Raw genomic sequence first — 230,686 nt, 5'->3', positions numbered from 1 at the left:
AAATAGTGCGAGGCGGCATTCGACAAAGAAATGACATAGGTAAGAGGTATGATGAGTACCAGAATCGTTAAAACATCTTTGTGCTCTTTAAGCTTAAAAACAAAGAAAGCTAAGATGGCAATCAGCAGCAGGATGATGGAGGACCATACTGAACCCGAGTAGATGGAGCGCTCGAAATCGAAAGTTCCCCCATTAAACAACGCCCGCTGAAACGGTGCCCAGAACATGAACAGGCCCGTAAATACAACCAAGATCCAAAAAATAACAGAGCTTTTCTCTGTCGTCATCGTTCCATTCGCTTTTGCACGTGATGCCGCGTAGGCATTTTTCCTTGCACTCATGAGAAAATAGTCTCCTTCTTCGCTAAAGTTCGACTTTATTTTAGCATAGATGGAAGGGAGTTTCCAAATGGAAATGTGTAAGGCGTTAAACTTCAAATCACATCTTGATCCTGCGTCAGAATTAGCTTTTCCTAAATAAAGTTTGTCGGCCGTTACTTGTATTAAAAAAACACTACTTTGAAATTTTCAATTTTATTGAATAAAAATAGAAGATGGTATCCAAATGGTTAATAAAATGACTTACTCGACTTTTTTGAATGCAGTAAACAAAGCTGATTTAATAACAAATATAAAAACAGGAGTTTTCTATTATGTTTAAGAACTTTTGGCATCATCGAGAATTAATAAAACAATTTACAGTAAGAGATGTTATTAGTAGATATAAAGGGTCTTATTTAGGGATATTTTGGTCCTTTCTGAACCCTCTATTAATGCTTACTGTGTATACCTTTGTATTCAGTGAAATTTTTAAATCAAAGTGGAATACCGGAAGTGGTAGTAAAATGGAGTTTGCACTAATTATCTTTGCAGGTTTGTCTGTATTTAGTATTTTTTCTGAAGTTACAACACGTTCACCTTCGTTAATTGTTAGTAATTCTAATTATGTGAAAAAAGTAGTGTTCCCTCTGGAGATATTACCGATCAGCATTTTAGGCTCCTCGATAATACATGCCATGATCAGTATATTTATACTGATCTCTGGTGTTTTTTTGTTTCTTGGTGAATTTCATTGGACTATAATATATTTTCCTATAGTAACCATACCTTTACTTCTCTATGCAACAGGGTTAGGATGGTTTCTTGCTGCTATCGGCGTCTATTTAAGAGATATAGGCCAAATTGTAGGAATTGCTGTCCAAGCTTTACAGATGTTAAGTCCTATATTTTATCCTGTTACAAGTATCCCTGATTATTTAAAGCCTTTTTATGCAATTAACCCGTTTACTTATATAGTTGAAGATATAAGAAATATTTTTATTTTTGGTATGCTTCCAAATTGGACGGGACTGGGATTTAATACATTGATTGGAATTGTAGTGCTTTTGATTGGTTATTATTGCTTTCAGAAACTGAGAGGGGGGTTTGCGGATGTTATCTGATATTGCAATTTCAGTGAAAAATATTTCTAAGTCATTTCGAATGTACCCCACTCCTCAGCACCGTCTTAAGCAATTCTTTGTAGGTTCTAGAAAACAATATTTCAAAGAGTTTCGGGCATTGAATAATGTCTCTTTTGATGTAAGAAAAGGCGAAACAATTGGAATAATTGGTAAAAATGGATCAGGGAAGAGTACAATTCTTCAAATTATAACAGGTACACTTAAACCAAGTAGTGGAGAAGTTAATCTTAATGGAAAAGTGTCTGCATTATTAGAACTAGGTAGTGGATTCAATCCAGAGTTTACTGGAAGAGAAAATGCAATTATGAATGGGGCGATCATGGGACTCTCACAAGCTGAAATGATTGAGAGAATGCCAATGATTGAAGATTTTGCTGAAATAGGGGAATTTATTGATCAACCGGTGAAAACTTATTCATCTGGGATGTTTGTTCGGTTAGCTTTTGCTTGTGCCGTGCATGTTAATCCGGATATACTGATTGTCGATGAAGCATTGGCAGTAGGTGATATGCGATTTCAGCTTAAATGCATTGATAAAATGAAGTCTTTTAAAAAAGAAGGTAAGACTATTCTTTTTGTCAGCCATGATTCTTATTCTGTACGAAATTTTTGTGACCAAGCAATTTGGATGATGGATGGCGAAATACATCTACGTGGTGATGTCAAGGCTGTAACTGAACAATATCAGGATTATATGAAATTCGAAAGCGTTAGAGAAGATGTACATCTGGAGCAAGGTACTTCCAATTCAGTAATATTAACTATTGATAAAGTGTGTTTTATTGATGAAGCAGGGTTAGAACAGAAGAGTTTTCGCTTTGGTGAGCGTGTGAATGTATCAGTAGAGTATACACTTCATACAGAAATGGCAGGTATAGTTGGTGGCATAGCACTTTATGATAAGCAAAGTAATTATATTTGTGGACTGAATACAAAGTTAGATTCCTATCAAATACCTAGTAATCCTGGGAATTATAAACTGGTGCTCTCATATGAACAAATGAATTTATTACCTGGTTCATACTATGTCGATATAGGTTTTTTTGAAAGCTCAGCTGTTGTTATTCTGGATTACAAATCCAGGTACGATTCATTTAGAATTGATTCTGGGGAATATTTTGCTGAAGGGATTGCATATTTACCACATCAATGGAAATGTGAGGGCTTGTAAGAGATGCTTAAGTATGATCACGAATTAAATCTTACAGAAGAGAATTCTCCTTCAATTATTTTGCGTCAGATTACTCCTAATAGCCGGGTTTTAGAGTTCGGGCCAGCTACTGGTTATATGACTCGATATTTGAAGGAGATATTAAATTGTTATATTTCATGTATTGAAGTTGATCCCAATTCTGCGGAAATATCTGCCCAATTTTGCGATGATATGATAGTTGCAGATTTGGATGAGATGTTGTGGTTGGATAAATTACATGATCAAAGATATGACTTTCTTATATTTGCGGATGTGTTAGAGCACTTGAAGAATCCTTGGAAAGTACTTAATGCTGCAAGTAAATTGCTTAGCGATACCGGTCGTATAATAATTTCAGTTCCGAATGTTGGGCATAATGCTATTGTTATGAGTTTAATGCACGGGGAATTTGAATATAAAAAGCTTGGACTGTTAGATGAAACACACTTGCGATTCTTTACCAGAAAAAGTCTCCTCCAATTGATCGACTCTGCTGATCTGGCTCCTGTAATTCTAAATGCAACTATAAGTACACCTGAGTTGACCGAGTTTAAACAATCATATATAGATTATCCAAAACAGGTACGTGATTATTTATTATCATCTAGAGACGGCCATGTATACCAGTTTATTTTCACTTGTAAGAAAAAAGATAATATAACATCGGAAGATAACTGTATTGATTTAATTGCAGAAACTGAGATTTCTACTTCACCAGTTTTCTTTCAAGTATATTGGCAAGAAAATGGGCAGTTTAATGAAAGAAGTTCGGCTATTGTCCAATTTAATACTGAAAACGAAATGGAATATTTTCAAATAGAATTGCCAAAAGGATATTCAGGGGATTTGCGGATTGATCCAACGAACATCCCAGCTTTTATACAAATAGATTCCATAAGAATATATGATTCAAATTTGATCGAACTAAAAACTTTTCAATCTCAAGAGATTAACTTCTCAGAAGATATAATAAAGATAAGTGAAAAAAGTAGTCAGATTAAGTTGCTCGCGACCAGTAAGGATCCACAAATATATGTAAGAATAGAAGATGAAGCAGCAAGACTCAAAGTTGCAATAAAATATAGTGAAGATTCACCGCACCATTTGTTTGAAGAACTTCAAGATCAAAACTATCAACTTAAGATAACATCTGATCAGTTATCCGAAGAAAAAAAACGGTTTGCTAAAATAAAGAGTGAAATTGATGAGCTCCAAACAAAATTTGATTTTAAGGTTAAAAAACTAAATGAAATTCAGGCAGAACATATAATTTTGATTTCAAAAATCGAAAATCTGAAAGACGAAAATGAAAAGTTTCATGTTAATAATTTCAAGATACAAAAGAGATTGGATTCTGCAACAGTTTCGTTAAAACAGTTAGAGACAGAACTTCACGATAAAGTAACATTGATTGATAATATCTATTTATCATTTTCTTGGAAGATAACAAAGCCTTTTCGTACTTTAGGCAAAGTAATAAGGAATCCGAAAGCTTACACACGCAGTTTAACTGATTTATTTATTCGGAAAAGTTATGATTTAAAGCTAAAGGTTGTAGCAGAGCTTGAAAAAACTAAAGAATCGGAATGGAAATCTACGGGGACAGATCCTCAATTTCATCTTGTTGGGAGATATCCAGTGGGTTGGTCAAAGTTAACATTAGATATTACTCCTATTGGTTCCACTCAAGGGAAAATGAGGTTATATCTCGATAAAGGCCGTTCATTTAATGAGGCAGATAGTTATGGAATGGGTAATATAGGTGCCAAAAATAAACACTATATTCATTTTGATGCTAATTTATTTAATTTGAGATTTGACCCTATAGAATCCGAAGGGGAATTTACACTTTCTGGGGTTAGATTAACTCGGGTTTCTAGACTTGAAATTATATTAGATAATACTTTTAATCATTTTAAGACAAAGATTCGTAAATGGTTTGGCTTTTCCAAATATGCTATCACCAAAGCACGTGACTGGAGAACGCAAAGAGGCAGATATCCGAATCTGAATGAAATACCTGACTTGGCTAGAAAAGCAATTCACAAATGGAGAACAAACCAACATCATATTCTTAATGATCAGATTCTCCCACCTTCTGGTTTTGTATTAAGTCAAACATTAGAAAGTTATCAAGCTTGGTTAGAGGTCAATGAATGGAATAATCGTAGGGAAAGTTTGCTCAATTCAAAACTAAATCAAATGGCACATATGCCAAAATTAAGCATTGTTATGCCTGTTTATAATCCACCTATTGAGTATCTAGATCAAGCTATTGAAAGTGTTCTTCAGCAGCGGTATTCCAATTGGGAATTGCTAATTGCTGACGATGCCAGTCCTGATCCTAACATTAGACCTGCTTTGGAAAAATGGGCTGAAAAAGACGATAGAATCAAAGTTAGATATCTGGAGTCTAACGGTAATATTAGTGTTTCTTCAAATGCAGCAGCAGAATTAGCAACCGGTGATTACATCATCTTAATGGATAATGACGATGAACTGACCCCAGATGCTCTGGCAGAGGTTGCTTTATATGTCGCGGCTAATCCAAAGACTGATGTGTTATATTCAGATGATGATAAAATCGATACTAGGGGAAGCAGATTTGCTCCTCAATTCAAACCTGACTGGTCACCTGAGCTCCTTCTTTCGTATATGTACTTTAGTCATATACTTGTAATAAGAACCTCACTGTTTAAACAAGTAGGAGGTTTTAGAAGAGGGTTTGAAGGATCTCAAGATTACGATCTTGCACTTCGAGTAACCGAGAAAGCAAGACATGTTGGCCATATTCCTATGGTACTCTATCATTGGAGGGTTCTTCCGAATTCGACTGCATCATCTGGAGCAGCTAAACCAGAAAGTTTTGAGGCGGGTAGGAAGGCTGTTCAAGAAGCATTGGAGCGCCGTGGAATTAACGCTAAAGTATATCAACCTGAATGGGCTCTGAAAGCAGCTTGCGGTATATATTCTCATGAATTTTATGATTATGGACCCAGTGTAGCAATTATTATCCCAACAAAAAATCAATATAAGATACTTAAAGCATGTATTGATTCTATTAGGAAAACGACCTACCAGAATTACCAAGTATACATTATTGACAATGATAGTGATGATCAAGAAACCTTAGAATATTTAGCATCAATGCCACATACGGTTTTGAAAATATCAAATCCTAACGGTAAGTTCAGTTACGCGTATATAAACAATCAAGCAGTTAAATCAGTTAAAGAAGATTACGTGCTATTTTTGAATAATGATACCGAGGTAATAAATCCGAGATGGCTTAGTCAAATGGTTGGTTATCTATCGATAAAAGGAGTTGGTGCAGTAGGTGCTAGACTTCTATTCCCGGATGGTCGATTGCAACATGCGGGAATAACTCACGGATACTATAATGGGATGGCTGGGCCATCGTTTAAACTAATGCCTGAATGGAATAACGGTTATCTTAGCTATGCGAAAGTGTTACGTAATTCTTTGGCTGTTACAGCAGCTTGTATGCTGACTCCACGTCAATTGTTTTTGGAACAAGGTAGTTTCGATGAACAAAGATTTGCTGTTGCTTATAATGATGTAGACTATTGTTATCGACTTCATATGTCAGGATATAGAGTGGTGTATTGCCCTGACGCTGAACTAAGGCACTATGAAGGATATTCTCGTGGATTTGCAGATAATCCGGCTGAGGGCGCTGCTTTCAGAGAAGCATATGGAGAATGGGTCGATCCCTACTATAATCCAAATTTATTACTGGATAATGAGCAATTTGACATCGCATCAAAAGTAGTCATTGTAAACGAGAATGTCAGGCCGATTCGAACTTTAATGTGTGCATTTAACCTGAACTGGGAGGGAGCTCCTTATAGTCAGTATGAAATGACGGTACATTTAAAGAACAGTGGTATTATTGATCCAATCGTATATTCTCCTTATGATGGTCCACTACGAAAAGCTTATGAGGATCAAGGAATTACTGTCGAAGTATTTAACCATCCTCTAACAGGTGTATCGAATTTATATGCATATGACAATGCCATTAATCAGTTTAAACAGAAAATTCAAGGATGGAATGTTGAACTTGTTTATGGGAATACTTTGCAGACGTTCTATGCTATAGACGCAGCGAAGCTTAGTGACTTGCCAAGCATCTGGAATCCAAGAGAAAGTGAACCATGGCAAACTTATTTTAATCACTTTGGTGATGATATTGCTGCAAGGGCACTAAATTGTTTCAATTATCCGTATAAAATTATTTTTGTGGCAAATGCTACAAGAAATGGTTGTCTACCATTGAATGCTCATCATAATTTTACGACAATTCATAACGGATTAGACAGAGAACGTTTATATAAGCAAATGGATAAATGGCCGCGCACAAAAGCAAGAGAGCACTTAAATGTTGATTCAGATGAATTGATGGTTCTTTTGTTAGGAACAGTTTGCGATAGAAAAGGTCAGATGGATCTGGTAAAAGCAGTAGCTTTACTTGAGCAGGATCAGGTTAAAGCAATTAAATGTTTCATTGTTGGTGACAGACCGAGCGATTATAGTAAACAAATGCATATGTTCATTGAAGGCTTGTCCGAGGATTTCCGAAAGAAAATTATTGTAGTTCCAGAGACATCTGAAACAGCGTTGTACTATTCAGCAGCAGATATTTTTGTTTGCAGTTCAAGAATTGAGAGTTTCCCAAGAGTTATTTTGGAAGCAATGGCAAGTGGTTTGCCAATTATTACAACGCCTGCGTTCGGTATTACGGAGCAAGTACAACAAGACGTAAATGGTGTATTTTACCAACCGGGAGATGTTCAGGATTTAGCTAGGCACATTGGACGTTTTATCGAATTACCTGATTTTCGTTTGAAATTAGCACACAATAGTAAACATGTACTGAATTTACTAAATGATTATGACTCAATGGCTAAATCTTACGGACAAATATTTAGAGAAGCTTGGTTGAGTGGGAGGTCAAGATAGATGTGCGGAATTGTAGGCATCATTGATCTGGAAAGAGAATTCATATCGTCTGATTTCCTTGAAGCAATGAATCAAGTCATGTATAACCGTGGCCCTGATGGTGAGGGCCATTTTTTTGAGAAGAACATTGCGATGGCTATGAGGAGATTATCTATTATTGATTTAACCGGAGGATGGCAGCCATTTTACAGTAGAAATGACGAAGTCGTTGCTTTTCAAAATGGAGAAATATACAATCATAAAGCACTACAAAGGGAATTGGAGTCAGCTGGATTTGAATTCAAAAGTCATAGTGATACAGAAGTTTTAGCTCATGGATTTACGCAATGGGGAATAAAAGGTTTATTGGAGCGTTTGGATGGCATGTTTGCCATAGCTATCTTCGATAGACCTAAAAGAAAGTTGTATATTGCTAGGGACAGATTCGGTGAAAAACCATTATACTACTGTTATAAAAAAGGCAAGTTTGCATATGGATCTGACATGGTTTCTCTAGCTGCTTTGCCATGGGTGAACGATGAATTCAATTATACTTCTTTGTCTAGATATGTGGCACTTCATTATGTACCTGGGGAAGCTACATTATTCCAAGATATTAATAAAATTCTTCCTGGGCATTATGCCGAAATAACGGTCAATAATCCAATTCCGCAAATTGAACAATATTTTTCTTTACAAGGCCGAAAGATACAAGGTAAATCAGACGAGCAATTATTGCAATTACTTCACGAGGCTGTTGAATCTAGACTGGTTTCTGATGTTCCTGTGGGTGTTTTTTTATCAGGTGGTCTGGATAGTTCAATAGTCGCGGCTATAGCGGCAAAGCATCAACCCAATATTTGTACCTTTTCAATGGGGTTTGACTCTCAAAGCCATGATGAGAGTGAGTATGCTACCCTAGTAGCCAAGACAATTGGAAGCACACATTTTAGCTTTAAATTTAATGAAAATTCTTTTATAGATTTACTTCCTAAAGTAGCAGGTTCTCTTGATGAACCAATAGGGGACCAAGCACTACTTCCTTTATATTGGTTATGTCAGGAAGCAAAAAATCATGTTACTGTAGCTTTGGCTGGTGAAGGTGCTGATGAGATCTTTGCAGGGTATGGCTACTATCGAAGTTTTTTGCAAAACAAAACATTGAAAGACAAATTAAAGATGTGGCTTGGACGTTCGACCGACAAAGAAGAAATGTTGCAAAGGATTATATCTAATCCTGTGCCAATTACACCTTCGGGGTTTCCACTTTTAACGGATATGGAAGGTCGTAAGCGATTAATTCCTGGCATTCCCATTAATGATCCAGATCGGTGGGAGCAAAATTTAATGTCGTTATTGGCGAAAACTGATAATAAGTTACAGAGAGCCTCATTAGCTGATTTATACACTTGGCTTCCTGATGACCTTCTTGTCAAGTTCGATAGAATGGCAATGTCGCATAGCTTGGAAGGTCGTGCTCCTTTCCTGGCACCAAGCGTAGTAGAGGCAGGGCTTTATTTATCTGATTCACAAAGGATTACGAAGGAATCGAGTAAGGTTGCTCTACGAAGAGTTGCAGCAAAAATTTTGCCTCCAGAAATTCTTGAGAGACCCAAACAAGGATTCGTTCTTCCAATGAGAAAATGGATTACGCAGTGGTTTGAAGCGAATGGAAGTTATGAATACTATTTCAGGCATAAAAGAATACCGGGCTTAAATGTGGATGAGGTAATTCGGATCGTTGAAGAGGATATGGGTCATGGCATTCAAAGAGAAAGATTATTATTTGCACTTATTATGTTAGTTGAATGGTACGAATCTTTCTTAAGGCGAAAGAACGAAGTTCGATCGACTTATCTAAAATATCAATAAGGATGATTTCATAATGAAGGCTATTGTTACTGGAGTTGCAGGGTTCATCGGATCTACACTTGCACAGAAGTTATTATCAGAAGGATATTCCGTGACGGGAATTGATTCAATCACTGATTACTATTCTGCAGAAATTAAGACGAGAAACTTATTGAAAAATGTTGGACATCCCAATTTTAATTTTATTGATAAATGCATTTTAGAATTGAATTGGAAAGAATTGTACGAAAAACATGATTATGTTTTCCACTTGGCTGGACAACCTGGTGTGAGAGCAAGCTGGGGCACTACCTTCACCGTTTATACTAAAAATAATATTGAAGCTACACAATATATGCTTCAGCAAGCAATTGGAGCTGATCGTTTAAAAAAATTTGTGTTTGCTTCAACTTCATCAATTTACGGGGATGCAGAACAATTCCCTACTAACGAAAAAATGATACCAAAACCAGTTTCACCGTATGGAGTAACTAAGCTTGCTGCTGAAAATTTGTGTTATCTTTACTATCGTAATTTTAATATTCCGACGGTGGCTCTCCGATTCTTTACAGTCTATGGGCCGGGACAAAGACCCGATATGGCATTTCAGTTAATATTCTCTGCATTAAAAAGTGACCGAGAATTCACGATTTATGGAGATGGTAAGCAAACACGAGATTTCACTTTTGTAGAAGATATTGTTCAGGGAAATTATCTTGCCGCTCTCCATGGCGTGCCTGGAGAGGTTTATAACTTAGGAGGAGGTACTAGAGTTTCTATGCTCGATGTTATAAATCAAGTAGAGCTAATAACAGGGAAAAAATTGAAACTAAAATTTGGTGATAAGCAAAAAGGTGATGCAAGGGATACGTCTGCGGACATTTCCAAAGCAAATAATGATCTTGGTTATATCCCACAAGTGAAATTAAAAGAAGGATTAGAGAGACAGTGGGAATGGAATCAACATATTGAGTAAGAAAGGTAATAGTTCATCATGAGAAAGTCGAGATATAAGTGGTTAATTGCCATTTATGTAGTTGTTCTAGTAATTATTACAACGGATTACTATACAGGAGCAGCGAGGGGAAACCAAGCTACTCCTGTTCAAAATTCTATAGCTAACGGAATTGTACGATATACAAGCGATGCGTATGATGCTTTTTCCGGATGGGATTGGTTTGTAGATCCAAAAACAAGCATAGGAATTGGTGTTGCGAAAGATGGTTTCTTATCAAAATATGGTCCGAAAATTCATCCGATTGATATGAATAATCCCCAACCTTGGAGTGGTGGAGAGTATTTTTGTGATCCTGATACGATGATTTTGGCAAAAACAAAATCATCCTACAATATTGTTTATGGATCCTATTTGAATTGGGAAAAAGACAGGTATTTGAGTGATGATAAACTATTAGCTCGACAGTCTTTTAGATTCAATGCTGCTGAAGGTTTAAGAACCAACTTGTCGCCTGAGGTTACTAAGAGTGTTAGTTCTCCAAAGCTTGATATACGAGAGGATCATACATTAGTTTCGGGTAAACCATGGGTTGAAACGACAGTAACAATTACCAACAAATACCCAGAACCCGCGGATCTGCTTTATATTTACCAAGATGCTGCTTTCATGTGGTTGCCAGATCAAAATCAATCTAAAGTTGAAACGTTGATTGTAAATGCAAATAATACGATGATTAGTAATCAATTTGAATCAATTCCTACTTCTGAAAAAGTAGTAGTCGGAACGTATCATAAAGAAAAAAAGGTGTATGGCGGAATATATACAGATAACCCATATGCATTAACAGGTATATCATCTAATTATTTGTTATTTAATGAATTAGAGAATGATACAACAATTGAACGGAAATTTGTAGATTCAACTCCAAGAGACATCAATGAGACAGTGTCACTCATCGAGGAAGAAAGTAAAAAAAGTGATGGAGATTATAAGATAAGGTTTGTTGCGTTTCCAGTTATGAATCTAGAACCCGATAAGATGGTAACACTGCGCTTTTATCGGATTGCTTTCCAAGATGAGAATATTAAAGACCAGAAACAAATAGCGCAAAAGATCTTACAAAATATACCGAAATAGAATCTAGGAGGAATACCGATGAATATAGGTGTTTTTGGAGCAGGGTATGTTGGGTTGGTTACAGCAGTGTGTTTATCTGACATGGGGTATAAACTATGGGTAGTTGAAAAAGACAAAGAGAAATTAGAAAAACTGAAGATAGGAATAAATACAATATATGAACCAGGTTTAACTGAACTATTGCAAAAAAATATTCAGTTAGGTCGTATTCAATTTACAGAGGAAGGAAAATCTGTGGTTGAGAATTGTGAAATCATCTTCCTTTGTGTAGGTACCCCTTCTAGACCTGATGGGAGTGCTGATATGTCACAGATTGAAGCAGCCATGAAAGAGATCGTGGAACAAAGCGTAAGCCTTGGACAATACCGTCTAGTTGTTGTCAAAAGTACAGTTCCAGTAGGTACATCAGCATGGATGAGAAAAATAGCTACGATGTACGCGAAAGGCTCCCAACACCTGGTTGACCTTGCCTCCAATCCTGAATTCTTGCGAGAAGGGGTAGCCATTAAAGATTTTAAGGAACCGGATCGCATCGTTCTTGGTTGCACCACGGATAGAGCCAGGGAATTGTTATCAAAAGTATACGAGCCCTTCATTTGTCCCAAAATTGTTACGGACTCAAATACAGCAGAAATTATTAAATATGCTGCAAATTCTTTTTTGGCAACTAAGATATCGTTTATCAACATGGTAGCTGATCTTTGTGAATCTGTTGGTGGGGATATTTCTCAAGTGGCAGAGGGAATGGGTTACGATAACCGAATAGGCAAAGATTTTTTGAAGGCTGGTATTGGTTTTGGGGGTTCCTGTTTTCCAAAGGATCTTCGTGCATTCCTCCATATTGGAGAATCGTATAATCTAAATTTTGGTTTACTTAAGGAAGTAATTAAAATTAATCAAAGTCGACCAGAACGAGTTGTTGCTCTTCTGAAGGAGATGTTATGGGTACTTGAAGGAAAGAGAATTACCATACTCGGTTTGACATTTAAACCCAATACAGATGATGTAAGAGAATCACCAGCAGCAGGACTAATTGCAGCATTAAAAGCTGAAGGAGCTAAAATTACAGCAACTGATCCAATTGGCATTGAAAATTTCAAGAAAATGTATGTTGCGGAATCAAAAGATATTGAATTTGAAATAGATACTCTTAAATCAGTTGAAAATAGTCATGCTTTGATACTGGTAACTGATTGGAATGAATATAGTACTCTCGACTGGGTTACCGTTAAGGAATTTATGGAGCTCCCTGTTATTCTTGACGGAAGAAATCTTTTGAATGAAGACTTAATAAGAACAGCTGGATTTCAATATGCAGCAATTGGTAGATGATATAAAGGGGGGAAGGTTTTGCTATCACGCGTAACAATATTTAGCGTTATCTTTTTTATGATTCTCCCTTTAGCTGCTCTTGCTGATAATCAACCTCCAGTCGGAAATTTAGAGAGCGTCACTGTTATATCAGGAAATAAACTCCAAGTAGAAGTAATTGGTTGGGCTATTGATAAAGATGGAATAAATAAATTAAATGTTTATTTGGATGAACAATTGGTTGGGAATGCAATACATGGAATTTCAAGACCTGATGTTAGAAAAGCATATCCTGATATAAAAGATTCTGACAAAAGTGGCTTTTCATTTACTATTAATGAGATAGCGGATGGTAATCACGCTGTTAGAATTGAAATTATTTCAAACTCTGGAGCAAAGGTAGACTTAAAGAAAGATTTGATAGTAAGCTCCCAAATTATCTCGAATTTAGAATATCCATCCAAATATCAAAATATTCTACCAGCTGTTTCGAATTATGACATTCAAGGTTGGGTTATATCAGCTGATGTCAAGAACGTAGTTGTTTTTGTTGATAATGTTTTTCAGGGAAATGCTGAGTGGGGCTTAGAAAGGTTAGATGTTAATAAAGAGTATAAACAATTAAGGAACTCGTTAAATTCAGGATTTCTATACCATTTGGACGTATCCAAACTTAATCGGGGAACTCATCAAGTAGCAGTATACACTATAGACTCAGCGTTTCAACTAAAACTAGTAGGCAAATCTACTTTGATAAATAAAAGACATTATTCTTTCTTAGGAGGAATTACCTTATTATTTATTTTCTTTATATTTGCTTTCACTAAAAGAAGAGCTGAAAAAGGGGATAAGTATGCTATTTAATAGCGTTGAGTTTATTTTTATTTTTCTTCCAATTACTTTTATTTTATACTACTCTTTAGCTCGGATAAAGTATATAAGATTGGCACTTTATGTGTTGATTTTGATGTCCTTAATATATTATTCATATTGGTACCCATTTAATTTATTGGTATTACTATTTAGTATTTTATTTAACTATGCTTTTGGAACTATATTAAACAGAATTCCTTCAAAAGTTATTTTAACATTAGGAATCAGCTTTAATTTATTGTTACTAGGTTATTTTAAGTATTATAACTTTTTTATACAAAATATTAACTCCTTTACTCATCTTTCACTTCAAGCTTTAAGCATTACGTTACCTATAGGTATATCATTCTTTACATTTCAAAAGGTTGGGTATTTAGTAGATTCTTACAAACAAAAGACATCTCATTATAAGTTTTCATCATATTTACTCTTCGTTGTCTTTTTCCCGCAATTAATAGCAGGGCCGATTGTTCATCATTCCAAATTAGTTCCTCAATTTTCTGATACATCAATATTTAATTTTAACTACGAAAATATCACAAGAGGTATTTTTTTATTTACAATAGGTTTATCCAAAAAACTTTTATTAGCAGATTCTCTTGCTCCTTTAGCAAATACTGTCTTTGATAAATCAGAAGGACTTACGCTATTAGAAGCATGGGGGGGGGCGTTGAGTTACACTTTGCAACTTTATTTTGATTTCTCAGGATATTCAGATATGGCTATTGGGTTGGCTTTAATATTCAATATTAAGCTTCCTATTAATTTCGATTCACCATATAAATCATTAAATATAATTGATTTTTGGCGAAGATGGCACATTACACTATCCTCATTCTTAAGAGATTATTTATATATTAGTTTGGGGGGAAGCCGCAAGGGAAAGTTCCGAAAGTATTTAAATTTATTTATTACAATGGTTTTGGGAGGAATTTGGCATGGTGCCGGTTGGACTTATGTAATTTGGGGAATATTACATGGGCTATATCTATTAACTAATCATGCTTTCCGAGATCTTGGTTTTAAAATGAGTGCAATTCCTGCTAGAATTATGACATTATTTTTTGTTACATTAGCATGGATTTTCTTTAGAGCGAATAATTTATCTGATGCTAACAAGGTCCTTTCAGGATTTCTTGGATTAAATGGAGTTAAATTCCATAATTTAACTTATATAAATAAGCAGGAAGTAATTTTGATTATTTTCGCAGTTATTATTGTTTTGCTTCCAAACTCAAATCAAATTCTAGATAAGTTTAAACCTAATTTTAGATGGTTTGTATTTATTATGGTTTTGATGATTTTAAGTCTTTATTCCCTTAATAATCCATCGCAGTTCTTATATTTCCAATTTTAAATTAGGAGACGAATAAATGAAGAAATACCGGTTATTTTTCTGGGGCTTTCTTTCCACTATATTCATTTTTATGCTTACCAATCTTGTTATTTTTATTTTTTTTACTGCTGACACCCTTACTCCTGGTAAAGAGGTCGCAAATAATAAAGCTATTGTATATGGTGATATGGCTCGTCTCTCTTTTCTTAATACTCTAAGGAAATACGATACAATTGACCTAATGGACTCACGTGCTTATATAAAAAACAAAAATAACCCGAATTTTTCTATTGTCACTATAGGGGACTCTTTCACAGATTATAGGGATTATCACAGTAGAATTGCAAATATTTTATCAGATCAATTACATGAAAATATTTTCAATATAACAAACCAAGTATGTTATGGTATGTTTGATTTCTTAGTGAGTGACATAATAACTTCTGAGAAGAGACCTAAAGTTGTTATCTGGGAAAGTGTAGAAAGAAACGCTGGTGCTTCAGGAATGTTTGACTTAAATAATTGGGATAGGCTAATGAAAGAAGCTCAGGATCGCAAGACGAATTTAAATCTATCCTTTGAAAATAATGGATTTTACAAGAAAGAATTACAACCTAAGATATCCTTAGAGATGAATAATCCTAAAAAAACTGCAACACAATATATTCAAAAATATAATTTCCTAACCACTACGAATTTAAAGTTTCTTGCTAATAACATATCTTATTTTATATTTAATAAAACTATACCAAAAATTACATCTGTAGATCTGGCTTTTTTAAAGACGGGCCAATCTATTTTATACTATCATGATGATATTTCTTCGTATAGAAATAGCATACAGAACGTACAAAAGAATGTCGAATTTGTTAAAAAAGTAAAAGAAGTGTTGAACCAATATGGAATTGAATTAGTTTTTTATGTTGTTCCAGATAAGTATGATGCGTATCATGATTTTTTGCAAACTCAATATCAAGATCCTTATGATAATAGGTACCTTGAGGAATTGGTTAATCAGTTGAATTTAAATGATGTTAATACTATTAATGTACTTCCAGCGTTTAAGGAATATCTTGCCAAGGGAAATGATGATCTTTATTTAAAAGATGATACACATTGGAACCAACCAGCTAAAGAAATTACCTCGTCTGAGATAGGTAAGTTAATAAGTGATAAACAACTTCTTAAATAAAAAGAATTTATAGAAAACATGTCTAGTTAGTGACATTAATTATCTAATTTATAAATAATTCCAATAGATATATGATTTTGTATAGAAATTGTTCGCATGAATTATTATTATGGAATTAATAATGAAATGATGGTTGAAAGTTAATAGGAATGAACAAATATTAAGGGACGTGATAAAGTGAAAGGAATTATTCTTGCAGGTGGAACTGGATCTAGATTGTATCCGCTAACGAAAGTAACAAATAAACATTTACTTCCAGTTGGGAAGTATCCAATGATTTTTCACTCGGTGGCAAAGTTAAAGGAAGCAGATATTAATGATATTCTTATTGTAACCGGTAAAGATCATATGGGTGATGTAGTGAATCTCCTTGGTAGCGGACGAGAAATGGGGGTAAACTTTACTTATAAAGTTCAAGATGAGGCTGGAGGAATTGCTCAGGCCCTTGGTCTCGCTGAAAACTTTGTAGGGAATAGTCAGATGGTTGTTATTTTAGGTGATAATGTTTTTGAAGAGAAAATAGTTCCATTTGTAAATAACTTCAAGGCTCAAAAAAATGGTGCAAAAATTCTTATTCAAGAGGTTCAAGATCCTCAAAGATATGGAGTTCCTGAACTTCAAGGTGAGAAAATTGTTTCTATCGAAGAAAAGCCTAAATGGCCTAAGAGTAATTACGCGGTAACAGGAATTTACATGTTTGATAATTCTGTTTTTAATATTGTAAAAACTCTAAAGCCATCAGGCCGCGGTGAGCTTGAGATTACGGATGTTAATAATGCATACATTGAAAGAAACGAACTTACCTATGATATTCTTCGAGGTTGGTGGACAGATGCTGGGACACATTTTTCCTTAGCTAAGGCCAATGAATTAGCTAGAGACTTGTATTTCGGAGAAGAGTTTGGGAAACTTAAATTATAAGAGGTGCCAAAACAATGAATATCAAAACAACAAAGTTAGAAGGTTTATATATAATTGAACCCGATGTCCATGGAGACAGTCGGGGCTTTTTTATGGAGAGTTATAATATTGAAAAATTTAAAGTGTTAGGTATAGACTTTAATTTTGTTCAAGACAATCATTCCTTGTCAGTGGAAACTGGTGTTTTAAGGGGACTTCACTATCAATTAAATCCGAAAGCACAGACAAAACTTGTTCGTGTAGCTGCGGGAGCCATTTATGATGTCGTGGTAGATATTCGTAAAGATTCTTCTACATTCGGTCAGTGGATAGGGATAATTTTAAGTGAGGATAATAAGCGTCAGTTGCTAGTTCCTCAAGGTTTTGCACATGGTTTTTGTACGATTGTTCCGAATACGCAAGTACTGTATAAAGTTGATGAGTACTACTCACCTGAACATGATAGGGGTATACTTTGGAATGACCCATCGCTAGGTATTGATTGGCCAACTTCAAAGCCTATTCTTTCTGATAAAGATCAGAAACACCCTTTATTTAAAGATGCAGAAATAAATTTCTAAAGTAGGGAAGCATTAATGTTGATAAAAAAAGCTATTATTCCAGCAGCTGGTCTAGGAACAAGATTCCTCCCAGCAACTAAAGCAATGCCAAAAGAAATGCTCCCAATTGTAGATAAGCCAACTATCCAATACATTGTAGAAGAGGCTGTTGCTTCTGGAATCGAAGACATTATTATAGTCACTGGCAGAGGCAAGAGAGCAATAGAGGATCACTTTGATAATTATTTTGAATTAGAACAAAATTTACTTGATAAAGGTAAATTCGATCTTTTGGATGAAGTTCAAAAACCCTCAAAACTAGTGGATATCCATTATATAAGACAAAAGGAACCTAAAGGGCTTGGTCATGCCATTTGGTGTGCTCGCAAGTTTATTGGTGATGAAGCATTTGCAGTTTTACTTGGTGATGACATCGTTGTATCAGAAACACCTTGCCTAAAACAAATGATTGGACTTTTTGAAGATTATAACTCATCAATCATTGGTGTTAAACAAGTTAGTGAAAAGGAACGTTCGAGATATGGTATAGTTGAGGCAATGGAAGTGAGTGAACGTGTCTACAAAGCAATGAAATTATTTGAAAAACCAACTAGCGATATTAGCCAATCTAATCTAGCAATTATGGGGCGGTATATTCTTACTCCAAATATCTTCGACATTTTAGAAAATACTCAAATTGGTCGTGGTGGAGAAATCCAGTTAACCGATGCCATATCTGAATTAAGCCAATCAGAAAGTGTATATGCTTACGATTTTGTTGGGACAAGATATGATGTAGGAGAAAAGTTGGGGTTTATTAAGACTACAATAGATTTTGCGTTAGAGCGTCCTGAGTTGAAAGGTGAATTAATGGATTATCTAAAGAAGATTGTTGGTACAAAATAAAAGTAGGAGTTAATCTGACATGAAAATCCTAGTAACAGGCGGAGCCGGGTTCATCGGCAGCAACTTTGTTCATTATATGCTTGATCGTTATTCTAATTATAAAATTATTAATTTAGATGCATTGACTTATGCAGGAAATTTAGAGAACCTTACATCAATCCAAGATAACAGCAATTATACGTTCGTAAAAGGCGATATCACAGATGCAGGGTTGGTTAACTCGCTTTTTGAACAAGGTATCGATACTGTTGTTCATTTCGCCGCGGAGTCACATGTGGATCGTAGCATCTTGGAACCTGATGTATTCGTGAAAACAAACGTACTTGGTACCCAAGTACTGCTTGAGGCTGCACGGAAATTTAACATCAAGAAATTTGTCCATGTTTCTACAGATGAAGTTTACGGAACACTTGGTGAAACAGGTCTTTTCACGGAAGAAACACCATTATCACCAAACAGCCCGTACTCGGCTAGTAAAGCTGGCTCCGATCTTCTAGTTCGTTCTTATCATGAAACTTTCGGGCTTCCAGTTAACATTACCCGTTGTTCAAATAACTATGGACCGTATCAATTCCCTGAAAAGTTAATCCCGTTAATGATTGCAAATGCCTTGGGCAACAAGTCTCTTCCAGTGTATGGGGATGGTCTTAACATCCGTGATTGGCTATATGTCGAGGATCACTGCAGTGCGATTGACCTAGTTTTACATAAGGGTATTGATGGTGAAGTATATAATATTGGTGGAAATAATGAGAGAACGAATATCCAGATCGTCCAAACTATTCTGCGCGAATTAGGAAAACCGGAATCACTCATTCAGTACGTTAAAGATCGTCCTGGACATGATCGTCGATATGGGATTGATGCAACGAAGATTACGAGAGAATTAGGTTGGGCACCTAAACATAATTTTGAGACTGGAATTCACGAAACGATTCGCTGGTACCTGGATTATCAGGACTGGTGGAAAAGAATTCAGACCGGTGAATACCAACAATATTTTGCTAAACAGTATGGCGATCGTCTAGGTGTGTAGTGATGAAAATTATAGTGACTGGGGCTAATGGCCAATTAGGACAAGATGTCGTTAAAATTTTAGGTCAACATCATGTTGTTCATGGTCTTGGAAGAGAACAGTTGGATATAACGAATGAGCTCCAATGTCTAGAGGTTATAGAGTCTTTACAACCAGATGTTATTATCCATAGCGCTGCTTATACAGCTGTAGACTTAGCCGAGACAGAAGAGGACATGGCCTATAAGATTAATGCAATGGGGACAAGAAATCTTACTGTTGCTGCTGAGAGGGTAGGGGCAAAGCTTTGCTACATCAGTACGGATTATGTTTTCGATGGGACTGCGGCTATACCATATAGAGAATACGACAATACGAATCCTCAAAGTATTTATGGGAAATCGAAAAGAGCGGGAGAACTGTTGGTTCAGTCGCTTTCGACGAAATATTTTATAGTTAGAACATCGTGGGTTTATGGTGTAAACGGGGCGAATTTCGTGAAAACCATGCTCAAATTAGCACAAGATCGTGATAATTTGAAGGTAGTAAATGATCAGTTTGGGTCACCTACTTATACAGTTGATCTTGCGAACTTCTTAGATGAGCTTGTGCAAACGGAGAGTTACGGTATTTATCACGCTTCAAACTCTGGAGTCTGCTCTTGGTTCGATTTTGCCAGCGCTATTTTTGAAGAAAGCGGGAAACAGGTCAAGGTTCTACCTTGTTCCACGGAAGAATTCCCGCGGCCTGCGCCAAGACCTAAGTATTCGGCAATGGAGCATCTGGCGATTCGTACGAACGGGTTTGAGGATTTGAGACCATGGCGCGAAGGACTTAAGGCTTTCTTAGAGGAATTAGGCGTGAGCAATGGACTCCGCTAGCATCCACATCGTAACCTACAATAGCTCCGAGCACATCGATGACTGCCTGGAAGCCGTTCTAAAACAATCCTATCCCATTGAGCAGATAGTTATTATCGACAATGCCTCGAAAGATGAGACGCTAGAGAAGCTCCGAAAATGGTCAAATAAGATTAATCTTGTTAAGAATACGAAGAACAATGGTTTTGCAGGTGGACATAACCAAGCGATACGAATGACGGAAACGGATTATTGCTTGATTTTAAACCCCGATGTGGTTCTTGAGAAAGATTACGTGCTTAATACAATTAAAGCTATGAAGAACACACCGCGGGCAGGAAGTGCCACCGGGAAGCTGTTATTCAAGACTGATCCAACTCACATCGACAGCACAGGGCTTGTTATTAATAAAGCGCGTAGAGCTTTTGACCGCGGCGCTCATCAGTCCAGCGAGCAATTTCAGCAGCCTGAGGAAGTGTTTGGAGTTTCAGGGGCTGCTGCAATGTATTCCCGTGAGATGATTAACGACATTAGTTTGAATGACGAGTTTTTTGACGAGGATTTTTTTGCATATAAAGAAGATGTAGATGTAGCATGGCGGGCGCGGTTGCTTGGCTGGAAGGCGCTATACGAACCATCGGCTGTCGCGTTTCACGAAAGAGGATGGAAAGAGGGCGGCAGAAGCAGCAAGTCTCTGTTTGTTCGGAGATTATCCTATATTAACCGTTATAAAATGATGGTGAAAAACGACCGCGTTTCTTTGGTGCTGAAAAGTTTTTTTCCGCTGTTCACATATGAATGCCTTAGTCTTGCCTACGCGATCCTAAGAGAACCTAAGCTTCTGGGGGCATGGGCTGATTTCTTTCGCAAGTATTCCGAGCTTAAACAGAAACGAAGTTGGATCCACAACAAGACCAAAGTTAATGCAGCAGAATTAAATAAATGGTTTCGCTCATAAGATTAGCCACAAGCTAGTCTTATTTTTTTAGGCTTATTTTAATATTCGCATGTTATAATAAAAGTAACGAAGTCAAAATCAGTGAGGTTTTCCCTTGGATTTATCAATTATTATCGTCAACTACAAAACGCACGATCTAACCATCGCCTGTACAAGGTCAGTTTTCACGTCAGTTACATCTTACAAATATGAGGTTATTTTAGTCGATAATGCCTCAAATGACGGTATCATCGATTCCGCTAATGATCTGTTTCCGCAGGTGACCTGCATTGCGAATAAGGAGAACGTCGGCTTCTCAAGAGCGAATAATCAGGGTATTCGCGTCGCACAAGGCCGTTACATATTGTTACTCAACTCCGATACGATTGTGCAGGCCGATACATTAGACACCATGCTTCGTTTCATGGACGAGAATCCGACAGTGGGAGCCAGCGGCTGCAAAATCGTTCTGCCCGACGGGTCACTCGATAAGGCCTGCAAACGCGGCTTTCCGACGCCGTCAGCGTCCTTTTACTATGCTTTCGGTTTCTCGAAGCTTTTTCCCAAAGTACCGCGGTTCAATCAATACCAGCTGGGTTATTTGAATCCGGATCACGAATATCCCATCGACTGCCTTGTTGGGGCCTTCATGTTAATCCGCCGCGAAGCTATTGATCAGGTCGGTATGCTGGATGAGGAATTTTTTATGTATGGTGAGGATATAGATTGGTGTTATAGAATTAAGGAAGCAGGCTGGGTGAATTACTATTATCCCCGCACTCAAATCGTACACTACAAAGGCGCCAGCAGTCGAAGGAAGCCTTTCAAAATTATATATGAGTTTCATCGTGCCATGATCTTGTTCCATAAGAAGCATTACCGTAAAAAGTATTCCTGGGTGACGAACTCGATCGTTTATGCAGGGGTCGGCGTGAAATTTTTACTTTCGTTAGCACGAAATAAATTAAGACCAGCGAGGTGATGCACATTGATTCGACAGAGTCAAGGTTTCCTAACCCAACTTTACGCACTGGCCGACTTCATATGTATCCAGCTCGTATTTCTGTTTTCCTGGTGGCTGAAATTCAAAAGCGGCTGGATTCCGTTCGATTCTCCGCTGCCGATTAAGCATTATTTGATGTGGAGTGTCAGTTATGCCCTCATCGCCGTCTTCTTAAGTTACATGACGAATTTCTATACGCCGAAGAGGAAAAAGCAGTTCTCGTACGAGGTTTTTAAAATTATCCAGGTGCATATTTTCAGTTTGCTGCTGCTTCTCAGCCTTTTGTTTATTTTAAAAGAACTCGATGTATCTCGGTCTTATCTTTTGCTCTTTCTTGTAAACAATATTCTGTTCATTAGCTTTTACCGCTATCTGATCAAGATTTCACTCAAACGTGTGAGGCAAAAGGGATACAATAAGCAGTTCATCCTGATCCTTGGTGCGGGCTCATTGGGACGGCAGTTTTATAATAAGCTTCGGCAGCATCCCGAACTAGGGTATGAGGTCGTAGGATTTCTCGATGATTATCAAGAAAAGCATGAAATTCCGCATCACAACTATAAGCCGATTATTGGCAAAATCGACGATCTGGAGTCCGTTTTGAATGAAGTTATTATCGATGAAGTCATCATCGCGCTGCCGTTGGATGCTCACCGGAAATTCGGCCACATCATTAATGTTTGTGAGAAAATTGGTGTCAAAACGTTAATTATTCCCGATTTCTATGATTTCCTGCCGTCTCGACCATACTTCGATAATTTTGCGGAGATGCCGCTTATCAACGTGCGAGATATTCCACTGGATGAGTTCCGGAACCGGATTTTCAAACGGGCTTTCGATATCGTGTTTTCACTTGCAGCTATTGTGATTACAGCGCCGGTTATGCTGGCATCCGTCATAGCGATCAAGCTAACGTCCCCAGGGCCGGTTATCTTTAAGCAGGAGCGCGTGGGGCTGAATCGCAGAACATTTATGATGTATAAGTTTCGCAGTATGAATGTGCTGCCGGAGAATGCCTCGAATACGGAGTGGACGGTGGAGAACGATCCGCGGCGAACGAAGGTGGGGACATTCCTGCGAAAGACGAGTCTCGACGAGCTGCCGCAGTTTTTTAATGTGCTCTTCGGGCATATGAGCGTCGTTGGACCACGGCCGGAAAGGCCTTATTTCGTGGAACAGTTCAAGGAAGAGGTTCCGAAGTACATGGTTAAGCACCATATTCGGCCGGGAATTACCGGTTGGGCGCAGAGCAATGGCTTGCGGGGGGATACCTCGATCGAAGAACGCATTAAGCACGATATTTTCTATATTGAAAATTGGACTTTTCTTTTTGACATTAAAATTATTTGGCGAACGATTATTAATGGATTTATCAATAAAAACGCATACTAATAAATTTTTCACTTTAACCGCATGATTCGTCAACATCTTCCCCATACTAAGCATATACTATGTAGTGCGGGGAGGTTTGCGTATGATCGATCATGATGATGCCTACCAGGATGAACGCTTGTCGATTGGCAAAGGTTTAATTGTGGGTGTGGTGTTCGGTTCCCTGCTGTGGGCAGGTATCATTACCGGGATTGTGTATATGTGGTGAAAGCAAAGATATGACAAAGACTGCCAGGCTATTTAAGCCTTAGGCAGTCTTTTGGTGTTCAGGGTATATGAAGACGATGCGAGAACGGCCTTTAACAAGGAGACGAGCGGTTTCTCAGCAAGTTTGTAAGCTAATAAGCACAGCGGAATGACTACTACCACAATGATCAGATCGGTGAACCAATACCCCAAGCGACCGGCCAAATGAGAAACAACACTCAGCTTCATCAAAACAGAAATGAATAAGAGATGTGTTAACAAAATCGTATACGAAGCATCTCCTAGCTTGCTGAGCATTATGCCCCAAGCAGGTAAACGAAAGTCTTCAGGGATCGATGAGGCACCGATCAGAATACATACAGACGGAATCATATATAACAGGTAGCTATGGTAGGGAACGAACTGAAATCTATTATTGATCCAGATGAACACAAAGCCAAGAAAGCCCAAAACAATCCATGGCTTAAAGCGCACAGGTTTAACATAGGCCACGCATTTCGCCACTAAGCAGCCCAGAAGGAACTCCAGATTCACATCGCTAAACAGAAAGTTCAAATAAAAATGACGGTCAATATCCGTACTAATGAACGGCACTTGTAGAACATGACACAGGGTCAGAACAATCCAAATGGATGCGAGAATATAAGCGGACTTCTTCCTAAGTGCCATCAGCATACCGAACGCGACGTAAAAAAGGATAAAATAACTTAACGACCAAGCAACCGGCAGAACTGGCCCGTGCGTTTGAGGGAGCAGTACAAACGACTTGACTATCGTATCTTTGTGGGTCTCATACCCATAACCGAAGCTTGGAACAAGAAAATACACAGGAAGAACAATAAACGTCATTAACCAATAAAAAGGATAAATTCGAATGATACGGTTGGTTAAATAGGGAATGATGTTCATTTTCGAACCGATTTTGTGGCCGTATGTATGAAAGAGAAGAAAGCCTGTAAGTATGAAAAAGAAATCGACGCCGCCCGATCGTCCAATGGCGCTGACACCCAGGAAGTCGTATTGATAATACTTATAAGACATGGCTGAGATATGGAACAGCATGACGAAGAATGCCGCCGCTCCTCTTGAGGCTTGTAGCCCGATTTTTTGGTTATGACTCAATTTATACGCCTCCGATTGGGTATGATGCGAGTTGATCTAAAGTTCATCATGCCAGATCAATATGAAAAATTGATGTATACGAGCTGAAAGAATGCTGAAAGTAAATAAACCGCTCTAAGATTTAACTCCAACAGAGCTAGTCTTATTTTTTTGACCAAATCGGTCCAAGCTGGTAGCTTGGCTGCATAATCGGCCAAGTCCCCTCATATGCATGTACTATGTTGATGTTAATCATGAGTGAGGGGATGATCGAATGCGCCGGGTCACATGGGTGGTAACAGTGATGATGTGCTTAGCATTGGTTCTCGCAGGGTGCGGGATGGGTAAGAAGGATGCAGGATCTATCGTAAAGGATTTGGATCATGTGATCAGCAAAGCGGATAGCTATCAGGCTTCGGGAAGCATGATTTTGCACACGGGCCAGCAGCCGCAGGAGTATCAGGTGGAGGTGGCGTTCTCGCCGGAGCATTTCTACCGGATCTCGCTGACGAACGCGACGAAGGATGTTACGCAGATCGTGCTTCGCAATGAAGAGGGCGTGTTCGTACTGACGCCTCACCTGAAGAAGAGCTTCCGTTTCCAAAGCGACTGGCCGGAGAATCAAGGACAAGTGTACTTGTTCCAATCTCTAGCCAAAAGTATTATTGCGGACAAGGATCGCCAGTTCACAACGGACAACGATCATTATGTGTTCGATGTCGCGGCGAATTATCAGAATGAACAGCTGTCCCGCCAAAAAATTTGGCTGAATAAGAAGACCCTCGCGCCTGCGCAGGTACAGGTATCCGATGCGAACCAAAACGTGATGGTGCAGGTCAATTTCACGAAGTTTGAGTTTGATGCGAAGTTCGATAAGGATTTCTTCCAAATGGAGCGCAACATGACCAGCTGGAACATGCAAACTCTGCCGACGATGTCCAATGTTGCTGTGACGGATGCCAATCACCCTGCAGCGGGTGTTACAGACAAGAACTTGACGGCAACAGGCGGCCAATCCGACCAAGCTGCCACAGGCACGAAAACGGATGCAACGAAGCCGAACGCCGCGGCAAGCAAACCGCAAAGCATCGGCATCATCGAGCCGAATTACCTGCCTAAGGATGTCGTGAAGCAGGACATTACGGATATGAAGCTGGGCGAAGATGCGGCCGTTCTTCTCAGATACAAAGGGAAGTACAACTTCAGTATCGTTGAGGTCAGACCTCAGTCGAAGTCGGTCTCCTTGCAGCCAGGTGATATTGTGGATCTTGGATTCACGATCGGGGTACTTACCGGAGAAGACCAAAAGACGTTGACATGGACGAATGACGGTGTCGAGTTCCGTATGACAACGGCTGATCTCCCGGCCTCGGAGATGATTAAAGTGGCAATGGCGACGGAAGGACAATCCGGTAAATAATTGAATGATGAAAGGATCTGCTATTAGGAGCAGGTCCTTTTTTTCGCACATCTGAGCCGCGAAATGAGCGGTATTGCACCATTTATCAGAGAAATTTAATGTACCAAAATGTGGGGAGACAGCCAGGCGGCAAACCATGGATAAGTGATGAGGTTGACGGAGGAAGATGCCGCAAATGTGCGAGGAGAGGAGCATCCGGCAGTTTATCAGCGTATCTCGGTGATGCGAACGGACAGGCACATGCTGTAGGGCTTAGGAAGATGACGCGATTTTGCCTTATTTATGGGAGAAAGGTAGGTTGACAGCTTTTCGTCATTCGGATTAACATAGATTTATTGGTCCGAACGGGTTCGGCATTAGGTTGACATTATTGGAAGGGGAGTCCTGCTTGCACGTAGAGCGGGTCTTCCCTTGTCCTTTGCATTTGGAAAAAGAGGTGAACGCTGGTGGATGCTTTTTATCGTCCCACGTGGGTTGAAATTTCGTTAGATGCTCTGCGAAGCAACATTGAAGGTTTTCAGAAGATACTGCCGGCCGGTATGAAACAGATGGCAGTCGTAAAAGCGGATGCGTACGGACACGGGGCTGTGGAAGTATCCAAAGAGGCTCTAGCCGCTGGTGTGGATTATTTGGGCGTAGCATTCTTCGACGAAGCGCTGGAGCTTAGAAATGCGGGTATTACGGCGCCCATTCTAGTTCTCGGCTACACGCCTCCTGAAGGGGTGGAGAGGGCCCGTGAGCTGGATGTGACGATTGCCGTCTACAGCCGGGATGTCCTGGAAGAGCTGCAAGCGCAGCAGCATCGCAAGAAGCTGAAAATCCACATTAAGCTGGATACAGGCATGGGGCGGCTAGGCTTGCATACGGAAGCGGATGCGATTCCTTTCATTGAACAGGCGCTTACGATTCCGAATGTGGAAGTGGAGGGTCTGTTCACGCACTATGCGAATGCGGATGAAGTGGATAAAAGCTATACGCTGGAGCAATATCGCCGCTTTGAGCGGATTGTGAGCTATTTTACGGACAAAGGCGTATCGTTTCCTTATATACATGCCGGCAACAGCGCGGCGGCGATCGATCTGCCGGGGTTAACCTATTCGATGGTGCGTCTGGGCATCTCGATGTACGGCCTGTATCCTTCCGCGGATGTCGATCAGGCGAAAATCGATCTGAAGCCTGTACTTAGCCTCAAAACAGGAATCGTTCATCTCAAAACGCTCCCTCCGGGCTCAGGAATCAGCTACGGCACGATTTATCATACGAAGGGCGAAGAACGAATCGGGACGCTGCCGATCGGTTATGCGGACGGATATTCCCGGATGCTGTCGGGCAAAGCGGAAGTTCTCGTTCGGGGCAAAAGAGTCCCGATTGTCGGACGCATTTGTATGGATCAGTGCATGATCAATGTGTCCGAAGTGGAAGACGTCAAGGCGTTAGATGAGGTTGTGCTTATCGGCGAACAGGACGGCCAGTGTATACGGGCTGAAGATATTGCAGACCAGCTGGGCACCGTAAATTACGAAGTGATCTGTATGATTTCTCATCGCGTTGCTCGTGTGTATGTTCGCGGCGGCGAACGCGTGGATGCTATTAATCCGCTGATGCGTCATCGGTATTAATTGCTTGGCTACATGAATTTACCATATAAAAATTATCCTTCCTATAGAGGAATTTCGGTGGAAGCTATCGAATAGGTAGTGTAGAATCTTATATCTATAGGTGTAACATATTTGATATACGCGTTGCATATATCTATTGTATAATTTGGTTTTCATAATGACATACTGGTAATATTGTCTTTGTATCGTTTCTGGGGGTGCGAGAGTGTGAGCAATGCGCATAATACGAAAAGGATCATGATTAGCTTGCCTGACAATCTGTTGCAGGAAGTCGACGGCATTGTCGAGAAGGAGAACTCCAATCGCAGCGAGTTCATTCGCCAGGCAATGAAGCTGTATTTAATTGAACGCAAAAAGCGCAGTCTACGCGAATCCATGCAGCGTGGGTATATGGAGATGGCGAAAATCAATCTCAGCATGGCATCTGAAGCTTTTCAAGCGGAGGAAGAAGCGGACGGTACGCTTGATCGCTTAGTAAGCGGGGTGTAGGGTAGTGATTGTGAAACGTGGCGATGTTTTTTTCGCAGATCTTTCGCCGGTAGTAGGGTCGGAGCAGGGAGGAGTTCGTCCTGTTCTAGTGATCCAAAATGATATCGGCAACCGCTTTAGCCCAACCGTGATTGTAGCAGCGATTACAGCTCAAATCCAGAAGGCGAAGCTTCCCACGCATGTGGAAATCGATGCGGAAACGCACGGTTTCGATCGTGATTCGGTGATTCTGCTTGAACAAATCAGAACGATCGATAAGCAACGGCTTACGGACAAAATTACGCATTTGGACGAAGAGACGATGCGGAAGGTTGACGACGCTTTGCAAATTAGTGTGGGACTGATAGAATTTTGAATAAGATCTGGAACGGACGAGGGTAAGTGGTTCCCTCGTTTTTTGGTTTGCATACATACATAGAAGTGAGGAATGACAGTGACCTTATTGGATATGATCATGAACAAACAGTTCAATGCCGCCGGCGAGGCTTCGGGCCAAACCGTGGAAAAGACCGATGAGCCGAAGGTGAAAATCGTTCTCTCCGAGGAGAAGAAAGCGGAAATTCAGGAGCGGATCCTCAAGCAAATCTCGGCCGAGCTGCAGCTGCCGGCAGGCAAAGTGAAGACGACGATGGGGCTGCTCGACGAGGGCAACACGATTCCTTTCATCGCCCGGTACCGGAAGGAAATGACAGGCGAGCTGGATGAGAACCAGCTCAGGGATATCGAGGAGCGGCTGCAGTATTTGCGCAACCTCGAGGATCGCAAGCTGGAGGTTGTTCGTTTGATCGACGAGCAAGGGAAGCTGACAGACGATCTGCGCAAATCGATCGAAGGCGCTTCGAAGCTGCAAGAGGTCGAAGACTTATACCGCCCATACCGTCAGAAGCGGAAGACGAGAGCAAGCGTCGCTAAGGAGCGTGGCTTGGAACCGCTGGCGGAGTGGATTTGGAAGCAGCCGCGCCAAGGCTCGCTCGAGCAAGAGGCGGAGCGCTATGTGAACGCGGACAAGCAGGTTGCAACCGCCGCAGACGCCATTCAGGGCGCGATGGACATTCTGGCGGAAAATATCGCGGACGATGCCAAGATCCGGGCTTGGGTGCGCCGATATACGCAGGATCAAGGCATCATCCGGACGGAAGCGAAGGATGCGAAGCAAGAATCCGTGTATGAGATGTACTACGCGTACCAGGAACCGGTCAAACGTCTGCCACCTCACCGTATTCTCGCGATTAACCGCGGGGAGCGGGAGGAGATTTTGAAGGTCAGCATGGACGTGAATGCAGATAAAATACACGAGTATATGCTGAGACAAATTGTGAGAGGCGACTCTGTCGTTCGCGATGTTTTGCGGGCGGTTGTAGAGGATGCATACAAACGGCTGATTGCCCCGTCCATCGAACGCGAAGTGCGCGGAGAAATGACCGAGATGGGCGAGGAGCAGGCGATTAAGATTTTCGCGGAAAATCTGCGCAATCTGCTGCTCCAGGCACCCGTCAAAGGGCACGTCGTGCTCGGTGTCGATCCCGCTTACCGGACAGGCTGCAAGCTGGCCGTCATCGACGACACCGGTAAAATGCTTGAAATCGCCGTGACTTATCCGACACCTCCGAATAATAAGGTGGCGGAAGCCAAGGCGAAGTTCAAGCAGCTGATCAGCAAGCACGGCGTAGAGCTGATCGTCATCGGGAATGGGACAGCTTCCCGTGAAACGGAGCAGTTTGTTGCGGAGCTGATCGGGGAGATCAAGGAGCGGAAGCTCAAGTACTTGATCGTCAGCGAAGCGGGGGCGAGCGTGTACTCCGCGTCGAAGCTGGCGCAGACGGAGTTCCCGGATCTCGACGTGGCCGAGCGCAGCGCGATTTCGATCGCGCGGAGGCTGCAGGACCCGCTCGCGGAGCTGGTGAAGATCGAGCCGAAGGCGATCGGCGTCGGGCAGTACCAGCATGACGTTTCGCAGAAACGTCTGGATGAGAATTTGAAGGCCGTTGTAGAATCGGCCGTTAACCATGTCGGCGTGGACCTCAACACGGCGTCCCCGTCTTTGCTCTCGTATGTGTCGGGCGTGAACGCGACATTGGCGAAGAACATCGTCAAGTACCGCGAGGAGAACGGCAAGTTCAGCTCCCGACAGGAGCTGTCGAAGGTTCCGCGCCTCGGCGCGAAAACCTTCGAGCAGTGTGTCGGGTTCATGCGGATTCCGGGCGGACGGAACCCGCTCGATAACACCCCGATCCATCCGGAGTCTTACGACGTCGTGGATCGGCTGTTCAAGGAGCTGCGCCTGGAACTGGCGCAGCTCGGCTCGCAGCAGCTGCTCTCGCTGCTGCAGACGCTGGAGCCGGAGCAGCTGGCTCCGAAGCTGGGCGTTGGTGTCCCGACGCTGAGGGACATCCTGGAGAGCCTGCAGCGCCCTGGGCGGGATCCGCGGGACGAAGTCCCTGCGCCGATCTTCCGCACGGACGTGCTGCAGCTGGAGGATCTGGTGCCGGGTATGGAACTCACCGGCACAGTGCGCAATGTAATCGACTTCGGCGCGTTCGTCGATATCGGGATCAAGAACGACGGCTTGGTGCACATCTCCCAGCTCAAGAACGGCTTCGTCAAGCACCCAATGGACGTCGTGTCTGTTGGGGACATCGTTCAAGTGTGGGTGCTGAACGTGGACCAGAAAAAGGGCCGTGTAGGCTTGACTATGAAGAAGCCGCAGCAATAGGTTTGGAATCAACAGTTGGCAGATTCGTCTGCCGGCTGTTTTTTTTGGTTGGTATGCAGCTTATGCGGAAATACAGACCGCTATTTCTGCCAATCATGCCTATTTCGCTTAGGAGTGGGAAATAGGATGCTCTATTTACGAAATTTCGTTAATAAATAAAGTGAAATAGGCCTAATAAGGTCGTGTAGTTCCGCTAAGGCAGGGAATTCGTACTTTTTGAGTATAATAGCGGAATGGATTTCCCTTAGACTGTTGAGGGGCAAGGATGTCGAGGCCATAGCCCGGTTAGAGGCGAGTGCGCGTGTAGTGAGCAGGTTATTGTCTCTCGTGTTCTCGTCATCAATATCTCCACATCATCCTCTCCACGAGTTCTAGCCATCCCTGATCCACATCATCCTCTCCACGAGTTCTCGCCATCCCTATCTACACATCATCCTCTCCACGAGTTCTCGCCATCCCTATCTACACATCATCCTCTCCCTGTGTTCTCGCCATCCCAGATCCACATCATCCTCTCCTCGTGTTATCGCCAACCCTAGTCCACATCATCCTCTCCCTGTGTTATCGCCATCCCAGGTCCACATCATCCTCTCCTCGTGCTCTCGTCATCCCAGGTCCACATCATCCTCTCCACGAGTTCTCGCCATCCCAGGTCCACATCATCCTCTCCACGAGTTCTAGCCATCCCTTGTCCACATCATCCTCTCCACGAGTTCTCGTCAACCCAGGTCCACATCATCCTCTCCACGAGTTCTCGTCATCCCAGATCCACATCATCCTCTCCACATGTACTCGTCATCCCAGATCCACATCATCCTCTCCACGAGTTCTTGCCATCCCAGATCCACATCATTCTCTCCCAGTGTTATCGCCAACCCTATCCCCACAACGTCGTATAATCTGCTGCAGCATACCGCACTTGGCCAGCGAGGAAGCGGCAGACTACTGCTCAAGCCCCACCTCCTTCACAGCGTATATGGCTCTGTTGTGCTGCCAAGCAATAATGGTAATAAGCCCCTCCAATAACATGCGATGCAGCCACAGGGCGGCGGTACCAATGTTGACATTGCATTCGGATGCCACCTGGCTAACGCGAATGACACCGTTATGGCGCTTGGCGATATGCAGAATAGCTTGCCGGCGCATATCCCAGATGTGGCCGCCGGGAGCAGACGAGGCAGCATGATAAGCAGCTCTCCTTTCCTGAAGCCAATACACATTCCGCTGAACATTGTCCCTGATGAGCGGAAATAACTCGATGACCGTTCCGGAAGCCCCCGCGTTATCTTTCCGGTTCATCAGCCGACTCATCCAATCCCATTTCCTCGCTTTCAACAACCCATTTCTCCTTTTGCGACGGCGCAAATCTGAAACCTCCTTCACATGGTTATAAAAGAAAAAAGCACACCGACCGCAGAACATTCTGCTGATCGAGTGTGCTTCACTCAAACGAGTATGACATTTATTTACAGTATAGAGGGCTCATTTCAAATATGCAATCATTTTTTGAAAAAATGTTTACTCGTATGTAACCACCAAGGCAAAAAAGCCAGCACCTGTCTTACACAAGTACTAGCTCTTTGATTAGAATTTACGTTTGCCCGGTCCGTCCGTCGATTGGGTGTCAGGCCACTCCTCTTGTGAGCGGCGGGTGCGGTAAAAGTACCAGCTATCATTCAGTAATCGGATTTGTCTGCGGTTTTTGTTCTGGAAGGCCCGCATTAATTGATTACAGAGCCATTGCGGCATATGCCCATCCCCTTCTTCGCCATGTACTTATATCATATGAAGATGAGGGGAGATGGGTGCAGGTCCTTAAGGGATTTAACCTTCAAATTCCTCTTCGTACCACTGTTCCAGCTGCGCTTGCAGAGCGCGGATTTCGGTCAAGAGCGAGATCAGAGGATAAGATTTCTCCTGAATGCCGGCAAAAGTTTGCTCCAACCGGTTCAAATAGTCCAGTCCTTGAATAAGGGTATGCGACGTTCCGATGAGCTCGAGGTCATCACACTCGGCAATAACGCGCGGAAGCTGAGGTACGTCGTCAGCCGTCAGTTTATCCAGTTCTTTGTGCAAGCGCTGGTTCAAGGCGGTTAATTGATAGGAATAGGAAGATGGCATGGCAACGAATTCCAGTTGCTGGTCGAGCTGAAGGATGGCATAGCGCATTTGCGGCATAAAATTGTTTCAATCCTTTCTACGGGAAGCCTACGTTCTTAATATACATACTTGACAGTATAGCTGTACATACGGTACAAATTCAAGTGAGAACTTGTCTAAACCAAGCTAATTGTTGCAAGTTTTCCCTAGAGCACATTGAGGGAGCGTAGAAGATGGAGGACCGGGAGCTTCAGGAATGGATCGAACAAATTTCTTTGGCCTCATTCGGCAGGCCGTTTGTCCATCAGGCGCGGTTTAACCGGAGATTAAGGTCGACGGGCGGGCGCTATTTTACCAAATCGCATGATATTGAAATCTCCTGGGCGCAGTGGGAAACGTTCGGTCGGGAAGAGATTGAGAAAATCATCAAGCACGAGCTGTGCCATTATCATCTGCATATACTTAAGCGCGGCTATAAGCACCGCGATAACGACTTCAAAACGCTGCTGGCCCAAGTGGGCGGATCCCGGTATTGCCAATCGCTGCCGCAGATGCATCCTAAGACAGCCTATAAGTACCGTCTGGAATGTGTCAATTGCCGCACGGAGTATTACCGCAAGCGCAAAGTGGACATCCGCAAATATGCCTGTGGAAAATGTAAGGGAAAATTGAAATCGTATACACTTGACTTACCATCGCCTTCATAATAAAATAAAAATACTTCATTCCCTGATAGCTCAGTTGGTAGAGCACTCGACTGTTAATCGAGTTGTCACAGGTTCGAGTCCTGTTCGGGGAGCCATATTTGGAGAGATACCCAAGTGGCTATAAGGGGACCCTCTGCTAAGGGGTTAGACTGCGTAAGCGGTGCGAGGGTTCGAATCCCTCTCTCTCCGTACGAAGCTTAAAGAATAAGCTCTGATGGCATTTTTGCCGTCCGGGCTTATTTTTTTTGCGGGAATTATCTAACAATTGCCTAATATTTAATAAACGATTATGAGATATAGTGAGTAAAACTACATATAGAGTGACAGGGGTTGAACGTATGGCACATCTTTTATCCATCCGAGTACGATTGATTTTGCTGCTTCTTGTGCCTTCCATGTTGTATTTAGCCACAAGCATTTATTTAATGGGACAAAATAAATCCAATACTGAAGTATTGGCATCGTCACTTTACGAGACAACGGATAAAAGCACATCATTGATTTTGAATGCCGATAGAGACATGTACCAGGCGTTAACGGCTTATCAGATGCTCGTTTCCGGGAAGCTCGGCGCTGAGGAGAAGACGGAGCAGCTCAAAGTGATGAAGGAGAATATCGAGCAAGCGAATATGAGAGTGGAGCAGGCCGCTGATATTATGAAAGCGAAAGGTCTGCACCAAATGGTTCATCTGGCAACGAAGCTGACAATTGAGCAAAATATTGCCGGTTTTCACGCATCATTTGATCAGTGGGCGAAGGAAGCGGATGCAGCGGTACAAACGCAGGGCAGAGGGGCTGCCGCCGGCAATGATCTGAAATTGATGGCTGAGTTCGAAAAAGGCCGGGAAGGCATGAATCAGATCGGAGAAATTTTGGATGCGTACGCCCAATCGAGCATTCAGGACATCGAGGCTGGGAATAAACAGACCGAACGAGGTGTTTACATCTCCGTTGTAATGATTATTGCTTTGCTTGCAGCGTCCGGTTGGCTTGTAATCAGTAAAATTATGAAGACGGTCACAACGATTCAGACGGTAACCTCTCGAGTTGCGGCAGGAGATCTCCGCCATGAACCCGCTAAGAAATATGCCAAGGATGAACTGGGCAAAATAACGGAATCCGTCGATTCGATGGTGCTGAACATCAAAGGATTGATCGGTACGATTGCCGCTAATGCGCAATTTGTTCAGGACGCATCGGTCGAGCTTTCGGATAGCTCGAAGGAATCAGCTACGGCTGCCGAGCATGTGGCCGGCAATATTCAAGAAATGTCCCATGACGTCGAGGTGCAAGTCAGAGGGAGTGAAGAAACGAGCCGAGCCATTGAAGAAATGGCAATCGGCATCCAGCGGGTAGCCGAGAATGCCAGCGTAATGGCTGATCATTCTTCGCACACCTCCGAGCATGCGGCACTGGGCAACGATCTGCTTGGCAAGCTTCAGCAGCAAATTGTAAGTATTTTGAAATCGGTAGACCAGCTTGCAGAGACGGTGCATTCATTGACGCGAAAATCGGACGAGATTGGACTTATCGCTTCCAGCATCACAACGTTCGCCAATCAGACGAACCTGCTGTCGCTGAACGCTTCCATCGAGGCAGCTAGAGCGGGAGAACACGGCAAGGGCTTCAACGTGGTAGCGAATGAAATCCGCAAGCTGGCTGCGCAGTCCATCGCATCCGCCGATGGTATCAACCAGCTGATTCATGAGACACGGACGGAGATCGCCAGCGTATCCCAGTCCATGCTTACGACGAAGCAAGAAGCCGGTACAGGCTCGGCGATGATGCAGGAAGTGAATCAAAGCTTCCAAACGATCCTGGCGTCGGTCACTCATATTGTTACGCAAATTCATGAGACATCGGCGATTACCGAGCAAATGTCGGCAAGTTCGCAGCAAATTTCCGCGACGATGGATCATTCGGCTGCCAGCTCGGCGCAGATGCTGGTGAAATCCCAGACCGTTGCCGCGGCAACGGAGGAGCAGCTGGCGATGATGCAGAACATCGCTGCCGCTTCCGAGCAGCTGCGCTCGGTCGTTAATACGCTGAATGAATCCGTAGCTTTCTTCAAAATTGTTTAGGTATTTAACATACAAAGGCACCCCCTGCGATACACGATGCAGTGGATGCCTTTTCGTTTTTTAGAACCAATGCTTGCGCTTGAAAAAATACCACATCGCGCCCCCCATGCCGATCATCAGGATCCACACGTACAGGTAGCCGTGCTCCCAACCAAGCTCAGGGATGTTTTTGAAGTTCATGCCATATAGCCCGACGATGAAGGTTAGCGGCAGGAAAATGGTGCTGAAGATGGTCAGTGTCTTCATAATTTCGTTCATCCGATCGGACTTCATGCTCATCTGCAGCTCCAGCAGTCCTGTTAGCGATTCCCGGAAAATGTCCAACGAATCGACGATGCGCGTAATATGGTCGATAATGTCCAGAAAATACACATCGTCTTCCTCCCGGGTGTAAGGGAAAGAGTGATGAGCGATCGCAGTGAGTGTGACGCGTTCCTCCATAATGACCCGGCGAAGCTGATGCATCGTCCGTTTCAGCTGGAACACGTCCTGCGCGATCCGAATCGCCGGATTCATATAGACGGACTGCTCCATGCTGTCCAGGCGGTCGTCCAGATGCTCCACGATGATGGTATAATCGTCGACGCATTGATCCAGGATAGCATGCAAAATAGTGCCGGGATGGCTCAGCCGCTCAGGGATCTCCTGGCAAGTCAGATAGAGCTGGTCCAGGAAGGGAAGTTTTTCTTGGTAGACCGTGATGACGAAGTTCGGACCGATGACAATGGCAATCTCCTGCGGTTCCAGCCGCTCGGATACGGCGAAGAAAGTCAGGAAAGCATGGTCCTTGTAAGTATCCATCTTGGGCCGTTGATTTAATTTGATGGCATCTTCAACAAGGAGCGGGTGGCAGTGGAACATATCGCCTAGAATGTGTTTCACTTCATGGGGCGAAGCATGTTCCAACCGGACCCAGACGACTTCGTTTGATCCGGGCGGGCGTACAGCATCCTCACGGAGTGTTTCGCTGGCGGAATCATAGATAAGCATGGATGACAAACCGAACACCTCGAGTTAGGGTAAGTTGGTTTCAGCATATCATATAACACCGATTGCGTTCCATATTTTGTGCTTGTCAATTGTAAGAGTATCCTTTATAATAACAATTGTCGTCAAAAGGGCTGCACAAGCTACTGACATTTGCGGCCCGTTGGTCAAGTGGTTAAGACACCTCCCTTTCACGGAGGTAACAGGGGTTCGAGTCCCCTACGGGTCACTTTTATATCCTCTTATGCGGTCGTGGTGGAACGGCAGACACACCATCTTGAGGGGGTGGCGCTCACAAGGCGTGAGGGTTCAAATCCCTCCGACCGCATCCCAAGAAAACTCTTACTTCGGTAAGGGTTTTTTGTTATTTTTACGGACCTTACGGGGATGGCTAAAGAGCCTAATGCGCGGATTTGGAGGCGCATCTATTGACCTGCAGCTGAACAGCTTGTAATCGGCGAGGGAAAAGTACAAAATATACTTAATTAGCAAAGCTAAAAGATAGAAATGTCAAGAGCTTAAGCACTAGGAGGAATTGCGAGTGGAAATAGGGATAACGACTTTCGTAGAGACAACGCCGGACCCTCGAACAGGCGAAGTGATAAGTCATGCGCAGCGATTGCGCGAAGTGGTTGAGGAGATTATTGCAGCAGACCAAGTAGGATTGGACGTCTTCGGGGTGGGCGAGCACCATCGCCAAGATTTTGCGGCGTCATCGCCTGCCGTGCTGCTGGCGGCCGCAGCGACCCAGACGCGTAAAATTAGGCTGACAAGCGCAGTAACGGTACTGTCTTCCGATGATCCGGTGCGTGTCTTTCAGGATTTTGCAACGCTGGACGGGCTCTCGAACGGCCGTGCGGAAATTATGGCGGGGCGGGGCTCCTTCATCGAATCGTTCCCGCTATTCGGTTATGATTTGAACGATTATGACGAGTTATTCGATGAGAAGCTGGAGCTGCTGCTGGAATTGCAGAAGTCCGAGAAGGTGACCTGGCAAGGCAAGCACCGTCCTTCCATCAACAATTTGGGCATTTATCCCCGCCCGGTTCAGCATCCATTGCCGGTGTGGATTGGCAGCGGCGGCAATACGCAATCGGTCATTCGCGCAGGCTTGCTGGGACTGCCGCTCGTTCTGGCTATTATCGGCGGAAGTCCGGTTCAGTTCGCTCCGCTCGTGAAACTGTATAGGCAAGCGGCGGAACGCGCAGGCCACGATGCCTCCAAGCTGCCGGTTGCTTCGCATTCGCATGGCTTTGTTGCCGCGGATACGCAAGTCGCCGCGGATAAGTTCTTCCCGCCGACGCAGCAGGTTATGAACGTGCTGGCGCGTGAACGCGGCTGGGGACGTTATGACCGCTCCAGTTTCGATGCGGCGCGCAGCTTCGAGGGCGCGTTGTACGTCGGCGATCCGGACACGGTTGCGCAGAAGATCATCCACCTGCGCAAAAACGTAGGCATCACACGGTTCATGATGCACGTGCCTGTGGGCTCGATGCCGCATGAGGATGTGATGGAGGCGATCCGCTTGCTCGGTACGGAAGTCGCGCCGCGCGTGCGGGCCGAAGTGGCGGCATGGGAAGCGGGCGGCCAAGGTAAGGACCAGCTAACGGTCACCACAGCCGTTAATGCCGAACTTATGGCCCCGTTACAAAGTTAACGGACACGAGAGACCTTATTTGCCCGGTACGGCGCAAAATCATGCCTAAAAAGAGCGAATAACGGCGCCGGTGTCCGTTAGCCATTCATAACAGCTACATTCCCCAGAATAGGAGCCGCTGTGTGCCGCTGTGTCCGTTAGCCATCCGCCCGGGCGCAGCTAACTGGCTGTTCCAGGCACAGCTTGACGAACTTTAATGTAACTGATATAGTTACATTAACATCATTGCCAAGGAGGTATCCCATGATAAGCAGCCGCTTTTCCGTAGCCATTCATATTCTGGCTTTAATCGATATGAATGATGGGAAGATCACCTCCGAGTATATAGCAGGCAGTGTAAATACGAATGCCGCTGTCATTCGCCGCATTATGGGGATGTTAAGCAGAGCCAATCTGATTGCTTCCCGTCCAGGTGTTGTCGGCATTAAGCTGATTAAGCCTATTAAGGAAATTACTTTTTTGGACGTATATCGGGCAGTGGACCTTCCGGAAGAGCACGAGCTGTTCGCCCTGCACCAAGACACGAATCTCCAGTGTGAAGTAGGGAGAAATATACAGTCGGCGCTGGAAAAGCCGCTTCGCGAGGCTCAAAGCCAAATGGAACGTGTGCTCGCAGGCACAACGGTCGAGCAGATCGTGCAGGATATCAGGAGTCGGAGCTAATTTTTTTTGAACTTAAATGTAATGTTAGTAGTTACATTACATTTACAGGGTATACTTTAACATGCAGCTACAGATACTTCGAGTTGGTGGTGTGACTTGCTCCAAGAGGGGTAAGCTTTATCATAAATCATTTTTTTAGGAGGAATTACCGATGAATCATTTAATCGTATACGCACATCCGCATGAAGGGAGCTTCAACAGCGCAATTCTGGAAACGGCTGCAGGAGCATTGAAAGCCAAAGGTCATGAGGTTACGGTGCGTGATTTGAACAAATTAGGTTTCAATCCTGTTCTCTCGCCCGCAGATACGGCTGCGCTTAGAGAAGGGAATGCCCCAACCGACATTCGAACGGAACAAGAGTATCTGGCTAAGGCCGATGTCATCACGTTCATCTATCCGATCTGGTGGACGGGGCTGCCGGCTATTCTGAAAGGCTATGTAGACCGTACATTTTCGTATGGCTTTGCCTATCAGTACAATAGCGAAGGCGGAATCGACAAGCTGTTGACGGGCAAAAAAGGGATCATGATCAACACGTACGGCACTCCCGGCGAGATTTATGAAGCGATTGGCATGAATGCTTCTTTGAAGCAAACTTCAAGCGCAGGCATTTTCGAATTCTGCGGCATTGAGGTTGTGGAGCATCTGCTGTTCGGCGGCGTCACTTCGGTCGCGACGGATGAGGACCGCAAAGGGATGCTTGCGCAGGTTGAGCAAACGTTCAGTGCGCTGTAACGGCTGCAGCGGCCAACAGATAACCCTGACTCTTGAAGCGGAGTCAGGGTTTTTCGCGTTTGAGCACGGTTTTCATAACATAACGGGTCGGTTTTCTCCCTATTCGCGCCATGGACTGTGGGCTATGCTTAGTAGCATCGGGATCACGATGGAGGCGAAAGATGATGAAGCCGAGAGAACATGTTCCGGATTGGCAAGATCTCAACGTGCTGGAAAGAAATACGGAGCCGCCGCATGCAGATTTGCTCCCGTTCGCGGATTGGGAGAGCGCGTTGGCAAACGAGCGGGAAGGCTCGGACTATGTGCATGTATTGAACGGAGAATGGGATTTCTCCTATTACGCATCTCCTGCTGAGGTGCCGCAGGCTTTTCATGCAACAAGCTTTATAGCGGCAGATTGGGCCAAGCTCCCGGTTCCTTCCAACTGGCAGCTGCACGGCTATGGACGACCGCATTACAGCAGTTGTCCGTATCCATTTCCGATCAACCCGCCGCTCGTGCCGAATCAGAATGCTGTGGGCTGCTACCGGACACAGTTTGAGCTCCGCAAAGGCTGGGAGCATCGGAAAGTCCATCTGACTTTCGAGGGGGTGGATGCTGCCTTTCACCTGTGGGTGAACGGACAATTCGTCGGCTACAGCCAAGGGAGCCATTTTCATTCGGAGTTTCATGTAAGCCCTTACTTGCGTGAGGGGACGAATTGGATGGCCGTTCAGGTGTATCAGTGGTGTGACGGCAGCTATCTGGAAAGTCAGGATAAATGGCGGATGAGCGGGATTTTTCGCGATGTGTATTTGCTCAGCTTGCCGCACGTGTCAGTTCGCGACGCCCGCGTAAGGACGCAGCTGCATGACGGGCATAAAGCGGCGAATCTTCAGGTGCTCGTTCAATTAAGCGAAGGGGCGGCACGCACGGAAGCCGCCGACTCCACGGTGATGCGAATATCGCTGCTGGATGCGGAGCGCCGGATTCGCTGGGATCATTACCACACTCTGCAGCCGGATGACCGCGTCGTGGAGCTGGATGAACAGGTGGCGGAGCCCCGTCTTTGGACGGCGGAAACCCCTTATTTATACACGCTGCTAATCACGTTATATGATAACGAGCAGCAAATCGTAGAAGTCACAAGCGTCAACGTCGGCTTCCGAGAGGTCAGGATCGAGGAAGGGCGCCTGCTCGTGAACGGCAGCCCGATTATTGTGAAAGGCGTCAATCGCAACGAGTTCGACTCGGAGCTCGGCTACGTGACGACGATGGCGTCAATGGTGCAGGATATTACGCTCATGAAGCAGCATAACATCAATGCCGTTCGTTTGTCTCACTATCCGAACGATACGCGGTGGTTGGATTTATGCGATCGATACGGTTTGTATGTGATTGATGAGACGGATCTCGAGACGCACGGGTTTCATTTCTACGGGAATGAAGGTTATCTTGCCCAGCAGCCTGAGTGGCGAGAAGCCTTCGTGCAGCGCGCGAGGAAGATGGTGGAGAGAGACAAGAATCACCCCTCCGTCATTATTTGGTCGCTGGGCAACGAGTCCGGCTATGGCCCCAATCACGATGCTATGGCGGCATGGGTGCGGGAAGCCGACCCTACGCGGCCCATTCATTATGAACGGGCCTACGATGCCCCGGTCGTTGATATTGTCAGCTCGATGTATCCTGCGGTGGAGACGATCATCGAGGAGGGACGCAAGGACGATCCGCGTCCGTATTTGATGTGCGAGTTCGGGCACGCCATGGGCAACGCCGTCGGCAATCTGCAGGAATATTGGGATGCGGTGTATACGTATCCCCGGCTGCTCGGAGGCTTGATCTGGGAATGGGCCGATCAAGGCATACGGCAGCGCACAGAGACAGGCGAAACCTGGTACGCCTACGGGGGCGATTTCGGCGAAGAGCCGCACAGCGGCCACTTTTGTCTGGATGGGCTGCTGTTCCCGGACCGGTCGCTCAAGGCTTCCATCTTGGAGTACAAGAAAGCCATCGAGCCTGTGAAGATCGAAGCCGTCGATGTGCTGCGGGGCCGGTTGAAGGTGCGGAACAGGTATGACTTCGCGGCTCTGTCCCATCTGCACGGCACGTGGAGCTTGCTGCGTGACGGGATCGTCATCGACGAAGGGGAGCTTCCGCAGCTGCACACGCCGGCCGGGCAGTCGGAGGACATCGTCGTCCCGCTGAGGATGCTCTTCAACCATAAGGGCGAATACTGGCTGCGCGTCCGATTCACGCTGCGGGAGGCGGAGGTGTGGGCGCAGGATGGGCACGAGATCGCGTGGGCGGACATCCCGCTTACGGTCGTTGCGGAGGAAGCGGACGCGGCTCTTTCCGCCACCGGCGGAAGGCCGCTAACGCTCCGGCAAGCGGGTGACGAGATCACGATCGCAGGCGAAGATTTCGAGGTGCAGTTCAGTCTAGCCCGCGGCACGATGACGGGCTGGACGTACCGAGGCGCTGCCTTGCTGGAAGAAGGACCCAAGATCAATCTGTGGCGGGCTCCGGTCGACAACGATGTGCATCTCGCCAAAGAATGGGTGAAAGCCGGGTACGACCGGCTCGTTACCGATGTGCGCGAGGTGAAGGTAGACTCTCTGGCGGATGGAGGCTGGCGCATAACCGCCGAGTCCTTGCTTGGCCCGCGCGGCGGCAAGCTTGCCTTCCGCGCAAACGCCGTCTATACCGTCGACCCGGACGGAGCGATTGCGCTCACGGTGCAGCTTGACCCGCTGGAAGAGCTGCCGCCGCTGCCCAGGTTCGGGGTCGAGCTGGTCATGCCGGGAAGCTTCGAGCGGTTCGGATGGTTCGGACGCGGTCCGCACGAATGCTATGCGGACCGCAAAGAGAGCGGGAAGCTCGGCATCTACAGCGGCTCCGTGGAGGAGCAGTTCGTGCCGTATTTGAAGCCGCAGGAGAACGGCAATAAGACGGATGTGCGCTGGTCGACGCTGACCGATTCGCAGGGGATCGGGCTGCAGTTCACGGGACAGCCGCTATTCGATACCAGTGTTCATCACTACACGACGGCGGATATGACACAGACCAAGCATGTCCACCGTCTGACGAAGGTTGATTCAACGATTGTGAAGCTGGACGCCCGCCAGAGCGGGCTTGGCAATCACAGCTGCGGCTATGCGCCTACGCTGGAGACTTATCTGATTCAAGCGCAAACGATGAGCTTTACGATTCGTCTGAAACCGGTCGTGCTCTCGATAACACCATCAACGGAGGGTTCCTTATGACATTACGAGTTGCTGCTTGTAAAACCGAATACAGACATGATCCTGTCGGTCTTGACGTTCTGGTGCCGCGTCTTTTCTGGCAAGTGCAGGATGACCGGCAAGGGGCGAAGCAAACCGCCTATCACATCCAGGTCGCCTCTTCCCGGGAGGCGCTGGAGCGCGGCGAAGCGGATATGTGGGACACGGGCAAGGTCAGCTCCAGCCAGTCGACGCACATTCCGTATGCGGGCAATCCGCTGCAAGCCGATGAGGACTATTATTGGAGAGTCCGGGTCTGGGACGGCGGGAACGAAGCGTCGGCGTGGAGCGATACGGCCAGCTGGACGATGGGGATTTTGTCGCGGGGCGATTGGAAAGCGAAGTGGATCGGCCGGAAGCCTGAGACGGACTTGCCGATGCAGCCTTCTCCTTACTTGCGCAAAACGTTCGCGGTTCACAAAAAAGTGCGCCGGGCCACCGTCTATGCAACGGCACTAGGCGTATATGATCTGCATCTGAACGGCGAGCGGCTCGGCGACTATTTAGCCCCGGGTTGGACGGATTATAACATTCGTGTACAGGTTCAGGCCATGGATATTACAGAGAAGTTAACGGAGGGCAACCATGCGTTCGGCGTTATTCTAGGCGATGGCTGGTATGCGGGGACGGTAGGATTTCTGGGCAGTAAAGTGTATGGCGAAAGGCCCTTTTTCCTCATGCAGGTCAGCATTCATTACGCGGATGGAACGAGAGAGCGAATCCTAACGGATTCGAGCTGGCGAACAAGCCGGGGACCCATTCAATATTCCGATATGATCAAAGGGGAAACGTATGACGCAAGGGAAGAACTAACCGGGTGGACCGAGCCGGATTATGAGGATTCGTCTTGGGAGACGCCGGATGTGCGCGCCGGGTACAATGGCCTGCTGGTCGCGGCGATCGAGCCTCCTATCCGCATTACGCAGACCATGAGGCCGATCTCCATCCAGCGGACGGAGGCCGGGACCTACATTTATGATATGGGTCAAAATATGGTCGGTTGGACGGAAGTCCGCGTCCAGGGCGAACGCGGGACGAAGGTCACACTCAGCCATGCGGAGATGCTGAATCCGGACGGTACGCTGTACCTGGATAATTTGCGCGAAGCCCGCCAGCAGGATCATTACATCCTGAAAGGGGAGGGGCTGGAAAGCTATGAGCCTCACTTCACGTTCCACGGATTCCGATATGTCGAGCTGATCGGCTACCCGGGTGAGCCGGATCTGGACACGATCACGGGGAAAGTCGTCCATTCGGATACCCCCGTGACGGGCACGCTGGAGACATCGGACCCTATGGTGAACCGGCTCTACGCCAACATCACGTGGGGGCAGCGAGGCAACTTCCTGTCCGTGCCGACAGACTGCCCGCAGCGGGACGAGCGGCTGGGCTGGACGGGGGATGCGCAAATCTTCGCCCGTACTGCCGCCTATAACATGGATGTCTCCCGCTTCTTCAGCAAATACGTGTGGGATATGGTCGATTGCCAGCAGCCATCGGGCGCTTTCACGGACGTTGCTCCTGATGCGGGTTGGATTCGGCACAAAAACTGGAACACGCGGCTGAACTGGTTCGCTCCGGACAACTCCGGCTGGGGAGACGCCGGGGTCATCATTCCGTGGACGATCTATCTGATGTACGGCGATGCCCGCGTGCTGGAAACCCATTACGAGGCGATGGTGAAATGGGTGCAGTACTTGCAGAACACGACCGACGGCCTGGTAAGGCCGGGCTATGCCAATTACGCCGACTGGCTGTCCATTGGGGCGGATACGCCCAATGAGGTGCTGGCGACGGCATATTTCGCCTACAGCACGAAGCTGCTGGCGCAAATCGCGGGCGTGCTGGGCCGAAGCGACGACGAAAGCCGGTACAGCGCGTTGTTCCACGACATCGCCGCCGCCTTCTGCACCGCTTTCGTCGGTGAAGACGGCCGTATTCACGGCGATACGCAGACGGTCTATGTGCTGGCTCTGCAGTTCGGCTTGCTGACGGAGGAGCAGCGCAAGCAAGCGCTTGACCGCCTTGTGGCGGACATCAAGGCGCGGGGCGACCGCTTGTCAACGGGCTTCCTCGGCGTGGGCTACCTGCTGCCGGCGCTGACGGACAACGGGCGTTCGGATACGGCCTACCAACTGCTCACGCAAGAAGCTTTCCCATCCTGGATGTATTCCATCAAGCACGGGGCTACGACGATTTGGGAACGATGGGACGGTTGGACGGAAGAGAAGGGCTTCCAGACGCCGTCGATGAATTCGTTCAATCACTATTCCCTGGGGTCTGTCGGCGAGTGGATGTTCAGATATATGGCCGGCATCGAAGCGGATCCGGAGGCGCCCGGCTTTAAGCATGTGATCATCAAGCCGAAGCCTGGCGGCAATCTGAGCTATGTGAAGGCCAGCTACGAATCGTTGTACGGCACGATCACAGTGGCGTGGAGCCGCTCCGGGGAAGGCGCGTTCCGGCTCGAAGTGACGGTACCGGCCAACACGTCGGCAACCGTTCATCTGCCGGATGCTTCAGGCGCTCCGATTCATATTGATGCAGGAAGCTATGTGTTCGAAAACGTTTCTATGCTAAACTAAGGGCATATTCCAGGATACAGTCCGGGACCGGAAGGCGGAGGGGCAGGCGCTCCATCGTTAATCCGGCTCCGGCTGTTGTTGCATAGAAGAGAGGCAGGTCATCAGGATGCGCCGGATGGAAAGCATAAGAAAGCAGCTAGTCACTTTATTTCCCAGAATTCGTACCGTGCTGTTATTGAGTTACTTCATCATCATCCTCTTCTGCATTACGTTGATCGGCACCGCTTCGTTCTATATCTCCTATAACTCTATGGCGGACCGCGTGGAAACCGCTAGCGCGCAGATCGTCAGACAGATTGAATTTAACATGGATAACGAATTCCATAACAAAAGAAATCTGCTCCTCGCGCCTTACTACAACCAGGAATATATCGATAACATTAATGCCTATCCGGCCATGGACAGCCAAAATAAATTTCTGTTCCGCCAGAAGCTGGGCGATTTATTTCTCAAGAGTTTCAATATTACCCCTATCCCGGATTTCGTTCGGTTCCAAATTTATTACAGCAACGGAGAATTGTTGAATTCCTCAGACAATACAACCTATGGCAGCCCCAGCCAAGTGCTGAATGCCGAATGGTTCCAGCAAACCGTGGCCAAGGACGGGCTGGTGAACTTCTTCAGCTCACCGCCGGCAGAAGGCCAGCAGGAGAGTCCGACGGCTTACTCCACATCGATGCTCATTCGCGATTTCTCCAATCCGATCGGGTTCATTGTTGTTCGCGCCGACTATAACTACGGGCTATTCACGGGGATCGGGCAGCGTGCGGATCTGACGACCAACAGCCGTTTTCTCATTCTTAACGACATTAACAATGCCATCTTCGACTCAGCGGAGGGACACGCTCCCGACTTGGACGCGCCAACGCTAGCCCAAATAAAAGGAGACAACGGCAAGTTTTGGACAGGGACCGGAGACGCCACCATGCTCGTGTCCTACACACGCTCCCAGTATTCCAACTGGAAAACGGTGCTGATCATGCCGAAGGAAGAAATTTTTTCCTCGCTGGACCCTATCAAAACGGCAGCCATTTGGACGGCGATCGCCGCTTTCCTGGTCAGTGCGGTCGTCTCGCTCTTGTTCGGACGCAGCATCACGAATCCTATTCTGCATCTGTATAAAACCGTTAACCACATTAAACGCGGTGACTTCTCCGTCCGAGTGGATATTAAACGGAAGGATGAAATCGGCCGGATCGCGATGAACTTCAATGCGATGCAGGACGAGCTGCAGAAGCAGATCGAGACGAAATACGTGTATCAAATCAAGCTGCAGCAGATGGAGCTGGCCATGCTCTACTCTCAGATTAACCCGCACTTCCTCTATAATACGCTCGACAGCATCAAGGCGATGGCGGACTATTATGATGTGGAGGAGATCGGACAAATGGCGCAATCTTTGGCCGATATGTTCCGTTACAATACGAAGAATTCGGATGAAATCGTGACGCTTCAGGATGAGCTCGTGCAGATCGAAGCGTATATTAATATCCAGAGCATCCGGTTCGAAGGGAAAATCGATTATCGCGTAGAGATTGAAGACGAGCTGTACCCATTCCCGATGTTGAAAATGACGCTCCAGCCGCTCGTGGAGAATGCCGTTTTCCATGGAATTGAGCGCAAACGCGGCAAAGGGACGATCCATCTCAAAGCTTGGAAGGATAATGACTCGGTTTATATCCAGGTGAATGATGACGGTGTGGGCATATCGGAGACAAGGCTGGAGCAAATTCTCACTTCCTTAAGGCTGCCCCTCTACCAGGAAGAGTATAAGCTCTCCGCCTCAAGCGGCGGGATCGGCGTCCAGAATGTGTATGCGAGGTATACGATTCGGTATGGCGAGCAGTTTCAATTCAGCATTGCCAGCAGGAAGGGAATAGGGACGCAGGTAACCTTAAAATTAACGCAGACCTGACCGGGATCGCAGATGTAGGATTATTCAACATAGAAAGTCGTTATCGTGCATGGGGGACGGGTAAGCGCTTGCAATATAATCAGATATGTAAGGAATATTGAAGGAGGGGTACAGAAAATGAGGAAAATGAAAACGGTAACACTGTCCGCATCCCTTGCGGCAGTTATGGCATTAACGGCTTGCGGAAGCGGCGGCACGGACTCAGGCACGGGCAGCTCTACACCGGCAGCCTCCCAGGCACCGGCGAACGCATCGACGCCTGCGCCGGCGAAGAAAGATCCGGTCACGCTCACATTCGCCATCGCCAACACGGTTGACGCCACGCCTTTCAATAAAATATTCAAGGAGTTCGAAGCGAAGACGGGCAATAAAGTCGAGCTGCAGGCGCTGCCAGGCGGCGACTTCGATAACATGATGAAGACGCGCTTCTCCACCGGCGACTTCCCGGATCTATTCCTGATGCAGCCTGGCCCTAAGCAGTACGTGAAGCTGAGAGCTTCGGAGACGCTCCGCGAATGGTCAGGGGATCAAGCGGTATGGGACCGCATTATTCCGACGATGAAAGATTTCCAAATGGATGCGGGCAAGAAAATCTACGGTGTTCCTTTCGGCGCTACCGGCATGATGGGAATTTACTATAACAAGGATGTATTCGCCAAAGCAGGCATTCAGCCGCCCAAAAATTATGCCGACATGATCGAAGGCGCGAAGAAAATGAAAGCCGCAGGCGTCACCCCTTTCTACGAGGGAGTGAAGGACGGCTGGCCGCCTCAGGTGTTCTACTTCACAGGTTGGGTATCGAACGTCGATCCGGCCATCGGCGATGCAGGCGTGCAAAACCTCGAGAAAAACGCGCTCAAGCTGGCTGACATTCCGGCACTGAAGGATCTGTTCGCCAAGCAGAAGGAATTGAAAGATCTGGGACTCATCCAGTCCAACCCGCTGGCGGGCACCTTCGACGAGCTGCAAAACTTGATGGGCGAAGGCAAGGTGGGCATGGCGTTCATGCTGGACGGCATTATTCCGCAGCTGGAGAAGAAATTCGGGAAAGATTTCGTCACGAATAAAATCGGCTTCTTCCCGTTCCCGTCGGCAACCGATGCGGGTACGGCCATGATCACCCCGCCGAATCAGCTCATGATTCCGACGAAGGCGAAGCATGCCGACGTGGCGGCAGATTTGGTGAAGTTCATGATTACGCCGGAAATGGTCGATCTGTACTACCAAACAAGCCCGGGCATTCCGATCTTCCAAGGCGCGAAGAGCTCCTTATATCCCGTACAGCAAACGGTGAAAGACTTGATCGACGCGAATAAAGCGAAAATCAACGTGCAGAACCGCCTGACACCGACATTCGCCGATTTCCAGAAAACGCTGCAAACGTTCTTCATCGACGGCGATGTCGACAAAGCGTTGAAGGAATTCTCAGCGAACTATGAGAAAGACGGCAAGTCCAAGCTGCTTGAAGGCTTCAAGTAAGCTGTGCCTTTACCCGGCCGGAAACTCCATGCTTCCGGCCGGAACATTACATGAAGCTGAAGGAGGGGGGACGAGATGGGGAAGCATACGTACCCGCTATATTTTTCATTCCCGGCTCTCGCCGTTTTTCTCTTATTTTTTATTACGCCGACATTGATTGGGTTCTACTATAGCTTCACCGATTGGAATATTAACGCCGAGAGCATCCAGTTCACGGGGCTCGCGAATTATATCGAGCTGTTTCAGGAACCGAGATTGAAAACGGCTTTGATCAATACGCTCATCTTTGCCATTGTCGTCACCTTGATGCAAAATTTTCTCGGCTTAGGCCTAGCCCTCATCTTGAACGAGGCGCTGAAGCTGCGCAACCTGCTGCGAACGATTTTCTTTCTGCCGTATGTGATTGCGCCGATTGTCATCGGGTATATTTTCCGGGCTATTTATCATCCGGAACACGGCATTGTGAACACGCTGCTAAGCGGGATAGGGCTTCAATCGCTTGTGCATGATTGGCTCAACGATCCCAAGTACGCCTTGTTTTCCATTATTGTGACGGATCTATGGCGTGTGGCCGGGTTCTCGATGGTCGTTTACTTAGCCGGTTTGCAGTTCATTCCGAAGGATCTGATCGAAAGCTCGTCGATGGACGGAGCCCGGTACTGGCAGCGTTTCCGCTCGGTGGTGTTCCCGCTTCTGGCTCCTGCTCTGACCGTTAATGTGCTCCTATCCATGATCGGTTCGATGAAAGTGTTCGAAATGGTCATGGTGCTGACGGAAGGCGGCCCCGGCTATACGACGGAAGTGTTCTATACCTATATTCGAAGCATGTTTAGTACGGGTTTATTCGGTTATGCGACTGCTGTGAATGTGGTGCTGTTCGTACTCGTTACGATCGTCGGCGTTCCCGTGCTCATGGCCATGAAGAAGAGGGAGGTCGAGATGTGATGGCGCCAAAATGGAGATTATGGATGCTCGAAATTGTCGCTGTCATCCTGGCATGCCTGATCTTGATCCCTTTCCTGATGATCTTGGTCAATTCGTTCAAAGGCATTCGGGAATCCGCTTTATTCGGACTATCGCTGCCTTCTGAATGGCAGTTCACGAACTATAAGGAAGTATTTCAGCAGGCGAACATTTTGCGGGGGTTCAAAAATAGCATTCTGATTTCCGGCCTGGTCGTGGTATGCGTAAACTTGTTCGCGTCTATGGCGGCCTTCATTATCCAGCGAAGAGACGACCGCTTCCTGCGGGGAGCTTACTACACCTTCATTATGGGGCTGATCGTTCCGGTGTCTATCGTGCCGACGATTAAGCTGTTGGGCGACCTGCATATTAAAGGCACGTATTTCAGTCTGATCATGTATTATACGGCGGTGCTGCTGCCATTTGCGGTGTTCCTGCTGGTCGGCTTCATGAAGTCGATTCCGAGGGAGCTCGATGAGGCGGCCTTGCTGGAGGGCTGCGGCTATTTCCGGTTATACGGGCAGATCATCTTGCCGCTGCTGATGACGGTGCTCGTGACCGTATCCATTGTCGTAATGGTATCGGTCTGGAACGATTTCTTCGGGCCGTTCTACCTCATGACGGACAGTACGAAATGGACGATTGTATTGCAAATTTTCAACTTTGTGACGATGTACAGCACGAATTGGGGCGTCGTGTTCGCCTTCATGGTGCTGGTCGTATCACCGATTCTCATCGTGTATCTGCTGCTGCAGCGCTATATCATTGACGGGCTGACGGCAGGATCGTTGAAAGGATAATGATAGGAATCGAGAGCCGAAGGAGGAAAAGGAAATGCGAAGAGTCATCATTGTGGACGATGAGAAGTGGATACGCAGAGGATTGATTCAGTCCATTTCCTGGAACGAATGGGGCTTGGAGCTCGCAGGGGAAGCCGGCGACGGCGGCATCGGCTATGAGATGGCATTGGAGAAAAAGCCGGATCTGCTCTTCCTCGATATGCGCATGCCGGGCTTCGACGGCAAGCAGCTGCTGGGGCTGCTGAGCCGGGAGCTGCCGGACCTGCTGACGATCGTGATCAGCGGATACTCGGATTTCGAATATACGAAAGAAGCGATTCGCCATAAAGCTTTCGATTATTTGCTCAAGCCGGTCAAGAAGGAAGAGCTTGCCGCCGTAGTGGAGAAGGCGCTGCTGGAGCTGGACCGGCGCGAAGACGAGAAGCGCAAAGCATCCGGCGGTCACGGGGAGGATTGGCTGCGGCAGCTGCTGCATGCGGCGGAGGGCGAGCATGCGCCTGCAGGCGCGAGCTTCGTGCCGTCCGCTTGGCAGTCCGGCGAGATTGCGCTGCTGGTAGGGCATCCGGACGCCTTCGAGCCCCCGTGCGATCAGGCCCGGTTGCTGCCTGCCGTGCAGGAGCAGCTGGACCGGATGCAGCCTTTCCTGTTCGGAGGGCGCTGGACGTATGAAGTGACGGCGCTGCAGGACGGCTCCAGGGACATGGTTATCGCGCTGTGCGGACCTTGCCTGGATGCCAAGGATATCGGCAGGCTGCATACAAGCGTGCAGACAGCGCTGAAGCAGGCGGGGAGCGCGAGCATCAGCTTCGGCGCGGTCATCCGGAAGGAGGGCGCCTCCAAGCTGGGAGAAGCGCTTGGCGAAGCGAGGAAGGCGCTGGCGGGCAAAGAGCTGACGGCTGTGAGCGCACTGCTCTTCGCCGAGAAGAGCAGCGGCGTCCACCTGTCAGGAAGCTATCCGCAGGATAAGGAGAAGACGTTCTTATGGAGTCTTCAAACCGGCAACGGCGAGGCTGCGAATCAAGAGCTGGACCGCTTGTTCGACGCGTTCGCCGGCGGTTCCGCGACGGTCGGACAACTGCAATGGCGAGCCGATCTGCTCCTGCATGCCGTAGAGAAGCAGCTTCAGGCGAAGGAAGCGAGACTGGAGGATATCAGCGGCAAGAATACGCTCGCTTATTCGGAAATGATCTATGGGCGCGGCGATGTCAGCGCGGTGAAGAAGATTTTCGCAGAGGAGCTGATCCCCGCCGTGCTGGCGTTCTACCGGCAATCCGGGGAGAAGCAGGGAGAGAAAGTCGTCGGCGAGCTGAAGAAGTGGATGGAGAACAATTACGACCAATCCGTCTCGCTTCATCAAATCGCCAGCAGCTATTATTTGAATCCGGACTATTTGAGCCGGGTGTTCAAGAAGATGACGGGGAAAAACTTCGTCGATTATTTAACCGATATTCGCATGCATAAAGCCAAAGAGCTTATGAACGTATCCACATACAAAAATTATGAAGTCGCGCAAAAGGTCGGCTATGAGGATTACCGGTACTTCAGCCAGATTTTCAAACGGAAAGTCGGCATGACGATCGGTGAATACCGCAAAGCAATCGGCCAGGCGGACCAATAAGGAGAGAAGCACGCATGACGAAACGACTTATTCCCGATACGCTGATGCTGGAGGAACGCGCTGCACATGCCATTAATGCGATGATCGGCATGGCGGACCATGATCATAACTATATTCCCTTTTTTGCCGCTAACTTAATGCATAAGCCTGCTTTCGTGACGCACGGAGACTGGGATTACGGCTCCTCTCACGGGCGTATGATCGACGGACTCATTCTTGCCCGGCATATGTCCGGGGAAACTTACGGCCAAGAGGTGGAGGCGCGCTACCGGGAGAACCTCTTGTCCTTCTTCAAAGAAGACGGGATGAGCTACCGGCAGAAAAACCCGACCCGCGATTGGGAGCCGAATGCGAATCTGATTGATCAGCGGGCTGTCATTCTATCGCTGACTTCTTGGTATATGGAATCGCGTGACGAGAAGGTCAAAGAAGCGGCGGACCGCCATGTGGCGGCGCTGAAGCGAATCGCGATCAAAGAGCGTGATGTCTGGTACTATCCGGCTTCCGAGTATAAGGAAACGGGCTGGCCATCCGCCAATGCGGTGCAGCTGCGCCTTGCGCCGGATCCGGCAGCGTTCTGCGGCCGGCTGGTGATGCCGCTCCTGAAGTATCACGAGCTGACGGGCAACGAGGACGCCTTCGAGCTGTGCCAATTCTTCACCGCGTTAATTATGGAGCGCAGCGGCGTGTTCAATAGCGACGGCAGCTTCAACGATTCGCTCGCTTACCGCAGCGGGCACTTCCACACGCGAATCGGCACGCTGGACGCCATCGCAAGGTTCGGCGTCTTCACGGGCGATGCGGCGATGATCGCCTGGGTGAAGAAGTGCTACGATTGGGCGCTGACCAAATGTACGGCCTTCGGCTGGACGCCGGGCGACCTGCATGAGCAGGCGTATGAGCATGAGACGTGCTCGCTGGTCGACTTGATCGCAACCGGCATTACTCTGGCGAGAAGCGGCTATGTGGAATATTGGGGGACCGTGGAGCGCTTCCTGCGCAACCATTTGGCCGAGTCTCAGCTGCTTGACCTGGACTGGGTGGAGCAGGCTCATGACAAGTCGAATGACATCCTGGCGAACAAAAGCTTCTATAAAGTCGCAGAGCGCACGCGCGGTTCATTCGCCGGCTATTCGGCGCCGAACGATTTCGTCTGCGATGTGAATGAAGGACGCGGCCATACGAACGATTTGCAGCTATGCTGTCTCGGTTCGGGGACGCGCGGCCTCTTCATGGGCTGGAGCAATACCGTTACGGAGAAAAACGGGACGGTCAGCGTCAATTTCCTCTTGAATCGCGGATCCAAGTGGCTTGATGTCAGCTCCTATTTGCCGCACGAAGGCAAGGTTGTCCTCGATATTCATACCGATATTTCCCGTCTGCAGATTCGGATTCCGGAATGGGCGGGCTTTACCAAAATCAAGTTCGTCCGCGAGCGGGACGGAGAGGTCATCGAAGGCAGAGGGAACGAAGCCAGCCGTTGGGTGAACAAGCACTTCCTCATGCTGGGGGCGGCAAGCGCCGGAGAGCGAATTACCGTGACGTTCCCGCTGAGCTTCCGCAAAACATTGGAGAATGCGGTCGGGCAAACCTTCGAGGCGGAATGGCGCGGAGACGATGTCGTAGGCATCACGCCGAAAGGCAAGAATAAGCCGCTATATAGCGGGCGGCAGGTTTACGAAGAGGCGCCTCTGAGAGAAGGGGATTACCGGCGTTTGGATAAGGAGTTCGTCTGGTAATAGGTTGGCCGATGGCTGCAGTGGATAGGGCCAGCGGGTACGGGATGGCGTGAGAATGAGGGGGCTGGATAAGTTTGGAACAAATGTCAGGAGGGACTCCGATGCAAACTGTCGTTGCGATCTATACGGGCCAAGGGTTGGCCGATCCGTTGAAAAAGGTGTTTCAAGAGCTGCTGCCGGACGTGCGGCTCTACAATATTATCGATGACAGCCTGATCGGGGATGTCGTGCGTGCCGGGCATATTCCGGAGGTCGTGTCTAAGCATTTGATGCAGTATTACCGGCATGCCGAGGAGATCGGCGCCGATGTCATTCTGAATACATGCTCCTCCGTCGGAGACGTTGCAGACGAGGCGCGGACGGCGCTGAGTGTGCCGATTGTTCGGATCGACGAAGCCATGGCGGGCGCAGCGGTGGCCGGCTATGAGCGCATTGCCGTATTGGCGACGCTGCCGTCCACCCTCGAGCCGACCCTAAGGCTGATCCAGCGCAAGGCGGATGAAGCGGGTGCTGCCGTGCAGCTGGTCAGCGGGCTGGCCGAAGGCGCGTTCGACGCCTTGGTCGGAGGCAAGCCGGAAGAGCACGACCGCCTGCTGCTGGAGACGGCGAAGCGGGTGATGGACGGCGCCGATGTGCTCGTCCTGGCGCAAGGCTCGATGGCGCGTATGGAGCAGGCGCTGGCTGAGGCAACTGGCAAGCCGGTGCTGTCATCGCCGAGATTCGGCGCTCTGCAGGTGAAGGCTGTGCTGGAAGCGGCTAAGGCGGGTTCGTAGGAGGAGAAGCGGAATGAATCAAGATCGCGTAACGGCTGTTTATTTGGTGGAAACTGCGTATTCGTTGGAGTTGGCTGCCGCTTGTATAGCCGGGGAGCAGTCCACCGGGACGTTCACCGCGGTTCCCGGCGAGACGGACGCTCTGAAGGAGCGGCATGGGGCAAGAGTGGAGCGCATCGAGCCGTTGGAGCCGGCTGACCGGCCATCGCTGCCCGGTGCCAAAACGCCGCCGAATCACGATGGCAAGTACCGCCGCGGACGGGTGAGCGTGTCGTTCCCGCTGCTCAACTTCGGGCCGTCGATCCCGAATCTGATGTCGGCTGTCGCCGGCAATCTGTATGAGCTGCAGGAATTGTCAGGGCTGAGACTGCTGGATTTGGAGCTGCCGGAAGCTTTCGCCGTGCGCTACCCCGGGCCTAAGTTCGGCATTGAAGGGACGAGGAAGCTGACGGGCGTCTACGACAGGCCGATTCTCGGGACGATCGTGAAGCCCAGCGTCGGCTTATCGATGGAAGAGCTGTCGGCGCTGGTGGAGAAGCTGGCTCGGGCGGGAATGGATTTCATCAAGGATGATGAACTGAACGCCAATCCTCCCTATGCGCCGCTAGCGGATAAAGTGAAAGCCGTCATGGCGGCTGTCGAAAGGGCGGCGGACGCCACCGGCAGGAAGCTGATGTATGCGTTCAATATCACAGGCGATTATGACGAGCTGCGCCGCAATCACGACTTGGTCGTAGGGGCGGGCGGTACTTGCGTGATGGTGAGCATCCTGAGCATCGGGCTTTCGGGTTTGTCCTATTTGAATTCGTTCAGCGAAGTTCCGATTCACGGACATCGTAATCAATGGGGAATGATGACCCGTTCTCCGCTGCTCGGCATGGAGTTTACGGCTTATCAGAAGCTTTGCCGGTTGGCCGGGGCGGATCAGCTGCACGTTAACGGATTGAACAGTAAATTCTATGAGAGCAATGAATCGGTCGTGCGGTCCATTGAAGCTTGTACGGCGCCTCTGTTCGGCGGCTATAAGGCGATGCCGGTCGTATCCTCCGCCCAGTGGGCGGGAACGGCGCCGGCTACATATGCGGCAACGGGAACGGTGGACGTCATGCACTTGGCCGGCGGTGGTATGCTGGCTCACCCCGACGGGCCGGCGGCCGGCTTCGAGAGCATGAAGCTGGGCTGGGAGGCGGCGGTGCAAGGCATTCCGCTCGAGGCGTATGCTGCGCAGCATCCTTCCTTGCGGAGGGCGATCGAGAAATATGGGAAGGTGTGAGGGCGATGAGCGGGGAGGACGATCTTAGGGAAAGGCAGCCTGTAGCGAAGCGTGCCAGACGGCCGCTCTGCTATTATGGGGACGACTTCACGGGTTCGACCGACGTGCTGGAATCGCTTTTTCAGACAGGGCTTAGAACGGTCCTGTTTCTGGAGCCTCCTGCGCAGGAACTGCTGGAAGCCAGGTTTCAAGAGATCGACTGCTTCGGCGTGGCCGGTGTCGGACGGTCGCTGACGCCTGAGGAGATGGAGCGGGAGCTGCGCCCTATATTTACTACCTTGAAGGCGGCTGGAGCTGCTGTTGTGCATTACAAAATATGCTCGACCTTCGACTCCTCGCCCGGTACGGGCAGCATCGGCAAAGCGGCGGAGATCGGACGCGAGGTGTTCGGCGGCCGTTATATTCCGCTGCTGGCCGGTAGTCCTTACTTGGGCCGGTATACGCTGTTCGGCCATCATTTCGCTGCCGGCGGCGTCGGCAGCGCCGGTGGCGCCGTGCACCGGCTGGACCGCCATCCGACGATGTCCGCGCATCCGGTCACGCCGATGGCGGAGGCGGATTTGCGCCGGCATCTGGCTCAGCAGACAGAGCTGCGGGTCGCGCTGCTGGATATTTTGGCGCAGGATGGCGTGGCCGAAGAGGTGCGCGAGCGCTTGGAGCGCATTATCGCGCAGGAGGCGCCGGATATGGTTCTCTTCGACGTGCTGGATGAGCGGCGCTTGGAGACGGCTGGGCGGCTCATCTGGGAGGAGGCGGCCGGGCAGGACGGCTTGTTCGTCATCGGATCGTCGGGCGTGGAGTACGCCTTGGGGGCGGTATGGCAGCAGGAAGCGGCAGCGACAGCAGGGCCTTCAGGGCCTTTAGGGCTTCCTGTGCCTCAGACGCCCCCGGGAGGCGCTTCCGGTACAGCGCCGCTGCTGGTCGTCTCGGGCAGCTGCTCGCCGGTCACAGGGGCGCAGATCGCGTGCGCCCTGGAGGCGGGCTTCGCAGGCATCCGGGTCGCGGTGGAGGAACTGCTGAGCGCGGAATCGCGGGAGGCGGCGATGGCCGCCCTGCGGCAAGAAGCGGCGAAGCAGCTGGCCGGCGGCAGGAGCGTCATCCTCTATTCGGCAACAGGCCCGGAGGATGCAAGTATCGCGCATACTCGCCAAGCGCTCGCTGCCCGGGGAATCCGCTCCGAGGACAGCAGCCGTCTGCTGGGTATGGCGCTCGGTTCTCTCACGAACGAGCTCGTCAGGGAGCTCGCCTTGCCCCGTGTTCTGATCGCGGGGGGAGACACCTCGGGGTATGTGACGAGAGAGCTCGGCATCTATGCGCTGGAGTGCAAGGCGCTGCTGGATCCTGGAGGACCGCTCTGCCGGGCGTATGCCCATAATCCGCGTTTTGACGGTCTGGAACTGGTGCTGAAGGGCGGTCAGGTCGGCGGGGTGGACTTTTTCGAACGGGTAGCTGCTTATGTATCGTAATAAAACCGTGAAGCGGGCTGCTTCACGGTTTTTTTCGCGGTTTCTTTTTGACCAGCTTAGGCAGATGCTTGATGCTCTTCAGCATGCCGCCTTTGCACAGCGGACATTCCGGCGACGGAGAGGCTGCCAGCTCTTCGCGCATCCATGCCTTACATTCGTTGTTCTTGCATCTCCAAATAGGGACTGGGGATAAGTCCGGCTTGGTCACTTCGGCATCCAAGACAGTAACACCTCCTGCTGCCTTAACCTGCCCGAATGCCATTATCTTCATTCAACGTCTTGAATCTGTAAGCGGTATACCTGCTCGGCATTCGCGCGGCGCCCGCTCCATATCATTAACTAGATCGGCTATAATAGTAGATGACATATTTCAAAGGAGATAACGAATGATGAGATACAATCGAAGAAGTCGATTAGTGGATGTAAGCCGGCAGCTAGCGAAGGTCGCAATGGGTCATGCGTTCGCGGATACGGTTATCAAGAACGGAACGCTCGTGAATGTGTATTCGGGAGAATTGCTGGCGAATATGGACGTTGCGATCGCCGCCGGGCGAATCGCCTATATCGGAAACGCCGATCATACGATTGGCGAGCAAACCGTTATGATCGATGCCGGCGGCAAGTACATCGTTCCCGGCTTTTTGGACGGACATATGCATGTCGAAAGCACGATGCTCTCGGTAACCGAGTTCGCCAAAGCGGCGCTCGCCAAGGGAACGACGGGCATCTTCATGGATCCGCATGAGATTGCCAATGTGTGCGGGGTAGAAGGAGTGCGGTTGATGCATGAAGAGGGGCAGGGACTTCCGCTTAAGGTGTTTACGACCTTCCCGTCCTGCGTACCCGCTACAACGGACTTGGAGGATGCCGGAGCAAGCTTGGGTGTAGCGGATATTGAGGCGGGTCTGAAATGGGATCAAGTCGTCGGACTTGGCGAAGTGATGAATTTCCCGGGTGTCGTGTACGGCGATCCCACCATGTGCGGAGAAATCGAGGCCACCATCCTTAGCGGCAAGACGGTCACGGGACATTTCCCCAGCGAGGATGACCGCATGCTGCAAGCCTATATCGCTTCGGGCGTGACTTCCGATCATGAAACGGTCACGCGGGAGCAAGGGCTGCATAAGGTGCGCATGGGCATGCATCTGATGATCCGCGAAGGCTCGGCATGGCATGATGTCAAGGAAGTCATCAAAGTCGTCACCGAGGATAAGGTGAACACCTCCAATATCTCGCTGGTGACGGATGATGTAAGCCCGCAGACACTTGTGGAGCAGGGTCATCTCAACCACGTCGTGCGCCGCGCGATCGAGGAGGGTGTCGACCCGGTGACCGCGATCCAAATGGTAACGATCAATGTGGCGCGCTATTTCAATCTGGAGAAGGATTTAGGCAGTATTACGCCGGGCAAATGTGCGGACATTGTGCTGTTGGATGATCTGTACAAGGTTGAACCGGCTGTAGTGATAACGGATGGGACCGTCATCTATGAGAACGGCCGGCTTGCAGCCGAGTTCCCTGTCTACACATATCCGGAGCAAATTCTCCATTCAATGCATGTGAAGCGTGCGCTGGCAGCGGAGGATTTCCGCCTTGCGAGCCGGTATCAAGGGGAGCGGACGCGAGTCCATGTTATCGGGGCTATCGAGAATAGTGCCCGCACGGCGAAAATGACGGCTTCGCTAAAGGTTGAACAAGGCATTATCCAGCCGGACCCCGGCCAAGATATCATTCGGCTTGCCTGTATAGAGCGGCACCGCGGGACAGGTCAGCTTGCGCTTGGCTTCGCGCATGGCTTCGGGCTGAAGTCGGGTGCGGTCGCTTCAACGGTGGCTCATGACAGCCATAACTTAATCGTGATGGGTGTGGATGAGAACGATATGGCTTTCGCAGCCAATGAACTTGTGAGAATCGGGGGCGGTATGATCGTCGTCGAAGACGGCAAGGTGCTGGCTCAAGTACCGATGGCGATCGCAGGCCTGATGTCTGATAAATCGTTACAAGAGGTTGTGCAAGAAGTCGCCGAGCTGGAATTGGCCTGGAAGCAGCTGGGTTGTCCGCTCCATGCTCCGTTCATGACGTTCTCGCTGATTGCACTGCCGGTTATCCCGGAAATTCGCATAACGAACCGCGGCATCGCAGATGTTACACAGTTTGCGCTGATTGAAACGGAAATAGGGGAATGACCGAAGAGGCCGAACCCGGAATTATACCACAAGTTAAGTCTGATAAATAAAAATTATGCAATTCTTATCGGAATTTTATTGAATTCGACACCATGCAACAATTATTGCTATGTACAGTTAATTTTTTTGCGAACTATAATAAGAACAGACTGTATGAAGACGGAAACAATTAGATACTACCAGATTGATAAAGGCAAATCATTGGAAACAATGAGACGCAAAGCCGTGGCCTAAGGCATACCATTTCACTGTATGCTATGGTTGACAGGTTACCGGGTAGGGAGGGACCATCCTGTATTCGGGGTGGTCTTTTCTTTATTAACCATTGGATAATCCATCCAGGGGGGCTTTTGTTTGAAAGAGCTTATGCAGCACGAAGTCATAACCGACGCTTCCATGCTGCTTGATTTCTTTATCGCCATCCCGATCCTGCTCGTCATTATCGGCTTGATATTGTCCCGTCTGCACGCGGTGAATGCCTGGATTCCGATGATTCATACGCTTTCGCTAACCATGTGCAGCATGTCGATCATCGCCGGAGGCAAGGGGATATTTGAGTATCATTTTTCAATTTTCATGGTCCTGGCCATTCTTATTGCCGTTCAACATCTCGCGCGATTCGTGTTATTTCCTGAACTGGTGTATGGCTCTGGGAAGTACGCTTTCTCGATGGTAGCGATTCACTTGATTTTCGTCATCTTGTTTATTGGGGCCTTGATCTATCAAATTATGGCCAACCGAAAAGCTGCGGCGCTATTCGAAGATCAGCAGAATCTGAAGCTTCAGCAAACCGTGAGGTCGATTGTAGAGAGTCTCTCGCACACAATATCCGTCCTCTCGGTACAATTAGCCGACAATGTGAAACATGTAAGTTAACGAACCGACGAACAGGATCAGGTCATGTCATTCACCGAACATCGAAGCCGGCCGACAAACTCGAGGGGCATAGTGATCAATTGAATGAGATCGTGCATACGGCGAAGATCACATTCTCCTTACAGTAATAACGAAATGAGGCTTGTCTATGCATCATACGATTACGGAAAGCTATAATGTCGTCCTTTTTTCTCCTCTCGTTCAGCATAGCGCTGCTCGCCTCCTTCACGGCGTTGAACCTCGCGCGCAAAGTTTTGTCTACCGACGGATGGCAGCGGACAAGCTGGTTGATCTGCAGTGCGGGCGTTATGGGTGTGGGTATATGGTCGATGCACTTCATCGCCATGCTGGCGTATCAATTGCCTGCTGGGGTGACCTACGATATCCGGATCGTAAGCGCCTCTATTGCAGTGGCGATCGCGGGTACGCTCATCGGATTTGCCGTGACGTTCCTGGGCACATATTCCCGCGCCAGGCTTATCATCGGCGGGACTTCGATGGGGCTGGCGATCAGCGGGATGCATTATATCGGCATGGCCGCTTTGCAGCAGATCAGCATAAGCTATCATCCGCTGCAGCTCGCTTTGTCAATTCTCATCGCCGTATGGGCGGCTGTAACTTCGCTGCATGCCTTATTCAAGAGGAGCCAGAACATTGCGTTCAGCGGCTTCATTATGGCGGTCGCCATTACCGGGATGCACTATATGGGGATGTCTGCAGCTGTCATGACATTCCCGGAAGGCTATCATTCCGGCGGCGCGCACGGAACCAGCATGGATTTCTTTGTAGTGGCCATGTACGTAGCCTTCGGTACGATTCTGATTTTCGCGGTGAGCTTCATCAGCTCCTTGTCGGCCGATCGGCGGTTGGCGGAGCAGATTGCGCTCAAGGCATCGATTCTGGAGTCGGCGATTGACGGTATCCTCATGTTCAAATCGCAAGGCCGGATCATTGAATTTAATCCCGCGGCGGAAGCTATTTTCGGGTATACGCGCAGCGAGGCGATTCATCGTACGATTTTCGATTTGCTCTTTCTAATTGACCAAGACGGGGAGGAAGCCGCTTCTCTATACAGGCAGCTGACCCAGCTGGCCGAGACGATCATCGGCAAACGCTTTGAAGTGACGGCTTACCGGGCCGACAGGACTCCGTTTCCAGTAGAGATTATTATAACGAGCCTCGTTAATGAGGGGGAAATGATATACACGGCCTACTTGCGCGATCTGACCGAAAGGAAAAAGTCCGAGGAGCTCATTCAGCGGCTGGCTTATTATGATCATTTGACGGGACTTCCGAACCGCAATCAGTTTAATCAGCTCATCGAAGCCGGCTTGGAGCAAGCCAGAAGTCAACATCGGAGCTTGGCCGTGCTGTTCCTGGATATTTACAGGTTCAAAGGGATCAACGATTCCTTGGGCCATCAGACTGGCGACCAGGTTCTGCAGCAGTTTTCGGCTCTGATTGCCAATGGCCTGCCGGCCGGAGGGTCCGCTTCCAGGCTTAGCGGGGATGAATTTGTCATTTTACTGCCTGTGGGACCGACGGGAGAGATGGAGGCTGTGACCAAGCAAGTCCAACAAATCGTGGGTCGGCTGGAAGCTCCCATGCGGATCGGCAGCGGCGAGAACTTCGTATCGACGAATATCGGCATCTCCTTGTACCCGTCTGACGGGGAATCGCCGGAGCAGCTGCTGCGCAGCGCTGACTATGCCATGTACGCGGCTAAGGAGCAGGGGCGGAACAATTACCAATTTTTCAATCAGGATATTAAGCAAAGATTATCTCAATCCGCCGAGATCGTACGGCAGCTAAGCCAAGCCTTCGTGGGACAGGAGTTCAGCCTCGTGTATCAGCCGAAGTTCGATCTCCGTACGGGCGATATTGCGGGTATAGAAGCACTATTAAGGTGGGACAACAAGCTGCTGGGCCGCGTTTCACCGCTGCAGTTCATTCCTGTGGCGGAGGAGTCCCGGCAAATCAACGAAATTGGTGGTTGGGTGCTGCAGACCGCCGTTCGGCAATTGAAAATCTGGCATAACGCTGGCTTGGAGCGTATTCCGATTGCGGTCAACCTATCATCGATTCAGCTGGAACAGGATCACTTCGTTGGGACCGTGCACGATGTTTTGCGGCGAAGCGGGCTGGAGCCTCATTACCTGGAGCTCGAAATCAAAGAGAATCAGGGCTTCGATTCTGAAGGCATGCTGGAGAAGCTTGAGGCGCTTGCCGGGATGGGGGTGAGGCTGTCAATCGACGATTTCGGCACAGGTCACGCTTCCATCCGTTATTTGCGCAAATTGCCGTTTCATGCCATCAAGATTGACAAATCGTTCATACATCGACTCACCGATCCGGAGCCTGATCCTTCTTTCCTTGAGGCGGCGATCGCGGTTGCCGGTAATTTGAAGCTGGAAGCGGTAGCTGAAGGTGTGGAGTCGGACGAGCAATTGGCGTATTTGAAAAAGCACGGGTGCCGGTATGCCCAAGGTTATTGGCTTGCTGTTCCCGTACCTGCCGATCAGTTCGAGCGGCTTTATATGTCACGCGCCTGCAGGGCCGGGGAGCAGGATGTTTTTATTACGCCGGCTTGAGCGTGCGTGATGGCGGGGGAAGCGCAAGGGGCTGTATTTTATTGTCGTCCGCAGGTCTGCTACAATAGATGAGAAAGCTTGGGCATTTCTCGCTAGGGGGCGAACGGTTTGACCAAATATAAGATCGACGACGTCGCCAAAGAGGTTGGGTTGACGAAGCGGACGATTCGTTATTATGAAGAGCTTGGCTTGCTTGAAGCACCTGAACGGAGCGAAGGCGGGACCCGTCTATATGCCCGCGAGCACATTGAACAATTGAAGCAAATTGTGAACGCCCGCGATGTGTTGGGCTTCTCGCTCCAAGAGATTCAGGAGTTCGTGGCCATAAGCAGGAAGCTTAACGCGCACCGCCAGGGCTATTTGCAAACGGAAGACAAAGAACTGAAAAGACAGGAGCTGCTGGAGATGCGGCAAATCGTCCAGAACCAGCTTGAGCTCATGGATCAGAAGCTTGCCAAAATTGCGGAATTTCGCAAGACCACGGAGCTTCGCTACCAGCGTTTGCAGGCTGTGCTGGATAGTTTGGCAGATTAAAGAAAACCGTCAGTGGGCTTCCCTGACGGTTTTCTTTAGTTGAACCGAAGCGCCGCCTCGGTTCTAACGGACACAGAGGCCGCTATTGCCGGGCGAATCGGCTTGTTCGGAATCTAATGGACACAGATGAGCTTATTTGCCGGTTTTGGAGCAAAATCGTGCTCCAAACGGCCAAATAGCGTCACCGGTGTCCGTTAGATTCTCGATTCGGCGATAATTCGCCGAATAAGCGCTGCGGTGTCCGTTAGCGGGGGGCGGCCCTGCGCCAGGCCGTAGACCCGCACCCGGCTTCGCCGCCGCCGCGGTTCTAACGGACATGGAGGCCGCTATTGCCGGGCGAATCGGCTTGTTCGGAATCTAACGGACACAGATGAGCTTATTTGCCGGTTTTGGAGCAAAATCGTGCTCCAAATGGCCAAATAGCGTCACTGGTGTCCGTTAGATTCTCGATTCGGCGATAATTCGCCGAATAAGCGCTGCGGTGTCCGTTAGCGTGAGGCGGCCCTGCGCCAGGCCGTAGACCCGCACCCGGCTTCGCTGCCGCCGCGGTTCTAACGGACATGGAGGCCGCTATTGCCGGGCGAATCGGCTTGTTCGGAATCTAATGGACACAGATGACCTTATTTGCCGGTTTTGGAGCAAAATCGTGCTCCAAATGGCCAAATAGCGTCACCGGTGTCCGTTAGATTCTCGATTCGGCGATAATTCGCCGAATAAGCGCTGCGGTGTCCGTTAGCGTGGGGCGGCCCTGCGCCAGGCCGTAGACCCGCACCCGGCTTCGCCGCCGCCGCGGTTCCAACGGACATGGAGGCCGCTATTGCCGGGCGAATCGGCTTGTTCGGAATCTAATGGACACAGATGAGCTTATTTGCCGGTTTTGGAGCAAAATCATGCTCCAAATGGCCAAATAGCGTCACTGGTGTCCGTTAGATTCTCGATTCGGCGATAATTCGCCGAATAAGCGCCGCGGTGTCCGTTAGCCGCCTGCGCCCGCGCCCGGGTCCCGCGCCTCGCGCCCGCGCCTCGCGCCCTGCGCCTCGCGCCCGCGCCCCGCGCCCGCGCCCCGCGCCACAGCTCTAAGCCTGCACCACCGGCAGCTTAAAGCTAAAGACCGAGCCCAGGCCGGGCGCGCTCTTCACCTCCAGCGACCCGCCGTGGTCGACGGCGATTTTCTGGCAGATGGACAAGCCCAGACCTGTGCCGTTTTCTTTGGTCGTATAGAAAGGATTGAAGATTTTATCCATATCGCTCTCCGAGATACCGCCACCGCTATCCTCAATTTCAATGATCGCAAGCATGTCCTCCTGTTTTATGCGCACGTGAACATTGCCGGGCTGAAGCATCGCCTCAAAGGCGTTCTGGATGAGGTTCAAGAGAACCTGTACGACTTTGTCCCGGTCAATGAAAATATAGAGCGCTTCCTTCGTATCTTCAAAAATAATGGTATGCCCCCGGTATAAAGCGTCAGACTCCGCCAATGACAAGACGCGGTCCATGCAATCGGACACCGATTCCGGCTTCATATTGCTGATATGAGGTTTGGAGAATTGCAGGAACTCCGCCGTCAACTCGTTCATCCTGCGGATTTCGCTCATGATGACATCGAACCAGGGACGGATATTGTATTCGCTCTTGGTCGCAATCTGCATGAAGCCCTTGATGGTCGTAAGGGGATTGCGAATCTCATGCGCCATGCCGGCCGCCAGCTCACCGATCATCTTCATTTTCTCGGAACGGAACAAATGCTCCTCCCGCTTCAACCATATGGCCCGTTTGCTCTGGAACATGCGTTCCTCGGCCAGTGAGATCAGCTCCTCCGTCGTCGAAGCCTCTAGCGGATACTGAGCGAAGCTGTACGTAACCTGGAAGCCTAATATACTGGAGCCCAGGGACTCGCTAATAGATGCAATGAGGTTCTCTTTGGCAGGCAAAATAATAGCGAACCGGTCGCCGGCATAGCGCGACATGGCGTGCGCATCGCCGAACATGCTGTCGAGCAGCAGCGAGATCTGGTTTAACGTTTCATTCCCGTTATGAATATTTTCGTAGTTCACCGATTTGAAATCTTGGAAATCCAATAAAACCAAAGCGAAATTTAAGCGCTTAATTATTAAGCTTTCGACGGTCATCACATAGCCTTCATAGTTGAGCAGCCCTGTCAGCGGATCATGCGTGGTTAAATAATCGTTCTCTTTCCGCAAACGTTTCTTCTCTAATTCGGAACGAAGTACATATTGAACAAGGAGTACGAAAATAATGCAGCACATGATGTCGTAGACGGAGACGGTAAGATTGTAGAATGTAAAGGGCATGTAGAGTAGGCGTATGACCGTATATAGGCAAATATAGAGGAGGGCGGTCCGCAAGGTATGCGCGTTGGTTAGTCTGTTCTGAATGGCGAAACCGATTAATACATAATACAGAATCAAACACCAATTCAAATGGCTGGACCAATGGAAAAGGGCAAGGAGCACCAACTGAATTTTGGAGGAATAGGGAATCTTCTGCTCGAAGACAATGCTGAGGTAGAAGGAGCAGCCGAGTAATAGAAGGGCGGCCATACTGGGCGCCTTGTCCATGGTGATGGATGAAACTATCGTCAAACAGCATATGAAGGGGATACCTACATGTTTGATAACCTTGATGACCAACAGTAACACTCCCGACTCATTAATAAAATTAGCTCGAAATAGCAACCATTCTAGATTATAAACGATGAAGGTTTAGATAAATGTCGGTTTATGTCACGGTGATCGTTAAATTTTGATGTTTTTTTTTAGCTTGTTGCCACAGCGGCTAGAAGCCCATTAACGATCATAGATCGCCAATAGGCATATCGCTTTTACCGGTGGTTCCGATATTCTTTGGGAGACATCTGGAATTGCTGTTTAAAGACGTTGGTGAAATAGTTGGGCTCATCGAAGCCAATGGCGCAGGCAATTTCGAATATTTTCATGTCGGTATTGCGCAGCAGCAGAGCCGCCTTATCCATGCGCAGACGCGTTACGAAGCGGGTGAAGCTTTCGCCGGTCGCTTTTTTGAAGAGGACGCTGAAATAACTCGGATTAAGATGAAGGTGGGCTGCCACGTCCGTTAATCGACATTCCTCGCTATAATGCTCTTCAATGTATCTTGTCGCCCGTTCGATGACATTGTCGCTTTTGGACGCCTGCCAGTTATGGAACAGGTTCAGGAAATGCTTCACTTGTCCGTCCGCCCAGCGCGTTACATCCGAGGCCGTCCAATGGGCTTGCGGCATGTCGGTCGGGATTCTCGCCATTGCTGCGGTTTCCTGTCCCTCAGGCTCAAATTCCTTCTGAATTGTGCCCAGCATCGCAATGGAAAGCGTTAATGCCTGGATTTTCATTTCTTCCGGAGGCTGCAGGGCCAGATCCTTCAACACCTGCTGCAGCAGCTGACCAAGGGCGGGTTCTCCGCCAAGCAGAATGGCCGACATGAGCTGCATTTCCAACTCATTGACTTTGGCTTGATTCAGGGACAGCGTGACCCCGGAGCCCGAGCCCGCTTCCGGATCCAAGTGCGCAGAGCCTGCTCCCGGGGATTCGCTATGCTTGAATTGTTTGTACCACTGGGCTAACTGCTTGTAGGAGGGAGCGGCGCCCATGCTCTGAATATCCACGCGAATGCTCAAATACTGCCGGGAGGCGTCGGACAGCGCCTGCTGCAAGGCGTCGTCCATTCCCTGTTCTCCGGCGGCTACGGCGACGAAGCAGTCATGCTCGACTAGAACGAGCCTGGCGTCGAGGCCGTCTCTCTTCAGCAATTCTTCGGCAATATTGGAGAAGGCGAATTGGACCAAGCTCCGGTCAGCTTCGCTATACTTTTTGGCCGCCAAGTCATCGCCGTTCAGCTGCAGCAGCCACAGCGATTTCCCGGCAAGCACTTCATCCATGCCCTTCATCGCTTCGTAAGAAGAGGGCAGGTTCAGGAGTGCGGCACGCAGCTCTTGATCCTGCTGCAGGTGGCGCTGAGCGAGAAGCTGCCTGCGCTGTCCGAATTTTTCGTAGAAGCGCTCGGACGCTTTATTCATCACGTTCTTCACATCTTGCTCCGTACAGGGCTTAATGAGCAGATCCAGCGCTCCGAGCCGGACAGCCGCTTGGGCGTACTCAAAGTTTTTGTAGCCGGTCAAAATAATGACAAGCAGATCGGGATAATGCTTCCTCAAATGGGTGACGAACTCGATACCGTCCATGACAGGCATACGTATATCCGTAAGCACGAGATCCGGCTTCACCTCATCCACCAGCGCTAGCGCATCCTGGCCGTTGCTGGCTTCGCCGATAACGTTCCAGCCGAGCTGCGCGTCTTCGAACATTTTGATCAAGCCTTTACGGAAGTTGGGCTGATCCTCCACAATGACTACATTACCCTTCAGCATGATCGCTAAGCTCCTTCCTTTCGGTAATTGGCAGTATAAGGCGCATCGTCGTTCCGCTGCCTACTGCGCTCTCCACCTCAAGCCGGTAAGGCCGGCCGTGCACGAGCTCGAGCCGTCGGACGACACTGCGTACGCCAAGACTTTCCCGTCCGTCCGAACGCTGTGGCAGAGAGGTGCCCTTCGGTCCGAGCAGCAGCGTGATTGCGTCCTGATCCATCCCGCAGCCGTTATCGGTGACTTCAATCTCCAGATGATCTTGAAGCTGGCGTGCCCGGATAATCAGCACTTTATGCCCCACCTTATTTCGGAAGCCGTGCACGAATACATTTTCTACGAGAGGCTGGAGCAGGAAACGCATCATTTCACTGTCCAGAGCCCCTTCATCGGCTTGAATGATCGTTTCTAGTTCGGGCTCGAACAATTCGGTTTGCAGCTTCACATAATTGCGAATTTGCTGAAATTCTTCCCTGACCGTCGTGAGCGTCCGCACCGGCATCAGTGAATATTTGAGCATTTCGGATATGGCGGCAATTAAGGCGGCGGTGTCCTTTTCATCCTGCAAATACAGCTTCCAATAAATCTCGTTAAACATGTTATGCAGAAAATGGGGGTTGAGCTGTACCTGAAGCGCTTTAAGCTCAGCCTCTCTCTCACTTAACTGGGTTAAATAAACTTCTTTGATAAGCCGGCCGACCTGCTCCGCCATGGCATTGAAGCTTTCGGCGATATACGCGAGCTCATCTTTGGTGCGAATTTCTATCCGGGTGTCGAAATCGCCGGACCGCACTTTGCGGAGCCCAAGCAGCAAGTCCTTCAGCGGCCGGAGCAGCTTGCCCGTAAAGATCACGATGAGCAGGCTCGTCAGCGCAATGCTGCTTAAGCCGGTATAGATGATACGCTTGGACAAATTCTTGTTCTTCGCTTGAATGTCCGAGAGCGAGGTCGAGCTGACGAGCTTGAAGGAGGTCTCTTTGGACTCGCCTTGTACGTAGAGATGATCGTCCATCACGCGGGTTTCGTTCATATCCTTCAGCAATTGGGCTTTCTCGGAGGTTCCTTGCACGGCATTGCTAAACAATAATTCTTTATTATCGTTAAATAAATAGACCTCGCCTGTGCCGTCCTTCGTCAGCTCCTTGAGCGAGCCTGCGAAGAAGGATTCATCGACGGCCATCACTAGAACGCCGTAAGTATTCAGCGTGCTGTTCTTCATATACCTGGCAATAATAATCGTCTGCCGGAAGCCGCTAGGCTCAAGCGAACTCGGAAGCGGCATGCTCGTCCAAACCAAATTGCCGTAGGTGTCGCTCAGCTTGGTCTGGATCTTCAGAAAGGTGGAAGCATCCAAATTGTTGATGGCCGATGTCGTATATTTGAAATAAGATGGATTCCCGTTCAAATCATACAAATACATGGCCGTAATATAAGGCGCGTCCGATTTGATCTGGAAGATCTGCTCTTCGATTTGTTTCTTATCATAATAAAGATTGAAGGCGTCCTCATCTTCTTGCGAATTGATTCGCCGGATTAACATCTCGATCTGCGGATTGAAGACGACCGTTTGCGAGACGCGGACGATCTCCTGGACCTTCATTTCGATTTTGGCCAAAGCTTCTTCGTTCGTGCGGGAGAATTGCTTGGAGATCTCCTCTTCGAACAGCTTCAAATTGTATTGATACGTCAAATAGCCGGTAATCCCGAAGGCCAGCAATATGATAGCGGACAGACTAAGAATCAGCCTGATCCGAAAGCTTCTATTCATGCCTATAAGCAGCTGCCGCCAAATGCTCATTGTTTCATACCCCGGTGTGTGTAGTTTGGCCTTGATGAGGTCATTATACAATATTTTAAGGGGATAGAAATCGCTTCCACCGATTACCTAACGAATTTATAGAATGTTCTATAATTTTTTAAGGGTTTTAAATGACGAAGAAGATAAGATAAGTGACATACCAATTGATTAAAGGAGTGAGCAATCATGAGCAGCCGGATAGAAGAACCTCCTGTCTCGATGTCATCCGTGCCACTGCCGAACTCCGCTTCTTTAAAGAGAAGCAGACGGCTGAAACAAAATATCCCTTTGTTCATTATGCTGATCCCCGTCTTCGCTTTCTATATTCTGTTCAAATATTGGCCGATGGGCGGACTTGTGATCGCTTTCAAAAACTATAATTTTGCAGACGGCATTCTGCACAGCCCTTGGGTGGGCTTGAAATATTTCAAGCTGCTGTTCTCCAGCTCCAACACCGTGCAAATTATATGGAACACATTCTGGCTCAGCTTCCTGAATCTGATCTTCGGCTTCCCGGTTCCGATCGTGCTGGCGGTATTGCTGAACGAGGTGAGAAAAGCGAGCTTCAAGAAGTGGATACAGACGATCGTCTACTTACCGCACTTCTTCTCTTGGGTTATTGTCTCCGGTATCGTGCTCTCCTTGTTCGCTACCGATTACGGCTCGATCAACAAGGTGCTCAAATTGTTTGGGATGGAACCGGTTACGTTCCTGTACGAATCGCATTCATGGATCGCCATTTTCATTGGCTCCGGCATTTGGAAAGAGATGGGCTTCAGCACGATCATTTACTTAGCGGCATTAACGACCATTGATCCGGCGCTGTACGAGTCTGCGGGGATGGATGGCGCCTCCAAATGGCGGCAAATTTGGCACATTACACTGCCCGGTATCCGGCATACCATCATTCTGCTGCTCATCCTGGCGATGGGCAGGGTGATGGAAGTGGGCTTCGATCAGGTGTATAACCTGCAGAACAGCGCCGTTGCCGATTCATCCGAGGTCATTAGCACTTATATTTACAAAATCGGTCTGGGCAGCTCGCAATTCAGCCTTACGACTGCGATGGGACTGTTCGAATCGGTCATCAGCTGCAGCCTCGTGCTTCTCGCGAACCGGATCGCCCGCAAATTCGACCAAGCCTTATTCTAGCAGGAGGAACCGACATGAAAACGAGTCAGGGAGAAAAAGTATTCTATGCTGCCAACTATGTCGTCTTGTCAGCGATTGCCTTAACGTGCTTGCTGCCCTTCATTCATATCGTGGCGCTGTCGCTAAGCGACCGTCCCTCGGTTGAATCCGGTCATGTATTCCTCTGGCCGGTGGGCTTGCAGCTGACCGCTTACAAAATATTTTTCATCGCCAGCCCCGCCCTTGAGGCATTCAAGAATAGCATTATCATTACGGTAATCGGTGTCGTGATCAGTATGCTGGGAACAATTTTGGCCGCTTATCCGTTGTCGAGGGGATATTTGTACGCCCGCCGGTATCTGGTGATGGCAATGGTATTTACGATGTTATTCTCAGGAGGGCTCATTCCCACCTATCTGGTCGTCAAAAACCTGTCGCTCATCGACTCTTACTGGTCCATTTGGTTAACAGGGTTCATTAGCACATACAACATGCTCTTGATGAAAAGTTATTTCGAGAACATCCCGCATGAAGTGCAGGAGGCCGCACGAATCGATGGCTGCAGCGATACATGGCTGCTGATTCGGGTGATCCTGCCGCTGTCGCTGCCGATGCTGGCTACGCTGGCTTTATTTTATGGCATTAATTACTGGAATGCTTTCATGAGTGTTCTGATGTACATTAACAAGAGTGAAATGCAGAATCTGACGGTCATCGTGCAAGCGATGCTGCAGAAGAACGATTTGTTGAACTCGCCTAGCTTGAATCCAAGCGAACAGCAGATGGTTGTGACGGAGATGGTGAAATCCGTTGGCGTCGTGGTGATGGTGGTGCCGATGCTGCTTGTGTATCCGTTCCTGCAGAAGTATTTTGTGAAAGGCGTTATGCTTGGCTCTGTCAAAGGTTAGTTCACCGTTATTGAAGAAGGCATCTCAGTTTATTTCAAACTTTTACAATATACTCTTGGGGGGAAAAAGTATGAAAAACTTGAAGCTATGGTTAGGCGTAAGTTTGAGTGTGGTAGCGGTAGGCGCTACGCTTGCAGGTTGCAGTACGGAGAAAAAGGAAGGAACGGCGACGACGGCTGCGACCGGCAAGCCGGGCGAGACAACGCCAGCCAAACGCGGAGATGTAACCGTATCCATGTATGACCGGGGGGGAGTTCCGGCTTCGGAAGGCAACTATGAAGAAAATCGCTGGACGAAATGGATTAATCAAAACGGTCCGGCCAATGTGAAGTTCGTCCCTATCCTGCGCAGCGATTCGACGAAGAAATTGAATGTGCTTTTCGCTTCAGGCTCAGCACCGGATATCGTGAACGAGTACAACACGCCGTTCCGCGGAAGCTTGTACGATCAGAAGCAGCTGCTCCCTCTGGATAATATTTTGAAATACATGCCGACCTACTCCAAATTGCTGGAGCAGTATCCGCAGCTTAAGAAAGCGGGCACGAAGCCGGACGGTAAGCTGTACGAGATCGGGAAAGTGAAAGAGGCAGTGCCGGCGCATATCCTGCTCATTCGTTCGGACTGGTTGAAGAAGCTGAATCTCTCCATGCCGACGACGACCGAGGAGCTGTTCCAAGTTGCGAAGGCGTTCGCCGATCAAGATCCTGACGGCAACGGCAAGAAAGATACGTACGGCATGAATATGAGCACATATTCCGAGCAGGCGATCAACGAAATGTTCGGCGAAGGCTCGTCCAGCACGCTGCTGGCATGGGGACTGAAAGACGGCAAAGTGATCCGTCAATGGGATAACGAGCTGGCTTCCCTGACCTTCAAGAAGAAGCTTTATGACGATGGAATCGTCGATAAAGACTATATCAACGATAAAGACGGAGCCAAAGCGAAGCAGGACTTCCTGAACGGCAAGATCGGCATCTATGTGAAATTTACCGGAGGTTGGTACGATTTCGTGATGAACGATATGGTGACGCTGAAGAAAAATGTCGCCGGTGCCGAGATCGCTCCGCTCGGCTATCCGAAATCACCGCTGGGCACATTCACGGGTGCGATTGACAACCCTGTCCAAATGACGACGGTCATTAATGCGAAAGCCAAGGATCCGGAAGCGGTCGGACGTTACCTCGAGTTCATGATGAAGCCGGAGAACGCGATGAAAATTATCGCCGGGGATGAAGGCACGCACTGGAAGAAAGGCAGCAACGGCTGTCCGCAAACGATCGACCCTGCTAAGTCTAAGAACGAGGTTGGGTATGCGCTCGACTATACGATGTTCTTCTCTTCCGGTACAGACAAGTGCAACTACGTCCTGAACCAGTTCTCGCCTGATGTGCCGGAACAGAAAGCGGGCATGGACATGTACAAAGAAGTACAGAAGCTTTATTTTGATCCGCAAAGAGAATATCCGGGTATCACGCTTGGAGACCATATGCCGGTTTACAGCGCCGATCTCAACATCATTAATACGACGATTCTGAAAGAGAAAGGCGATCTGTTCGTCAAGGCGATCATCAGCGGCAGCAAGTACACGCCGGAGCAAGCGATCAAAGACGCGCAAGCAGCTTGGGATAAAGCAGGCGGCAAACAGCTCGAGGACTTCATGAATAAATGGTATCAAGAAAATAAAGACAATGCGTTCATGGCGAAAGACGTGAAGGAAATCGTCAAGCAGCAAATGGAAATGGTGAAGTAATTCAAGAGGATTCAGGAGGCAAGCATCATGAGGAAACTGCAGGTTGGCATTATCGGCTGCGGCGGCATTGCGACAGGTAAGCATCTGCCCAGCTTGAGTAAAATTGAGCAAGTGGACATCGCGGGATTCTTCGATGTCCGTCCGGAGAGCGCGAGACAGGCGGCGGAGAAGTTTGGCGCTCCCGATTCGAAAGTGTACGACAGCTATCAGGCGCTGCTCGCCGACGCTTCGATTGATGTGGTTCATATCTGTACGCCGAATGACACCCATGCGGAAATATCCATTGCGGCGCTGGAAGCCGGTAAGCATGTCATGTGCGAGAAGCCGATGGCCAAAACGGCGGCCGATGCCAGACGCATGGTGGAGGCGGCGAAGCGCACCGGGAAGAAGCTGACGATCGGCTACAACAACCGGTTTCGCGCAGACAGCCAATATCTGAAGCGCGTTGTTGAGGAAGGCGATTTGGGCGAGATCTATTTCGCCAAGGCGCATGCGGTTCGCAGACGCGGTGTGCCGACATGGGGCGTCTTCCTCGATGAGGAGAAGCAAGGCGGCGGCCCGCTGATCGACATCGGTACGCATGCCCTTGACTTGACCTTGTGGCTGATGAACAATTACGAGCCGAAGGTGGTACTCGGTACGGCCTACCATAAGCTGTCACGCAAGGAGAATGCCGCCAATGCCTGGGGACCGTGGGATCCGGCTAAGTTCAAGGTGGAAGACTCGGCTTTCGCGATGATCGTAATGAAGAATGGCGCAACCATTATGCTGGAGTCCAGCTGGGCGCTCAATACGCTGGATACGAAAGAAGCGAAGACCACTCTCTGCGGAACCGAAGGCGGCGCGGATATGCAGGACGGCCTGCGCATCAACGGTGAGAAGCATAGCCGCCTCTATGTGAACCAGCTGCAATTCGAAGCGAAGGGCGCGGACTTCTATGAAGGCAAGAAGGAGAGCATGCAGGACAAAGAAATCCGCTTATGGATCGATGCGATTCTGCATGATAAACAGCCGATTGTAACCCCTGAGCAATCTTGTGTCGTATCGGAGATTCTCGAGGCGATCTACGAGTCGAATCGGACAGGGGAAGCCGTTTATTTTAATTAAAGTCACGAAGGAGATTTATGCCGCATGATTCGAGTCGCGATGTTAAGCTTCTGGCATGTGCATGCCAAGGACTATGCCCGCCAGGCGCAAATGAACCCGCACACGCAGATCGTCGCAATCTGGGATGAGGAGCCTGAGCGGGGACGGCAGAAGGCCGAGGAGTACGGCGTCACCCTCTATGAGGATTTGCACGAGCTCTTGGCGGATCCGAACATTGATGCCGTCATTGTGTGCACGCCGACGGCGATGCATCCCGAGGTGATGATCGCTGCTGCTCAAGCGGGCAAGCATATTTTCACGGAGAAGGTTGTCGCCACGACCGTGAGGGCTTGCAACGACATCCTGGCAGCCGTTCGGACGGCGGGCGTGAAGCTGACCGTTTCACTGCCCCGTGCGTACACAGGCTTCGCAGATGCCATCTTGCGGGCGATTCGCGAAGAGGAGCTCGGGACCGTGACGACCGTGCGGATCCGGCTTGCGCATAACGGCGCGCTTCCGACGGAGCAGCATCCGAACGGAGCGCTGCCCGCTCACTTCTTCAATCTGGCGCAATGCGGCGGAGGCGCGCTGATGGATTTGGGCTGCCATCCGATGTATTTGACCCGCATGTTCCTAGGAGTGCCGGAAAGCATCAGCGCCTCATTCGGTTATATTACACAGCGCGAGGTCGAGGATAGCGCAGTCGCAATTCTTCGCTATCCCGGCGGTGCGCTGGGCATTGTGGAGGCGGGCTTCGTTAACGCCTACTCGCAGTTCGATATTGAGGTGCAGGGAACGCAAGGCAGCATGAAGTACAGCAGGACGGATAACACCTTGTTCGTCCGCCAATCCAAGCTGGCCGGCGAAGGCTGGCAAGCCGTGACGGAGCTGAGGGACGATATCCCGATGCCATTCGAGCAGTGGGTCTCTCACATTCAGCATGGAACGACGGCATCGGAGAACTTGGCGCTAGCTCTTGACTTGACCCGCTTCATGGAAGCGGCGACGATATCGGCAAGATCGGGGGCGGCCGTTCGGCTGCAAGACCTGATGGAGTGAGGCATCCGCCTGCGATAAGGCCAGTTCATCCCCTGCATAGATGGTATGGGAGAGCTGGTCTTTTCAGTATTTTGACACAGCATTCGACATAGGGGATTCATAAGGAGGCATATATTCAATGATCGACAAAGGGGCGTATTCCTTTTCTACGTGTTGGAATATTAAGAAGCATTCGATTGGCCGGGAAATGATCGAGGAGATTAAAGCGCTTGGCTTTCGTAACGTGGAGCTGAACTACAATGTGACCGAAGAGATGATGACGACGATCGAACCGATGATCGAACGGGGAGAGATCGGCATTTCGAGTGTGCACAACGTGTTTCCGTTCATTAACGATCCAGATTACGATACGGATTCCGTTATGCTCGGCTTTGATGATGAAGAGAAGCGCAAGCGTTCCGTAGAGCTGCTGATCCGGTCGATGGAGTACGCGCACCGTTACGGTGCCAAGGCCGTGGTCGTGCATCCGGGGGAAGTGCCTTTCGCATCTAATATCGATCTGGATCTCAAGAGGCTGTACCGGGACTATGGAAGAAATTCGGCGGAGTATCAAGGGTTATGGCACAATATGCTGGAGCGGAGAGATCAGCTGAGCCCCCGGTATGTGAAGCGCATCCAAGACAGCTTGGAAGAAGTCAGCGAGCATGCGGCGAAGCAAGGCTGGAACATCGCCATCGGCATCGAAACCCGCTCCAGATCGTACCAAATGCCTACATTAATGGAGGCTAAATCCATTTGCGACCATTTGCAGGGCAGTCCGGTCCGCTTATGGTACGATATCGGACACGCCATGATGATGGACCGGATGGGCTTATATGACAATTTGAAGGAGCTGCAGGAAGTGAAACGCTATATATATGGCGTGCATATTCATGAAACGCTGGAGCTGTCCGACCATTGGTGCCCGTATGTGCACAGCAAGGATCTGCATTTCTTCGATCATTTTCTGGAGGTTATCGATGCGGCGGCATGCAAAGTGTATGAGCTGAAAGCCTTGTGCCAGCCGGATGAGATCGAAGAAAGCCATCGGCTGATTACAAGTAAAATTGCCGCTATGAAAGGTTAGAGGTGAGGAGCATGGACCCTATTTATAAGCAGTTAGTTGACCAAAATGACCAGCTTGCCGCTGCAGCGCTGGAGAAGCAGGTACTGGACCCCGCATCGAAGTATTACGGCGGCGTCATCGACGAAACCGGCATCGCCCGAGCCAGCCATCACAGCACGCCGGTGTATATCGCCGCCTGGGCTGCCGCGCTCGTAAATCCCGATTCCCGCTATTACCGGGATCCGGCATTAGCCGCCTCGCTGGACATGGCGGCGGATTTCATGCTGAACCGGCAGCATGCGGACGGGACGGTGTCGCTCGGCTCCACGAATTATCATTCCCCGCCCGATACGGGCTTCGTCATCGGCGGCGTTGCGCAGATTTATCAGCTGCTGGCCCGTCAGGAATGGGCGGACGTGCAGCCGGCCGCCGCCAAGCTGAAGCTGTTCCTGGAGCGCACGATTCCGGCGATGCTGAGCGGAGGCTGCCATACGCCGAATCACCGCTGGGTGATTACAGCCGCTCTTGCGATGCTTCATGAAATCTTCCCGCAGCCCGAGCTGAAGGAAAGAGCCGAGGCATGGCTGGCCGAAGGCCTCGACATTACGGCGGACGGCGAATGGACCGAGCGAAGCAACGGCATCTATAATGCGGTCAGCGACCTTGCGCTGTATCATACCGCTCGTGTATGGGGCCGCCCGGAATTGCTGGATAGCGTCCGGCGCAATCTGCGCATGATGGTCTATCTCATTCATCCGTCAGGCGAGGTCGTGACCGATTACTCGGGCCGGCAGGATTTCGGCCAAACGTACAACATGGCGACGTACTATACCATTTACCGGCTGATGGCCGCTTACGACCAAGATCCTGTATTCGCCGCGATGGGCGATTATGCCGGCACCTTCCTGAAAGGGCCGGACGGTGTGAACAATAACGGGCTGCTGCACATGCTGCTCTATCCGGAAACGGAAGCCGCGGTCCGCGAGCTGCCGCGTGCCGAGCTGCCCGATTCGTACGTTCGCATTCTGAATCTGTCGCACCCTGTACAAGAGCATCTGAGCCTGATCGATGCGGTGGGCCACCATATGCATATTCAGCATAGCTCCATGCATCTGGCCTTCGGCGCGCCGGTCGTACGCATCCGCGAGCAAGCGCAGAGCGTAACGATCATGCCTCGGACGCCGTCTTTCTTCTCGCTGCGCCACGGAGATGCGAGATTGCTCGGCGTAAAGCTGTCCACCTCCTTCTCGCCGGGCATCGTGAAGTTCGATGAACTGACGGCGGAAGATCATGTGTACCGATTAGACGCGACATTAAGCAAGGGCTATAACGGGCCTATCCCGCAGCAGCATCTGCCGCTCACGTCCCAAGGTCCTGTAAGCCCATGGTATTTGCTGCCGCACCAGCATAGACCGATGACGCATCTGCAGACACTCGAACTGCAGGCCGAAATTACGCGAGGCGCGTCCGAGTGGAAGATTCGTGTCCAATCGGATCAGCGCGAGGATGTGTTCGCGCAGCTGACCTTTATTTTGGGCAGCGAAGGAGAGCTCGAAGGCAGCGGCTTGGAGAATGCAGGTGACGGGAAATATTTCCTGAAAAGCGGTTCAGCCGTCTATACGGCGGGGATTGACCGCATCGAAATATCGGACGGGGCTTATGAGCATCTCCTGCCAGGCGTGCGTGAAGATGCGCATCCGGCAGGCTGCACATATGTCCATGTTAACCTGATGACGCCGTTCGACCGTACGTTCACGGTAAGGCTGTTATAGAAAGGATTGTGGAGCTACCATGACGACTTATTTCCATGAGCAAGAGAGCATCCGGGCCAGGCTGGGCGGGGATGACGTGCGTACGCTCAAAGTGCTCGCCGACCGTTATATCGGGGCGAACCCGCCCGTACCGTTCGCGTTCCGGGCGTTTAACCGGGATGGCATTCTGCAAAATGAAGAGGGGCTGTTCGACCTGGACCTGGGACGCCGGTTCCCGGAAGCGAAGCAGGGCCAAATCTCTTACGCCTACAGCCTTGTCTGGAGCGATAGCGATCGCAATCTGGATGTCCTTCTACGCTGCCTGGGGCCTGTCCAGTTTTATTTCAACGGGGAGCTGGCCTACCGTTCTAACGTGATGGATGAGCTGAAGCCGGATGCGACGGTCAAATTGAATCTCGATTTCGCCAAAGGCTGGAACCGTCTCTGGATCAAGGCGAAGCACACGGCGGCCGGCTTCGGATGTCTGTTCGGCTCCGACGAGGCGAAGGTACGCATCCTGAATGTGCGCTCGCCGTTCGCAGAGCGGTTAGGCCAGGCCGGTTGGGTGTACTCGGCGCCCGTCGACGCGGATGTGTTCGAAGGGATCGCGCTGCCGAATCCCTTCTCCTCCGAGCGGGAGCACGGCTTAGCTTGGCTGCCGGAGGGCCGGTGGCGCGAGGAAGAGCTGGCGCTGCTCAATTGTGAGCGCATGTTCGGTGTCCAGCCCGGCAGGACGGCCTATGCCTGGAGCGTGCTCCACTCGGACCGCCCTGGGGCTGCGCCTTATGTGCTGAAGGGAACGAGCGCGGGTCCGGCAACCGTCTGGGTGGATGGCCGCCTAGTCGCGGATGTTCCGGCGGCCGGCAGCTTCCAAGCGGAGGTGGAGCTTGTTTATGGCCGCCACGACGTGCTGGTATGCAGCAGCTGCGGTCCGCAGTCGTGGGGGTTCACATTGGAAGGATGGGCAGGAGGAGAGCCCGCTCCATTCCGGGCGCCTGCTGACGTGCACGGGAGCAGTGGGGAGGCGTGGTTTTATCTAGGTCCCTTCGATGCTTCGCATGACCTTGATGTCAACGAGCTGCTTACGATGAAGCGGGTCTTCCATAACCAATATTGGCGGCTGGACCGTCCGCGGACGTGGATCCGCCCTTATTATGAGAATGCCATGCTGAGCAACAAATGGACGGTTGGGAACGCCACCAATTTCGGCCGTTGGGATTATCCGCTCGGCGTGACGATCTATGGCCTGCTTCAAACAGGGCGTTTGCTCGGTCGGCCGGATATAATTGCGTATGCGCTGGAGCACGTGCAAAGCTGTACCGACATGTACGAATACTCGTTATGGGATCGTGCACAGTACGGATTTCCGGCCATCAACCAGCAGCTCGTCATGATGAAAATGCTTGATAATTGCGGCTCGTTCGGCTCCGCGATGCTGGAATCGCATAAGGATGATGCGAACGCCGGGTACATGCCTATTGCCCAGCGGATCGGAAACTTCATGCTGCGGGAGCTGGAACGGAAGGAGGACGGAGCCTTCTATCGGGTATGCCAGGATGAGTATTCGGCGAATACGATGTGGGCCGATGACCTCTACATGAGCACGCCTTTCCTATGCCGGTATGCCGGTATGACAGGAAACAGCGAGGCGTTAGACGAAGCCGCCAGGCAGTTTCTTCTATTCCGCAGCTACCTGTACATGCCGGAGCAGCGCATGATGTCCCACGTCTTCGACTTCAAATATGGAATGCCGACACGCATTCCTTGGGGGCGCGGAAACGGGTGGACCTTGTTCTCCCTCACGGAGGTGTTGGAGGCTCTGCCGGAGGACCATGTGCATCGCGCAGAGCTCGTTGCGTTCTTTCAAGAGTTGTGCGCGGGCTACGCGGAGGTGCAAGCGGATAGCGGGCTCTGGCATCAGGTGCTGAACGATCCCGATGCGTACCAGGAGGCTTCCTGCACCGCGATGTTCGCATACGCTTACGCCCGGGGCGTCCGGTTCGGCTGGCTTCGCGAGCCTGAGAGATTCGTCCGTGCGGCGCTGCGCGCGTGGGACGGCTTAACCCGTTACGCCATAGACGGGCAGGGCAATGTGCACGGCGTGTGCAGCGGTTCGCGTTATGCATTTACAACTGATTATTATAAGAAGGATCTGCTGACGGTTACGAATGATAACCACGGTGTTGGGATCATGATGCTTGCAGGAACTGAGCTTGTGAAGCTGAAAGATTGGCTTGGCGGGCGGGGCACGATTGGAAGCGCCGGGCTTGCCGACTAGTTCTGATTGCACCGCCCCATAAAAGGAAGTCCGGCATGTTCACGTCGTGTGAATGCCGGACTTTTTTAGTGGCTGGGAACCGAGGTTCCGCTAATGGACAATGCGGACCTTATTCGGCGTAATTGCGCCGGTTTGATATTGTAGCGGACACCAACGCCGTTATTTGGCCGTTCGGACCGGAATTTGGCAATAGCTTTGCATAGAACCTAACATTCGTTAAATAGTGTGTGTGTGTGTAGGTGCCTCGTACCCCAGTACGGAAATCTCCCAAATCTAACCGGCTTAGACATGCTTCGATTGGGAAGCTTGGCGGCGCGGGAGCGGAACGGAAATACAGGCCCTTATTTTAGTATAACGAGGGCCAATAGCCGCCGAAGCGGAAATAAGATGCGTTATTATGCTGATTGAGCTGCAAAACGACCAAATTCAGCAAGGATAACGCATTGTATTTCCGCTTTACCTTCCAGAACCGCTAATTCAGCCGTGTTAGCGAACTGTATTTCCGCTGGCGTGAGCGAAACGGAAATACAGGCCCTTGTTTCAGTATAACGGAGGCCAATAGCCGTCGAATCGGAAATAATTTGAGAGGTATGCAATCAGGGTCAAGTAAATTTGGTTCCATACAGCGGACGCTTTGGTGTTGTAGAGCTTCTTTAAATTCACATTTTCCTTCAGAGATCGAAAGAATATTTCAATCTTCCATCGGTACTTGTAAATATCACTAATCTCCATTGCTGTCAGATCCCATCGATTCGTTAGCGCCCGAATTCGAACTAGCTTTTTCTTTCGATCGACAAACGTATACTCCACCAGACGTAGGCGAACAGCTTTCTTCGATGTTGGTACCACAATGTCCACATCGGCATTTAATATGACGGTAGACTGACCTGTTACTTTTCTCGTTTCCACGATCTTACACTTGCTGTTAGACTTAATGCGAGCCATGAAGCGAGTACCTCCTTCTGCCCATTGCTGGTACTGGGCGTAGTTGAGATACACCATTGGTCAAACACATATGTATACGTCGGTTCAATCATCAGTCTTGAAGCAACTTCTTGGTCCGAGACAGCGGCGGTAGATAAGACGACTTTTGCAGGGCATACACTGTCGTTGTCCGCGGCAACAAGCATGGTCTGCATGTTGACGGCATTTTGCGTCTCCGAAACATAGGCCCACTTGCCGTAAACTGGAGGAAGCGAGATTTCCGAAGAGTCTAGAATGGCCAAATGTCCCAAAGCGTCCAGATCAGATTTCTTTACATAATGCGTCCGTTAGAGAGAGTCTTCCAAATAAAAATGGATACGGGAACCCCGTATCCATCTCTTCTCCGATTAACAAGTGAACGAATCAATGAAGCGCAAGTCAATGCCGAAGTACATCCATGAGAAGCCGTTCCAACGGAAGCCTGCGATGGAGTTGCGGCCCACGAAGATCGGATAATACCAGAACTGCTGGCCATTGCTCAGCCACACATACGTGAAGCGGAACATGCAGCGCCGAATGCCGCCCGGATCTACCGCAAAGGTGGTACCGCCGCCCGATTTAAGCGGCTTCTGCGGTGTGAAGGCCGGAGGCGCAGTTGTCGGAGCTTGCGCTTGGCCGCCTCCAGGCGGCATGCCTGGGCCTGGTCCGGGGAAACCAGGCTGCCCGGGGAATCCGGGCTGACCGGGAAATCCCGGCTGCCCAGGGAATCCAGGCGCACCCGGGAAGCCGGGCTGTCCTGGGAAGCCCGGTTGCGGGAACCCCGGCGTCATGCCGCCTCCGGGAATACCCGGGAAGCCGCCGCCCGGCATACCGGGGAAGCCGAACATGCCGCCTAAGCCGCGCGGGTCATAGACAGGCACCCAAGTATAGGCTTGGGGGACGGGATAACCATATGGATAAGGGAGAGATTGCGGATAGTCGGCAGCGTAGACCGGTTCCGAATCGAGCTGCTGCTGTTCAAACGTATGTTCTTGTTCGTTATTCCGGGTCTCTAGCTTTTTGCTTGACGTCATAAACAGTTGTTCCTCCTTAGGTAAAAGCGGATTTGTCGATACTTACTATATGCAGGGGGCTAGACGGATGTCACGGTTGCAAGGGGGTCTAGCGATATCTTTTACCAATACGCACCAAAAGTCCTAAATCACATTGGGTTTATATGGGTTTTAGGTTTTTTATCCTAGGTTAGGATGGATAAAGACGGGAAAAAGATCCCATGGTTGTAGCTTATTTTGTCGTATATAATAGAAAATGGTTATATTTTGAAATAATGGGGCGAAGGCTATTGAGAGAGCTATTGGGCAAGATGCTGAAATACGATGTAATGACAAGCTATGGACTTGTATTGGCACCTAGTAAAACCGTACTCACCCAAGAGCACTTGGATTTATTTCGACAACATCGTATTCACTTCATGGACATAATAACGACAACGGTACAGGATGATGAAGATCAGCCGGTCTTGGAAGTTGTCAGCTCCCCTAACACCTCCGAGCTTCTAGTACAACAAGCTTCCGCATATGCCAAGCAATTATTCGAACGGATCGGGACTGAGCAGAAGATTCCGCTGACGGAAATCAAGAGCGAGCTCCTCCCCATTGTGCAGCAGGCTGCCGAGCAACCTAATTTGTTTAAGCTGTTTCAAGCTGTCAGAGCGAAGGATGAGTACACACATCAGCACAATATCGGTGTAGGAGTTCTGTCGACGCTGATCGGCAAATGGTTGAACATGGACGAGCAAGAAGTTGAATTACTGACACTTGCAGCCACACTGCATGACGTAGGCAAAGTGACCATCTCGCCGGACATTTTACAGAAACCGGGCAAGTTGACGCCGGAGGAATTCCGGGAGATGAAGCAGCATACGATTCGCGGGTACAATTTGCTTCGGGAGACCGCCGGCATCCACTTTCGGGTAGCTCTTGTGGCCTTGCAGCATCACGAGCGGGCGGACGGCAGCGGGTATCCGATGGGATTGAAGGAAAGCCAGGTTGATCGAATGAGCCGGATCGTCGCTGTTGCGGATGTGTTCCATGCCATGTCTTCGAAGAGGCCCTACCATCCCATGATGCCGTTCTACGAAGTGGTAAGACGCATGAGGAGCGGACTTTTTGGTGAATTGGATCCCCATATCGTGTCTGTTTTTCTGGATAATATGATTCGCAACCTAATTGGCAAGAAAGTGAAGCTCACCGATGGTCGTTGGGGAGAAGTGATTTACATCAATCCGACGGATGATACGAATCCGCTTGTGAAGATAGAAGAAGCCTATGTAGACCTTAGTCGAGAACGTCACATTCACATAAAGGAAGTTGTTGTATAATGCAGAATTCAATCGCAGATAGTCAGGTGCTGCAACAATTTTTCAACAAGTATGGTTTGACCCAACGTGAATCGGAAATTTTAAGCCTTATTGTCACCCACGGGTATACGAACAAGGAAATTGCCGAGAATTGCTGTATCAGTGAGAAGACGGTCAAAATTCATCTGGCGAACATTATGAACAAAATCGGCATCGGCTCGATGAGGCGGCTGTTAGCCTTGCTTCTACGGCAGGCGCTTATGGTTTCGGCACTGAAAAATGAGAAAAATATCGTGACCTCCATGGCGATAAATTAGGGACAAAGAAAGGGCCTTTTCCGGGCCTTTTCTTTTTTTTTCGCGCGATACGATTTGGAACTTCTTGCCGTAACATCTTATTGACATGATACAAAAAGTATCTTAAAGTAGTAATTACAAGAAGATACAAATAGTATCATCGAAAATGAAAAGAGGACTTCTCACGGAGGGGAAACATGGAAATTAATTTAAAGGGATATCTGACCATCATCTTGAAGCGCTGGTGGCTGATCGTAATGATTGTGCTAGCATGCACCGTACTGACAGCGCTATATACAACGTCGAATTATGTTCCTATTTACCAGGCATCCACGAAGCTGATCGTCAATAAAACCTATGAGCAGGACCAGCTTGGCACGGAACAAATCGATTATGGAGCGATCGGCGTGAATATGGCGCTCATTAATACGTACAAAGAAATCATCAAGACACCCGCTATTATGGACAAAGTCGTTCAACGCTACCCCGATCTCAACGTCTCTACGGATCAATTAATCTCCATTGTCAATGTGTCGAACCTCAATGAAACGCAAGTCATGTCGATAACTGCAAGGCATGTTTCACACGAAAGAGCCGTTAGAATTGCGAATGCGGTATCCGATGTCTTCCAAACCGAAATCCCCAAGATTATGAAAGTCGATAATATTACGATTCTGAACAGAGCCAAAGTGCAGGACAATCCGACCCCCGTGAATCAAAAGTCGAATCAATATATCATCTTAAGCTTCATTGTTTCGTTGGCTGCTACAATTGGTATCATTCTGCTGGTGGATGCGCTGGACGATACGTTGAAAACGGATGAAGATATTCGGGAAGTTATGGAATTATCGACATTGGCCTACATACCGAAAGTGAAGAATAAAGAACTGAGAGCCAAGCTAAGGTCCAAATCCAGAAAAAAAGCAAAGGAAATCGCCTATGCCAAAACCATCCACTAATTCGCCAAGCCTGATGCACATGCACCTCGATTCTCCGATATCGGAAGCTTACCGCTCCTTGCGGTTCAATATCGAATGCTCGGTCTTCGGCCGCGAAGCCAAGACGATTACGATCACATCCTCAAGCCGTGGGGAAGGGAAAACGACAACGGCCGTGCATTTGGCAGTAGCTTATGCCCAGATTGGGAAGAACGTGCTGCTGCTTGACGCCGACCTGCGCAATCCGTCCGTTCACCTTGCATTCGGCGAGAGCAACGCCAAAGGGCTAACCAATTATCTGGTTGAGCATTATACGGCGAGAGAGCTCGTGAAGAAAACGCACATCGAGCATCTCTCCATCCTGACTGCGGGACCTGTCCCCCAGAATCCGTCCGGGCTGCTTGCTTCGAAGCAGATGGATACTCTGTTGGCGGAGCTCAGGGAAGAGTACGACATTATCATCGTGGATACGACGTCGGTGCTGCATATTACGGATGCCAAAATTATAGCTACGAAGAGCGACGGCGTTCTGCTCATTGTTGAATATGGCAAAGTGAAGCGCAGCGTCGCCAAGAAAGTGAAAGAAGAACTGCAGCTGGCCAATGTCAAATTGATCGGCGTCGTACTGAATGAAATCAAGCACAACAGTGCCGAGGCCTATATGTAACCGATGATGTGAAAATTCATGGCAAGGGGAGCGAATTCATAGCCAATGAGAAGAAAACGACGAAAGCCAAAGCGGCAAGCGATGAGAATGGTCGGCTTGATCACGCTGAGCATCGGCATCCTGGCGGGCTGTTCCGATACGGTGGTAAATCCGGAGGCGAATTCCGTGTATACGGATCAAGCGCTGAAGCCCGTGAAGGTCTTTAAGGTGATTAAGCAAAAAATCGGAGATCCGGTGGAACGCGCCGCTGAAGTACAGTCCTCCGCGCAATTCGGCGTTACGTCCAAGGTTGCCGGGGATATTGAGCAAGTACTGAAGAAGCGCGGCGATATGGTGCAGGAAGGCGAAGTGATCCTCCGCTTGAGGTCGGCGGAGGCGGTGAGCCAGAGAGAAGCGGCCGAACGTGCCGTCGCTACGGCGCAAGAGGCTATTGCCAAAGCGAAGGCCCGGGCGATCAAAGAAACGGAAAGCCAGAGGCTGGAAATGAGCAACTCCATTCAAAAGATGGAGTTAGGGATGACCGGTCTAATGCGTAACTACAATAAAATGAGGAACGATTACGATATCGGGCTGGTCACGAAGGCACAGCTGTACCAGATGGAAAGTCAAATGATGAGCGCCCGCTTGGATTTGGACCAATTGAAGAAGAAGCTGAGCCTGCTGGAGCCGGTCGATGCGACCTCGGAATTGGAGCCGCAGCTCAAGAACGCACAGATTGCGCTGCAGCAAATCGATCAGTCCATGAAAAATCTCGAAGTGAAAGCCACGGTCAGCGGTTTATTGACTGAGATGCCGCTGGAAGCGGGAATGACACTGCAGCCAGGCGCTAACGTCGGAGTCATTCAACGGCTGGATCCGATCAAAATCAAAGCCCAGTTGAACGAAACGGAAGCTAAGCAAATCGGCGACAAGAAGGAACTGACCTATTATGTGACAGGTGCGAAAGACAAGTATAAAGGCGCGATCAGCTACCTGTCCAAAGTCATCGATCCGGAAACGAAGTCGTATGAAATCAACTTGGAAGTACCGAACAAAGATCTGGCTTTGAAGCCCGGCTCGAAGCTGCGTCTTCAACTGACGGAGGAGCAGGATCAGATCGTTGTGACCGTTCCAACTTATAGCATCGTGAAAGAGGGAGACGACGCTTTCGTCTTCGTGCTTGCGGGAGATACAGTGGAGAAGCGGAGCATTCAGCTGGGAAGATTGAATGAACCTAACCAAGAAGTGCTGTCGGGTCTCAAAGAAGGGGAGTTGGTTGTGAAAACCAGCCCGAATGAGCTCAGCAACAAACAGAAGGTTCAAATGACGGCTGTGGAAGAGCAATAAATAAAATTGGAGTGACTCGAATTGAAAATAAAATGGAAACATACGATGGTCATGTTCATCTTGTCCGCCTCCCTCGTGATTCCATCAGCGGCTTTCCATGTGGCGGCCGATGAGAAATATACGTATTCCTCATCCGTAACCAGCTATTCATTGACCGACGAGATTAAGGTGGAAGTAAAAAGTGTATTGAACGAATCCACCCCGGAGGGCACTAGAATCGGCGCAGTTGTCCGCTTATTCAACAATGGAGACCGCTTGACCGGAGTCCCTGAGTATGAAGTTCGCGTCAAGACGCAGGACGGCTTGGAATACATTCTTCGCCCGAGTCTGGCGAACGCCAAAAATATTCAGCCCAAGGAGACGGTCGAGCTCAGCTATATGAATGTAGTGGAGCGTTACGATGTCTTCGCTTTGACGGAGCTTTCCTTCTATGATGTGGATGAATTCGTTTATCCGAAGCAGGAGAAGAGAATCATATCTCTGCCTGTATCCGCCATAGAATGGAAAGGCGAGAAAGCTGTCCTCACGGATCCTGCGGCACTGAAGAAGTGGGAGGACTCCTTCAAGATTCCTGTTCTGTCGGATACGCTGGAGTTTAAGCCGGTTAGCCTGAACGAACAGAATACGTCCGATGGAGCAGTGACCATTGCCACCATGCTGGCTGTGAATACCGGAGATAAGAAGACAGCAATCCCTGACTTCCGGTTGAACGGAAAATCCGAGAATAAGGTGTACGAAGCCAAAAGATTGGAGAAGGATCCGATCTTCCTGGAACCGGGAGAGAAAAATTATCTCCACTACGCCATTCCAATCAGGAACAGAGCGGATTTGAAAAGCTTGTACGTGCTGACGCCGGAAGACTTCGTGGCCGAGGATAAAACGCATACGACTTATGCGATCGGCAGATTGTCGATTACGCCGCCGGCAACGAACAGTGCGCGTTACGATATGAACCAATTGCTGCCCTACGAATTGAACAAGCCGATCAAGATCGATCCGTTAACGAAGCTCATTCGACCTGATATCGAAGTTTCGATGACCGACCTGCGCATGTACGAAAGTGCCGGAGGCGGCTTCAAAGCAGCGGTAGCCAAGTTCAAGCTGCTCAACCGCAGTGAGAACCCGCTCCAGGTTCCCCAGTTCCAGACCGCTCTGACAAGCCTTAGCGGGAATAAGTATGTGGGGACAAGACAGAGTACGCAGGTAGATACGCTTATCCCGAATATCAGTTACGTCATCTACTACTCCTTCATCATTCCGAATGCAGAAGCGAGCGAGCAGCTGGCTATGGAGATTACGGATGGCAAGAGTGTGGAGCCATATCATCTTCCACTGGCCGCCTTCAAAACGAAGATCATCGAAGAGACGGACGATATGTCTTCGGCGTTCTATCCGTTCCAAGCTACGCTGAACGATTGGACAAGAGGAGTTAACTACAGTATGGGCGGAGGAAGTCTGCCCTACGCCTATAAGATGAATTTGGATTTCACGATCAAGCTGCAGGATGAAATCGTTGTGGACCAAAGCTTTTCCAAAATGAGGGTAGAGTTCGCTGACGAGAAGAACAGAATCATGGCCTCCAAAGTATTTTCATTTACAGGCGAGAACAAGCTGGTAAGCGGCACACAAACGGTCGAATTCAGTTTGGATCGCCTGGAGACAACGGTATATATTCGTATATACGAAATGATTGATACACCCTTCGGGGAAGCAAGACGCCTTATCCAAACCTTGAAACGCTAGGAGAGTGAGACGATGGAGGACAACGCGAAGCGGGAAACCAAGCCATATGCGCGCCCCATGGTTCTAAGCCAACAGCCGGTTCGTTTTGAAACGGCTCAAAGCTGGAATAAGGGCCGAGGCAACCTGGATCACCCGGGTAAGGGGAATGACGGCATCAATTACCCGAACCCTCCGTACACCGGTCCGCATCAAGGCGGCAAGAAGAAGTAAGTGGTCTCCACAGGGTCAATGGCGGGAGCCGTTGGCCCTCCCAGTAAAAAGTGAATAACGCCCAAGGGGATGCACCATGGATACGATATATACGACAATTGGCGAGCAGGCCATTCAAATCAATTGCCATTCGGAAGCGTTAACAAATTGGATAAGCAGGAACTTCCCGGAGACGCCTCCCGGGAAAGCGTCTGCCGATCTCATGATCGAGCTCTATGACGGATATGGGACTCCTTTTGCCGATTATCACGTCGCGATCACCAAGGAGGCGGATACGATCCGTTTCGGCAGGGCTGATTATTTGATCGAGACTGATGCAAGGTATCGCCACGCCATTGTTTCCGTACATAATGACCTGGCACTCAAGCATGCCCTCATGAATTTATACAGCTCTTATGCGGTACGTCATCAGTGGGGATTATTAATTCATTCGTCTTGTGTGATGGATAACGGGAAGGCGTACCTGTTCGCCGGGCATTCGGGGGCGGGCAAATCTACCGCCGCTAAGCTGTCGCATCCCCGGGAGCTTCTCTCGGATGAAGCGACGATTCTCCAGATTACTCCCGAAGGGATCACCGTCCATAACTCTCCTTTCCGCAGTGAGTTGGACACCTCAGATACGATCGCAGCCAGTCCGCTGGCAGGCATATATTTATTGAATCAGGCGATTCAGAATCGCGTTGTTCCTTTCAGCAAATCGAACGGCTTCCTTCAGCTGATGGATAAAGTGTTCCATTGGTCTCACAATGTGGAAGAAACCGGATACGTCCTGCAATTAATGCAGCATCTTGTGAATACAGTTCCCGTGTACGATCTGCATTTTCAGAAAAATAATACATTTTGGGAGTTGATTTCCTCATGACCCGATACCTGCGGATGAACGATTATGAATCGATTCAACTGGATGCGGAATGGATTATTTTGAATACGGACGAATATACCTTAACCAAGTTAAACGGCGTGGGCGGATTCTGCTGGTCGCTGCTCGGTGCGGCGCAAACCGTCAGCTCGCTGAGCGAAGCCGTTCGCCAGGAATACGCCGGCGCGGACGCAACGGTGGAAGAGGATATTGAAGCGTTCCTCAGCGACATGGTGGCCCGAGGCTTGGTTCAACATGCCGTTTCCTAAGGAATCGATTCAGCTTATTGCTCGCGTCATTCGCAAGCAGGGCTGGATCGAACTGCCGGCACGAGGAACGAGTATGTACCCCTGGATTAAGAAAGGGGATGTATGCCGGTTCGTCGATGCGGAAGCCGCTAACATCAGGAAGGGCGATATCCTTCTCTATCATACGCCGTATGGAAGCATGGTCGCACATCGGTTCTGCCGGCTCGAAACGGGCAAGCAAGATCGCGAGCATCGCTACGTATGCAAGGGGGATAGTAATCTTGCGGCTGACGAACCCATTACGCGGGATCAGCTGCTCGGCAAGATGGTCTGGACGGAACGGAACGGGCGAATTATTCCTGCAACGGGACTGGTCGCTGCGATATGGGGGCGGACGATTCTTGCGGTTCCCCTGTTCTCGCTGTTCGTTAGAATGTACTTAAATCGAAGAGAAAGCAAGCTCGGATAGCTTTCTATGGAGTGACCGTATGATAGGCATGATTCGCAACTGCATAATCGCCGCTAAGGAATATTTAACGTTGAAAGAGATTCGGAGAACCTACGCCTTGTTAACCCCTTATATGCTAAGGTACTGGAAGGTGTACACGGGTCTCTTTTTTTTACTGTTTACCGATATCGGGCTCACCTTAGCCTACTCGTGGTTTTTCGGAAATTTGACGGACGCGGCGATTCACAGCGATTTCGTGCGGATGAAGCAGATTATGCCCCTCGGGGTCGGTCTCGTGCTTACCAGCATTGCGTCGGCGTATCTGAATACCGTTCTCGAAACCATTGCGACGAATGCCGTGAAAAGGGATTTCTCCGTTCATTTGTTTAAGCATATTTTGTTATTGTCGGGGAAGCATTTGTCCGCCCATCACTCCGGCGAGCTGATGTCTCACTTCGCCAATGACATTCACAGCATGAACGGCGTAGTCGGGAGAAGCCTGCTCGATCTCGTGCGGCTCCCGTTCATTTATCTCGCCGTGTTGATTTACTTGGTGCAGATCAGTTGGAGCCTTGCGCTTCTCTGCGTCCTCATCGCTCCGGTAGCGATGGCGACCGGCGTTATCTTCGGTTTCCTGCTTCGCAACAACGGCAGATTAGTGTACAGCTTGATGGGAACTATCAGCTCGCTGCTTAGTGAAACCTTCCAGGGCCTGCCTGTCATTCGGGCGTATATTATGGAGAAGTCGATTTTCGCTCAATATGTCAATAAGAATCAAGAATTGTATGAACTGGAAATGAGCAATGCCAAGCTGCGGGGCTGGTTCTATGCAGGGGGCCATGCGATCTCCTCGATCACCTTCCTTGTCAGCCTTTGCGTAGGTTCCTACTACGTATCTTTGAGTGCAATTACCGTGGGCTCCTTGCTCACTTTCGTTAACCTGGTTAATCATCTGGTATATCCGATGACAGAGCTTGCCGGACAATGGGCAGGTTTCCAACGATCGGCCGCAGCATTGGAGAGAATCCACAAAGTTCTGGAAGAGCCCCGGGAACAAAAAGGGCTGCCGGAGGCGGTTCCCGCCAAATCGCTGGAGAAATCGATTCGTTTTCACGACATTACGTTCAGCTATGACGGACAACACCACGTTTTCGAACAATTCCATTTGCAGATTCCGGCCGGTAAGGTCGTTGCCATAGTCGGCTCGAGCGGTGCGGGGAAAACGACGTTATTCAACCTGCTGTTGGCCTTATACAGACCGCAGACCGGCACCATCTTCCTGGATGACAGCTCCTATGAGGAATTCTCGCCATCCAATCTTAGAAGTCTATTCGCTCATGTTTCGCAAGAAACCTTTCTATTCGGCAGTACGATCAGGGAGAACCTGCTATTGGCGCGGGAGGGCATTACCGATGAGGAAATGATGCGGGCCGCTACCATTGCCAATATCCACACGTTCATCGCTACGCTACCGCATGGCTATGACACCGACATCGGCGAAAGAGGAATTCGGCTGTCCGGCGGCCAGAAACAGCGTATGGCCATTGCGCGGGCCGTGTTAAAGAATGCTCCGATCCTCCTGCTGGATGAGGCTACCTCGGCCTTGGACAATGAGACCGAACAGCAGGTGCAAGAAGCCTTGTACCGATTGATGGAAGGACGTACGACACTTGTGATTGCCCACCGGCTATCGACGGTGCAGCACGCGGATCTTATCCTCGTCATGGATCAGGGCCGTATTGTGCAGAAGGGATGCCATCAAGACTTGATGCGCCAGAATGGCCTTTATCGCAATTTATATCGGAAAGGGTTGCAGAAAGGGGATAAGCTCGTTGATCATCACTTTGATACAAGCGCTGTATGATCCGCGAATTCCTATGCCCCAGGATCAGCAGTTCTATGAACAGGCATGGGAGGATGCCGAGTTTTTCGAGATATCGCCGCAGATATACGGGCTATTGAAGCAGCGGGAGCAGCTTGAGCGTACGCCGTTGTTTTTTCAGGAGCGGCTGCGGCATAAATTTAATAAGGCCGTCTATCAAAACATGTTCATCCGGCATCAAACGCAATTGCTATTGGCAAAGCTTGAAGAAGCGTGCATTGAAACCATTCCGCTCAAGGGGACGCTGTTCGCTGAGAAATATTTCGGTCACCTGGGAGCCAGGTGCACGTCGGATATTGATCTCCTGATTCGCCCGTCCGAGCTGGAGAAGGCCATTCTTTGTGTGAAATCGCTGGGCTATACGATCGAACAAGAGCGAATCTCCGGTCATTTCCATTGGAGCTTCAGCAAACCGATACCCGATTCGGTGATCCCGTTAACGGTTGAGCTGCATTGGGATTTGCTGAAAGAGAACACATCGAATTTAAGAATCGAAGAGTTCTGGGAGCAGGCTGCGCCTTTGGGTGCCTATAGGTACATGAAAGAATTATCGGACTATCATACGTTCTATATGATTTGTTTGCATGGCTGGAGGCATAATCTTAACTCCCTTAAATATTTTCTCGATATCATTCAGATCATTCACCACCTTAACGGCAAGCTGAGCTTCGACCGATTGCAGAGGGACGCCGCTGCTCACCGGACACAGAGGAGGATCGGCCGGACTTTGGCCATTGTGTACGCCTATTTCCCGCATCTGACGAATACGCTGGAGCTGCCCGAGGCATGGAAGGTGCGTCTATGGTGGGAGTACAGTTCGCTAAGGTATAAAAAGCGTTCGCTGCAGGGGTATTTGAATTGGGTTTATTATCATATTTTTGATTATGACAAGGTTCAGCATACGTGCGGAGCGCTGTTGGAATGGCCGTATCGTGCAGCGGATCGGGTGGCGGCAGACAGAAATAAAAAGCTGTAATAGACAGTTGACAGGCAAGAACTTCGATGGTATTCTGATATTGTTCTCGATAAAGAACAACCTCAAAGCTTTAAAGAAAGCAAAAGTAAACGTAATTTATGTAAACAGTGAATCCTGTCGTTCTTTAACGAGAACGATTGCGCGGGGAAACCCCCATATCTTGTGGCGTTGCGGAGGAAAGTATGAGTGCCATTACCGGACTAATTCACTTTAATGAAGAACCAGTAGCTTTGGCGCATGGCACCGGCTTGATGGAAGCCCTGCGAAAGTATCCGGCGGATGACGTTCAAGTCTGGTACCAGGAGCGCATCTTTCTCGGCTGCCATGGACAATGGATTACCCCGGAGTCGATCGGCGAGCGGAATCCTTATAATGATTCCGAAAGGCAGCTGGCGATTACCGCAGACGCCATTATCGACAACAGGAATGAATTGTTTGATCTGCTGCAGGTTGAACACGGTCTCCGGCGAACGATGCCTGACAATGTGTTGATCCTGCTGGCCTACGATAAATGGGGGGAAGAGTCCCCGAAGTATTTAATCGGTGATTTCGCTTACATGATTTGGGATGAGAGGAAGCGGCGGTTGTTCGGGGCCCGGGATTTCTCGGGGAGCAGGACGTTGTATTTTCACCAAGCGGGGAACCGGTTTGCTTTCTGTACCTTGATCGAACCCTTGTTCACGCTGCCGCACTTGGAGAAAAAGCTGAACGAGGAATGGATCGCTGAATTCCTCGCCATTCCTCTGACGGTGGATGCGATGGACGGCTCGGTTACGGTGTATGAGTCCATTAGGCAAATACCTCCTTCCCATTCGTTGGTGGCGGCTGATGGAAGAGTGACCTTAACCAGGTACTGCCATTCACCTGCCGGGAAGCCTCTAAAGCTCAAATCGAATGAAGAGTACGAAGAAGCTTTTCGCGATGTGTTTCAACAAGCCGTTACCGCGAGGCTGCGCACGCACCGTCAAGTCGGTGCTCACCTAAGCGGAGGACTCGATTCGGGATCCGTCGCCAGCTTTGCCGCCAGGTCGCTGCGCAGCGATAATAAACGGCTGCATACGTTCAGTTATGTGCCCGTTGACGACTTCAAAGCGGATTGGACGCCAAAAAGCAGGTTCGCGAACGAACGCCCATATATTCAGTCTACGGTCCAGCACGTAGGCAACATTTCGGATAACTATCTGGACTTTAAGGGACTCAGCCCGTTAACCGAAATTGATGATTGGCTGGAGACGATGGAGATGCCTTACAAGTTCTTCGAGAATTCCTACTGGTTGAAGGGAATCTACGAGCAAGCGAACCAGAAGGAAATCGGTATTCTCCTGAACGGACAGAGAGGCAACTGGACCATATCCTGGGGGCCGGCGCTGGATTACCAAGTCATGCTGATGAAGAATTTGAAGTGGCGCAAGCTCTACCGCGAAGCGACTCAGTTCAGTATGAATATGGGGACTGGAAGGAAGCGGGTCCTATCGTTAGTAGGGAAGAAGGCCTTCCCCTTCATTGGCCAATTGTTTACGCCCAAAGAGGCTGAATTTCCAAGCCTGATCAATCCGCATTTCGCGCAGAGGACGAATGTGCAAACGAGAATTCAAGCACACGGGTTCGACAGGACCGATTATGGCAATCAAAGTGCGTATGCGATCAGGAAAAACCAGTTTGAGCAGCTGTACTACTGGAGCTTGAACGGCACGATCGGGACGAAATTATCGTTACGCTACTCCTTGTGGGAGCGGGACCCCACGAACGACTTACGAGTTGCCCGTTTCTGCTTATCCGTTCCGGAAGATCAGTACGTTCAGAATGGTGTCGACCGGTCGTTAATCCGGCGGGCGACTGCTGGCTATCTGCCTGACCAGATCAGGCTGAATCAAAGAACCCGCGGTGTTCAAGGCGCAGACGGCGTTCACCGGATGGCTGCATCCTGGCAGGCGTTCATCCATGAAATGGAACAGCATATCCAAGACCCTCGAATTTCAGAATATTTGAACATACATGAGTTGAAGCGTGCACTTTCTGAAATTAAGGAAGCCAAGCCGGAATATGTGTACCAATTTGGCTTCCGAATTTTGATGCGTGGTCTCATATTCTCAAGATTTATTAAAAAATTCGCATGAGAGGGGGTGAGCAAATGCAAAATTCCAAAAAAGAATGGGTTACTCCTACATTAGAAGTTCTTGATGTGAAAATGACAATGGCAGGACCAGGAATTCATCTCCCAGATGCGGTTCAACCGGATCCAACAGAAACTGTACATTACAGCTAATTGCTTTGATTACTAGGTAGTACCAACTGCCCTTATACTGTGACAGGTATAAGGGCTTTTATTAAAATAACGCAAGCCAACCTTTGGAGTGAGAATAATGATAGAAACGATAAATAAAGTGGTGTATAAAGCATTTGGCCTATGTATGCAGAGCGACATTCATATGCCCGAATTATTGCAATCGAATAGTCCTGATGATGGAATCGATGTTTCAGTCCGAATAGCCGACCTTACCGGGATGTGGCATTCATCGATCAAGCAGGATGACCTCTATGTCATTAAAGAAAACTTCTTTATGTTCCAAGTGCCTGATACGGCGATATTCGCCATACAGAACGGGGATACCATTCTTGTCTCGCCGATGATCGGCGCTGAGGATTCCAAGATTCGTCTCTTCGTACTCGGTACATGTATGGGGGCGCTCTTAATGCAGAGGAGAACACTTCCTCTCCACGGCAGCGCCATTGCGATAGACGGGAAAGCTTACGCCTTCGTCGGCAAGTCGGGAGCCGGCAAATCGACGCTAGCCTCGGCGCTTATTGCCAAGGGATACCGGCTGTTGAGCGATGATGTCATAGCGGTAACGTTCGCCGCCAATCAAGCGCCCATGGTCATGCCGTCCTACCCGCAGCAGAAGCTGTGGCAGGAAAGTCTGATGGAATTCGGCATGCCAACGAGCAGCTACGAGCCGATCTTCCAAAGAGAAACTAAGTATTTGGTCCCGGTTTCCAACCAGTTCGTGGCCGAACCCTTACCTCTTGCCGGCGTGTTCGAGCTTGGTTCTGCTTCAGGCGAGACGGTTGAAATCGGACCGATAGAAGGCTTGGGAAGGCTGAGCACGTTATTCTGCCAAACGTTCCGCAGTTCGCTGCTGGAGAGACTCGAATTGATGGAATGGCATTTCCAAACCTCGGTTAAGCTGTCGAGCTCGATCGACATGTACCAGCTTCGCCGGCCGCAAGCCGGATTCACCGCGCCTGACCTTGTATCTCTGGTATTGAAAACCATACATAAAGGGGAATAACCTTGATGAACCATTTGAGCATCCCACTGCAGTACCGATTCGTTCAGGAGAAGGGCAACATCGTCAGCGACATGGATGGCGATAAAGTGATGATGAACATCCATAACGGCAAGTATTACAACTTAGGCCAAATCGGCGGCCGTATCTGGGAGCTTATCGCAGAGCCGGCTTCCGCTCCGGAGATTGTAGCAGTTTTGATGAAAGAGTACGACGTTGAGCAAGCTGTCTGTGAGGAGCATGTGGGGGCATTCTTGAAGCATTTGATGGATGAGAAGCTCGTACACGTTGGTGAAAAGCTGTGAGTAAGGTGAGAACGCTCCTTTCCCTCGATTTTAAAATGAAACTGCTATTACTCGAGGCTTTGTTGTATCTAGGCTGGGCGCGCATTCTTGTATGGATGCCATTCTCGAAGGTGGCGCCTACCTTGGGCAAACCTATGCATGAGACATCGGCTATCCAGGTGGATACGAATCGAGTGACCCTCCGGCAAATTGCCAGCGCGATCGAGATTATGAGCAAGTACACGCTATGGGACAGCAAATGCTTGGTAAGAGCGATAGCCGGTATGAAAATGCTCAACCGTCGGCAGATTGAAAGCACCTTGTATCTGGGCACAGCCAAAGATGAATCCATGAAAATGATTGCACACGCTTGGCTGCGAAGCGGCCTTTTTTATGTAACGGGCAAAGAAGGAATGGAGAAATTTACGGTCGTTGGGAAATTCGCCAAAGTGATCAACGGCAAGTCATAAAGGAGAATTTCGATGGGAACTGAATGGAACTTAAATGTAGTTGAGCTGCCAAAAGAATTGAAGCTGCTGCTCCTGTTCATGAAGAGGGAAAGCGAGGGAAGCCAGCTTCCCTATTCGGAAGATCTGTTCGTTGGAATGGACTGGAAGCTCTTCCTGGAGCTAACGCGGCACCATCGTGTATATCCCTATGTCTTCAATCAGGTGAAGCTGGCGGGCAGCGGCTCGATTCCTTCGTTTGTTACCCAGCAATTACGTCAAGATTACCAGCAGAACACCTTTCACATGCTTCGCCTAAGCGGTGAAATGGAACACTTCTGCAGCTTATTAACGGAGCATAAGATTAACGTGCTGCTGCTTAAAGGGCCGGCGCTGGCTACAAATCTGTACGGCGATCTGTCGAAGCGAACGTGCAGCGACCTGGACGTGCTCATTTCTATCGATGATTTGGATAAGACGCATGATCTTCTAATTCAGCTTGGCTATGTGAAGGAAGACTATTTCTCGACCGTCATGAATGACTGGAGATGGAGACATCATCATGTTACCTACTTCCATTCCCTTCATAAGATTAAACTTGAAATCCATTGGAGACTGAGCCCGGGGCCGTCTTACGAGCCATCCTTTCACGAATTGTGGAATCGCAAGAGATTAAGCCCGTTAACAAGCTCTCCGGTGTATACGCTGGGCTATGAGGATCTCTTCATGTTCCTGGTGTCGCATGGAGCGCGGCATGGCTGGTCCAGGCTTCGCTGGCTGCTGGATATGGATCGAATCGTGAGAGGAAATGGAGATTGGCAATCGTTAAACGGCTTATTGAAAAAGTACGAAATGAGGCATGTAGGAGGTCAAGCCCTAGTCTTAGCCTCCGAGATGCTCGGTGCACCCGTTCCTAAGGCGTTAATTCCTCTAACGACGGGCAAACGTCCAAGACGATTGGCGCAGGATACGGTATTTTATTTCAGGCAGATGATCCATCTGCATAAGGAGCCGCTTCCCGACGATGTGGCGAAATACCATAAACGTCACTTATTCTCCTTAATGTCTTTCCGTCTCAAGCTGCTGCATGTCTTAAGTTTTCTATATCCGTATCCGATGGATGTGGAATTACTGCCGCTGCCAAGAAACCTCCACTTCTTGTACTTTCCCCTAAGACCTTTCTTGTGGGCTTGGAGAAAGACCAGGAAACAGGCCTTGCAATAAGGGGGAACATACATGGAACACATCTACCATTTCACGAAAAGACTGTATGCTTATTCCGGAAACAAATTGATTATTAGCGTCCTAGGCATGGTACTCATCAGTCTGCTTGAGGGGATGGGTGTATTCCTCTTGCTTCCCATCATAAGCGCTAGCGGCATCGCGAATGTCAATGCAGGCGTATCCCCGATCGCAGGCGTTCTGACCTTTCTTCAAAAGTTCCCTCAGACGCTAGGGCTGCCCCTCATTCTCGGTTTGTTTACCGTGATTATGATCGGCCAATATTGGCTGCAGCGCACACTGACCATTAGAGAGGCGCTCATCCAGCAGCGATTTCTTCGTCACTTGCGGATGGAAACCTATACCGCTTTGATGCAAGCCAATTGGAACTTCTTCATCAAACGAAGGAGATCGGATCTTATCAACTCTTTAACCACAGAGCTAACCAGAGTGGGGTTCGGGACAACCTTAATCCTTCAACTGATTGCTGCTGTTATTTTTACTTGTATTCAAGTGGGCATAGCCTTCTGGCTGTCGCCTTCAATGACGCTGTTCGTCCTAGCCTTCGGCTTCGTGCTGACTCTGTTTTCCCGTAAGTTTATTAAAAAAGCTCAGTCATTGGGCGGGCAAACCTCCCAACTGTCGCAGGGCTTTCTTGCCGGCATTACCGACCAGCTCGGTGGTATTAAAGATATTAAAAGCAACACGCTGGAAGCTTCCAGGTTGCGGTGGTTTCAATCCCTAACTCAGAAAATAATGAACGAGCAGGTTGATTATATAAAGCTAAGATCAGCTTCTCAGCTTTTTTATAAAATAGCCTCATCGGTATTAATTGCAGCCTTCATCTATCTGGCTGTCACCTTGTTTCATAGCAAAGTGGAGCAATTACTGCTCATCATCGTTATTTTCTCTCGGCTGTGGCCGCGCTTCACCAGCATACAATCCAATATGGAGCAGATTGCTTCCACGATTCCCGCTTTTCAATCGTTAAGGAAATTACAAGAAGAATTTCACCATGCCAAGGAATTTCAGATGGAAGAGAGCCAACTCTTTCATGACGTTAAGCCGATGGCTGTTAATCAAGAAATCGAGTGCCGAAATGTATTCTTTCGTTATCATCGAAACGAGGACACATACGCATTAATAGATATTAACTTTCGCATTCCGGCCCTGCAGATGACGGCGATCGTCGGTCGCTCCGGCGCGGGCAAAAGCACGTTGGTCGACATTATTATGGGGCTGATGCAGCCCGATAAGGGGCAAGTGCTGGTCGACGGCAAGCCGCTGCAGAACGAAACGATTATCGCTTTGAGGAAATCGATCAGTTATGTGTCACAAGACCCGTTCCTGTTCCATACCAGCATTAGAGAGAATCTCTTGATGGTGAATCCCGAAGCGTCCGAAAAGCAGTTATGGGAAGCGCTTGAGTTCTCCGCAGCGGCTGAGTTCGTCAAGAAGCTTCCGCAAGGATTGGACACCGTCATCGGAGACCGGGGCATTCGGTTCTCTGGTGGCGAACGGCAGCGACTTGTGTTAGCCCGGGCGATCCTGCGCCAACCCTCCATCCTCGTCCTGGACGAGGCGACAAGCGCGCTCGATACAGAGAACGAGGCAGGCATTCAAGCGGCATTGGATCGCCTGAAAGGCAAAATAACGCTTATCGTCATCGCCCACCGCCTATCGACGATACGGAACGCCGATCAGGTAATCGTGCTGGATCAAGGGACAGTGATCCAAAAGGGCGTCTACGATCAACTGGCCAGAGAACGAGAGGGGCAATTCTCCAACTTGTTAGAAGCTCAGCTACCTGCAGCCGGCACATAGCGGCTGCAGGTTCTTTGTGAAGATTACGCAAATGTTCTCTATTGCGTATATCCTTATTGACATGTTCTTTATAAAGAACTATTATAGAAGTTAACTGGTGTTCTTTATCAAGAACCGTAAGATCTATTTTGCTAGCTGTTGGATAAGGGAGCTATGAAATGAATGAAATAAAAATTCCAAAGATCATTCACTATTGCTGGTTTGGCGGGAAAGAAAAGCCCGATATCGTGAAGCGCTGCTTGGCTGGCTGGCAAGAGCAGTTAACCGGCTATCAACTGATGGAGTGGAATGAACGTAACTTCGATCTCAGCAAGAATGCTTATGTACGGCAGGCATATGAGGCGGGAAAATTTGCGTTCGTAAGCGATTATGTACGCGTATATGCCCTATATCATTTCGGCGGCATTTATTTGGATACGGATGTCGAAGTGTTCAGGCCGTTCGATGATTTGCTGCACCATGATTCGTTCTGGGGGTTCGAGCAAGAGAATTTCATTGCAACGAGCACGATCGGCGCCGCGAAGGGGAATAAATTGATTAAAACCTTCATGGACTCCTATTCGCAGAAGAATTTCATCCTTGCGGATGGATCTTTTGACTCGCTGACGAATGTGGCGATGATAACGAAGCTATTAGGCGACTGGGGGCTTGCTCCGGACGGCACCTATCAAGAGATTGAAGGAGTCGGCGCTTTTTACCCGCAAACGTACTTCTCTCCTTACGATTATATTAACTGCAGATACTTCATAACGGATAACACGTATGCGATGCATCACTTCTATAAAAGCTGGCTGCCGCCGAAGGAGCGGTTGAAGGGGCGGATGAAGCTGTTAGCTTCGAAGGTGATTGGCGGGGATAATATCGCCAGATTGAGGAAGGCACTCAGGAGGATCCAATGAAGAATGTACTGATTGCTTCCTACGATATGGAAGTCGGTGGAGTAGAAAGAAGTCTGGTTAGCATGCTGGATCAATTCAATTATACAGAGTATGCTGTTGATCTCATGCTGTATAAGCACCAAGGCGACTTCATGAACCTTATTAGTAATAAAGCGAATTTATTAAATGAAATCCCCCAGTACAGCACATTTAGAAAATCAATCGCGCAGACGATGCAAGACGGGTTATATACGATCGGTCTATCAAGAGTACTATCCAGGGTGCATTCGGATCTTCTAGGCCGTATACGGCAAGTAGCGGAGCCCGGCTATTATCAAATGCAGCTGATGTGGAAGTACGCGCTTCCGTATCTGCCTACTATTGAGAAGGAATATGATGCGGCGATCAGTTATTTATGGCCCCATTATTTTATAGCCGAGAAGATAAAAGCGAAGAAGAAAATAGCTTGGATTCACACCGATTACTCCAACGTGGAGACTAACATTAAGTTAGATCTAGATATGTGGAGTAAGTTCGATCATATTATAGCTGTTTCAGAAGCGTGTAAGGATGCCTTTCTGAAGAAGTATGCCGAACTGGAAGATAAGGTGGTTGTCATCGAGAACATTACATCCCCTGCGTTTATCAAAACGATGGCGGAGAAAGAAACCGCTGTTCCCATGGTGGATGACAACCGCTTTAAACTAGTGACAGTAGCCAGATTATCCCATGCGAAGGGCATTGATAATGCAGTAAGAGCGCTGAAAATTTTAAAAGATAAAGGCTATAAAGATATCGCCTGGTACGTGGTTGGTTATGGTGGGGATGAAGATGCAATCAAAGAGTTGATCTCAAGCAACGCGTTAGAGGATCAATTTTTTCTGCTAGGCAAGAAAACAAATCCATATCCTTACATCAAAGCCTGCGATTTATACGTACAACCGTCACGCTATGAAGGTAAGGCAGTAACGGTTACAGAAGCGAAGATTTTAGGAAAACCTATTTTAATAACGAATTACACAACAGCGAAGAGTCAAGTGGATGATGGGTATGATGGAGTGATTTGTGATCTTACTGTTGAGGGCATCGCGGCTGGAATAGAAAAGTTATATGTCAAACATGAACTGCGAATGCAGCTAATTAATCATATTAAGAATTTGGATTATAGTAACACGGATGAGCTTGATAAGTTATATGGAGTGATTTAAGTCATGGCTGTCAAAGTAAGCGTAATTGTTCCCGTTTATAATGCTGAGAAATACTTAATCCCATGCTTGGACTCACTACTATCTCAGACATTACAAGAGTGTGAGTTTATATTCATTAATGACGGTTCAAGGGATCTAAGCGGGAAAATAATTGAAGATTACACGAAGAAAGACTCAAGAATTAAATTGCTCCACCAAGAGAATCAAGGAGTAAGTATGGCTCGTAATAAAGGGCTGCTGTCAGCAGTCGGTGATTATGTAGGGTTTGTAGATGCGGATGATTATATTGAAAAGGATATGTTCGCTACTTTGTACCGTGCTGTTCTGGAGGAAGACATTGATGTCGTCATCTCCAATTTCGAAAGTGAGATTGACGGACGTAAAGTGAAGACCGAATATCCTTTTCCGGTTCAGACCAGATTGGACAGAGATTACATAGAACGGGAAATCCTATGCTTTTTCTTGAAATCGGACCAACTTAATACTGCATGCAACAAGCTTTACAAGCGTAAGCTGATCCAAGAGTTTGCTGTCGCGTTTCCGGAGAAAGTTGCGCTTGGTGAAGATGGGATGTTTAATATGATCTATTTTAGCCGTGCAGCTAGTGCTATCTATATTGATTATTCAGGCTATCATTATCGAGAAGTGATGGGAAGCGCAACCAGAAATATTAGGGAGAAAGACTACTTTAAAAGAGCCATAGAGGTTTATAGCCGGACAACTCCTAGTGCGTTAGAGAAATATATAGATACTAACAAGAGCAAACAGCTGAAATCGATAAAGCTAATTCACAGTGTGATGTCCTATATCTATATCTATCTAACGTCATCGAAAGAGTTAAGCTTCAGTAACAGGCTGCGATATGTGAACAACATGATTAATAACCCCAATGTGAGAGAAGCTTTACCTTATTTTTATCAAGAGGTATACGAAGCTTTGAGTAGATATGAGAAATTTATCGTTGATATGATTCGTCTAAGATCCACCATTGGATTATATTTCGGGACGACATATAGCAAATTAAGAAATAAATCATATTGAGGAGAATAGAGAATGAAAATTATGATGTTTGCCCATGATGGTAGTTTAAATCGAGGGTGTGAGGCGATTGTCCGCTCTTCAACGAGTATTATTAAGGAGAAAATGAACGGGGCCCAGGTGTTCCTAGCTTCGGGAAAACCGGAGACGGATCGTATCATCTCCAAGTTGGATGGTATCTATGATGGATCTCCCCGCGGCATCAAACGGTATTCCTATGAATGGCTCCTCTCCTCTGTGAAAGTGAAGCTTTTCAATGACGAATCCTATGCACTTGGGAAGATCCACAGCAATATTGTGAAGCATATCTCGAATATGGATGTTTGTCTATCAATAGGGGGAGATAACTATTGCTATGGTGAGCAGCCAGGCTGGTACGAAATTAATAAGCGTGTGAAGGCCCAAGGGAAAAAACTGGTTTTGTGGGGATGCTCAATCGGCCAAGAGGATATGTCCGAAAGAAAACTAGAAGATTTAAAGTTATTTGATCTCATCCTTGCCCGAGAAACGTTGACCTACCAAATGTTAAGAAGTAAGGGATTAAATAACGTTAAGTTGTGTGCTGATGCAGCCTTTACCATGGAAAAGGAAGAATTGGAACTGCCTATCGGATGGCAGCAAGGAAATACGGTTGGCCTTAACTTTAGTCCATTAGTGTGGAAGAAAAATGTAAAATCGCAAACCGCAGTCAAAGATCTGATCGTCCATATCCTAAAAACCACAAATATGACTATTGCTCTTACCCCCCATGTTATCGAGGATGGTAATGATGATTCTGAAGTGCTTCTGAAATACTATGAGGAATTTCAACAAACAGGCAGGGTGATTCTACTGCCTAACAATTTGAATGCTATCCAGTATAAGGGGTATATTTCTCGGATGAGATTCTTCATTGGAGCTAGGACGCATGCAACGATAGCAGCGTACTCCAATTATGTACCGACAATGGTTTTGGGGTACAGTGTGAAGTCTAAAGGGATCGCAAAAGACATTTTTGATGAGGAGAAGCTGGTTCTAGGTATTGAAGAAATATCCAATAGCTTACGCTTAATAAGCAAGTTCGATGAGATGCTGAGAGAGGAAGATCAAATTAAGAAGACCCTTCAGGCGTCGATTCCCCGCATCAAACAAATGTCATACAAGGCTGTTGAGTACCTAGATCAATTAGTCCAATAGGATTGAGGTGAGTATGATGAAGAAAAAAATACTATTTGTCATACCCAGCTTAGCGGCCGGTGGAGGGGAGAAAAGTTTAGTCAATTTACTTTATCAAATTAATTATAATCTGTATGAAGTAGATTTGCTTTTATTCAGCCACCAAGGCGCTTTCCTTCAAGCAATTCCAGAAGAAGTTCGCATACTGGATATGTCCCCGCAGCGCAATGTATTTGCTAATGAATTAAAAACATCGCTAAAAGTATTTCTCGCTAAGGGCCAATTGAAGCTAGCCTATTCCAGGTTCATGTTTACGATGATCAATCGGGTGATGACGAATAATGCCATGTCTGAACAATACTCATGGAAGTACCAAAGAACATCCTTTGACTTCCTAGATACGAAATACGATGCAGCTGTTGGTTATTTAGAAAAATCATCCATCTATTATGTTGTCGATAAAGTAAAGGCGACGAAGAAGATTGGTTGGATTCATACCAATTATTCCGAGTCGGGTATGAATTCTCAGTTCGATAGGCCGTATTTTAAACAATTAGATCAACTGGTAACTGTATCGGAAGAATGTGCAAAGTCTCTGCAAGATAACTTCGAGCACCTTCAGAATAAAATAAAGGTCATCTATAATATCGTATCCCCCAAGATTATCAAACAAGCCTCCAATCGGGAGTTCGATCGTGACTTCAGCTATAATAGCGATTTTACAAATATTATTACGGTTGCCAGGCTAAGCAGAGAGAAGGGGATCGATCTTGCAATTAAGGCCTGTGAAAAGTTAGTTAAACAGGGTTATAACTTGAAGTGGTACGTATTAGGTGAGGGAAGCGAAAGGATGTATTTGGAGAAGCTAATCGATAGTTACGGATTGAAAGAACATTTCAAGCTGGTAGGAATCAAAGAAAATCCGTACCCCTATATCAAAGGGGCGGACCTTTATGTCCAACCATCTAGATATGAAGGTAAATCCATAGCTATTGATGAAGCGAAGATACTTCAAAAACCAATTGTAGTAACAAACTATGATACAGCTAAAGACCAGATCACCAATGGTGTCAACGGTCTTATCGTAGAGATGACGGAGCAGGGCATAGCTGAAGGTATTCAAACCTGCATGAGTAACACAAGCCTTAGAGAGTCTTTTATTAGCAGCTTATCCTCAGAGAAACTGGGAACAGAAGAAGAAATTAATAAGCTGTACGAAATATTTCAATAGGGTGGTCAAGCGTGAAGAAAAATGTATTGTTTGTAATGAATAATTTACACTGTGGCGGTGCTGAGAAGGCTCTCATTTCGTTATTAGATACTCTAGATTATTCCAAGTATAATGTCGATTTGTTGTTGATGAAACATGAAGGATTATTCTTCAGTAAAATACCAAGTCAGGTAAATTTGCTAGAAGAGCCAATCGAGTATAAATACTTTGATATGTCAATTAAATCAGCTCTTCTTGATTGCTTCAAGAAAGGGAGACTAGATATTGCATTATTTAGATTGCTTGCAGGTGTCATTATTAGAACAGAAAAAAGCCGAGTTCGATGTGAACAGAGAGTTTGGAAGTACATATCGAAATCGTTAAAACCTATACATAAAAAATATGATATAGCAGTTGGATATCTCGAGAAAACACCTATTTATTTCTGTGTTGATAAGGTTAACGCTGATAAAAAGATAGGTTTTATCCATAATGATTATGACAAGTTAGGTATGGATCCGCTACTGGATCAGCCTTACTTCGAAGAGCTTGAGAATTTGGTAACTGTTTCGGAAGAATGCGGAAATGTTTTGAGGAGCAGATTCCCGATGTATACCTATAAGGTGAAACTCATGTATAACATCGTTTCCCCTTCAACAATTAAGAAAATGTCATTAGAGCAAGGGGAACTCGGCGATGATGGAATCAAAATCGTTTCCGTCGGTCGGTTAAATCATCAAAAAGGCTTCGAATTAGCAATAGAAACCTGTAAAGAACTAGTTCGAAATGGGTATTCACTAAAATGGTACATCATCGGTGAGGGCGAGGACCGAGTGAAGCTGGAGAGATTGATTGCCCAGAATAACCTCCAAGAAACCTTTGTTCTAATGGGGATCCGCGAGAATCCCTATCCTTACATTAAGGATGCGGATATTTATGTACAACCGTCCCGATTCGAGGGGAAATCGATTGCTATCGATGAGGCGAAGATCCTTCACAAACCGATTGTCCTAACGAATTTTAGTACGGCCAAAGATCAAATCAATGATCAGGAAAATGGTTTGATCGTTGACATGAATCCCCAATCTCTATACCTAGGAATTGCTTCGTTAATTGATAATTCAACCTTGCGACAGCAATTTTCACTTCGACTGTCCCAAGAGCAGTTAGGTACGGAATCGGAAATTAATAAACTTTACGACATGTTTCAGTAATAAAAAGGAGCAGATAAAGTGATCATTCAACTAATTGGGTTCGTGCTGCTTATCGTCATTGGTATCGTACTTTTAATTGACCTCGTTCCAATATGCAAAGATTGGGTAAGTCGGATTCATATTGGCAGGTACCAGGATCAACAAGCTTGGAATCAATCCATTACTAAATTAGGCCTTAAGTGGTTAAATACAACACCTAAGATTAAGGTTACGGATCATACAAGATTAGTTGTTATTGATATGTTGAAAGGTAATTATACCAAAAGCGCTATTCAGCATTGGCAAGAAGCATCCTTACTTCTAGGAATGTCAGAATATTTAGCTCATAATGAGGACGATGAAGTGAAGCGTGAGTTATCAAAATTTTTAAGTATAAAATTTGATAGCCAAGGACAATGGATTCATAAGCCTACAGATGTCGACGGAGCAATTTTGGCTTATGCCGTGATGAAATTGCCTTATATTGATATTGACCAATATAGACCGGCTTTGGACAGTACCTGGTCCATGATTAAGGAGCATATCGGTCACGATGGTACCGTCGTATATCGAAAGTTCATGAAAGGATATCGTTATGTTGATACGATAGGTTTTATTTGTCCATTCCTAGTGAGTTATGGAATTCGATATCAATTCGAGGAATGCGTAGAGCTGGCAGTCAAACAGATTCAAGCCTACGAAAAGCAAGGCATGTTGGAAGGACATCATATACCAAGTCATGCCTACCAGGTCGATCACCGCTTGCCACTCGGACTTTATGGTTGGGGCCGGGGTTTAGGATGGTATGCAATTGGCTTGATTGATGCATGGAACGAATTACCTGAGGGACATAAGTATAAATCTGCACTTGAAGAAAGTGTAAAACGATTTGCAAAGGCCGCTATGTTATTCCAGCAAGAACAGGGTAATTGGAATTGGACAGTAACAAGAAGAGAATGCCGAGCAGATTCCTCTACTACTGCGACCTTAGGGTGGTTTATGTTAAATGCCTCGAAAATAGAGGGGATTTCAGAGGAGTGCCTAGCTAGCGCCAATAAAGCAACCAACTATTTGATGAAAGTTACCAGAAGAAATGGTGCTGTTGATTTCTCCCAAGGGGACACTAAGGATATTGGTGTTTATTCCATGTTGTTTAATATACTGCCTTTTACGCAAGGATTTTGTATTAGGATGATGAATGCCCAAATCGGCTATAAGGTTGTGTGAAAACGATGATACAAAGAGTAACTAATTTCATTAGAGCTAGAATAAGAAAATATATCCTTGAGGAAATATGGTTAGATGATTACATTAAAATGGGAATGAAGGTAGGGGGAAATTGTGCGATCCAACCTGGTGTAGTATTTGATTACTCACACTGCTGGTTGATAAAAATTGGGAATAATGTAACTATTGCACCACAAGCCTACCTGCTAGCACATGATGCGAGTACTAAAAGTATAATTAACTACACAAAATTGGGCAGTATTACGATCGAAGACAACGTATTTATTGGAGCAAGAGCTCTTATTATGCCAGGGGTTACAATTGGAAAAAACTCTATTATTGGAGCGGGAAGTATCGTAACTAAATCTATCCCAGCAGATAGCGTAGCTGTAGGAAATCCTGCAAAGGTTGTGGCCACATTGCAAGATTATGTTAATAAAACAGATATTTTGCTTGGGAATAGCAAAAAGTACGATCAACGTTTTACAATTAAAGGGAAAATATCAGATCTTGATAAGGATAAAATGTATCGAGATTTAATGGAAGAGATAGGATTTGTAATATGAGAACGAAAAGTTCAGTCATTAATATCTCAGTAGGTGTAGGGAATCAACTAATTATTACCTTTCTAAGTTTTTTTTCACGAACCGTTTTTATACATACGCTCGGGGTTGAGTATCTGGGGATAAATGGACTATTTACAAATATCCTAGCGATGCTATCGCTGGCGGAGGCAGGAATAGGGTCAAGTATAATTTACAATCTCTATAAGCCTGTTGCGGATAATGACAGAGAAAAAATTTTAATGCTGATGAAGCTATACAAAAGGGCATATTTAGTTATAGCACTAATTGTGGCGATTCTGGGGTTATCCCTGATGCCTTTTCTTAATTATTTTGTCACAGAGACAAAAGTAGAAAACATCCATCTAATTTACTTTATTTTTTTAGTAAATACAGTAACGCCTTATTTATTTCAGCACAAAAACTCTTTTTTAAATGTGAATCAAAAAGGATACATTATCACAGGACTATTTTCAATCTCATCCATTGTCTCCGCTTGTTTAAAAATAGGGATTCTGTACACGACACGTAATTATTTGTTGTATTTAATCATCGAGAGCTTAATCACCATCACAAACAGTGTTATTCTGTCTGTAATAGTTAATAAAATGTATCCATTTCTGAAAGAAAAAATCGCTAAGAAAATCGATGCTCTTACAAAGAGTAACCTTATTAAAAATGTAAAGGCTATCGTCCTGCAAAACGTAGGTTCCTATTTAATTTTCGGTACGGATAATATTATTATTTCTTATTATGTAAGTGTGGCGGCTGTAGGTCTTTACTCCAATTACTATATGTTGATCGAAATTTGCAGGTCATTCATAAATCAAGTGTTTAATAATATGTATCACAGCATTGGAAATTTAGTGGCAAAAGAAAGCAAAGATAAAATTTATCGTGTATACAGAGTCACAATGCTTCTAAATTTTTGGCTATATTCACTGTTTGCTATTGGAATATACGTAACCATTGGACCATTTATCACCTTGTGGATCGGTTCAGAATTTCTAATGGATAAACTCGTATTAATTGTCTTAGTCGTTACCTTCTATGAAAGAGGCATGAGAAACTCGATAACGACGGTGAAGACAACTGCAGGCATATTCCATGAGGATCGATATGTTCCATTGTGCCAAGCCGTTGTTAATTTGATCTTCTCTATCGTTCTTGTGAAGTCCATCGGGATTGCAGGTGTGTTTATTGGAACATTGGTTAGCGCGATGTTGGTTCCGTTCTGGACCACCCCGTATTTTGTATATAAAAAGGTATTTCACTTGTCAGTGGCCCGTTATTTTTTAAGTTATTTTTACTATGCGATTATAGGAGTCGGGGCTTGCCTAATTACTTCATATCTATCTAGTTTGTTTGAAGGTCAAAATATTATTATGCTTGGAGTAAAAGCACTCGTTTGTTTGATTGTGCCTAACTTGATCTATATCATTCTATTCCACAGAAGTGATGAGTTTAAGTATCTGCTAGGTATTCTTAAGGGAATTATTTCAACCTTGCAGCAAAAAATCATGCCAAAAGGCAGATCAGAATCGTATTAAATCCAGGATACACGCTACAATGAAATGATCTGCAGTGTAGTTCTCAATAAAGAATCATGCGAAGGAGAAATCTATGACAGATCTTAGCCGTCTAAATCCGGATACCATCGCCTTCTTCCTGCGCAAGCGAGCCATGACCTGTGCCAACGATGTCGCTTACAGTTATCCGGATCTCCAACAACACTATTCGTGGGGCAGGATCTGGGAAGAAGTTCAACTGATTGCCCGAGGATTACTGCAGCTAGGCGTTAAGAAGGGGGATTCGGTTGCGCTGCTCATGACAGGGCGAATGGAACTGATTCTATCCATGTTTGCAACGGCTTGCGTAGGAGCTATTATTGTACCGCTTAATACGTATTCCAAGAAGAATGAACTTCAGGCTTATCTGCAAAGCGCAAAGCCAATGGTCATCATCCTTGGAAAGGAAGGGCATCACTTGAATTACCCTTCCATACTGACAGAGATTATTACCGATAGTCAGCTTAGCGAAGATTTAACATCATGGCTACCCTCGCATATGTTTGTTATGGATGGGGAGGATGGAATATCCTCACCATTTCGGCCTTTTACAGACTTAATTAGAGAGGGAGCCAGCGTAAGCGTTAAAGATTTCTTCGATGTATGTCGCCTGGCCACTCCAAATGATCCGCTAATTCTACTATATACTTCAGGCACATTGGGTTCTCCCAAAGGCGTGCTTCGTACTACAGCATCATTTTTAGTTTCTTCGCCAAGCGTAAAAAAACAAAAAAAGATTTCGGCTGTACTTCAGAAGCTGACGGATACAATTGCTAGACATTTCTCCGTGATCAACTTGCTGCCGCTCTATCATCTTGGAGGCTTTGGAGTTGTTTTTACGAACTTAAAATCATGCAATATCCGAATCGTGATGATCAGTCACTTCCATCCTTTGAATGCAATAGTAGCGATCGAGCAAGAAGCCTGCAGGATTTTGATTGGTACCCCCTATATGGTTCAAAGGATGCTGTCTTCCGCACAGGGGAGACTCTCTTCCTTGTCTTCGCTTATAGGCATTTCTTTTACTTCGGCAGCAGTAAGCAGTTCGTTGTTGAAGCAGGTAAACAGTAAATTACGTTTATTATTCTTTATGGTTACCTATGGTTCTTCGGAGTCAGGTTCTGTGGCTAATGGAACATGCTTTATAGGAGGGCACCGGAATCTACTGTTATTTCTTCTATTTAAGCTGCTTACTCGATCGCACCTATTAAGCGGAATGATTGAGTTTGATAAGTTTGAGCAGAACAGTTATAGTCTAGCTGGCAAAGTGGATCGTGGAGTTCATATAAGAATTCAACACCCGGAAACCGGAGAAATCTTGCCGAGCCATGAGCTGGGAGAAGTTGTCGTTCGAAGTCACAGGGTTATGCGCTATCTGAATGAAAATCAGGGAAACCCTGTTTTTACAGAGGATGGTTGGTATAAAACTGGCGATTTGGGCTATGTTGATAACCATGACCACTTAACGATTACGGGGAGGCTACATCGTCGAATATCTCGAGGCGGTGAGAAGATCTCGCCGCATGAGATTGAGAGCTTACTTCTAACGATTAGTGAAGTGGAAGATGCCTTTGTTCTGGGTATTCCCGACGAGCTTTATGGAGAGCGGGTATGTGCGTGTATTGTAAAGAGGGAAGGATCCGCTATGACGGCGCAATCGGTGAAGGAGAGTTTGTCCACTCATTTGTCCTCCTTCAAAGTACCGGAGCATATCGTATTTCTGCCTGAATTGCCCTTATCACCAACTGGTAAAATTTCGCTGAATGACATCAAGTTACTTGCTTTGCATGAGGTAAGAGGGGACGTCATCCATGCGTAGGTACTATCCGGGAATAACGATTTTCAAGCTCGTTGGCTGCCTGCTCGTTTTATTCGCGCATCTGATGTTGAACAAGTATATAGGCGATGCATCGAATCAGCAGCTTCGCTTCCTGTTCCTTCCTTTGGGGATTATCGTTCCGTGTTTTTATGTTGTCGCTGGATTTCTGGCTTATCAAGGATGGTCAAATGCAAGGGAGCCCCGACAATATGTAAGAAGGAATCTATGGAGGATTCTAATATTCTTGTATCTTCCTTTTTGCCTATTATTTATTGTGGAACACAATATACCCGAACTGGTTCGTGGCGGTATGAACTTGGGTAACTTGCTTCTTCAAGCGAAAATTGTTATCGCTGCAGTTGTAATGAATGGCCCCTCTGTACAGCTGTGGTTCATTCCGCCGCTTCTGTTCAGCATGCTTATTTGTTATTGGTTTTTCGAGAAACGTTTGCTGTACATCGGTGTAATTATGGCCCTTATAGGTTTTCTATGGAGTCTGCTGATATCCGGCAGTCTTCGTTCCTTATCGTTCCTCCACATGGAGGGATATTCTCCTAATAACGAAATCATGACATATACGAAATTAATCAGCTATCGCTATTTGGGATTAGGTTTCACCTTTTTTCTAACCGGCATGTTGGTTGCCAAATATGAAGAGAAGTTTTATCGTGCGCGTGTTTGGCCATTAATTATAGGAGCACTGACCATCTCAACTTTGGAGTTGCTGTATCTGCTCTTTTTCAATCAATGGAGTACGGAATATAAAATTACTTTCAGTCTAATACCGAATACCATTCTTCTCTTCTATGGATTGATCCACATGAAGGGTCAAGTTATTCAGACCTACCATAGATTTATTAATTTGTTTAGTATGGTGACCTTCGTTGGACACATTCTTCTGATGAGGCTTAACCTCTTCGTATTAAATTGGGATGCGACTGATCTGAATGGTGCGCAAGATTTGCTGTTCTTGGTTTTAACCTTCGTAGAATGCTTGGTTTCTACTATAATCATTTATAACAGAAACAGCATACTTATGAGGATTCACTTTTTAATCCATTTCAGACAGAAAGGGGGGCATAAAGATCGCAGCGTTTAATCATCGTTAGGCGTATTTTATAATGTTTTAAGTAATCTAAGGAGTGAAATATTAAATCATGTACAGATTTACGGTCATTTTATTCGTAGCAGTCATATCCATGCTCCTAACGTGGCCTAGTGCTTCTGAAGCACTGACCACGTTCTCTGTTTCTAATGAGCAGCGCGTTTATGAATTGGAATTAGACAGGTGGCAGATTTATAAGGATAATTCACATGCAGCAGAGACTACAGATGGGTTTAACAAGGCTCTTCAATGGGCGCATGCCCAAGGATACAATGTTTTCAAAGTGCCTGCAGGTACGTATCTTATTGCGAAAGGTACCGATGGACAATGGGATTCACGCGGTCGAATTAATATGGTTAGTGATATGACATTCTGGCTTGACGATAAGGCAGTTATTCAAAAGGAAACGAATGGCTTCGCAAGCTATTCAACGTTGTTCATTGATGTTGGAGTTAAGAATATCACAATCAAAGGCGGCACATACCGCGGCGATCGAGACACACATAATTATTCAAGTGGAGGCACTCATGAGAGTGGGTATGGTATTCTTACCAAGGGCGCTTCCAATGTAATCATTGATGGAGTAAAAACTCTCAATTTCACGGGAGACGGCATTTGTATCAGTGGTGGAACCGGGACTATGCAGGACTTATACGAGAAAGATTTTGAGTCCGGAGCTATAGATGATTCCGGGAAGTTGGTCCCTGATTCGACGAAAGTTAGAACCAAGACGAGCTGGAAACTTACGCATCCATCTTATGATTTAACCAAGGCTGTTGTCATAGATAACGCGCAGCGGCTATCCAATAATTTTGATATTTATTTCTACAAGGCAGATGGCTCCTTTCTTTCAAAGGCCAAACAACAAACGCAAGGTGAGTATATCCCGATTCCTATAGGTAGCGATTCCATTCGGCTAGCTTTTAAGGGCAGCATTCAAAAGGGCCAATATTTGGAGATATGGAACAGAATACAATCCACCGATGTTGTCGTTCAAAATTCTGAATCTGCTTTTAATCGCAGACAAGGATTGACGATTGGTGGCGGTAAAAATGTTGTCGTTCAAAACAGCAGTTTCCATGATATTGGCGGCAAAGGCGGTACTCCCCCAATGGCGGGGATTGATGTTGAGGGTGGCGCTGGAGAGAATGGGTACATCAATGAAAACATCACAATAAAAAATAGTAATTTTTATAATAATACCCGATACGATGTTATCTTCTATGATGGATACACCGGAACGCTTGAAGGCAATCAACTGGCTTCAGTCGGGGCAATAGGACTGGCGGTGTCAGATCCATTCCATGGGGCAACGATTAAAAATAATGTTTTCGAAGGAACGAGTATCTACGCAGCTCATGATGTAACATTTATTGAGAATGAAATGAACGGTTCACTCACAAATTTCCAAGGGCCCAATATCAGTATTAAGGGTATGAAGGTTACAAATACGAATTTTTCGATAAGCAGTTCTGTGCCTTTTGGTGTAACAGCATCCGATGTCGTGATCAATATTACCCAAAGAACTGCAAATGCTGGACTGTCCATATGGAAGAACCCCGTTCATTTGACTAACATAACAATTAATGGGGCGCCGTCTTTACGATCTGTTTCAGGAGGTCAAGTGGAGGGGAACATTTTCGATAACTTGATTGTTAACGATTATAATTCTACCTATGGACTTGACTTGCCCCCAGGAACGTATAATAATTGCGTATTCAGTGGGCCGAATGACGGTGGCAAAGCAGTCCCACGTGTCGGGCAAACCGGCAAATATGTATTTAATAAATGTTCTTTTACGGGGTACGGTGGCATTCAAGCCGGGAATACGGCTTTGGATCTTATGGTTTCTAACTCAACATTCCGCACAACCGGAAATTCCGCAGCTATCTCCGTAGACTCGGCCAATAAGGTAAACATTGAAAATAATGTGATTGTCGCAGAAGGTATTACTTCAGACAAGACGGAAATTATTAAAATGAACGATTATTGGCAAAGAGATAAACCGTATGATATTTTGTCGGCAACGATAAAAGGTAATACGATCACCTCCAACACACAAGCGATAGGCATCTCTACGATCTACTCCGGAATCGGTGCACCTGCTTTTAATATTAGCAATAATACACTGAACATGGTGAAGTATGAATTAAAAGCAAATGATATTAATGCAAATAATTAGCATTTAATTAAAAAAAGGAAGGAGGGAATCGATGAATCCCTGCCTTCCTTTTTACTCATTCAGCTATATCGTTATGTTATCAATCATTCGAGTGTTAGCGTTTACGTCGGTTGTAACATTTTTGAAAATACATTTTGCGATAGTCATGGATTTCTCCCTTGTTAGCCAGTGCAGGTTAATCTTTACGTCTTCCATATAGCTGTTCGTAATGACAGAGATGTAGGTGCTATCCGCCTTACCAATACTTGAGTTTATGAAGGTGCTGCGATTATTTGTAACGTTTCCATTGAAGTTAACCGCCATGTTTTGGAAGAAACAGTTATCGGCGATAATCTTCCTTGTATACCGTGCATCGTTTGAACCAAGAGCAAGATCTCCTCCAATAATTCCCGTCTTAGCCCGGTTAAAGGAACTGTTACTTAAATGACACCCTTCAAAGTTCGCTCCACCTTCAATAAGGGTTACACCGTCTACGGTGATTGGCCTACCCACGTAATTGGCTGGCGGACGGATATCGAGGTCATAGTTCTTAACCGTGATATTTCGAATTACTCCGCCCGTTAGAAGCAGTTGGAAGTTGGGGGCTAACGTATTGTCTGTTCTCCAATCTCGTTCTACCGTAATATCTGAAATATAACATCTGCCGTAGTTAAATCGGCTTATGTTGAAACCGGGTACGCCAGCATCTGTAAGCTTGACTGGAGCGCCATTTAAAGTTTCAGATACCTGAAAACTGTTGGGTTTAATATTTACGGTATAATACAACTTGTCAACACTGACGCCGGTCGGAACCTTGCCGACCCATTGTTCAAATGAAATCTTGGCGCCATTTCCCATGCCGTGAGGCGAGCTATAAGTGAACGTACCTGTAGAGATATCAACGCTAGGAGTGCCGAAATAACCATATACACTCGAACCGTAAAACAAACCATTCTTGATTTGACAGTTCGTGATCACAGCTCCCATGATATCGGCGATTTTCACATTACCGTTATAACATACGGTTCCGTTTACATAATTATCTCCTTTGACGACGAGCTCGCATCCAATCAAGACATTGTTCAGGTATCTAACGTACATGTTATTTGGATAGGAGCTAATTCCACCGACATTGTAGCCCTCGAAGGTGTTGTTTTCCAAAACAATATTAATGCCATCAGCATTTACGAAGTGTCCGCGGCTATTGGTGTAGATGTAATTGTCTTTAATGTAGATCCTCGTATTAAGCTCTAATCCCGTTTGATTAAGTTCAGGCCGCCACGTAGGGATATTCGTCTCTGTCCACATGGACTCCACGTCTATGCCAAACATGGGGGCAGTCCCGTCTTCCGTTACTCCATCATCCGCTTTGCCTATGTGATGGATTTTATTGTTCACTATGGTTACATCGGTCGAACCGGCGACGGAAATTCCTTGCCTTCTACAGTGATGCAGATTGCAGTTATGAATATAAATATAAGATCCCATCTGTTCCTGCGTATAATCAGCAGAGTTGGTATGATACTCTAACCAGGATGTAAAGATCGCATCACCCGTGCAATTACTGATATCGACATCGTTAATTTCAACATGATTGGAGCCTGCCAGTCCAATTCCGTACCCCCATTCATGGGTGTAATTTTGAGCATCGACTTTAGCATTGATTTGAGCGATTTGAGCATCAGTTAGTGGAGAGGAAGTAATATCAATAACAAATACCATCTTGTTGGCGTTCTGAATATCTGCGAACCAGCCTCGCCCTGTCGGTGCAGCAGGAGCAAACTGTCCATTTGTTCTAAAACCGGCTAACGTGCTACTCGAAACAGTATCTTTATATTGATAAAAGCTATAGCCTGTTGTCGTTACCCCATTGATACTCCATAGTCTGAAGGTCTTTAATAGCCCAGGATTCTGATACCGGTCTATAACTTCACTGCGAATAAAGTTAGGGTTATTATTCAGCGATCCATCAGCGTTGACTCCGCCTCTTACGAACTTTACACCGATTTGATAAATATGTGATTTCTTATCACCAATGATGGTTCCGCCGGATATTTTTGCATTTGTAACGCCGGTTAAATCAAATATTTTATACCAAGGGGAGGAATTTGACTCTAATTGTAGGATACAACCATTCGCCATTTCGAAGTGCATTTCACTTGGTATGACGATACAAGAGAAGGAGGTGCTGTTGATCTTTAAACCGTAGGTGCCGCTTGGTAAAATGCAATGGTTTATTCCCTGTGAATTTGCCCAATTTAAAGCGTCATTAATGCCTTTGGTTGTATTGGCGGAATCCGTGCCGTCGTTTTTAATCAGCCATTTATTTAATTCAATGAGATACGGATTAGAATCCGGTGTACTAATGGAAGGGGCTTTAGGAATCCAGGTTGCGTTACTGCTATTGTAAGTAAGAACATCATTGTTTGAAGGAACGGTGGAAAGATCAATGTTATCAAGGTCTTCAAGATTAGCTTTTATCATGACAAACCACCTCTTTCTACTTTTATAATATAGTATGAGTAATTAACTAGAATAATTTGGGTACGTATACAGGGGGATACGCACAAATTTTAAAAAAATACACAAAATTGTTCTTTATAAGGAACATTTTCGATTGACTTGGACTTTATAAAGAACTACTATACAGTTAGAGGCTTGTTAAACGATTTTATAACATCAATATTATGTGAGGTAGTGATAATCTTGAGCATGAAAGAATTAAAGAAGTACTGGTACTCGGATCTATTTCGCTATGAGGAGTCACAAACGGTTGATTTTAAAAAGCTAATTCTCCGACAATACATATCACCAGGCTTTAGATATACATTTTGGTTGCGTTTATGCTGGTATTTGAAACATAAAAATCGCCTTTGGTCTCCTTTATACGTTATTGCAATGGCAAATCTACAACGCTATAAGTATAAATTTGGTATTGATATTTCCCCAAAAACAAAGATTGGCACAGGATTCTATATTGGTCATTTTGGCGGAATTACGGTAAACAGCTTAGCGAAGATAGGGAAGAATTGCAACATGAGCCAGGGAGTTACCATTGGAATGGCCAACCGAGGTAAAAATCGCGGTGTAGCCGTGATTGGCGACAATGTATATATTGGTCCCGGTGCCAAAATAGTCGGAGCTGTGAAAATTGGTAACAACGTTGCTATCGGTGCCAATTGTGTGGTTACAAAGGACGTTCCTGATAATGCTGTCGTTGTTGGAGTTCCTGGAAAAGTAATATCCATGGAAGGTTCGAGTGGTTATATTGGAAATACCAATTATTTGTTTTAAAGCTGATATGCAAAGACGCAACAAAAAATGCTATTGACTCGTTCTTAATAAAGAACTAAAATGAGATAAAAGGGTAAATAATAAGGGTTTTTGCTATCGAATTGTTCTTTATAATGAACAACAAAAGAGAGCTCAGATATCCGGTGGTGTTAATTATTTGAATTTTATAACATCACACCGGTGATGCCTCCTAACCGTTATCAACGGAGGCACTCGGCCATGCTGTGGGTTGATCGACCTTAGACGCGAGTCGTCGAAAGTGTGGTGCGAGGTGGGGTTAGATGCCCCAAACCAAAGTTAAAGGATTTAATTATATGGTCTTTATCACAAAGGCCCTATACTTAAGAACTTTAAGTAGAGAGGGTGTATTTATTTGTCGTACCGGCAACGATTATCGTTATTAATCTTCATAGACTCCTTTATTGTATTAACTTCAATTTATTTCAGCCACTTTTTACTGAGCGCAAATCTCAACGTCATAACACTGCCCCTGGTCGTTAGCTCAATTACCTTACTCCTTAGTCATCATGCGTTCTCTTTCGTGTATAAGCTGTATAAGAAAGCCTGGGAGCATGCCAGCATCGGGGAGTTATTATTCATTGTCAAAGCGATTACGTTCTCGATCATTACCGTAGCGTGTGTGCAACAATTTATTGTCCAAGACGTCTACTTCCGCTTACTTGCTGTGACATGGATGCTGCATACGCTGTTAATTGGAGGTTCCCGTTTCTGCTGGAGGCTCCTTAGGAATTCATACCATAATAAGTCTGCGGTCAAGAAAAGAACGCTGATTATCGGTGCAGGTTCGGCGGGAACGATGGTGGCCAGACAATTGATGAAGAATAACGACGCAGAGCTAGTCCCGGTTGGATTCATCGATGACAATGCCAATATACATAACTTGGATATCCTTGGCATCCCGGTCATCGGCGGGGTTTCGTATATTGAGAAAGCTGTGAAGGAGCTCAATATTGCCAACATTATCATAGCGATTCCTTCCCTGAGCAAAAGGGACCTGAACCACATTTTCCAGGAGTGCTCGAAGACCAGTGCGAAGACCCAGACGCTTCCCATGCTGGAAGATCTCATTTCGGGGAAACTGTCGGTGAACCAATTTATGGACGTGCAGGTTGAAGATCTGTTAGGCAGAGATCCGATCGATCTGGATATTGAGAGCATTTCCGAATATGTCACGGGTAAAGTTGTCTTGGTAACCGGCGCAGGCGGGTCAATCGGCTCAGAAATATGCCGCCAGATTGCGAAGTTTACTCCTCAGCAGCTGATTCTGCTGGGACACGGGGAGAACAGCATTTATTCCATTGAGATGGAATTGAGGGATACCTGCGGAATGACGACCTCCATTGAAATCATAACGGAAATCGCGGATATCCAAGATGTTAAGAAAATGATGTCGATCATGAACAAGTATCGCCCTAATGTCGTTTACCACGCGGCCGCTCATAAGCACGTGCCGTTGATGGAGCGCAATCCGGAGGAAGCCTTTAAGAACAATGTAATCGGTACGATGAATGTCGCAATCGCGGCGAGTCAATATGAGGTCGGTACTTTCGTCATGATCTCGACGGATAAAGCGGTTAATCCGACCAGTGTGATGGGCGCAACCAAAAGGATGGCTGAAATGATCATCCAGGACATGGATCGCAATAGCAGCACGAAGTTCGTTGCTGTCCGTTTCGGCAATGTTTTGGGAAGTCGCGGCAGCGTCATCCCTCGCTTCAAGCAGCAAATTGTGAAGGGCGGTCCGGTATCGGTCACACATCCGGATATGATCCGCTACTTTATGACGATTCCGGAAGCTTCCAGACTAGTCATTCAAGCAGGTGCTCTGGCGAGAGGCGGGGAGATCTTCGTTCTGGATATGGGTGAGCCGGTGAAGATCGTTGATCTAGCCAAAAATCTCATTAAACTTTCAGGAAATTCGCTAGAGGAAATCGGTATAGAATTTACCGGAATGCGTCCTGGGGAGAAGCTGTACGAAGAATTACTTAAAGCCGACGAAATTGAAGAGAAACAAGTATATCCGAAGATCTATATTGGCAGAACAGCGGAACTTTATATGGAAGAAATTAAAGAAATGATATCTACATACAGCACGCTCGATAAAGAGAGCTTAAGAACGCAAATCTTGAACTTAGCTAACAGCAAAGTCATTCCAATGCCGAAGAAACTAATCTCAATCGTATAAGAAGGGGCTGTAAGTACATGAAAGTAAGAAAAGCCATCATTCCAGCCGCTGGTCTGGGCACTAGATTCCTTCCCGCAACGAAGGCCATGCCCAAAGAGATGCTGCCAATTGTCGATAAACCGACGATTCAATATATCGTGGAAGAAGCTGTAGAGTCAGGGATTGAGGACATCATTATCGTGACGGGCAAAGGGAAACGGGCGATCGAGGATCATTTCGATAATTCGTTTGAGCTGGAGCAAAATTTATTCGAAAAGCAGAAATTCGATCTGCTAACGGAAGTACAGAAATCCTCCAAAGTCGATATTCATTACATTCGGCAGAAAGAGCCAAGAGGTCTGGGACATGCCATCTGGTGTGCGCGCAAGTTTATTGGCGAAGAGCCTTTCGCCGTGCTGCTCGGCGATGATATCGTTCGGGCGAATAAGCCTTGTCTGAAGCAGATGATGGACCAATACGATTACCGTCATTCCTCCATCATTGGCGTGAAGCATGTCGCTGACAGCGATGTGTCCAGATACGGAATCGTGGACGGTCATACGATTGAGAAGGGCTTGTACAGCATCAACCATTTAGTTGAAAAACCTAAGAAGGAAGAGGCACCGTCGAATCTGGCGATCATGGGCCGTTACATTTTGACGCCGAGAATTTTCGATATCCTGAATATTCAGAAACCGGGGGCCGGCGGGGAAATTCAGCTTACGGATGCCATTGAGGAATTGAACTTGCTCGAGTCGGTCTACGCTTATGAATTTGAAGGAGAGCGGTTTGATGTAGGCGAGAAGTTAGGGTTTATCCAGACGACGATTGATTACGCCCTGCAGCGGGACGATCTCAGATTCGAGCTGCTGAAATATCTCTCCTCCGTGCTGGAGAAAGAATTGATTAAGTAGGGGATGCGGATGTCTAAGAAAGTGCTGTTATGCGCCACGGTCGATTATCATTTCAAAGCGTTTCACTTGCCCTACATGAAGTGGTTCAAAGAGCAGGGGTGGGAGGTCCATATTGCCGCCAAAGGGGATATGGACCTTCCTTATGTAGATGCGAAGTTCAATATTCCGATCCAAAGATCGCCTTTCCATCGCAATAACTTGCTTGCATATAAGCAATTAAAGTCCATCATTACGGAGAATCAGTATGATATCGTCCACTGTCATACGCCAATGGGCGGGGTCCTGGCGCGGTTGGCTGCGCGTGAAGCGCGCAAGCAGGGAACGAGGGTGCTGTACACGGCGCATGGCTTCCACTTTTGCAAAGGAGCTCCTCTCCTGAATTGGTTGGTCTACTATCCGCTTGAGAAAATGATGTCCTCATTGACGGACTGTTTGATCACGATCAACCAGGAGGATTATGATCTGGCGATCAATCGCCGGTTCCGGGCGGGGCGAATCGAGCATGTGCATGGCGTTGGCGTAGATACCCATAGATTTCAACCTACAAATGAAAAGCATAAACATGCGCTGAAAACGATGATGGGCTATAAGCGGGATGATGTTCTCCTGTTCTATGCAGCGGAATTCAATACGAACAAGAATCAGCAAATGATTCTTCATGCTATGGCGTCATTGAAGGATAGTGCTCCTAACGTCAAGCTATTGCTCGCCGGTCAAGGGCCGCTCAAGGAACAGTGCCAAGCGCTCGCCAAAGAAATGGGTGTGGCGGATCGCGTGGATTTCCTTGGCTATCGGGACGATATCGACCGTCTCCTGCCAATGTGTGATGTGGCGGTTGCATCCAGTATGCGGGAAGGCCTTCCGGTGAACCTTATGGAAGCAATGGCTTGCGCGCTCCCGATCATCGCTAGCGACAATAGAGGTCACAGAGAGCTGGTCCGCAATGACCATAACGGCTGGCTTATCGCGCCTAATGACCAGGAGGCAATGGCCGCCAGGATCAAACAACTGGCCGGCGACAAGGAGCTGCGGGAGATTCTGGGCAAGCAGGGACGGGAAATCGTCGAAAGAAGGTATGCCATTCATCAAGTACTGGATGAGAAGCGTACGATCTATTCTTTATTTATGAATGAAAAGGCGGATGTCATGTGGGCAATCCAATAAGAATTTTGCACGTAGTGGTCAATATGAATCGCGGCGGGGCGGAGACGCTCCTCATGAATTTATACCGCAATATCGACCGCACCAAGGTTCAGTTCGACTTCCTGACCAGCAAAGCCGGTGTCTTCGATGCGGAGATTACGGAGATGGGCGGAGTGATTCATCGGATTCCGTATGTATCGGATGTCGGTCATGCGAAATACATTCAAGCCCTTGATCATTTCTTCGCGGCTCATTCCCATTACAAAGTCGTGCATGCGCATATGGATAAAATGAGCGGATTCGTCTTGCGCTCCGCGAAGAAAGCGGGGGCTCCGATCCGTATAGCGCATAGTCATAATACGAGCAGTGAAGGCAGTATGGCGGCCAAGGCTTATAAGTGGGTTGCGGGGACATTCATTCGTTCTTGTGCGACGCACTTTTTGGCATGTTCCCATAAAGCGGCCCAATGGTTGTTCGCCAACCGAGGAAATCAAGCGGTGATCCTCAAGAACGGGATTGAGAGCGAGAAGTTTGCGTTCTCCCTAGAGGTTAGAGAGCAAGTAAGGCAGGAGCTGAGCCTTCCTCTAGATCATTATGTTGTAGGGCATGTCGGGCGATTCGCTCATCAGAAAAATCATGCCTTCCTCATTGAACTCTTCGCAAAGCTGAATCAAGAAAAGAAGAACACGGTGTTGGTCTTGGCCGGGGACGGTCCGCTTCGCGCGGAGATGGAGAAGAAAGTGATGATGATGGATCTCCAGCATCAAGTGAGGTTCTTGGGTGTACGCAGCGACATTACACGACTGCTTCAAGCTTTCGATATGTTCGTCTTTCCTTCTCTGCACGAAGGCCTGCCTGTAACGCTCATTGAAGCGCAGGGAGCCGGACTGCCGTGCCTCATCTCGGATGAGATTACCCAAGAAGTGGATATGGGCATTCACTTGGTCGAACGGCTGCCTTTGAGCGATAAGTCGTTATGGGTCGACCGAATGAAGGCTGTTATGACGAAGAATTCACCTAGACAGATTCCGCAGATGTCTTTATCCAACAAAGGTTATGACATTAAGAATACAGCTGGCTGGACAGAGGGGTTCTATCTAGGCATATTGAGGTGATCGTATGAAGAAGCTTACTGTGTTTACTCCGACTTACAATAGAGCATATTGCCTTCATGTATGTTATGAAAGTCTGAAGAGACAAACATCCAAGGATTTCATCTGGTTAATTATTGACGATGGCTCGACGGATCGGACAGAGGAATTGGTGGCCGGCTGGATGGCCGAGAACAAGATCGAAATACGTTATCACCGGCAGGACAACCAAGGTATGCATGGGGCCCACAATACGGCCTACAGCCTTATCGATACGGAATTGAATGTATGTATCGATTCAGACGATTACATGCCGGATCGTGCCGTAGAACAGATCAACGCATTCTGGGAGAAACACGGGAATGAACGAGTCAGCGGCATCATTGGGCTGGATTCTTATACCGATGGGCGCATTATCGGCACAAGGCTGCCTGAAGATTTGAAGACGTCAACTCTATTTCAACTGTATAACAAGCATCGTGTTACGGGAGATAAAAAGCTTGTCTATCGAACGGAGTTAACCCGGAACTATCCGTATCCGATTTTCGAGAATGAGAAGTATGTAGGCTTGGCCTACAAGTACTACATGCTGGATCAACAATACGAAATGCTCCTGATGAATGAAGTGCTGTGCTGCGTCGAATATTTGCCGGACGGTTCCTCCATGAACATGCTGAAGCAGTACCGCAGGAACCCAAAGGGCTTTGCTTTTTATCGCAAGGAGCTGATGAAGCTGCCGTTTGCCGGCTCGCTGTTCAAATTCAGACAATCGATCCATTATGTATCCTCCAGCATGACTTCCGGCAATCGCAGATTTATGGAGGAAACGCCGGCGAAGCTGCTCACCTTCCTCGCCATTCCATTCGGTTTCCTGCTCTACTGGTATGTTATTCGGAAAACAAGAATCTCGTAAGCAACGAAAGGAAATCACTTATGGCCATCTTGTGGGCTAATTTGGTTGTCGTCTATGTCGCTTCCCTATTTTCAAGATATTTGGCTAAACCTGTGGCAATCGGCTCCGGACCTCCGATGGTTAAGCCTAACAAATGGCTGACGGTCATTGTGATGGCAACGTTCGCCTTGGTAGCGGGGCTGCGTAACAATATCGGCGATACTGTCTTCTACATTCATTCTTACAGAATCACGGATTTTACGTGGGAAGCCGTGAAAGCCGAGAAAGATATCGGTTTCGGCATCCTGCAGATGATATTGAAATCATATACGGATAATCCTCAGTTACTAATATTTATAACCGCTTTAGTGACCAATGTGCTTATCATCTATGTGTTTTATAAATATTCGAGATTGTTCGAACTCAGCGTTTACGTATACATCACATCGGGTCTTTACATCGTATCCATGAACGGTGTCAGACAATTCCTTGCTTCAGCCATCGTATTCGCGGCTACCAAGTATTTATTCGAAGGAAATTGGAAGAAGTATTTTCTGATCGTTGCCTTTGCTTCGTTATTTCATGGCAGTGCCTTAATTCTTATCCCTGTCTACTTCATCGTTAGAAGGAAGGCTTGGACATCATCCACGATCGTCCTCTTAGCTATGGCCGTAATTCTGATCATGGGCTATAGCGTATTATCGGATGCCTTCTTCACGGCTATTGCGGATACGCATTATAGCGAGTATCAGAATTTCCAAGAAGGTGGCGCCAGCCTCATTAGGGTGGCCATTGGGGCTGTTCCGCTTATCTTTGCTTATCTGGGCAGAAACAAGCTGAGGGAGTTATTCCCCTTTGGTGACTACGTCGTCAATATGTCACTGCTGAATTTCGTCGTGATGGCCATTGCCACACAGAACTGGATATTCGCAAGGTTTACGATTTATTTTGGCTTGTATAATGTCCTCTTGATGTCCTGGGTTATCAGCCTGTTCGTCCGAAGAGAACAGAAGTTCATGTATTACGCCATCCTGGGTTTTTATTTGATTTATTTCTACTTTGAGAATGTAGTGACACTGCACCTCTTCTATAGAAGTGATTATTTGAAATTTTGATTAACCATTTGGGAGGTTCGAAGGATGCCCATCCTCATAACAGGCGGAGCCGGTTATATCGGCAGCCACACCTGCGTAGAATTGTTAAATGCGGGATATGAAATTGTCGTTGTGGACAATCTGTGCAACAGCAGTGCGGAGTCGTTACGGCGGGTTAAGGAGTTAACCGGCAAAGATTTTCAGTTCTATCAGATGGATTTACTGAATCGGACTGATCTGGAGAACGTGTTCAGGCAGCACAGCATTGAAGCGGTTATTCATTTTGCTGGGCTCAAAGCCGTAGGCGAATCTGTGCGTTTGCCGCTTCGTTACTACCATACGAATATTACGGGGACGCTGATCCTCTGTGAGCTCATGCAGCAATACGGAGTCCATCGAATCGTATTCAGTTCCTCGGCTACCGTGTACGGCTTGTCCGAACGAGTGCCGATTACGGAGAATACGCCGTTAGGCGCAACCAACGCCTATGGACGAACGAAACAAATCATCGAAGAAATCATGCAGGACCTGCACGTGTCCGATCCATCATGGAGCATTGCGCTTCTGCGCTATTTCAACCCGATTGGAGCCCATAGCAGCGGCAGATTAGGCGAAGACCCGAACGGTGTGCCGAATAATCTTGTGCCCTATATTACACAGGTGGCCGTGGGCAGATTGAAAGAAGTGCAAATCTACGGCAATGATTATGCAACGCCCGATGGTACGGGCGTGAGGGACTATATTCACGTCGTCGATCTGGCACGCGGTCATTTGAAGGCATTGGAGAAGGTGATGGCTGCTACGGGAGTGGAAGCTTACAACCTGGGAACAGGACGCGGATACAGTGTGATGGAAATGGTCGCTGCATTCGAAGGCGTAACAGGGAAACGCATCCCCTACAGAGTGACCGAACGAAGAGTCGGCGATATCGGGGTTTGTTACGCCGATGCCACGAAAGCGCAGCGGGAGCTGGGATGGGTCGCGGAGTTGGGCATTGAAGAGATGTGCCGGGACGCTTGGCATTGGCAATCGAGAAACCCGCACGGATACCAAGAAGCGGCACCAATCGTACACGCAAATTAAAGGAAAATACCTAATACGAGGTAGCGGATATGGATATATCGGGTCTTACCCAAGAGCAGATGAAAGAGATCCTATTGAAAGCTTACAAAATTGGCCAGGAGAAAGAAAGCATGGAAGTCAAAGAATTAATTGAAGAGATCAAGCAACAAATTTTAACTGTGCTAGTGAAATGATAGATTAAGATTGCAGGAGTATGATTGCGAATGAAACGACTTTTCGATTTGCTGGTGTCGATAACGCTATTGCTGCTTTTATCTCCCGTGATCGGGATTGTTGCTGTACTGGTCAGATTCAAGCTGGGCTCGCCTATTGTATTCAGACAGCAAAGACCCGGGCTGAACGCGAAGCCTATACATATTTATAAATTCCGGTCTATGACCGATGAGAGGGACAGCGAAGGGAATTTGCTGCCGGACTCCATCCGGTTGACGCCTTTCGGGGAACTTCTCCGGAAATACAGTCTGGATGAATTGCTGCAGTTGGTCAACGTCATCAAAGGCGATTTGAGCTTGGTAGGCCCAAGACCGCTGCTGATGGATTATTTGCCGCTCTACACCGAGGAGCAAGCCAAACGCCACCAAGTACGGCCTGGCATTACAGGCTGGGCACAAGTGAACGGCCGAAATGCCATTTCCTGGGAAGAGAAATTCAGGCTGGATGTTTGGTACGTGGAAAATCAGAGCATGCTGTTGGATTTAAAAATTTTGCTGTTAACTTTTATCAAGGTTATCAAGTCGGATGGCATTAGTCATAGTAACCACGTGACAATGGAGAAGTTTTCGGGCTCCAATCTCTCTTGAAAGTTGTGATGCAGGTTGAATCTGGTCATTATCGGTGAAGGCGGCCATAGCAAAGTCGTCAGAGATTTGATTCATGCCAGGAATGACATGAAAGTTACGGCTATATTGGACGACAAGTATGAAGAGCTAATGCTTCGCGAAGGCATTCACAAAGGTCCGGCATCTTCCGCGCATCATCTATTAAGCCGATTCTCGGACTTGAAATTCGTGATCGCGATCGGAAATAACGAGATTCGCAAGTCCATCGTGAAGAAGCTCGGCCTCCCTGCTGAGTCCTATGGTTCGTTAGTTCACCCTACTGCGATCATAAGTCCAAGCGCTTCGATCGGTGTTGGAACGGTGATCATGGCGAATACGATTGTTAGCGCCGATACATACATCGGCGACCATGTGATTATTAATTCAGGCGCTATCGTTGAGCACGATAATCGCATTGGAAATTATGTTCATGTTGCTCCGAGAGCGACATTAACCGGTGCTGTCACCGTGAACGAGGGGACTATGGTCGGAGCGGGAGTAACGGTCATTCCAGGGAAGCGCATCGGTGAATGGGCTATGATCGGAGCGGGTGCCGCAGTGATCAGCGATATTCCGCCCTATGCAACCGCTGTGGGAACACCTGCAAGAATTATTGCCAAACAGAAATTTGCTTAACGGCGCATCGGCGCTTTTTTTGTGCATAAATAACCAAGAAGGAAGTGGCGACAAGCATGTTCAACGCGAACAAAAGAATATATCTATCCCCTCCGCACATGAGCGGGAATGAACTTGCCTATATTCAGAATGCATTCGATACGAATTGGATAGCTCCGTTAGGTCCGCATGTCGATGCATTCGAGAAAGAGCTCGCCGCCTATGTCGGATTGAACGACGCGGCTGCGGTCAGTTCGGGGACGGCGGCTATCCATTTGGCGCTGCAGCTGCTGGAGGTGAAAGCCGGGGATACCGTCTTCTGCTCGAGTCTCACCTTCGTGGCGAGCGCTAACCCGATTGTGTATCAGGGAGCCAAGCCGGTATTTATCGATTCGGAGCCCGATACTTGGAACATGTCGCCTCAAGCGCTGGAGCGTGCATTGTACGAAGCGGCGCGCGAAGGGAAGCTGCCGAAAGCGGTTATCGTCGTTCATCTATATGGCCAGAGCGCCAAAATGGACGAGATCATGACACTGTGCAACGCATTCAACATCCCTGTCATTGAGGATGCGGCAGAGTCATTAGGCTCTACATACAAAGGGAAAGCGAGCGGTTCCTTCGGCAAGTACGGCATTTACTCTTTCAATGGCAATAAAATCATTTCGACGTCGGGCGGAGGGATGCTCGTGTCCAATGATGTCGAGGGCTTGAATAAAGCGCGCTTCCTGGCTACGCAGGCACGCGACTATGCTTTGCATTACCAGCATAGCCAGACGGGCTACAACTATCGCATGAGCAATGTGCTGGCCGGCATCGGAAGAGCCCAGCTGGAGGTGCTGAATGAGCGGGTTAGCGCCAGAAGAGCGATTCAGGCACGATACGAGCAAGAATTGTCACAAATTCCGGGCATCCGAATGATGCCGGAGCTGAAGGAAACACGCTCGAACCGCTGGCTTACGGCTCTAACCCTGGATGAACAGGAGGCCGGTGTATCGGTCGTGGAGCTGCTGGAGGCTTTGGCGGAAGAAAATATCGAAGCTCGTCCCGTTTGGAAACCGCTTCATCTGCAGCCTCTGTTCCAAGGAATTGCCTATTATCCTCATAGCGATAACGAGAATATCTCCGAACAGTTATTTGCAAGCGGACTATGCCTGCCTTCCGGATCCAATATGACGGAGGACGAACAGATGAGGGTTATCGAATGTATCAAGAAGCTGGTCTTGAAGGCCAGAGGCATTAGTGCCTAATGATGCGAAACTTGGTTCCATCGTACATTTTCCGTTTATGATGCTCGATCTTAGCCAATAAAGCTACTTTCATTTCATTGTCAAGACAGTCCCTATAAAGGATAGAGTTGTATGCATGCATGACCTTATGGTAAGTACGCTGCGTCTTCTTCCATATATAAGTCGAACGTGGATACATGACAAGATCCCTCCTTTTGTAAAAACTTATGAGCGAAGCAGCAAATGTATGCGGTCTACACCCAATTATTACCTTATTGTTCTTTATTAAGAATTTCAATCATTAGAGGAGGATTTATCGTGTGTGGAATTGTAGGTTATATCGGTAATCAGGACGCGAAGGACATCCTGGTCAGAGGATTGGAGAAGTTGGAATACAGAGGATACGATTCCTCCGGAATTGCGGTAATGAACCAGAGTGGCGTGCACGTATATAAAGAGCAAGGGCGTATCTCGGCGCTTCGGGAAGTAATCGATGAGAAGGAGACGGCAGCGATCGGCATCGGGCATACCCGATGGGCGACCCATGGCAAACCGAGCCGACGCAATGCGCATCCGCATCAAAGCAACAGCGGCCGCTTCACGATCGTACATAATGGCGTGATTGAGAACTTCGAAGAATTGAAGCAGCACGATTTGCAGGGAGTCCCCTTCGCAAGTGACACGGACACGGAAGTGATCGTGCAGTTGATGGAGAAGCTGGTGGCGGACGGGCTGCAAGCAGAGGAAGCTTTCCGGCAATTGCTTATGAGTTTGAAAGGTTCATATGCTGTTGCGCTGCTCGATGCGCAGAATACCGACACGATCTATGTCGGGAAGAATAAGAGTCCGCTGCTCATCGGTCTCGGAGCGGACTTTCATGTGGTCGCCAGCGATGCCATGGCTATGCTGCAGCTCACCCATCAGTTCGTTGAATTGATGGATGAAGAAATGGTCATTCTCCGCCAAACGTCGTTAACAATCAAGAATTTGAACGGGGAGAGCATTAGACGGAGACCTTTCCAAGTGAAGCTGGACGCCAGCGATATCGAGAAAGGGCCTTACCCGCATTACATGTTAAAAGAAATCGATGAACAGCCTGCCGTAATTCGGAAGGTCATTTCCAAATATCAGGATGCCTACGGCGAGTTGATGATTGACAGTGACATTCGCGCCAGTCTCAATGAAGCTGATCGTCTCTATATCATTGCTTGCGGAACCAGTTATCATGCGGGTCTGGTCGGCAAACAGTTAATCGAGAGAATTGCCGGCATTCCGGTCGAGACGCACATTGCGAGCGAATTTCTGTACAACCGCCCTATTCTGTCGGAACGGCCTCTCTTCATTTTTATTTCCCAGAGCGGGGAGACGGCGGATAGCCGAGGGGTACTGGTGGCTGTCAAGCAATTGGGCTATCCAGCCTTGACCATCACGAACGTACCTGGTTCGACGTTATCCCGTGAAGCGAACTTCACGCTGCTCACACATGCCGGGCCGGAGATTGCGGTAGCATCGACCAAAGCCTATACCGCGCAAATTGCCGTATTGGTGGTGCTTGCCTTTGATTGTGCCCGCAGTAAGGGAAGAGTATCGGGTGTGAACCCTATTCACGAACTCAGTATTGCCGCTAATGCGATGGAAATTATGATTAACAAGAAGGAGATGATGGAAGAGAGCGTATGGAAGTATCTGAATACGTCACGCAACTGCTTCTTTATAGGCCGGGGCGTTGACTATTACGCGTGTCTGGAAGGCGCGCTCAAGCTGAAGGAGATTTCATATATTCAGGCGGAAGGCTTTGCCGGCGGGGAATTGAAGCATGGGACCATCGCTTTGATTGAAGAAGGGACCCCTGTCGTAGCGCTGCTGACACAAGCTCATATTAAGGGAAATATCAGAAGCAACGTGCAAGAGGTTATGGCGCGCGGAGCCCAGGTTTGTATGATCAGCATGGAAGGCATGGAGGAGATGAACGATCAGATCGTCCTGCCGTCGGTGTATGAGCATCTGACCCCGCTCGTGGCCGTCGTTCCGTTGCAGCTTATTGCGTATTACGCAGCCGTGTATCGCGGGTGTGATGTTGACAAGCCAAGGAATCTTGCCAAAAGTGTCACTGTGGAGTGATGATAACGATGATTGGTCAAAATATTTCAAGTATCCGCAAGCAAAAGGGATACACATTGTCCGAGCTCTCCGAACGGACGGGGATTTCCAAATCGTATCTAAGCAATATCGAAAGAAATCTGAAGCAAAATCCATCCATTCATGTGATGGAGAAAATTGCCGAGGTCCTCATGGTCGATCTCAAGCTGTTATTGAAAATTACCGTTGATGCGGAGACAGACCAACAGCTGGATCAAGAATGGATGGATTTCATCGATGATCTGAAGCAATCCGGCATTGATAAGGAAAGACTCCATGAGCTTAAAATTTTGATTGAATTTATGAAATGGCATAATGAGAAGCTGATCAAGTCAGATTAACAAGCCCCGCTTGGGGCTTGTTGTTTGTGTTGTTCTTAATATGGAACAAATTTGTTCTTTTAAAGAAATCCTGATATAATAACAAAAGGAACCATAATTTTATTATAAGGGAAGATCTCGCATGATTGGAAAACGTGTTCAACAACTGAGAAAAGAGAAGGGCCTGTCATTGACGGAGCTGGCTGAACGTGCAGGCGTAGCCAAGTCTTACATTAGCAGCTTGGAACGCGATATTCAGAAGAATCCTTCGATTCAGTTTCTTGAGAAGATTGCAGCTGTTCTGAAGGTACCTGTCGAGAGGCTCATCGATGAACAAGATGCGGCGGCACAGGATACGCTTGAGCTTGATCAGGAATGGTATGACATTATCAAAGAAGCGATGTCATCTGGGGTAGATAAACAGCAATTTCGGGAGTTTTTGGATTTCAACAAATGGAGAATGAAGCGACCGAACGACGAGTAGTAAGATGAATCCAGAGGATCTATGGGGACATACAAGGATTATTTTCAGTTGGCACTGGTAATTTTTGTGCCGGTTGGAAAGGGCTTCTTAGAAATGCACGGATATCTTCCGTTGTAAGACCCATCTTACGAGCGCGCATAATAAGATCGACCCACTCCACATCATACTCTTCGATATTTATCTGATTTATCTTAGTCACAAGCGACCCCTCCAAAACCGTTCTGGTGTGATACAATTCGTATCTCGTAATTTATTATCGCACGTTTTTTCAGCGAAATCAATCCTGCTAATATTAAAATTATACAAAATGTATCGGTGCTTGTGTGACTTCCCCTCGACAAATACCGCGTGAGCATCCGACATTAGGACACAAATATGGAGGAGCGGAGGGGATCATACCGTGAACGATAAGCCTTTTAGCCGGAGGCAGTTTCTCCAATATGGTCTGAAAACCGTCGGATCTTTGGGGATTATGGCGGGAATCGGCGGTCTCTACGGCATTTGTGGGGAGCGTTATTGGATTCAGCTGCAAACGGTGCGACTAGCATACCGCCGGTATCCGGCAGCTTTGGGTGGCGTGCGAATCGTTCAGTTCAGCGATACCCATCTCGGCAGCTATTACAGCCTGGGACAAATGGAAAGAGTGGCGGGGCTGATTCAGAAGCAAAAGCCGGATATCATCTGCTTCACGGGGGATCTGTTCGATTCCAATCACGGCGAAGTGAATGAGGATGTCATCCCGATCCTGTCGCGGCTGCAAGCTGGTTTGGGGAAATACGCGGTCCTCGGCAATCATGATATGCGGCTGTCGCCCGGCAAGGTCAAGGATGTACTCGAACGATCCGGTTTTACCGTCCTGGTCAACGGCAACCGAACGATTGAGCGAGGGAATGGACGCATGCATGTGGTCGGGATCGATGAAATCTTTCATGGCAAGCCGGACTTGCGTCTCGCACTCCAAGGCGTTCATAAAGACGAGTTCGTCCTGCTGCTTGCGCATGAGCCGGATTTTGCCGATATGGCATCGGCCTATCCGGTCGATCTTCAGCTCTCGGGACATAGTCATGGCGGCCAGATTCGAATCCCCTTGTACGGCAGTCTCTTTACACCGGACCTAGGTCAAAAGTACCCTATGGGGCTTTACGCTTTCGACAATAGAGAATTTTACGTTTACACAAATCGCGGGCTAGGGACAACCTTGTTCCCGATTCGATTTAATTGCCGGCCTGAAATTACCGTATTCGAACTGGCGGCGAGGCCGACATAAACGCACACAACTCCGGCAGTTGCTGCCGGAGCTGCGGTTCGTTGAGCATGAACCTGCCTCAATGCGCTTGTCCTGAAGAGCTTATCCTTATTTAGTAGCAGAACCACTTTTTCCAAATATCATAGGAATCGAAGCAATCGAGATCCTCCCAATCGATGTCGTCCCAACAGTCTTCCCAGTCTATATCGTCCAAATCCCAGTCTTTGTCATCGTTGTTGTTGTTGTTATTATTGCCGTTGTGGGAGTTGTCGTTGCTGTTGTGGTTATTGCTGTTATTATTGTTGTAGTTGCTATTGCTATTATTATTGCTGCTGCTGTAGGTACTTGATCCAAATAGCTTGCTTAAATCGAAAAATGAAGTAATCTTCGATAGAATGCTAGAATTTTGCGAGCTTCCCGAATTGTAGCCTGAGGCATAGGCGGATACGGGAAATGTGACGACACTCAAGAGCATGACAATGCATAGTAGTCTTACCAGTCTGAACAATATACATGGCCTCCCTTCATGATTTATTCACAAACTAGCGTTCTTTATTAAGAATTATATCGCAGGGATCGGGATTTGAGAACAGGAAAAGGCATAGATCATTTATCAAATTTGTGATACAATATGTAACATAAATAGGAGGGAGGATTGATAGAGCCATTATAGTGTCCAGCTACAGCATAAATACATAAGTAACATACAAGGTACGCGAATAAGGTTATGTGAGGTGCTATTCATGCAAGTAGTACAACCTATTAGAGATCAAGAGAAAATCGAGCAATTACAAGAGGTTTTGAAAGAACAGTCGATTCGGGACTGGCTGCTCTTCACGATCGGCATTAACTCGGGACTCCATCTTAGCGATCTGCTCTCTTTGAAAGTAAAGGACGTGATGGACCGCAACGTTGTCAGCGTCCGGGAGGAGAAGACCGGCAAAATCAAGTCATTTCAGCTCTCACCGCAACTTAAGACCTATATCAAAGAATACATTCAGTACATGGACGAAGATAATTACTTATTTCCGTCCCAGCGTACGGGCAATCCGATCAAGAGAATCCGTGTTTACCGTATTTTGAATCAAGCGGCCAAACAGGTGGGGTTGACGGATATCGGCACGCATACACTACGTAAGACCTATGGGTATCACTATTATTTAAAGACAAAAAACGTCTCCGTGCTCCGTGATTTATTCAATCAGTCCGCTCCTTCAGTGACCTTAAAGTATATTGGCGTGAATAAATAGTGATGAAATGATGTGAGTCGACTTGACATCCAGGATACATAATGTATCATAAAAGATAAAAAAGCTGGTGCTTTTTAAGAAAAGCTGAGCGTTAGGAGTAGTGCGTTATATGAAACAGGAATCGAAGATTTCCGTCGATATTGAAGAGATTCTTGCCCATCTGGGAATCGACATACAGAAATTTCAAACTCAAGATCACAGCGGCTCTACCCCATCTACTCCAAAGAACGCTCAGCCCTTACAAAAGCAATGAATCGTTTGGCTTCTTCAGGCGATAATTTGCGGCCATCCACCGTCAAAGAAAACTTTTGTAAAATCGTTTCATCCGTTAAATCCAAATTCTCAACAAAGTCCCGGACATCGTGGTCGAGAACGGTTTGCTGCTGGTTCGTACGCCCAAGCAAATAGTCGATAGAAACGTCAAAGAAGTTAGCAATCTTGTTAATGGTTTCGTAATCTGGTTCACGGCGGCTTGTTTCATAATGAGAAAGAGATGCTCTAGATATTCCGATTTTGATGGATAGTTCTTCTTGCGTCAGTCCTCTTTTTTCACGTAAAAGAGCAATACGGTCTCCGTACTTCAGCATGATCATTCCTCACTGTAAGTTTTTTCTACCATTATATCCATTGGCTTTAACGAATTATACCAGAAAACTATTATAACAAAGCAGTGATTCATTTGACTAGATACAAAGTGTATGATGAGGTGCGTGAAGCTATGGTTTTCCAAAAAAGAACGAAATTAGGTTTGGTAACCCCTCTGCCAGGAAGACTGACCATCATTCAAATCCGCCAGAAGCCCATTCATACGAAACAAGCGATGATTCAAATTATGGAATTGGAGAAATCGCAATTTACTTTTGAAAGTTCATTGATACTGCCGACAGATCGTGAAGTGCTCTACGGTTTTGAGTTTTCGATGATAGGCCGAGTGTTTCGGAGCGAAGGCTGCATCAGACAGGTAAATCAAGTGAATGACAGCTGCATCTATACGGCCCATCTTCAACCTGTGAATTATGCAGAATTTGAGATGCTATATGCCATTAACCGGCTGGCTTCGATACAAAATAAAGAATTCGGCAAGTTGGCCAAAAGCTACGATTACGAGCATCTGCAGGATGATATGCTTGTTGATTATAGCTGCTAAATAAACATCTCCTTGATAAGTTACATAATGTATCTTATAATCTTTTGTATATATACATATTGTAACGTGACGTGGCATATGGATGATTAAGGGGTGAAATTTATGGGCAATTTGAAAAAGGTGTTTTGTATCGAGTGTCATTCCATCATGGCTGAATGCTATGCCAAAAAAATATTTAAAACAGGCTTCTACCAAACGACAATTCCTCTGGCTCATTGTATAAAGTGCGATTCATTACGTACGGTCTGCATACATAGTTATGACGAGATAACTTCGGAGCGTTGGATTTGATGATTAAGGCGGGATTAGCTTGCTAGTGTTAGAACGGAACTATGGGAAATACGGGAGCCTCCATGATAACGACAAATAAAGCCGCTCTTTCTTGAATAAAGAAATGAGCGGCTTTTTATTTTTATTGCAATAAATGCTTATATGCGCTGTAATCGATCCGTTCTTTCTCCAGGAAGCTTGTTAAGCTCCGGTAATCGCGGCGCGGCGTCGCCAGAATGTAGCCCTCGATACAGTGCTCTCGCGTGACTTCGCTCGCTTGAGCCTCCAGCGCAACCTGTCCGATCCGGGCGGCGATGGAATGCTTGGCAATATCCCGGAAAGCCGTCGGTACCGGCGAGACAAGCTGGTCGAGAAATGCTTTGGACTCCTCCGTCCATAAATGGCGGGAGCTGTCGACATAATGATTCTGCCAGTCGAGCTTGGACTTGCCGTCTTCCTTGGGCAGCACCTTCAGAAATTTGCGAAACATGAAGTATCCGCCTACGCTCATGAAGAAAAGCAGGACGAACACCCAGAAAATAATGAACCACATGAAAAAATCGTTGGACATATATCGGTCACCTCACTAGCATCCAGTCATCTGTGATAAGAATTATACCTTATTTCTAGATTTCTTGCGACAATCCGAGTAAAATAGGAGGGTAGTAGACAGAAACTCATAAAGGAGTTAAAGATCATGCCCAAAATCGGTTCACACGTTTCGTTTTCGGATAAAGGCTTGTTAAATGCAGCTGAAGAAGCAGTTTCATACGGTTCTTCCACTTTTATGATATACACTGGCGCACCGCAAAATACACGCCGCAAACCGATCGAAGATCAATTCATCGAAGAAGGCAAAGCTTTGATGGACAAGCATGCCATTAACGAAATCGTCGTGCACGCGCCTTACATTATTAATCTCGGTTCTTACAAAAACGATACCTTCGAACTCGCCGTGCGCTTCCTGCAGGAAGAAATTCGCCGGACCGCGTACATCGGCGTGCGCAATATCGTTCTGCATCCGGGTGCTTACACGGACAAAGATGCGGAATACGGCATCGCCCGGATTGCCGAAGGTCTGAACGAAGTGCTTGCCGGTGTCAAAGATACGGATGTGAACATCGCGCTCGAGACGATGGCCGGCAAAGGGACGGAGATCGGCCGCAGCTTCGAGGAAATCGCCGAAATCATGGAGCAGGTCGAGTTCAACAACAAGCTCACCGTATGTTTGGACACCTGCCACGTGCATGACGCCGGTTATGATATCGTGAACGATCTCGACGGCGTACTGCACCATTTCGATAAGGTGGTCGGCCTCGAGAAGCTTGGCGTCATTCATTTGAACGACAGCAAGAACGCCCGCGGCGCGGGCAAAGACCGCCATGCACCGCTCGGCTCCGGCTGGATCGGCTTTGAGGCGATGAACAATGTGGCGAGCCACGAGAAGCTGCAGCATCTGCCGATGATTTTGGAGACGCCATGGATCGGCAAGGAAGACAAGACGCAGCGTCCGATGTACGAAGCGGAGATTGCGCTGCTGTCCGGCAACCTCAAAGGCCGGTTCGGCGAAGAGTTCTTGGATCATGTCGAGCGCATAGACCACATGTTCGGCAAGAAGGATATCCATTTCCGCGACTATGTCCTTAAGACTTGGGATATCCTGAAGAACGACGCGAAAGCGAAAAAAGCCGACGGCCGCGAGCCGCTCGAGCGCTTGTACGACATTTTGCATGAAGAGAGATTGCTGGCTGACCTCAGCGAGGAGCAGCTTAACCAGCGTCTGATTGTGTGGCTTGCCGGCCAGGAAGTACTCAAGAAAGCTTAAAGACAACATAGGGGGATTCACATGGAACGGAGTAGTACGAACAGCTCAGCTCGCAGGGAGAGCGAATGGGCGAATAGAGCGAGAATGCTGATCTCTTGCCCGGATCAGCCCGGCATCGTGGCGGCGGTGTCGCAGTTTTTGTTTGAATACGGCGCGAATATCGTGCAGTCCGATCAGTATACGATGGACCCGGAGGGCGGCATGTTCTTCATCCGGATCGAGTTTGATCTGGAGCAGCTGGAAGAGCGCGTGGAACAGCTCAAAGCCGCTTTCTCCGCGGTTGCGGACAAGTTCTCCATGGAATGGAGCTTGTCGCTGGCCAGCCAGAAGAAGCGGATCGCGATCTTCGTCTCGAAGGAGGATCATGCGCTGCTGGAGCTGCTCTGGCACTGGCGGGCAGGCGATTTGAACGCGGATATTGCGATGGTGATTTCCAATCATCCGGATATGCGTTCGCTGGTGGAGCCGTTCGGCATCCCTTACCACCATATTCCGGTTACGGCCGATACGAAGGCTGAAGCTGAGCGCCGGCAGCTGGAAGTTGTTGGCGATAAGGTGGATGCGATTGTTTTGGCGCGCTATATGCAGATTGTTTCGCCGTCCTTCATCAAGCACTACACGAATCGAATCATTAATATTCACCATTCGTTCTTGCCTGCTTTCGTAGGCGGCAAGCCGTATGCCCAAGCGCATAACCGCGGCGTCAAAATTATCGGCGCAACGGCTCACTACGTAACGGAAGAGCTGGATGGCGGCCCGATTATCGAACAGGACGTTCAACGGGTCAGCCACCGTGACAATGTGGAGGATCTGAAGCGGATCGGCCGTCATATCGAGCGGATCGTTCTCGCCAGAGCGGTTGCTTGGCATGTGGAAGACCGCATTATTGTTCACAATAACAAGACTGTAGTTTTTAATTGATGGGAAAGCTAGGCTGTATCCGTTAGGATGCAGTCTTTTTTTTGTAGAAGAAGCGAATTGTTTAGCGGTTTATTGTGGCAAAGCCTGAAAGCAAATGGTACAATAATGCAAGCGAGAAAAGTCACTTGTATGTACAAGTTAAAGACTTAGGTTAGTAAGATATATAGGAGGGAAATTTCGAAATGACAGCAACGAACAAAACAATTGAGCAATTAGCGGTCGACACGATTCGCACATTAGGAATCGACGCCGTTGAGAAAGCCAAATCCGGTCACCCTGGAATGGTCATGGGGGCTGCCCCAATGGCTTACGTATTGTGGAAACAGCATATGAAGCATAACCCGGCTAATCCGAAGTGGGTCAATCGCGACCGTTTCGTGCTTTCCGCGGGGCATGGTTCCATGCTTCTATACAGCCTGCTCCACCTGTGCGGCTATGACCTTCCGCTGGAAGAGATCAAGAACTTCCGTCAGTGGGGAAGTGCGACGCCAGGACATCCGGAATACGGTCACACCCCGGGCGTTGACGCAACAACAGGTCCGCTTGGACAAGGGATCGGTATGGCAGTCGGTATGGCAATGGCTGAGGCTCACTTGAGAGAGACTTACAACAAAGAGAACTTCCCGGTAATCGACCATTATACATATGCAATTTGCGGCGATGGCGACATGATGGAAGGCGTTTCTTCCGAGGCTGTTTCTTTGGCCGGTCACCTGAAATTAGGCAAATTGATCATGCTTTACGATTCCAACGATATCTCGCTCGACGGCGAGTTGAACATGGCGTTCTCCGAGAACGTGCAGAAGCGTTTCGAAGCTTACGGCTGGCAAGTGCTGCGCGTAGAAGAGCAGAACGATCTGGCTGCGATTTCGGCCGCGATTGCCGAAGCGAAAGCAGACACGACGCGTCCTACGCTGATCGAAGTGAAAACGACGATCGGTTTCGGAAGCCCGAACAAAGGCGGTAAAGGCGGTCATGCAGGTCCTCACGGTTCCCCGCTTGGCGGCGACGAAGTGAAGCTGACGAAGCAAGCTTACGGCTGGCCGGAAGAGCCGGACTTCCTCGTACCTGACGAAGTTCGCGCACACTATAACGAAATCGGCAAAGAAGGCGCTGCGGCAGAACAAGCTTGGAGCAGCCTGCTGAACGACTACATCAAGGCTTATCCGGAGCTTGGCAAACAATTCAGCGCAGCTGTGAACAATGAGCTGCCTGCAGGCTGGGATGCCAACCTGCCGGTATACAGCACGTCGGACAAGCCAATGGCGACTCGCGTAGCATCCGGTAACGCCATCAATGCGATTGCGCCTCTGCTGCCGCAACTGATCGGCGGTTCCGCTGACCTTGCGAGCTCCAATAACACGATGATCAAAGGCGAAGGTAACTACAGCGCCAGCAACTACGCAGGCCGCAACCTCTGGTTCAGCGTTCGCGAGTTCGGTATGGGTACGGCGATGAACGGTATGGCCTTGCACAGCGGCGTAAAAGTATACGGCGCAACGTTCTTCGTCTTCTCCGACTACCTGCGTGCCTCCATCCGTCTGGCAGCGCTGATGAAGCTGCCGGTCATCTATGTTCTGACGCATGACAGTATCGCTGTCGGCGAAGACGGTCCGACGCATGAGCCGATCGAGCAATTGCCGGCGCTTCGCGTTATTCCGGGCATCACGGTTATTCGTCCTGCGGACGGTAACGAGACATCCGAAGCTTGGCGCTATGCGATTTCGCAATCCGAAGGACCGGTTGCACTGGTGCTGACTCGCCAGAACCTGCCGATCCTCGAAGGAACCGTAGAAGGTGCCAAAGCGAACCTGAGCAAAGGCGGATACGTTGTATCCGATGCAGCTAACGGTAAGCCGGATGCGCAAATCCTGGCAACGGGCTCTGAGGTGCAGCTGGCTGTCGCGGCGCAAAAGCTGCTGCAAGCCGAAGGCATCAACGTACGCGTTGTCAGCTTGCCAAGCTTGGAACTGTTCGAGAAACAGTCCAAAGCTTACAAAGATTCCGTCATTCTGCCTGACGTGAAGAAGCGTCTTGCGGTTGAGATGGCATTCCCGCTTGGCTGGGAGCGCTATGTTGGCGACGAAGGTTCCGTTCTGGGGATCAACACGTTCGGTGCGTCCGCGCCTGGCGACCTGGTTCTGAAAGAGTACGGCTTCTCGCCTGAGAACGTAGCTGCCAGAGTGAAAGCACTGTTGGCTTAATCCAGCCACTCCGTTTAGGTTAGTAACCATGCCATAGCCCGCCTCGTGCGGGCTTGGCATTATTCATATTAGAGGGGGAATTATTCATCATGTCCAGCTTTGAAAATGTAACGGTTTTAACGAAAGCTAACGTTTATTTCGACGGTAAAGTCACGAGCCGCACGGTTCAATTCGCCGACGGCACGAAGAAAACACTGGGCATCCTGCTTCCGGGCGAGTACGAGTTCGGTACGGATACCAAAGAAATCATGGAAATTCAAGCCGGCGAGCTGAACGTATTGCTGCCAGGCAGCACGGAGTGGATATCCATCAGCGGTCAAGGCGAGTTCACGGTCCCTGCGAACGCGAAGTTCAAGCTGGATGTCAAAACCGTCAGCGATTATATTTGTTCTTATATTAGCGAGTAAAATAAAAATCCCATACACTTGTGAACCTGGTTCACGGTGTATGGGATTTTTTGTCGTCTGGGGAGGCTCCGCTCAACGATACCAAGCGCGTACGTCCATCTGCAGCACTTCTTCAATATCGCTAAGGCGCAGCCACAGCTGCTGGATGTCGGAGAGCTGACCCTGCTCAGCGGAATGCCGCTGCTTAATGCGGGCGAGCGAGATGCCGATGGCATGGGGGCGCTCCGGATGCACGAGCAGGTCCTCCAGGAGGACCGTGATGCCGGCATCGAATTCGCCTACCTCTTCCATGGCCAGCTGCCGAAAGGGGCCGCCAAGAGGCACGTAGAGCGAGCTTTTGCCGAAGTCGAGCTCACCTGGCCGGAACCGGAGCGACAGGATCATCGGCGCGATGCCTTCTTCGTGATAATCATAGAAGACGGTTAGCTTGGCCACTGGACATCGCTCCCTTCGACTTCAATTGCTCCAGCTTAGCCATAATGGCGCAGGTTGCGTCCGACCAATTGGCCGGATTGTAGGTGCTCGTCCGGCTCTGGGCATATTGCTGGTATTCATAATCCAGTAGGCCCTGCAGCACACGCCGCTGAATCTGATCGATTCGCGCCTTGGCCAGACGGAATGTGACATGGAACTCCTCGGAGAGGTAAGCGATCATTTCATTCTTCTGCTCGGGCAGCGGCAGTTTCTTCAGCATGGAGAGAGGAAGCGCCGCGTAGAGCTGGAAAGCCGTAGCGTCCTGCTCCTGCCAGTTCACATAACGGTCCGGCATAACCATCTGATTGCCGGCGTGCCGGAGTACATGACACAGCTCATGCAAGAAGTCTTCCCACTGCTCCGTTGGGGACAGCCTTCGGTCCACATTGATGCTGAATTGCCCGTTATTCTCGATAGCCATGCTGTTCATATCCAGCGTGTAGACCCATATACGCAATTTGGCCGCCAAATGGGACATGCAAAGCTGAGCGGGGGATGTGATTTCATACTGCTCATATAAATCTTCGACCCACTGCTCCAGAGGGGTAGTTTGATAGTGTGTAAACATGACAAACACCTCGGTCTATTTGATTATGGGAATATATGTTCGGTACAACGCCATAAAGAAAAGCCCTAAGGGCCTGACTTCATTGTTGATGTTATTGTTGTTCACTATCGGGTGTACGATGCTGCTGCTGATTCTTGATAAAATGCCAGAAACGAAGCATCTCATCCCGCCGCTCTTTGGGGGCGCTTTGGAAATCCTTAAAAAATAAACTGACCTCAGGATCATCCGCATCAGCAGACCTGATCTCTGCCGGAGCCTCCAGCGCTTCTTCTTCGGTCGGAGCGAATCCGGCGAGCAGCAAGAGCTCGTCCTTGTCGGCACGGTTCAGCGCATCGGCGAGTGCGATCACCGTTTCCCTCGATGGATTGAAGCGGTTGTTCTCTATGGAGTTAATGAACGAATAACTGACACCCGACCGTTCTCCAAGTTCTCTAAGGGTTAAATGGTTCTGCTTCCGCAGCTCCCGGATCTGGCGGCCGAACTGGACCATATCTTTCATAGATTCATCACCTGTTACTTATTTTAAAGCTTGCGGCACAGAAAAAACAAGGCCATTTTTTTGTGCTTCAAAACTTTTGTGTTGAAATATTGAACAATCGCAGGTATGATTTGTTTAGAATCCCAAAACAACAAAATAAGGGAGATGATCAGAATGTTGGAAAAATGGCTGGCGATCGGGCAGGATGAAGTGGACAAGCGGGCGACCCGCAAACGGGTGGAGAGCCTTCTCGAGGCCGTTCGGTTATCGCAATCTCTTCGTGCCGTGAGGCTTGGTCAGAGCCCGTCTGCGGAGAAGATCGCGGAAAGCTCCGGCGGGTATGGAGACGCCTCTGAGGAGCTAGTATGCGCGCAGGTTGAGCAGGCATTGTTACAGTTAGATGAGCAGGAGCAGGCTGTCATTCGCGGAAGGTATTTGCATAAGAACCAGACATTCGATTACATGCTGTGCTACGAGCTTCATCTGAGCGAGCGCACCTATCGCAGGGTGAAAGCCCGGGCGATGGACAAGCTGACCTACATGCTGCGGGCGGAGGTGATGCGGGAATCAATTGGCCGTTAGTTGGCAGTCCGCTTCGGCTCAGCCATGGTAAGATCATGACATGAACCATGAGAGAGGGTGACGCCGCTTAACAGGACGGATGTGAATCGCTCTAAAGGATCCGATAGCAAGGCCATCCAGGAGCAGGGACCGAAGGAGTGGTCAATAAAAAAATGTTTTGAATTTCAAAACAACATGGAGGAGATTACTTCCATATGCAGAGGAGTGAGCATAGTGAATGATTAACATGGCCAACCAATTGGCGATGTATTTGCAGAGGGAAGGCGAGGGCATGCCGGGCTACGATCTGTTCGTAGACAGCGATTCGCCGGCACCCGATGAAGCGGTCTTCATCAGCCATGCGGGCGGCAGCTCGGCATGGAGGCTGGATGCGCCGGGCAGCTGGCGCAAGCTGAGCCTGTTGGTTCGAAGCGCGACCCCCGGGGAGGCGGAGGCACGTATGTGGCGCATCATCGGCAAGCTTCAGGAGCCGGCGACAGGCCTCATCGAGGGGGAGGGCGGGCCGTACACGTCGCAGATTACTGCGCTACCGGCCGTGCAAGCTTTGGACAGCGCCGGCAGGTATGCGATGAGAGCCGTCCTGACGCTCAGTCAGGTCAAGCCTGTCGCCGAGTCATGGCTGGAAGCTCTGTCGCAATTCACCGAAGGTGCGCTTGGCGGGCAGTGGCGCGTCTATCGCGGCTTCAATGGCACCTGCCGGCCGTCGGTTTCCTGGCAGTGCACAGGCTGGCACAGCGCAGCCGCTTCCAGAGGGGCTTACCAGTTGTCCAAGCAGTTCGCCGGACAGCTCGCCGCAAGATCGGCTAACGAGGTGCAGTTGGCCGCTCAGTTGCTTATGCTCGGGCTGTCCGAGCAGGTCAAGCTGCCGCTAGGCGGCCCGGGCTCCGGCGGCCGCTGGTTGACGGTGCTGAGCGCAGAGGCATCGATGCGTTCGGGGGATCTGTCTACGGCTTCGTTGACCGTAACATTGACCGGGGCTGCGCAGGGTGCGGGGCCTTTGATAGACAGAGCGGCCGGGAATCATCACATGCATAGGAAGGAGACATTCATTTGGCAACACCACCCCTCCAATCACCAATGAAAGGAGCAAAAAGTATGAACCAAATCATGTTCAGTTCAATCCTAGCTGTGCTCGGCGCCTGTGTGTCCTATGGCTTCGGCGGATGGAGCGAGCTGCTCTCCCTCTTTCTGATGGCGATCGCTGTCGATTACATCACGGGCATTGCCGCTTCGATGAAGGAGCAGCACGGTCTCCGCAGCCAAGCGGGCTTCTGGGGCCTGACGCGCAAAGGCTTGATGCTGCTCGTTATTATGCTGGCGCACCGGATGGATCTTTTGCTTAATACGGATCTAGTCATGACCGGAGCCATCTACTTTTATTTGGCTAATGAGTTCATTTCCATCACGGAAAACTTCGGACGGTTAGGGCTGCCGATGCCGGCGTTTTTGAAGCAGGTGATTCAGGTGCTGCGCAGCAAGGGTGAAGGGTTGTGAGCGATTGGGGCGGCCGCACAGGGTGATATGCGGGAATTTATCATACTGGTTAGTACGGACGGGGCAAGTCTTGATATATCCGTTTTGATGAGGGTACGGTGTCCTTCATACCTAACGGACAGGGAAGCCCTTATTTGACGAATTTGAGCAAATTCTGATTCTAACGGACACCAGCGCCGCTATTTCGCCGATTCCAGCACATTTATGCCTTGAATCGGCAAATAAGGGCTCCTGTGTCCGTTCGATTTCAAAAGGGGCGATTTTGCCCCAAATAACATCCGTGGTGTCCGTTAGATTGATCGGCGTCAACGAGACGCCTGGAAATGCCCCATCCCAGTAGGCGTCGCATCTGAATGTTCAAAAAACCCACACCATTCATTTGAATAGTGTGGGTTTTGCACTACAAAGCATGCTCAATATGCGCCTGAATATAATTCTCCAGCTTGATCCGCACATAAGGCGGCAGACCTGAAAGCATACAGCCGTAGCGGAACTTGTCGCCATCCGTCTCAATCCGGATCACCCGGCCGGTGATCGGCGGGAGCTCCGCTTCCTGCGGGAAGTGGATGACGATGAACATGTCCGGCGCCAGCGGCGCAGCGGTCGTAATCTGCAGGCCGCTCTCCGACAGGTCGAAGAGGGTGCCGTCGATGTTCTGGCCGGAGAAGGAGCCCTCCTGCTCCCATTGATAGATGGACAGCTTCAAGTTGATGTCCAGCTTCACGCGCGTATTCCGGCGGCGTTCGCGGCCGGACAATGGGGACGGCGGAGCCGGTGTTTCTTCGGCCTCGACATCGGGCTCGCCAGGCTTGGCGACCTGCCGGCCGATCCACTCTTCATAGACCTGGATGAGGGAGCTCATATCCTCGTCGCCCAAGCCTTTGCTTAGGCCCATCTGGAATAAGCTTGCCGTCGTTTGCAGCATCGGTGCCGGCAGTTGGAACGCTCCGGTGAGTCCCTGCGCGATTAAGAGATCCTTGAGCATGAGCTTCAGGGAGAACTGATTGCTGAAATCGCGGTTCAGAATTTTATCGCCTTTGAGATCGACCATGCGGCTGTTCGCGCCGCCGGATCGGACGATCTCCAGGAATTGATCAAGGTTAAGCCCTGCTTTCGTTGCGATCGATAAGCCTTCGGCAAGTCCGGCGAGATTAATGCCCACCATCGTGTTGTGGGCCAGCTTCGCGTAAGAACCGGAGCCGGAGGGTCCGAGATAAAGCGCTTTGCGGCCCAGCGCAAGGAAGAGATGGTTATGTTCTTCGAACACTTCCCGGCTGCCGCCGACCATGAATGTAAGCGTGCCTTCTTCGGCATGAGGCTTACTGCCTGTAACCGGTGCATCGAGGAAGTCGACGAAGTGCGCCGCGAGCTCCTCGGCCAGCTTTTGGCTGGTTTGCGGGGAAACGGTGCTGCAATCGATAATCGTCAGAGCCGGATGAATGCCGCTCAGAATGCCCTGCTCGTTGTAAAAGGCATCCAACAATGCAGTGTCATTACTAAGCATGGTGAAAAGTACATCCGACTGACGGGCAGCCTCCGCAGGGGTGGAAGCGACTTCCGCTCCGAGCCGGGCCAGCTCGTCCGTTTTGGCGGCAGTCCGATTATATACAGTTACCATAAAACCTTTGTGAATAAGGTTAGCAGCCATGGGTTTACCCATCGTGCCAAGTCCGATAAAGCCGATACGTTTCATGATCATTCACCTCTGGAATCATTTTATCATGGGAAATCTAACCTGTGAATGCCTTCTTTACTTGCTTTTGTAGGAGCAAATAAGTATGCTAGGAAAAGGAAAAATATAGAGATGGAGGCGAGCATATTGAGCTCTAAGCTACAATTTGACTACAGCAAGGCGTTATCCTTTTTATCCCAACATGAGGTTGACTATTTGTCGGCTCAGGTAGAGTTGGCGCATAATCAACTCCATAACAAGACAGGTGCAGGTTCTGATTATTTAGGATGGGTAGACCTTCCTGAGAAGTACGACCGCGAGGAATTCGCACGCATTCAAGCGGCAGCGAAGCAGATTCAATCCGACTCCGAGGCGCTTGTCGTGATCGGAATTGGCGGTTCCTACCTGGGGGCGCGTGCTGCGCTGGAGATGCTGTCTCATTCTTTCTATAACGTTCTGCCAAAAGATAAAAGAAAAACACCTGAGATTTATTTCGTAGGAAATAATATCTCTTCTACATATGTAACTCACCTGATCCAAGCGCTGGAAGGCAAAGACTTCTCCGTCAACGTCATTTCCAAATCGGGCACGACGACCGAGCCTGCGATTGCTTTCCGTATTTTCCGTGAATTGCTCGAGAAGAAATACGGCAAAGAAGCCGCTCGCAAACGTATTTACGCAACAACGGACCAAGCAAGAGGCGCTCTGAAAACATTGGCGACGGCGGAAGGCTACGAGTCCTTCGTCATTCCGGACGATGTCGGCGGACGTTACTCCGTGCTGACGGCTGTCGGTTTGCTGCCGATTGCGACAGCAGGCATCAACATCGAGGCGATGATGAAAGGCGCAGCGGACGCACGACGCGAGTACTCGAATCCGAAGCTTAGCGAGAACCAGGCGTATCAATACGCAGCAGTACGCAACGCGCTATACCGCAAAGGCAAAACGATCGAAATTCTCGTTAACTACGAGCCGTCCCTGCATTTCGTTTCCGAATGGTGGAAGCAATTGTTCGGCGAAAGCGAAGGCAAAGATTACAAAGGCATCTACCCGGCTTCCGTCGATTTCTCGACCGACCTTCACTCCATGGGCCAATTCGTTCAAGACGGCAACCGCATTCTGTTTGAAACGGTCATCCAAGTGGATCAAGTGCAGGATCATATTACGATCGGCACGGATGCGGACGATTTGGACGGGCTGAATTTCCTAAGCGGGAAAACGATGGACTTCGTGAACAAAAAAGCATTCGAAGGCACTATGCTGGCGCACACGGACGGCAACGTTCCGAACTTGATCGTGACGCTGCCGGATATGACGCCTTATACATTCGGATACATGGTTTACTTCTTCGAGAAAGCATGCGGCATCAGCGGCTACCTGATGGGCGTGAATCCTTTTGACCAACCGGGCGTTGAAGCTTACAAGAAGAACATGTTCGCGCTCCTGGGCAAACCGGGCTACGAGAAAGAGAAAGCGGAGCTGGAAGCGCGCCTGCAGAAGTAAAACGAACAGCAATGACAGACAAACGATCGATCCTTACGGATGGGTCGTTTTTTCTAATTTATAAATTTCCATTATTTATGTGGTAAATTTTCTTTCTATATTGTCGAGATCAATAGATGTGTGTAGAATGTAATGAAACAGTTGTTTCCTTCTACCAAGAAAGGTCGGCTATGCTAGCACATTTCAAAACAGTCCAATCGTACGGATCGTCCGAAATCATCATCAAGAAGTCGCGTTTCATCGGTCATGCCAAGCCCGTAGAGTCAGAAGAAGAGGCTATAGAGTTCATTGAAGCGATCAAGAAGGAGCACAGGGCGGCAACGCATAACTGCAGCGCCTATGTCATCGGGGAGAGAGACCAGATTCAGAAGCAGTCTGATGACGGGGAGCCGAGCGGCACGGCAGGCAAGCCGATTCTGGAAGTGATCAAGCATCAAGGGCTCAAGAATGTTGCGGTCGTCGTTACCCGCTATTTCGGCGGTATCATGCTCGGCGCGGGCGGACTCATTCGTGCTTATACGGATGGAGCCGTGGCGGGCATTGAAGCTGCACAACCGATTTACCAAGTGAATCATCAGCAAGTAATGATCGAAGTGGATTACACGTGGTATGGCAAAATCGAGAACGAGCTCAGGAACCAAGGCATGCTTCTGGGAAATATCGATTTTACCGACAAGGTCACGGTCACCTGCTACCCATTGGCTGCGGCGGCGGATGCTTTTATTCACTGGGCAACAGATTTTACGCAAGGTCAAGGCTTGATTATCACTGGAGAGAACGAATACATCGTTCACAAGAACCTGCCGGAATAGGCAGGTTCGAGACTAGAGAAAAATTACATAGGCTAAGGATGCGGAGGGATAGGAATGGCTAGAAAAGCAGTCGCGCAAGAGCTTAGCAGAGAACGAATACTTTCCGAGGCGCGGGAATTATTCGCTACTTTTGGCTATCGTGCTTTAACGATGCGCAGCATCGCAAAAGCAATGGGGTACAGTCATGGGGCGTTATATTATCATTTTAGCGAAAAAGCGGAGTTGTTTTACGCGTTAATTAAAGATGATTTCTCGATGCTGATGCAGCGTCAACGGGAAATGATCGTTCGCGAGCATGGGTTTAGCGTGAATCTGCTTCAGAAGTTAATGATGGAGTTCATCTGGTTCGGCCTTACCAATCCGAATCACTATGAAATGATGTTCATGCTGAATGAACCTGAACTGCAGCAATATTCCCGAACCGAGCAAGCGCAATGCCTGGAAATGTTCGCCATCGTCATTCGTCAGGTCGTTGCGGACCAGCCAGGTTACGACAGCCGGAAGTTTACACTTCCTTGGAATTTGTTTATGTCATTACACGGCCTTATTTCCTATTGCATTCAATTTAAAATTTCCTACGAAGAAGCCCGGAAGCTCGCCGAGGAGCATGTTCGTCTGATCTGCGTCAGTCTGGATTTGGATTCCTATGAGCAGCAGCGCCCGCTTGTCAAAATGGTGGGGCCGAATCTGCCGATTTCGAACGTCATATAAAGAAGGTGTGGAAGAGAGATGAGAGTCTTTCTTCTTTTTTTATCCCCATTTTATTTTACATTAGCTCCCGCGTGCATTAATATAGGGAAAAGAGAAGCAGGGAAGGATGAAGCGATTACGATGGATTTGAACAACTGGTCGGAAGCGAACGTGGAATTTATGTTTGAGGAGATTAAGAAGAAGCTGCGCATGGCGACGGGAGGCTCAATTAAGGCGTCGAATGTGAGTGCGGAAGCGTACGAGGATTTGAAAGATTTGTATGACATGGTCGCTAGCAAAGATAGATTCAGTATTAGCGAAATTGATGCCATTACGACTGAGCTTGGGAACATTCGTAAGGGATAATTCGCAGCAATAGTGCCGCTTTTTCAGGCTGACGCCTGGAATAGCGGCATTTTTATGTGGACAAACGACTATTTTTGGGAGGAGGATGGACAGTTATCCAAGCGATGTGACCTACACAGGAGTACACTGTAGAGCAATGTATCTCTGGTGGCTAAGGAGGTGGACGCTCGTGTCCCCAGTTCGTAAAGAGGATGTTCGTAAATTGGTCGGTAAGCAAATCGTGGCTCTGAAAAAAGACGGAACCCAAGTATCCGGCAAATTGGTGAGAATTAGCGGTAACACGTTGATTGTTGCTCCACAAAAAGGGAAAAAGGTTCAAGTCAAAGCGATCATTCCATTGGTGTTGTTTGATCTCTTGGCAATTGGCACTGCACCTTATGCGTACGGTGGTTTTGGTGGCTATGGGCCTGGCTTTGGGCCTGGGTTTGGGCCTGGCTTTGGCTTTGGCGGCTTCGGCGGCGGCTTTGGCGGTCCAGGATTCTGGTTCTAAAGCAAAACAAGAGGTTGTATCGAAAGAGGACTTTCGGTACAGCCTCTTTTTACATATCAGAGGGACGTCTCCGATAAACCATTCGTACACCAAACCGGCTGCTGTTGAATAGGCTAGGGTACAGGAATCATCCCATTACTTTGTCGACCAACGATGGAAGTGAGCTGTGTGCCGAGCTTCATTGTCTTCAAGCCGGCCGCTACGAATTAAGCCTGATAGAAGGATAGGTGACTTGTATGTGCATGCAGAAGCCCCCGGTACCGCTGGATGAAGTGCCGCTCATTCAATTCGATGCGATACATGTGAATGCGATATCCGACGCATCGGGTATTTTCATTGGCACCAATACGCAAGTCAACTGGTCGTCGAGCGCGAAGGTGAACATGGGCCTTGGTGAAGTAAGCGGTGAGAACAACTACGTGGTCAACAATTTCAATACGATTTATGATAATGATATTATAGACGCGCCTTATACCAAAGGTGATTTCGTGATTGGCCGTCTCTAGCTTATAGAGTCTGCGTGCAGCGGCAGCTCACTCTGCCGTTTGCGGCGCTTCCCCGGCTTCTTCGGACTTGACGGGAGTTTGTACGGGCGAATAGGCGGAAGCCTGCATGGTAATCATCTCCTGCAGCCATTCGGGCGTTTCGCCATCGCCGACATTGAGCATATCCAGGAAGTCGGAATCGTTCAGCATGGAGCGGGTGCCGACCAGTTGATTGTGATCGCCTTCCACAGCGCCGAAGCCTTGTACAGTCTTCTGATTGCTTTGGAAATCGGTGGGCCAGTTATTGCCCATGTTGATACAAGATGCACTTTCAACCGATCCGATGCGGATCGAGCCGATGATGAAAGTCGGCGACATGAACGATGGCACCTGCGAATCCCTCATTTCGTTTTGGATTGTGGCGTAAACCGGTAGCCCGTCGCGGTTCGTTCCGCAGGAGGCCCGGGCTCGGTGTCAGGCCTCGATTCGGGCTGGCGTCCGGGCGCGTACTCACGACTAGGTCCGGGCTGGATCCCCAAATCTGTCTCCTGTTCAGCTTCGTGCCGGAGCCCTGGTTCCGTCTCCCGCTGAGCCTTCCGCTCATGCTCCGCGGTGGAGGGCGCGCCGTCTGCCGCTGTACGCGGCTCACGCCGCAGTCCCTCACGGCCGGGGACGGATTTCTCAGCCGGCTTCGTTCCGAAATTGTTCCCCAAATTCAGAGAGCCGCTTAACTCCTTGATATCCAAGGCGTCCAATCGAAACGTCAAGTTATCTAGGACAGGCTGATGAATATGTACGTTATCAATATGAATCTGCGGATGTTTGGCGCTAAGCTGCGACAGCTCCTCCTCCAGCTTCTTCAGACGCCTCTCCAGCTGCTGAATGGTCTGGGAAGAGGGAGTTTCCGAGCGAACAGAGGCTGCCTTGGGCGCGGGAGGAGGTACCGCAGCAGCGCGAGCGGGAGCAGGAGCAGCAGCGGCAGGAGCAGGCGGTTTGGCAGGAGCATTGGCAGGCGGCGATTTTTTCTTACGAAACCACATACGGTTTCTCAGCTCTTCCTGGTCCAGGCCTGATAATCCACTTTATCGCCATCGCGGACAGCATGTTTACCGCCAATCACAACATTGCGCTCACCGCCGATGCTCCCAAGTCCCCCGTTGATCTTCGCAGAATGACGCCTTCCGACGATCCGGTTCGTTCCTTTGTTCACACTGGATGTATCTGCAAGATTGTCAATATGAATGGATTGAAAATGAATGCGCACCACAGGTATCCCCTCCATCTTCGCATCTGCGGACAACGTCTCCCCACAAACTCTTCTCCCCATTATATGGGGACAAAGAGCGAATCATTTCATTTTTTAAAAAACAAATAACGCTCAACCTGCCTGCTTAGCGGCTGAACGTTAGGTGAACTGAATAGGAACAACCTTCTCGCCGCCTTCCGGAGCGAGTGGGATTCGAATGATCAACAGCCCATTGTGGTACTGGGCCCGCATCTTGTCGGTCAAAGCCCTGCCCGGCAGGCGAAGCACACGCTCGAAAGCGCCGAAGAAGCGCTCGGACAGCCTCATCTGTTCATCGGTCACTTGATAAGGCCGGGCCAGCATGCCGCGGATTAACAGGGATTGATCCCGGAAGGAGAGCTGGATCTGCTCAGGGGCGGACAAGCCGGGAACCTCAGCGACAACGACAAGCTCCTGCGGTGTCTCGTACATATCGATTCTTGGTCCCGTGAGCGGGATGATGCTGGCAATGTCCTGCCAAAATTCAGGACCCAGCACATCGCCGGCTGTAGCCGACAGCCCTTTCCAATCGGGCTTTGGCGGACGGTTACCTGGTGGATTCACGGCCATCATCACCTGACTTTGACATAGGAAATAGCGCTGCAAGCAGCATGCTATTAGTCTATGTGCAATCGCCGCGGATTATGGCTACCGCCGGTTCTCATTGCTGCGGAGGACGCTGGTCCGCCAGCTGCTGCTGCGCCATGCGGATGAGTTCCCGCACCATGGCACCGCCGATCGGACCGCCGATCTTGCCGGCATCTTCGGAGCTTAGCTGGCCGTTGTAGCCCTGCTGAAGGGGGACGCCAAGCGTTCGGGCAACTTCATATTTGACCAAATCCGGCCGCTGCGGGTTGACATTATAGCCTTGATCCCGCATCACTTGGGCTTTGAGCACTCCCAAGCCATGTTCGGATCCGGGCACGATGGCCCGGTTACTTCTTCTGCGCGCCATTAGGCATCACCTCTCGGTGATTAGGATGCCCTGCTGCCGGCTTGTACATGAGTGCGGAATGTAAAATATTTGTGTCCCAAATAATTGCCAATCGTGTAGACACCGTTACCGACAAGAATAGCTCCATTATGGAGCCAGCCGGCAGGTATACCCGGCCAGATGGCGGCAGCAGCTTCCGCGAGCAGCAGACTTCCGCCATAGGACAGGCCGTAACAGCTCATAATCACAACGGCGAACTTCCACCAGGAACTGCCAACCGTTGCACGGGAGCGAAACGTAAAGGTACGATTGAGGAAATAGCTGACGATGGCGCCGATGGTGTTGCCGATGAAAGTCGACGCCCAATAGTTCAAATGCAGCAAATTAAATAAAGCGAAACTGGACGACAGACCGACCAGCGTATTGAACAGCCCGACGAGCAGGAAGCGCGCGAAGCTGCCGGACAGGATGACTCGTAAAGACTTCATCTTCATAAGCGGCGAACAGAAACGGCGGCGGGGGCCTGCACGGACGGAGCTTGGCTTCCAGCCTGCTCCTGAGCGCTGCCGTTCAGCGCTTTCTCCACGACGAATAGCGGCCGCTGCTTCACCTCTTTGTAAATTTTGCCTATGTATTCGCCGATTAATCCGAGCGCTAACAGCTGTACGCCCCCGATGAACCAAACGGATAAAATAAGCGAAGTCCATCCGGTCACGGTAGCGCCGAGCAGCTTGCCGACGATCGCATAGATGCCGGCCAGAACGCTGAGCAGAAACAAGAGGAAGCCCATTAACGTTACGAACCGGATCGGGGTTACGCTGAAAGACGTAATGCCGTCGAATGCAAAAGCGAGCATTTTGCGCAGCGGATACTTGGATTCTCCGGCGAACCGTTCCTTACGGTCGTAATACACTTGCGTCGACGGGAATCCGACCAGGGGCACCATCCCGCGAAGGAAGAGGTTGACCTCCTTGAACTTCTCCAAATTATCGAGCGTGCGCTTGCTCATTAAGCGGAAATCCGCGTGATTATAATGAATTTTGACCCCCAGTGAGGTCATGAAGCGATAGAAGCCTTGAGCGGTAGCCCGCTTGAACCAAGTATCGGCCGACCGGTCCTGCCGGATGCCGTATACGATATCGTAGCCTTCACGGTACTTGACGATAAATTCCCGAATGGCATCGGTGTCATCCTGCAGATCGGCATCTATAGAAACGACACAATCGGAATAAGCCTTGGCATGGAGAAGTCCGGCGAGCAGGGCGCTTTGATGTCCGGCGTTTCGAGCCAGCTTCAGCCCGGTAACGAAGGAATTGGCGGCATGGAACCGCTCGATGAGCGACCATGTGGCATCTTTGCTGCCGTCGTCAACGAACAACATCGTGCTTGTGCTTGCAACCAGCTGGTCGGCGATCAAGGCGTCCAGGACACCGCTAAGCCGAAATACCGTTTCCGGGAGGACTTCTTCTTCGTTATAACAAGGGACCACAATGGTCAAAATGGGAGTAGCCACAATTCCTCGTCTCCATCCTAGGGTAGGTAATGATTACATAATTGGCTATAGGCTTTCATTATATCGTAAAAGTTAACCAAAAAGTAAGCGACCGGAACGAATTTCGTCGTTCGGGCCGCTTGATGAGTCATTACCAGCCAAATCCGAAGGTACTGAGAACGATAACCAAGAGAATGTATAAAACAAGGACAACAGCTACAGCATTTCCGTATCCATAACTCATGTCTATCCCTCCCTTCTCAAAATTACTATATGTCATTCATCTAGAGGGCGTATGGATGAATGTCCCGATTACACACAAATTCCCCCCTCGTTCTCCCCGGATAGCTGATTTTCATCAAGATAGAGCTTCCCATTTGGCCCACATCTCGGGCGGGTTCAGTTCATAGATTTCGTTCTCCCGGAACATAAATTGATGCATGATAAATTCCCGGCGAATCGTGGCAAAATCGGGATGGTAGCTCTTAATCCACTCATTGAGCTCTTTCTCGGTATAGGTGCGCCCCTTATCAAGCTGACCAACGAGATGGGTGAGGACGATCAGTTTCTTCTTAAGCTGGGCGGGCATCGATTTCAGCTTGCCGTCCGGCGTGAAGAAATTGCGAATAACGGATTTCGCGAGAAGAAGATTCATGTCTGCATCCTGCATGGCGGTTGTGTCTCCTTTCCGGTTTCTGAAAATAAGCTCGGCTGTCGCGGTGGCGTTGCTGCGAATAAAATATTCGTTCAAAGTGAAATAAATCGTATTCTTGTCCCTGCGTTCATGAATAAGACTCGCTTCGCGGAGCTTGGCGGCATGATGGGTGATCGTTGCAGGCGTGAGCCCCAATTTCTCGGCCAGCACTCCGCCGCTCAGCTCGCCTTCCCCCAGCAATATGAGCATCCGGACCCGTGTCGCATCGGAGAGCGCCTTATGGTAGGCGATGATTTTGTCCAACTGCATGCGGAGGCCTCCTTGTCTTTATTGGATTAGATATACATCTAATTAGATAATATTCTAATTAGATGTGTGTGTCAACGGGCTTATGCGGAGCGGGCGCCCAAAAGTTTCTTATTTGTTGATGGTCATGTACAATAATAACTAATGTGTTTATTCTCGTTATGAACAATGAAGGAGATTGGCCTTATCATGCGTGTACTTATAATGACCGCAGTTGCGCCCGAGAGGGATGCCGTGCAGCGGGGGCTTGGCCACGACAGCAGGTTCGAGTTCGCCCTGGCCGGCGTCGGGCTCGCTGCAGCCGCTGCTAACGGCGCGATGTCGCTTGCCGCTGCGGATTATGATTTGGTGGTCGTTGCCGGCATTGCCGGCGGATTTCCCGGCGAAGCGGAGATCGGCTCGCTGGTGGTAGCTAGCGAGATCGTCGCCGCCGATCTTGGCGTGGAGCTGCTGGACGGCTTCAGCTCCTTGGACGAGCTCGGCTTCGGCTCGACGCGGATCGGCGTCGATGCCGGCGCAGCCGAGCGGCTTACGGCGGCGCTGACCGCCGCCGGCCTCACCGCGCGCCTCGCGCCGGTGCTCACGGTAGCGACGGCCACGGGGACGGCCGCTACCGCCGCCGCGCTAGCCGCGCGCGTGCCCGGGGCTGCCGCCGAAGCTATGGAAGGCTTCGGCGTTGCCACCGCCGCTGCACTGCGCGGCGTGCCTGTGCTGGAGCTCCGCGCAATCTCGAACGCGGTAGGTCCGCGCGACCGCGATGCCTGGCGCATCGGCGATGCATTGAAAGCTTTAGAAGCAGCAAGTTCAGTCCTAGCGGAGGTGCTTTAAGATGAAAATTGCGTATTCACCCTGTCCGAACGATACATTCGTATTCCACGCCTGGGCGCACGGTCTGATTCCCGGCGCTCCGGAATTGGATGTCCTCTATGCCGACATCGATATCACGAACAAGCTGGCCGCCGAGGGCTCCGGTCCCGACGTGCTGAAAATCTCCTACGCCGCCCTGCCTTGGGTGCTGCAGGAGTATGCCCTGCTGCCGTGCGGCGGCGCTCTGGGCCGCGGCTGCGGTCCGCTCGTGCTGACCAGGTCCGGCGGAGCTTCGCCGGATCCGGCCCAGCTGAGCGGCCGCCGGGTCGCCGTGCCGAGCGAGCGCTCTACCGCGTATTTGCTGTTCCGCCTCTGGGCGGCACAGCATGTGCCCGGCGGCGTGGGGGAAATCGTGGTCATGCCGTTCCACGAGATCATGCCCGCCGTGCGGGACGGCCTCATCGATGCCGGCCTTGTGATCCATGAAGCGCGCTTTACGTACCCGTCGTACGGGCTGGCGCTTCTCAAAGATCTTGGCAGCTGGTGGGAAGAGGACACCCAACTGCCGATTCCGCTCGGCGCCATTGTGGCGCGGCGCTCGATGGATCTTGAGGCGCTTGCGGGCTGGACCCGCGCCTCGGTCAAGTACGCGTGGGCGCATCCGGAAGCTTCGCGCGACTACGTCATGCAGCACGCGCAGGAGATGGACCCGCAGGTGGCGCAGGCGCATATCGACCTGTACGTGAACGAGTTCACCGCCGATCTCGGCGATGACGGCTATGGCGCCGTCCTGACCTTGCTCCAGCGGGCCGCAGAAGCAGGCATCGTGCCGCAGATGGATTATGCGGCACTGTTGAAATAGCGGCAGCTCCGTGACGGGAACTGCTTTCCCCTTGGCCGGACGGTTCCGGGCAGGTGGAACGTAGTTCTGTCCGTCTGGCGTCGCCATTGCCGCTAATTAACGCAAGGATTCTCGTCAATAAAGGGGACCGACCTTCCGTATGGAAGGCCGGTCCCCTTTTATTCATGCTTGGTGCAAGCCCCGATTCACGTTCCTGTACTCAGTCGAATCATTAACACTCCGTCTTGACGCTGCCTGCGCCATCTCCTATGCCCTTCATTGTTATCGATAGTAGTGGCGGATAACCCGAATCCAAAATGTATCCTATTTTTCATATAGATTTATCCGATTTTACTCAATCAACGAAAAATGTAGATGATTTTTCATATAGAATCAGGCGTGGGAGGCCGCTCAGACCAAATTCGCGGTCGATCATGCAGTTTGGCGTGAGTTGGCGAGTTGGCGTGGGAGACAAGAGCCGCCCTGGCACCCGCTAACCTCCGCTTCGACACATCTGCTATCTCCTTCGTCCGGCAGAGGGTTCCCGATGAAGGAAGCTTGGCGTTTACGAATCCTTGACATGGCTTGGAGTTCGATATCCGTAGCTTGAAATACGCTATTCAGCAAAGGGATTGTGGAGAACGGCCGGTTCATGTGGACGGAGAACACGAGCAGGGGAGGGGTGCCTGTTCTTGTCCGGGCGCGGGCCTAGCCTGGCCCCGGACCTCTCTAACGGACACAGCGGCCCTTATTCACCGAAAAAAGGCCGCTACAAAAATGTAACGGACACCAGAGCCGCTATTTTGCCTATTTCAGGTACGTTTCGCCCGAAAATTGGAAAATAAGGTCACTGGTGTCCGTTAGCGAAGAAGCTCGGCGTATGTTATGCGAATAGCGGCGCCTGTGTCCGTTAGACTATGGCGGGGATCGCCGATCCTCAGCCGATCACGTTCTGTGGCTGCCCGTCGATGTAGGCGCGCACATTCGCCACCGCCGTCGCCATCAGCCGGGCGCGAGCCTCCTTGGTGGCCCATGCGATATGCGGCGTGATGAGCACATTGCGCGCATGCAGCAGCGGATTGTCCGGCGTTGGCGGCTCTACCGTCAACACGTCCAGCCCGGCACCCGCCAGCCGCCCGTCATTCAGCGCCTGCGCGACATCGGCCTCGTTCAGCAAGCCGCCCCGGGCCGTATTCAGCAGCAGGGCTGTCGGCTTCATCAGCGCCAGCCGCTCGGCGTTAATGAGCTGCTGCGTCTCCTCTGTCAGCGGACAGTGGAGGGAAACGACATCGGCCTGCCGCAGCAGCTCTTCGAGCCCTGTCCAGGCAATGCCCTCCACCGGTTCCGGCGTCCGCCGTCCGCTGCCGGTGGCGATGACGTTCATGCCCATCGCCCGGGCGATGAGCGCGGTTTGCTTGCCGATCTGTCCCAGGCCGACAAGTCCCATCGTTTTGCCGCTAAGCTCGGTAAGCGGAGCAACCGTATAGCAGAAATCGACGGAGCGTTCCCACGCCCCGCTTACGACGCTGTCGCTATGCCGCTGCACCCGGTGGGCAAATTCCAGCAGCAGCGCAAAAACGAGCTGCGCCACGGAATGCGTGCTGTAAGCAGGCACATTCGTTACGAGGACATTGTGCTCCTTGGCAGCCGCAAGGTTGATGATATTGTAGCCGGTCGCCAGAACGCCGATATAGCGCAGCTTGGGCAGCTGCCGGATGGTTGCGGCAGAGAGCGGCGTCTTGTTCGTTAACACGATGTCGGCATCGGCCGCCCGATCGGTGATTTGGGCTTCGGCAGTCCGGTCATAGACCACGATGTCTCCCAGTTGATGCAAGCCATCCCAATCCAGGTCGCCGGGATTCAACGTATAGCCGTCAAGCACAACAATTCGCATGGTGCAATGACCTCCTAGTCCCTTATTTTTAAAAATTGCTTAATTTCCTTATGCAACAGCCAGTCCTCTTGTAACTATCCTCAGCTTCACAGCCTACCGGCTTCACTTCTTGGAAGGCGCATCGCGAAATGGCTGCAGGAACACCTTCGGAATGTTCGTCTCGAAACGCAAAGTTTCGCCGGTGGTCGGATGCACGAAGGCCAGTACGCGCGCGTGAAGTCCGAGGCGGCCGATTTCCTTCGATTTGGAGCCGTATTTCTTATCCCCGACGACGGGGTGGCCGATGTCCTGCATATGAACGCGGATTTGATTCTTGCGCCCGGTTTCCAGATTGACCTCCAGCAGCGAGTAATTCCGGTTCGCCTGTAACGTTTTGTAATGCGTTACGGCATGCTGGCCGTCATTCGGATACGGCGTGGAATACATTTTGAGCGACTTCGCATGTTCCTTGAGCCAAGAGGAGATCGTCCCCTCCGGCTTCTTCACCATGCCTTCCACGAGAGCGACGTAGGTTCGCTCTTTGACACTGTCCTGCCAGGTGTTCTGCAGATGCTGCTGAACCCGTTCGCTCTTCGCGAACATCATGACGCCCGAGGTGTCGCGGTCGAGCCGGTGCACGACGAAGATTCGGGCCTTCGGATCATGATTGCGCACATGCGCCGTAAGCTGGCGGTAAGCGGTTATTTGTTGTTCTTCCGGATTGGTGGCGATCGAAAGCAGGCCTGAATCCTTCTGAATCACGATAAGATCCGCATCTTCATGCAGGATGGACATACCCGCCAGAGGTATTTGTTCGACGATCTTCTCTTTGTTAATGGTCACTATCTGCTCGGGCTGCAGCGGGTGATTGTAAGCGGTGACGACCCTGCCGTTCACGGAGACTTGTCCGCGGGCGAGGATGGCTTTGACCGAGTTCCGGCCGACGCCGGACAGCTTTTCCAATAAGAAGGGCAGGAGCTCCCCCGGTTCTTTGACCGTATACTGACGTGTATTGGCTTCTTGTCCGTCTTTGGCAGAGACGGGTTTATGGGATTGTACCTTGCTGATTTTAAGTTTCGGATGGTGATTCTGGCTCTTGCCAGGGCGTTGATGCGGCTTGCCTGGATTTTTGGGCATTGTGATGACCTCCTGTTTCAACTATCGATAATAAGTCCCGGCCCGATGATGTTCCTTCCACTATATCACGTTCGCCCAAGCTTAGAAACGACGCTATCCCATTTCACTGTTCTCCGCAAGTGTAACTTTTGTGTAACCATGCAAAGAGTATAGTAATAGCATCTTATATGAATGAAAGGCGGGTACTTTTATCATAATGGGACGTTCTGATGATTTCTTATCCTTAAACTACGCGCGCAGGCTCTTCCTGCAAGGCATTCAATTGGTGCACAGACCGAAGACAACCTTCTTCATCCGGCAGCAAACGGGAGAAACGCCGCTTTATTTGGCAGATGCCATCTGCCCTGAAGCCGGGCGGGGGACGCTTGCCGTGACGAATCATTATATCGTATTCCTGGATGGAAATAAAAAAACAGTGAAGCTTTTTCCGCTGCTTAGTGTTGCCGCATGGGGCGTCGATACGGACGGGCAAGCGCCTTTCTTCTGGCTCGAAGGGATTTTCGAGCAGGGCAAGGGCAGCAGCAGCACGCATAAATGGTATACAGCCAGCCACAAGGATATGCTGGAGACGGTGACCGCGCATATGGAGCAGGGTGCGGTGGCGAAGAAAAGAGCGGCTCTTGCACGTAGCAGGGAGAAGCTTGATACCTATATGGCGGTTGTAAATACGATTTTGAACCAGCAGAGCGAGGTGATTTTGCTCGAGGGCAAGGCCGCGCTGGACGATCAAGCGGATACGCTGCTGCAGAATACCCAGGTCATGCTGGATGCGCTGTGGGAGTATTTCTTGACGCTAACGTTGGCGCAGCTGCTCGGCATTCAAGATGATGTCGTCGGGAAGCTGAAAGATCAGGTGATGTGCTACGCAGCGCTCAAGGGCAATCGGATCGCCAAAATCGTGCTCGAGGCAAGAGGGTATGCACTGCCTGCCGCAGATGTTTTCATTGATTCGGATGCTTTTATCGATGAGTATTACCAGGCGGTACTGCCGCCGTTTGAAATTTTGGAGAAGGTTCATGAGGACGTATTGGCTTTATCCGGGAAGCTTCTTCCCGAATTCGGCCGGCATGCCGATTCCCTGCGGTTTTTGGTGTCGGAAGCCGTTCAGTTAGGCTACAGGGTCACCATCGCCAACGCGATGGTTGTGGTCAAAATGTCCCGACGAATCGCGTAACTCTGGATGAGAAGAGAAAAATGAGCTAAAGTGTAATCTGCGGATTGCGCTTTTTTTCCATTTTGCCTGCGCATATTGTTTCTTGGCCGCGTTCCTTATATGATAGAACCTAACATAGCATGGAATGGTGGTGCACCGGTGGCTTTTGCACACGTCAATGGAGTCAGCCTATACTACGAACTTATACCTTCTACGAGCTGCTCCGAGGAAACAATCGTTCTCCTGCATGGAAACGGTTTTGACTCTTCACGATGGGGGCGCTTGGTGGACGGGCTGAAAGAGGATTATCGTCTTCTGCTTGTCGATTTGCGCGGATGCGGACAAAGTGAACCGACCTTGGACGAAGTTTCATGGGGTCTATTTGTCGATGATGTGTATGTCTTGACCCGGCAGCTGCAGATAGATAGCTTCCATCTGCTGGGTCACAGCTTTGGCGGATCTCTCGCCGTAGCTTTCGCCATTCGTTATCCGAATCTCGTACAATGCTTGATTCTGATCTCGATGAATATGCTTTTTCCCGAAAAGGACGGGAGTGTGGCCATCGATAGCTACTTGAATCTGATCGACTCGCATGGCCTTCCTTATACGCTTGAGAAATTTCTGGTGCCCGCCCTGACGGTCGCTCCCTTCGAGCATGAGGAAGCCCAGCGGCTTTACCATATGTATTTGGGCGTTTCCATAGCCAATTATACGAAGCTGTTTAAACTGCAAGTCCTCAGCCGGCAGCTCAGCGAGCTCCATGTGATCCAAAACCCGACCTTACTCCTTGCTGGGGAATTTGATACAGTTTATCCTTCTTCTTTCCAAAATATGACGGCTGAACGTATTCCCGGCGCGACGTTTTATATCGTTCCGCATGCGGCCAATGCCGTCTTTATCGACCAGCCCGGCGTAACGGTACAATGGATTAAGGGCTTTATCCGGCGTAAAATGGAAGGAGCTCCCGTGGTCAGAACGGCCAAAGATCTGGCAATTGCGGGATCGCTTCAGCAGATGCGGAATTCGTTCATCCAAACGTTTTTTGCGGATGAGCGTCAGGACGATCCCGTGCTCAAAGTGGAGCTGATGTACGGCTTCCGTGTGTTTGTGAACGGTCGGGAGCTGCTGGACGGCTGGAACAAACGGTATGCCACCAATATTATGGCCTACCTTGTGATGCATCCCTCTTCCATCAAGGAGGAACTGTGCGATGCGGTTTTCCCGAATGTTCCGCTGCCGGCAGCCATGAAAAACTTGAAAGTCTATATCAATTATTTGAAAAAGCTGCTTATGCAGGACGGGGTCTCCTTGTTGAAATCAGACCACAAACGTCTCTATTTCCAATGCAAGGTCGAATGCGATCTGGTTGATTTTCTTGAAGATTTGCAAACTGTGAGACTGATGGAGGATCGGGATGAGAAGAAATACGAACTCAGCCTCCGGCTCATCCGCTCGATGCGGCAGAAGCAAATCATGTCCGGCTTGTACGACCAATGGTTTATCGATATGAAGGCAAACGCCGAGTTCAGGCTTGGGATGCTCATGGCATGGATGTCCGAGCGGGAGGGACAGCGGGGCGACACCCGGAAGGCCGAAGAATTGCGCAAACTGGCGAATTACTATTTGAGTTCGGACGAGTGAGCGGCATGAAGTCGAGCAGAAGGGAGGCAGGGCATGCACGGAAGGACCGTACGGGATTGACGCCTACTTTCAAAGCTTTGAAATAAGCGCGGAGCAGCCCGCGTCCAGGATGCGAGGTACCGCTATCCAACAGATGAACAAACCGCCAGGAAACTTTCCTGGCGGTTTGTTCCGCTTCCAAGGCTCACCGGCCATGCTCATACGCGAGAGATTGTACTTCCTGCGACAAAATTCCCTTGCAGGCGGACGTGCTCATGCGGCAGATGCGGATTGGCGATCCGCCACAGCATCCGGTCTGCCGCACGGTAGCCCGATTCGCGGATGAGCAGCTGCGGGCGCGAGCAGAGGGGGAGTGTGTCCACTTGCTCGTTGAGCAAGGCGACGAACGAGCATGTCTGCGGGATCCCCACACCCATTGCGCGCAGGGTATGATAGACAGGCGCCGCTTCCTCGTCGATGCCGCAGATCACGGCCGTCGGTTTGCGCGCCCGATACAGCGCCTCGAAGTCCTTCAGCCACTTCTCGGTGCCGTCCCGCAGGATCGCATGCTCCTCGGGATGGACCGTTCGGCCGGCTTCGTTCATCGCTTCGCAGAAAGCTTGCCAGCGAAGGACGAAGCCCCGCTGATCCCGCGTATCGCCTACGTAGAGGATGTTCGTGTGCCCCATGCGGACAAGTCTTCTTACAGACTGGAACACAGCTTCGTACACGTCCCAGATGACGCTGTCGACCCGGGATTCCGGCGGCGGGAAATTGAGCAGAATCCGCGGCAGGGGCAGCTCCAGCAGCTGGCGCTCCAGCAGGTCGTGATTCATGCGGGGCGCGATGAACACGCCTTCCGCGTACAGCAGCTCCTGCTCCTCGGCCCAGGCTTCGAACTGCGAGGGCTTCAGATCCGGCGGGATGAGCAGCGGCTGCACGGTGTGGCCGAACTCCATGAACCGCTCGTGAAGGCCTTGCAGCAGCAGGCGGTTGAAGTTCAGGGACAGCTTGTTCTGAACGAGTACGAAACGCCGCTGAACGACCGGAAAGGGAGAGATATGGTCCAGCTGCAGCGTCTGCTTCTGGTCTTTGGTCATATAGCCGAGCTCACGGGCCAGCTTGAATACTTCGCTACGGGTCTGCTCGGACATGCCGGGCAGCCCGCGCAGCGCCTTGGATACCGTCTGAATCGTCAAACCGAGCCGATCCGCTAAATCATGCAGCGTTATTCGTTTGCGCATAAGGCTGGAAGTCTCCTTTTTAAGCGTTCTATTACCGATAATTTTAAACTAATTTTAAACTAAATTGAAAGTAAATTTTAAACTATACTTGAGGAAAGCGAGGATGAATGTACAGAAGAAGGAGCGAACTTAAATGAACAAAAGCATAGAAGCGGATATCGTAGTCGTAGGCGGAGGGCCTGCCGGCGTGAACGCAGCCATTGCCGCGGGGCGGAGCGGGGCGAAGACGGTTTTGATTGAGAAATACGGGTTCATCGGAGGCATGTCGACCGCAGCGCTCGTCTATCCTTGGATGACGTTCCATACGACGGAAGGCAAACAGGTGATCAAAGGGCTGGCCCAGGAAATCATCGACCGCCTCATGGCGATGAATGCTTCGCCCGGCCACTTGCGGGACACAGTCGGCTTCGTGCACACGATTACGCCGTATCATCCCGAAATTTACAAGGTGCTGGCCGTCGACATGCTCAAGGAAGCGGGCGTGAAGCTGCTGTTTCACAGCTTCGTTGATCAGGTGGAGACGGTGGATAACCGCATTCAATCGGTGCAGCTGACGTCCAAGTCCGGTAAAATCAACGTGCGCGGCCAAGTGTTCATCGATACGACGGGCGATGCCGACCTCGCGTACTTGTCCGGCGCTCCTTGCCTGCAAGGCCGGGACGGCGATAGGCTGACACAGCCGATGACGATGAAGTTCCGGATGCGGGGCGTTGATTTGGCGGCGGTCAAACAGTATATGATCGATCATCCGGACGAGTTCTATAAGAAAACGCCGTTCGCCGAGCTGGCGGAGCTGCCGTTGTCCGGTGTGCTCGGCTATTTCAAGCACTGGAAGGAAGCGAACCTGCCGATCAACCGCGATCAGGTGCTCTTCTTCACGGGGCCGGAAGCCGACGAAGTGCTGGTGAATACGACGCGCGTGCAGGGGCTTGACGGCACCAACGTGGAGGATTTGACCGAAGCGGAGGAGCTCGGGCGCAAACAGGTGCTGATGGTGGCGGCCTTCATGCGGGATCATCTGCCGGGCTTCGAGAAGGCTTCGATCTCTTCGGTCGGCGCCCAGATCGGCATCCGCGAGACGCGCCGCATTGACGGCCAGTATGCGCTGCAAGTGGACGATGTTGTGCAGGGACGCCATTTTGAAGACGTCATCGCGCGGAGCGGGTACCCAATCGATATTCACGATCCGTCCGGCAAAGGTGTGACAGCCGCTTGGGTCCAAGGCGATGGCGCGTATGATATCCCATATCGCTGCTTGCTCCCGCAAAAAATTGAGAACCTGCTCACCGCAGGCCGGTGCATATCGACGACCCATGAAGCGCTGGCGACTACGCGTCTAACGCCAAGCTGCATGGCGACCGGTCAAGCGGCCGGCTCGGCGGCGGGCCTCGCGGTCAAGCACGGCGTGCTGCCGGGGCAAATCGACGTTGCCGAGCTGCAGGCAGTGCTCGTGCAGGATGGAGCGCTGTTGTCCTAGGACGGCGCTCGGCGGACAGAGGCTGAAGCCGGCAAGCTTCAGCCTCTGTCCGAACCTTCGCCCGTATGCCGGGCCCTCCTATAGGGAATACTGGATCTTACTCCATATGTAAGAGAAGGTGGAATTCCTATGCTTTTATATCAATTGACCCAGTGGTTCGAGGAGCGCTCCTCGTTGCAGCAGGCGCTGCATAACGGTGAACCGGAAAGTCACGGCGAGCTGCAGCAGCGGATTCAGGAGGTCGAGCAGCAGCTTCACTCGCATGCCGAACGGTGGAAAAATGCGATCCAGGAAGCCTCCTACCTGCAGTTTCCGTATGAAAATCCGATGCTCGACGACGATATGGTGCTGTAGATATGCTGCAGCTGCATGCCCGCGCCTTTGTATTTCCTCGGTTTTCGTGTAGAATTAGATAGAACGATAAACGAGAACAGAACGAGGTCTTTTTACTATGAAAGTACTTGTCACTACACTGAATGCCAAATTCATTCATACTTCCTTGGCGCTGCGCTATCTGAAAGCGTTCTGCGAGAAGGATTTCGATGTGGAAATAACCGAGTATACGATCAAAGACCCAGTGATGAACGTCGTCTCCGACCTGTATCAGAAGGCGCCGGACGTGCTGGGTTTTTCCTGTTACATTTGGAACATTGAAGAAACCATTCACATCATTCGGATGATCAAAAAAATCAGGCCGGAAATGATCATCGTGCTGGGCGGTCCCGAGGTTTCCTACGATACGGATTACTGGATGAACCGGGTTCCGGAGGTCGATTTCATCGTCATGGGCGAAGGGGAGGAGACCTTCCACCAGCTGCTGACGGAGATCTCGACGACGCAGAAATATCACTTCGTGTACGGGCTCGCTTACCGCAAAGGTGACGAAGTCGTGCTGATGCCGGGCAGACCGAAGCTGAATCTGAACGACATCCCGTCCCCGCACCGGTTCCAGGAGGATTTGCCGAGCTTGCCGAACCGCGTCGTGTATTTCGAGACGAGCCGCGGCTGTCCGTTCTCGTGCCAATTCTGCCTATCCAGTATTGAGGTCGGCGTGCGGTACTTCGATATGGAGCGGACGAAGTCGGATCTCCTGTACTTGATTGATTCGGGCGCCAAGCTGATCAAATTCGTAGACCGGACGTTCAACATCAAGCGTGACTACGCGATGGAGATTTTTGAGTTTCTTATTGAAAATCATCGCGGCGTCGTCTTCCAGTTTGAGATTACGGCGGACATCATGCGGCCGGAAGTGCTGGATTACTTGGCGGAGAATGCCCCGCCGGGCACGTTCCGCTTCGAGATCGGCGTGCAGTCGACGAATGACACGACGAACGAGCTCGTGCAGCGCAGACAGAACTTCATGAAGCTGAGCCGGACCGTCTCGAAGGTGAAGAACAGCCTCAAGATCGATCAGCATCTCGATCTCATCGCAGGTCTGCCGGAGGAAGACTACAACTCCTTCCGCAAAACGTTCAACGATGTATTCGAATTGGGACCGGAAGAGCTCCAGCTCGGCTTCCTCAAAATGCTGCGCGGTACGGGCATGCGCAAGGATGCGGACAAATACGGCTACGTGTATATGGATCATGCCCCTTATGAAATTCTGGGGAATGACATTTTGCCGTTCACCGATTTAATTCGGATCAAGCGCGTGGAGGACGTGCTCGAGAAATACTGGAACGCACACCGGATGGACCATACGGTCAAATATTTGATTGCGAATGAATTTACGTCGGCCTTCGATTTTTTCCAGGAGTTCGGCGACTTCTGGGAAAGCCGCGGCTGGCAGAAGATCGGGCATCAGCTCGAGGATCTGTTCACCCGTCTGCGGGACTTCCTGCAGCATCGGGGAACGGCCAATATGCCGGTCATCGAGGGGCTTATGAAGCTGGACTATTTCCTGGGCCATAAATATAAGCCGCGCAAAATCTGGTGGGACTTCACGCTGGACAAGTCCGAGCAGATCGCCTACCTCAAGCTGCTGGCCGAGCAGCCTGAGCGCGTAAGCGGAGATTTCCATAAGCTCCGCATTCATGAGAAAGACATCCACAAGCATGTCATGATTGAGGTGCTGCCTTTCGGTTTGCAGACGTATCTGCAAACCGGTGAGCTCGACGAAGCCAGCCGGGAGCTGCTCGTCGTGTACTTCCCGCCGGATGCGCAGCAGCCGGCGAGCTACTATACGATGCCGCTGAACCAAGCGTTAGTGGTGTAGCATCAGGGGGTGTCCCCAGGTTGAATGACCTGGGGACACCTTTTTTTCATCCGCTAACCGGTTCCGCCCTACTTTGGGTCGGCAAATGTGGAAACAGGGTGCGCTATTTCCGGGAAAACAAGACATCAAGACTTGGAAGGGACTGGGAGCCTCTTTTTTGCCCATACAGCCCCATTGATTGAGTTTTCAACGAATATAGGGCACCAAATTTCCGTTTAAGGCCCATAAACAGCGGTTTATGAAAGAATAGCGCATCTCGTTTCTCTTCCCTGTGAGAAGCCGGCAGCCAAGCCGTGCAAGCGGCTCTGCATCCGTATAGAAGCGTCCCTGATCAGGGTAATCTAGGATAGTTGAGAGAGTGGAAATTGACATTACACCTGAACCTAACCTGGAAGGAGAATTACGCATGATCGGAACCCATAGCAGCAAGCTCGAGGAGCAAATTGAGAAGGTACTGGAGGCTAACTCCATCTGTTCGTTCGCAACTGTGGAGGGCAGCAAGCCGAAAGTTCGGTACATGGCGCTTTTTCACGAAGGATTAACGATATATCTGGCTACGAACCGCAAAACCGATAAAGTAGACGAGGTTAGGGACAATCCGAACGTTCATATTCTCGTAGGATTCGACGGGAAAGCGTCCTCCGATATTTTGCAAATTCAAGCGACGGCAGCGATCAGCAATGACAATGCGCTTCGCGAGAAGTTGTGGACGGATGACATGGCCAAGTGGTTCGACGGTCCTCACGACCCGAATTACGTCGTACTGGAGATTACTCCTTCGTATATGGAATACTCAAGCAAAGGATCCGAACCGCAAATCTGGAAAGGATGAAACGGGCATTTCCTGAAAAAACCATTGACCACAGGTAAGGGTTAGTGATAAGATTGAAAAAATTTACCTATGGATCGATGAGGAGGAAAACGTAAAGTGGCCACGTATTACATGGAACCATCCCGTACCTTCAGCGAGTTTCTGCTGATTCCCAACCTGACAACGAAGGAATGCACGCCGGCGAATGTGAAGCTCCGAACCCCGCTTGTGAAATTCAATAAAGGCGAGGAACCTGCAATCTCGCTGAACATCCCGTTTTCATCTGCAGTCATGCAAGCTGTATCCGATCATGGAATGGCGATCGCTTTGGCGCGTTGTGGCGGGATTTCATTTATTTATGGCTCGCAGTCGATTGAGTCGGAAGCACAGATGGTGCGGAAGGTTAAGGGGTATAAGGCCGGCTTCGTCGTCAGCCGTTCCAACTTGACACCGAATCATACGTTAAGCGATGTGCTGGCACTGAAAGAAGAAACGGGCCACTCCACTGTCGCCATTACGGACGACGGGACGGCGAACGGCGTGCTTCTTGGTATTGTAACAGGACGTGATTACCGCAAAAGCCGCGACACGCTGAACCGTCCGATTCATGAGTTCATGACGCCGTTCGAGAAGCTGATTTACGGCAAATCCGGCATCACGCTGTCCGAAGCGAACAACCTGATCTGGGATCACAAGCTGAACTGTCTGCCGATCGTCGATGAGCAGCAGCGCCTGGATACGCTTGTTTTCCGCAAAGATTACGATGAGCATAAAGAGAATCCGATGGAACTGCTGGACGGGAACAAAAGCTACATCGTCGGAGCGGGCATCAACACCAAGGATTATAAAGAGAGAGTTCCAGCGCTTGTAGAAGCGGGCGTCGATATTCTCGTCATCGACTCTTCGGACGGTTATAGCGAATGGCAGCGTGAAACGGTGCAGTACGTGAAAGAGAACTTTAATGTGAAAATCGGGGCAGGCAACGTGGTGGATCGCGAAGGCTTCCTGTACTTGGTGGAATCCGGCGCAGATTTCGTGAAGGTCGGCATCGGCGGGGGCTCCATCTGTATTACCCGCGAGCAGAAAGGGATCGGCCGCGGTCAGGCTTCCTCCATCATGGAAGTCGTCGAGGCAAGAGACCAGTATTTCAAAGAAACAGGCACGTATATTCCGATCTGCTCCGACGGTGGTATCGTTCACGACTACCATGTGACGCTCGCGCTCGCGATGGGTGCGGATTTCGTAATGCTCGGCAGATACTTCGCACGGTTCGATGAAAGCCCGACCCGTAAGTTGAAAGTCGGCAACAATTTCGTCAAAGAATATTGGGGAGAAGGCTCCAACCGCGCTCGCAACTGGCAGCGTTACGATACCGGGGGCAAGAACAAGCTCTTGTTCGAGGAAGGTGTCGATTCTTACGTTCCGTATGCTGGAAGCCTGCGTGAGAACCTGGACAAAACGATCGGCAAAATCAAGTCCACGATGTGCAATTGCGGCTCGGTAACTTTGGAAGAGCTGAGAAGCAATGCGCGAATTGCGCTCGTATCGGCGACATCGCTCGTTGAGGGCGGCGCACACGACGTCATCCTCAAGGAAAGCTCTTTGTCGGAAGAATAGGAAAGAACAAAGCGCTCCACCGCATCGCAGATGACGGTTGGAGCGCTTTGTTGTTTATTAAGGCAAGTAGCTGCGGATCACTGTCATGCCGCCTTCGAGCGCATACGTGCCCAGATTGGCCGGAAGCAAGAAGCAATCTCCCGGTTTGGCGGAGATGCTGCCATCTTCCCATTGGAGCGTTCCGCTGCCTTCGGCAATGACGAGAATGACGAAGCTTTCCGGTGATGTGCTCAGCTCCCATTTGGGTCCGACAAGCCCTTTCTCCACCGTGAAGAACGGAGACTTGGCCAGCGTCAGCCATGTGCCGGTTTCGTTCAAGTTCGTTTTCATGCGGGTCGAGCCCGAGCCTTCATACGCGATCACATTCAATGAATCTTCGATGTGAAGCTCGCGCAGCTTGCCGTCTAGTCCCGGACGGTTGTAATCGTACAGGCGGTAGGTTGTGTCGGAATTTTGCTGAATCTCCGCAACCAGCACACCTGCGCCTAACGCATGAACGGTTCCCGCCGGAATGTAGAAGGAATCGCCGGCTTCTACAGGAACTTCCTGCAGGCAGTCCAGAATGCGGTTCTCTTCAATCGCTTGCGCCAAGTCTGCGCGGCTTACGCCATCTTTCATTCCGTATATAATTTTGGCGCCCGGTTTGGCGTCCAGAATGTACCACATTTCCGTTTTGCCCAGCTCGCCCGGAGCCAGGTTCTCATAATCGTCGTTGGGATGAACCTGTACGGACAGATCGTCTTCGCAATCCAGCAGTTTGATGAGGAGCGGGAAACGTCCGTTTTTCTCGGAGAAGCCTTTGGTGCCGAATAGCGTCTTGCCGTATTTCTCCCGGATTTCGTCCAATCCAAGACCGGCCAGCTCACCGTTGATCACTTTGGTCGTGCCGTTGGGATGATCGCCGATCATCCAGCCTTCGCCAATCGCGCCTTCCGGCAGCGTGAAGCCGAATTTCTCCAGGGCTCTGCCACCCCAGACACGTTCTTTCATTTCGGGTTGAAATTGAAGCGGGTATGATTTCACTATTCTCCCTACTTTCTCTATGTAATAAAAAGCTACTAGCATTATACCATGCTCTATCTTTTTTCTACAGCTAACAGGTAGGGAGCGTGTGCGCTCGTGTTCATGAACTGGTACTTCAGTACTTGATAAGAGACGAGCGGCAGCTGCTGCGCCCAAGCTTCGACGGCCGCCGCTTCTTCGGAGCCGCCGGCGTGCCCGCTGTACAGCACGATCGTGACGATGCCTCCTTTGCGCAGCAAACGAAGGGCTGCTTCCAGCGCAGGAAGGGTTGATTCCTGCGTCGTGATCGTCGCCGGATCGGCGCCGGGCAAGTAGCCGAGGTTGAACGTAACCGCGGCTACCCGGCCATGGCGGTCCTGCGGCACAGCCGCCTCCATGAGCGCATGGCTGCATAAGCTCATATGTACAGAAGAAGATGCGTCCGGAAGCTCCTTCTCCAGACGCATCTTGGTTTGATCCAGCGCTTGCTGCTGGATGTCGAAGCCGTACACGCAGCCGCGGCGGCCCGTCAGCTTCGCCAGAAAGACGGTATCGACGCCGTTGCCCAGCGTGGCGTCGATGACCGTATCTCCGGGCTGTACGCGCTGTCCGATCAGTTGATGCGCATATCCTAGAACAGAAACAAAACCCATGCTTACTTAAGCCTCCATGCCTTTGAGACAATTATTTTTTGGCTGCCAGCCATGCGGCCAGCGTTTCGATCTCTTCGGCCTTCAGCGAACCTCCGAAAGGCGGCATTTCGTCTTTCCCTTTGACGATCTGCTGTGTGATTTCCTCTTTGGTTTTGCGCGAACCGACCTTCGTCAGGTTCGGGCCGAAGTCTCCGGCAAGCCCTGCCCCGTGGCAGGCCATGCAGTTGTCCTTGTACAGCGCCTGCGCCGCCTCGGCGCTGACCGTGTCAGCCGCCTGCGGCTTGGCTGACGGCGTTGGCGACGCGCTCGCGGGCGCGGGCATCGGTACCGGCGTCGGCGTCGGCTTCGCCGTAGCCGCCACGGGCGCAGCGGTCGCGGCCGCTGCGGTTGGTTTCGCAGCCGCTGCGCTAGGCTGCGGCGTGCTGCTGGCCGGCGCTGCTGTCGCCGGCGCGGGTGTTGCTGCGGCAGGCGTCGCCGCAGCGGGTGTGGCCGTCGGCGCTGCCGCTGACGGCGTCGGTGCAGCCGTCACGGTCGGTGACGGCGCTGTCGTTACGGCGGCGGTCGGTGCAGCCGCCGCCGGCTCCGGCTTCGGCGCTCCTTCATTCGCGCTGCAGCCGGCCATAACGAACATGAGTCCGAGCCAGGCAGCTCCCCATCTTACATCCATCGCAATCCTCTCCTTCATATAAGCTCTCGCTATATATTAGGAAACGATCACCATGGGCAATGGGTTTGATGCCTGCGAAAATTTAATTCGCCCGGCCTTGCCAATATTTGCCCTGCCAGGTGTTTCTTTCTTTCATAAGCTTATCGAACGCGTTGAGCACTTCCCATTTCTTAAGACTCCACATCGGCCCGATCAGCAGGTCGCGCGGCGCATCCCCCGTAAGGCGATGCACGATCATTTCCGGAGGCAGCAGCTCGAGCGTATCGACGACTAGCTTCACATATTCATCTTTTTCGAGGAATTGCAGCAAGCCTGCTTCGTATTGCTTGACCATCGGCGTTTTGCGCATTAAATGAAGCAAGTGAATTTTGATGCCCTGAACGTCCATTTGAGCGACGGCTCTGCCGGTATCCAACATCATTTCGTGCGTCTCACCCGGCAACCCATAAATAATGTGCGCACAGGTACGGATGTTATGCTTGCGCAGCTTGGCCACGGCATCCAGATAGCACTGCGTATCATGAGCGCGGTTGATGAGCGTCGAAGTGGATTCATGCACGGTTTGCAGACCCATTTCGACCCATAAGTAAGTACGCTCGTTCAGCTCGGCCAAATATTCGACGACATCGTCCGGCAGGCAGTCGGGACGGGTTGCGATCGACAAGCCGACAACGCCGGGCTGCTGCAAAATCACTTCATAATATTCCCGCAATTCTTCAACGGGAGCATACGTATTCGTATAGGCCTGGAAATACCCGATGTATTTGGCTTCCGGCCATTTCTGATGCTGAAGATCTCTGATCTTGTTGAATTGGGTCACAAGATCGTCACGGCGGCTTCCCGCGAAATCGCCTGACCCCCGCGCACTGCAAAACGTACAGCCGCCGGTGGCAATATTGCCATCGCGGTTCGGACAGGTGAAGCCGGCATCCAGCATGACCTTGAATACTTTCTCGCCGAAAACTTCGCGCATTTCGTAATTCCATGTATGGAAACGTTTGTCCCCCCATAGCAGAAGAAACTCATGAATTGTAGTAGACATCAAGTGTTAAGCTCCTTTCCTTCCCCCCTATTGTAGCGAAAATCAAACTTGAAAGCGACCCCTGCCTTTCCATCAACTCCCCCGTTAAAACGGATCGGATCGGAGCATCATAACTTTGCACGACGAACATATGCCGAGAGGGGAAATGACAACAGTGAAAAAGTTTCGTACATTGACAATGGCGGTAGCTTTGACGACAGCATTGAGCTTTGGGGCAGTTGGGGCGTATGCAAATACGAATATGAGTACATCGACGATGAATACTCATACGGGGACATCGGGGACTATGGGGACGGGGACTACGACAACATCGGGTTACACGGGGAGCAGTTATGACGCAACAACGGGGACAAGCACCGGTACCGGCTTGATGAATGGCGCAGGGACGATTGACGGCAGAACGTCAGGTACGGGAACCATGGGAACTGGTGCTACAGGAACCACGGGTGCCGTTGCTCCTTTTGTCACCTCATCGCCGAATGTAACGGCTACGCCAAACACAACGACGACAGGCTCGTACGGAACTTATGGCAACACGTATACAGGCAGAAGTACTAATGCCAACGGCACTGGCACTGGCGTCCTGGGCCAAATTAATGGCTATGGCAACAATATGATGGAACGGATGAGTACAACCGGAACGGCTTTGACGAACAACACCCATCGCGGCAATTATGATACTTCATCCTATCGCGCCTATGCCACTACAGCAAACAAGAACCATATGGACTGGGGTTGGTTGGGTCTTGTCGGTCTGATTGGACTTGCGGGTCTGAGAGGAAGCAACCGTCGCAGAGACGAGAGCTATAAGTAAATAGCGGCGAAAACCGAGACGTCCTCCAATATGGAGGGCGTTTTTGGTGTTGGGAAAGTAGGTACGGCTAATGGACAGGGAGGCCCTTATTCCATGAAAAAGGCATCTCTGAACGCCTAACGGACACGAGTGCCGTTATTTGCCCATTCATGTCTGTTTTTGAGCGGAATATGGCCAAATAAGATCCCTGGTGTCCGTTAGCCCCAAAAATGCGACGTTTTTTGCCCAATAACGGCCGCTGTGTCCGTTAGCAGGTAAGGGCTTTGCTTTTTGCCCACACAGCAGCCGTATCCTATAGCCGCGAGAACCGCGGTGCTGAAATTCCACGCAGCTTTCCTGCAGCGTTTCGCAGCTGTCACGCAGCTTCTCGCAGCTTTTCTCAGCTCTCCCGCAGCTTCACCGCAGCTTCACCGCAGCTTCCCGCTGTTCCCCGCACTTTGCTGTCATCATGTCCAAGACACAATCTGCCATTCATAAAGGAAGGGAACCGAACCGAAACTATCATTAAAAATAGCAAAAGGAAAGAAGGTACATCTACATGGTGACAACTCGTTCTCTTTCCACAGATACGCTCTCGGTTGAATTGACGATCAATGAGGCTTTGGCGCTGAGCAGCGGTGTGAGGTTTGCCGCCTCTTCCCACATCACCGAAGAAGCAAAGCGCAAAGTGCTCCGATCCCTGGACCGGAAGCTGTTCCCCGCAACGTCCAAAACGATTGCTTATCACGAGCTGGAAGTGTAAATCCTTTGATTTTTTCCCTCGAATGGTCTATGATTTGTATTCGATAGCTTGTACGTGTAGGAGGCAAATACTAGATGCGGTTACGGGGAAGAAAAGGAATTCGGGAAGATATAGAACGTCAGAAGGAACTCGTTGTACTGAATGCCAAAGATCATCAAGGCAAATGGGCGGAGCTGTTTGGCAACAACAACCCGATTCATGCTGAGCTTGGTATGGGCAAAGGGCGTTTCATCAGCGAGATGAGCAAGAAATATCCGCACATCAATTTCATCGGTGTCGATATGTATGATGAGCTGATCCGCAAAGCGAGCGAGAAGGCGAAGGCCGCTCATGACATCCAGACATCGGATGAAGAGGACGATGTGCTCAGCATCCCTAACTTGAGACTGATGCTGTTCAATATCGAGCATATTGAAGAAGCATTCGCTCAAGGAGAGCTTGAGCGCATTTATTTGAACTTCAGCGATCCGTGGCCGAAGAAGAAGCATGCCCGCAGAAGATTGACACATCCGGGCTTTGTGGCCAAATATCAGCAAATTTTGAACGCTAACGGCGAAATTCATCTGAAAACGGACTCGCAATCATTGTTCGAGTTCTCGCTGAACTCGTTCGCGGACATGGGACTGCGGATGCGCAACATTTCCTTGAACCTTCATGCGGAAGGGTTTCACCCGGATCATGTCATGACGGAATACGAGACGAAGTTCGCTTCGCAAGGCATGAACATTCACCGCTGCGAAGTGGTGATCGGTCAAGAGGCGCTTGCCGCGCATCTGGCTGATTTGAAGAACGCCAAAGCTGAATAATACTCCATAAAGGCTCACCTTGGCTGCATCCCGGCAGTCGAAGGTGAGCCTTTGATGTTCTCCGCGCCCGTCAGCCCAGCAATTGCAGGATGACCTCCGAACAATCCGCGGCCGGCATCCTTCTCCTCTGGTGATCGATGGAGCGGCGGATCGCTTGTACATCGTCATACCGGCTTGCGAGCATGGTCAGCCAATTCGCGATCGTATCCGCAGAGCGTATGCGCTCGCCGAAGCCTTGCTGGGTGAAATAGTGTACATTCTCTTCTTCCTGTCCGGGAATCGGATCATAGAACAGCATAGGAACCGATTTGGCCAGTCCTTCCGAGCACGTCATGCCGCCCGGCTTCGTAACCAGCAGATCCGAAACCTCCATTAATTTATCGATGTCCTGCGTAAATCCGAGAAGGCGGATATTGGGGTGGCGGTAGCGCTCGTCTTCGGCAAGCTTCGCCAGCATTTTCGCATTGCTGCCCAAGCAGAAGATGAACTGGATGCGGTCCCGCCATGCGACAAGATGCTCGCTCAGTGAATCGCCGCCGATCAAGCCCCAGCCGCCTCCCATGACGAGTACGGTCGGCATGGCGGATAACTGGAATTGCTGCCGGATCATGGCTTTGTCGTGCTCCTCGCGAAAGCCGGGATGCACGGGAATGCCCGTTATTTCAATCTGGGCGGGCGATATGCCGCGGCCCAACAGTTTGTTTTTGACATCTTCGGTTGAGACCATATATTTATTCACTTCGCGGCTTACCCAAGTCCCGTGTACGTCATAATCCGTAATCACTGTGCACAGGGGGATGTTAAGGCCGGATCGCTTAAGGCGGGAAACGACGACGCTGGGAAAAGGATGGGTGCACACGATCGCATGCGGAGCCCAACCTTGAATAATCGCCGCCGTCTGCGCATAACAGATGCGGTGCAGCGCTAGTTGCGTAAGACGGTTCAACGATTTCTTGTACTGGGAGCGGTACAATCGCCCATAGAGCTTGGGGCTAGCGCTGAGCGTCTTCTTATAGGCTTGGAATACCCAAGGGGCGATGGTCGGGTGAAGGAAGGCTCCCAACTCCAGAACGCGTGTTTCAATCGTGGAACCATGTTTCTCCAGGCTGCGGGCAAGTGCATACGCTGCTTGCGTATGACCGGCTCCGAAGCCTTCGGAGAGGATGAGCACACGTTTGTTACCGTGCAAGGCATTCATTCTCATTCGTTTACCCCCATAATGCTGGTGTGAGGAGCGCGGCCGCCGTACCGATGAAACAGCCGACGATACAATCGGACGGATAGTGCAGCCCCAGATAGATGCGGGACAGGCCGACGATGAAAGCGAGCGGCAGAAGAATGGCGCCAAGGACAGGCATGGCGGCTATGAAGGGAATGATGATCGAGAAGATAGCGGTCGTATGCCCGGACGGAAAGGAGTGATCCGTGAGCGGGTTTTTGTAGGTAATGGTTTGGGGAAGTACCAGATAAGGACGAAGGCGCGGATATTTCTTCTTGATGACGGCGACCGGAATATGGCTTAGCGTCAGCGCAATGAGAGCTTGAATGCCTGCGGTTCGCATCACGCCTTGCCCGAACAATGCGAAGCATAAGGAAATGACGATCGTCGCCGTAGCTCCTCCGAGGTGGGTGATTCGGGAGAAGAAATGGTCCAGGAAGAAGTGCTGGATACGTTGATTCACAAAGTGGAACATGCGAGTTTCATGATGCTGAAGCCAGTTCACGACTTTGCTCATGAGTAGTAGCCTCCTTCAAGTTTGAGAATACCTGCTGGTTCCAAGTATAGAGAACTTTTATTAAAAGGGGATTAACGCAGTAATAAATATGAAATTAGGCGCGTTTACAAATTCAAGTTTGATGAAATCATGGAAAGTAAGGAAGAGGCTTCCTTTTCCATTTTACCCCAATCGGATGCTGGATATCCCAATCCATTGTACCTATATGGCAGACAATGGAAACCCTTACAATTTGGGATTTTTTAAAATCGTTGTCGATGAGGGGCGTTTCCGGTTGAAAGCACGCGAACAAAAGTCAGTGCTTAGGTCGTATGGCATCGATCCCGAGAAGTCCGTTATGCTGAAGGTCGGGCAGTTCAGCCCCTATCCGGAGGAAAAGCTTGGCAACGGACTTTCCGTACGGAAGAGGCTCGAATGGTATGAAGAGGAAGCCGCAGCGGGGGTCCGAGAGCCGTAATCAGGCAAGCGCGGCAAAAGTTGTCAGCGGCAGTTCAGGTGAATTATAATTAAACCCGTATCATCACGAGGGGTCACAGTCGTCTAAATGGTGAACTTTTTGTACACAATAAAATGAAAAACGTTGAAAACAGGACTTTAACGTTCTGATTTCAAGCACATGCCGCAAAGTTTGTGCGCCTTTCCCTTAAATCTCAAAGAACGGGCTATTTTTCGGACTTTGCAGACTTTGACAAACAAGGGGAAAGAGAGGAAAATCAAGAGCGGTTAATTCACCTGTACATAACTGCGCACTATGCGTATACAAAGATAGCTTGTGTGCATAAAAAAAAGGGGGACTTTGCTTCATGCTTGACAATATTGTGCTTACGTTTCAGATTGGCTTGGCGCTCGTAGGTGCGTATCAGTTTTTTCTCACGTTCTTCGGGTGGTACCGTCCAAGAAGCAAGAAGCAATTTGCGCCGCAGAAATCGTTTGCGGTCTTGGTCGCCGCACATAACGAAGAGCAGGTCGTCGGTGCACTGATCGAGAATCTGAAGGCGCTAGACTATCCGAAAGAGCTGTATGACATCTTCGTGATTTGTGACAACTGTACTGACAATACGGCCGCGATTACCCGCAGCCACGGTGTCTATGCGATGGAACGCCACAACCCGAACCTGAGAGGGAAAGGGTATGCGATCGAATGGATGCTGAAGGAGCTTTGGAAGCGCGAGCGCCAGTATGACGCCGTCGTGATGTTCGACGCCGACAACTTGGCCAGCCCGGACTACCTGCTTCACATGAACAATGATCTTTGCTCCGGTTCCCGCGTTATTCAAGCTTATCTGGACAGCAAGAACCCGAACGATTCCTGGGTTACCGGTTCCTATGCGATTTCGTATTACTTCGCCAACCGTTTCTGGCAGATGCCCCGCACGAACTTGGGTCTGGCCAACTATTTGGGCGGAACAGGCATGTGCTTCGAATCCAAGCTGCTGAAGCAGATTGGTTGGGGAGCTACTTCGCTTGTCGAGGACTTGGAGTTCTCCATGCGCTGCATCAAAATGGGCATCAGACCGACTTACAACTACGATGCGGTTGTGTACGACGAGAAGCCGCTGACGTTCAAGGCTTCGGCCAAACAGCGCCTGCGCTGGATGCAAGGACACTTCGACGTGGCCAAGCGCTACTTCTTCCCGCTGCTGTGGCAAGGGATCCGTGAAGGCAGCTGGACGAAGATCGACGCGGCGATTTATTCCGCCAACGTTTATAACTTTTTCTTCGGGGCGATCATTACCGTCATGTTGTGGATCAAATCCGTCACGCCAGGCTGGTCGGAGACGCCGATTCTGGCCGATGTCAATCCGGTTTTATTCAACACCGTGAGCTTTGCGACGTTCTTGATGCTGCCGTTCTCCATGATGATCGAGAAATCGCCGCGCGCCGTCTATAAATATTTAATTTTGTACCCGATATTCATGATATCCTGGTGGCCGATTACGTTCTATGCGTTCTTCACGCAAAACAACAAACAATGGAGCCATACCGAGCATACGCGGGTCATTCGGCTGGACGAAATGAAAAGTAAACAAGTCAGTTGACTTTTCAATTACAAGATGATATTATACTTCAAGTAAAAGCAGAAGCGCCCGCTTCTCACCTGACCGACTGTGCAGTTGGCTGGTTTGAATGAATCATCATGAATGCTCAATAGGTTGTTCATAACCTGTTATTGATGAAGATGTGGGCCGCTTTGCGCCCGCATCTTTTTTACATTCCGATAGAGAGTTACATACTTTATGGAGGTGGAATACGATTAGCAAAGACCATATGATTAACGAGGAAATTCGCGTGAAGGAAGTACGCCTGATCGGGGCGGACGGAGAACAACTCGGCATTGTGCCGATTCGCGAAGCTCTGCAAATCGCACAAGACGCGAACTTGGATTTGGTGAATGTGGCTCCGACGGCTAAGCCGCCTGTATGCCGCATCATGGATTACGGGAAATTCCGTTACGAAACGCAGAAGAAAGAGAAAGAAGCTCGCAAGAACCAGAAAGTTGTGGATATCAAAGAGATTCGCTTAAGCGCGACAATCGATGAGCATGATTTCCAAACGAAGCTTCGCAATGCGATTAAATTTCTTGGCGACGGCGATAAAGTGAAAGCCAGCGTCAGATTCCGCGGGCGCGAGATCGCGCACTCGGAGATTGGTCGCAGAGTGCTTGAACGTCTGGCTGCTGAAACAGCGGACATTTCCTCGCAGGAGCGCGCTCCTAAGCTTGAGGGAAGAAGCATGATCATGATCTTAACGCCGAAGGCTACAACATAGCTACAACATTGGCGAGAGTATACTAAATTAGGAGGAACAACACATGCCGAAAATGAAAACACACAGCAGCTTGAAAGGCCGGTTCAAAATTACGGGCACAGGCAAAGTGCTGAGATACAAACAAGGTAAGAACCACTTGCTATCCGGTAAGTCTTCTCGTACAAAACGCGTTTTGTCCACGAACCCTGTTATGGCTCCTGGCGATGTACGTCGTTTGAAACAACAACTCGCTAACATCAAGTAATTTCTGAATTCGAACATTATTTATACATCCCAGGAGGTAGTTAACAATGGCAAGAGTCAAGGGCGGATTTATTCGCGCTCACCGTCGCAAGAAAATTTTGAAACTGGCAAAAGGTTACTTCGGTTCCAAACACCGTTTATTTAAAACAGCTAAAGAGCAAGTTATGAAGTCTTTGGTGTACGCATACCGTGACCGTCGCACAACGAAACGTAATTTCCGCAGACTGTGGATTACACGTATCAACGCTGGCGCTCGTCAAAACGGTTTGAGCTACAGCAAATTGATGCACGGCCTGAAATTGGCTGGTATCGACATCAACCGCAAAATCTTGGCTGATTTGGCTGTAAACGATGCGAAAGCATTCAACGATTTGGCTACAGCTGCAAAAGCAAAAGTAAACGCGTAAGCTTCGCTTCGCGCTTCAGAAAGCTTGTCCCTTGGAGGGGCAAGCTTTTTTTATTTGCCCAGGATTGCGGCGGTAAAAAGGTGGAATGTATTCTAAATTTCCTACAGAATCGTTAGCGGCGGACCTGCTGTATGGCCCACGGGCGACCAGGCCTACATGGCCGGCATGCAGTGCCGCCATAGAACACCGCACTGCGTCATATGGCGTTACCGGTGACATCCTGCCCGCGTACGGCGGGATCAAGTTGCCGGCAGCTCCTTGCTCTCATCGGGAGAAGGCCGCTTCTTCAGCTTGCGGAGCAGGATCGCGATGAACATGGCGAAGGGGAGCGCCACTTGGAAGATAGGAAACAGCTTGACGCTGACCGCCAGTCCCAACCACACATGGAAGGTATAGCTAGGCTCAAAGAAGGAAGAAATGAAAATCACGATACCGACGAAGCATACGGAATACTTGCTGTTCCCTCTCATCAGCTGAGAGACGCCATAAGCAGCGGCCCAGTAGAAAGCCGCCAATTTAACGAACAGGCCGAGAAACAGCAGCAGAGTGACGAATACATCCAGCCTCTCGAAGATATCCCCGACCTGAATGAGCTGCACGGTTTGCAGGAAGGGCAGCGTGCTGTTGCCGATGAGGGAGGGGCCAAGCACTAACAAATTAATTATATTCATGCCAATAAGAAATAGGGCGACCCCAAGATAAGAAATGGTACTGATTCGGTTAATCTTCTTCTTGTCGGCCATGAGATGCCAGAACATCAGGAAGACGACCATTTGACCGAATGGAAAGGAAACCAAATCAGGAAAGGCCGCCTTCAGGATAGGCGTGAGGCCCTTCTCCATCACCGGCTGAATATGTTCCAAACTCATCAATCTTGAGCCGAAAATAAGCAGGGAGAGTACGCCATAACTGATAAGCACAGGCAGTATCAAGCTTTCGACGACGCGGCAGAAGGTCTCGATCCCCATGATAATCATATAGGTGGCCAATAACATAACGAGCAGCATGACGACGAACTTCGGCGTTTGCGCGAGCAGCGTTACGCTCGTAATTTCGCCGAAGTCGCGCACATTACGCATGGACTCGTAGGCGAAGTAAATGGTGAAGCAGATGCTTAGAATGCCTCCGGCAATTTTGCCGAAGCACATACGCAGGAGAACGATGAGCGACTGGTCAGGGGCGATGCTTTGGATATAGAGAAACAACCGCAAGAGAAGCAAACCGAATACCGCCGCGCAAAGCATGGCGATCCAGGAATCCTGCTTGGCTTTGCTGCCGATGGCGAACAGAGGCGTGCTGCCGATTTGGAAAAGAATGATCATAACGCCTATTTGGTAGTTGCTGATTCGTTCCATGCCGATCCCCCTTCTTCCGTCGCCTTATGGATTATCGCTTTCAATAAGCTGCTTGACCGATTTGTTGTTCATGCCGATGTTCTCGATCTCGACCCGAATCGTGACATCCATCTGAATTCGCGCGAAATGATCGCCCCAGTCAGGCTGTAACTTCGCCCAGGCTTTGGGATCTTTCCGGTGGATGAGCCCTGCGAATCCAAGAACATCCGCTTTCATGGCTTGCGCTTTATGCAAAGAATTTTGCATCAGATCGGAGATGGTACCGCTGATGAGTTCCTCCAATTTGCGGGTTCCTTCCGGTTTGGAAGCATCGACCATACAGCCGTTCTCGACCAGATTCCCGCTCGCTCTAACCTCTGCCTTTATAAGCCATGCTCCTTGGTTATAAACAGGAACAACCTTGGTTGAAGCTTTGTTGATGCGAATAGCCGAGAGGGATTGCTTACTGTCCTTCGTACAAGCGAAAAATAGAATGGATTGCTTAATATCGCCCTTAATCCAGTTGAGGCCATAGCCTTCATGCCCTGTCATCCAACCGATGAGCTTGTCTTTTTGGAAAATGCCGATGCGGCCCATTTTCAGCTTCGTATCGAAATTTGTGTTTTTTAATTTTTCGATGGAGGTGGACTCGTTGCCTGTTCCTGAGATATACACTTCGGGCAGCATACTATAACCGGAGTCTCCCTGCATTCCCATTGCGAATTGATAGATCATCACTTGTTTCAGGTTGCCGTCGGTTTTGTCCTCGTTAAGCACCATGTTCTGCAGGGCAGCGCCCGGGATCTTCTCGAGCGGCAGCAGCTGCTCCAGCACATTGCGGCCTTTGTCTCTGCTGACGAGCAAGGTGACCGTTTCCCGGGAATTGGCGCTTCGCAAGTAGACTTCAATGATCGGCGAAATCCCTTTGCGGGCGGCGCTTTCGCCAATGATCACAGCCCGATTGTGCGCGAAGAACATTCTTCGAGGCATCTCCAGAGAAGCTCTTTGCACGGCTTCCTGGATGGAATCTCCGGTTGTGGAGAACACCATGACAGGCGCTTGCTGCATGCCGGTTCCGCTCATATTGGAGATGGATTGAGGGATGACGACCTGGTAGGAGACCTGCCAGTGATCTTCGACCCAATCGATAGCGGTAGCGGAAGCGATTGCGATCTTATTCAGTTCTTTCCGGTCCCAGCAGCCCGTGCACGAGCAGCAGATGACGATAGCGATGATGATGGTCCATACCGCCCGGCGCTTGAAGCTCATGATTTCCGGCCCTCCGTGTTATTTTTTCTTTGACGTTTTGGCGGGAGGAGGCTGTCGGTACACATTTTGGCTCAGTCCTTCAGGCCTTGTGAGTAATCTCCGCCAAGGAAGCCGGATGAAGATATCCTTCAAATTCGCCGGAATCAGCGGAGAAACCGGCGCCATATAAGGGACGCCGAACGATTTAATGGAGCACATGTGTATAAGAATGAACATGCATCCGAATAAGATGCCGAAGAGTCCCAGCAGTCCGGCCATCATCATGAGCATGAAGCGGATCAGTCTTGCCGCAACCGCAAGATTAATCGCCGGTGTGACAAAGTTGGAAATCGCTGTAAAAGATACCACGATCACCATCGCCGCTGATACGAGCCCGGCCTGCACCGCCGCCTGACCGAGCACCAGAGCCCCTACAATGGAGATCGCGGGGCCAACGACGCGCGGCATCCGTACGCCCGCCTCACGCAGCACCTCGAACGTAATCTCCATCAGAAACGCTTCCACGAGGGCAGGGAAAGGAACTCCTTCCCTTTGGGCGGCGAGGGAAATCAGCAGGGTGGTGGGCAGCATCTCCTGATGAAAAGTCGTGATCGCGATATAGAGAGACGGCAGCAGCATGGAGACGAAGAAAGAAGCATACCGAAGGAGACGCACGAATGAAGCTATATCATACCGCTGGTAATAGTCCTCGCTGGATTGCAGGAATTTGTAGAAGGTGATGGGCGCCATCAAAGCGAAGGGGGTACCGTCGACAAGGATCAACAGCTGACCTTCCAGAATTCCCGCTGCCGCCGCATCGGGGCGTTCGGTGTTCAGCAGGGTAGGAAAAGGCGTATAGCCCTTGTCCTCGATAAATTCCTCAATGTAAGAGCTCTCTAGTATGCTGTCGGTATCAATAAGCGAAAGCCGTCTGCGCGTTTCATTCAACACCTTTTCATTCACGATGCCGGTGATGTAGGTGATGATGATTTCGGTACGGGTCAGACGACCGATCTTCATGCTTTCAAAGCGGAGGTCCGGAGACTTGATCTTCCTGCGCAGCAAAGCCAGATTCGTCCGGATATCTTCCGTGAAACTTTCCTTGGGTCCGCGAATCACTGTTTGCGTCTGCGGTTCTTCGATTGCGCGCTTCTCCCAGCCGGTCGTACAGGCGATGAAGGCTTCGTCGAAGCCGTCGATCAAGATGGCGGTGCCGCCTTCCAGAATGGCGCTGAGCACCTCAAGCTCATGCTTAGCCTCAAATAGCTCGCTGACGGTAATGGTTTGCTGCAGAATTTCATGAATCCCGCAATATTGTTCACTGACCGATTCCGTGGCTTTGACGTTTAAGAGAGGTTGGATGAGATGCTTATGAATAGATTCGGATTGCGCGAGCCCGTCGATGTACATGAGCGCAAGGGAGTAGTGATCCTGCGTTACCTGCATATCGAGCAAGCGAATAATGATATCGGGAGAATCGCCGAGCATTTCCTGCAGTTTCGAAAGGTTGGCGTGCAAATCCTGTGATAATGGGATGGCGGGTTTCAGAGAAGATTTCATCAGCAGAAGCCCTCGTTTCCTGAATTGGTAGTATCTTCCCACACATTCGAGCGTTTTATTCGATAAGCCCTATTGACTAATGCTCCGGCGATGCATATAATAGTCCTTAATCATCTTATCTGATGAGCTACACGAATGAATCGGCTATGAAGAGGAAGAAGTCATAAGGGCACTTATGCGCAGAGAGCGTTGGGCTTGCTGAAACCATCGCCTTAATCCCTTACGTACGAAGTCACCTCGGAGCTGTTTTCCTGAAACTTGCAGTTCGGCTGCAAGCAGTAGGGAGAATCGGAAGAGCACACGTTATCGTGCTGAGGGTATGATTCATGACGAACATACCTGCTAAGGCTATGTGCTGTGAGGCGCGTAGCAAATTTGGGTGGTACCACGGAAGCTTAAACCCCTTTCGTCCCGTTTAACACGTTATACGCGTGTCCGGGATGAATGGGGTTTTTCTTATTCTCTAAAGAAGCACGATGTATGACAAGTACTTATTTTTTGAGAGGAGGATCACAATGAATGTTCAAACTGAACCAAAGAGGTCTAAGGAAGAACTAATTGACAAGCTGACGAAGCCGGACCTGATCACAGGCTCCGAAATTCTGCTAAGAAGCTTATTGCTGGAGGGTGTGGACTGCGTCTTCGGCTATCCGGGCGGCGCTGTTCTGTACATTTACGATGCGATGCATGGCTTTTCCGATTTCAACCACCTGCTGACAAGACATGAGCAAGGAGCCATTCATGCTGCCGACGGCTACGCGCGTTCCACAGGCAAAGTTGGCGTATGTATCGCTACATCAGGACCGGGGGCGACGAACCTCGTCACGGGGATCGCGACGGCTTACATGGATTCCGTTCCGCTTGTTGTCATCACAGGGAACGTTGCAACGAACTTTATTGGTACGGACGCTTTCCAAGAAGCTGACATTACAGGCATTACGATGCCGATTACGAAGCACAGCTACCTGGTTAGGGACGTAAACGATCTGCCGCGCATCATTCATGAAGCGTTCCATATTGCGAACTCCGGTCGTAAAGGTCCGGTTCTCATTGACATACCAAAGGATGTCTCCGCTCATAAAACGATATTTAAGCCCGTAACGGAAGTCAACATCCGCGGCTACAATCCGACGGTACAGCCGAACAAGCTGCAAGTCGACAAGCTGCTTAAGGCGATTGAAGAATCGGAGCGTCCGGTCATTATCGCAGGCGGCGGCGTTGTATACGCAGACGCATCCAAGGAATTGATCGAGTTCGTGAATGCGACGCAAATTCCGGTAGCAACGACGCTGCTCGGACTGAGCGGCTTCCCAAGCGCGCACGAGCTGTGGCTCGGTATGCCGGGGATGCACGGAACTTACACGGCGAACACCGCTATCCAGAATGCGGACCTCATCATCTCCATCGGCTCGAGATTCGATGACCGCGTAACGATGAACTTGAACGGTTTCGCTCCTAAGGTGAAAACGATCGCTCATATCGATGTGGATCCTGCGGAAATCGGCAAGAACGTGAAGACGGACATTCCGTGCGTCGGCGATGTGAAGACCGTTCTGGCTCTGGCGAATCAGAAAGCCAAGCCGGCTAAGAGCGCAGCATGGATTGCCGAAGTTCAAGCGAACAAAGAGAAGTTCCCGCTGAAGTACGGCGATACCGAGACGGAACTGAAACCGCAATACGTTGTTGAGATGATCAGCGAGACAACGAAAGGCGAAGCGATCGTAACGACGGACGTCGGTCAACATCAGATGTGGGCGGCACAGTTCTACAAATTCAAGAACCCGCGCTCCTTGGTAACGTCCGGCGGACTTGGCACCATGGGCTTCGGCTTCCCTTCCGCGATCGGCGCGCAAATGGGCAACCCGGACAAACTGGTTGTATCCATCAATGGCGACGGCGGCGTTCAAATGTGCGCGCAAGAGCTTGCGATCTGTGCGATTCACAACATTCCGGTGAAGATTGTGATTCTCAACAACCAAGTGCTCGGCATGGTTCGCCAATGGCAGGAAATCATTTACGATAACCGCTACAGCCACATCGATTTGGCCGGCAGCCCGGATTTCGTAAAACTTGCGGAAGCTTACGGCGTCAAAGGTCTGCGTGCCACGACGAAGGAAGAAGCAAGAAAAGCTTGGCAGGAAGCGCTTGACACACCTGGACCGGTCTTGATTGATTTCGTCGTGCCAAAAGGAGAGAACGTGTTCCCGATGGTTAAAGCAGGCGATACAATTAGCGACATGTTAATGGGGGATTCGGAATGATGACGACAACTAAACATACGATTTCCGTACTCGTAAACAATCAGCCCGGTGTTCTGCAGCGCGTTTCCGGATTGTTCGGACGCCGCGGCTTCAATATTGAAAGTATTACCGTAGGAGAGTCCGAAGAACTCGGACTTTCCCGGATGGTTATCGTCACGACGGGGGATGACAGCACGCTGGAGCAAATTTCCAAGCAGCTGTACAAGCTGATCGACGTAATCAAAGTCGTTGACCTGAGCTCGAACCCGATGGTAGCGAGAGAGCTCGCGCTGATTAAAGTGAATGCGGAGCCGATCATGCGTCCCGAAATTCTCGGAATTGTAGAAACATTCCGCGCCGCAGTAGTCGATATTGGACCTTCTTCAATCATCGTGCAAGTTGTGGGAGATTCGGATAAAATAGATGCAATGGTAGAATTGCTTCGTCCTTATGGCATCCGCGAGCTTTCCCGTACGGGAGCTACAGCCATGATTCGCGGTTCCGTCAGATAAATAGTTTGAAATTTTAAAATAAAGCAGCAACAAAGCAGCAGGCAAGGCTCCTTGAGTGGGGCTTTGAGCGGCGGACTCTTTAGCGCTTGAAAAGGGTAAACCGTTGAAACACCCACTCAAGGGGTAGACAAAACGGATTCATCATATCAAAGGAGGATTTATACGAAATGGCAGTTACAACTTACTATGAAAAAGATGCAGACTTAGCGGTACTTAAAGGTAAAACAATCGCAGTTATTGGTTATGGTTCCCAAGGACACGCTCAAGCCCAAAACTTGCGTGACAGCGGGTTGAACGTTATCATCGGTCTTCGTGAAGGCCGTTCCTGGAACGCAGCGAAAAACGACGGTTTCGAAGTCGTAACCGTAGAAGAAGCTGCTACACGCGCTGATGTGATCCAAATCTTGATGCCGGACGAAACACAAGCTCGCGTTTACCGTGAGTCCATTCAACCGAACATGAAAAAAGGCGCAGCACTTATGTTCTCCCACGGTTTCAACATTCATTTCGGCCAAATCGTAGCTCCTGAAGGTACAGATGTATTCTTGGTTGCTCCTAAATCCCCAGGTCACATGGTACGTCGTACTTATGTTGAAGGCTTCGGCGTTCCTGGCTTGATCGCGATCGAGAAAGACGCTACTGGCAACGCGAAAGCAATCGGTCTTGCTTATGCAAAAGGTATTGGCTGTACGCGCGCAGGGGTTATCGAAACTTCCTTCCGTGAAGAAACAGAAACTGATTTGTTCGGTGAGCAAGCCGTTCTTTGCGGCGGTGCATCTGAACTCGTTAAAGCAGGTTTCGAAACATTGGTTGAAGCTGGTTATGCACCTGAAATGGCTTACTTCGAGTGCTTGCACGAGCTGAAATTGATCGTTGACATGATGTATGAAGGCGGAATCTCCTCCATGCGCAGTTCCATCTCCAACACAGCGGAGTACGGTGACTATGTAACAGGACCTCGCATCATCACAGCTGAAACGAAAAAAGAGATGAAAGCTGTTCTAGCTGACATCCAACAAGGTAAATTCGCTCGCGACTTCATCTTGGAGAACCAATCCAACTTCGCGTTCATGAACGCGACTCGCCGCAACGAAGCTCAACACCCAATCGAGGTTGTTGGTTCCCAATTGCGCGAAATGATGCACTGGATCAAAAAGTAATTGAATGCTTGATTGAATCATATAGTTATTCATCCCCACAGGGAGTGATTGCGGAGAATTTCCCAGTCACTCCCTGTGAATACTATTTAGACGAGTAAATATTTAGGAGGTGACCATGGTGCGCAAAATCTACATCTTTGATACAACACTCAGAGACGGAGAACAATCGCCAGGCGTGAATCTGAACACCCAAGAGAAGGTCGAAATCGCGCTTCAACTAGAGAAGCTGGGTGTCGATCGGATGGAGGCCGGCTTCCCGGCTGCATCACCTGGTGACTTGGCGGCCGTCAATGCCGTGGCGAGAGCGGTGAAGAACGCCTCTGTCATCGGTCTGTCCCGCTCGAAGGAGACGGACATCGAGGCGGTCCGTGAGGCGCTGCAGGGCGCTCAGGATCCGTGCATTCATTTATTTCTGGCGACTTCCCCGATCCATCGCAAGCATAAGCTGAAGATGGAGAAGCACCAGGTGCTGGAAACGGCGGAAGCCGCAATCAAATATGCGAAGAAATATTTCAGCAAAATCGAGTTCTCGCTCGAAGATGCGGGCCGTACGGAGCTGGACTTCATCGCGGAAGTGACGGCAATGGCTGTACGCGCCGGGGCTTCGGTCGTGAACATTCCGGATACGGTCGGTTATATGACGCCGTACGACTACGGCAATATTTTCAAAATGCTGAAAGAAACGGTCCCAGGCATTGAGAAAATCCAGCTGAGCGCACATTGCCATGACGATCTCGGCATGGCGACGGCGAATGCGCTGGCGGCGGTTCTGAACGGTGCCGACCAAATCGAAGGCACCATCAACGGGATCGGCGAGCGGGCAGGGAACACCTCGATCGAGGAAGTCGTGCTGGCGCTGGAAACTCGCCAGGACTTCTACCAAGCGAAGACATCGCTGGTATTGAGCGAGATCTACCGCACCAGCCGTTTGGTCAGCAAGCTGACCGGCATGGTGGTGCCAGGCAACAAAGCGATCGTCGGCGCGAACGCGTTCGCTCACGAGTCGGGCATTCATCAGGATGGCATGCTGAAAGAGAAAACGACTTACGAGATCATTTCTCCGGAGACCATCGGTGTCAAGGAAAGCAAGCTCGTCATGGGCAAGCACTCCGGCCGCCACGCCTTCCGCGAGAAATTGATCGATCTTGGCTACGACCTTGCCGAAGAGCAAGTGAACGTAGCGTTCGGCAAGTTCAAAGATTTGGCCGACCGCAAGAAGCAGGTTGAAGACGAAGATATTCGCGCACTGATCGAAGAGAAGCTGATCGAAACGCCGGAAATCTTCGCGCTGGGCACGCTGCAAGTGGCGTACGGCAACCAAATGACACCGACGGCGACCGTACATGTCCGCTTCCAAGACGGCAGCGAAGTGGCGGAAAGCGCCGTGGGCAACGGTTCCGTCGATGCGATCTATAATGCGATCGACAAGGCGACGAAGGAAGAGGTCGAGCTCGACGACTATTCCATCAAGTCGGTTTCCCACGGGAAGGATGCGCTCGGCGAGGTGCATGTCGTACTCAAGCAGAACGATGTGTCCGTTCAAGGACGGGGCATTTCGACCGACATTCTGGAAGCAAGCGCCAAGGCTTACTTGGACGCTGTGAACAGGCTCATTGATAAACGCAAGACGCCGACAAGCAACAGAAGCAATGTGACGCTGATTTAATCAGCCGATCATGATATGACGGAACGATCAGGATAAGCACCTCACCTCCAAGCTAGAGGAGGGGTGCTTTCTACAAATGCGAAAGGATGCGTCCATATATGAAATATCGATTTTCTAAATCGCTAGAAGGTTTCTCATCCTCGGCGGTACGAGAAATTCTCAAGCTGACTCAAGGCAGCTCGATCATTTCTTTTGCCGGCGGACTGCCTGCCGAAGAGTTTTTCCCATTGGACGCGGTGAGCGATGCGTTTAAACGCGTTATAGGCGGCGGGAAGTCAGCGCTGCAGTACGGCCTTACAGAAGGGTACAAGCCGCTGCGCGAGTCCTTATGCAAACGGATGGCCGCCAAGAACATGCAGGTAACGCCGGATCAAATGCTGCTCACGACGGGCTCTCAGCAAGCCATTGATCTGCTGACCCGCGTCTATATTGATGAAGGCGATATCATTCTGGTGGAAAGACCGACCTACCTAGCGGCGATTCAAGTTTTTCAGGCCAAAGGCGCCAAAATCATTTCCGTCGAGAGCGATAACGATGGCATGATTCTGGAAGATCTGGCAGCTAAGGTCGCGCAGCATAATCCGAAATTGGTCTATGTGATCCCGACGTTCTCGAATCCGGCAGGCCGTGTATGGAGCTTGGAACGCCGCCAAGGGCTGCTGAACATTTGCCGCGAGGCGGATGTGCTGATCCTGGAGGACGATCCGTACGGAGAGATTCAATTCGACGGCGATGCAACCTATCCGTCCGTCTTCTCGCTGGGCGGTGCGGCGGAAGGCGGCAATGTGGTGTATACCAGCACTTTCTCCAAAACAGTAGCGCCTGCATTCCGGACAGGCTGGGTCATGGGCGACGAAGAGATTATTCGCCAGCTTGCCCGTTTCAAGCAATCGGCCGATCTGCACTCCAGCACGATCGACCAGCAGACGCTGTATCACCTGTTGGAGCACTTCGATCTGGATGCGCATATCGCGTTGATCCGCGAGCAGTATCAAGACCGCATGACTTTCATGTCCGGCTTGCTGAAAGAGCTGAACTGGCCTGGCCTGAAGTGGGAAGATCCGAAGGGCGGCATGTTCATCTGGGTCGAGCTTCCTGAGCATATTCGCGCAGAGGAGCTGCTCAAAATCGCCGTCAAGGAAGGCGTGGCTTTCGTACCGGGCTCGACGTTCTATGCCGAGAATCCGCAGTATAACACGATGCGCTTGAACTACACGCATACGGATCGCGAGAACACGATTCTCGGGATGCAGCGGTTGGCGAAAGCGATGGAATCTTACTTACAAAGCGTATAACACAAAAAGCATCGGCAAGTGTCATCACTTGCCGATGCTTTTTTGTTATGGCCAAACCCTACATATTGATTGCGCGCACTTGTAAGCCCTTGAGTGCGACTTTGTTACCCGACGGGTCGCTGATCTTCACGGTGACTTGCTCGCCGGCCAGTAAGTCCATGAAGTTATCGCTGAAGCGGATGTTGCCCTGCGGAACGTCGATCTTCACCATGCGGGCGTGAGCGCCTTGCGCCGTGATTTGCACCGTTTGCGCAGCTTCGTCCACGATAACGCTCAGCTTGGTCTGCGGCAGCTGGAGATCCTTCTGATCGCGCAGATAGAACAGGTTGTCCGGCGCCGCCCATGCCGTTGTGCTCAGCTTAACGACCACCTCGCTTGGCGAAGCGCCTCCCAGCACATCGGCTTCTTCCAGGCTGCCGAGCATGACGGCTGCATTCGCCGCTACTTGAGCCGGGAACGTATGGCTGAACAGCTCCTCGCCTGCGAAGTTCAACACCGTCAGCACGACATCTCCGGCCAGCACGTCCAGCGTGTCGTTAACCGCCCAGACGCGAAGCGGTTGTCCTGGCTCGTGATCGAGTGAAAGCAGCAGCGGGTGATAAAACTTTTTGGCATAGTAGAAAGAAGCTTTCGGCAGCAGCTCATAGTCGATCAGCGACCAGCTCGTTCCCGGCCAGCTGTCGTTGAGCTGCCATACGAGCGATCCGCTCGTCCGGTGCTTGTTGCGCCGGTAGTGCTCGATACCGTATTTCAAGCCCTCGGCTTGGGTCAGCATGGAGAAGTTCATATACGCCTCGATGTCGGACGGAATGCCGGTGTAGCCTTCCATAAGCAGGATGCCCTTCTGATGATTCGTATCCTTGTTCCGATACGCCATTTCTACGCTGTTCCAATAAAACTGGCCGTCCGGAATATTTTTCTCCAGCGTGTACCGGTTCGCGGAAGCGTGCATGCCGAATTCACTGCTGAAGAGGGTGAAGTCTTTCTTGTAATTTTTGAACGTGACGCCTTCGATACTGTAATCCAGAAGCGGTGCATCGCCGAACTGGCGAGGATAGACAGAACCGTGCCACACCTGCCAATTATGCCGGTCGCCGACATCGGGATCGTTCGCGTCATTGCCGCCGAATGGGGAGGAAGGCCAGTAAGCGCGGCTGTCATCGAGCAGCTCCAGCGCCTCCGGGATCAGTTCATGATAGATGATTTCCCCCCAGAACGGGCAGTCAATGTCGCCTCCGGACGATTTCATATCGTAGAGCCAGTCAATTTCGTTGTTTCCGCACCATAAAGCCAGGGACGTATAATTGCGTAACCGCTTGATGTTGTAGACGACTTCTCGGCGTACGTTCTCCATGAAGTCATGGTTATAATCAGGGAATAACGCGTTCGCGAAGGCAAAATCCTGCCAAACGAGCACACCGCGCTTGTCGCACTCTTCATAGAACACGTCTTTCTCATAAATGCCGCCGGCCCAAATACGCAGCATATTCATATGGGACGTGACGGAGAGATCGATCAAATCCCGGTAGCGCTGATCCGGAATGCTGCCGATGAAGTGATCGGCAGGAATCCAGTTCGCACCTTTAGCGAACAGCTTCACGCCGTTAAGGATGAAAGCGAACGCGTTCCTGCCTTGGTCATCCTGCAGCTGGAGTTCGATCGTCCGAATCCCGAAGGCTTTCTTATAACGGTCTACGAGCTCACCGTCGGCATAGAGCAGAACCTCCAGCTCGTACAAGTACGGCTCGCCGAGATCATGCGTCCACCATAGTCGGGGATTCGCAATATCGAGCGTGAAGGCATGGGTGGATGCCCTGCTCCCGCTTGCTTCAATCGCGCTCGCCGAGGCGGCAACTTGGCCGTCATGCGCTAGCAGGCGCACTTCATATTCCCGCTCAATGCCCTTGCGGAAAGAGATGGCATCCACGTCGACCGCAATCGATGCGGCGGACTCGGAGCGCGATACCGTTCTGGCGAACACGCTGTCCAGCTTGGCCAGGCGCTTGCGTTCAAGGCGAACCTTCCCCCAGATGCCGACAGTAACCATGCGCGGACCCCAATCCCAGCCGAAATTCATCGCGGCTTTGCGCAGCCAAGGCCGTTCCTTCGTATAGGAGGACCATTGAACAAGCTCTTTGTCCCGGTTGTGCAAATATAACGGATCGAATTTGACGGCGATCGTATTCTTGCCATCCACAAGCACACGCGTCACATCGAACGTATAGCCCATCAGCATATTGTTCGTCGTGCCGATTTCCTTACCGTTGACATAGATCGTGGCGAAGGTGTCGAGGCCTTCGAACGTCAGTTCGTGCTTCTCGCCCGGATTCGCTTCGAACGAATAGTTGAAGGCGCAGCGGTACCACCACTCCTTCTTCTCGATCCATCGGCTCTTCGCATCGTTATGTCCGAAATAAGGGTTATCGATAAGCCCGCGCTCGATAAGAGCGGAATGCACATCGCCAGGTACCTGCGCTGTAATCCAGAAGCGGTCGTCCAGTCCGGCTGCCGCTACTTCGAGCGGCCTAGCCTCGCCAACCTCGAATTGTTGAAGTCTCCATAAGCCTGATAATTCCATGTGTTGTTCTCTCCCTTGATTGTTGGTGCCTTATGATAGAGGAGTCAGCTTAACCTGTTTGACAGCTTCCTCCCTGAATTCGCTTGGCGTTTTCCCCGTGAACTTTTTGAACACTTGACTGAAATACTTGATATCCTCGAATCCTACCGCGCCCGCAACTTCGGCGACTTTGGCCGGGGATACCGCGAGAATTTCCATCGCCCGGTTGATTTTCTGCCGGGTCACATAGTCGCCGAAGGTAATGCCGGCTTCCTTCTTGAACACTTCGCTCAAATGGTTCGGATGCAGATGAACGAATTTGGCGACCTGCTGCAGACTCACGTCTTTGCCCAAATTTTGCTGGATGTAAGCCATCGCTTTCTGGGTATGCGTCGCTTGGCCTTCCCCAAGCCTATGGTGGTAGAGCTCCATGAGGGCGAGCAGGTGCTGGAACAGCACGTCTTTCAGCCCGGTGCCGCGGTGCAGGACGAGCGGACCCACCTGTTCCTCGATGCTGCCGGTGCGCCCAGTAGCGGCCATCACGCGCTCGAGCCAGCGATGCGCCGATAGCGCGGCGGAGCGGGTCAAGGACTCCAGGGATTCGATCGTCATCTGCGGATCTTCCAGCTCCGGCTGCATATACCGGTGCACCCAGTTTTTCAGTGCAATGGAGTCGTTCTCGAGCAGAATGGCGGAAAGCTCCCGTTCCTCCTCATGGGAACAGACCGTCTTGCCTCCTTTGCGAACGACAATATCCGAATAATCCAGGATGGATGTCTCCAAAAGCGGTTTATAGCTATGGGCATATTCAGCTGCTGTATAAGATTCATGCAAATCTTCAGCCCGATGAACCGGCTTTCCGATCGAGAGGCATACTTTGCATTTGAGCAGCCGCTCAATTTTGTCCAGCGCCGCCTGAGGAGGAGCGTAAGCCTCGGAGCCGGCTTTCTGCTGCATAGCGACAACAATCCGCTGCTTGTGAATCAAAGTCTCGCAGCGGATCAGCTCATGCAGCATATTATCTACGGCGAATAAGAGCAGAGAGGTCGCAGCCGCCGACTCATCCCAGCCTTCCGCGGTCACCATGCAGACGTGAAAGAGGCTGCCCTCTGCATCCGGTTGAGGAAGTAAGCGCGGCAAATATTCGGATAACAGATTGGCATCCATAGCTGCCGTCGCGCCTTCAATCACCAGCTGTTCGAATAGCCGGTTGCGGATCTCTTTATTTTTGTACTGATCTTGGTTATGGTGCTTCCACTTCTGTTCAATGCTCTGCTTGACCTTGAGCACGGTCTTCATGATTTCTTCGGGACGGCTGGATTTCAGCAAATAGTCGCTGACGCCCTGCCTGATCGCCTGCTGCATATAGACGAAATCGTCATAGCCCGAGAGAATGATCGTTTCGATTTCCGGCAGCAGTTCTTTGGCCTTGGCGGCAAGCTCCAGACCGTTCATATGCTTCATGCGAATGTCGGTCAACAGAATATGAGGATGCTCCTCTGGCATACGCCGCAGCGCTTCTTCCGCCGAGGCGGCCGGTGCCAGCAAATCGATCCCGATCTCTTTCCATTTGATGACCTTCGCAAGTCCCGTACGAATGATGACTTCATCGTCAACGATCATGATTCTCATGGCGTTCCTCCAATATTGGTATGACAAATGAAACGCAGGTGCCCGCTTGCCATTTGCTCTCGACCGTCAGGCCGGATTCGGGTCCATAATGCAGCTGCAGCCGTTCATGCACATTGCGCATACCGTAGCTTGCATCGGCTGCCGGCAGGCCATGCTGCGGATTCAAGCTGGCCCGGACTGCGGTCAGCTGCTCCTCGGTCATCCCGATGCCGTCATCCATGACTTTGAAATGGATCATAGATCCTTTTTGCTCGATATAGATGGCTATGTTGCCCTTGACCTCTTTCTTCTGAATGCCATGAATCATCGCATTCTCGACCAGCGGTTGAAGCAGCAGCTTCAGCATATAGGTGTTATTCAGCGCAGCGTCGACGGTGTAGGCAACCTCGAATTCATCGGGGAAGCGAATCGACTGCACGAGGACATAATTCCGAATATGGGCGATCTCTTGAGCGACGGTGCAGTATTCCTTGCCTTTGTTCAAGCTGAACCGCAGGAAGTCGCTCAATGCCCCGACCATCTCGGCAATGCGTTCCTCCTCAGCGAGCAGTGCGATCCAATGAATGGACGACAGCGTATTGTACAGAAAATGCGGATTGATTTGCGCCTGCAGCGCTCGCATGTCCGCTTCCTTTTTGCGCGTCTCCTCATGAATGAGCTGCTTCTTGAGCGCTTCGATATGCGTGCCCAGCATATTGTAGCTCTGTGCGAGCCTTCCGATTTCATCCCGCGAATCCGCTGCATATTGCGGCAGGGGCTCGTTGGGATTAATTTTGCTGAGCAGACGTGTTAGAACGCGAAGCGGATTCGTCACCCGTTGAATCACGAACAATGTCAGCACAACGTTCGTCAGCACAGCCAGCACGACGGCGATGCCGGATAGCTGCAAAATATACCTGTTTTGTGCGCGATAGAGCTGAGAGGGGATGATACCGAGCAGCGTCCATCCGATGGAAGGCTCCCGGTAATACAGCACATTCTGCTTGTCCTTCCCTTGGCCGTAGGTCCACTCGCCGAAAGGCTTCGCTTGGATGTTCTTGCTGACGCCGGGGAAGATCGACTCGACAGGCAGGGTAAGCCAGCTCTTGTCGGTCGCCGACATAATGTCATTGCGTGTGTTGAGCAACGCTACCTGCCCGTGGCCTTCGGCCAGCTTCGGTTCGGACCAGATGCGGGACAGCACCTGCTCGTCGAGCGTAATCGAGAGCCATCCCAGCGTTTGATAATTGTTATAGCTGCGGTAAGGACGAATGAAGGAAAACACCCGCCGATCGCCTAAATAATTTTGGATATGATACAGATTCGTCCACGTTTTATCCTTGATCTGACCGATATCGACCATTTCAAGCATGTTCGTTTTGTAAATCGTCGACGTGGAGAGAGGGTCGCTTGCATTCGGATTGTTTGAAAAGATCGTAATGTTTGAAATGTAATCCTTGGAGTAAACGAGATTGGTCATGAGGCCTAAAATTTTGATTTTGGCCGTTTCGTCCGGTCTATTCATATACGCCTGAACTTCGCTTTGTCCGATGAGGAAGAGCGACATGTTCTCCACATCCTGCAAAATGAAACGGAATTTGGCGTCCATCTGCGCCAGTGTGTCCAGGCCCGCCTGCTGGGCCTTCTCCTCCGTAATGTTGGAGGAGATGACGAAGGCGAACGTACCGAGGAACAGCAAAGGGATCAATGTCGTCATGAGCATAATGACGGATAGTTTGCTTCTCAGCGAATCGCCGAACCATTTGACCATAACGCTATTGACCTCCTTAGCTGTGTGTTTCGATCCGAATTAGCCTTTCACGGCGCCGGCGGTCATGCCTTTCATCACCTGCTCTTGGAAGGCCAAGTAGACGGCGATGGTCGGAATAACGGCAATTGTCATGGCGGCAAGCGTCAAGCCGTAATCGGTTTGATAGCCGTCAGCAAAGTTGGCGATGCTCAGCGGCAATGTTTTCATGCTGCTTTTGGAAATGAAAACGAGCGCGAACGAAAAGTCGTTCCAGAAATGCAGAAAGCTCAAGATGATAACAGTTGATAGAGCCGGTAGTGAAATTGGCAGCATTATGCGCCAGAATACACCCCAAAGCCGTGTGCCGTCAATATAGGCGGCTTCTTCGATCTCTTTGGGCACCGAGGACAGGTAAGCCGTCAGTACGAAGATCGCCGTTGGCAGAGCGAAGGCGGTATAAGGCAGAATAAGTGCCCAGTACGAGTTCAGCAAGCCAACCTGCTTCAGCAGAATGAAGAGCGGAACCAGCGTGCTGTGAATCGGAATCAGCATCCCGATCACGAAGAACGTCAGAATGAGGCCTTTGAAACGGAACTTCAGTCTGGCAAGCACATAGGCGGCCAGGGAGCTGACGAATAAAGTAAGTGCCAGCGAAACCAGGGAAACGATGACGGAGTTTAGGAAGGCCGTCCCCATTTTGGACGATTTCCAGGCTGTAGCGTAGTTGGCGAATTGCCAGGAAGTCGGAAGCCCGAACGGACTGTTGAAGAATTCCCCTGTCGTCTTGAAAGAGGATATGATGAGCCAGAGCAATGGAAATAACGTTAGAACGGCGTAGACGGTTAAAAAGGTCCACAGCACGCCTTGCTTGATCAGCCCGAATGACAAGGCTGTTTTGGATGATCTTGCTTGTACAGGTTGTGCGGCAATAGGTTGCATGCGCGCGTTCCTCCTTTCATTATGCTTTCGATTTGCGGCTGGTAATCCATTGGCTTAAGCCGATGAAGATCAAGCTGATGAGGACGATTGACGTAGAGATCGCACTTCCGAAGCCGTAACGGTAAGAGGAGAACGTCGAGTTGTACATATACGTTGCGAGCAGCTCGGTCGCGTGAGCAGGACCGCCCTTGGTCATCACATAAACGAGATCGAAGGATTTCAAGCTGCCGGAGATACATAGAATGATGGCGATTTGCACGGTCGTCCAGATCATAGGCAGCGTGATCGAGAACATTTTGCGGGCTCCCTCAGCGCCGTCGATTTGAGCGGCATCGTGAATTTCGCCGGGAATGTTTTGGAAAGCGGAAATGAAAATAATGAGATATAGTCCTACGAAGCTCCAGATGAGCGGAGGCGCTAGCGCGAAGATGGCGATTTTCGAATCCGACAGCCACTGCAGCTTCCAGCTAGACAATCCCAGCTTGTCGAGCAGGAAGTTCAGGATGCCGATTTGCGGGTGATAAATGTACTGCCAGATCATCCCGATGACGACGGAGGAGAGGACCATTGGAACGAATACGGCCGAGCGGATGAATCTTTGCAGCGCATTGCTTTTATGAAGCAGAATAGCCAGTATAAGCGCGATAGGAAGCTGACCGAAGACGGATACGATCAAGAAAATAAAGTTATTTTTCAATGATCTCCAGAAAATCGGATCGTGGATGATCTCCACATAGTTTTTCAGACCGATAAATTTCGCCGCTCCGATTCCTTTCCAGTCAAAAAAGCTGTAGTACGAGGACCAGATGACGGGGACGAATACGAATAAAGCATAGATTAAAATGGCAGGCGCAAGACTTAGTATAACGAACCTGCGGACATAGGATGCATTCATTATGCTCACTTCCTTTGCATGTGAAAGTATCTAGCCCTGCCACAGATGTGGAGGGCTGGATATTTTTAGTATAAGTGTTTATTTACCGACTGCGCTTGCTTGCGAATCTTGAATCTTCTTCGCGATCGCTTCGGCGTTACCGCCCATCAGCAGCTCTTGCAAGCTGTTATTGATGACTTCAACGGTCGCTGAACTCAATTTGGAATCGTAAACTGGCGTGATTTTCGTCGTTTTCATCAGTTCGTTCAACTCAACGAAGAGCGGATGCGCTTTGCTTGGGTCCAGATCGATCTTGTAGCTCACGAGCGTAGAGCTGTTAAGCGTTGCTTGCTGGCCTTCCGGTCCGGATAGAGCATAGAACAGCTTAAGCGCAGCGTCTTTCTTCGCGCCTGTCAGCTTCTTGCTGACGCCAAGGCCTGTTCCGACGACGCCGGACGTTGTTTGTGCTTCGCCCTTACCGCCGTTAACCGGAGGCAGCAGCGCGATGTGCGTGTTCGCAAGTACATCTTTCGGTGTGTTCTGCACAACGTCGGCCATCGCCCAACCGCCGTCGATGAACATAGCGGCTTTGCCTTGGAAGTACAGCTGTCTCATCTGATTTTGATCGATGCTGTTGAAGCCGTCTTGGAACGCTTTGTTGTCGCTGAGCGATTTGAGCGTATTCAAGGATTGGATGAATTCCGGATCGGTGAATTTGGCGCCATCTTGCTTCGCCGCTTTCAGGAACCAGTCCGTGCCTGTCGTCCGGTCGGCAATCGCACTGAAGATCGTGGATTGAACCGCCCAGTTGGCTTTGTTGCCAAGCGCAATCGGGATGATTTTGTTGTCGTTGAACGTTTTGATCGCCGCGTTAAGCTCGTCCCACGTTTTTGGCACTTGTACCTTATATTGATCGAAGAGCGCTTTGTTGTAATAAATGAAAGAAGTCGGCGATAAGTTCATCGGAACGGAGTACACTTTACCGTCAACGGTATAGCCGTCCAGCGCGTTCGGAATGAAGTTGTTTTTCCACTCCGGCTTGCTGTCCAGGAATTCATTGATCGGCTGCAGCAGGTCTCCGCTAACGAATTCCTTCGTCATCGCATCCGGCCACATCACGAACAGGTCCGGCATTTCGTTTGCCGCGGCTACCGTTTTCAAACGGGTTTTCAAACCGTCTGTCGGAAGTCCTTCAACCTCGAGCTCGATATCGGTGTTTTGCGCTTTGAAGTCGTCGAGAATTTTGCGCATCGCGATCGCTTTCGCATCTTGACCGGACCAGTTATGCCAGATGGAGAGCTTGACTTTCTCTTTGGAACCGCCGGCTGCAGCTGTTGCCGCTGCGCTGTCTGCCGCTTTCTCGCCGCCGCCGCAGCCTGCAAGCAGGACGCTGGCCGCGAGCAATACAGTTGATATTTGAGTGAATTTTTTCATGGTAGACCTCCTAGTTATGCATCTATTTGTATATTTTACGGATTCGGTGGAATTTAGTAAGGAGAAGAGGATAAGGAGCAGGGTAGAAAATGATCGGATTATAGCTAGGTCTTAAGAACTGGTGGCGGGACTTCAGCTCCTTATGCTTATTCTTATAGGTGGTACCTATTAAAGCAATAGCTTTTATATCTAATGACCAAGGCAATCTTATGTTACAATGAGAGCATCATATAGTCGATAGAGATGCTGATCTAGCAGCTTTACTAATTGAAGGAGTGAATGACAGTCATGGCAGATGTGAAGAAAATCGCCGTCATCGCTGGAGACGGTATTGGTCCAGAAGTCGTTGCAGAAGCGGAAAAAGTGTTGAAACGTACCGAAGAGCTTTTCGGTTATCAATTTGAAACGGAACATGCGTTATTCGGCGGAATCGCCATCGATCAAACAGGCACACCGCTTCCGGAAGAAACATTGAAGGTTTGCCAATCCGCAGACGCTGTTCTTCTAGGTGCTGTAGGCGGACCTAAGTGGGACAACAACCCGAAAGAAACTCGCCCGGAGACAGGACTTCTTGGTATTCGTAAAGCGCTTGGTTTGTTCTCCAACATTCGCCCGGCTTTCATTTTCGACTGCTTGAAAGAAGCTTCCACGCTTAAGCCTGAAGTTCTCGAAGGCACGGATTTGATTGTTGTTCGTGAATTGACCGGAGGCATCTACTTCGGTGAGAAATTCCGCCGTGAGTCTGCGAACGGTCAAGAAGCCGTCGACACTTGCACATACAACGTGAACGAAGTTGAGCGTATCGCCCGTCAAGCGTTCGACATCGCGCGCACTCGCCGCAAGAAGTTGGCTTCCGTCGACAAGGCGAACGTCTTGGAAACATCCCGCCTGTGGCGTGAAGTGGTTAACCGTGTAGCGGTTGACTATCCGGATGTTGAGCTTGAGCACGTGCTCGTCGACAACTGCGCGATGCAATTGCTGCGCCGTCCGTCTTCCTTCGACGTCATCGTGACGGAGAACATGTTCGGCGACATCCTGAGCGACGAAGCAGCGATGCTGACAGGCTCGATCGGCATGCTGGCGTCCGCTTCCCTGGGCGAAGGCAGCTTCGGCTTGTACGAGCCGGTGCATGGCTCTGCCCCTGATATCGCGGGTCAAGGCATCTCCAACCCGATCGCAACGATTCTTTCCGTTGCTCTGATGTTCCGCTTGACGTTCGGTTACCACGACGCTGCGGATTCCATCGAGCGCGCCGTGAAGGAAGTGCTGGATGCGGGTCACCGCACAGGCGACATCGCCGTTGATAAGAGCAAAGCGATCGGTACGTTGGCTATGGGCCAACTGATCGTTGACGCTATGCGTAAATAAGGAAGAGAGCTTGCCTGCTGAACTAGCGGGCAAGCTTTTTTGTTTTTGCTTGCTGAGCTGGAGCTCGTAGACGGCGTAGGTGCAAGTGCGGCGGTGGGCGAGGGTGCCGAAGGCGAGTGGGGAGGCGGAGTTCCGACGGTGGGCGAGCGTGCCGAAGGTGAGTGAGGAGACGAGCAACAGGCGATAGGTGAGCGTGCCGAAGGTGAGTGAGGAGGCGAGCAACAGGCGATAGGTGAGCGTGCCGAAGGTGAGTGAGTAGACGAGCAACAGGCGATAGGTGAGCGTGCCGAAGGTGAGTGAGTAGACGAGCAACAGGCGATAGGTGAGCGTGCCGAAGGCGAGTGGGGGGGCGGAGCTCAGGCGGTTGGCGAGCGTGCCGAAGGTGAGTGAGGAGACGAGCAACAGGCGATAGTGAGGGTTCCGCCGGTGAACGAGTAGCTGGCGGGCTGGCAGGACATCAAATCGTTACTACTCCTGACGAGAAGGGATAGTGGCGATAGCGGAGGTCGCGGAGTGACAGTGGGGTAGGCCAGCCGCTGCTATTCTGTATGATTTTTCGAGTAGAATAGCCGAGAATTACGCTGAAAGGCTGATTGTAAGCTATTTTTCATATACAATTGCTGCTTTTTACCCTTATTGCGAAGATTCTATATGAAATTTCATATAGAATGGGGCGGGCTGGTACTCAGCGACCGTGTCATGAGTCAGGCAGAGTGAGATAGCGAGGAATCGCAGTTACGACAGTTCTCCTGACGAGAGGGGATAGTGGTGATAGCGGAGGTCGCGGAGTGACGATGGAGTGAGGTTGCTCAGGTGAAAAAGCAGCTGAATCATGCACGTTCATAGAGCTTTCATATATTAAAATAATTATTAATTAATATGGTCTCTAATTATTGACTTTCACCTATTCGGATGATACCATTTTATACGAATAAGATAGATTTGAGGAGGAATTATACACATGGCAGAGCGTTTAGTTGGTAAACAAGCTCCAGACTTTACAATGGAGACAGCTACCGGTGACGGTAAAGGATTTGGCAAAGCATCTTTGTCCGACTACAAAGGCAAATGGTTAGTATTGTTCTTCTACCCGCTTGACTTTACATTCGTATGTCCTACAGAAATCACAGCGCTTAGTCAAGCTGCTGATCAATTCAAAGAGCTGGACACTGAAATTCTTGGCGTGTCCATCGACAGCATCCACACGCACAAAGCATGGATCAATACACCAGTCAACGACAACGGTCTTGGCCAATTGGCATTCCCGCTTGCTGCTGACATCACGAAATCCGTTGCACGCGACTACGGCGTTCTGATCGAAGAAGAAGGTATCGCGCTGCGCGGTCTGTTCATCATCGATCCAGAAGGCGAATTGAAATACGAAGTTGTTAACCACAACGACGTAGGCCGCAGCGTGGAAGAAACACTTCGCGTTCTTCAAGCTCTGCAATCCGGCGGATTATGCCCAATGAACTGGAAACCAGGCGACAAAAACCTTGTCGTAAAATAAGCTTTTCATACATAGAGAAGCTCCTCTTAGCTGGCATGCGAATGCGGGCGGGGGAGCTTTTCTTCGTCAGAAGGAGAACGAAGGCATATGACCGTACCTGCGCAACTGCGCTATACAAGGGACCATTATTGGATTCGTCAGGATGGAAATGAGGCTGTCATCGGACTGACGGAACTCGGATTGAACGAATGGGGGATGATTCTGTTCATTGAGCTTCCGGAGCGCGGTGCGGTACTGGGACAGGGAGATTTCCTCGGCTCCATGGAAACGGCTGAGGACGAGATGGACTTGCTCGCTCCGCTGTCCGGAGAAGTGACCGCTGTGAATATGCTGCTGGAACGAGCGACAATGATGCTGATCGAATCGCCTTATGACAAAGGGTGGTTAATCAGAATGGCCTTAAGTGATCTAGCCGAGTTGGAGGAGCTGTGGGACGCTCCGACGTATGAGGGCGAATATTCGCTGGAGTAGGGTGAGCGCAAGCTCAATAAACAAGAAACCGCAGGGCTGGCACTTGATCTAGAATCAAATGACGAACCCTGCGGCTATTCCTATTTGGTCATGTTACGATTTTCCTGCGAGCTGCTTATACTTGTTCAAATATTTGACAACCGCCAGCACGTACGTCGCATGCGACCATGTAAGCGGAGCGACCGACACCGGATCCCCGTTGAAAGGGTCCAGCTGCTCGGAAAGCACGCCGCTCTCCATGGCATGCTTCACGACCCATTCCAGCGTTTGACGCGGCGCTTCGAGATCGGCGAGTGATTTGGCGTATTCGATTTCCCACTCTGCGATCCAGAGCGTACAGATGATCCAGGGGTTGCCTGGCACATTCTCGATATCGGTGGAGCGTTGGAAGTAGTAGTCATGATGATAGCGGGCAATACCGCCGATATCGGTTTTGATGGACAGTCCGGCTTTATTCGCTTTCATCGTGCCAACGACGCGCTCATCATCCGCAGGCAGCACCCCGAATTCGAAGATGCCGTAGACGGAGCTTTCGAGCGTCATGTCTTTGACCCATACGCCGTCCTCCATATATAAGCCGCGAACGAAGCGGCCTTCGTTCTCGTCCCACAGATGCTTGAGGATGCCGGCTTTAATTTTCTCCGCCGTATGCTTATAGCGGTTGCTCCGCTCCTCATCGCCGAACAAATTGCTGAAGTTGGAAGCGGCGATCAGTCCGCCATAGACGGCTGACGCGGTAAATGTATAGATGCCGTAACGCTCTTCCCATAGATCATAGCTCGGCTTCGGCAAGTTCAGCTCCTGATCGATGTATGTGGACATGAATCTGGCCGCCCGGCGGATGAGGTTGCGGTAGAGCGACTGCGCGAACTCTAGGCTGCCGTTTTTCTGAAAGTCGGCCCATAGCGCGAACAGCACAAGCGCGGTTTCGTCCTCCTGGATGGGCAGCTGAACGCGTCCCGAATGAATGTACGGGTGCCAACTGGAGCCTACGGTGCCGTCCGGATTGTATTTATGATGCAAGTAACCTTCGGGTGACAGCACGTTCGCACAGAAGTTGAAGAAGGGAATGATCATCCCTTGGTAGCCGGCCATGGACATGGAGTAGGCGATTAAAGCGCCGTCCCGAGGCCACATATAGCTGTAATGATCGCGATTGCTCTGCATAATGTCCGAATCGTTGGCGGCGATGATCGCGCCGTTCACATCGGTCTGCGTACGGACGAGCAGAAGGCTCTGTTTGAAGAGGCGCTGTACGTCTCCGTTCAAATCGCCGTAGTCCCGCTCGATCTTGTTGGCCCAACGCTGCCAGTAGACGGTTACACGGTCCAGCAGCTTGCCGGGGTGGCTGTCTTTGACGTAGGCATCGAGCTTCTTGACTTCCTCCAGCGTTTTGCCGGCGCCCATCCAATAGTACATTGTTTGGTTGGCGTTAGGAGGGACGAACAAGCGAAAGGAGATGGTGCTGTCCACGGAACCCTGCGCGATGGCATTGCCCATGAGATGTCCGTCTTCCGCGTCGCGCCAGGTGCCTTCGGCATTATAGAACCTTTTGACCCCTGTAGAATACTGATAAATGCCTTCCGTTCCGGTGCTGCCGTTGAACATGAAATACCGGTCTTTTTTATAATGGAATACCGTATTGGTCAAAGGGTAGAAGGCAGCGGTATCGCCGACCTCCGTCTCGTTAATGAGCAGGTCCTGGTTGAAGAACATCCGGACTTCCCGCACGGTATTTTTATGATTCGTGATTTGGATTCTTTTGAGATAAATATCTTCCCGCTGATGAACGCCGTCATTCATAAGCAGCGTGATCCCAAGTCCGGGATGCGTTGCCGTAACTTCGGTAACCAGAGAATCTTCTACATAACCCAGTTTAAACTGCCACTCCGGGGAATTCAGCCAGGCAAAGTCACCGTCCACCCAAATACCTACACGGCACTGATAGCCGCCAATATGGTTAAGCTGGCCGACGAAAGGATAGTACAGATCTCGCATGTAGGAATGCTGATCGAGATTAATAAGAAATTTTCCGTTTCCGATGACCAGATGTCTAGGCAATACAATCACTTCCCCACTCGTTTGTTTAATCGCACCCTCTGAATGTACGCAAAGGCCTGCCACTAGGTTACCTAATAATTACCAAGGAATCAATGATTCTTTGAAAAATATCTGAAAATTTCGACCGGTTGCGCTTTCATTTGGTATAGTTACCCATATTATTTGATTATTTCCTTCTGATGCGGGAATATACCTGATAATGGTTCGCAGGAACCTTTCATTTGCGAATAGATGCCGGAAGTGACGGCCGCAATCTGCTCCCAGCGGTAACGATTCGTTACCTCGAACAAAGCGCCGGAAGCCAGCCGAACGCCTTCGGACGGATGCTGCAAGAGGCGGACGATTTGCGCTGCCAGCAGCTCCGCATTGCCGGGAGACACGGTGATCCCCGTCACTTCATGCTCCACAATCTCGGACAAACCTCCCGTATCCGATACGATCAGAGGCGTACGGCTAGCCATCGCTTCGAGTGCAACAAGGCCGAACGGCTCATAGAGGCTGGGAAAAATACAGAGCTCCGCCCTGTGCAGCAGCAGTCCTTTGTCCTTATCGTCCAAGAAGCCTGTGAATACGACGGCATCTCCAAGCGGAGCCGCCAGCTCCTGCAGCCCTCCCAGCTCCGGACCCGCACCGGCGATTATAAGCTTCGCCTCAGGGACGGCATGCAGCACATCGCTCATGGCAGCCAGGAGAATGTGCACGCCTTTCTCATAGACGAGCCTTCCGAGGAAGGCCAGTATGCGCTGCGGAGGATTCCCCGGCACAAGAGAAAGCGCTTGAGCAAGTGACGGGTTATCCCCTTGATGATCGGCGGCCGTAACCCGAAACGGCTTGACGCCATTGGGAATCAGATTCACTTTATGGGATGGAACCTGGAACAGTCGAGCCACCTCCTGCTGCATCGCCTGACTGCAGACGATGAGATGGTCGGAGGTTTCCGTTAATTGCTGCTCGAGCTGATGAATACGCTTCTGTACCGGAGTATCCAGCTTGCCTTGGTTCCGTCCGGCTTCGGTCGCGTGGATGGTTGCCAGCAGAGGCACACCGAGCGCCTCCCGGCATTCCTGAGCTGCATGGTACACGAGCCAATCGTGCGCATGCACGATATCGAACCGGACGCCTTGCCCGGACAAGCGCAGGATGGTGTCGGTGAAAGCCAGGTTCATTTGAAACACCCAGTCCAAGAAAGGCAGCGTTCCGGGTGCGGAGAGCACTTCCACACGGTGGACGTGCACGCCGTCCGCCACTTCATAGGGCGCGCAATCCGGCGCCAGGCACGTGACGACATGAACGTCGTGACCGTCGGCCGCCAGCGCTTCGGATAAGCCGCAGACGGCTCTGGCGAGCCCGCCGATGACCCGGGGCGGATATTCCCAAGCAAGCATGAGAATCCGCAGACGCGACGCTCCTTCGGGCAAGGCGGAAGGGGATGGAGCAAGTATGGAAGGGGGCTGAAAGCAGCGATAATCGACCTCGGGCAGCAAAGGGGATTTCTTCTCCAGTGCAATGACAAGCTCAGAGAGCTCGCGAGCTGCCGAGTCCTGTTCAGCCTCCGTTAAATTTAGCAGATTGTGGAAATTATCAATATGAGTCTTTATGCGCTTCACCGCATAGCTTGTTACCGTCTCAGCGTCCAGAATGAACGTCCAGTCGCTGCTTTGGGCCAGCATGAGCTCGCGGACGGCCTGATTGAGCGCGCGGAGCTGCAGCGGCTCGGGCTTGCGGTGCCGCTGCGCGGCAAGCACCATGCGGTCCTCCGCCGCGTGCAGCAGCGGCTGCACCCACTGGCTGCGCGGCTGCAGCCAGACCTCGGCATAGCCGCCGCGGCCCCAGCTCGACTCCGGCAGCACCGCTGCCGCAGCCGGCGCATGAGCGGCGGCGTAGCCGCCAAGTGTCGTCATCTCGATGGTGGCGACACCGGCATCGCGCTGCGCAGCGAACCCGCGCAGCACTGCTTCCAGCCACTGGTGGCCCTCATGCCACCAGTGGCCGAACAGCTCGGCATCGTAGGGACATACGATGACCGGAGGCTGAGCCGCGCCGTCGGCGATGCGGCTCAATTGCGCCACCCGGGAGGCCACGAAATGCTCAGCGTGCAGCTGAGCTTTCTGCGCGGCCCGCGCCGGGTGGTAGGGCGCCTTGGCGTCACCGCTGCCGGTGACGCGGTAGTACTTGAAGCCCGTGTGGACGCGTGCGCCGTCCGGCAGCACATAGGGCTTCAAGTACTCCCACTCGGCCCCGCCGTCGCGGCCGAGGTCGAAGCCGATATCGCGGTAGTACTCGCGATAGTCGGCATCGCCCGGGTACCCGGACTCGGCGCTCCATACTTGAGCGCCGGCTTCATGGTCCCGGGCGAAGACGCAGGCGCCGCCTGGCGAGCGCAGCGGCAGCCCCTGCCCGGCGGCGGGGTGCGCGTGCGCGTCGACGACGAAGTAGCGCAAGCCGAGCGCCTTCAGGTGGGGCTCCGCCGCAGGCGTGTAGCCGCACTCCGGCAGCCAGATACCGGCCGGAGGAGACCCGAAATGCCGCCGGAATTCACGGACGGCGGCTTCCAGCTGTGCGCGCAGCGCGGCGTCTTGCTTGATCAGCGGCAAGAATGCATGCGTCGCAGCGCACGTGATGAGCTCGAGGCAGCCTGAGAAGCTTAGGCTGCGGAATTTCCCGATGAGATCGCCCCGCAGGCGGTCGTACAGGACAAGATGCCGGTGATAGCGGTCGGCGTAGCTTCGGGCCACGGGGCCGAAGTCGGCGTGGCCCCACAGCCGGATGACCTCGCGCTGAGCCAGCTCGCAGAGCGTAGCCAGATGCTTGCGCGTCCGGCGCTGCATGCGCGGATCGTCCAGCATGGCGAGCAGCGGCGGAGACAGGGATAATGTAATCCGGAACGGCACGCCCTCCTCGAGCAGCCGGTCCATCATGTCGATCAGGGGAAGATAGCTGTCGGCAACAGCTTCGAAAAACCATCGTTCTTCCAGAGTGACGGTCGCTTCATCATGGCGAACGTAAGGGATATGGGCATGCAAAAGCAAAGCTACATAACCGTGTACGTCAGATCTCAATCGCAATCGCCTCCGAATTCGGTTTCTGCCGTGTACGTACGCTTGGGGACGTACACCGAGTAGGCAGAGAATTGCTCATCGGCTTCAGGCGCCAGGAGCTGTAAGGGAACGGCCGCAGGCCGATAAGTTACTTGATCTGTCAGGTTGGATGGAAATACTTGATGCGTATGTATATGGGGAGTCTGAATCGGATTAGAACGCAGAAGCGGAAGAAATTGTCCCTGTCCATTCCGAATGCCGAGTTCTGCGAAGTATCGCAAGCCGGGTTCAAAGCCGCTTAGGAAACAGGAATCTCCTTGCGGCAGCGGCAGCTCATAGGCTTGAAGGGAGGGCGGCTCGCATCCAGCCTGTTCATCGATTTCATAGAACCGCAGCAGCGGCTCTAGCATAAGCCAGTCCCGATTGAAGTGCTCCTGCACCATTCTTTTTTTTCTGGCGGACAGCTGCCAGTAAGCGAACAGGTTAGTAGGAGTTTGCACGAGCAAGTGGAGGGCGTCCCTGTCACTCAAGTGGGCGTTGAAAGCTTGGGTTGGAATCTGACTCACCTTTTCTCAGGATAATTATGGCAAATAACCGGGAAAACCTGTGGACAATATTGTAGCATATGCACCCGCGAAACGAAAAATCTCCGCCTTTTATACAAAAGGGGAGATCTCCTGTATCCTCGCTACTTCGCCGGAGGCTGGTCTTCCATAAAACGGGTTTCCGTCAGTCGCATTAAAGAATCATATCGGTTGACTGAAGATAGGATCGACAGATAGTCATCCTGTTTAATGTTCGTATAGGATGCTTTGAAACCGGTATGATATTGAACCGTCATACTAGAAGACTGATCGTCATACTGGATAAAAGCAATCTGCCTGGAAACGCTGGGAATCATATTCACGCCGCTCTCCCCTTCATCTTAAGACTTCGAAACACCCGGTTTGGATATGTCTGTCATATCTTATGCTTATTGCAGCGCATTTAGAATGTGGTTTCGATAAGACTGTACAAGCTCCCGGGCTGCCGTCCGGTCTGCGGATTGGGCGATGAGCTGAACAATGGGATCGTCGCTGTCAGGCAGCAGCAGAATCCACCCGTTTTCGTGATAAAATTTGATGCCGTCAACAAGATCGACGGGCGTATTTTTGGATCGTTCCATCATGCTGCGCATCACCTGGCCCTTCGCTTCCCAAGGGCAGTCGATGGCTTCGCGGTGCAGATAGAAGCTCGGAATCATCGCCAGAAGCTCGGAGAGCGGTCTTCCGGTTCGATTCAGATGAAGGACAACGAGTCCAATGGCCAGAAGCGAGTCGAACAGCGGGTGCATCCGCGCTTCAGGCGTCGCTTCCAAGATGGAGCGCTCCCATTCTTTGGTTCGCACGATTGTCGCTCCCAGCCCTTCGGCCATGCTCTCCAGGAGCGCGGGGGCGCTGACCGGAGCACCGATTGTCGTGCCAGGGCGGCCGTGCAGGTAGCACAGGTAGAGGAAAACCGTCTGCATATCGGGATCGACGATTTCCCCTTGCTCGGTAATGAGCTGCAGCGTCCGCCCGTCATCGGAAATATGGAGCCCGAGATCGGCTCCGGTCATCGAAGTGAAGACGGGAAGCGGCTCCTGCAGCGCGGCGGCAGATACATGGACCGTTTCGCTGCCCAAATTCTCGAAGAAGGGCAGCAGGTACGGCTGCAGCCAAGCACTGGCTTGGACAACGATACGCAGGGCAGGGGTGCGCGAGCTGTCGGCTTCTTCGGCGATTTCCCGGGAGAGTGCATCCACATACGTTCGCAGCCAATGCGTTTCATCCCGGTAGCTGCCCAGCTGCTTCATGGAAGCGCGTCCGTAGTCCTCCTGCCAGAAGCTGTTCTCCACCTTGCGTTCGGCGGCTCTGGTGATGGGCAGTCCTTCGGCGTCCATGCACGCCAGCCGGCAGGCTTCGTTCTCGCTGCCGGACCAATCGAGATGAATGCCTCCGGCGGCGCCCAACTGACGGATCGCGAAGGAGGCGGCGGGCGCGAGGCAATCCCCGAGATCAATCACGTGCGTCCCCACGGATTGGAGGCTGGCGGTCAACGTTCGCTTCAATAAGCGAGTGAACGCATGCGGGGCGCAGCTGACGGTCAGCGTATGGCCGGAAGCCAGCGTGGCCCCGTAGGCGGTGCCGAATCTGGCGGCCATTTCGGGAGTGAGTTCCAAGTTGGGTAAGCCGCTTACGCCGCTGGTTCGGTATAGCGTTCTAGCGGCGTGATCTCCCCATATATAAGATGAATGAAGACGGGATTTATCGCGAATTTGTTTATGCGGCCATATTTTCACGTGAGGCTCGACGCGGCTGTTCGCCCCGATGATCACGTGGTTGCCTATGACGGAGCCTTCACCGAGGAAGGAGGCTTCTTTGCAAATGATTCGGCTGGTCAGCGTAGAACCGGACAATTCATTGTTCGGCAGCAAGTGGTTATGATCCCACAGCACGCTGCGGGTAAGCTTGCTTCCCTTGGCCAGCCGGTTATTGCTCCCTACGATGCAGTACTCGCCAATCTCCACCTCATCGCCGATGTGACTTCCAGGACCGATGTAGGCCGGACCGACGATGCGGGCGGAAGAGCTCGTCTCTACGCCGTCTGCGATGTAGACGCCGGGACGCAGCTCCGTACCATGAATGTCAAGCTGCACTTTGCCGTCCAGCATATCGAATTGCGTTTGCCTGTACTGCTGCAGGTTGCCGATATCCATCCAATACCTGGGGGAGACATAGCCGTACAGCCCTTCTTGATCCTGAAGCAGGGCCGGGAACAGCTGCGTGCTGAAGTCGAATTCCTGATCGAACGGCACCCTGTTCAAAATTTCCGGTTCGCAGATGTAAATGCCCGTATTGACGGTATCGCTGAATACTTCCCCCCAGCTGGGCTTCTCGAGAAACCGGGTGATGCGGCCGCTCTCGTCGGTCATGACGACGCCGTACTCCAGCGGATGGGAGACGCGGGTCAGCAGAAGAGTGGCTTTGGCTTTCTTCTCCTTATGGAAGGCAAGAGCCTCATGCAAGTCGAAATCGGTCAACGCATCCCCGCTGATGACGATGAACGTATCGTTCAGAAATTCATGCGCTTGCTTGACACTTCCGGCTGTCCCCAGCGGGGTCGTCTCTTCATAGTAGTGAAGCTTCACGTCATACCCTTCGCCGTCGCCGAAATAGTTGCGGATCACTTCGGGCTTGTACTGCAGCGTGACGGCGATGTCACGAATGCCGTGCTTATGCAGCAATTCGATAATATAAGCCATGCAGGGTCTTCCCAGGAGAGGCACCATGGGTTTGGGAAGATGGCAAGTAAGGGGACGAAGCCGCGTGCCCTTGCCTCCAGCCATAATAACAGCCTTCATATGGGAACCTCCTTATTTGCAGCCTAGTGTTTAAGTGACGACAAGTTCATAGGTCAGCTTCCTGTATTCCTCCTGAATCTCCTGAGCGATGCGGTCCCATTGATAACGCTTCTGCAGTAAGTTGTAGGCGCTGTCTGCCAGCTTGACAGCCACGCGGGGCTGCAGCAGCAGTTCCGTAATGTGCCAAGAGAGCGAGTCCGCGTGTCCAGGCAGCGCCTTGTAGCCGTCCACACCGTGCCGGATAATCTCCGCCAGACCGCCCGTATCCGAGAGCACGAGCGGCTTGCGGTGCGCCATGGCTTCCAAGGCAACGATGCCGAAAGGCTCGTAGAGGCTGGGAATGACGCAGACGGAGGCAGCTCGATAGAGCTGTGCCCGGTAGTCGTCATCGATGAAGCCGGTAAAAAGTACGCGATCGTGCAAGCGGGCGGCGGCAGCGCGCAGCTCAGGCTCCATCGGACCTGATCCGGCGATGACGAGCTTCGCTTGGGGCACCTGCGCGAGGATCGAGGGCATCGCCTCGATGAGCACGTGAACGCCTTTCTCATACACGAGTCTGCCGATATAGAAAATGATCGGATCCTCTCCGGCAAGAGCGGGAGGACGCTCGCTTGCATCGGTTGGAGCGGGAAGCCGAATCCCGTTGTGATGAACGCTTACCTTCTCCACCGGGAGCTGGAAGATGCGCACGATCTCCTCTTTCATATAGGAGCTGCAAACAAAAACGCGGTTGGCCTCATAGGTCAGCTTCCATTCGATCTCATGAATATTTCGCTGCAGCTCCGAGTGCAGATGGCCTTGGTTGCGTCCCCATTCGGTCGCATGGATGGTCGCAATGAGCGGAATGCCGTAGCTGGTCTTGATTTCTCTAGCGGCATGGAACACCATCCAGTCATGCGCATGCAGCAGGTCGATGCGGCCGCCGCTTTCATGCCAGCGGACGAGGTGGTCCGTCATCGCCAGATTCAGTTCGAACGTCCAGTGGTAAAAAGGTGTAGGCCCCGAATGTTCCACAGGGAGCCGGTGAACGTATACGCCGTTCATCTTCTCGAAGGAAGGTGCGCCGTCATGGGCCGTCGTGACGACATGCACAATCTCACCGCGGGCGGCGAGCGCCTCGGCCAGCTCATGAACCGCCTTGGATAAACCGCCGACTTGCTTAGGCGGATATTCCCAGGCGAGCATGAACACATTGGCGTTGTGCTGCGTCTCCGCCAGCACAGCGTCCCAATCTTGGCGGCGCTCCATAATGGGAACAGGGGAGAGCTGCCGAATACTTACATAGTCGCGATAGTGAATATCCGGCAAGCAACGGTCCGCCTCTTCAATGGAAGCCAGCCAACTCTCGTCTACCGTCTGGCGTTCGATCTGGTCGCATAGGCGGTGGAAACAGCCGAGATGTGCGGTCGTCCGTTCAGCGGCATACTCGCTTAGAACGGATTCCGGCCGCATCATGAGCGCCCAATCGCTGGACTGCGCCAGCATCAGCTCGCGTGCCGCCTGATTCAAAGCCCGCTTGAGAACGGCGGCATTCAGCTTGCCGTGACGGGCGAGATGCTCATGACTTGTCGCCAGCTGAACCATACGCTTCTCGGCTTGGTGCAGGTGCCGGTAGATCCAATCACAGCCGCCGTGCAGCCATGGGTGCGAGAGCGACTCCCGGCCCAGGCTGGATTCGTTCAACTGGGCGGTACCTGCGGACTCGTATTCCTCGAGGTATTCGCCGGGTGTTACCATTTTGACCCCGGAATGTTCGTGGAATAGTTTGCGGCAGAGCTGATCCAGGAAGAGCGGGCCCTGCTGCCGCCCTTGTCCGAACAGCTCCGCGTCATAGGCAGCCGTAATAAGCGGCTCCCGGTCCAGCCAGCGGCACCCCCGTACGGCCTGCCTGCCCAGCTTGGCGATGTAGGCATCGGCATCGTCTCCGGCCTTCTCCAGGGCAAGCAACGGATGCAGCGGAATACCGGCATCATCTTTGCTCGCCCTGCTTGCCGCTTGCCCGGCTCTCTCCATGGCGGCGGAGCCGCAGGGAAACGCCATGACGCCATAGGGCGTCAGGGTCGGTGCCAGCAGTCCCCGAAGGGGCTGCGGCGATGCGAATTGCACGGCGAGGGCATCCGTGAAGAAGTAGCGGATGCCGGCTTGCTTCAGAATCCGCTCCAAACCAGGCGTATAGCCGCAGCCGGGTAACCACATGCCGCGGGGCTTCAGCCCGAAGTGGCGCTCGTAGTCTCTGACGGCCGTCAGGACTTGAGCACGGACCCCCTCCGCGGTGCTCATCAGCGGCAAATAGGCGTGCGTCGCGGCGGATGTGACAATCTCCACATAGCCAAGCTCTTGATAGTGCTTGAAGGCCGCAATCAAATTACCCTGGAAGCTTTCGTACAAGGTCTGGAGCGTCTGAAGCTGAAGCGCATGCTGTTTGGCCAGCGGCAGGAGCGAGGGGGTCATTAGCGAACGAACCTGCTCTTCGGCCTGCGCGATCCGCTCGCTGAGGGCTCGACGGTACTTGGCTTGCAGGAGCGGATCGCTGAATAGGGAGAGAAGCGTCGGTGTCAAGGCAAGGGTGATGCGGAAGCGCGTTTCATCCTGTACAAGCTGTTGGATAACGTCCAGTATCGGTAAATACGTTCCTGTCATGGCTTCAATGAACCATGGCGCTTCTAATGTCTCCTGTTCCCGAAGGAGGAGATAGGGAAGATGAGCATGCAGCACAAGTGCGAAATATCCCTTCGGCTCCGGCTTCGGCTTGATGCGATCGATCAAAGCGTAAGTCACCTCGCATAAGGAGAGTAGGCTTGAATGTTTTCGTAAACGAGCGGCACGCTTGGCGAGGCCCCCGTATCCGGCTGAGCCGGTGTCTTCGGGCCTTCCCACGCTGCTTCGGTATCTCTTGGCGTGACAGCGCAATTGGAGCGCAGCAGGGGAATGAATTCGCGCTCCCAGGTATAGGTGCCGACATCCACGATGTAGCTGCGATTCGCGCTCAACTGATGGAAGTACCAGTTATTCGTATCCGGCTGCGCCTGCATATCCCAGCTGGCATGAGCGTTATCGCCGCCAAAGATCACATCGGTGACGTCGTACAAACGCAGGATGCTCGGCATGTCCCGGTAATCGCACTGGAAATGCTGCGAGACCAGCCATCTGCGCCTGTCGGAAATTTCCCAATATGCATAGAGCGAATGCGCGCCTAAGGCCATAAGATGAAGGAAGTCCTTCTGATATCGCACCGGAATTTTATCGTCCTGAGCAGGTGAAGACTTCAAGCCGGTTCCTCTTTCCTGACATAATTTTCAACGGCTGATTGACTGTAAAAGTATTCGCCCCCACCCAGCAAAATATGCGCGGATTGCTAAAATCTAGATGTCCCGCAAAAAAGGAATTTCAACCTTTTCCGGCGAATATATTGGACTAATCCGGGAAAACGAAGATGATACTGACGATGCCGGCTTTCCTCCGCGGAAAGCGCTAAGGAGTGATTACGATGAGTTTTTGTTGTGGAGCTAGTATGATAGGCACGAAAGGCACGCTCAAGCACATTCGTACGCAAATTCACAATGTGCCCATCCTCTTCTGCCCGGTATGTCACCGCATTGAGGTTCATTATCTGGTGGAAAATGAATATGAAATATTGGCGGAGTATGCCCACGGGGATGGCGCTGCTGAAGTTGATTTCGTTGAGTATGTCGATGGCAAAGACCATCTGCTGCACGATAATTGTGTGAATCATGAGGGCGAGGAGCCTTTGGATATTGTACGCAGCCAAATTGATATGGCGCTTGATCTGCTGGGTGTGGCCAAGTCCTTGAACGACGCCGAGTGGGAAGACCAGTTGATGAAACGGTTGAAGATGCTGAGTGTGCGCCGGGATAAGCTGAAAAACAAAAAAACCTCCAAGAGGATGTAGGGACCCCAAAGTTAAACACGTTTAACGATCGAGGGGCCGTGCGGTCTTGAGGTTCTTGCTAGTAGATAGGGCTGCTTCTTCCTTAGTTGGAAGTTAGCAGCCTTTTGTTTGGCTCCAGATGTTCAGTTCTTAACGGCCATGTTCTGCAGCAGTTGTCCGAACTCTTTTTGCAGGCTGCGGCTTAGCGGAACTAATACCGGTGTATGATTCAAATGGATAAGAAACCGGCGGGAAGCGGGAAATCCGCTTTCTTTGACATAGGAGACAACGTGCCGCAGATTGACGAGAAATCCTTTGAACGGGCTGAATATGAGGGGAGAGCTCTGGGCCGCGATTTCCGATAAATTCGTGCTGGTCTCCACTTGGGCGCCGTTCATCAGATGAACCCGGGTCAACCGTTTATCCTCCTTCTCAACGAAGAGGATCGATTCCTCCGAGATCGGCAGATGCGATTTCTGATTTTTGACAGTAATCCATGTTGTTGGCACGGGAGTCGGCATTGCGCTCAACTGGCTGCGTTCCGACTGTATTTCATCGATGGCTTTGCGGATAGCCGCTTGAAATTTGGGCAGCAGCACAGGCTTGGACAAGAAGTAAAGCGAATCCAGGTCGTGAAAGCTTGTGAGGATATGCTCGATATTGGTCGTACCGCTGACCATAATGACCTTAGGCCGGTAGCCCGCGCTGTGTAAGGACCGCACCATCGCAATGCCGTCCAGGGAGCCTTCGAGTCCGATATCGACAAGCAGGATATCCGGACGCAGCTGCTCATATTGGCTGATGAATTGTTCGCCGTCGGAAACGACCGCAGTTACGCGCAGCCCGCATTGCTCGCTATAGCTCTTGAGCAGCTGGCCTACCCAATAATTATCTTCGACGATGGCAACCGTGAAACGATGCCCCATACGATCATCGCACTTCCTTCCTCCGCTCATTCGCCAATGCTTGCTGTCAACTTATGCGCAGAAACTGCCATCTTAGTCCACATTAAACGATAAAGCTTCGTTATGCTGTATAATTACCAGATGTAGATAAGTGAGTGTAATCTCCTGGAAGCAAGCTTAGAAATGAGGGGATTGTAATTGTTAACATGGGCGGAATATATACTAACCTGTTTTGATTTTGTTCCCATGATCCTGCTGTCATTAGTACTGTTCAGACAAAAAGTAAAACCACATTGGCTGGCTGTATCGCTAGCCGCTTGCGCCGGGGCGATCGTAACCAGGTTCGACCAGTGGCCTATCTTATACATAAGCATTCTTGGCTTCCTGCTCATGGCCGTTTGGAAATTTCGTCTGATACCTGCAATCGTTATCGCCGTATCCGGCTATGTGGTATCGATCATCGTATCTACGGGCGTACTTCTCCTCTGCCAATGGGTATCTCTTACCCCGTATACCGAATTGCTGGCGAATCCGCAAGCATCCGTTACCGTTCTGACGATGATCCTCATCGCCAAATGCGCCGTCCTGATCGGCATGCGCAAGCTCCGGCTGGGATTCACCTTTCTTACGCACTATACCCGGATTCCGTTATCCAAAGAAAATGCGGGCTTCTACTTATATATCGCGGTTGTGATCGTCGGAATTCTCCATCGGCATGCCTCGCCCGAGAACGTCATCAGCGCTTTGATGCCTGTTCAATTGTTAGGGATGGCGACGGTGCTATTCGTTTATGCGATGTTAAGTAAGGAATTTCGTTTTCAAAGATGAACGGCGGGAGCCGGCTTCAACCTCTGCGGGAAGACCGTTGTTCCTGGCCTCGTACTCAAGCAGTGTCTGATGGTATTTCATTTGCGGCAGTGCGGCAATACCGACATAATGATCTGCATGTTCATCGAAATAAAGTTTGCCCTCTGCGGGGGCATACTTTTTTATTTTGTTCAGATTCACAAACAGATGCATATCCACTTTCGCAAATTGCTGCTCCATCAGTGCTTCTATGAAACTCGTAAAAGCTACGAGAGATTCTACGTTTTCTTCCACGACACCTTCAGCCGAATAATATTTAATAGATTTCGCGCCGAACTCCACGTACCATATATGCTCCAACCGGATGTCCCGATTCGTTTGCATGGACGACGCTTCCTCCAAATAACCCGCTTTCATCAAAAGATCTGTATATGGATACTGATAAGCTTGCGAAAGCTTACGCAAGGTGTCAGGAGATGGCTTGATGATGTCATTCGTGGTACGATTACGTCCTAGCTCCAAATCTCGTATATAGGCATGGGAAAGGCCGCTTTTGCTGGCAACTTTGCGCAGGGACATTTTCCCCCGCAGCGACTCGAGAAACTTGCCAAGTTGATTTCCATGTTCCAACGGAAACACCTCCTCTCCCTAATTGTAATGGATTCTATGCTAAAATGAAATCGCAGCCAAAGGTTTTATTTGCCAGTAGGTGCTCATTTGAACATCTATGTTATAATAAATTTGCTTTTTATTTGTATTTTACTTGAACCGTACCCCCCGAATCAGGATACATAAGGACGAAACTACTATATTGTGAGGTGGAAAGGTGCTACTGGTACTATTCAAAAGATTCCTTGGAAAAAAGGAATCCCCGGGACAAAGTGAACCCCATGCCTCTTCCCTTGAGGTTACCATACATCAAATTCAAGCAGGAGACCTAAGACTTAGGAACCAATTTATTTCCGATTACCAGCCTTACGTTGCCAAAGTGACAAGCAGGTTCTGTAAAAGATATATAGACCCGGCTCGTGACGATGAATTCAGTATTGCTTTGGGGGCGTTTAATGAAGCTATTAATCAATATTCCTCCGTGATGGGGAGATCCTTCCTCGGGTTCGCCGAAACCGTCATGCGAAGAAGACTTATTGATTTTCTGCGGAAAGAACAACGTTTCAAAGGACAGATTCCTTACAGTTCATTCGATCAGGAAGATGATGAAGATAATCTACTCAATCCGATTGAAGTTCATCAAGCCATTGAAGCTTATGAAAAACAAAAAGGACTTGAAGAACGGCGAAGCGAAATTATGGATTTCAGCCGCTGCCTAAGTGATTTTGATATCGATTTCTCTGAATTGACGGAAGCATCACCTAAACATGACGATTCCAGACAAATGCTATTCGGCATCGGTCGGACGCTGGCACAGGATGCGGAACTTATGCGGACTCTTCTGACGAAACGGCAGCTGCCCATTAAAGAGCTGCTGGAGCGAGTACAGGTATCGAGAAAGACATTGGAGCGCAACCGTAAATATTTGATCGCAATTGCTCTCATCTATAACGGTCCATACCCTTACTTGCGGGATTATTTACAGATTCGAGAATGAGGACAGCATAAAGAAAGGAAGAACAGCGCATGAACAAGGGAATCGTAATGGAAATCAGCGACAACTCCATTATCGTCATGGGTCCAGAGGGTCGATTTGAGAAGCTTCCTAGGGGGACGCGAAGTTGTGAAGTAGGGGAAGAAATTTTGTTTGCGCCTGCGCGCCGGCGCTTCCGTGTACCACAGATGGCCATTCTTTCCGGATTGGCGGCAGCAATGATCATGTGCTTCGTCTTGGTGTCGACATTGACGGGAGGCTTGCCAAGCGGCCAGGTGGTTGCATACGTCACTATCGACATTAACCCAAGCATCGAGATCGGCATCGATAATGATGAGCTGGTACAGGACTTGAAAGGGTTAAACCCCGACGGGGATGCGTTAATCAGCACGCTGGAGTACAAGGGCAAGCCGCTGGAAAACGTGACATCGGACATTCTCGATAAAGCCGAGCAAGGCGCCCTGGCCAAAGGGGAAGGGGACATCATTATCTCTTCCACCATCGTAGAGACGAGAGCCAATGTTGATGATGAAGCTATCGCCACCAAGCTGAAGGCTCAGGTCAGCAAACATATCGAAAAGGCTCATCCCGATCAAGTCCAAAATTATGAGGTGACAGCGTTCGCCGCCCCGCAAGAAGTGAGACAAGAGGCGAAAGCGAGCGGCGTGTCGGCAGGGAAATATGCGATTTATTTGAACGCTGTCAATAACGGAGCCAAAGTTTCCCTCGACGATATCAAAAGCGTCTCTATTCACCAGCTGGCCAAAGATAACGGAGGCCTCGACAAGCTCGTGACGCCGTCGAAGCCGATCGACAAATCGTCCCTGTCCAAACTGGTCGCCGAAGAGAAGTCCGGCAAGCTTAGCGAGCGCCTGCAGCAAATGCAGAGGGAGCAAGAGAAAGATAAGAACTCCCAGAGCAATGACAAGAACGCGAAGAGCACGCCTAAGTCAGGCAAGAGCGATGACGGTAACAACGGCAACAGCAACAACAACAAAGTCAGCTTTAAGCCGACGCCGACGTCAACGCCAAAAAATGCCCGCAATGACAGCAGGAATGACAACAACAAGAACGACAATAAGAACGACAACAAGAACGACGACAGGAATGACGACAAGAACGACGGCAAGACCGATAACAAGAATGGCAGATGGAATGATCGAGACGATTCGAAGGATCGTGACGATAAGAACGGCAAGAGTGACGACGACGATAAGAAGCCGGCACCAACGCCAACATCAACGCCAAAGACGGACCGCAAAGATGACGATGACTCCAAGAGTGGGTCATCGTCAAAGCCGCGAGAAACACCAAAACCTAGTGTAAAGCCAACCGTCAAGCCGACGAGCTCGAGCAAGCCTACGGCCAAACCGACGTTGAAGCCGACGCCGAAGGACGACCGGACCCCCGATTTCAATTGGAACTGGGGCAATCGTGATTGGGACTCCAAAAAAGATGATGACAATGATCGATGATCGGATCGCCCCCCCAAGTCTCTCTGATGAGCGGCTTGGGGTTATTTGTGCTGCCTGAACGGTAGAGCCGTCTGGCGGGACGACAACAGCTCGGCATGTTAGGGGACTCTGCTCAAACCCCACTTGATGGATCCCCAAAATTGTACATATAACAGAAAGAACAAGGGCGATGGCGGTTATAGCGCAGGCTGTGATCCCAATGTTTGGAGTAAATGGAATTTCTCCCGTTAATGGAGTGAAATGGGAGGCGATATGGTCAAATAACTGGAAAGGCTCCAGTTATTTCATGCGATCTTCCACACTATTCGCCTTAAACGAGCAAATTAACTGGAGTAATTCCTGCTATGGGGCTTGTGAGAGGCGCTACAGATGAATTTAGCGGGAGAAAATCCAGCTAAGGTAGTTGCGCAAAGTAGGACGACTACGGATGGGAGAGAGCTATGCTACTCCGGCCACCGATACTGCTGAAAGAAACGATACAGCTTAACCTGACGGTTACCGAACTATTTATAGAAGCTAAGCATCTTGTTTGCCACATTACACTCCAAAAAAGCTGCAACTACTCAACTACGTTACCCTTATCGATTGCAATCTCTGCTCAACCCCGACTTGATGGATCCCCAAAATTGTACATATAACAGAAAGAACAAGGGCGATGGCGGTTATAGCGCGGACTGTGCTCCGAATGTTTGGAGTAGATGGAATTTCTCCCGTTAATGGAGTGAGATGGGAGGCGATTTGGTCAAATAACTGGAAAGGCTCCAGTTATTTCATGCGATCTTCCACACTATTCGCCTTAAACGAGCAAATTAACTGGAGTAATTCCTGCTATGGGGCTTGTGAGAGGCGCTACAGATGAATTTAGCGGGAGAAAATCCAGCTAAGCGGTTCCGCTTGCTGCCTTCCATGATGGTTAAGCCCATACAGGAATCAGTCTGGCAACACCTTGGCAACACCTTGGCAGAGCCTAGCAACTCCCAAACAGATTTAGCCGCAGGAAGAGCTCAATGGACCGACTGCTTGAGGCACCTCTGGATATGTAATTGCGATGGAATTTCGCCATGTACATTCCTTATCCTGCAATTTTCCCCACATAGCTGCCAATAGCTCCCTGTAGTTCCGTGTAGTTCCCTTTACCGCTTAACGACTGCATGGAAAGTAGGACCAAGTTGTATTACAATGGTTGCATGTGCAATTATTCATATACCCGTTAACTGACAAGGGAAGGGAGCTACTCGCTTGAGATACTCTAGATTTGGAAAATCCGGCTACAACGTATCGTCACTTGGATTCGGTGCTATGAACCTGCCCGGCGTACCGCTGGAGCAGGCCAGAGAAACGCTTAATTATGCCTTGGATCACGGCATTAATTATATCGATACTGCTGCGGCGTACCGGAACAGCGAGGAAATTATCGGCGAATGTATTTCGCATCGCCGGGATGAATATTTTCTGGCGACCAAAACAGGCGCCCGCGATTATGCAACTGCAAAGTCGGAAATCGAGCGAAGCTTGGTGCGGATGAAGACGGATCATGTGGATCTGCTCCAAATTCACTATGTGAACTATGTGAGCGAGTTCAAGAAAGCGATGGACGTCGAAGGCGCATATAAGGCCGCCCTGGAGGCTCAGCGCGAAGGGAAGGTGCGCTTCATCGGCATCTCCGGACACAGGCCCGATTTGCTGACGCAATGGATTCAGAAGTATCCTTTCGATCAAATTTTGTTTCATTTGAACTTGGCGCAGCCCTTCGCCTTGGAGGAGCTAATCCCGAAAGCAACTGAGCTGGATCTGATGAAGGTGGCGATGAAGCCGTTGTCCGGGGGATTCATTCAACCTGTCGACCGGGCCATTCGCTATCCGTACAGCCAGGACGTGCATGTCACTATCTCGGGGATGGTCAGCATTAAGGAAGTACAGGAGAATTTGGCAGCCCAGGAGCAAGAGGTCGGTGTCGAAGAGCGCCGGGAGCTGGAGCAATTAGCGCTTGAGCTCGGACAACACGATTGCAGACGGTGCAATTACTGCTCCTGCCCGCTCGAAATTGCGATTCCGGATGTGATGATTGCGAGCCGGGTTCGGGAGAAATTTGGTTTGCTGCCGAAGGGCGATGCATTTTTTGAGCGGCAGAAGGAAAGAATAATAGGCTGTGCAGATCACGACCCTTGCAAAGAGCAGCCGCTCTGCGAACAGAAATGCCCGTATCATCTGCCTATGCAGTCCGTCATTCAGAAGGCGGCATCTTTTTATTAATGTGACAGGGAGAATGCCAGCATGTTTGCCAAAACAACGATCATCACAACGGACGTGTTCACGTCCTTCACGGATAACAAACACGGGGCAGACGCCATCCTCGTCTGCCTGAGCGAAACCGAGCTGCGCGAGGACACCGTCCTCGGCCACCCGCAGCTCGATCAGGCCCTTCAGCGCATGCGCGCCAAGGGCCTGATCACCGGCGCCTCGGGCGAGCTCGAGGCGCTGCCCACCCACGGCTTGCTGCCGTACGCGTACGTGCTCGTGGCCGGGCTCGGCCCGCGAGCCACGCGCGATACGCTGCGCGCAGCCGCCGTCTATGCAGCGCGCGAGACGCTCGCGCTGAAGCTCGAAAGCTTGGCGCTGAAGCTGCCAAGCGGTATCGACAGCCGGTCCGCCGTCATGGCGCTGACCGAAGGGCTGCTGCTCGGTACATACCGCATCGCGGTGTACCGCAAGAACGAGCCGGCGCGCGATGAGCTGCGCCGGGCGGTGCTGCTGGCCGAAGCAGCTGCAGATGCAGCGCTGCTATCGGCTGCGATCGCAACCGCCGAGACGGTTGCGGAGGGCACGAACTACGCCCGGGATCTGACGAACCTCCCGGCCAACAAGCTGCTTCCGGCTACGCTTGCCGCGGAAGCCTTGAAGCTCGCCCAGCACTACGGCTTCGCCTGCGAAGTGCTGGACGAGCGCGAGATTGCCGCCAAGGGCATGGGCGGCCTCATCGCGGTTGGCGCAGGAAGCGCCAACCCGCCAAGGCTGATCACCCTGCAGTACAAGGGTGATCCCGATTCCGCCGACGTGCTGGGCCTCGTCGGCAAAGGCGTAACCTTCGATACCGGCGGCATCTCGATGAAAAGCCCCGACGGCATGGAGGAGATGATCAGCGATATGGGCGGAGCCGCCACGCTGCTCGGAGCGCTGCATGTCGTCGGTCAGCTGAAGCCGAAGATCAACTTGGCCGTTGTCATACCGGCCGCGGAAAATATGACGTCCGGCACCGCTTACCGTCCCGGCGATATTGTCACGCTGCTCAGCGGCCACTCCGTCGAGGTGCTGAATACGGATGCGGAAGGCCGCATCATCTTGGCGGAGGGCGTGACCTACGCCAAGCAGCTCGGCGCTACGAAGCTTATTGATGTAGCCACGTTGACCGGCGCGATTCTGATCTCCTTCGCCGATGTGGCGACAGGGGCTGTGACGAACGACGACGAATTCCTGAAGCCGCTGCTGCAAGCGGCCGGTGAAGCGGGGGAGAAGCTGTGGCAGCTGCCGAACTACCCGGAATACCGCGACATGCTGAAGAGCGATGTAGCCGATGTCAAGAACTCCCCTTCCACCGACCGTTGGGCAGGCGCCATTACCGGCGGCTTGTTCGTCGGCTACTTCGCCGAAGAGACGCCTTGGATTCATCTCGACACCGGCGGCACCGCTTGGCTGTGGTCGGCCAAAGGCATCGAGCCCAAAGGAGCGACAGGCGTGATGGTTCGTACACTAGCCGCTTACTTGTGTGATTTGTATAAATAAATAAAAACACCTGGCTTTGCGATTTCCGCAAGGTCAGGTGTTTTATGTTTGTTAGGCGCCCACACTGCGTCCGGCCGCGGCCTGTTTGGCTGATGGGCCTTGCAACAGCTCGGCGATATCGGACATCTGAATGACGATCCGGTTAATTTCGTTCGTTGTGTAGGAAAGCTGGGCCATACGCTCTTGAAGCTGGGTGAGGGAGATACCGACCCAGTTTTTCTTTCTACGGTGCGGGAACAGGTCATATTTCAACACCGTCATTGTAGCGGCGAACGGATCAGGCTTAATATATACGTCTTTCATCACGTCGTCCAGATTGAAGAACAGCTTGGAGTTCTTCCATTTGACATAGCCGGGTTCGAATAAGATGACAAGAAAGTCCGACCCGGACTTGTCCTTGTTCTCCATCGTAATGAGCCGGACGGCGCCTTTGGCTTGATTCGGCTTGATGTACTGACCCGAACGGAGATCGGGCAGGAAAGGGACGATCAGTAACGGGCAGAAGCTGGCGATATACAAATAAACGGTTGACTCAAACAAAAGAGAGAGTACAATAAAAGTCAAAAAGAGCAATATACTTGCAATAAGGCCAATACGGTTTGGTTTCATAGTATTTCGATGATCCCGCCTGACATGATAGATTAGGTAGACTGTCCTATTTTAACATAAGCGCCCTATATCTTGTAAACTATTAGATCAGTCACGAGGCTTTACATTTGCAAAATGGAGGCGTCAGCTTATGAAAATGCTGGATAGCGTGTGGAAGCCTAGGAAAAAAATGTCTTACTACCGCAAAAGTCTGCTCATCGCCACGTTGGAGGGATTTCCGGCTGTCGTCATCTTCCAGCTTCTCGGCGGTCCGTTTTTAACCGGGTATTTGCTGTACCTTGGTGCGACATCAACGGAGATCGGATTTATTTTGGCTATTACGACCGTAGTGAACATCATCCAGATCGGCATGGCCGTCCTCATGCAAAAGTTCCGTAACCGCAAGCGGATGCTGCTCATCTTCGGCTCCACACATAGATTGCTGTGGGCTTCCGTCGGCTTGATCCCTTTCCTTGTTCCCGAACATCTGTGGGTTGTGACGTATATCGTGCTCTATACCGTCGCTCATTTGGGCAATGCCGCAGGCGGCGTGGTATGGACCTCGTTGATCAGCGACGCGGTGCCGGGACCGGTTCGGGGGCGCTATTTCGGGCTGCGCAATACGATACTCGGTGCAGTCAGCTCTCTAGCTCTGTTCGTCGGCGGGCAGCTGTTGGACCGGTATCCCGGCGGGCAAGGGTTCCACTATTTATTCATCATTGTCGGTGTCTGTGCGCTGCTCAACGTGCTGGCCTATTGCTTGTATCCGAACCCGCCGTTCGAGCCGTCGACGGCATCGAATCCGCTCGGGATGATCGGTAAACCGCTCAAGGACAGCGCTTTTCTGAAGGCGATTATTTTTCTGGCGGTGTTCTTATTCGTACAGAGCTTGACGGTGCCGCTCTTTTCGTATGTGATGCTCAAGCTGATGGCTATTAATTATGAAACGGTTTCCTATATTACGGTCGTTCATACGCTCGTGATGATGGGCAGTTATTATGTTTGGGGTAACCTAAATGCACGTTATTCCGCACAGACCCTGCTTCTGTGGTCGCTGCCGGTCATCGCCCTGGCCTGCCTGTTGTGGGGGGCGATTGCGTTCATTCCTGCGATTGCCGTGCTGTATGCGGTACATATTGTGCTGGGCGTCGGTTTGGGCGGCTTTAATCAAATGGTTTTTACGTTCACCATCGGTGATACGCCGAAAAGTGAAAGACCCATGTATATTGCAACGTATTCGGCGATTACCGGCGTTGCGGCATTTCTGGGCCCGATCGTCGGGGGCAAGGTGTATGCCTTGATTGCGGCAGCCCCGATCTGGATGCAGATTTATGGCGTTTCGACGCTCGTCGGCGCCGTGCTGCTCCTGCTGGCCTTGGTCGTGGGACGCAGGGTACTTGGGAAACAAATAAGGAGTTGACGAACGAGGTATGGCAAAAAGAAGAATCGGAATCATCGGGCTAGGCGACATTGCCCAAAAAGTATACCTGCCCCTTCTTTCGGTGAATGAACAGGTAGAGATCGCAGGAATCATGAGCTTCACGCCGGCAACGGTTGAACGGATGGCCGCCAAGTACCGGATACCGTTCGGTACGACGCAGCTGGATGAGCTGCTCGCTCTTGGCTTGGATGCCGTCTTCGTACATAGTCCGACTCCGACGCATTATGAGATTGCCATGAAGTGCATGGAACGCGGTATAGCCGTCTATGTCGATAAGCCATTGTCCTATGACTGGGCGCAGTCCGTGGAGATGGCTTCTTACGCGGAGCGCAGAGGGGTGCTGCTGGCGGCGGGCTTTAACCGCAGATTCGCTCCGCTCTATATGGAAGCGCGCGACTGGCTTCGCAAAGCGGGCGGCTTCGACTGGTGCTCAGCCGTGAAGCACCGGATCAAGCAGCAGGGGCACAGTGCCAAAGAGACGCTGTATGACGATTTGATCCATATGCTGGATGTGCTGCTATGGCTCGGCGAGACTCCTTATGAAGTCGCCGTCCGTCATCAGCAGGTCGATCCCGAGGGCAGATTGCTTCATGCGTCAGGTACGCTTGCGTTCGACAGCTCGATGGGTACATACAGCATGGTGAGGCTGGCCGGCGTGGATTTGGAGAAGGTTGAGCTGCACGGAAGCGGGCGTTCGGTGGAAGTGACGAACCTGGAGACCGCGGTGTTCTATGAGCAAGGGGCCGCTCCGCGCGTGCAGACCTTTGGGAGCTGGGACACGGTGCTGGAGCGCCGGGGCTTTGCCGGTGTTGTGCAGCACTTCCTGGATAGCATAGATAATCCCAATGCCTGCACGATTCGCGGCGACCTTGTGCTGCCGTCCCATCAGCTGGTTGAACGTCTATCCGAGTAAGTAACGAGAGGCTGTCCGAAGTAGCGGAAACTACTTGGGATGGCCTCTTTTAAGTTGCGGAGAGCAGTAAACGGACAGTAGAATGATCGGCAAAA

209 protein-coding genes, 4 tRNA genes, 1 pseudogene and 1 riboswitch (1 of these 215 cut by a window edge) are annotated in these 230,686 nt (G+C 49.9%); of the genes and pseudogenes, 153 read left to right on the top strand and 61 right to left on the bottom strand.

What is annotated here, in order from left to right:
* Positions 1 to 341, bottom strand: partial view of an O-antigen ligase family protein gene (locus tag J2X61_RS02425; protein ID WP_310185586.1) — the 5' portion only. Its footprint begins 2,173 nt before the window's first position; only the first 341 of its 2,514 coding nucleotides appear in the window; it begins with the start codon at positions 339 to 341; its stop codon lies beyond the left edge, outside the window.
* Between the two features lie 311 nt (positions 342 to 652).
* On the opposite strand from J2X61_RS02425, the gene J2X61_RS02420 reads away from it, so the two are divergent.
* From J2X61_RS02420 to J2X61_RS02330, 19 genes are all read left to right on the top strand, one after another.
* Complete coding sequence (locus tag J2X61_RS02420; RefSeq protein ID WP_310185584.1) at positions 653 to 1,441, top strand: ABC transporter permease; 789 nt, start codon at positions 653 to 655, stop codon at positions 1,439 to 1,441.
* Positions 1,431 to 2,633 carry an ABC transporter ATP-binding protein gene (locus tag J2X61_RS02415; protein WP_310185583.1) on the top strand — a complete coding sequence of 401 codons (1,203 nt, stop codon included), beginning with the start codon at positions 1,431 to 1,433 and terminating at the stop codon, positions 2,631 to 2,633. Before J2X61_RS02420 ends, J2X61_RS02415 begins: the two co-directional genes overlap by 11 nt.
* Before the next feature lie 3 nt (positions 2,634 to 2,636).
* Positions 2,637 to 7,637: a glycosyltransferase gene (locus tag J2X61_RS02410; protein WP_310185581.1), complete on the top strand. Its 5,001-nt coding sequence runs from the start codon at positions 2,637 to 2,639 to the stop codon at positions 7,635 to 7,637.
* On the top strand, positions 7,638 to 9,488 hold the full coding sequence (gene asnB / locus J2X61_RS02405) for an asparagine synthase (glutamine-hydrolyzing) (RefSeq protein ID WP_310185580.1): 1,851 nt from the start codon (positions 7,638 to 7,640) through the stop codon (positions 9,486 to 9,488). It abuts the gene before it with no gap.
* A 13-nt stretch (positions 9,489 to 9,501) separates the two neighbouring features.
* Positions 9,502 to 10,443, top strand: a complete 942-nt coding sequence (locus J2X61_RS02400) for an NAD-dependent epimerase/dehydratase family protein (protein ID WP_310185579.1) — start codon at positions 9,502 to 9,504, stop codon at positions 10,441 to 10,443.
* A gap of 18 nt (positions 10,444 to 10,461) precedes the next feature.
* Positions 10,462 to 11,562, top strand: coding sequence for a hypothetical protein (locus J2X61_RS02395; RefSeq protein WP_310185576.1), 1,101 nt, complete (start codon positions 10,462 to 10,464; stop codon positions 11,560 to 11,562).
* Positions 11,563 to 11,580: 18 nt separating this feature from the next.
* Positions 11,581 to 12,894 carry a UDP-glucose dehydrogenase family protein gene (locus tag J2X61_RS02390; RefSeq protein WP_310185573.1) on the top strand — a complete coding sequence of 438 codons (1,314 nt, stop codon included), beginning with the start codon at positions 11,581 to 11,583 and terminating at the stop codon, positions 12,892 to 12,894.
* 18 nt (positions 12,895 to 12,912) lie between these two features.
* Positions 12,913 to 13,737 (top strand): hypothetical protein, encoded by an 825-nt coding sequence (locus J2X61_RS02385; RefSeq protein WP_310185570.1) that lies wholly within the window; start codon positions 12,913 to 12,915, stop codon positions 13,735 to 13,737.
* A gap of 91 nt (positions 13,738 to 13,828) precedes the next feature.
* Positions 13,829 to 15,103 carry an MBOAT family O-acyltransferase gene (locus tag J2X61_RS02380; protein ID WP_396135388.1) on the top strand — a complete coding sequence of 425 codons (1,275 nt, stop codon included), beginning with the start codon at positions 13,829 to 13,831 and terminating at the stop codon, positions 15,101 to 15,103.
* Positions 15,104 to 15,119: 16 nt separating this feature from the next.
* Complete coding sequence (locus J2X61_RS02375; RefSeq protein ID WP_310185568.1) at positions 15,120 to 16,274, top strand: alginate O-acetyltransferase AlgX-related protein; 1,155 nt, start codon at positions 15,120 to 15,122, stop codon at positions 16,272 to 16,274.
* A 177-nt stretch (positions 16,275 to 16,451) separates the two neighbouring features.
* On the top strand, positions 16,452 to 17,195 hold the full coding sequence (locus tag J2X61_RS02370; protein ID WP_310185565.1) for a sugar phosphate nucleotidyltransferase: 744 nt from the start codon (positions 16,452 to 16,454) through the stop codon (positions 17,193 to 17,195).
* A 14-nt stretch (positions 17,196 to 17,209) separates the two neighbouring features.
* Positions 17,210 to 17,755 (top strand): dTDP-4-dehydrorhamnose 3,5-epimerase, encoded by a 546-nt coding sequence (rfbC, locus tag J2X61_RS02365; protein WP_310185562.1) that lies wholly within the window; start codon positions 17,210 to 17,212, stop codon positions 17,753 to 17,755.
* Between the two features lie 15 nt (positions 17,756 to 17,770).
* Positions 17,771 to 18,640, top strand: a complete 870-nt coding sequence (gene galU, locus J2X61_RS02360) for a UTP--glucose-1-phosphate uridylyltransferase GalU (protein ID WP_310185560.1) — start codon at positions 17,771 to 17,773, stop codon at positions 18,638 to 18,640.
* Between the two features lie 19 nt (positions 18,641 to 18,659).
* Complete coding sequence (rfbB, locus tag J2X61_RS02355; protein WP_310185557.1) at positions 18,660 to 19,676, top strand: dTDP-glucose 4,6-dehydratase; 1,017 nt, start codon at positions 18,660 to 18,662, stop codon at positions 19,674 to 19,676.
* 2 nt (positions 19,677 to 19,678) lie between these two features.
* Positions 19,679 to 20,536, top strand: a complete 858-nt coding sequence (gene rfbD, locus J2X61_RS02350) for a dTDP-4-dehydrorhamnose reductase (RefSeq protein WP_310185553.1) — start codon at positions 19,679 to 19,681, stop codon at positions 20,534 to 20,536.
* A complete protein-coding gene (locus J2X61_RS02345) occupies positions 20,523 to 21,473 on the top strand; it encodes a glycosyltransferase family 2 protein (protein ID WP_310185551.1) in 951 nt (316 codons plus the stop codon). Before rfbD ends, J2X61_RS02345 begins: the two co-directional genes overlap by 14 nt.
* A gap of 94 nt (positions 21,474 to 21,567) precedes the next feature.
* Positions 21,568 to 22,434 carry a glycosyltransferase family 2 protein gene (locus J2X61_RS02340; protein ID WP_310185549.1) on the top strand — a complete coding sequence of 289 codons (867 nt, stop codon included), beginning with the start codon at positions 21,568 to 21,570 and terminating at the stop codon, positions 22,432 to 22,434.
* 6 nt (positions 22,435 to 22,440) lie between these two features.
* A complete protein-coding gene (locus J2X61_RS02335) occupies positions 22,441 to 23,847 on the top strand; it encodes an undecaprenyl-phosphate glucose phosphotransferase (protein ID WP_310185547.1) in 1,407 nt (468 codons plus the stop codon).
* Positions 23,848 to 23,929: 82 nt separating this feature from the next.
* Positions 23,930 to 24,055, top strand: a complete 126-nt coding sequence (locus J2X61_RS02330; RefSeq protein WP_274466922.1) for a hypothetical protein — start codon at positions 23,930 to 23,932, stop codon at positions 24,053 to 24,055.
* Between the two features lie 32 nt (positions 24,056 to 24,087).
* On the opposite strand, the gene J2X61_RS02325 is transcribed toward J2X61_RS02330, so the two are convergent.
* Positions 24,088 to 25,176 carry an acyltransferase family protein gene (locus tag J2X61_RS02325; protein WP_310185543.1) on the bottom strand — a complete coding sequence of 363 codons (1,089 nt, stop codon included), beginning with the start codon at positions 25,174 to 25,176 and terminating at the stop codon, positions 24,088 to 24,090.
* Between the two features lie 253 nt (positions 25,177 to 25,429).
* Here J2X61_RS02325 and J2X61_RS02320 point away from each other — a divergent pair, with 253 nt between their 5' ends.
* The 5 genes from J2X61_RS02320 to J2X61_RS02300 all read left to right on the top strand — a co-directional run bounded on the left by J2X61_RS02320 (position 25,430) and on the right by J2X61_RS02300 (position 31,396).
* Positions 25,430 to 26,575, top strand: coding sequence for an outer membrane lipoprotein-sorting protein (locus tag J2X61_RS02320; protein ID WP_274466920.1), 1,146 nt, complete (start codon positions 25,430 to 25,432; stop codon positions 26,573 to 26,575).
* 446 nt (positions 26,576 to 27,021) lie between these two features.
* On the top strand, positions 27,022 to 28,194 hold the full coding sequence (gene alr / locus J2X61_RS02315) for an alanine racemase (RefSeq protein WP_274466919.1): 1,173 nt from the start codon (positions 27,022 to 27,024) through the stop codon (positions 28,192 to 28,194).
* A 207-nt stretch (positions 28,195 to 28,401) separates the two neighbouring features.
* Positions 28,402 to 28,683 (top strand): CopG family ribbon-helix-helix protein, encoded by a 282-nt coding sequence (locus tag J2X61_RS02310; protein ID WP_028553892.1) that lies wholly within the window; start codon positions 28,402 to 28,404, stop codon positions 28,681 to 28,683.
* Positions 28,684 to 28,687: 4 nt separating this feature from the next.
* Complete coding sequence (locus J2X61_RS02305) at positions 28,688 to 29,038, top strand: type II toxin-antitoxin system PemK/MazF family toxin (RefSeq protein ID WP_028553893.1); 351 nt, start codon at positions 28,688 to 28,690, stop codon at positions 29,036 to 29,038.
* 99 nt (positions 29,039 to 29,137) lie between these two features.
* A complete protein-coding gene (locus J2X61_RS02300) occupies positions 29,138 to 31,396 on the top strand; it encodes a Tex family protein (RefSeq protein WP_310185526.1) in 2,259 nt (752 codons plus the stop codon).
* Between the two features lie 773 nt (positions 31,397 to 32,169).
* Here the strand turns inward: J2X61_RS02300 and J2X61_RS02295 are convergent.
* The 4 genes from J2X61_RS02295 to J2X61_RS02280 form a co-directional block, all read right to left on the bottom strand.
* Positions 32,170 to 32,349 (bottom strand): hypothetical protein, encoded by a 180-nt coding sequence (locus J2X61_RS02295; RefSeq protein WP_310185524.1) that lies wholly within the window; start codon positions 32,347 to 32,349, stop codon positions 32,170 to 32,172.
* Complete coding sequence (locus J2X61_RS02290; RefSeq protein WP_310185520.1) at positions 32,339 to 32,731, bottom strand: hypothetical protein; 393 nt, start codon at positions 32,729 to 32,731, stop codon at positions 32,339 to 32,341. The genes J2X61_RS02295 and J2X61_RS02290 overlap by 11 nt, the downstream gene beginning before the upstream one ends.
* Before the next feature lie 249 nt (positions 32,732 to 32,980).
* Positions 32,981 to 33,145: a cortex morphogenetic protein CmpA gene (gene cmpA / locus J2X61_RS02285; protein ID WP_090818813.1), complete on the bottom strand. Its 165-nt coding sequence runs from the start codon at positions 33,143 to 33,145 to the stop codon at positions 32,981 to 32,983.
* Positions 33,146 to 33,220: 75 nt separating this feature from the next.
* Positions 33,221 to 33,574 (bottom strand): hydrolase/acyltransferase, encoded by a 354-nt coding sequence (locus J2X61_RS02280; protein ID WP_274466916.1) that lies wholly within the window; start codon positions 33,572 to 33,574, stop codon positions 33,221 to 33,223.
* A 155-nt stretch (positions 33,575 to 33,729) separates the two neighbouring features.
* Between J2X61_RS02280 and J2X61_RS02275 the strand changes: the two genes are divergently transcribed.
* The 5 genes and pseudogenes from J2X61_RS02275 to J2X61_RS36275 all read left to right on the top strand — a co-directional run bounded on the left by J2X61_RS02275 (position 33,730) and on the right by J2X61_RS36275 (position 36,284).
* A complete protein-coding gene (locus J2X61_RS02275) occupies positions 33,730 to 34,203 on the top strand; it encodes a SprT family protein (protein ID WP_310185512.1) in 474 nt (157 codons plus the stop codon).
* Positions 34,204 to 34,222: 19 nt separating this feature from the next.
* Positions 34,223 to 34,298: transfer RNA gene (locus J2X61_RS02270), tRNA-Asn, on the top strand.
* 5 nt (positions 34,299 to 34,303) lie between these two features.
* A tRNA-Ser gene (locus J2X61_RS02265) sits at positions 34,304 to 34,392 on the top strand.
* 149 nt (positions 34,393 to 34,541) lie between these two features.
* Positions 34,542 to 35,339: pseudogene (locus J2X61_RS36280) on the top strand (HAMP domain-containing protein); the annotation flags it as partial.
* Positions 35,334 to 36,284: a methyl-accepting chemotaxis protein gene (locus J2X61_RS36275; RefSeq protein WP_396135393.1), complete on the top strand. Its 951-nt coding sequence runs from the start codon at positions 35,334 to 35,336 to the stop codon at positions 36,282 to 36,284. The pseudogene J2X61_RS36280 and the gene J2X61_RS36275, both read left to right, overlap by 6 nt.
* A gap of 60 nt (positions 36,285 to 36,344) precedes the next feature.
* Here J2X61_RS36275 and corA read toward each other — a convergent pair whose 3' ends face one another.
* The gene (corA, locus tag J2X61_RS02255; protein ID WP_274467481.1) at positions 36,345 to 37,274 is read right to left on the bottom strand and encodes a magnesium/cobalt transporter CorA; all 930 of its coding nucleotides are present in this window, start codon (positions 37,272 to 37,274) and stop codon (positions 36,345 to 36,347) included.
* Positions 37,275 to 37,428: 154 nt separating this feature from the next.
* On the opposite strand from corA, the gene J2X61_RS02250 reads away from it, so the two are divergent.
* From J2X61_RS02250 to J2X61_RS02175, 16 genes are all read left to right on the top strand, one after another.
* Positions 37,429 to 37,500 (top strand) — tRNA-Glu (locus J2X61_RS02250).
* A gap of 17 nt (positions 37,501 to 37,517) precedes the next feature.
* Positions 37,518 to 37,599, top strand: a tRNA-Leu gene (locus J2X61_RS02245).
* A gap of 213 nt (positions 37,600 to 37,812) precedes the next feature.
* Positions 37,813 to 38,928 carry an LLM class flavin-dependent oxidoreductase gene (locus tag J2X61_RS02240; RefSeq protein ID WP_310185506.1) on the top strand — a complete coding sequence of 372 codons (1,116 nt, stop codon included), beginning with the start codon at positions 37,813 to 37,815 and terminating at the stop codon, positions 38,926 to 38,928.
* A gap of 243 nt (positions 38,929 to 39,171) precedes the next feature.
* Positions 39,172 to 39,591 (top strand): Rrf2 family transcriptional regulator, encoded by a 420-nt coding sequence (locus J2X61_RS02235; RefSeq protein WP_310185503.1) that lies wholly within the window; start codon positions 39,172 to 39,174, stop codon positions 39,589 to 39,591.
* A gap of 151 nt (positions 39,592 to 39,742) precedes the next feature.
* Positions 39,743 to 40,327 (top strand): NAD(P)H-dependent oxidoreductase, encoded by a 585-nt coding sequence (locus tag J2X61_RS02230; RefSeq protein ID WP_310185501.1) that lies wholly within the window; start codon positions 39,743 to 39,745, stop codon positions 40,325 to 40,327.
* Between the two features lie 164 nt (positions 40,328 to 40,491).
* Positions 40,492 to 43,569: a beta-galactosidase, LacZ type gene (gene lacZ / locus J2X61_RS02225; RefSeq protein WP_310185499.1), complete on the top strand. Its 3,078-nt coding sequence runs from the start codon at positions 40,492 to 40,494 to the stop codon at positions 43,567 to 43,569.
* Positions 43,566 to 46,172 (top strand): family 78 glycoside hydrolase catalytic domain, encoded by a 2,607-nt coding sequence (locus tag J2X61_RS02220; protein WP_310185496.1) that lies wholly within the window; start codon positions 43,566 to 43,568, stop codon positions 46,170 to 46,172. Before lacZ ends, J2X61_RS02220 begins: the two co-directional genes overlap by 4 nt.
* Positions 46,173 to 46,287: 115 nt before the next feature.
* The gene (locus tag J2X61_RS02215; protein ID WP_310185494.1) at positions 46,288 to 48,087 is read left to right on the top strand and encodes a sensor histidine kinase; all 1,800 of its coding nucleotides are present in this window, start codon (positions 46,288 to 46,290) and stop codon (positions 48,085 to 48,087) included.
* A gap of 117 nt (positions 48,088 to 48,204) precedes the next feature.
* Complete coding sequence (locus J2X61_RS02210) at positions 48,205 to 49,566, top strand: ABC transporter substrate-binding protein (protein WP_310185491.1); 1,362 nt, start codon at positions 48,205 to 48,207, stop codon at positions 49,564 to 49,566.
* 75 nt (positions 49,567 to 49,641) lie between these two features.
* The gene (locus J2X61_RS02205; RefSeq protein ID WP_274466905.1) at positions 49,642 to 50,511 is read left to right on the top strand and encodes a carbohydrate ABC transporter permease; all 870 of its coding nucleotides are present in this window, start codon (positions 49,642 to 49,644) and stop codon (positions 50,509 to 50,511) included.
* A complete protein-coding gene (locus tag J2X61_RS02200; RefSeq protein WP_274466904.1) occupies positions 50,511 to 51,329 on the top strand; it encodes a carbohydrate ABC transporter permease in 819 nt (272 codons plus the stop codon). The genes J2X61_RS02205 and J2X61_RS02200 overlap by 1 nt, the downstream gene beginning before the upstream one ends.
* A gap of 34 nt (positions 51,330 to 51,363) precedes the next feature.
* Entirely contained in the window at positions 51,364 to 52,947 is a 1,584-nt protein-coding gene (locus J2X61_RS02195) for a response regulator (protein WP_310185488.1), read from the top strand.
* Between the two features lie 14 nt (positions 52,948 to 52,961).
* On the top strand, positions 52,962 to 54,686 hold the full coding sequence (locus tag J2X61_RS02190) for a hypothetical protein (protein ID WP_310185485.1): 1,725 nt from the start codon (positions 52,962 to 52,964) through the stop codon (positions 54,684 to 54,686).
* Between the two features lie 101 nt (positions 54,687 to 54,787).
* Entirely contained in the window at positions 54,788 to 55,459 is a 672-nt protein-coding gene (locus J2X61_RS02185) for an aspartate/glutamate racemase family protein (RefSeq protein ID WP_274466901.1), read from the top strand.
* 13 nt (positions 55,460 to 55,472) lie between these two features.
* Positions 55,473 to 56,732, top strand: coding sequence for a ribulose-bisphosphate carboxylase large subunit family protein (locus J2X61_RS02180; protein WP_310185482.1), 1,260 nt, complete (start codon positions 55,473 to 55,475; stop codon positions 56,730 to 56,732).
* Positions 56,733 to 56,737: 5 nt separating this feature from the next.
* Positions 56,738 to 58,198: a four-carbon acid sugar kinase family protein gene (locus J2X61_RS02175; RefSeq protein ID WP_310185480.1), complete on the top strand. Its 1,461-nt coding sequence runs from the start codon at positions 56,738 to 56,740 to the stop codon at positions 58,196 to 58,198.
* 22 nt (positions 58,199 to 58,220) lie between these two features.
* Here the strand turns inward: J2X61_RS02175 and J2X61_RS02170 are convergent, their stop codons facing one another.
* The gene (locus J2X61_RS02170) at positions 58,221 to 58,469 is read right to left on the bottom strand and encodes a cold-inducible protein YdjO-related protein (protein ID WP_310185478.1); all 249 of its coding nucleotides are present in this window, start codon (positions 58,467 to 58,469) and stop codon (positions 58,221 to 58,223) included.
* 115 nt (positions 58,470 to 58,584) lie between these two features.
* Between J2X61_RS02170 and ade the strand changes: the two genes are divergently transcribed.
* From ade to J2X61_RS02150, 4 genes are all read left to right on the top strand, one after another.
* On the top strand, positions 58,585 to 60,384 hold the full coding sequence (gene ade, locus J2X61_RS02165) for an adenine deaminase (RefSeq protein WP_396135387.1): 1,800 nt from the start codon (positions 58,585 to 58,587) through the stop codon (positions 60,382 to 60,384).
* 182 nt (positions 60,385 to 60,566) lie between these two features.
* Positions 60,567 to 60,661: riboswitch (cyclic di-GMP riboswitch) on the top strand.
* 77 nt (positions 60,662 to 60,738) lie between these two features.
* Positions 60,739 to 61,260: a hypothetical protein gene (locus J2X61_RS02160; protein WP_310185473.1), complete on the top strand. Its 522-nt coding sequence runs from the start codon at positions 60,739 to 60,741 to the stop codon at positions 61,258 to 61,260.
* A 233-nt stretch (positions 61,261 to 61,493) separates the two neighbouring features.
* Complete coding sequence (locus J2X61_RS02155; RefSeq protein WP_310185471.1) at positions 61,494 to 63,851, top strand: bifunctional diguanylate cyclase/phosphodiesterase; 2,358 nt, start codon at positions 61,494 to 61,496, stop codon at positions 63,849 to 63,851.
* Positions 63,852 to 63,959: 108 nt separating this feature from the next.
* A complete protein-coding gene (locus J2X61_RS02150) occupies positions 63,960 to 64,385 on the top strand; it encodes a MerR family transcriptional regulator (protein ID WP_310185469.1) in 426 nt (141 codons plus the stop codon).
* Between the two features lie 132 nt (positions 64,386 to 64,517).
* Here J2X61_RS02150 and J2X61_RS02145 read toward each other — a convergent pair whose 3' ends face one another.
* The 6 genes from J2X61_RS02145 to J2X61_RS02120 form a co-directional block, all read right to left on the bottom strand.
* Positions 64,518 to 64,703 (bottom strand): hypothetical protein, encoded by a 186-nt coding sequence (locus tag J2X61_RS02145; RefSeq protein WP_310185466.1) that lies wholly within the window; start codon positions 64,701 to 64,703, stop codon positions 64,518 to 64,520.
* A 58-nt stretch (positions 64,704 to 64,761) separates the two neighbouring features.
* On the bottom strand, positions 64,762 to 64,947 hold the full coding sequence (locus J2X61_RS02140) for a hypothetical protein (protein ID WP_310185463.1): 186 nt from the start codon (positions 64,945 to 64,947) through the stop codon (positions 64,762 to 64,764).
* 58 nt (positions 64,948 to 65,005) lie between these two features.
* On the bottom strand, positions 65,006 to 65,191 hold the full coding sequence (locus tag J2X61_RS02135) for a hypothetical protein (RefSeq protein WP_310185461.1): 186 nt from the start codon (positions 65,189 to 65,191) through the stop codon (positions 65,006 to 65,008).
* Between the two features lie 270 nt (positions 65,192 to 65,461).
* A complete protein-coding gene (locus tag J2X61_RS02130; RefSeq protein ID WP_310185459.1) occupies positions 65,462 to 66,988 on the bottom strand; it encodes a sensor histidine kinase in 1,527 nt (508 codons plus the stop codon).
* 239 nt (positions 66,989 to 67,227) lie between these two features.
* Entirely contained in the window at positions 67,228 to 68,787 is a 1,560-nt protein-coding gene (locus tag J2X61_RS02125; RefSeq protein ID WP_310185457.1) for a response regulator transcription factor, read from the bottom strand.
* Positions 68,774 to 70,549 carry a cache domain-containing sensor histidine kinase gene (locus tag J2X61_RS02120; RefSeq protein WP_310185454.1) on the bottom strand — a complete coding sequence of 592 codons (1,776 nt, stop codon included), beginning with the start codon at positions 70,547 to 70,549 and terminating at the stop codon, positions 68,774 to 68,776. The genes J2X61_RS02125 and J2X61_RS02120 overlap by 14 nt, the downstream gene beginning before the upstream one ends.
* Positions 70,550 to 70,798: 249 nt before the next feature.
* Here J2X61_RS02120 and J2X61_RS02115 point away from each other — a divergent pair, with 249 nt between their 5' ends.
* The 8 genes from J2X61_RS02115 to J2X61_RS02080 all read left to right on the top strand — a co-directional run bounded on the left by J2X61_RS02115 (position 70,799) and on the right by J2X61_RS02080 (position 81,587).
* The gene (locus tag J2X61_RS02115) at positions 70,799 to 71,731 is read left to right on the top strand and encodes an ABC transporter permease (protein ID WP_274467479.1); all 933 of its coding nucleotides are present in this window, start codon (positions 70,799 to 70,801) and stop codon (positions 71,729 to 71,731) included.
* A 14-nt stretch (positions 71,732 to 71,745) separates the two neighbouring features.
* The gene (locus J2X61_RS02110) at positions 71,746 to 72,618 is read left to right on the top strand and encodes a carbohydrate ABC transporter permease (protein ID WP_274466887.1); all 873 of its coding nucleotides are present in this window, start codon (positions 71,746 to 71,748) and stop codon (positions 72,616 to 72,618) included.
* A 70-nt stretch (positions 72,619 to 72,688) separates the two neighbouring features.
* The gene (locus tag J2X61_RS02105) at positions 72,689 to 74,368 is read left to right on the top strand and encodes a type 2 periplasmic-binding domain-containing protein (RefSeq protein ID WP_310185451.1); all 1,680 of its coding nucleotides are present in this window, start codon (positions 72,689 to 72,691) and stop codon (positions 74,366 to 74,368) included.
* A 24-nt stretch (positions 74,369 to 74,392) separates the two neighbouring features.
* A complete protein-coding gene (locus J2X61_RS02100) occupies positions 74,393 to 75,475 on the top strand; it encodes a Gfo/Idh/MocA family protein (protein WP_274467478.1) in 1,083 nt (360 codons plus the stop codon).
* A 24-nt stretch (positions 75,476 to 75,499) separates the two neighbouring features.
* On the top strand, positions 75,500 to 76,513 hold the full coding sequence (locus J2X61_RS02095) for a Gfo/Idh/MocA family protein (protein WP_310185450.1): 1,014 nt from the start codon (positions 75,500 to 75,502) through the stop codon (positions 76,511 to 76,513).
* A 118-nt stretch (positions 76,514 to 76,631) separates the two neighbouring features.
* Positions 76,632 to 77,579 carry a sugar phosphate isomerase/epimerase family protein gene (locus tag J2X61_RS02090; RefSeq protein WP_274466883.1) on the top strand — a complete coding sequence of 316 codons (948 nt, stop codon included), beginning with the start codon at positions 76,632 to 76,634 and terminating at the stop codon, positions 77,577 to 77,579.
* Between the two features lie 11 nt (positions 77,580 to 77,590).
* The gene (locus tag J2X61_RS02085; protein ID WP_310185449.1) at positions 77,591 to 79,330 is read left to right on the top strand and encodes a hypothetical protein; all 1,740 of its coding nucleotides are present in this window, start codon (positions 77,591 to 77,593) and stop codon (positions 79,328 to 79,330) included.
* 19 nt (positions 79,331 to 79,349) lie between these two features.
* A complete protein-coding gene (locus tag J2X61_RS02080; RefSeq protein WP_310185448.1) occupies positions 79,350 to 81,587 on the top strand; it encodes a glycoside hydrolase family 88/105 protein in 2,238 nt (745 codons plus the stop codon).
* A gap of 540 nt (positions 81,588 to 82,127) precedes the next feature.
* Here J2X61_RS02080 and J2X61_RS02075 read toward each other — a convergent pair.
* Both J2X61_RS02075 and J2X61_RS02070 read right to left on the bottom strand, forming a co-directional pair.
* The gene (locus J2X61_RS02075) at positions 82,128 to 82,589 is read right to left on the bottom strand and encodes a transposase (protein ID WP_310185447.1); all 462 of its coding nucleotides are present in this window, start codon (positions 82,587 to 82,589) and stop codon (positions 82,128 to 82,130) included.
* Positions 82,590 to 82,918: 329 nt separating this feature from the next.
* Positions 82,919 to 83,341 carry a collagen-like protein gene (locus J2X61_RS02070; protein ID WP_274467477.1) on the bottom strand — a complete coding sequence of 141 codons (423 nt, stop codon included), beginning with the start codon at positions 83,339 to 83,341 and terminating at the stop codon, positions 82,919 to 82,921.
* A gap of 512 nt (positions 83,342 to 83,853) precedes the next feature.
* On the opposite strand from J2X61_RS02070, the gene J2X61_RS02065 reads away from it, so the two are divergent.
* The 31 genes from J2X61_RS02065 to J2X61_RS01915 all read left to right on the top strand — a co-directional run bounded on the left by J2X61_RS02065 (position 83,854) and on the right by J2X61_RS01915 (position 116,671).
* Entirely contained in the window at positions 83,854 to 84,891 is a 1,038-nt protein-coding gene (locus tag J2X61_RS02065; RefSeq protein WP_274466877.1) for an HD-GYP domain-containing protein, read from the top strand.
* Positions 84,891 to 85,187 (top strand): helix-turn-helix domain-containing protein, encoded by a 297-nt coding sequence (locus J2X61_RS02060; RefSeq protein ID WP_274466876.1) that lies wholly within the window; start codon positions 84,891 to 84,893, stop codon positions 85,185 to 85,187. Before J2X61_RS02065 ends, J2X61_RS02060 begins: the two co-directional genes overlap by 1 nt.
* A 176-nt stretch (positions 85,188 to 85,363) precedes the next feature.
* Positions 85,364 to 86,125: a YveK family protein gene (locus J2X61_RS02055; RefSeq protein ID WP_274466875.1), complete on the top strand. Its 762-nt coding sequence runs from the start codon at positions 85,364 to 85,366 to the stop codon at positions 86,123 to 86,125.
* The gene (locus J2X61_RS02050; RefSeq protein WP_274466874.1) at positions 86,106 to 86,771 is read left to right on the top strand and encodes a CpsD/CapB family tyrosine-protein kinase; all 666 of its coding nucleotides are present in this window, start codon (positions 86,106 to 86,108) and stop codon (positions 86,769 to 86,771) included. The genes J2X61_RS02055 and J2X61_RS02050 overlap by 20 nt, the downstream gene beginning before the upstream one ends.
* 45 nt (positions 86,772 to 86,816) lie before the next feature.
* Positions 86,817 to 88,097, top strand: coding sequence for an efflux RND transporter periplasmic adaptor subunit (locus J2X61_RS02045; RefSeq protein ID WP_274466873.1), 1,281 nt, complete (start codon positions 86,817 to 86,819; stop codon positions 88,095 to 88,097).
* Positions 88,098 to 88,118: 21 nt separating this feature from the next.
* Positions 88,119 to 89,840 carry a hypothetical protein gene (locus tag J2X61_RS02040; protein ID WP_274466872.1) on the top strand — a complete coding sequence of 574 codons (1,722 nt, stop codon included), beginning with the start codon at positions 88,119 to 88,121 and terminating at the stop codon, positions 89,838 to 89,840.
* A gap of 12 nt (positions 89,841 to 89,852) precedes the next feature.
* Positions 89,853 to 90,050 (top strand): hypothetical protein, encoded by a 198-nt coding sequence (locus tag J2X61_RS02035; protein WP_310185444.1) that lies wholly within the window; start codon positions 89,853 to 89,855, stop codon positions 90,048 to 90,050.
* A gap of 76 nt (positions 90,051 to 90,126) precedes the next feature.
* Complete coding sequence (locus J2X61_RS02030) at positions 90,127 to 90,912, top strand: hypothetical protein (RefSeq protein WP_310185443.1); 786 nt, start codon at positions 90,127 to 90,129, stop codon at positions 90,910 to 90,912.
* Positions 90,909 to 91,178, top strand: a complete 270-nt coding sequence (locus J2X61_RS02025; protein WP_310185442.1) for a PqqD family protein — start codon at positions 90,909 to 90,911, stop codon at positions 91,176 to 91,178. The genes J2X61_RS02030 and J2X61_RS02025 overlap by 4 nt, the downstream gene beginning before the upstream one ends.
* Positions 91,165 to 91,626 carry a signal peptidase I gene (locus tag J2X61_RS02020; RefSeq protein ID WP_310185441.1) on the top strand — a complete coding sequence of 154 codons (462 nt, stop codon included), beginning with the start codon at positions 91,165 to 91,167 and terminating at the stop codon, positions 91,624 to 91,626. Before J2X61_RS02025 ends, J2X61_RS02020 begins: the two co-directional genes overlap by 14 nt.
* Positions 91,627 to 91,645: 19 nt before the next feature.
* Positions 91,646 to 93,469, top strand: coding sequence for an ABC transporter ATP-binding protein (locus tag J2X61_RS02015; RefSeq protein ID WP_310185440.1), 1,824 nt, complete (start codon positions 91,646 to 91,648; stop codon positions 93,467 to 93,469).
* Complete coding sequence (locus J2X61_RS02010) at positions 93,438 to 94,463, top strand: nucleotidyltransferase family protein (RefSeq protein WP_310185439.1); 1,026 nt, start codon at positions 93,438 to 93,440, stop codon at positions 94,461 to 94,463. The genes J2X61_RS02015 and J2X61_RS02010 overlap by 32 nt, the downstream gene beginning before the upstream one ends.
* A gap of 182 nt (positions 94,464 to 94,645) precedes the next feature.
* Positions 94,646 to 96,580 carry an asparagine synthase-related protein gene (locus J2X61_RS02005; protein WP_310185438.1) on the top strand — a complete coding sequence of 645 codons (1,935 nt, stop codon included), beginning with the start codon at positions 94,646 to 94,648 and terminating at the stop codon, positions 96,578 to 96,580.
* A 14-nt stretch (positions 96,581 to 96,594) separates the two neighbouring features.
* A complete protein-coding gene (locus J2X61_RS02000) occupies positions 96,595 to 96,729 on the top strand; it encodes a paeninodin family lasso peptide (protein WP_310185437.1) in 135 nt (44 codons plus the stop codon).
* A gap of 97 nt (positions 96,730 to 96,826) precedes the next feature.
* Positions 96,827 to 97,753 (top strand): aldolase, encoded by a 927-nt coding sequence (locus J2X61_RS01995; RefSeq protein ID WP_310185436.1) that lies wholly within the window; start codon positions 96,827 to 96,829, stop codon positions 97,751 to 97,753.
* Between the two features lie 5 nt (positions 97,754 to 97,758).
* Complete coding sequence (locus J2X61_RS01990; protein WP_310185435.1) at positions 97,759 to 98,055, top strand: lasso peptide biosynthesis PqqD family chaperone; 297 nt, start codon at positions 97,759 to 97,761, stop codon at positions 98,053 to 98,055.
* Positions 98,056 to 98,090: 35 nt separating this feature from the next.
* Entirely contained in the window at positions 98,091 to 98,504 is a 414-nt protein-coding gene (locus J2X61_RS01985; protein ID WP_310185434.1) for a lasso peptide biosynthesis B2 protein, read from the top strand.
* Positions 98,505 to 98,516: 12 nt separating this feature from the next.
* Positions 98,517 to 99,704, top strand: a complete 1,188-nt coding sequence (locus J2X61_RS01980) for a nucleotidyltransferase domain-containing protein (RefSeq protein WP_310185432.1) — start codon at positions 98,517 to 98,519, stop codon at positions 99,702 to 99,704.
* A gap of 12 nt (positions 99,705 to 99,716) precedes the next feature.
* A complete protein-coding gene (locus tag J2X61_RS01975) occupies positions 99,717 to 101,525 on the top strand; it encodes an ABC transporter ATP-binding protein (RefSeq protein ID WP_310185431.1) in 1,809 nt (602 codons plus the stop codon).
* 158 nt (positions 101,526 to 101,683) lie between these two features.
* The gene (locus J2X61_RS01970) at positions 101,684 to 102,424 is read left to right on the top strand and encodes a glycosyltransferase family 32 protein (RefSeq protein WP_310185429.1); all 741 of its coding nucleotides are present in this window, start codon (positions 101,684 to 101,686) and stop codon (positions 102,422 to 102,424) included.
* The gene (locus tag J2X61_RS01965) at positions 102,421 to 103,611 is read left to right on the top strand and encodes a glycosyltransferase (RefSeq protein ID WP_310185427.1); all 1,191 of its coding nucleotides are present in this window, start codon (positions 102,421 to 102,423) and stop codon (positions 103,609 to 103,611) included. Before J2X61_RS01970 ends, J2X61_RS01965 begins: the two co-directional genes overlap by 4 nt.
* A 3-nt stretch (positions 103,612 to 103,614) precedes the next feature.
* Positions 103,615 to 104,652, top strand: coding sequence for a glycosyltransferase (locus J2X61_RS01960; RefSeq protein WP_310185425.1), 1,038 nt, complete (start codon positions 103,615 to 103,617; stop codon positions 104,650 to 104,652).
* 12 nt (positions 104,653 to 104,664) lie between these two features.
* The gene (locus J2X61_RS01955; RefSeq protein WP_310185423.1) at positions 104,665 to 105,825 is read left to right on the top strand and encodes a polysaccharide pyruvyl transferase family protein; all 1,161 of its coding nucleotides are present in this window, start codon (positions 104,665 to 104,667) and stop codon (positions 105,823 to 105,825) included.
* 16 nt (positions 105,826 to 105,841) lie between these two features.
* On the top strand, positions 105,842 to 107,035 hold the full coding sequence (locus J2X61_RS01950) for a glycosyltransferase (protein WP_310185682.1): 1,194 nt from the start codon (positions 105,842 to 105,844) through the stop codon (positions 107,033 to 107,035).
* Between the two features lie 11 nt (positions 107,036 to 107,046).
* A complete protein-coding gene (locus J2X61_RS01945; RefSeq protein WP_310185418.1) occupies positions 107,047 to 108,228 on the top strand; it encodes a glycosyltransferase in 1,182 nt (393 codons plus the stop codon).
* An 18-nt stretch (positions 108,229 to 108,246) separates the two neighbouring features.
* A complete protein-coding gene (locus J2X61_RS01940) occupies positions 108,247 to 109,434 on the top strand; it encodes a glycoside hydrolase family 88 protein (protein WP_310185417.1) in 1,188 nt (395 codons plus the stop codon).
* Between the two features lie 5 nt (positions 109,435 to 109,439).
* Complete coding sequence (locus tag J2X61_RS01935) at positions 109,440 to 110,000, top strand: acyltransferase (protein ID WP_310185415.1); 561 nt, start codon at positions 109,440 to 109,442, stop codon at positions 109,998 to 110,000.
* A complete protein-coding gene (locus tag J2X61_RS01930; protein WP_310185413.1) occupies positions 109,997 to 111,547 on the top strand; it encodes a lipopolysaccharide biosynthesis protein in 1,551 nt (516 codons plus the stop codon). Before J2X61_RS01935 ends, J2X61_RS01930 begins: the two co-directional genes overlap by 4 nt.
* 73 nt (positions 111,548 to 111,620) lie before the next feature.
* On the top strand, positions 111,621 to 113,384 hold the full coding sequence (locus tag J2X61_RS01925; protein ID WP_310185411.1) for a class I adenylate-forming enzyme family protein: 1,764 nt from the start codon (positions 111,621 to 111,623) through the stop codon (positions 113,382 to 113,384).
* The gene (locus J2X61_RS01920) at positions 113,377 to 114,483 is read left to right on the top strand and encodes an acyltransferase family protein (RefSeq protein WP_310185409.1); all 1,107 of its coding nucleotides are present in this window, start codon (positions 113,377 to 113,379) and stop codon (positions 114,481 to 114,483) included. The genes J2X61_RS01925 and J2X61_RS01920 overlap by 8 nt, the downstream gene beginning before the upstream one ends.
* A 58-nt stretch (positions 114,484 to 114,541) precedes the next feature.
* On the top strand, positions 114,542 to 116,671 hold the full coding sequence (locus tag J2X61_RS01915; RefSeq protein ID WP_310185406.1) for a right-handed parallel beta-helix repeat-containing protein: 2,130 nt from the start codon (positions 114,542 to 114,544) through the stop codon (positions 116,669 to 116,671).
* A gap of 63 nt (positions 116,672 to 116,734) precedes the next feature.
* Here J2X61_RS01915 and J2X61_RS01910 read toward each other — a convergent pair whose 3' ends face one another.
* Positions 116,735 to 119,134 carry a right-handed parallel beta-helix repeat-containing protein gene (locus J2X61_RS01910; RefSeq protein ID WP_310185402.1) on the bottom strand — a complete coding sequence of 800 codons (2,400 nt, stop codon included), beginning with the start codon at positions 119,132 to 119,134 and terminating at the stop codon, positions 116,735 to 116,737.
* Between the two features lie 228 nt (positions 119,135 to 119,362).
* Between J2X61_RS01910 and J2X61_RS01905 the strand changes: the two genes are divergently transcribed.
* The 15 genes from J2X61_RS01905 to J2X61_RS01835 all read left to right on the top strand — a co-directional run bounded on the left by J2X61_RS01905 (position 119,363) and on the right by J2X61_RS01835 (position 133,948).
* Entirely contained in the window at positions 119,363 to 119,944 is a 582-nt protein-coding gene (locus tag J2X61_RS01905) for a serine O-acetyltransferase (RefSeq protein ID WP_310185678.1), read from the top strand.
* Between the two features lie 373 nt (positions 119,945 to 120,317).
* A complete protein-coding gene (locus tag J2X61_RS01900; RefSeq protein ID WP_310185400.1) occupies positions 120,318 to 122,150 on the top strand; it encodes a polysaccharide biosynthesis protein in 1,833 nt (610 codons plus the stop codon).
* Positions 122,151 to 122,167: 17 nt separating this feature from the next.
* The gene (gene galU, locus J2X61_RS01895; RefSeq protein ID WP_310185398.1) at positions 122,168 to 123,043 is read left to right on the top strand and encodes a UTP--glucose-1-phosphate uridylyltransferase GalU; all 876 of its coding nucleotides are present in this window, start codon (positions 122,168 to 122,170) and stop codon (positions 123,041 to 123,043) included.
* Between the two features lie 9 nt (positions 123,044 to 123,052).
* Positions 123,053 to 124,207, top strand: coding sequence for a glycosyltransferase family 4 protein (locus tag J2X61_RS01890; protein ID WP_310185396.1), 1,155 nt, complete (start codon positions 123,053 to 123,055; stop codon positions 124,205 to 124,207).
* Entirely contained in the window at positions 124,192 to 125,301 is a 1,110-nt protein-coding gene (locus tag J2X61_RS01885) for a glycosyltransferase family 1 protein (RefSeq protein WP_310185394.1), read from the top strand. Before J2X61_RS01890 ends, J2X61_RS01885 begins: the two co-directional genes overlap by 16 nt.
* A 4-nt stretch (positions 125,302 to 125,305) precedes the next feature.
* Complete coding sequence (locus tag J2X61_RS01880; RefSeq protein WP_310185392.1) at positions 125,306 to 126,190, top strand: glycosyltransferase family 2 protein; 885 nt, start codon at positions 125,306 to 125,308, stop codon at positions 126,188 to 126,190.
* 20 nt (positions 126,191 to 126,210) lie between these two features.
* Positions 126,211 to 127,284: an EpsG family protein gene (locus J2X61_RS01875; protein WP_310185388.1), complete on the top strand. Its 1,074-nt coding sequence runs from the start codon at positions 126,211 to 126,213 to the stop codon at positions 127,282 to 127,284.
* A gap of 24 nt (positions 127,285 to 127,308) precedes the next feature.
* Complete coding sequence (gene galE / locus J2X61_RS01870) at positions 127,309 to 128,346, top strand: UDP-glucose 4-epimerase GalE (RefSeq protein ID WP_310185386.1); 1,038 nt, start codon at positions 127,309 to 127,311, stop codon at positions 128,344 to 128,346.
* Between the two features lie 29 nt (positions 128,347 to 128,375).
* Positions 128,376 to 128,519 (top strand): YwzD family small protein, encoded by a 144-nt coding sequence (locus J2X61_RS01865; protein WP_274466830.1) that lies wholly within the window; start codon positions 128,376 to 128,378, stop codon positions 128,517 to 128,519.
* A 30-nt stretch (positions 128,520 to 128,549) separates the two neighbouring features.
* Complete coding sequence (locus J2X61_RS01860) at positions 128,550 to 129,146, top strand: sugar transferase (protein ID WP_310185383.1); 597 nt, start codon at positions 128,550 to 128,552, stop codon at positions 129,144 to 129,146.
* Positions 129,147 to 129,161: 15 nt separating this feature from the next.
* Positions 129,162 to 129,800: an acetyltransferase gene (locus J2X61_RS01855; protein ID WP_274466828.1), complete on the top strand. Its 639-nt coding sequence runs from the start codon at positions 129,162 to 129,164 to the stop codon at positions 129,798 to 129,800.
* Positions 129,801 to 129,856: 56 nt separating this feature from the next.
* Positions 129,857 to 131,026, top strand: a complete 1,170-nt coding sequence (locus J2X61_RS01850) for a DegT/DnrJ/EryC1/StrS family aminotransferase (RefSeq protein ID WP_310185378.1) — start codon at positions 129,857 to 129,859, stop codon at positions 131,024 to 131,026.
* Positions 131,027 to 131,323: 297 nt separating this feature from the next.
* Positions 131,324 to 133,126, top strand: coding sequence for a glutamine--fructose-6-phosphate transaminase (isomerizing) (gene glmS / locus J2X61_RS01845; RefSeq protein WP_310185375.1), 1,803 nt, complete (start codon positions 131,324 to 131,326; stop codon positions 133,124 to 133,126).
* 8 nt (positions 133,127 to 133,134) lie between these two features.
* Positions 133,135 to 133,485 carry a helix-turn-helix domain-containing protein gene (locus J2X61_RS01840; RefSeq protein ID WP_310185373.1) on the top strand — a complete coding sequence of 117 codons (351 nt, stop codon included), beginning with the start codon at positions 133,135 to 133,137 and terminating at the stop codon, positions 133,483 to 133,485.
* A 121-nt stretch (positions 133,486 to 133,606) separates the two neighbouring features.
* The gene (locus J2X61_RS01835; RefSeq protein ID WP_274466823.1) at positions 133,607 to 133,948 is read left to right on the top strand and encodes a helix-turn-helix domain-containing protein; all 342 of its coding nucleotides are present in this window, start codon (positions 133,607 to 133,609) and stop codon (positions 133,946 to 133,948) included.
* 19 nt (positions 133,949 to 133,967) lie between these two features.
* On the opposite strand, the gene J2X61_RS01830 is transcribed toward J2X61_RS01835, so the two are convergent.
* Complete coding sequence (locus J2X61_RS01830) at positions 133,968 to 134,147, bottom strand: anti-repressor SinI family protein (protein WP_274466821.1); 180 nt, start codon at positions 134,145 to 134,147, stop codon at positions 133,968 to 133,970.
* Between the two features lie 201 nt (positions 134,148 to 134,348).
* Between J2X61_RS01830 and J2X61_RS01825 the strand changes: the two genes are divergently transcribed.
* Positions 134,349 to 135,215, top strand: coding sequence for a metallophosphoesterase (locus tag J2X61_RS01825; RefSeq protein WP_310185369.1), 867 nt, complete (start codon positions 134,349 to 134,351; stop codon positions 135,213 to 135,215).
* A 91-nt stretch (positions 135,216 to 135,306) separates the two neighbouring features.
* Here the strand turns inward: J2X61_RS01825 and J2X61_RS01820 are convergent, their stop codons facing one another.
* Positions 135,307 to 135,702, bottom strand: coding sequence for a hypothetical protein (locus tag J2X61_RS01820; protein ID WP_310185367.1), 396 nt, complete (start codon positions 135,700 to 135,702; stop codon positions 135,307 to 135,309).
* A gap of 235 nt (positions 135,703 to 135,937) precedes the next feature.
* Here J2X61_RS01820 and J2X61_RS01815 point away from each other — a divergent pair, with 235 nt between their 5' ends.
* The gene (locus J2X61_RS01815; protein WP_274466817.1) at positions 135,938 to 136,444 is read left to right on the top strand and encodes a tyrosine-type recombinase/integrase; all 507 of its coding nucleotides are present in this window, start codon (positions 135,938 to 135,940) and stop codon (positions 136,442 to 136,444) included.
* 215 nt (positions 136,445 to 136,659) lie between these two features.
* Here the strand turns inward: J2X61_RS01815 and J2X61_RS01810 are convergent, their stop codons facing one another.
* A complete protein-coding gene (locus J2X61_RS01810; RefSeq protein WP_274466816.1) occupies positions 136,660 to 137,031 on the bottom strand; it encodes a helix-turn-helix domain-containing protein in 372 nt (123 codons plus the stop codon).
* A 131-nt stretch (positions 137,032 to 137,162) separates the two neighbouring features.
* Between J2X61_RS01810 and J2X61_RS01805 the strand changes: the two genes are divergently transcribed.
* Positions 137,163 to 137,591 carry a hypothetical protein gene (locus tag J2X61_RS01805; RefSeq protein ID WP_274466815.1) on the top strand — a complete coding sequence of 143 codons (429 nt, stop codon included), beginning with the start codon at positions 137,163 to 137,165 and terminating at the stop codon, positions 137,589 to 137,591.
* A gap of 412 nt (positions 137,592 to 138,003) precedes the next feature.
* Here the strand turns inward: J2X61_RS01805 and J2X61_RS01800 are convergent, their stop codons facing one another.
* Complete coding sequence (locus tag J2X61_RS01800; RefSeq protein WP_274466814.1) at positions 138,004 to 138,432, bottom strand: DUF2621 domain-containing protein; 429 nt, start codon at positions 138,430 to 138,432, stop codon at positions 138,004 to 138,006.
* 126 nt (positions 138,433 to 138,558) lie between these two features.
* Here J2X61_RS01800 and J2X61_RS01795 point away from each other — a divergent pair, with 126 nt between their 5' ends.
* The 4 genes from J2X61_RS01795 to ppnP all read left to right on the top strand — a co-directional run bounded on the left by J2X61_RS01795 (position 138,559) and on the right by ppnP (position 143,218).
* Positions 138,559 to 139,686: a deoxyribonuclease IV gene (locus J2X61_RS01795; RefSeq protein ID WP_274466812.1), complete on the top strand. Its 1,128-nt coding sequence runs from the start codon at positions 138,559 to 138,561 to the stop codon at positions 139,684 to 139,686.
* 21 nt (positions 139,687 to 139,707) lie between these two features.
* On the top strand, positions 139,708 to 140,607 hold the full coding sequence (purU, locus tag J2X61_RS01790; protein WP_274466811.1) for a formyltetrahydrofolate deformylase: 900 nt from the start codon (positions 139,708 to 139,710) through the stop codon (positions 140,605 to 140,607).
* A gap of 182 nt (positions 140,608 to 140,789) precedes the next feature.
* Positions 140,790 to 142,811 (top strand): transketolase, encoded by a 2,022-nt coding sequence (gene tkt, locus J2X61_RS01785; protein WP_310185363.1) that lies wholly within the window; start codon positions 140,790 to 140,792, stop codon positions 142,809 to 142,811.
* Between the two features lie 89 nt (positions 142,812 to 142,900).
* Positions 142,901 to 143,218 (top strand): pyrimidine/purine nucleoside phosphorylase, encoded by a 318-nt coding sequence (ppnP, locus tag J2X61_RS01780; RefSeq protein ID WP_274466809.1) that lies wholly within the window; start codon positions 142,901 to 142,903, stop codon positions 143,216 to 143,218.
* A gap of 72 nt (positions 143,219 to 143,290) precedes the next feature.
* Here ppnP and J2X61_RS01775 read toward each other — a convergent pair whose 3' ends face one another.
* The 3 genes from J2X61_RS01775 to J2X61_RS01765 all read right to left on the bottom strand — a co-directional run bounded on the left by J2X61_RS01775 (position 143,291) and on the right by J2X61_RS01765 (position 144,759).
* The gene (locus J2X61_RS01775) at positions 143,291 to 143,653 is read right to left on the bottom strand and encodes a hypothetical protein (protein WP_310185358.1); all 363 of its coding nucleotides are present in this window, start codon (positions 143,651 to 143,653) and stop codon (positions 143,291 to 143,293) included.
* Entirely contained in the window at positions 143,628 to 144,260 is a 633-nt protein-coding gene (locus J2X61_RS01770; RefSeq protein WP_274466807.1) for an ImmA/IrrE family metallo-endopeptidase, read from the bottom strand. Before J2X61_RS01770 ends, J2X61_RS01775 begins: the two co-directional genes overlap by 26 nt.
* A gap of 91 nt (positions 144,261 to 144,351) precedes the next feature.
* Positions 144,352 to 144,759: a helix-turn-helix domain-containing protein gene (locus J2X61_RS01765; protein WP_310185356.1), complete on the bottom strand. Its 408-nt coding sequence runs from the start codon at positions 144,757 to 144,759 to the stop codon at positions 144,352 to 144,354.
* A gap of 153 nt (positions 144,760 to 144,912) precedes the next feature.
* Between J2X61_RS01765 and J2X61_RS01760 the strand changes: the two genes are divergently transcribed.
* The 3 genes from J2X61_RS01760 to J2X61_RS01750 all read left to right on the top strand — a co-directional run bounded on the left by J2X61_RS01760 (position 144,913) and on the right by J2X61_RS01750 (position 146,814).
* Positions 144,913 to 145,320 carry an ArpU family phage packaging/lysis transcriptional regulator gene (locus J2X61_RS01760; protein ID WP_310185353.1) on the top strand — a complete coding sequence of 136 codons (408 nt, stop codon included), beginning with the start codon at positions 144,913 to 144,915 and terminating at the stop codon, positions 145,318 to 145,320.
* A gap of 217 nt (positions 145,321 to 145,537) precedes the next feature.
* Positions 145,538 to 146,401: a minor capsid protein gene (locus J2X61_RS01755; RefSeq protein WP_274466804.1), complete on the top strand. Its 864-nt coding sequence runs from the start codon at positions 145,538 to 145,540 to the stop codon at positions 146,399 to 146,401.
* A gap of 14 nt (positions 146,402 to 146,415) precedes the next feature.
* Positions 146,416 to 146,814 (top strand): phage holin family protein, encoded by a 399-nt coding sequence (locus J2X61_RS01750; RefSeq protein ID WP_274466801.1) that lies wholly within the window; start codon positions 146,416 to 146,418, stop codon positions 146,812 to 146,814.
* Positions 146,815 to 147,214: 400 nt separating this feature from the next.
* Here J2X61_RS01750 and J2X61_RS01745 read toward each other — a convergent pair whose 3' ends face one another.
* Positions 147,215 to 148,507, bottom strand: coding sequence for an NAD(P)-binding domain-containing protein (locus tag J2X61_RS01745; protein ID WP_310185349.1), 1,293 nt, complete (start codon positions 148,505 to 148,507; stop codon positions 147,215 to 147,217).
* A gap of 126 nt (positions 148,508 to 148,633) precedes the next feature.
* Between J2X61_RS01745 and J2X61_RS01740 the strand changes: the two genes are divergently transcribed.
* The 6 genes from J2X61_RS01740 (at position 148,634) to J2X61_RS01715 (ending at position 152,853) form a co-directional block, all read left to right on the top strand.
* Positions 148,634 to 149,989, top strand: coding sequence for a glucose-6-phosphate isomerase (locus J2X61_RS01740; RefSeq protein WP_310185348.1), 1,356 nt, complete (start codon positions 148,634 to 148,636; stop codon positions 149,987 to 149,989).
* Positions 149,990 to 150,159: 170 nt separating this feature from the next.
* On the top strand, positions 150,160 to 150,801 hold the full coding sequence (locus J2X61_RS01735) for a YigZ family protein (RefSeq protein ID WP_274466798.1): 642 nt from the start codon (positions 150,160 to 150,162) through the stop codon (positions 150,799 to 150,801).
* A 54-nt stretch (positions 150,802 to 150,855) separates the two neighbouring features.
* Positions 150,856 to 151,512, top strand: a complete 657-nt coding sequence (locus J2X61_RS01730; RefSeq protein WP_274466796.1) for a TetR/AcrR family transcriptional regulator — start codon at positions 150,856 to 150,858, stop codon at positions 151,510 to 151,512.
* A 120-nt stretch (positions 151,513 to 151,632) separates the two neighbouring features.
* The gene (locus J2X61_RS01725; protein ID WP_274466794.1) at positions 151,633 to 151,857 is read left to right on the top strand and encodes a DUF1128 domain-containing protein; all 225 of its coding nucleotides are present in this window, start codon (positions 151,633 to 151,635) and stop codon (positions 151,855 to 151,857) included.
* 136 nt (positions 151,858 to 151,993) lie between these two features.
* Complete coding sequence (locus tag J2X61_RS01720; RefSeq protein WP_274466793.1) at positions 151,994 to 152,347, top strand: hypothetical protein; 354 nt, start codon at positions 151,994 to 151,996, stop codon at positions 152,345 to 152,347.
* A 242-nt stretch (positions 152,348 to 152,589) separates the two neighbouring features.
* On the top strand, positions 152,590 to 152,853 hold the full coding sequence (locus J2X61_RS01715; protein WP_310185343.1) for a hypothetical protein: 264 nt from the start codon (positions 152,590 to 152,592) through the stop codon (positions 152,851 to 152,853).
* Between the two features lie 27 nt (positions 152,854 to 152,880).
* Here J2X61_RS01715 and J2X61_RS01710 read toward each other — a convergent pair whose 3' ends face one another.
* The 8 genes from J2X61_RS01710 to J2X61_RS01675 all read right to left on the bottom strand — a co-directional run bounded on the left by J2X61_RS01710 (position 152,881) and on the right by J2X61_RS01675 (position 157,507).
* The gene (locus tag J2X61_RS01710; RefSeq protein WP_274466790.1) at positions 152,881 to 153,210 is read right to left on the bottom strand and encodes a hypothetical protein; all 330 of its coding nucleotides are present in this window, start codon (positions 153,208 to 153,210) and stop codon (positions 152,881 to 152,883) included.
* 23 nt (positions 153,211 to 153,233) lie between these two features.
* Positions 153,234 to 153,872, bottom strand: a complete 639-nt coding sequence (locus J2X61_RS01705) for a hypothetical protein (protein WP_310185340.1) — start codon at positions 153,870 to 153,872, stop codon at positions 153,234 to 153,236.
* 8 nt (positions 153,873 to 153,880) lie between these two features.
* Complete coding sequence (locus tag J2X61_RS01700) at positions 153,881 to 154,159, bottom strand: hypothetical protein (RefSeq protein WP_310185337.1); 279 nt, start codon at positions 154,157 to 154,159, stop codon at positions 153,881 to 153,883.
* Between the two features lie 78 nt (positions 154,160 to 154,237).
* Entirely contained in the window at positions 154,238 to 154,681 is a 444-nt protein-coding gene (locus tag J2X61_RS01695) for an Hsp20/alpha crystallin family protein (protein WP_274466787.1), read from the bottom strand.
* A gap of 97 nt (positions 154,682 to 154,778) precedes the next feature.
* Complete coding sequence (locus tag J2X61_RS01690) at positions 154,779 to 155,072, bottom strand: alpha/beta-type small acid-soluble spore protein (protein WP_274466786.1); 294 nt, start codon at positions 155,070 to 155,072, stop codon at positions 154,779 to 154,781.
* Between the two features lie 20 nt (positions 155,073 to 155,092).
* Positions 155,093 to 155,539 carry a GtrA family protein gene (locus tag J2X61_RS01685; protein WP_310185334.1) on the bottom strand — a complete coding sequence of 149 codons (447 nt, stop codon included), beginning with the start codon at positions 155,537 to 155,539 and terminating at the stop codon, positions 155,093 to 155,095.
* A gap of 2 nt (positions 155,540 to 155,541) precedes the next feature.
* Entirely contained in the window at positions 155,542 to 156,564 is a 1,023-nt protein-coding gene (locus tag J2X61_RS01680; RefSeq protein ID WP_274466784.1) for a glycosyltransferase family 2 protein, read from the bottom strand.
* A gap of 337 nt (positions 156,565 to 156,901) precedes the next feature.
* The gene (locus J2X61_RS01675) at positions 156,902 to 157,507 is read right to left on the bottom strand and encodes a DUF2087 domain-containing protein (RefSeq protein ID WP_310185332.1); all 606 of its coding nucleotides are present in this window, start codon (positions 157,505 to 157,507) and stop codon (positions 156,902 to 156,904) included.
* Between the two features lie 165 nt (positions 157,508 to 157,672).
* Between J2X61_RS01675 and J2X61_RS01670 the strand changes: the two genes are divergently transcribed.
* Together J2X61_RS01670 and J2X61_RS01665 are read left to right on the top strand one after the other, a co-directional pair.
* Positions 157,673 to 158,332, top strand: coding sequence for a futalosine hydrolase (locus J2X61_RS01670; RefSeq protein ID WP_310185330.1), 660 nt, complete (start codon positions 157,673 to 157,675; stop codon positions 158,330 to 158,332).
* Between the two features lies 1 nt (position 158,333).
* A complete protein-coding gene (locus tag J2X61_RS01665; RefSeq protein WP_274466781.1) occupies positions 158,334 to 159,173 on the top strand; it encodes a 1,4-dihydroxy-6-naphtoate synthase in 840 nt (279 codons plus the stop codon).
* A gap of 916 nt (positions 159,174 to 160,089) precedes the next feature.
* On the opposite strand, the gene J2X61_RS01660 is transcribed toward J2X61_RS01665, so the two are convergent.
* Both J2X61_RS01660 and J2X61_RS01655 read right to left on the bottom strand, forming a co-directional pair.
* On the bottom strand, positions 160,090 to 161,046 hold the full coding sequence (locus J2X61_RS01660) for a D-2-hydroxyacid dehydrogenase (protein ID WP_274466780.1): 957 nt from the start codon (positions 161,044 to 161,046) through the stop codon (positions 160,090 to 160,092).
* 102 nt (positions 161,047 to 161,148) lie between these two features.
* Positions 161,149 to 162,162, bottom strand: coding sequence for an RluA family pseudouridine synthase (locus J2X61_RS01655; protein WP_274466779.1), 1,014 nt, complete (start codon positions 162,160 to 162,162; stop codon positions 161,149 to 161,151).
* A gap of 196 nt (positions 162,163 to 162,358) precedes the next feature.
* Between J2X61_RS01655 and J2X61_RS01650 the strand changes: the two genes are divergently transcribed.
* Both J2X61_RS01650 and J2X61_RS01645 read left to right on the top strand, forming a co-directional pair.
* Positions 162,359 to 163,336 carry a hypothetical protein gene (locus J2X61_RS01650; protein WP_310185328.1) on the top strand — a complete coding sequence of 326 codons (978 nt, stop codon included), beginning with the start codon at positions 162,359 to 162,361 and terminating at the stop codon, positions 163,334 to 163,336.
* Positions 163,337 to 163,474: 138 nt separating this feature from the next.
* The gene (locus J2X61_RS01645) at positions 163,475 to 164,956 is read left to right on the top strand and encodes an alpha/beta fold hydrolase (RefSeq protein ID WP_310185326.1); all 1,482 of its coding nucleotides are present in this window, start codon (positions 163,475 to 163,477) and stop codon (positions 164,954 to 164,956) included.
* A gap of 197 nt (positions 164,957 to 165,153) precedes the next feature.
* Here J2X61_RS01645 and J2X61_RS01640 read toward each other — a convergent pair whose 3' ends face one another.
* Positions 165,154 to 166,179 carry a LacI family DNA-binding transcriptional regulator gene (locus tag J2X61_RS01640; RefSeq protein ID WP_310185325.1) on the bottom strand — a complete coding sequence of 342 codons (1,026 nt, stop codon included), beginning with the start codon at positions 166,177 to 166,179 and terminating at the stop codon, positions 165,154 to 165,156.
* Positions 166,180 to 166,312: 133 nt separating this feature from the next.
* Between J2X61_RS01640 and J2X61_RS01635 the strand changes: the two genes are divergently transcribed.
* The 5 genes from J2X61_RS01635 to J2X61_RS01615 all read left to right on the top strand — a co-directional run bounded on the left by J2X61_RS01635 (position 166,313) and on the right by J2X61_RS01615 (position 172,299).
* Complete coding sequence (locus tag J2X61_RS01635) at positions 166,313 to 167,656, top strand: FAD-dependent oxidoreductase (RefSeq protein WP_274466775.1); 1,344 nt, start codon at positions 166,313 to 166,315, stop codon at positions 167,654 to 167,656.
* Between the two features lie 129 nt (positions 167,657 to 167,785).
* Positions 167,786 to 168,010, top strand: a complete 225-nt coding sequence (locus tag J2X61_RS01630; protein ID WP_274466774.1) for a hypothetical protein — start codon at positions 167,786 to 167,788, stop codon at positions 168,008 to 168,010.
* 97 nt (positions 168,011 to 168,107) lie between these two features.
* Positions 168,108 to 169,871 carry a B12-binding domain-containing radical SAM protein gene (locus tag J2X61_RS01625; protein WP_310185323.1) on the top strand — a complete coding sequence of 588 codons (1,764 nt, stop codon included), beginning with the start codon at positions 168,108 to 168,110 and terminating at the stop codon, positions 169,869 to 169,871.
* Between the two features lie 406 nt (positions 169,872 to 170,277).
* Complete coding sequence (locus tag J2X61_RS01620; protein WP_274466772.1) at positions 170,278 to 170,703, top strand: pyridoxamine 5'-phosphate oxidase family protein; 426 nt, start codon at positions 170,278 to 170,280, stop codon at positions 170,701 to 170,703.
* 96 nt (positions 170,704 to 170,799) lie between these two features.
* Positions 170,800 to 172,299 (top strand): IMP dehydrogenase, encoded by a 1,500-nt coding sequence (locus J2X61_RS01615; protein WP_310185321.1) that lies wholly within the window; start codon positions 170,800 to 170,802, stop codon positions 172,297 to 172,299.
* A gap of 57 nt (positions 172,300 to 172,356) precedes the next feature.
* On the opposite strand, the gene J2X61_RS01610 is transcribed toward J2X61_RS01615, so the two are convergent.
* The 4 genes from J2X61_RS01610 to mnmL all read right to left on the bottom strand — a co-directional run bounded on the left by J2X61_RS01610 (position 172,357) and on the right by mnmL (position 175,663).
* Complete coding sequence (locus J2X61_RS01610; RefSeq protein WP_310185318.1) at positions 172,357 to 173,364, bottom strand: type I phosphomannose isomerase catalytic subunit; 1,008 nt, start codon at positions 173,362 to 173,364, stop codon at positions 172,357 to 172,359.
* A gap of 11 nt (positions 173,365 to 173,375) precedes the next feature.
* Positions 173,376 to 173,954, bottom strand: coding sequence for a tRNA 5-(aminomethyl)-2-thiouridylate-methyltransferase MnmM (gene mnmM / locus J2X61_RS01605; protein WP_274466769.1), 579 nt, complete (start codon positions 173,952 to 173,954; stop codon positions 173,376 to 173,378).
* A 31-nt stretch (positions 173,955 to 173,985) separates the two neighbouring features.
* A complete protein-coding gene (locus J2X61_RS01600; protein ID WP_310185314.1) occupies positions 173,986 to 174,621 on the bottom strand; it encodes a c-type cytochrome in 636 nt (211 codons plus the stop codon).
* An 82-nt stretch (positions 174,622 to 174,703) separates the two neighbouring features.
* Positions 174,704 to 175,663, bottom strand: a complete 960-nt coding sequence (mnmL, locus tag J2X61_RS01595; RefSeq protein ID WP_310185311.1) for a tRNA modification radical SAM protein MnmL/YtqA — start codon at positions 175,661 to 175,663, stop codon at positions 174,704 to 174,706.
* Positions 175,664 to 175,841: 178 nt separating this feature from the next.
* Here mnmL and J2X61_RS01590 point away from each other — a divergent pair, with 178 nt between their 5' ends.
* From J2X61_RS01590 to trmB, 3 genes are all read left to right on the top strand, one after another.
* Entirely contained in the window at positions 175,842 to 176,477 is a 636-nt protein-coding gene (locus J2X61_RS01590) for a WGxxGxxG family protein (protein WP_310185310.1), read from the top strand.
* Between the two features lie 538 nt (positions 176,478 to 177,015).
* Positions 177,016 to 177,219, top strand: a complete 204-nt coding sequence (locus J2X61_RS01585; protein ID WP_310185308.1) for a hypothetical protein — start codon at positions 177,016 to 177,018, stop codon at positions 177,217 to 177,219.
* Between the two features lie 74 nt (positions 177,220 to 177,293).
* Positions 177,294 to 178,025: a tRNA (guanosine(46)-N7)-methyltransferase TrmB gene (trmB, locus tag J2X61_RS01580; RefSeq protein ID WP_274466764.1), complete on the top strand. Its 732-nt coding sequence runs from the start codon at positions 177,294 to 177,296 to the stop codon at positions 178,023 to 178,025.
* A gap of 70 nt (positions 178,026 to 178,095) precedes the next feature.
* On the opposite strand, the gene J2X61_RS01575 is transcribed toward trmB, so the two are convergent.
* Together J2X61_RS01575 and J2X61_RS01570 are read right to left on the bottom strand one after the other, a co-directional pair.
* Positions 178,096 to 179,229, bottom strand: a complete 1,134-nt coding sequence (locus J2X61_RS01575; protein ID WP_310185305.1) for an MGDG synthase family glycosyltransferase — start codon at positions 179,227 to 179,229, stop codon at positions 178,096 to 178,098.
* 4 nt (positions 179,230 to 179,233) lie between these two features.
* Positions 179,234 to 179,761: a phosphatase PAP2 family protein gene (locus J2X61_RS01570; RefSeq protein WP_274466761.1), complete on the bottom strand. Its 528-nt coding sequence runs from the start codon at positions 179,759 to 179,761 to the stop codon at positions 179,234 to 179,236.
* A gap of 205 nt (positions 179,762 to 179,966) precedes the next feature.
* Between J2X61_RS01570 and J2X61_RS01565 the strand changes: the two genes are divergently transcribed.
* From J2X61_RS01565 to rplT, 5 genes are all read left to right on the top strand, one after another.
* Positions 179,967 to 180,218 carry a hypothetical protein gene (locus tag J2X61_RS01565; RefSeq protein WP_310185301.1) on the top strand — a complete coding sequence of 84 codons (252 nt, stop codon included), beginning with the start codon at positions 179,967 to 179,969 and terminating at the stop codon, positions 180,216 to 180,218.
* A 346-nt stretch (positions 180,219 to 180,564) separates the two neighbouring features.
* Complete coding sequence (locus J2X61_RS01560) at positions 180,565 to 181,800, top strand: glycosyltransferase family 2 protein (RefSeq protein ID WP_274466759.1); 1,236 nt, start codon at positions 180,565 to 180,567, stop codon at positions 181,798 to 181,800.
* Between the two features lie 229 nt (positions 181,801 to 182,029).
* Entirely contained in the window at positions 182,030 to 182,530 is a 501-nt protein-coding gene (infC, locus tag J2X61_RS01555) for a translation initiation factor IF-3 (RefSeq protein WP_274466758.1), read from the top strand.
* A gap of 43 nt (positions 182,531 to 182,573) precedes the next feature.
* Positions 182,574 to 182,774 carry a 50S ribosomal protein L35 gene (gene rpmI / locus J2X61_RS01550; RefSeq protein ID WP_274466757.1) on the top strand — a complete coding sequence of 67 codons (201 nt, stop codon included), beginning with the start codon at positions 182,574 to 182,576 and terminating at the stop codon, positions 182,772 to 182,774.
* Between the two features lie 46 nt (positions 182,775 to 182,820).
* Positions 182,821 to 183,180, top strand: a complete 360-nt coding sequence (rplT, locus tag J2X61_RS01545) for a 50S ribosomal protein L20 (RefSeq protein ID WP_274466756.1) — start codon at positions 182,821 to 182,823, stop codon at positions 183,178 to 183,180.
* A gap of 239 nt (positions 183,181 to 183,419) precedes the next feature.
* Here the strand turns inward: rplT and J2X61_RS01540 are convergent, their stop codons facing one another.
* From J2X61_RS01540 to J2X61_RS01530, 3 genes are read right to left on the bottom strand one after another with little or no spacing between them, the layout of a single operon-like run.
* Positions 183,420 to 184,535: a GerAB/ArcD/ProY family transporter gene (locus J2X61_RS01540; protein WP_274466755.1), complete on the bottom strand. Its 1,116-nt coding sequence runs from the start codon at positions 184,533 to 184,535 to the stop codon at positions 183,420 to 183,422.
* A gap of 24 nt (positions 184,536 to 184,559) precedes the next feature.
* Complete coding sequence (locus J2X61_RS01535; RefSeq protein WP_274466753.1) at positions 184,560 to 185,783, bottom strand: Ger(x)C family spore germination protein; 1,224 nt, start codon at positions 185,781 to 185,783, stop codon at positions 184,560 to 184,562.
* 18 nt (positions 185,784 to 185,801) lie between these two features.
* Positions 185,802 to 187,322 (bottom strand): spore germination protein, encoded by a 1,521-nt coding sequence (locus tag J2X61_RS01530; RefSeq protein ID WP_274466752.1) that lies wholly within the window; start codon positions 187,320 to 187,322, stop codon positions 185,802 to 185,804.
* A 515-nt stretch (positions 187,323 to 187,837) separates the two neighbouring features.
* Here J2X61_RS01530 and ilvB point away from each other — a divergent pair.
* From ilvB to J2X61_RS01505, 5 genes are all read left to right on the top strand, one after another.
* Entirely contained in the window at positions 187,838 to 189,583 is a 1,746-nt protein-coding gene (gene ilvB / locus J2X61_RS01525) for a biosynthetic-type acetolactate synthase large subunit (protein ID WP_274466751.1), read from the top strand.
* Entirely contained in the window at positions 189,583 to 190,074 is a 492-nt protein-coding gene (gene ilvN / locus J2X61_RS01520; protein ID WP_274467472.1) for an acetolactate synthase small subunit, read from the top strand. The genes ilvB and ilvN overlap by 1 nt, the downstream gene beginning before the upstream one ends.
* Positions 190,075 to 190,241: 167 nt before the next feature.
* On the top strand, positions 190,242 to 191,234 hold the full coding sequence (ilvC, locus tag J2X61_RS01515) for a ketol-acid reductoisomerase (protein ID WP_274466750.1): 993 nt from the start codon (positions 190,242 to 190,244) through the stop codon (positions 191,232 to 191,234).
* Positions 191,235 to 191,352: 118 nt separating this feature from the next.
* The gene (locus J2X61_RS01510; RefSeq protein ID WP_274467470.1) at positions 191,353 to 192,900 is read left to right on the top strand and encodes a 2-isopropylmalate synthase; all 1,548 of its coding nucleotides are present in this window, start codon (positions 191,353 to 191,355) and stop codon (positions 192,898 to 192,900) included.
* Positions 192,901 to 192,998: 98 nt separating this feature from the next.
* Positions 192,999 to 194,195 carry an aminotransferase-like domain-containing protein gene (locus J2X61_RS01505; protein WP_274466749.1) on the top strand — a complete coding sequence of 399 codons (1,197 nt, stop codon included), beginning with the start codon at positions 192,999 to 193,001 and terminating at the stop codon, positions 194,193 to 194,195.
* A gap of 58 nt (positions 194,196 to 194,253) precedes the next feature.
* Here the strand turns inward: J2X61_RS01505 and J2X61_RS01500 are convergent, their stop codons facing one another.
* The 6 genes from J2X61_RS01500 to J2X61_RS01475 form a co-directional block, all read right to left on the bottom strand.
* Positions 194,254 to 196,773, bottom strand: coding sequence for a beta-mannosidase (locus J2X61_RS01500; protein ID WP_310185289.1), 2,520 nt, complete (start codon positions 196,771 to 196,773; stop codon positions 194,254 to 194,256).
* A gap of 30 nt (positions 196,774 to 196,803) precedes the next feature.
* Positions 196,804 to 198,384, bottom strand: coding sequence for a response regulator (locus J2X61_RS01495; RefSeq protein ID WP_274466747.1), 1,581 nt, complete (start codon positions 198,382 to 198,384; stop codon positions 196,804 to 196,806).
* Complete coding sequence (locus J2X61_RS01490; protein ID WP_310185286.1) at positions 198,365 to 200,134, bottom strand: sensor histidine kinase; 1,770 nt, start codon at positions 200,132 to 200,134, stop codon at positions 198,365 to 198,367. The genes J2X61_RS01495 and J2X61_RS01490 overlap by 20 nt, the downstream gene beginning before the upstream one ends.
* A 39-nt stretch (positions 200,135 to 200,173) precedes the next feature.
* Positions 200,174 to 201,052 carry a carbohydrate ABC transporter permease gene (locus J2X61_RS01485; RefSeq protein ID WP_310185284.1) on the bottom strand — a complete coding sequence of 293 codons (879 nt, stop codon included), beginning with the start codon at positions 201,050 to 201,052 and terminating at the stop codon, positions 200,174 to 200,176.
* Positions 201,053 to 201,071: 19 nt separating this feature from the next.
* Positions 201,072 to 201,947, bottom strand: coding sequence for a carbohydrate ABC transporter permease (locus J2X61_RS01480; protein ID WP_274466742.1), 876 nt, complete (start codon positions 201,945 to 201,947; stop codon positions 201,072 to 201,074).
* 78 nt (positions 201,948 to 202,025) lie between these two features.
* Positions 202,026 to 203,360, bottom strand: coding sequence for an extracellular solute-binding protein (locus J2X61_RS01475; protein ID WP_274466741.1), 1,335 nt, complete (start codon positions 203,358 to 203,360; stop codon positions 202,026 to 202,028).
* A 288-nt stretch (positions 203,361 to 203,648) separates the two neighbouring features.
* Between J2X61_RS01475 and leuB the strand changes: the two genes are divergently transcribed.
* The 4 genes from leuB to J2X61_RS01455 all read left to right on the top strand — a co-directional run bounded on the left by leuB (position 203,649) and on the right by J2X61_RS01455 (position 206,709).
* Positions 203,649 to 204,728 (top strand): 3-isopropylmalate dehydrogenase, encoded by a 1,080-nt coding sequence (gene leuB, locus J2X61_RS01470; protein WP_274466740.1) that lies wholly within the window; start codon positions 203,649 to 203,651, stop codon positions 204,726 to 204,728.
* Between the two features lie 39 nt (positions 204,729 to 204,767).
* Entirely contained in the window at positions 204,768 to 204,893 is a 126-nt protein-coding gene (locus J2X61_RS01465; RefSeq protein ID WP_310185280.1) for a hypothetical protein, read from the top strand.
* Positions 204,894 to 205,689: 796 nt separating this feature from the next.
* Positions 205,690 to 206,238 (top strand): peroxiredoxin, encoded by a 549-nt coding sequence (locus J2X61_RS01460; RefSeq protein ID WP_274466737.1) that lies wholly within the window; start codon positions 205,690 to 205,692, stop codon positions 206,236 to 206,238.
* A gap of 87 nt (positions 206,239 to 206,325) precedes the next feature.
* Positions 206,326 to 206,709: a glycine cleavage system protein H gene (locus tag J2X61_RS01455; protein WP_310185276.1), complete on the top strand. Its 384-nt coding sequence runs from the start codon at positions 206,326 to 206,328 to the stop codon at positions 206,707 to 206,709.
* 93 nt (positions 206,710 to 206,802) lie between these two features.
* On the opposite strand, the gene J2X61_RS01450 is transcribed toward J2X61_RS01455, so the two are convergent.
* From J2X61_RS01450 to J2X61_RS01420, 7 genes are all read right to left on the bottom strand, one after another.
* A complete protein-coding gene (locus tag J2X61_RS01450; protein WP_274466735.1) occupies positions 206,803 to 208,770 on the bottom strand; it encodes a glycoside hydrolase family 15 protein in 1,968 nt (655 codons plus the stop codon).
* Between the two features lie 158 nt (positions 208,771 to 208,928).
* Entirely contained in the window at positions 208,929 to 211,829 is a 2,901-nt protein-coding gene (locus J2X61_RS01445; protein WP_310185271.1) for a 1,4-alpha-glucan branching protein domain-containing protein, read from the bottom strand.
* On the bottom strand, positions 211,826 to 212,338 hold the full coding sequence (locus J2X61_RS01440; protein WP_310185269.1) for a DUF4912 domain-containing protein: 513 nt from the start codon (positions 212,336 to 212,338) through the stop codon (positions 211,826 to 211,828). The genes J2X61_RS01445 and J2X61_RS01440 overlap by 4 nt, the downstream gene beginning before the upstream one ends.
* A 158-nt stretch (positions 212,339 to 212,496) precedes the next feature.
* Positions 212,497 to 212,709 carry a hypothetical protein gene (locus J2X61_RS01435; protein WP_310185268.1) on the bottom strand — a complete coding sequence of 71 codons (213 nt, stop codon included), beginning with the start codon at positions 212,707 to 212,709 and terminating at the stop codon, positions 212,497 to 212,499.
* Positions 212,710 to 212,781: 72 nt separating this feature from the next.
* Positions 212,782 to 215,190: a sugar phosphate nucleotidyltransferase gene (locus J2X61_RS01430; protein WP_310185265.1), complete on the bottom strand. Its 2,409-nt coding sequence runs from the start codon at positions 215,188 to 215,190 to the stop codon at positions 212,782 to 212,784.
* A gap of 30 nt (positions 215,191 to 215,220) precedes the next feature.
* Complete coding sequence (locus tag J2X61_RS01425; RefSeq protein ID WP_310185262.1) at positions 215,221 to 217,956, bottom strand: 1,4-alpha-glucan branching protein domain-containing protein; 2,736 nt, start codon at positions 217,954 to 217,956, stop codon at positions 215,221 to 215,223.
* A gap of 8 nt (positions 217,957 to 217,964) precedes the next feature.
* A complete protein-coding gene (locus J2X61_RS01420; protein WP_310185257.1) occupies positions 217,965 to 218,459 on the bottom strand; it encodes a DUF4912 domain-containing protein in 495 nt (164 codons plus the stop codon).
* Positions 218,460 to 218,677: 218 nt separating this feature from the next.
* Between J2X61_RS01420 and J2X61_RS01415 the strand changes: the two genes are divergently transcribed.
* Positions 218,678 to 219,100: a hypothetical protein gene (locus tag J2X61_RS01415; RefSeq protein WP_274466727.1), complete on the top strand. Its 423-nt coding sequence runs from the start codon at positions 218,678 to 218,680 to the stop codon at positions 219,098 to 219,100.
* A 122-nt stretch (positions 219,101 to 219,222) separates the two neighbouring features.
* On the opposite strand, the gene J2X61_RS01410 is transcribed toward J2X61_RS01415, so the two are convergent.
* Complete coding sequence (locus J2X61_RS01410) at positions 219,223 to 220,005, bottom strand: LytR/AlgR family response regulator transcription factor (RefSeq protein WP_274466726.1); 783 nt, start codon at positions 220,003 to 220,005, stop codon at positions 219,223 to 219,225.
* A 225-nt stretch (positions 220,006 to 220,230) separates the two neighbouring features.
* Here J2X61_RS01410 and J2X61_RS01405 point away from each other — a divergent pair, with 225 nt between their 5' ends.
* Complete coding sequence (locus tag J2X61_RS01405; protein WP_310185253.1) at positions 220,231 to 220,812, top strand: hypothetical protein; 582 nt, start codon at positions 220,231 to 220,233, stop codon at positions 220,810 to 220,812.
* Here J2X61_RS01405 and J2X61_RS01400 read toward each other — a convergent pair.
* Entirely contained in the window at positions 220,783 to 221,421 is a 639-nt protein-coding gene (locus tag J2X61_RS01400) for a helix-turn-helix domain-containing protein (RefSeq protein WP_274466724.1), read from the bottom strand. The genes J2X61_RS01405 and J2X61_RS01400 overlap by 30 nt on opposite strands.
* Positions 221,422 to 221,617: 196 nt before the next feature.
* Here J2X61_RS01400 and sigI point away from each other — a divergent pair, with 196 nt between their 5' ends.
* The 4 genes from sigI (at position 221,618) to J2X61_RS01380 (ending at position 227,649) form a co-directional block, all read left to right on the top strand.
* Positions 221,618 to 222,397, top strand: a complete 780-nt coding sequence (gene sigI, locus J2X61_RS01395) for an RNA polymerase sigma factor SigI (RefSeq protein ID WP_274466723.1) — start codon at positions 221,618 to 221,620, stop codon at positions 222,395 to 222,397.
* Positions 222,398 to 222,426: 29 nt separating this feature from the next.
* Positions 222,427 to 223,869: an anti-sigma-I factor RsgI family protein gene (locus J2X61_RS01390; protein WP_274466722.1), complete on the top strand. Its 1,443-nt coding sequence runs from the start codon at positions 222,427 to 222,429 to the stop codon at positions 223,867 to 223,869.
* A 1,239-nt stretch (positions 223,870 to 225,108) separates the two neighbouring features.
* The gene (locus tag J2X61_RS01385) at positions 225,109 to 226,122 is read left to right on the top strand and encodes an aldo/keto reductase (protein ID WP_274466721.1); all 1,014 of its coding nucleotides are present in this window, start codon (positions 225,109 to 225,111) and stop codon (positions 226,120 to 226,122) included.
* 21 nt (positions 226,123 to 226,143) lie between these two features.
* Positions 226,144 to 227,649, top strand: coding sequence for a leucyl aminopeptidase (locus tag J2X61_RS01380; protein ID WP_310185247.1), 1,506 nt, complete (start codon positions 226,144 to 226,146; stop codon positions 227,647 to 227,649).
* Positions 227,650 to 227,700: 51 nt separating this feature from the next.
* Here the strand turns inward: J2X61_RS01380 and J2X61_RS01375 are convergent, their stop codons facing one another.
* Positions 227,701 to 228,189, bottom strand: a complete 489-nt coding sequence (locus tag J2X61_RS01375) for a hypothetical protein (protein WP_310185244.1) — start codon at positions 228,187 to 228,189, stop codon at positions 227,701 to 227,703.
* 199 nt (positions 228,190 to 228,388) lie between these two features.
* Here J2X61_RS01375 and J2X61_RS01370 point away from each other — a divergent pair, with 199 nt between their 5' ends.
* A complete protein-coding gene (locus tag J2X61_RS01370) occupies positions 228,389 to 229,657 on the top strand; it encodes an MFS transporter (RefSeq protein ID WP_310185241.1) in 1,269 nt (422 codons plus the stop codon).
* Positions 229,658 to 229,667: 10 nt separating this feature from the next.
* Positions 229,668 to 230,591, top strand: a complete 924-nt coding sequence (locus J2X61_RS01365) for a Gfo/Idh/MocA family protein (protein WP_274466717.1) — start codon at positions 229,668 to 229,670, stop codon at positions 230,589 to 230,591.
* Positions 230,592 to 230,686: the final 95 nt, after the last annotated feature.

It is taken from the genome of Bacillus sp. 3255 (genome assembly GCF_031456485.1).
Lineage (GTDB): Bacteria > Bacillota > Bacilli > Paenibacillales > NBRC-103111 > Paenibacillus_E.
Note: the sequence above shows the minus strand (reverse complement) of the source record. Positions and strands in the feature narration are given on the sequence as shown.

Bases quoted from the DNA above. Each gene is read 5' to 3' on its own strand.
- J2X61_RS01795 (WP_274466812.1), top strand. From the start codon at position 138,559: ATGCCCAAAATCGGTTCACACGTTTCGTTTTCGGATAAAGGCTTGTTA.
- J2X61_RS01660 (WP_274466780.1), bottom strand. From the start codon at position 161,046: ATGCGAATTGTTGTGCTTGACGGCTATACGTTGAATCCCGGCGACCTG.
- J2X61_RS02015 (WP_310185440.1), top strand. From the start codon at position 91,646: ATGATAGGCATGATTCGCAACTGCATAATCGCCGCTAAGGAATATTTA.
- J2X61_RS01970 (WP_310185429.1), top strand. From the start codon at position 101,684: ATGAATGAAATAAAAATTCCAAAGATCATTCACTATTGCTGGTTTGGC.
- J2X61_RS01675 (WP_310185332.1), bottom strand. From the start codon at position 157,507: ATGCAGTTGGACAAAATCATCGCCTACCATAAGGCGCTCTCCGATGCG.
- J2X61_RS02390 (WP_310185573.1), top strand. From the start codon at position 11,581: ATGAATATAGGTGTTTTTGGAGCAGGGTATGTTGGGTTGGTTACAGCA.
- J2X61_RS01950 (WP_310185682.1), top strand. From the start codon at position 105,842: ATGAAGAAAAAAATACTATTTGTCATACCCAGCTTAGCGGCCGGTGGA.
- J2X61_RS01670 (WP_310185330.1), top strand. From the start codon at position 157,673: ATGAAGGAGATTGGCCTTATCATGCGTGTACTTATAATGACCGCAGTT.
- J2X61_RS02175 (WP_310185480.1), top strand. From the start codon at position 56,738: ATGAGCGGGGAGGACGATCTTAGGGAAAGGCAGCCTGTAGCGAAGCGT.
- J2X61_RS02320 (WP_274466920.1), top strand. From the start codon at position 25,430: ATGCGCCGGGTCACATGGGTGGTAACAGTGATGATGTGCTTAGCATTG.
- J2X61_RS01625 (WP_310185323.1), top strand. From the start codon at position 168,108: ATGAAAGTACTTGTCACTACACTGAATGCCAAATTCATTCATACTTCC.
- J2X61_RS02090 (WP_274466883.1), top strand. From the start codon at position 76,632: ATGATCGACAAAGGGGCGTATTCCTTTTCTACGTGTTGGAATATTAAG.
- J2X61_RS01865 (WP_274466830.1), top strand. From the start codon at position 128,376: ATGGATATATCGGGTCTTACCCAAGAGCAGATGAAAGAGATCCTATTG.
- J2X61_RS02055 (WP_274466875.1), top strand. From the start codon at position 85,364: ATGGAAATTAATTTAAAGGGATATCTGACCATCATCTTGAAGCGCTGG.
- J2X61_RS01365 (WP_274466717.1), top strand. From the start codon at position 229,668: ATGGCAAAAAGAAGAATCGGAATCATCGGGCTAGGCGACATTGCCCAA.
- J2X61_RS02215 (WP_310185494.1), top strand. From the start codon at position 46,288: ATGGAAAGCATAAGAAAGCAGCTAGTCACTTTATTTCCCAGAATTCGT.
- J2X61_RS02420 (WP_310185584.1), top strand. From the start codon at position 653: ATGTTTAAGAACTTTTGGCATCATCGAGAATTAATAAAACAATTTACA.
- J2X61_RS02050 (WP_274466874.1), top strand. From the start codon at position 86,106: ATGCCAAAACCATCCACTAATTCGCCAAGCCTGATGCACATGCACCTC.
- J2X61_RS01560 (WP_274466759.1), top strand. From the start codon at position 180,565: ATGCTTGACAATATTGTGCTTACGTTTCAGATTGGCTTGGCGCTCGTA.
- J2X61_RS02180 (WP_310185482.1), top strand. From the start codon at position 55,473: ATGAATCAAGATCGCGTAACGGCTGTTTATTTGGTGGAAACTGCGTAT.
- J2X61_RS02275 (WP_310185512.1), top strand. From the start codon at position 33,730: ATGGAGGACCGGGAGCTTCAGGAATGGATCGAACAAATTTCTTTGGCC.
- J2X61_RS01880 (WP_310185392.1), top strand. From the start codon at position 125,306: ATGAAGAAGCTTACTGTGTTTACTCCGACTTACAATAGAGCATATTGC.
- J2X61_RS02330 (WP_274466922.1), top strand. From the start codon at position 23,930: ATGATCGATCATGATGATGCCTACCAGGATGAACGCTTGTCGATTGGC.
- J2X61_RS36275 (WP_396135393.1), top strand. From the start codon at position 35,334: ATGGTGCTGAACATCAAAGGATTGATCGGTACGATTGCCGCTAATGCG.
- J2X61_RS02085 (WP_310185449.1), top strand. From the start codon at position 77,591: ATGGACCCTATTTATAAGCAGTTAGTTGACCAAAATGACCAGCTTGCC.
- infC (WP_274466758.1), top strand. From the start codon at position 182,030: ATGATTAACGAGGAAATTCGCGTGAAGGAAGTACGCCTGATCGGGGCG.
- cmpA (WP_090818813.1), bottom strand. From the start codon at position 33,145: ATGCCGCAATGGCTCTGTAATCAATTAATGCGGGCCTTCCAGAACAAA.
- J2X61_RS01730 (WP_274466796.1), top strand. From the start codon at position 150,856: ATGGCTAGAAAAGCAGTCGCGCAAGAGCTTAGCAGAGAACGAATACTT.
- J2X61_RS02280 (WP_274466916.1), bottom strand. From the start codon at position 33,574: ATGCCGCAAATGCGCTATGCCATCCTTCAGCTCGACCAGCAACTGGAA.
- J2X61_RS01800 (WP_274466814.1), bottom strand. From the start codon at position 138,432: ATGTCCAACGATTTTTTCATGTGGTTCATTATTTTCTGGGTGTTCGTC.
- J2X61_RS01390 (WP_274466722.1), top strand. From the start codon at position 222,427: ATGAACAAGGGAATCGTAATGGAAATCAGCGACAACTCCATTATCGTC.
- galE (WP_310185386.1), top strand. From the start codon at position 127,309: ATGCCCATCCTCATAACAGGCGGAGCCGGTTATATCGGCAGCCACACC.
- J2X61_RS01770 (WP_274466807.1), bottom strand. From the start codon at position 144,260: ATGTTTACACACTATCAAACTACCCCTCTGGAGCAGTGGGTCGAAGAT.
- J2X61_RS01750 (WP_274466801.1), top strand. From the start codon at position 146,416: ATGAACCAAATCATGTTCAGTTCAATCCTAGCTGTGCTCGGCGCCTGT.
- tkt (WP_310185363.1), top strand. From the start codon at position 140,790: ATGACAGCAACGAACAAAACAATTGAGCAATTAGCGGTCGACACGATT.
- J2X61_RS01700 (WP_310185337.1), bottom strand. From the start codon at position 154,159: ATGGGGAGAAGAGTTTGTGGGGAGACGTTGTCCGCAGATGCGAAGATG.
- J2X61_RS02125 (WP_310185457.1), bottom strand. From the start codon at position 68,787: ATGCTGAAGGGTAATGTAGTCATTGTGGAGGATCAGCCCAACTTCCGT.
- J2X61_RS02300 (WP_310185526.1), top strand. From the start codon at position 29,138: ATGAACAAACAGTTCAATGCCGCCGGCGAGGCTTCGGGCCAAACCGTG.
- leuB (WP_274466740.1), top strand. From the start codon at position 203,649: ATGGCAGATGTGAAGAAAATCGCCGTCATCGCTGGAGACGGTATTGGT.
- J2X61_RS02375 (WP_310185568.1), top strand. From the start codon at position 15,120: ATGAAGAAATACCGGTTATTTTTCTGGGGCTTTCTTTCCACTATATTC.
- J2X61_RS01535 (WP_274466753.1), bottom strand. From the start codon at position 185,783: ATGAGCTTCAAGCGCCGGGCGGTATGGACCATCATCATCGCTATCGTC.
- J2X61_RS01860 (WP_310185383.1), top strand. From the start codon at position 128,550: ATGAAACGACTTTTCGATTTGCTGGTGTCGATAACGCTATTGCTGCTT.
- J2X61_RS01975 (WP_310185431.1), top strand. From the start codon at position 99,717: ATGGAACACATCTACCATTTCACGAAAAGACTGTATGCTTATTCCGGA.
- J2X61_RS02230 (WP_310185501.1), top strand. From the start codon at position 39,743: ATGAATCATTTAATCGTATACGCACATCCGCATGAAGGGAGCTTCAAC.
- purU (WP_274466811.1), top strand. From the start codon at position 139,708: ATGGAACGGAGTAGTACGAACAGCTCAGCTCGCAGGGAGAGCGAATGG.
- rplT (WP_274466756.1), top strand. From the start codon at position 182,821: ATGGCAAGAGTCAAGGGCGGATTTATTCGCGCTCACCGTCGCAAGAAA.
- rpmI (WP_274466757.1), top strand. From the start codon at position 182,574: ATGCCGAAAATGAAAACACACAGCAGCTTGAAAGGCCGGTTCAAAATT.
- J2X61_RS01835 (WP_274466823.1), top strand. From the start codon at position 133,607: ATGATTGGAAAACGTGTTCAACAACTGAGAAAAGAGAAGGGCCTGTCA.
- J2X61_RS01565 (WP_310185301.1), top strand. From the start codon at position 179,967: ATGGCAGACAATGGAAACCCTTACAATTTGGGATTTTTTAAAATCGTT.
- J2X61_RS02140 (WP_310185463.1), bottom strand. From the start codon at position 64,947: ATGTCCGTTAGAACCGCGGCGGCAGCGAAGCCGGGTGCGGGTCTACGG.
- rfbC (WP_310185562.1), top strand. From the start codon at position 17,210: ATGAATATCAAAACAACAAAGTTAGAAGGTTTATATATAATTGAACCC.
- J2X61_RS01805 (WP_274466815.1), top strand. From the start codon at position 137,163: ATGGTTTTCCAAAAAAGAACGAAATTAGGTTTGGTAACCCCTCTGCCA.
- ade (WP_396135387.1), top strand. From the start codon at position 58,585: ATGATGAGATACAATCGAAGAAGTCGATTAGTGGATGTAAGCCGGCAG.
- J2X61_RS01690 (WP_274466786.1), bottom strand. From the start codon at position 155,072: ATGGCGCGCAGAAGAAGTAACCGGGCCATCGTGCCCGGATCCGAACAT.
- J2X61_RS02135 (WP_310185461.1), bottom strand. From the start codon at position 65,191: ATGTCCGTTGGAACCGCGGCGGCGGCGAAGCCGGGTGCGGGTCTACGG.
- J2X61_RS01630 (WP_274466774.1), top strand. From the start codon at position 167,786: ATGCTTTTATATCAATTGACCCAGTGGTTCGAGGAGCGCTCCTCGTTG.
- J2X61_RS01415 (WP_274466727.1), top strand. From the start codon at position 218,678: ATGAGTTTTTGTTGTGGAGCTAGTATGATAGGCACGAAAGGCACGCTC.
- J2X61_RS02045 (WP_274466873.1), top strand. From the start codon at position 86,817: ATGAGAAGAAAACGACGAAAGCCAAAGCGGCAAGCGATGAGAATGGTC.
- J2X61_RS01585 (WP_310185308.1), top strand. From the start codon at position 177,016: ATGGTGACAACTCGTTCTCTTTCCACAGATACGCTCTCGGTTGAATTG.
- ilvB (WP_274466751.1), top strand. From the start codon at position 187,838: ATGAATGTTCAAACTGAACCAAAGAGGTCTAAGGAAGAACTAATTGAC.
- J2X61_RS01720 (WP_274466793.1), top strand. From the start codon at position 151,994: ATGTATCTCTGGTGGCTAAGGAGGTGGACGCTCGTGTCCCCAGTTCGT.
- rfbB (WP_310185557.1), top strand. From the start codon at position 18,660: ATGAAAATCCTAGTAACAGGCGGAGCCGGGTTCATCGGCAGCAACTTT.
- J2X61_RS02070 (WP_274467477.1), bottom strand. From the start codon at position 83,341: ATGACGCCGGGGTTCCCGCAACCGGGCTTCCCAGGACAGCCCGGCTTC.
- J2X61_RS01650 (WP_310185328.1), top strand. From the start codon at position 162,359: ATGGGACGTTCTGATGATTTCTTATCCTTAAACTACGCGCGCAGGCTC.
- J2X61_RS02005 (WP_310185438.1), top strand. From the start codon at position 94,646: ATGAGTGCCATTACCGGACTAATTCACTTTAATGAAGAACCAGTAGCT.
- lacZ (WP_310185499.1), top strand. From the start codon at position 40,492: ATGAAGCCGAGAGAACATGTTCCGGATTGGCAAGATCTCAACGTGCTG.
- J2X61_RS01715 (WP_310185343.1), top strand. From the start codon at position 152,590: ATGCAGAAGCCCCCGGTACCGCTGGATGAAGTGCCGCTCATTCAATTC.
- J2X61_RS01840 (WP_310185373.1), top strand. From the start codon at position 133,135: ATGATTGGTCAAAATATTTCAAGTATCCGCAAGCAAAAGGGATACACA.
- J2X61_RS01755 (WP_274466804.1), top strand. From the start codon at position 145,538: ATGATTAACATGGCCAACCAATTGGCGATGTATTTGCAGAGGGAAGGC.
- J2X61_RS01410 (WP_274466726.1), bottom strand. From the start codon at position 220,005: ATGGGGCATCGTTTCACGGTTGCCATCGTCGAAGATAATTATTGGGTA.
- J2X61_RS01610 (WP_310185318.1), bottom strand. From the start codon at position 173,364: ATGCTAGTAGCTTTTTATTACATAGAGAAAGTAGGGAGAATAGTGAAA.
- J2X61_RS01635 (WP_274466775.1), top strand. From the start codon at position 166,313: ATGAACAAAAGCATAGAAGCGGATATCGTAGTCGTAGGCGGAGGGCCT.
- J2X61_RS02020 (WP_310185441.1), top strand. From the start codon at position 91,165: ATGCCGTTTCCTAAGGAATCGATTCAGCTTATTGCTCGCGTCATTCGC.
- J2X61_RS01455 (WP_310185276.1), top strand. From the start codon at position 206,326: ATGACCGTACCTGCGCAACTGCGCTATACAAGGGACCATTATTGGATT.
- J2X61_RS01815 (WP_274466817.1), top strand. From the start codon at position 135,938: ATGCAAGTAGTACAACCTATTAGAGATCAAGAGAAAATCGAGCAATTA.
- J2X61_RS01495 (WP_274466747.1), bottom strand. From the start codon at position 198,384: ATGAGAATCATGATCGTTGACGATGAAGTCATCATTCGTACGGGACTT.
- J2X61_RS02080 (WP_310185448.1), top strand. From the start codon at position 79,350: ATGACGACTTATTTCCATGAGCAAGAGAGCATCCGGGCCAGGCTGGGC.
- J2X61_RS01485 (WP_310185284.1), bottom strand. From the start codon at position 201,052: ATGCAACCTATTGCCGCACAACCTGTACAAGCAAGATCATCCAAAACA.
- J2X61_RS01905 (WP_310185678.1), top strand. From the start codon at position 119,363: ATGAAAGAATTAAAGAAGTACTGGTACTCGGATCTATTTCGCTATGAG.
- J2X61_RS02235 (WP_310185503.1), top strand. From the start codon at position 39,172: ATGATAAGCAGCCGCTTTTCCGTAGCCATTCATATTCTGGCTTTAATC.
- J2X61_RS01765 (WP_310185356.1), bottom strand. From the start codon at position 144,759: ATGAAAGATATGGTCCAGTTCGGCCGCCAGATCCGGGAGCTGCGGAAG.
- J2X61_RS01960 (WP_310185425.1), top strand. From the start codon at position 103,615: ATGGCTGTCAAAGTAAGCGTAATTGTTCCCGTTTATAATGCTGAGAAA.
- J2X61_RS01935 (WP_310185415.1), top strand. From the start codon at position 109,440: ATGATACAAAGAGTAACTAATTTCATTAGAGCTAGAATAAGAAAATAT.
- J2X61_RS02110 (WP_274466887.1), top strand. From the start codon at position 71,746: ATGAAAACGAGTCAGGGAGAAAAAGTATTCTATGCTGCCAACTATGTC.
- ppnP (WP_274466809.1), top strand. From the start codon at position 142,901: ATGTCCAGCTTTGAAAATGTAACGGTTTTAACGAAAGCTAACGTTTAT.
- J2X61_RS02220 (WP_310185496.1), top strand. From the start codon at position 43,566: ATGACATTACGAGTTGCTGCTTGTAAAACCGAATACAGACATGATCCT.
- J2X61_RS02195 (WP_310185488.1), top strand. From the start codon at position 51,364: ATGCGAAGAGTCATCATTGTGGACGATGAGAAGTGGATACGCAGAGGA.
- J2X61_RS01600 (WP_310185314.1), bottom strand. From the start codon at position 174,621: ATGGATGTAAGATGGGGAGCTGCCTGGCTCGGACTCATGTTCGTTATG.
- mnmL (WP_310185311.1), bottom strand. From the start codon at position 175,663: ATGTCTACTACAATTCATGAGTTTCTTCTGCTATGGGGGGACAAACGT.
- J2X61_RS01910 (WP_310185402.1), bottom strand. From the start codon at position 119,134: ATGATAAAAGCTAATCTTGAAGACCTTGATAACATTGATCTTTCCACC.
- J2X61_RS02115 (WP_274467479.1), top strand. From the start codon at position 70,799: ATGTCATCCGTGCCACTGCCGAACTCCGCTTCTTTAAAGAGAAGCAGA.
- J2X61_RS02030 (WP_310185443.1), top strand. From the start codon at position 90,127: ATGGATACGATATATACGACAATTGGCGAGCAGGCCATTCAAATCAAT.
- ilvC (WP_274466750.1), top strand. From the start codon at position 190,242: ATGGCAGTTACAACTTACTATGAAAAAGATGCAGACTTAGCGGTACTT.
- J2X61_RS02200 (WP_274466904.1), top strand. From the start codon at position 50,511: ATGGCGCCAAAATGGAGATTATGGATGCTCGAAATTGTCGCTGTCATC.
- corA (WP_274467481.1), bottom strand. From the start codon at position 37,274: ATGCTTATCTATGATTCCGCCAGCGAAACACTCCGTGAGGATGCTGTA.
- J2X61_RS01965 (WP_310185427.1), top strand. From the start codon at position 102,421: ATGAAGAATGTACTGATTGCTTCCTACGATATGGAAGTCGGTGGAGTA.
- J2X61_RS01710 (WP_274466790.1), bottom strand. From the start codon at position 153,210: ATGTCGCCGACTTTCATCATCGGCTCGATCCGCATCGGATCGGTTGAA.
- asnB (WP_310185580.1), top strand. From the start codon at position 7,638: ATGTGCGGAATTGTAGGCATCATTGATCTGGAAAGAGAATTCATATCG.
- J2X61_RS01530 (WP_274466752.1), bottom strand. From the start codon at position 187,322: ATGAAATCTTCTCTGAAACCCGCCATCCCATTATCACAGGATTTGCAC.
- J2X61_RS01725 (WP_274466794.1), top strand. From the start codon at position 151,633: ATGGATTTGAACAACTGGTCGGAAGCGAACGTGGAATTTATGTTTGAG.
- galU (WP_310185560.1), top strand. From the start codon at position 17,771: ATGTTGATAAAAAAAGCTATTATTCCAGCAGCTGGTCTAGGAACAAGA.
- galU (WP_310185398.1), top strand. From the start codon at position 122,168: ATGAAAGTAAGAAAAGCCATCATTCCAGCCGCTGGTCTGGGCACTAGA.
- J2X61_RS01735 (WP_274466798.1), top strand. From the start codon at position 150,160: ATGCTAGCACATTTCAAAACAGTCCAATCGTACGGATCGTCCGAAATC.
- J2X61_RS01500 (WP_310185289.1), bottom strand. From the start codon at position 196,773: ATGGAATTATCAGGCTTATGGAGACTTCAACAATTCGAGGTTGGCGAG.
- J2X61_RS02410 (WP_310185581.1), top strand. From the start codon at position 2,637: ATGCTTAAGTATGATCACGAATTAAATCTTACAGAAGAGAATTCTCCT.
- rfbD (WP_310185553.1), top strand. From the start codon at position 19,679: ATGAAAATTATAGTGACTGGGGCTAATGGCCAATTAGGACAAGATGTC.
- J2X61_RS02025 (WP_310185442.1), top strand. From the start codon at position 90,909: ATGACCCGATACCTGCGGATGAACGATTATGAATCGATTCAACTGGAT.
- J2X61_RS01460 (WP_274466737.1), top strand. From the start codon at position 205,690: ATGGCAGAGCGTTTAGTTGGTAAACAAGCTCCAGACTTTACAATGGAG.
- J2X61_RS01745 (WP_310185349.1), bottom strand. From the start codon at position 148,507: ATGAAACGTATCGGCTTTATCGGACTTGGCACGATGGGTAAACCCATG.
- J2X61_RS02120 (WP_310185454.1), bottom strand. From the start codon at position 70,549: ATGAATAGAAGCTTTCGGATCAGGCTGATTCTTAGTCTGTCCGCTATC.
- J2X61_RS02190 (WP_310185485.1), top strand. From the start codon at position 52,962: ATGACGAAACGACTTATTCCCGATACGCTGATGCTGGAGGAACGCGCT.
- J2X61_RS02345 (WP_310185551.1), top strand. From the start codon at position 20,523: ATGGACTCCGCTAGCATCCACATCGTAACCTACAATAGCTCCGAGCAC.
- J2X61_RS01920 (WP_310185409.1), top strand. From the start codon at position 113,377: ATGCGTAGGTACTATCCGGGAATAACGATTTTCAAGCTCGTTGGCTGC.
- J2X61_RS01985 (WP_310185434.1), top strand. From the start codon at position 98,091: ATGAAACTGCTATTACTCGAGGCTTTGTTGTATCTAGGCTGGGCGCGC.
- J2X61_RS01620 (WP_274466772.1), top strand. From the start codon at position 170,278: ATGATCGGAACCCATAGCAGCAAGCTCGAGGAGCAAATTGAGAAGGTA.
- J2X61_RS02395 (WP_310185576.1), top strand. From the start codon at position 10,462: ATGAGAAAGTCGAGATATAAGTGGTTAATTGCCATTTATGTAGTTGTT.
- J2X61_RS01850 (WP_310185378.1), top strand. From the start codon at position 129,857: ATGTTCAACGCGAACAAAAGAATATATCTATCCCCTCCGCACATGAGC.
- J2X61_RS01995 (WP_310185436.1), top strand. From the start codon at position 96,827: ATGATAGAAACGATAAATAAAGTGGTGTATAAAGCATTTGGCCTATGT.
- trmB (WP_274466764.1), top strand. From the start codon at position 177,294: ATGCGGTTACGGGGAAGAAAAGGAATTCGGGAAGATATAGAACGTCAG.
- J2X61_RS01890 (WP_310185396.1), top strand. From the start codon at position 123,053: ATGTCTAAGAAAGTGCTGTTATGCGCCACGGTCGATTATCATTTCAAA.
- J2X61_RS01575 (WP_310185305.1), bottom strand. From the start codon at position 179,229: ATGAGAATGAATGCCTTGCACGGTAACAAACGTGTGCTCATCCTCTCC.
- J2X61_RS02170 (WP_310185478.1), bottom strand. From the start codon at position 58,469: ATGAAGATAATGGCATTCGGGCAGGTTAAGGCAGCAGGAGGTGTTACT.
- J2X61_RS01505 (WP_274466749.1), top strand. From the start codon at position 192,999: ATGAAATATCGATTTTCTAAATCGCTAGAAGGTTTCTCATCCTCGGCG.
- J2X61_RS01810 (WP_274466816.1), bottom strand. From the start codon at position 137,031: ATGCTGAAGTACGGAGACCGTATTGCTCTTTTACGTGAAAAAAGAGGA.
- J2X61_RS01685 (WP_310185334.1), bottom strand. From the start codon at position 155,539: ATGAAGTCTTTACGAGTCATCCTGTCCGGCAGCTTCGCGCGCTTCCTG.
- J2X61_RS01930 (WP_310185413.1), top strand. From the start codon at position 109,997: ATGAGAACGAAAAGTTCAGTCATTAATATCTCAGTAGGTGTAGGGAAT.
- ilvN (WP_274467472.1), top strand. From the start codon at position 189,583: ATGACGACAACTAAACATACGATTTCCGTACTCGTAAACAATCAGCCC.
- J2X61_RS01640 (WP_310185325.1), bottom strand. From the start codon at position 166,179: ATGCGCAAACGAATAACGCTGCATGATTTAGCGGATCGGCTCGGTTTG.
- J2X61_RS02060 (WP_274466876.1), top strand. From the start codon at position 84,891: ATGCAGAATTCAATCGCAGATAGTCAGGTGCTGCAACAATTTTTCAAC.
- J2X61_RS01925 (WP_310185411.1), top strand. From the start codon at position 111,621: ATGACAGATCTTAGCCGTCTAAATCCGGATACCATCGCCTTCTTCCTG.
- J2X61_RS01370 (WP_310185241.1), top strand. From the start codon at position 228,389: ATGAAAATGCTGGATAGCGTGTGGAAGCCTAGGAAAAAAATGTCTTAC.
- J2X61_RS02210 (WP_310185491.1), top strand. From the start codon at position 48,205: ATGAGGAAAATGAAAACGGTAACACTGTCCGCATCCCTTGCGGCAGTT.
- J2X61_RS02095 (WP_310185450.1), top strand. From the start codon at position 75,500: ATGATTCGAGTCGCGATGTTAAGCTTCTGGCATGTGCATGCCAAGGAC.
- J2X61_RS02205 (WP_274466905.1), top strand. From the start codon at position 49,642: ATGGGGAAGCATACGTACCCGCTATATTTTTCATTCCCGGCTCTCGCC.
- J2X61_RS02075 (WP_310185447.1), bottom strand. From the start codon at position 82,589: ATGGTGTATCTCAACTACGCCCAGTACCAGCAATGGGCAGAAGGAGGT.
- J2X61_RS01480 (WP_274466742.1), bottom strand. From the start codon at position 201,947: ATGAATGCATCCTATGTCCGCAGGTTCGTTATACTAAGTCTTGCGCCT.
- J2X61_RS01475 (WP_274466741.1), bottom strand. From the start codon at position 203,360: ATGAAAAAATTCACTCAAATATCAACTGTATTGCTCGCGGCCAGCGTC.
- J2X61_RS02000 (WP_310185437.1), top strand. From the start codon at position 96,595: ATGCAAAATTCCAAAAAAGAATGGGTTACTCCTACATTAGAAGTTCTT.
- J2X61_RS01915 (WP_310185406.1), top strand. From the start codon at position 114,542: ATGTACAGATTTACGGTCATTTTATTCGTAGCAGTCATATCCATGCTC.
- J2X61_RS01430 (WP_310185265.1), bottom strand. From the start codon at position 215,190: ATGAAGGCTGTTATTATGGCTGGAGGCAAGGGCACGCGGCTTCGTCCC.
- J2X61_RS02105 (WP_310185451.1), top strand. From the start codon at position 72,689: ATGAAAAACTTGAAGCTATGGTTAGGCGTAAGTTTGAGTGTGGTAGCG.
- J2X61_RS02145 (WP_310185466.1), bottom strand. From the start codon at position 64,703: ATGTCCGTTAGAACCGCGGCGGCGGCGAAGCCGGGTGCGGGTCTACGG.
- J2X61_RS01405 (WP_310185253.1), top strand. From the start codon at position 220,231: ATGATCCTGCTGTCATTAGTACTGTTCAGACAAAAAGTAAAACCACAT.
- J2X61_RS01435 (WP_310185268.1), bottom strand. From the start codon at position 212,709: ATGATTCCCAGCGTTTCCAGGCAGATTGCTTTTATCCAGTATGACGAT.
- J2X61_RS01760 (WP_310185353.1), top strand. From the start codon at position 144,913: ATGTTGGAAAAATGGCTGGCGATCGGGCAGGATGAAGTGGACAAGCGG.
- J2X61_RS01990 (WP_310185435.1), top strand. From the start codon at position 97,759: ATGAACCATTTGAGCATCCCACTGCAGTACCGATTCGTTCAGGAGAAG.
- mnmM (WP_274466769.1), bottom strand. From the start codon at position 173,954: ATGGGTTTTGTTTCTGTTCTAGGATATGCGCATCAACTGATCGGACAG.
- J2X61_RS01655 (WP_274466779.1), bottom strand. From the start codon at position 162,162: ATGCCCAAAAATCCAGGCAAGCCGCATCAACGCCCTGGCAAGAGCCAG.
- J2X61_RS01980 (WP_310185432.1), top strand. From the start codon at position 98,517: ATGGGAACTGAATGGAACTTAAATGTAGTTGAGCTGCCAAAAGAATTG.
- J2X61_RS01490 (WP_310185286.1), bottom strand. From the start codon at position 200,134: ATGGTCAAATGGTTCGGCGATTCGCTGAGAAGCAAACTATCCGTCATT.
- J2X61_RS01665 (WP_274466781.1), top strand. From the start codon at position 158,334: ATGAAAATTGCGTATTCACCCTGTCCGAACGATACATTCGTATTCCAC.
- J2X61_RS02185 (WP_274466901.1), top strand. From the start codon at position 54,788: ATGCAAACTGTCGTTGCGATCTATACGGGCCAAGGGTTGGCCGATCCG.
- J2X61_RS01875 (WP_310185388.1), top strand. From the start codon at position 126,211: ATGGCCATCTTGTGGGCTAATTTGGTTGTCGTCTATGTCGCTTCCCTA.
- J2X61_RS02400 (WP_310185579.1), top strand. From the start codon at position 9,502: ATGAAGGCTATTGTTACTGGAGTTGCAGGGTTCATCGGATCTACACTT.
- J2X61_RS01540 (WP_274466755.1), bottom strand. From the start codon at position 184,535: ATGGAACGAATCAGCAACTACCAAATAGGCGTTATGATCATTCTTTTC.
- J2X61_RS01380 (WP_310185247.1), top strand. From the start codon at position 226,144: ATGTTTGCCAAAACAACGATCATCACAACGGACGTGTTCACGTCCTTC.
- J2X61_RS02415 (WP_310185583.1), top strand. From the start codon at position 1,431: ATGTTATCTGATATTGCAATTTCAGTGAAAAATATTTCTAAGTCATTT.
- J2X61_RS01955 (WP_310185423.1), top strand. From the start codon at position 104,665: ATGAAAATTATGATGTTTGCCCATGATGGTAGTTTAAATCGAGGGTGT.
- J2X61_RS01705 (WP_310185340.1), bottom strand. From the start codon at position 153,872: ATGTGGTTTCGTAAGAAAAAATCGCCGCCTGCCAATGCTCCTGCCAAA.
- J2X61_RS01590 (WP_310185310.1), top strand. From the start codon at position 175,842: ATGGCGGTAGCTTTGACGACAGCATTGAGCTTTGGGGCAGTTGGGGCG.
- J2X61_RS02035 (WP_310185444.1), top strand. From the start codon at position 89,853: ATGGAGGACAACGCGAAGCGGGAAACCAAGCCATATGCGCGCCCCATG.
- J2X61_RS01570 (WP_274466761.1), bottom strand. From the start codon at position 179,761: ATGAGCAAAGTCGTGAACTGGCTTCAGCATCATGAAACTCGCATGTTC.